Annotated in this window: 220 protein-coding genes, 1 tRNA gene and 2 pseudogenes; 125 read left to right on the top strand and 98 right to left on the bottom strand. The window is 73.3% G+C overall.

What is annotated here, in order from left to right; genetic code table 11:
• The 7 genes from ABT369_RS30480 to ABT369_RS30450 all read left to right on the top strand — a co-directional run.
• Window positions 1-1563: ricin-type beta-trefoil lectin domain protein (locus tag ABT369_RS30480; protein ID WP_350617106.1), on the top strand; the 1563-nt coding region annotated here is incomplete at its 5' end.
• Window positions 1564-1771: 208 nt separating this feature from the next.
• A complete protein-coding gene (locus tag ABT369_RS30475) occupies window positions 1772-3169 on the top strand; it encodes a protein kinase family protein (RefSeq protein ID WP_350617104.1) in 1398 nt (465 codons plus the stop codon).
• Complete coding sequence (locus ABT369_RS30470) at window positions 3166-6123, top strand: DEAD/DEAH box helicase (protein WP_350617102.1); 2958 nt, start codon at window positions 3166-3168, stop codon at window positions 6121-6123. The genes ABT369_RS30475 and ABT369_RS30470 overlap by 4 nt, the downstream gene beginning before the upstream one ends.
• The gene (locus tag ABT369_RS30465; protein WP_350617100.1) at window positions 6120-7295 is read left to right on the top strand and encodes a hypothetical protein; all 1176 of its coding nucleotides are present in this window, start codon (window positions 6120-6122) and stop codon (window positions 7293-7295) included. The genes ABT369_RS30470 and ABT369_RS30465 overlap by 4 nt, the downstream gene beginning before the upstream one ends.
• Window positions 7292-7756, top strand: coding sequence for a hypothetical protein (locus ABT369_RS30460; protein ID WP_350617098.1), 465 nt, complete (start codon window positions 7292-7294; stop codon window positions 7754-7756). The genes ABT369_RS30465 and ABT369_RS30460 overlap by 4 nt, the downstream gene beginning before the upstream one ends.
• Window positions 7757-7821: 65 nt before the next feature.
• Window positions 7822-9024 (top strand): glycosyltransferase family 87 protein, encoded by a 1203-nt coding sequence (locus ABT369_RS30455; RefSeq protein WP_350617097.1) that lies wholly within the window; start codon window positions 7822-7824, stop codon window positions 9022-9024.
• A 74-nt stretch (window positions 9025-9098) separates the two neighbouring features.
• Complete coding sequence (locus ABT369_RS30450; RefSeq protein ID WP_350617095.1) at window positions 9099-9608, top strand: potassium channel family protein; 510 nt, start codon at window positions 9099-9101, stop codon at window positions 9606-9608.
• A 93-nt stretch (window positions 9609-9701) separates the two neighbouring features.
• Here ABT369_RS30450 and ABT369_RS30445 read toward each other — a convergent pair whose 3' ends face one another.
• From ABT369_RS30445 to ABT369_RS30435, 3 genes are read right to left on the bottom strand one after another with little or no spacing between them, the layout of a single operon-like run.
• The gene (locus tag ABT369_RS30445; RefSeq protein WP_350617093.1) at window positions 9702-10361 is read right to left on the bottom strand and encodes a DivIVA domain-containing protein; all 660 of its coding nucleotides are present in this window, start codon (window positions 10359-10361) and stop codon (window positions 9702-9704) included.
• Window positions 10358-11530 carry a globin domain-containing protein gene (locus ABT369_RS30440; protein WP_350617091.1) on the bottom strand — a complete coding sequence of 391 codons (1173 nt, stop codon included), beginning with the start codon at window positions 11528-11530 and terminating at the stop codon, window positions 10358-10360. Before ABT369_RS30440 ends, ABT369_RS30445 begins: the two co-directional genes overlap by 4 nt.
• Window positions 11530-11973: a group I truncated hemoglobin gene (locus tag ABT369_RS30435; protein ID WP_350617090.1), complete on the bottom strand. Its 444-nt coding sequence runs from the start codon at window positions 11971-11973 to the stop codon at window positions 11530-11532. Before ABT369_RS30435 ends, ABT369_RS30440 begins: the two co-directional genes overlap by 1 nt.
• Before the next feature lie 234 nt (window positions 11974-12207).
• Between ABT369_RS30435 and ABT369_RS30430 the strand changes: the two genes are divergently transcribed.
• On the top strand, window positions 12208-13461 hold the full coding sequence (locus ABT369_RS30430) for a metal-dependent hydrolase family protein (protein WP_350617088.1): 1254 nt from the start codon (window positions 12208-12210) through the stop codon (window positions 13459-13461).
• Here ABT369_RS30430 and ABT369_RS30425 read toward each other — a convergent pair.
• Both ABT369_RS30425 and ABT369_RS30420 read right to left on the bottom strand, forming a co-directional pair.
• A complete protein-coding gene (locus ABT369_RS30425) occupies window positions 13448-13828 on the bottom strand; it encodes a DUF2255 family protein (protein ID WP_350617086.1) in 381 nt (126 codons plus the stop codon). The two genes, ABT369_RS30430 and ABT369_RS30425, sit on opposite strands and share 14 nt — an antisense overlap.
• 80 nt (window positions 13829-13908) lie before the next feature.
• On the bottom strand, window positions 13909-14625 hold the full coding sequence (locus ABT369_RS30420) for an aldo/keto reductase (protein WP_350617084.1): 717 nt from the start codon (window positions 14623-14625) through the stop codon (window positions 13909-13911).
• On the opposite strand from ABT369_RS30420, the gene ABT369_RS30415 reads away from it, so the two are divergent.
• Window positions 14564-15127, top strand: coding sequence for a hypothetical protein (locus tag ABT369_RS30415; protein ID WP_350617082.1), 564 nt, complete (start codon window positions 14564-14566; stop codon window positions 15125-15127). The genes ABT369_RS30420 and ABT369_RS30415 overlap by 62 nt on opposite strands.
• Before the next feature lie 144 nt (window positions 15128-15271).
• Entirely contained in the window at window positions 15272-16873 is a 1602-nt protein-coding gene (locus ABT369_RS30410) for an alkaline phosphatase D family protein (protein WP_350617080.1), read from the top strand.
• A gap of 78 nt (window positions 16874-16951) precedes the next feature.
• Here the strand turns inward: ABT369_RS30410 and ABT369_RS30405 are convergent, their stop codons facing one another.
• From ABT369_RS30405 to ABT369_RS30390, 4 genes are all read right to left on the bottom strand, one after another.
• Window positions 16952-18421 carry a sulfatase family protein gene (locus tag ABT369_RS30405; RefSeq protein WP_350617079.1) on the bottom strand — a complete coding sequence of 490 codons (1470 nt, stop codon included), beginning with the start codon at window positions 18419-18421 and terminating at the stop codon, window positions 16952-16954.
• 87 nt (window positions 18422-18508) lie between these two features.
• A complete protein-coding gene (locus ABT369_RS30400) occupies window positions 18509-18871 on the bottom strand; it encodes a 2Fe-2S iron-sulfur cluster-binding protein (RefSeq protein ID WP_350617077.1) in 363 nt (120 codons plus the stop codon).
• Window positions 18872-18905: 34 nt separating this feature from the next.
• A complete protein-coding gene (locus tag ABT369_RS30395) occupies window positions 18906-19382 on the bottom strand; it encodes a GNAT family N-acetyltransferase (RefSeq protein WP_350617075.1) in 477 nt (158 codons plus the stop codon).
• Between the two features lie 53 nt (window positions 19383-19435).
• On the bottom strand, window positions 19436-20140 hold the full coding sequence (locus ABT369_RS30390) for an SbtR family transcriptional regulator (RefSeq protein WP_350617074.1): 705 nt from the start codon (window positions 20138-20140) through the stop codon (window positions 19436-19438).
• Between the two features lie 50 nt (window positions 20141-20190).
• On the opposite strand from ABT369_RS30390, the gene ABT369_RS30385 reads away from it, so the two are divergent.
• Complete coding sequence (locus ABT369_RS30385; protein WP_350617073.1) at window positions 20191-21093, top strand: NmrA family NAD(P)-binding protein; 903 nt, start codon at window positions 20191-20193, stop codon at window positions 21091-21093.
• 69 nt (window positions 21094-21162) lie between these two features.
• The gene (locus ABT369_RS30380) at window positions 21163-22863 is read left to right on the top strand and encodes a ricin-type beta-trefoil lectin domain protein (protein WP_350617071.1); all 1701 of its coding nucleotides are present in this window, start codon (window positions 21163-21165) and stop codon (window positions 22861-22863) included.
• 53 nt (window positions 22864-22916) lie between these two features.
• On the opposite strand, the gene ABT369_RS30375 is transcribed toward ABT369_RS30380, so the two are convergent.
• The gene (locus ABT369_RS30375; protein ID WP_350617069.1) at window positions 22917-24092 is read right to left on the bottom strand and encodes a serine hydrolase domain-containing protein; all 1176 of its coding nucleotides are present in this window, start codon (window positions 24090-24092) and stop codon (window positions 22917-22919) included.
• A 199-nt stretch (window positions 24093-24291) separates the two neighbouring features.
• Here ABT369_RS30375 and ABT369_RS30370 point away from each other — a divergent pair, with 199 nt between their 5' ends.
• From ABT369_RS30370 to ABT369_RS30350, 5 genes are read left to right on the top strand one after another with little or no spacing between them, the layout of a single operon-like run.
• Window positions 24292-24999, top strand: a complete 708-nt coding sequence (locus ABT369_RS30370; protein WP_350617068.1) for a FadR/GntR family transcriptional regulator — start codon at window positions 24292-24294, stop codon at window positions 24997-24999.
• Entirely contained in the window at window positions 24986-26200 is a 1215-nt protein-coding gene (locus ABT369_RS30365; RefSeq protein ID WP_350617066.1) for a CynX/NimT family MFS transporter, read from the top strand. The genes ABT369_RS30370 and ABT369_RS30365 overlap by 14 nt, the downstream gene beginning before the upstream one ends.
• 20 nt (window positions 26201-26220) lie before the next feature.
• Window positions 26221-26895 carry a nucleoside/nucleotide kinase family protein gene (locus ABT369_RS30360; protein ID WP_350617065.1) on the top strand — a complete coding sequence of 225 codons (675 nt, stop codon included), beginning with the start codon at window positions 26221-26223 and terminating at the stop codon, window positions 26893-26895.
• A 31-nt stretch (window positions 26896-26926) separates the two neighbouring features.
• Window positions 26927-27211 carry a hypothetical protein gene (locus ABT369_RS30355; protein ID WP_350617063.1) on the top strand — a complete coding sequence of 95 codons (285 nt, stop codon included), beginning with the start codon at window positions 26927-26929 and terminating at the stop codon, window positions 27209-27211.
• Window positions 27208-27729: a hypothetical protein gene (locus tag ABT369_RS30350; RefSeq protein WP_350617062.1), complete on the top strand. Its 522-nt coding sequence runs from the start codon at window positions 27208-27210 to the stop codon at window positions 27727-27729. Before ABT369_RS30355 ends, ABT369_RS30350 begins: the two co-directional genes overlap by 4 nt.
• A 4-nt stretch (window positions 27730-27733) precedes the next feature.
• Here ABT369_RS30350 and ABT369_RS30345 read toward each other — a convergent pair whose 3' ends face one another.
• Both ABT369_RS30345 and ABT369_RS30340 read right to left on the bottom strand, forming a co-directional pair.
• A complete protein-coding gene (locus tag ABT369_RS30345) occupies window positions 27734-28960 on the bottom strand; it encodes an RNA polymerase sigma factor (RefSeq protein WP_350617060.1) in 1227 nt (408 codons plus the stop codon).
• Window positions 28957-29283 (bottom strand): YciI family protein, encoded by a 327-nt coding sequence (locus ABT369_RS30340; RefSeq protein ID WP_350617059.1) that lies wholly within the window; start codon window positions 29281-29283, stop codon window positions 28957-28959. Before ABT369_RS30340 ends, ABT369_RS30345 begins: the two co-directional genes overlap by 4 nt.
• A 146-nt stretch (window positions 29284-29429) precedes the next feature.
• On the opposite strand from ABT369_RS30340, the gene ABT369_RS30335 reads away from it, so the two are divergent.
• The 7 genes from ABT369_RS30335 (at window position 29430) to ABT369_RS30305 (ending at window position 34939) form a co-directional block, all read left to right on the top strand.
• A complete protein-coding gene (locus tag ABT369_RS30335) occupies window positions 29430-31298 on the top strand; it encodes a hypothetical protein (protein ID WP_350617058.1) in 1869 nt (622 codons plus the stop codon).
• 82 nt (window positions 31299-31380) lie between these two features.
• Window positions 31381-31809 (top strand): protealysin inhibitor emfourin, encoded by a 429-nt coding sequence (locus ABT369_RS30330; protein WP_350617056.1) that lies wholly within the window; start codon window positions 31381-31383, stop codon window positions 31807-31809.
• Between the two features lie 47 nt (window positions 31810-31856).
• A complete protein-coding gene (locus tag ABT369_RS30325) occupies window positions 31857-32033 on the top strand; it encodes a hypothetical protein (RefSeq protein ID WP_350617055.1) in 177 nt (58 codons plus the stop codon).
• A 4-nt stretch (window positions 32034-32037) separates the two neighbouring features.
• Window positions 32038-32880, top strand: coding sequence for a helix-turn-helix domain-containing protein (locus tag ABT369_RS30320; RefSeq protein ID WP_350617054.1), 843 nt, complete (start codon window positions 32038-32040; stop codon window positions 32878-32880).
• 44 nt (window positions 32881-32924) lie between these two features.
• On the top strand, window positions 32925-33539 hold the full coding sequence (locus ABT369_RS30315; protein ID WP_350617052.1) for a dihydrofolate reductase family protein: 615 nt from the start codon (window positions 32925-32927) through the stop codon (window positions 33537-33539).
• Between the two features lie 9 nt (window positions 33540-33548).
• Window positions 33549-34019: an NUDIX domain-containing protein gene (locus tag ABT369_RS30310; protein ID WP_350617051.1), complete on the top strand. Its 471-nt coding sequence runs from the start codon at window positions 33549-33551 to the stop codon at window positions 34017-34019.
• 83 nt (window positions 34020-34102) lie between these two features.
• Window positions 34103-34939 carry an SDR family oxidoreductase gene (locus tag ABT369_RS30305; RefSeq protein ID WP_350617049.1) on the top strand — a complete coding sequence of 279 codons (837 nt, stop codon included), beginning with the start codon at window positions 34103-34105 and terminating at the stop codon, window positions 34937-34939.
• 3 nt (window positions 34940-34942) lie between these two features.
• On the opposite strand, the gene ABT369_RS30300 is transcribed toward ABT369_RS30305, so the two are convergent.
• Both ABT369_RS30300 and ABT369_RS30295 read right to left on the bottom strand, forming a co-directional pair.
• Window positions 34943-35668, bottom strand: a complete 726-nt coding sequence (locus ABT369_RS30300) for a hypothetical protein (RefSeq protein WP_350617048.1) — start codon at window positions 35666-35668, stop codon at window positions 34943-34945.
• 26 nt (window positions 35669-35694) lie between these two features.
• Window positions 35695-36189: a nuclear transport factor 2 family protein gene (locus ABT369_RS30295; RefSeq protein WP_350617046.1), complete on the bottom strand. Its 495-nt coding sequence runs from the start codon at window positions 36187-36189 to the stop codon at window positions 35695-35697.
• 108 nt (window positions 36190-36297) lie between these two features.
• Between ABT369_RS30295 and ABT369_RS30290 the strand changes: the two genes are divergently transcribed.
• Window positions 36298-37251 (top strand): TIGR03619 family F420-dependent LLM class oxidoreductase, encoded by a 954-nt coding sequence (locus ABT369_RS30290; RefSeq protein ID WP_350617044.1) that lies wholly within the window; start codon window positions 36298-36300, stop codon window positions 37249-37251.
• Window positions 37252-37479: 228 nt separating this feature from the next.
• On the opposite strand, the gene ABT369_RS30285 is transcribed toward ABT369_RS30290, so the two are convergent.
• The 13 genes from ABT369_RS30285 to ABT369_RS30225 are packed head-to-tail and all read right to left on the bottom strand — an operon-like array spanning window position 37480 to window position 48788.
• Complete coding sequence (locus tag ABT369_RS30285; RefSeq protein WP_350617042.1) at window positions 37480-38460, bottom strand: alcohol dehydrogenase catalytic domain-containing protein; 981 nt, start codon at window positions 38458-38460, stop codon at window positions 37480-37482.
• A gap of 11 nt (window positions 38461-38471) precedes the next feature.
• The gene (locus tag ABT369_RS30280; protein WP_350617041.1) at window positions 38472-38762 is read right to left on the bottom strand and encodes a hypothetical protein; all 291 of its coding nucleotides are present in this window, start codon (window positions 38760-38762) and stop codon (window positions 38472-38474) included.
• 2 nt (window positions 38763-38764) lie between these two features.
• Entirely contained in the window at window positions 38765-39859 is a 1095-nt protein-coding gene (locus ABT369_RS30275) for an ABC transporter substrate-binding protein (RefSeq protein WP_350617039.1), read from the bottom strand.
• A 50-nt stretch (window positions 39860-39909) separates the two neighbouring features.
• Window positions 39910-40788 carry an ABC transporter permease gene (locus ABT369_RS30270; protein WP_350617038.1) on the bottom strand — a complete coding sequence of 293 codons (879 nt, stop codon included), beginning with the start codon at window positions 40786-40788 and terminating at the stop codon, window positions 39910-39912.
• A complete protein-coding gene (locus ABT369_RS30265; RefSeq protein ID WP_350617036.1) occupies window positions 40785-41621 on the bottom strand; it encodes an ABC transporter ATP-binding protein in 837 nt (278 codons plus the stop codon). Before ABT369_RS30265 ends, ABT369_RS30270 begins: the two co-directional genes overlap by 4 nt.
• 22 nt (window positions 41622-41643) lie before the next feature.
• Entirely contained in the window at window positions 41644-42381 is a 738-nt protein-coding gene (locus tag ABT369_RS30260) for an SDR family oxidoreductase (protein WP_350617034.1), read from the bottom strand.
• A complete protein-coding gene (locus ABT369_RS30255) occupies window positions 42372-42998 on the bottom strand; it encodes a cysteine hydrolase family protein (protein WP_350617032.1) in 627 nt (208 codons plus the stop codon). Before ABT369_RS30255 ends, ABT369_RS30260 begins: the two co-directional genes overlap by 10 nt.
• Window positions 42995-44062: a Gfo/Idh/MocA family protein gene (locus ABT369_RS30250; RefSeq protein WP_350617031.1), complete on the bottom strand. Its 1068-nt coding sequence runs from the start codon at window positions 44060-44062 to the stop codon at window positions 42995-42997. The genes ABT369_RS30255 and ABT369_RS30250 overlap by 4 nt, the downstream gene beginning before the upstream one ends.
• A gap of 1 nt (window position 44063) precedes the next feature.
• Complete coding sequence (locus tag ABT369_RS30245) at window positions 44064-44948, bottom strand: amidohydrolase family protein (protein ID WP_350617030.1); 885 nt, start codon at window positions 44946-44948, stop codon at window positions 44064-44066.
• 3 nt (window positions 44949-44951) lie between these two features.
• The gene (locus tag ABT369_RS30240) at window positions 44952-45743 is read right to left on the bottom strand and encodes an enoyl-CoA hydratase/isomerase family protein (protein WP_350617029.1); all 792 of its coding nucleotides are present in this window, start codon (window positions 45741-45743) and stop codon (window positions 44952-44954) included.
• Entirely contained in the window at window positions 45740-46903 is a 1164-nt protein-coding gene (locus ABT369_RS30235; RefSeq protein ID WP_350617027.1) for an acyl-CoA dehydrogenase family protein, read from the bottom strand. The genes ABT369_RS30240 and ABT369_RS30235 overlap by 4 nt, the downstream gene beginning before the upstream one ends.
• On the bottom strand, window positions 46903-47910 hold the full coding sequence (locus ABT369_RS30230) for an acyl-CoA dehydrogenase family protein (protein ID WP_350617025.1): 1008 nt from the start codon (window positions 47908-47910) through the stop codon (window positions 46903-46905). The genes ABT369_RS30235 and ABT369_RS30230 overlap by 1 nt, the downstream gene beginning before the upstream one ends.
• Window positions 47907-48788, bottom strand: coding sequence for an enoyl-CoA hydratase/isomerase family protein (locus ABT369_RS30225; protein ID WP_350617112.1), 882 nt, complete (start codon window positions 48786-48788; stop codon window positions 47907-47909). The genes ABT369_RS30230 and ABT369_RS30225 overlap by 4 nt, the downstream gene beginning before the upstream one ends.
• 44 nt (window positions 48789-48832) lie before the next feature.
• On the opposite strand from ABT369_RS30225, the gene ABT369_RS30220 reads away from it, so the two are divergent.
• The 3 genes from ABT369_RS30220 to ABT369_RS30210 are packed head-to-tail and all read left to right on the top strand — an operon-like array spanning window position 48833 to window position 54112.
• Window positions 48833-49759: a hypothetical protein gene (locus ABT369_RS30220; RefSeq protein WP_350617024.1), complete on the top strand. Its 927-nt coding sequence runs from the start codon at window positions 48833-48835 to the stop codon at window positions 49757-49759.
• Between the two features lie 43 nt (window positions 49760-49802).
• Window positions 49803-53294 (top strand): indolepyruvate ferredoxin oxidoreductase family protein, encoded by a 3492-nt coding sequence (locus tag ABT369_RS30215; RefSeq protein ID WP_350617022.1) that lies wholly within the window; start codon window positions 49803-49805, stop codon window positions 53292-53294.
• Window positions 53291-54112 carry a FadR/GntR family transcriptional regulator gene (locus ABT369_RS30210; RefSeq protein WP_350617020.1) on the top strand — a complete coding sequence of 274 codons (822 nt, stop codon included), beginning with the start codon at window positions 53291-53293 and terminating at the stop codon, window positions 54110-54112. Before ABT369_RS30215 ends, ABT369_RS30210 begins: the two co-directional genes overlap by 4 nt.
• On the opposite strand, the gene ABT369_RS30205 is transcribed toward ABT369_RS30210, so the two are convergent.
• Window positions 54081-55325, bottom strand: coding sequence for an MFS transporter (locus ABT369_RS30205; protein WP_350617018.1), 1245 nt, complete (start codon window positions 55323-55325; stop codon window positions 54081-54083). The genes ABT369_RS30210 and ABT369_RS30205 overlap by 32 nt on opposite strands.
• Before the next feature lie 72 nt (window positions 55326-55397).
• On the opposite strand from ABT369_RS30205, the gene ABT369_RS30200 reads away from it, so the two are divergent.
• From ABT369_RS30200 to ABT369_RS30170, 7 genes are all read left to right on the top strand, one after another.
• Window positions 55398-56276: a LysR family transcriptional regulator gene (locus ABT369_RS30200; protein WP_350617017.1), complete on the top strand. Its 879-nt coding sequence runs from the start codon at window positions 55398-55400 to the stop codon at window positions 56274-56276.
• A 45-nt stretch (window positions 56277-56321) separates the two neighbouring features.
• Complete coding sequence (locus tag ABT369_RS30195) at window positions 56322-57161, top strand: helix-turn-helix domain-containing protein (RefSeq protein ID WP_350617016.1); 840 nt, start codon at window positions 56322-56324, stop codon at window positions 57159-57161.
• 66 nt (window positions 57162-57227) lie between these two features.
• Window positions 57228-57809, top strand: coding sequence for a dihydrofolate reductase family protein (locus ABT369_RS30190; RefSeq protein ID WP_350617014.1), 582 nt, complete (start codon window positions 57228-57230; stop codon window positions 57807-57809).
• 101 nt (window positions 57810-57910) lie between these two features.
• Window positions 57911-58039, top strand: a tRNA-OTHER gene (locus tag ABT369_RS30185).
• Window positions 58040-58080: 41 nt separating this feature from the next.
• Window positions 58081-60219: a TerD family protein gene (locus ABT369_RS30180; RefSeq protein ID WP_350617012.1), complete on the top strand. Its 2139-nt coding sequence runs from the start codon at window positions 58081-58083 to the stop codon at window positions 60217-60219.
• Window positions 60220-60358: 139 nt separating this feature from the next.
• The gene (locus ABT369_RS30175) at window positions 60359-61012 is read left to right on the top strand and encodes a hypothetical protein (protein ID WP_350617010.1); all 654 of its coding nucleotides are present in this window, start codon (window positions 60359-60361) and stop codon (window positions 61010-61012) included.
• A gap of 192 nt (window positions 61013-61204) precedes the next feature.
• A complete protein-coding gene (locus tag ABT369_RS30170; protein WP_350617008.1) occupies window positions 61205-61636 on the top strand; it encodes a hypothetical protein in 432 nt (143 codons plus the stop codon).
• 10 nt (window positions 61637-61646) lie between these two features.
• On the opposite strand, the gene ABT369_RS30165 is transcribed toward ABT369_RS30170, so the two are convergent.
• Window positions 61647-62663: a LacI family DNA-binding transcriptional regulator gene (locus ABT369_RS30165; RefSeq protein WP_350617006.1), complete on the bottom strand. Its 1017-nt coding sequence runs from the start codon at window positions 62661-62663 to the stop codon at window positions 61647-61649.
• A 4-nt stretch (window positions 62664-62667) separates the two neighbouring features.
• Window positions 62668-64170, bottom strand: coding sequence for an alpha-N-arabinofuranosidase (locus tag ABT369_RS30160; RefSeq protein WP_350617004.1), 1503 nt, complete (start codon window positions 64168-64170; stop codon window positions 62668-62670).
• A 221-nt stretch (window positions 64171-64391) separates the two neighbouring features.
• Here ABT369_RS30160 and ABT369_RS30155 point away from each other — a divergent pair, with 221 nt between their 5' ends.
• The 5 genes from ABT369_RS30155 (at window position 64392) to ABT369_RS30135 (ending at window position 69132) form a co-directional block, all read left to right on the top strand.
• The gene (locus ABT369_RS30155; RefSeq protein WP_350617003.1) at window positions 64392-65645 is read left to right on the top strand and encodes a sugar ABC transporter substrate-binding protein; all 1254 of its coding nucleotides are present in this window, start codon (window positions 64392-64394) and stop codon (window positions 65643-65645) included.
• Window positions 65646-65795: 150 nt separating this feature from the next.
• Window positions 65796-66392, top strand: coding sequence for a carbohydrate ABC transporter permease (locus ABT369_RS30150; RefSeq protein ID WP_350617001.1), 597 nt, complete (start codon window positions 65796-65798; stop codon window positions 66390-66392).
• Entirely contained in the window at window positions 66338-66613 is a 276-nt protein-coding gene (locus ABT369_RS30145; RefSeq protein ID WP_350617000.1) for a hypothetical protein, read from the top strand. Before ABT369_RS30150 ends, ABT369_RS30145 begins: the two co-directional genes overlap by 55 nt.
• Window positions 66610-67431, top strand: coding sequence for a carbohydrate ABC transporter permease (locus ABT369_RS30140; protein WP_350616998.1), 822 nt, complete (start codon window positions 66610-66612; stop codon window positions 67429-67431). Before ABT369_RS30145 ends, ABT369_RS30140 begins: the two co-directional genes overlap by 4 nt.
• A gap of 219 nt (window positions 67432-67650) precedes the next feature.
• Window positions 67651-69132: a glycoside hydrolase family 76 protein gene (locus ABT369_RS30135; RefSeq protein WP_350616996.1), complete on the top strand. Its 1482-nt coding sequence runs from the start codon at window positions 67651-67653 to the stop codon at window positions 69130-69132.
• 6 nt (window positions 69133-69138) lie between these two features.
• Here ABT369_RS30135 and ABT369_RS30130 read toward each other — a convergent pair whose 3' ends face one another.
• The 6 genes from ABT369_RS30130 to ABT369_RS30105 all read right to left on the bottom strand — a co-directional run bounded on the left by ABT369_RS30130 (window position 69139) and on the right by ABT369_RS30105 (window position 76472).
• Window positions 69139-71316 carry an acyltransferase family protein gene (locus ABT369_RS30130; protein ID WP_350616995.1) on the bottom strand — a complete coding sequence of 726 codons (2178 nt, stop codon included), beginning with the start codon at window positions 71314-71316 and terminating at the stop codon, window positions 69139-69141.
• A 102-nt stretch (window positions 71317-71418) separates the two neighbouring features.
• Window positions 71419-71724, bottom strand: a complete 306-nt coding sequence (locus tag ABT369_RS30125) for a ricin-type beta-trefoil lectin domain protein (protein WP_350616993.1) — start codon at window positions 71722-71724, stop codon at window positions 71419-71421.
• Between the two features lie 9 nt (window positions 71725-71733).
• Window positions 71734-74367, bottom strand: a complete 2634-nt coding sequence (locus tag ABT369_RS30120; protein WP_350616991.1) for a ricin-type beta-trefoil lectin domain protein — start codon at window positions 74365-74367, stop codon at window positions 71734-71736.
• 104 nt (window positions 74368-74471) lie between these two features.
• The gene (locus tag ABT369_RS30115) at window positions 74472-74648 is read right to left on the bottom strand and encodes a hypothetical protein (RefSeq protein ID WP_350616990.1); all 177 of its coding nucleotides are present in this window, start codon (window positions 74646-74648) and stop codon (window positions 74472-74474) included.
• Window positions 74649-74671: 23 nt separating this feature from the next.
• Window positions 74672-75481, bottom strand: a complete 810-nt coding sequence (locus ABT369_RS30110) for a GAF domain-containing protein (RefSeq protein WP_350616988.1) — start codon at window positions 75479-75481, stop codon at window positions 74672-74674.
• Between the two features lie 100 nt (window positions 75482-75581).
• Window positions 75582-76472: a TIGR03620 family F420-dependent LLM class oxidoreductase gene (locus ABT369_RS30105; protein ID WP_350616987.1), complete on the bottom strand. Its 891-nt coding sequence runs from the start codon at window positions 76470-76472 to the stop codon at window positions 75582-75584.
• 210 nt (window positions 76473-76682) lie between these two features.
• Between ABT369_RS30105 and ABT369_RS30100 the strand changes: the two genes are divergently transcribed.
• The 16 genes from ABT369_RS30100 to ABT369_RS30025 all read left to right on the top strand — a co-directional run bounded on the left by ABT369_RS30100 (window position 76683) and on the right by ABT369_RS30025 (window position 95596).
• Complete coding sequence (locus ABT369_RS30100; RefSeq protein WP_350616985.1) at window positions 76683-77651, top strand: hypothetical protein; 969 nt, start codon at window positions 76683-76685, stop codon at window positions 77649-77651.
• 144 nt (window positions 77652-77795) lie between these two features.
• Complete coding sequence (locus tag ABT369_RS30095; protein WP_350616983.1) at window positions 77796-79382, top strand: ABC transporter substrate-binding protein; 1587 nt, start codon at window positions 77796-77798, stop codon at window positions 79380-79382.
• A complete protein-coding gene (locus tag ABT369_RS30090) occupies window positions 79382-80383 on the top strand; it encodes an ABC transporter permease (RefSeq protein WP_350616981.1) in 1002 nt (333 codons plus the stop codon). Before ABT369_RS30095 ends, ABT369_RS30090 begins: the two co-directional genes overlap by 1 nt.
• A 2-nt stretch (window positions 80384-80385) precedes the next feature.
• Entirely contained in the window at window positions 80386-82218 is a 1833-nt protein-coding gene (locus ABT369_RS30085) for a dipeptide/oligopeptide/nickel ABC transporter permease/ATP-binding protein (protein WP_350616979.1), read from the top strand.
• Window positions 82215-82976, top strand: coding sequence for an ATP-binding cassette domain-containing protein (locus ABT369_RS30080; RefSeq protein WP_350616977.1), 762 nt, complete (start codon window positions 82215-82217; stop codon window positions 82974-82976). Before ABT369_RS30085 ends, ABT369_RS30080 begins: the two co-directional genes overlap by 4 nt.
• Entirely contained in the window at window positions 82973-84883 is a 1911-nt protein-coding gene (locus ABT369_RS30075; protein WP_350616976.1) for a S9 family peptidase, read from the top strand. Before ABT369_RS30080 ends, ABT369_RS30075 begins: the two co-directional genes overlap by 4 nt.
• Window positions 84884-84888: 5 nt before the next feature.
• Window positions 84889-86235, top strand: coding sequence for a serine hydrolase domain-containing protein (locus ABT369_RS30070; RefSeq protein WP_350616974.1), 1347 nt, complete (start codon window positions 84889-84891; stop codon window positions 86233-86235).
• A gap of 1 nt (window position 86236) precedes the next feature.
• A complete protein-coding gene (locus ABT369_RS30065; protein ID WP_350616972.1) occupies window positions 86237-87367 on the top strand; it encodes a M20 family metallopeptidase in 1131 nt (376 codons plus the stop codon).
• 1 nt (window position 87368) lies between these two features.
• Window positions 87369-88238: a GNAT family N-acetyltransferase gene (locus ABT369_RS30060; protein WP_350616971.1), complete on the top strand. Its 870-nt coding sequence runs from the start codon at window positions 87369-87371 to the stop codon at window positions 88236-88238.
• Window positions 88235-89347 carry an o-succinylbenzoate synthase gene (gene menC / locus ABT369_RS30055; RefSeq protein WP_350616970.1) on the top strand — a complete coding sequence of 371 codons (1113 nt, stop codon included), beginning with the start codon at window positions 88235-88237 and terminating at the stop codon, window positions 89345-89347. Before ABT369_RS30060 ends, menC begins: the two co-directional genes overlap by 4 nt.
• The gene (locus ABT369_RS30050; protein ID WP_350616969.1) at window positions 89344-90972 is read left to right on the top strand and encodes a PucR family transcriptional regulator; all 1629 of its coding nucleotides are present in this window, start codon (window positions 89344-89346) and stop codon (window positions 90970-90972) included. Before menC ends, ABT369_RS30050 begins: the two co-directional genes overlap by 4 nt.
• Window positions 90969-92132 (top strand): MFS transporter, encoded by a 1164-nt coding sequence (locus ABT369_RS30045; protein WP_350616967.1) that lies wholly within the window; start codon window positions 90969-90971, stop codon window positions 92130-92132. Before ABT369_RS30050 ends, ABT369_RS30045 begins: the two co-directional genes overlap by 4 nt.
• Window positions 92133-92854: 722 nt before the next feature.
• Window positions 92855-93436, top strand: coding sequence for a DedA family protein (locus tag ABT369_RS30040; protein ID WP_350616965.1), 582 nt, complete (start codon window positions 92855-92857; stop codon window positions 93434-93436).
• A 44-nt stretch (window positions 93437-93480) separates the two neighbouring features.
• Window positions 93481-94041 (top strand): AAA family ATPase, encoded by a 561-nt coding sequence (locus tag ABT369_RS30035; protein ID WP_350616963.1) that lies wholly within the window; start codon window positions 93481-93483, stop codon window positions 94039-94041.
• A gap of 65 nt (window positions 94042-94106) precedes the next feature.
• Complete coding sequence (locus ABT369_RS30030) at window positions 94107-94658, top strand: PAS domain-containing protein (RefSeq protein ID WP_350616961.1); 552 nt, start codon at window positions 94107-94109, stop codon at window positions 94656-94658.
• A 5-nt stretch (window positions 94659-94663) separates the two neighbouring features.
• Window positions 94664-95596 (top strand): methyl-accepting chemotaxis protein, encoded by a 933-nt coding sequence (locus ABT369_RS30025; RefSeq protein WP_350616959.1) that lies wholly within the window; start codon window positions 94664-94666, stop codon window positions 95594-95596.
• Window position 95597: 1 nt separating this feature from the next.
• On the opposite strand, the gene ABT369_RS30020 is transcribed toward ABT369_RS30025, so the two are convergent.
• The 3 genes from ABT369_RS30020 to ABT369_RS30010 are packed head-to-tail and all read right to left on the bottom strand — an operon-like array spanning window position 95598 to window position 97210.
• A complete protein-coding gene (locus ABT369_RS30020) occupies window positions 95598-95864 on the bottom strand; it encodes a DUF6289 family protein (protein WP_350616957.1) in 267 nt (88 codons plus the stop codon).
• Between the two features lie 40 nt (window positions 95865-95904).
• Window positions 95905-96816, bottom strand: a complete 912-nt coding sequence (locus tag ABT369_RS30015) for a septum formation family protein (protein WP_350616955.1) — start codon at window positions 96814-96816, stop codon at window positions 95905-95907.
• A 52-nt stretch (window positions 96817-96868) separates the two neighbouring features.
• Complete coding sequence (locus tag ABT369_RS30010) at window positions 96869-97210, bottom strand: SIP domain-containing protein (protein ID WP_350616953.1); 342 nt, start codon at window positions 97208-97210, stop codon at window positions 96869-96871.
• 76 nt (window positions 97211-97286) lie between these two features.
• On the opposite strand from ABT369_RS30010, the pseudogene ABT369_RS30005 reads away from it, so the two are divergent.
• Window positions 97287-97753 (top strand): annotated as a pseudogene (locus tag ABT369_RS30005) (IS607 family transposase).
• The gene (tnpB, locus tag ABT369_RS30000) at window positions 97750-99129 is read left to right on the top strand and encodes an IS607 family element RNA-guided endonuclease TnpB (RefSeq protein ID WP_350616951.1); all 1380 of its coding nucleotides are present in this window, start codon (window positions 97750-97752) and stop codon (window positions 99127-99129) included. Before ABT369_RS30005 ends, tnpB begins: the two are co-directional and overlap by 4 nt.
• On the opposite strand, the gene ABT369_RS29995 is transcribed toward tnpB, so the two are convergent.
• From ABT369_RS29995 to ABT369_RS29980, 4 genes are read right to left on the bottom strand one after another with little or no spacing between them, the layout of a single operon-like run.
• Window positions 99113-99523 carry a siderophore-interacting protein gene (locus ABT369_RS29995; RefSeq protein ID WP_350616949.1) on the bottom strand — a complete coding sequence of 137 codons (411 nt, stop codon included), beginning with the start codon at window positions 99521-99523 and terminating at the stop codon, window positions 99113-99115. The genes tnpB and ABT369_RS29995 overlap by 17 nt on opposite strands.
• Before the next feature lie 35 nt (window positions 99524-99558).
• The gene (locus ABT369_RS29990) at window positions 99559-99804 is read right to left on the bottom strand and encodes a hypothetical protein (protein ID WP_350616947.1); all 246 of its coding nucleotides are present in this window, start codon (window positions 99802-99804) and stop codon (window positions 99559-99561) included.
• Window positions 99801-100181, bottom strand: a complete 381-nt coding sequence (locus ABT369_RS29985; protein WP_350616945.1) for a DUF1622 domain-containing protein — start codon at window positions 100179-100181, stop codon at window positions 99801-99803. Before ABT369_RS29985 ends, ABT369_RS29990 begins: the two co-directional genes overlap by 4 nt.
• A gap of 45 nt (window positions 100182-100226) precedes the next feature.
• Window positions 100227-100679, bottom strand: coding sequence for an NUDIX hydrolase (locus tag ABT369_RS29980; RefSeq protein WP_350616944.1), 453 nt, complete (start codon window positions 100677-100679; stop codon window positions 100227-100229).
• A 58-nt stretch (window positions 100680-100737) separates the two neighbouring features.
• Between ABT369_RS29980 and murJ the strand changes: the two genes are divergently transcribed.
• The gene (gene murJ / locus ABT369_RS29975; RefSeq protein WP_350617110.1) at window positions 100738-102222 is read left to right on the top strand and encodes a murein biosynthesis integral membrane protein MurJ; all 1485 of its coding nucleotides are present in this window, start codon (window positions 100738-100740) and stop codon (window positions 102220-102222) included.
• A gap of 111 nt (window positions 102223-102333) precedes the next feature.
• Window positions 102334-102732 carry a hypothetical protein gene (locus ABT369_RS29970; protein WP_350616942.1) on the top strand — a complete coding sequence of 133 codons (399 nt, stop codon included), beginning with the start codon at window positions 102334-102336 and terminating at the stop codon, window positions 102730-102732.
• Between the two features lie 52 nt (window positions 102733-102784).
• Here ABT369_RS29970 and ABT369_RS29965 read toward each other — a convergent pair whose 3' ends face one another.
• Together ABT369_RS29965 and ABT369_RS29960 are read right to left on the bottom strand one after the other, a co-directional pair.
• Window positions 102785-102952 (bottom strand): hypothetical protein, encoded by a 168-nt coding sequence (locus tag ABT369_RS29965; RefSeq protein ID WP_350616940.1) that lies wholly within the window; start codon window positions 102950-102952, stop codon window positions 102785-102787.
• Window positions 102949-103410 carry a hypothetical protein gene (locus ABT369_RS29960; protein WP_350616938.1) on the bottom strand — a complete coding sequence of 154 codons (462 nt, stop codon included), beginning with the start codon at window positions 103408-103410 and terminating at the stop codon, window positions 102949-102951. The genes ABT369_RS29965 and ABT369_RS29960 overlap by 4 nt, the downstream gene beginning before the upstream one ends.
• Window positions 103411-103824: 414 nt before the next feature.
• On the opposite strand from ABT369_RS29960, the gene ABT369_RS29955 reads away from it, so the two are divergent.
• The 3 genes from ABT369_RS29955 (at window position 103825) to ABT369_RS29945 (ending at window position 106107) form a co-directional block, all read left to right on the top strand.
• Window positions 103825-104841: an endonuclease/exonuclease/phosphatase family protein gene (locus tag ABT369_RS29955; protein ID WP_350616936.1), complete on the top strand. Its 1017-nt coding sequence runs from the start codon at window positions 103825-103827 to the stop codon at window positions 104839-104841.
• A 302-nt stretch (window positions 104842-105143) separates the two neighbouring features.
• A complete protein-coding gene (locus tag ABT369_RS29950) occupies window positions 105144-105470 on the top strand; it encodes a hypothetical protein (RefSeq protein ID WP_350616934.1) in 327 nt (108 codons plus the stop codon).
• 28 nt (window positions 105471-105498) lie between these two features.
• Entirely contained in the window at window positions 105499-106107 is a 609-nt protein-coding gene (locus ABT369_RS29945) for a hypothetical protein (protein ID WP_350616932.1), read from the top strand.
• A gap of 84 nt (window positions 106108-106191) precedes the next feature.
• On the opposite strand, the gene ABT369_RS29940 is transcribed toward ABT369_RS29945, so the two are convergent.
• The 5 genes from ABT369_RS29940 to ABT369_RS29920 all read right to left on the bottom strand — a co-directional run bounded on the left by ABT369_RS29940 (window position 106192) and on the right by ABT369_RS29920 (window position 111409).
• Window positions 106192-106335, bottom strand: a complete 144-nt coding sequence (locus ABT369_RS29940) for a hypothetical protein (protein WP_350616930.1) — start codon at window positions 106333-106335, stop codon at window positions 106192-106194.
• The gene (locus ABT369_RS29935; protein ID WP_350616928.1) at window positions 106336-107043 is read right to left on the bottom strand and encodes a hypothetical protein; all 708 of its coding nucleotides are present in this window, start codon (window positions 107041-107043) and stop codon (window positions 106336-106338) included.
• A 165-nt stretch (window positions 107044-107208) separates the two neighbouring features.
• On the bottom strand, window positions 107209-109305 hold the full coding sequence (locus tag ABT369_RS29930) for a ThuA domain-containing protein (protein WP_350616927.1): 2097 nt from the start codon (window positions 109303-109305) through the stop codon (window positions 107209-107211).
• A 447-nt stretch (window positions 109306-109752) separates the two neighbouring features.
• Window positions 109753-110235 (bottom strand): pyridoxamine 5'-phosphate oxidase family protein, encoded by a 483-nt coding sequence (locus tag ABT369_RS29925; protein WP_350616925.1) that lies wholly within the window; start codon window positions 110233-110235, stop codon window positions 109753-109755.
• A 109-nt stretch (window positions 110236-110344) separates the two neighbouring features.
• On the bottom strand, window positions 110345-111409 hold the full coding sequence (locus ABT369_RS29920; RefSeq protein ID WP_350616923.1) for a helix-turn-helix transcriptional regulator: 1065 nt from the start codon (window positions 111407-111409) through the stop codon (window positions 110345-110347).
• Window positions 111410-111412: 3 nt separating this feature from the next.
• Between ABT369_RS29920 and ABT369_RS29915 the strand changes: the two genes are divergently transcribed.
• From ABT369_RS29915 to ABT369_RS29900, 4 genes are all read left to right on the top strand, one after another.
• The gene (locus ABT369_RS29915) at window positions 111413-111811 is read left to right on the top strand and encodes a VOC family protein (RefSeq protein ID WP_350616922.1); all 399 of its coding nucleotides are present in this window, start codon (window positions 111413-111415) and stop codon (window positions 111809-111811) included.
• 366 nt (window positions 111812-112177) lie between these two features.
• Complete coding sequence (locus ABT369_RS29910) at window positions 112178-112936, top strand: cell shape-determining protein MreB (protein ID WP_350616921.1); 759 nt, start codon at window positions 112178-112180, stop codon at window positions 112934-112936.
• Window positions 112937-112993: 57 nt separating this feature from the next.
• Window positions 112994-113323 carry a TraR/DksA family transcriptional regulator gene (locus tag ABT369_RS29905; protein ID WP_350616919.1) on the top strand — a complete coding sequence of 110 codons (330 nt, stop codon included), beginning with the start codon at window positions 112994-112996 and terminating at the stop codon, window positions 113321-113323.
• A 106-nt stretch (window positions 113324-113429) separates the two neighbouring features.
• Complete coding sequence (locus tag ABT369_RS29900; protein WP_350616918.1) at window positions 113430-114629, top strand: PucR family transcriptional regulator; 1200 nt, start codon at window positions 113430-113432, stop codon at window positions 114627-114629.
• 27 nt (window positions 114630-114656) lie between these two features.
• On the opposite strand, the gene ABT369_RS29895 is transcribed toward ABT369_RS29900, so the two are convergent.
• Window positions 114657-115616, bottom strand: a complete 960-nt coding sequence (locus tag ABT369_RS29895) for a GlxA family transcriptional regulator (RefSeq protein WP_350616917.1) — start codon at window positions 115614-115616, stop codon at window positions 114657-114659.
• A gap of 82 nt (window positions 115617-115698) precedes the next feature.
• On the opposite strand from ABT369_RS29895, the gene ABT369_RS29890 reads away from it, so the two are divergent.
• The 3 genes from ABT369_RS29890 (at window position 115699) to ABT369_RS29880 (ending at window position 117366) form a co-directional block, all read left to right on the top strand.
• Window positions 115699-115908 (top strand): hypothetical protein, encoded by a 210-nt coding sequence (locus tag ABT369_RS29890; protein ID WP_350616915.1) that lies wholly within the window; start codon window positions 115699-115701, stop codon window positions 115906-115908.
• Window positions 115905-116525: a hypothetical protein gene (locus ABT369_RS29885; protein WP_350616914.1), complete on the top strand. Its 621-nt coding sequence runs from the start codon at window positions 115905-115907 to the stop codon at window positions 116523-116525. Before ABT369_RS29890 ends, ABT369_RS29885 begins: the two co-directional genes overlap by 4 nt.
• Before the next feature lie 67 nt (window positions 116526-116592).
• Window positions 116593-117366 (top strand): SAM-dependent methyltransferase, encoded by a 774-nt coding sequence (locus ABT369_RS29880; protein WP_350616913.1) that lies wholly within the window; start codon window positions 116593-116595, stop codon window positions 117364-117366.
• Window positions 117367-117639: 273 nt separating this feature from the next.
• Here ABT369_RS29880 and ABT369_RS29875 read toward each other — a convergent pair whose 3' ends face one another.
• The 5 genes from ABT369_RS29875 to ABT369_RS29855 form a co-directional block, all read right to left on the bottom strand.
• Window positions 117640-118173, bottom strand: a complete 534-nt coding sequence (locus tag ABT369_RS29875) for a fascin domain-containing protein (RefSeq protein ID WP_350616912.1) — start codon at window positions 118171-118173, stop codon at window positions 117640-117642.
• A 139-nt stretch (window positions 118174-118312) separates the two neighbouring features.
• Entirely contained in the window at window positions 118313-119182 is an 870-nt protein-coding gene (locus tag ABT369_RS29870; protein ID WP_350616911.1) for an alpha/beta fold hydrolase, read from the bottom strand.
• Between the two features lie 19 nt (window positions 119183-119201).
• Complete coding sequence (locus ABT369_RS29865; protein WP_350616909.1) at window positions 119202-120359, bottom strand: hypothetical protein; 1158 nt, start codon at window positions 120357-120359, stop codon at window positions 119202-119204.
• Window positions 120356-120862, bottom strand: a complete 507-nt coding sequence (locus ABT369_RS29860; RefSeq protein WP_350616908.1) for a SigE family RNA polymerase sigma factor — start codon at window positions 120860-120862, stop codon at window positions 120356-120358. The genes ABT369_RS29865 and ABT369_RS29860 overlap by 4 nt, the downstream gene beginning before the upstream one ends.
• A gap of 60 nt (window positions 120863-120922) precedes the next feature.
• Window positions 120923-121489 carry a TetR/AcrR family transcriptional regulator gene (locus ABT369_RS29855; RefSeq protein ID WP_350616907.1) on the bottom strand — a complete coding sequence of 189 codons (567 nt, stop codon included), beginning with the start codon at window positions 121487-121489 and terminating at the stop codon, window positions 120923-120925.
• Between the two features lie 90 nt (window positions 121490-121579).
• On the opposite strand from ABT369_RS29855, the gene ABT369_RS29850 reads away from it, so the two are divergent.
• Window positions 121580-122464 carry an SDR family oxidoreductase gene (locus ABT369_RS29850; RefSeq protein WP_350616906.1) on the top strand — a complete coding sequence of 295 codons (885 nt, stop codon included), beginning with the start codon at window positions 121580-121582 and terminating at the stop codon, window positions 122462-122464.
• Between the two features lie 65 nt (window positions 122465-122529).
• On the opposite strand, the gene ABT369_RS29845 is transcribed toward ABT369_RS29850, so the two are convergent.
• Window positions 122530-123453 carry a phosphotransferase family protein gene (locus ABT369_RS29845; protein WP_350616904.1) on the bottom strand — a complete coding sequence of 308 codons (924 nt, stop codon included), beginning with the start codon at window positions 123451-123453 and terminating at the stop codon, window positions 122530-122532.
• Window positions 123454-123557: 104 nt separating this feature from the next.
• Complete coding sequence (locus ABT369_RS29840; protein ID WP_350616903.1) at window positions 123558-124106, bottom strand: barstar family protein; 549 nt, start codon at window positions 124104-124106, stop codon at window positions 123558-123560.
• 259 nt (window positions 124107-124365) lie between these two features.
• On the opposite strand from ABT369_RS29840, the gene ABT369_RS29835 reads away from it, so the two are divergent.
• Window positions 124366-125361: an AI-2E family transporter gene (locus ABT369_RS29835; RefSeq protein WP_350616901.1), complete on the top strand. Its 996-nt coding sequence runs from the start codon at window positions 124366-124368 to the stop codon at window positions 125359-125361.
• The gene (locus ABT369_RS29830) at window positions 125358-125669 is read left to right on the top strand and encodes a hypothetical protein (protein WP_350616899.1); all 312 of its coding nucleotides are present in this window, start codon (window positions 125358-125360) and stop codon (window positions 125667-125669) included. Before ABT369_RS29835 ends, ABT369_RS29830 begins: the two co-directional genes overlap by 4 nt.
• Here the strand turns inward: ABT369_RS29830 and ABT369_RS29825 are convergent.
• Window positions 125666-126187 carry a DUF308 domain-containing protein gene (locus ABT369_RS29825; RefSeq protein ID WP_350616898.1) on the bottom strand — a complete coding sequence of 174 codons (522 nt, stop codon included), beginning with the start codon at window positions 126185-126187 and terminating at the stop codon, window positions 125666-125668. The genes ABT369_RS29830 and ABT369_RS29825 overlap by 4 nt on opposite strands.
• A gap of 120 nt (window positions 126188-126307) precedes the next feature.
• Here ABT369_RS29825 and ABT369_RS29820 point away from each other — a divergent pair, with 120 nt between their 5' ends.
• Entirely contained in the window at window positions 126308-126745 is a 438-nt protein-coding gene (locus tag ABT369_RS29820) for an ATP-binding protein (protein WP_350616897.1), read from the top strand.
• A gap of 7 nt (window positions 126746-126752) precedes the next feature.
• Here the strand turns inward: ABT369_RS29820 and ABT369_RS29815 are convergent, their stop codons facing one another.
• Complete coding sequence (locus ABT369_RS29815; RefSeq protein ID WP_350616896.1) at window positions 126753-128018, bottom strand: glycoside hydrolase family 30 protein; 1266 nt, start codon at window positions 128016-128018, stop codon at window positions 126753-126755.
• 20 nt (window positions 128019-128038) lie between these two features.
• Window positions 128039-129514, bottom strand: a complete 1476-nt coding sequence (locus tag ABT369_RS29810) for a DEAD/DEAH box helicase (RefSeq protein WP_350616894.1) — start codon at window positions 129512-129514, stop codon at window positions 128039-128041.
• 231 nt (window positions 129515-129745) lie between these two features.
• On the opposite strand from ABT369_RS29810, the gene ABT369_RS29805 reads away from it, so the two are divergent.
• On the top strand, window positions 129746-130312 hold the full coding sequence (locus ABT369_RS29805) for an Rv0361 family membrane protein (RefSeq protein ID WP_350616893.1): 567 nt from the start codon (window positions 129746-129748) through the stop codon (window positions 130310-130312).
• A 61-nt stretch (window positions 130313-130373) separates the two neighbouring features.
• On the opposite strand, the gene ABT369_RS29800 is transcribed toward ABT369_RS29805, so the two are convergent.
• The 3 genes from ABT369_RS29800 to ABT369_RS29790 are packed head-to-tail and all read right to left on the bottom strand — an operon-like array spanning window position 130374 to window position 136213.
• A complete protein-coding gene (locus ABT369_RS29800) occupies window positions 130374-131534 on the bottom strand; it encodes an exo-alpha-sialidase (protein WP_350616892.1) in 1161 nt (386 codons plus the stop codon).
• 42 nt (window positions 131535-131576) lie between these two features.
• Window positions 131577-133814, bottom strand: a complete 2238-nt coding sequence (locus ABT369_RS29795) for a glycoside hydrolase family 97 N-terminal domain-containing protein (protein ID WP_350616890.1) — start codon at window positions 133812-133814, stop codon at window positions 131577-131579.
• Window positions 133811-136213 carry a ricin-type beta-trefoil lectin domain protein gene (locus ABT369_RS29790; protein ID WP_350616888.1) on the bottom strand — a complete coding sequence of 801 codons (2403 nt, stop codon included), beginning with the start codon at window positions 136211-136213 and terminating at the stop codon, window positions 133811-133813. Before ABT369_RS29790 ends, ABT369_RS29795 begins: the two co-directional genes overlap by 4 nt.
• 296 nt (window positions 136214-136509) lie before the next feature.
• Between ABT369_RS29790 and ABT369_RS29785 the strand changes: the two genes are divergently transcribed.
• Genes ABT369_RS29785 through ABT369_RS29775 form a run of 3 tightly spaced genes read left to right on the top strand, consistent with a single transcriptional unit; the run spans window position 136510 to window position 139627 of the window.
• Entirely contained in the window at window positions 136510-137805 is a 1296-nt protein-coding gene (locus ABT369_RS29785) for an ABC transporter substrate-binding protein (protein WP_350616887.1), read from the top strand.
• Window positions 137805-138812 carry a carbohydrate ABC transporter permease gene (locus ABT369_RS29780; RefSeq protein WP_350616886.1) on the top strand — a complete coding sequence of 336 codons (1008 nt, stop codon included), beginning with the start codon at window positions 137805-137807 and terminating at the stop codon, window positions 138810-138812. Before ABT369_RS29785 ends, ABT369_RS29780 begins: the two co-directional genes overlap by 1 nt.
• Window positions 138809-139627, top strand: a complete 819-nt coding sequence (locus ABT369_RS29775; RefSeq protein ID WP_350616884.1) for a carbohydrate ABC transporter permease — start codon at window positions 138809-138811, stop codon at window positions 139625-139627. The genes ABT369_RS29780 and ABT369_RS29775 overlap by 4 nt, the downstream gene beginning before the upstream one ends.
• Window positions 139628-139654: 27 nt before the next feature.
• On the opposite strand, the gene ABT369_RS29770 is transcribed toward ABT369_RS29775, so the two are convergent.
• Entirely contained in the window at window positions 139655-139927 is a 273-nt protein-coding gene (locus ABT369_RS29770; protein ID WP_350616882.1) for a hypothetical protein, read from the bottom strand.
• A 63-nt stretch (window positions 139928-139990) separates the two neighbouring features.
• Here ABT369_RS29770 and ABT369_RS29765 point away from each other — a divergent pair, with 63 nt between their 5' ends.
• Both ABT369_RS29765 and ABT369_RS29760 read left to right on the top strand, forming a co-directional pair.
• A complete protein-coding gene (locus ABT369_RS29765) occupies window positions 139991-141097 on the top strand; it encodes a baeRF2 domain-containing protein (protein ID WP_350616880.1) in 1107 nt (368 codons plus the stop codon).
• 94 nt (window positions 141098-141191) lie between these two features.
• Window positions 141192-142658: an MFS transporter gene (locus tag ABT369_RS29760; protein ID WP_350616879.1), complete on the top strand. Its 1467-nt coding sequence runs from the start codon at window positions 141192-141194 to the stop codon at window positions 142656-142658.
• Here the strand turns inward: ABT369_RS29760 and ABT369_RS29755 are convergent.
• The gene (locus tag ABT369_RS29755) at window positions 142651-143280 is read right to left on the bottom strand and encodes a hypothetical protein (RefSeq protein WP_350616878.1); all 630 of its coding nucleotides are present in this window, start codon (window positions 143278-143280) and stop codon (window positions 142651-142653) included. The genes ABT369_RS29760 and ABT369_RS29755 overlap by 8 nt on opposite strands.
• A 121-nt stretch (window positions 143281-143401) precedes the next feature.
• On the opposite strand from ABT369_RS29755, the gene ABT369_RS29750 reads away from it, so the two are divergent.
• The 10 genes from ABT369_RS29750 (at window position 143402) to ABT369_RS29705 (ending at window position 151610) form a co-directional block, all read left to right on the top strand.
• The gene (locus ABT369_RS29750) at window positions 143402-143704 is read left to right on the top strand and encodes a hypothetical protein (RefSeq protein WP_350616877.1); all 303 of its coding nucleotides are present in this window, start codon (window positions 143402-143404) and stop codon (window positions 143702-143704) included.
• A 171-nt stretch (window positions 143705-143875) separates the two neighbouring features.
• The gene (locus ABT369_RS29745; RefSeq protein ID WP_350616875.1) at window positions 143876-145615 is read left to right on the top strand and encodes a putative bifunctional diguanylate cyclase/phosphodiesterase; all 1740 of its coding nucleotides are present in this window, start codon (window positions 143876-143878) and stop codon (window positions 145613-145615) included.
• Between the two features lie 180 nt (window positions 145616-145795).
• On the top strand, window positions 145796-146026 hold the full coding sequence (locus tag ABT369_RS29740) for a hypothetical protein (protein ID WP_350616874.1): 231 nt from the start codon (window positions 145796-145798) through the stop codon (window positions 146024-146026).
• 28 nt (window positions 146027-146054) lie between these two features.
• The gene (locus ABT369_RS29735) at window positions 146055-146375 is read left to right on the top strand and encodes an STAS domain-containing protein (protein WP_350616872.1); all 321 of its coding nucleotides are present in this window, start codon (window positions 146055-146057) and stop codon (window positions 146373-146375) included.
• On the top strand, window positions 146372-147271 hold the full coding sequence (locus ABT369_RS29730) for an ATP-binding protein (protein WP_350616870.1): 900 nt from the start codon (window positions 146372-146374) through the stop codon (window positions 147269-147271). Before ABT369_RS29735 ends, ABT369_RS29730 begins: the two co-directional genes overlap by 4 nt.
• Window positions 147271-148452 carry a multidrug effflux MFS transporter gene (locus tag ABT369_RS29725; RefSeq protein WP_350617108.1) on the top strand — a complete coding sequence of 394 codons (1182 nt, stop codon included), beginning with the start codon at window positions 147271-147273 and terminating at the stop codon, window positions 148450-148452. The genes ABT369_RS29730 and ABT369_RS29725 overlap by 1 nt, the downstream gene beginning before the upstream one ends.
• 4 nt (window positions 148453-148456) lie before the next feature.
• Window positions 148457-148984, top strand: coding sequence for a GNAT family N-acetyltransferase (locus ABT369_RS29720; RefSeq protein WP_350616869.1), 528 nt, complete (start codon window positions 148457-148459; stop codon window positions 148982-148984).
• Window positions 148985-149140: 156 nt separating this feature from the next.
• Window positions 149141-150019, top strand: a complete 879-nt coding sequence (locus ABT369_RS29715; protein WP_350616867.1) for an ABC transporter substrate-binding protein — start codon at window positions 149141-149143, stop codon at window positions 150017-150019.
• The gene (locus ABT369_RS29710; RefSeq protein ID WP_350616865.1) at window positions 150019-150867 is read left to right on the top strand and encodes an amino acid ABC transporter permease; all 849 of its coding nucleotides are present in this window, start codon (window positions 150019-150021) and stop codon (window positions 150865-150867) included. The genes ABT369_RS29715 and ABT369_RS29710 overlap by 1 nt, the downstream gene beginning before the upstream one ends.
• Entirely contained in the window at window positions 150864-151610 is a 747-nt protein-coding gene (locus ABT369_RS29705; RefSeq protein WP_350616863.1) for an amino acid ABC transporter ATP-binding protein, read from the top strand. Before ABT369_RS29710 ends, ABT369_RS29705 begins: the two co-directional genes overlap by 4 nt.
• Here the strand turns inward: ABT369_RS29705 and ABT369_RS29700 are convergent.
• From ABT369_RS29700 to ABT369_RS29670, 7 genes are all read right to left on the bottom strand, one after another.
• Entirely contained in the window at window positions 151607-153190 is a 1584-nt protein-coding gene (locus ABT369_RS29700; RefSeq protein ID WP_350616861.1) for a dipeptide ABC transporter ATP-binding protein, read from the bottom strand. The genes ABT369_RS29705 and ABT369_RS29700 overlap by 4 nt on opposite strands.
• Window positions 153187-154509: a tetratricopeptide repeat protein gene (locus ABT369_RS29695; protein ID WP_350616860.1), complete on the bottom strand. Its 1323-nt coding sequence runs from the start codon at window positions 154507-154509 to the stop codon at window positions 153187-153189. The genes ABT369_RS29700 and ABT369_RS29695 overlap by 4 nt, the downstream gene beginning before the upstream one ends.
• A 13-nt stretch (window positions 154510-154522) precedes the next feature.
• A complete protein-coding gene (locus tag ABT369_RS29690; RefSeq protein WP_350616859.1) occupies window positions 154523-155308 on the bottom strand; it encodes an ABC transporter permease in 786 nt (261 codons plus the stop codon).
• A complete protein-coding gene (locus ABT369_RS29685) occupies window positions 155298-156242 on the bottom strand; it encodes an ABC transporter permease (protein WP_350616857.1) in 945 nt (314 codons plus the stop codon). The genes ABT369_RS29690 and ABT369_RS29685 overlap by 11 nt, the downstream gene beginning before the upstream one ends.
• Window positions 156226-156993, bottom strand: coding sequence for a DUF1684 domain-containing protein (locus ABT369_RS29680; RefSeq protein WP_350616856.1), 768 nt, complete (start codon window positions 156991-156993; stop codon window positions 156226-156228). The genes ABT369_RS29685 and ABT369_RS29680 overlap by 17 nt, the downstream gene beginning before the upstream one ends.
• A gap of 8 nt (window positions 156994-157001) precedes the next feature.
• On the bottom strand, window positions 157002-158639 hold the full coding sequence (locus ABT369_RS29675; protein ID WP_350616855.1) for an ABC transporter substrate-binding protein: 1638 nt from the start codon (window positions 158637-158639) through the stop codon (window positions 157002-157004).
• 130 nt (window positions 158640-158769) lie between these two features.
• Entirely contained in the window at window positions 158770-159408 is a 639-nt protein-coding gene (locus ABT369_RS29670; protein ID WP_350616853.1) for a GntR family transcriptional regulator, read from the bottom strand.
• 133 nt (window positions 159409-159541) lie between these two features.
• Here ABT369_RS29670 and ABT369_RS29665 point away from each other — a divergent pair, with 133 nt between their 5' ends.
• Window positions 159542-159910 carry an STAS domain-containing protein gene (locus ABT369_RS29665; protein ID WP_350616851.1) on the top strand — a complete coding sequence of 123 codons (369 nt, stop codon included), beginning with the start codon at window positions 159542-159544 and terminating at the stop codon, window positions 159908-159910.
• Between the two features lie 285 nt (window positions 159911-160195).
• On the opposite strand, the gene ABT369_RS29660 is transcribed toward ABT369_RS29665, so the two are convergent.
• Complete coding sequence (locus ABT369_RS29660) at window positions 160196-160465, bottom strand: hypothetical protein (protein WP_350616850.1); 270 nt, start codon at window positions 160463-160465, stop codon at window positions 160196-160198.
• A gap of 74 nt (window positions 160466-160539) precedes the next feature.
• Between ABT369_RS29660 and ABT369_RS29655 the strand changes: the two genes are divergently transcribed.
• The 3 genes from ABT369_RS29655 to ABT369_RS29645 all read left to right on the top strand — a co-directional run bounded on the left by ABT369_RS29655 (window position 160540) and on the right by ABT369_RS29645 (window position 163042).
• A complete protein-coding gene (locus tag ABT369_RS29655; protein WP_350616848.1) occupies window positions 160540-161646 on the top strand; it encodes an LLM class flavin-dependent oxidoreductase in 1107 nt (368 codons plus the stop codon).
• A 17-nt stretch (window positions 161647-161663) separates the two neighbouring features.
• The gene (locus tag ABT369_RS29650) at window positions 161664-162602 is read left to right on the top strand and encodes a quinone oxidoreductase family protein (RefSeq protein WP_350616846.1); all 939 of its coding nucleotides are present in this window, start codon (window positions 161664-161666) and stop codon (window positions 162600-162602) included.
• 227 nt (window positions 162603-162829) lie between these two features.
• Window positions 162830-163042, top strand: coding sequence for a hypothetical protein (locus tag ABT369_RS29645; protein WP_350616845.1), 213 nt, complete (start codon window positions 162830-162832; stop codon window positions 163040-163042).
• A 19-nt stretch (window positions 163043-163061) separates the two neighbouring features.
• Here the strand turns inward: ABT369_RS29645 and ABT369_RS29640 are convergent, their stop codons facing one another.
• Genes ABT369_RS29640 through ABT369_RS29630 form a run of 3 tightly spaced genes read right to left on the bottom strand, consistent with a single transcriptional unit; the run spans window position 163062 to window position 165469 of the window.
• Window positions 163062-163589 (bottom strand): hypothetical protein, encoded by a 528-nt coding sequence (locus ABT369_RS29640; protein ID WP_350616844.1) that lies wholly within the window; start codon window positions 163587-163589, stop codon window positions 163062-163064.
• 9 nt (window positions 163590-163598) lie between these two features.
• A complete protein-coding gene (locus ABT369_RS29635) occupies window positions 163599-164879 on the bottom strand; it encodes a sensor histidine kinase (RefSeq protein WP_350616842.1) in 1281 nt (426 codons plus the stop codon).
• The gene (locus ABT369_RS29630; RefSeq protein ID WP_350616841.1) at window positions 164876-165469 is read right to left on the bottom strand and encodes a response regulator; all 594 of its coding nucleotides are present in this window, start codon (window positions 165467-165469) and stop codon (window positions 164876-164878) included. Before ABT369_RS29630 ends, ABT369_RS29635 begins: the two co-directional genes overlap by 4 nt.
• 93 nt (window positions 165470-165562) lie before the next feature.
• On the opposite strand from ABT369_RS29630, the gene ABT369_RS29625 reads away from it, so the two are divergent.
• From ABT369_RS29625 to ABT369_RS29615, 3 genes are read left to right on the top strand one after another with little or no spacing between them, the layout of a single operon-like run.
• Window positions 165563-166621 carry an iron ABC transporter substrate-binding protein gene (locus ABT369_RS29625; protein ID WP_350616840.1) on the top strand — a complete coding sequence of 353 codons (1059 nt, stop codon included), beginning with the start codon at window positions 165563-165565 and terminating at the stop codon, window positions 166619-166621.
• A 7-nt stretch (window positions 166622-166628) separates the two neighbouring features.
• Window positions 166629-168143 (top strand): ABC transporter permease, encoded by a 1515-nt coding sequence (locus ABT369_RS29620; protein WP_350616838.1) that lies wholly within the window; start codon window positions 166629-166631, stop codon window positions 168141-168143.
• Entirely contained in the window at window positions 168140-169165 is a 1026-nt protein-coding gene (locus ABT369_RS29615; protein ID WP_350616836.1) for an ABC transporter ATP-binding protein, read from the top strand. Before ABT369_RS29620 ends, ABT369_RS29615 begins: the two co-directional genes overlap by 4 nt.
• Before the next feature lie 10 nt (window positions 169166-169175).
• Here ABT369_RS29615 and ABT369_RS29610 read toward each other — a convergent pair whose 3' ends face one another.
• On the bottom strand, window positions 169176-169520 hold the full coding sequence (locus ABT369_RS29610) for a hypothetical protein (RefSeq protein ID WP_350616834.1): 345 nt from the start codon (window positions 169518-169520) through the stop codon (window positions 169176-169178).
• A 67-nt stretch (window positions 169521-169587) separates the two neighbouring features.
• On the opposite strand from ABT369_RS29610, the gene fdxA reads away from it, so the two are divergent.
• Window positions 169588-169920 carry a ferredoxin gene (gene fdxA / locus ABT369_RS29605; protein WP_350616832.1) on the top strand — a complete coding sequence of 111 codons (333 nt, stop codon included), beginning with the start codon at window positions 169588-169590 and terminating at the stop codon, window positions 169918-169920.
• Between the two features lie 2 nt (window positions 169921-169922).
• Here fdxA and soxR read toward each other — a convergent pair whose 3' ends face one another.
• The 3 genes from soxR to ABT369_RS29590 are packed head-to-tail and all read right to left on the bottom strand — an operon-like array spanning window position 169923 to window position 172305.
• A complete protein-coding gene (soxR, locus tag ABT369_RS29600; RefSeq protein WP_350616831.1) occupies window positions 169923-170405 on the bottom strand; it encodes a redox-sensitive transcriptional activator SoxR in 483 nt (160 codons plus the stop codon).
• 17 nt (window positions 170406-170422) lie between these two features.
• Window positions 170423-171694 carry a glycosyltransferase gene (locus tag ABT369_RS29595; protein WP_350616829.1) on the bottom strand — a complete coding sequence of 424 codons (1272 nt, stop codon included), beginning with the start codon at window positions 171692-171694 and terminating at the stop codon, window positions 170423-170425.
• 23 nt (window positions 171695-171717) lie between these two features.
• Window positions 171718-172305, bottom strand: coding sequence for a TetR/AcrR family transcriptional regulator (locus tag ABT369_RS29590; RefSeq protein ID WP_350616828.1), 588 nt, complete (start codon window positions 172303-172305; stop codon window positions 171718-171720).
• Between the two features lie 15 nt (window positions 172306-172320).
• Here ABT369_RS29590 and ABT369_RS29585 point away from each other — a divergent pair, with 15 nt between their 5' ends.
• The 3 genes from ABT369_RS29585 (at window position 172321) to ABT369_RS29575 (ending at window position 174666) form a co-directional block, all read left to right on the top strand.
• Window positions 172321-172869, top strand: a complete 549-nt coding sequence (locus tag ABT369_RS29585; protein ID WP_350616826.1) for a VOC family protein — start codon at window positions 172321-172323, stop codon at window positions 172867-172869.
• Between the two features lie 88 nt (window positions 172870-172957).
• Entirely contained in the window at window positions 172958-173527 is a 570-nt protein-coding gene (locus ABT369_RS29580) for an ankyrin repeat domain-containing protein (protein ID WP_350616824.1), read from the top strand.
• 65 nt (window positions 173528-173592) lie between these two features.
• Window positions 173593-174666, top strand: a complete 1074-nt coding sequence (locus ABT369_RS29575; protein WP_350616823.1) for a hypothetical protein — start codon at window positions 173593-173595, stop codon at window positions 174664-174666.
• Between the two features lie 8 nt (window positions 174667-174674).
• Here the strand turns inward: ABT369_RS29575 and ABT369_RS29570 are convergent, their stop codons facing one another.
• The 3 genes from ABT369_RS29570 to ABT369_RS29560 all read right to left on the bottom strand — a co-directional run bounded on the left by ABT369_RS29570 (window position 174675) and on the right by ABT369_RS29560 (window position 176995).
• Window positions 174675-175226 (bottom strand): DUF4303 domain-containing protein, encoded by a 552-nt coding sequence (locus tag ABT369_RS29570; protein ID WP_350616821.1) that lies wholly within the window; start codon window positions 175224-175226, stop codon window positions 174675-174677.
• A gap of 548 nt (window positions 175227-175774) precedes the next feature.
• Entirely contained in the window at window positions 175775-176425 is a 651-nt protein-coding gene (locus ABT369_RS29565) for a hypothetical protein (protein WP_350616819.1), read from the bottom strand.
• A 237-nt stretch (window positions 176426-176662) separates the two neighbouring features.
• On the bottom strand, window positions 176663-176995 hold the full coding sequence (locus ABT369_RS29560) for a hypothetical protein (RefSeq protein ID WP_350616818.1): 333 nt from the start codon (window positions 176993-176995) through the stop codon (window positions 176663-176665).
• 86 nt (window positions 176996-177081) lie between these two features.
• On the opposite strand from ABT369_RS29560, the gene ABT369_RS29555 reads away from it, so the two are divergent.
• The 3 genes from ABT369_RS29555 to ABT369_RS29545 all read left to right on the top strand — a co-directional run bounded on the left by ABT369_RS29555 (window position 177082) and on the right by ABT369_RS29545 (window position 181328).
• On the top strand, window positions 177082-177972 hold the full coding sequence (locus ABT369_RS29555) for an AraC family transcriptional regulator (protein WP_350616816.1): 891 nt from the start codon (window positions 177082-177084) through the stop codon (window positions 177970-177972).
• Window positions 177973-178040: 68 nt separating this feature from the next.
• A complete protein-coding gene (locus tag ABT369_RS29550) occupies window positions 178041-178673 on the top strand; it encodes a trimeric intracellular cation channel family protein (protein ID WP_350616814.1) in 633 nt (210 codons plus the stop codon).
• Between the two features lie 93 nt (window positions 178674-178766).
• Window positions 178767-181328 carry an FAD/NAD(P)-binding protein gene (locus ABT369_RS29545; protein WP_350616812.1) on the top strand — a complete coding sequence of 854 codons (2562 nt, stop codon included), beginning with the start codon at window positions 178767-178769 and terminating at the stop codon, window positions 181326-181328.
• Window positions 181329-181341: 13 nt separating this feature from the next.
• Here the strand turns inward: ABT369_RS29545 and ABT369_RS29540 are convergent, their stop codons facing one another.
• The 6 genes from ABT369_RS29540 to ABT369_RS29515 are packed head-to-tail and all read right to left on the bottom strand — an operon-like array spanning window position 181342 to window position 185978.
• A complete protein-coding gene (locus ABT369_RS29540; protein WP_350616811.1) occupies window positions 181342-182430 on the bottom strand; it encodes an FAD-dependent oxidoreductase in 1089 nt (362 codons plus the stop codon).
• Window positions 182431-182477: 47 nt separating this feature from the next.
• Window positions 182478-183236: an SDR family NAD(P)-dependent oxidoreductase gene (locus tag ABT369_RS29535; RefSeq protein WP_350616809.1), complete on the bottom strand. Its 759-nt coding sequence runs from the start codon at window positions 183234-183236 to the stop codon at window positions 182478-182480.
• Window positions 183237-183258: 22 nt separating this feature from the next.
• Window positions 183259-184134, bottom strand: coding sequence for an LLM class flavin-dependent oxidoreductase (locus tag ABT369_RS29530; protein ID WP_350616807.1), 876 nt, complete (start codon window positions 184132-184134; stop codon window positions 183259-183261).
• 13 nt (window positions 184135-184147) lie between these two features.
• On the bottom strand, window positions 184148-184696 hold the full coding sequence (locus ABT369_RS29525; protein ID WP_350616805.1) for a transcriptional regulator: 549 nt from the start codon (window positions 184694-184696) through the stop codon (window positions 184148-184150).
• Window positions 184693-185628, bottom strand: coding sequence for a PEP/pyruvate-binding domain-containing protein (locus tag ABT369_RS29520; protein WP_350616804.1), 936 nt, complete (start codon window positions 185626-185628; stop codon window positions 184693-184695). The genes ABT369_RS29525 and ABT369_RS29520 overlap by 4 nt, the downstream gene beginning before the upstream one ends.
• Window positions 185625-185978, bottom strand: a complete 354-nt coding sequence (locus tag ABT369_RS29515) for a DNA-binding protein (RefSeq protein WP_350616802.1) — start codon at window positions 185976-185978, stop codon at window positions 185625-185627. The genes ABT369_RS29520 and ABT369_RS29515 overlap by 4 nt, the downstream gene beginning before the upstream one ends.
• Window positions 185979-186033: 55 nt before the next feature.
• Between ABT369_RS29515 and ABT369_RS29510 the strand changes: the two genes are divergently transcribed.
• The 5 genes and pseudogenes from ABT369_RS29510 to ABT369_RS29490 form a co-directional block, all read left to right on the top strand.
• A complete protein-coding gene (locus tag ABT369_RS29510) occupies window positions 186034-186423 on the top strand; it encodes a hypothetical protein (protein WP_350616801.1) in 390 nt (129 codons plus the stop codon).
• Between the two features lie 68 nt (window positions 186424-186491).
• On the top strand, window positions 186492-187268 hold the full coding sequence (locus ABT369_RS29505) for a HoxN/HupN/NixA family nickel/cobalt transporter (RefSeq protein ID WP_350616799.1): 777 nt from the start codon (window positions 186492-186494) through the stop codon (window positions 187266-187268).
• Between the two features lie 59 nt (window positions 187269-187327).
• On the top strand, window positions 187328-187846 hold the full coding sequence (locus ABT369_RS29500) for a hypothetical protein (RefSeq protein ID WP_350616797.1): 519 nt from the start codon (window positions 187328-187330) through the stop codon (window positions 187844-187846).
• A gap of 9 nt (window positions 187847-187855) precedes the next feature.
• Complete coding sequence (locus ABT369_RS29495; protein ID WP_350616795.1) at window positions 187856-188155, top strand: hypothetical protein; 300 nt, start codon at window positions 187856-187858, stop codon at window positions 188153-188155.
• A 128-nt stretch (window positions 188156-188283) separates the two neighbouring features.
• Window positions 188284-188505, top strand: a pseudogene (locus tag ABT369_RS29490) (DUF6537 domain-containing protein); the annotation flags it as partial.
• An 8-nt stretch (window positions 188506-188513) separates the two neighbouring features.
• On the opposite strand, the gene ABT369_RS29485 reads toward ABT369_RS29490, so the two are convergent.
• Window positions 188514-189335, bottom strand: coding sequence for a TetR-type transcription factor C-terminal domain-containing protein (locus ABT369_RS29485; RefSeq protein WP_350616794.1), 822 nt, complete (start codon window positions 189333-189335; stop codon window positions 188514-188516).
• Window positions 189336-189428: 93 nt separating this feature from the next.
• Between ABT369_RS29485 and ABT369_RS29480 the strand changes: the two genes are divergently transcribed.
• From ABT369_RS29480 to ABT369_RS29470, 3 genes are read left to right on the top strand one after another with little or no spacing between them, the layout of a single operon-like run.
• Complete coding sequence (locus tag ABT369_RS29480) at window positions 189429-190466, top strand: phosphotransferase family protein (RefSeq protein ID WP_350616792.1); 1038 nt, start codon at window positions 189429-189431, stop codon at window positions 190464-190466.
• Window positions 190466-191671, top strand: coding sequence for an acyl-CoA dehydrogenase family protein (locus ABT369_RS29475; RefSeq protein WP_350616790.1), 1206 nt, complete (start codon window positions 190466-190468; stop codon window positions 191669-191671). The genes ABT369_RS29480 and ABT369_RS29475 overlap by 1 nt, the downstream gene beginning before the upstream one ends.
• A gap of 28 nt (window positions 191672-191699) precedes the next feature.
• The gene (locus ABT369_RS29470) at window positions 191700-192452 is read left to right on the top strand and encodes an SDR family oxidoreductase (protein WP_350616789.1); all 753 of its coding nucleotides are present in this window, start codon (window positions 191700-191702) and stop codon (window positions 192450-192452) included.
• A 9-nt stretch (window positions 192453-192461) separates the two neighbouring features.
• On the opposite strand, the gene ABT369_RS29465 is transcribed toward ABT369_RS29470, so the two are convergent.
• Complete coding sequence (locus ABT369_RS29465; protein ID WP_350616788.1) at window positions 192462-193100, bottom strand: TetR/AcrR family transcriptional regulator; 639 nt, start codon at window positions 193098-193100, stop codon at window positions 192462-192464.
• A gap of 95 nt (window positions 193101-193195) precedes the next feature.
• On the opposite strand from ABT369_RS29465, the gene ABT369_RS29460 reads away from it, so the two are divergent.
• The 3 genes from ABT369_RS29460 to ABT369_RS29450 are packed head-to-tail and all read left to right on the top strand — an operon-like array spanning window position 193196 to window position 196301.
• The gene (locus ABT369_RS29460) at window positions 193196-194380 is read left to right on the top strand and encodes a thiolase family protein (RefSeq protein ID WP_350616787.1); all 1185 of its coding nucleotides are present in this window, start codon (window positions 193196-193198) and stop codon (window positions 194378-194380) included.
• Complete coding sequence (locus tag ABT369_RS29455) at window positions 194380-195525, top strand: acyl-CoA dehydrogenase family protein (RefSeq protein WP_350616785.1); 1146 nt, start codon at window positions 194380-194382, stop codon at window positions 195523-195525. The genes ABT369_RS29460 and ABT369_RS29455 overlap by 1 nt, the downstream gene beginning before the upstream one ends.
• Before the next feature lie 41 nt (window positions 195526-195566).
• On the top strand, window positions 195567-196301 hold the full coding sequence (locus tag ABT369_RS29450) for an SDR family oxidoreductase (protein ID WP_350616784.1): 735 nt from the start codon (window positions 195567-195569) through the stop codon (window positions 196299-196301).
• A gap of 13 nt (window positions 196302-196314) precedes the next feature.
• Here the strand turns inward: ABT369_RS29450 and ABT369_RS29445 are convergent, their stop codons facing one another.
• Window positions 196315-197019 (bottom strand): YcnI family protein, encoded by a 705-nt coding sequence (locus ABT369_RS29445; protein WP_350616783.1) that lies wholly within the window; start codon window positions 197017-197019, stop codon window positions 196315-196317.
• A gap of 121 nt (window positions 197020-197140) precedes the next feature.
• On the opposite strand from ABT369_RS29445, the gene ABT369_RS29440 reads away from it, so the two are divergent.
• Both ABT369_RS29440 and ABT369_RS29435 read left to right on the top strand, forming a co-directional pair.
• The gene (locus tag ABT369_RS29440) at window positions 197141-199072 is read left to right on the top strand and encodes a bifunctional copper resistance protein CopD/cytochrome c oxidase assembly protein (RefSeq protein ID WP_350616782.1); all 1932 of its coding nucleotides are present in this window, start codon (window positions 197141-197143) and stop codon (window positions 199070-199072) included.
• Window positions 199073-199117: 45 nt separating this feature from the next.
• Window positions 199118-200539: a PepSY-associated TM helix domain-containing protein gene (locus ABT369_RS29435; RefSeq protein WP_350616780.1), complete on the top strand. Its 1422-nt coding sequence runs from the start codon at window positions 199118-199120 to the stop codon at window positions 200537-200539.
• Here ABT369_RS29435 and ABT369_RS29430 read toward each other — a convergent pair.
• Window positions 200466-201020, bottom strand: coding sequence for a copper resistance CopC family protein (locus ABT369_RS29430; RefSeq protein ID WP_350616778.1), 555 nt, complete (start codon window positions 201018-201020; stop codon window positions 200466-200468). The two genes, ABT369_RS29435 and ABT369_RS29430, sit on opposite strands and share 74 nt — an antisense overlap.
• A 68-nt stretch (window positions 201021-201088) precedes the next feature.
• Here ABT369_RS29430 and ABT369_RS29425 point away from each other — a divergent pair, with 68 nt between their 5' ends.
• The 5 genes from ABT369_RS29425 (at window position 201089) to ABT369_RS29405 (ending at window position 206667) form a co-directional block, all read left to right on the top strand.
• On the top strand, window positions 201089-201577 hold the full coding sequence (locus ABT369_RS29425) for a copper chaperone PCu(A)C (protein ID WP_350616776.1): 489 nt from the start codon (window positions 201089-201091) through the stop codon (window positions 201575-201577).
• A gap of 1 nt (window position 201578) precedes the next feature.
• Entirely contained in the window at window positions 201579-202772 is a 1194-nt protein-coding gene (locus ABT369_RS29420; protein ID WP_350616775.1) for a Dyp-type peroxidase, read from the top strand.
• Between the two features lie 69 nt (window positions 202773-202841).
• Window positions 202842-204101, top strand: a complete 1260-nt coding sequence (locus tag ABT369_RS29415; RefSeq protein ID WP_350616773.1) for an MFS transporter — start codon at window positions 202842-202844, stop codon at window positions 204099-204101.
• A gap of 6 nt (window positions 204102-204107) precedes the next feature.
• The gene (locus tag ABT369_RS29410; protein ID WP_350616771.1) at window positions 204108-206300 is read left to right on the top strand and encodes a glycoside hydrolase family 3 N-terminal domain-containing protein; all 2193 of its coding nucleotides are present in this window, start codon (window positions 204108-204110) and stop codon (window positions 206298-206300) included.
• Between the two features lie 94 nt (window positions 206301-206394).
• On the top strand, window positions 206395-206667 hold the full coding sequence (locus ABT369_RS29405; protein WP_350616769.1) for a GlsB/YeaQ/YmgE family stress response membrane protein: 273 nt from the start codon (window positions 206395-206397) through the stop codon (window positions 206665-206667).
• A gap of 76 nt (window positions 206668-206743) precedes the next feature.
• Here the strand turns inward: ABT369_RS29405 and ABT369_RS29400 are convergent, their stop codons facing one another.
• Window positions 206744-207781 carry a hypothetical protein gene (locus ABT369_RS29400; RefSeq protein ID WP_350616768.1) on the bottom strand — a complete coding sequence of 346 codons (1038 nt, stop codon included), beginning with the start codon at window positions 207779-207781 and terminating at the stop codon, window positions 206744-206746.
• Between the two features lie 93 nt (window positions 207782-207874).
• Window positions 207875-209536, bottom strand: coding sequence for an ABC transporter family substrate-binding protein (locus ABT369_RS29395; RefSeq protein WP_350616766.1), 1662 nt, complete (start codon window positions 209534-209536; stop codon window positions 207875-207877).
• 81 nt (window positions 209537-209617) lie between these two features.
• Between ABT369_RS29395 and ABT369_RS29390 the strand changes: the two genes are divergently transcribed.
• Window positions 209618-210625, top strand: coding sequence for an ABC transporter permease (locus tag ABT369_RS29390; RefSeq protein WP_350616764.1), 1008 nt, complete (start codon window positions 209618-209620; stop codon window positions 210623-210625).
• Window positions 210618-213353, top strand: coding sequence for a dipeptide ABC transporter ATP-binding protein (locus tag ABT369_RS29385; protein ID WP_350616763.1), 2736 nt, complete (start codon window positions 210618-210620; stop codon window positions 213351-213353). Before ABT369_RS29390 ends, ABT369_RS29385 begins: the two co-directional genes overlap by 8 nt.
• Before the next feature lie 13 nt (window positions 213354-213366).
• Here the strand turns inward: ABT369_RS29385 and ABT369_RS29380 are convergent, their stop codons facing one another.
• The gene (locus ABT369_RS29380; protein WP_350616761.1) at window positions 213367-214413 is read right to left on the bottom strand and encodes an MBL fold metallo-hydrolase; all 1047 of its coding nucleotides are present in this window, start codon (window positions 214411-214413) and stop codon (window positions 213367-213369) included.
• Entirely contained in the window at window positions 214410-215003 is a 594-nt protein-coding gene (locus ABT369_RS29375) for a TetR/AcrR family transcriptional regulator (RefSeq protein ID WP_350616760.1), read from the bottom strand. Before ABT369_RS29375 ends, ABT369_RS29380 begins: the two co-directional genes overlap by 4 nt.
• Before the next feature lie 145 nt (window positions 215004-215148).
• On the opposite strand from ABT369_RS29375, the gene ABT369_RS29370 reads away from it, so the two are divergent.
• Complete coding sequence (locus ABT369_RS29370; protein ID WP_502891840.1) at window positions 215149-216111, top strand: permease; 963 nt, start codon at window positions 215149-215151, stop codon at window positions 216109-216111.
• Window positions 216112-216202: the final 91 nt, after the last annotated feature.

Genomic DNA, 216202 nt, shown 5'->3' with positions numbered 1-216202 from the left:
GATGTGCGGCAGTCGGTGGCGCCGCTCGCGGAGTCGAAGAGCGCGGTGCAGGCCGCGGCCGCGGCGAGCATCGTGTGTGACGGTGACGGGCAGTCGGGGAACCGGGTGCAGGTGCTCTACATTCACGGGTCGGGCAACGCGGATCGGTACAGCCAGTATCTGGCCTCGATCCGGACCTGGACCCAGGGCGTGGACGACATCTACAGCGCCAGCGCGGCCCAGACCGGCGGCGTGCGGCACATCCGGTTCGTGACCGACAGCTCGTGCAACATCTCCGTCACCGACGTGGCCATCGACAACGGGTCGCTGGGCGACTTCGGCAACTCCGTCAACGCCATCAAGGCGCAGGGCTACAACCGCGCCGACCGCAAGTACCTCATGTACGTCGACGCCACCGCGCTGTGCGGCGTCGCGTACGTGACGCTGGACGACCGCCCGGGGCAGGACAACTACAACAACTCCGGGGCCAGCTTCAGCCGGGTCGACTCGGGGTGCTGGGGTTCGGGGCCGGCGGCGCACGAGCTCACGCACGCGATGGGTGCGGTGATGAGCAGCTCGCCGAACCACACCGCCTACGGGCACTGCACCGATGACTACGACATCATGTGCTACAACGACGGGCCGGGCACGGTCCTGCGGGTCGTGTGCGCGGACCAGGCCCAGGACAACCGGCTGGACTGCAACAAGGACGACTACTTCAACACCAACCCGCCGGCCGGCTCATATCTGGCCACGCACTGGAACACGGCCAACAACCGCTTCCTGATTACCGGCGGCGGCAGCGCTCCGGCGGCCTCCGGGACCATCACCGGCCCGGGCGGCAAATGCGTGGACGTGAGCGGTGACGACAACGGCGCCAACGGCACGGCCGTGCAGCTGTGGGACTGCCAGTCCTACGCGGTGGACCAGCACTGGACGCACAACGCGAACGGCTCGCTGTCGACGCTGGGCCGGTGCCTGGACATCAACGGCAACGGTACGGCCAACGGCACCCAGGTCGAGCTGTGGGACTGCAACGGCGTCGGCGGCCAGAAGTGGATCCAGCAGGCCGACGGGTCGCTGAAGAACCCGCAGTCGGGCCGGTGCCTGGACTCGCCCAGCGGGGCGACGGGCAACGGCACGCGGCTGCAGATCTGGGACTGCAACGGCAGCGGCGCGCAGAAGTTCTCCGTCAACGGCGGCGGCACGATCAACGGCCCGGGCGGCAAGTGCGTCGACGTGGCCGCCGACGACACGGGCACCAACGGCGCGGCGGTACAGCTGTGGGACTGCCAGTCCTACGCGGTCGACCAGCACTGGTACCACAACGCGAACGGTTCCCTGCGGACGCTGGGCCGGTGCCTGGACATCGTGGGCAACTCGACCGCGAACGGTGCGCTGGTCGAGCTGTGGGACTGCAACGGGGTCGGCGGGCAGAACTGGGTCCAGCAGGCCGACGGGTCGCTGAAGAACCCGCAGTCGGGCCGGTGCCTGGACTCGCCCAACGGGGCGACCGGCAACGGCACGCGGCTGCAGATCTGGGACTGCAACGGCAGCGCGGCGCAGAAGTTCGCGCTGGTCTGAGGTCCAACGCGTGAGGTGGCCGTCCAGCCGGGCGGCCACCTCACGCGTCCGGTACACCGGCTACGGCTGCGGGATGTGGACGACCTCCCACCGCGAGCCGTCCGGTTGCTCCCTGGCGGGCGTCGATCGGCATGATTTTCGCGCTCGACGCGAAACGCCAATCGCTGTTCGGTTGCGTCAATGTCTCGGGGGAGCCATGACCAGTCACATGCAGCAGTTGGTGCACGACTCGCGCAATTTCCGCTTTCTCGCCGACCCGGCGCTGGCCGCCCTGCCCGAGGCCGTGCTGCTGGCCGGCGACGCGGCCACCGCCGAGGCGTACGTGCACACCGACCCGGACGCCGCCATGGCCCGCGGGCGGCGGTTCACCGAGACGCTCGCCGAGGCCGTGGCCCGCCGCGCCGGCGTCACCGTGCCGCCGCGGACGCCGCAGTTCCGGCGCACGCAGCAGCTGGCCGCCGCCGGCGCCATTCCCGCCCGCGTGCACGACCTGCTCGAGATCGTCCGCCGGCTCGGCAACGAGGCCGTGCACGGCTACTCGGGCGACGCGGTGAAGGCGATGACGGTGCTGGAGTCCTGCCATGAGCTGGCGCTGTGGTGGTACCGCGAACAGACCGGCGCCGCCCCCGCCCCCGCGTTCGTGCGCCCGGACCCGCCGGCCCCGCTGACCCGGGCGATGCTGCGCGACATCGAGGAGCAGCTCGACCGGCTGCGTGCCGCGTTCGAGGCCGCAACGCTCCCCGCCCCGCGGGTCCGGATCGGCCCGGCATCCCCCGACGGGCGGCACTGGCGCGGCGGCTCGGAGGTCGCCGGCGCGATGGGCACCTACCTGGTGCACGACCCGGTGGAGACGGTGCGCGCCGAGGACGGCTCGTGGACGCTCATGCAGGCCGCCGGCCGCGCCCTCGACGGCGCCGGCCGCCCGGTGTGGCTGCGGGGCCTGCGGATCGACGACGACGGCCCGGCCGCCGCCCGGATGCGCGACGGCCTCGACGCCCAGGCCGCGTGCCTCGAGCGCCCCGAGGCCGGGCTGCCCGCGCTCGTGGAGCGCCACCGCGACGGGGACCTGCACCTGCTCGTGCTCGACGCGCCGGCCGGCAAGAGCTGGCTGGAGATGTTCGGCGACGGCCGGCCCGGCCTGGACCCGTTCATGCTGCCCCTCGCCCTGGACGTGCTCGCCGGCGTCGCCGACGGGCTCGCCGCGCTGCACCGCCGCGGCCACGCCCACCGTGCGCTGGACGGCGGCTCGGTCCGAGTCGCCCTGCCCGGGCGGCGCGGCCGGCTGCGCGATCCCGGGCTCGCCGGCTGGCCGCACCGGCCCGGCGAGGGCGGCGAGCACCCGGCGCCGGAGCAGCGGGCCCTGGCGCGCGGACGCCCGGGCCCGCCGACCGACGCGTACCGGCTGGCCGCGCTGCTGCACGCGTGCGCGGGCGCGGGCACCGTCGCCGCGCCGCTGCGTGACCTGCTGCCGGGGTTCCCCGAGCGGCTGGACCGGCTCCTGCTGCGGGCGCTCGATCCTGATCCGGGCCACCGGCCCGGCGCCGCCGAGCTCGCGGCCGGGCTGCGCCAGGGCCGCCGGGAATCCGCCGCCGGGGTGCGCGCATGATCCCGCCTCCGGTGCGCGTTCCCGGCCCCATCGCGCTCGTGTACTCCGACAAGTTCCTTGCCGACCTGGAGTACCACCCCACGCCCTTCTTCCAGGAGCTCGACACGCTGGCGAAGCGCGGCGCGCTCCCGCTCACCCTCGAGAAGACCCAGAAGGGCTGGCGGATGGCGGTGTACGCCGGCCGCCACGTCGGGTGGCTCTACCCCACCCGAGCCGGCGACGCCTACAACCTCGGCCACGCCGCCCGGCGGCGCTTCCGCGACGAGGAGCGCCTGCTCAAGGGCGCGCTGCTGCTGTCCTGCCCCGGCATCTGCGCGGTGCCCGACCTCGCGAGCCTCAACCGGGCGTTCGCGCAGGGCAGCCTGCCCCGCACCACCACCTACGGCGACGCGCTGTGGAGCGCGTGGACCGCCGCGACGGCGGCCGCGGGCCGCCCGGCGCCGGACGGCCCGTCGCTCGCCCCGGCCCACGCCCGCTACCTCGACCTCGTCGACCAGGTCATCGAGGCCGGCCGCCAGATCGAGATCGACCAGCTCGCCGGCCGTGCCGCGCAGGCCTACGTCCACCGGGAAGCGGCCAAGGAGCAGCGGCATTCCGCCCGCGGCGTCTACCGGTTCCGGATGGCCCGCCGGCCGGAGCTCACCAAGAACACGATGGTGTACCTCGGCGACGCACCCCAGCTGCGCGGGCGCGTCATCGACGTCGACGGCCGCGACGTCGTCGTGCGCTTCGAGCCCGGCGCCGACTACGACCAGATCGGGGCCCAGGGCACGCTCGGCGAGCTCGGCGGCGACCGCATCTTCCGCGCCCAGCGCGACGCCGTCGCCGCGCTGCGCAAGGGCTCCGCCCGCAACCCGCACCTGCTGGAGCACCTCGTCGACGCCCGCTTCCGGCCCTACGAGCCGGCCCGCGACGCGGTGCCCGCCGCCGGCCTCGACGACGACCAGCGCGAGGCGTTCCGGCGCGCCGTCGCCGTGCCCGACCTGCTCGCCGTGCTCGGCCCGCCCGGCACCGGCAAGACCCGCACCATCGTGCAGGTCGTGCAAGAGTGCGCCGCCCGCGGCCAGCGGGTCCTCGTCACCTCGCACACCCACCGCGCCGTCGACAACGTGCTCGAGGACCTGCCGCCGGAGCTCAACGTGGTGCGTATCGGCAACGAGGACCGGATGAGCGCCAAGGTGCGGGCCCTGTCCTCGGAGAGCCGGGCCGAGGCGCTGCGCCAGGAGATCCTCGCCGACCGCGGCCGGCTGGACGCGCTGCGCGAGGTCCGGGGGCAGCGGCCGCTGATCGAGCGGTACCTGGCGCACCTCGAGTCGGTCGCCGGCCAGGGCGCCGCGGCCCGGGCCGAGCTGGACGCGGCGCCGGCCCGCATCGCCGCCGCCGTGCGAGCCGCCGGCGGACCCCTGGCCGGGCAGCTGGACGCGGTCGACCGCGACCTGGCCGCGGCGCGGGCGGCGCACACCGGCCGGGCGAGCGCGGCCGAGACGGCCGGGCGGCGGCTGGCCTCCGCGCGGGGCCGCGTCGCTCGCAACGCCCCGCCGGCGTTCCTGCACCGGTGGATCGCCGGCTGGCTCGAGCGCCGCGCCGGGCGGGCCCAGGCGGAGCTGGTTGCCGCCGGCGCCCGGCTGGCCGCGGCCGAGTCGGCCCGCTCGGCGCTGTGGCAGCGGATCACGGCGCTCGGCGCGCAGGATCCGGAGGTGGTACGCCTGTACGCCGCCCAGGACGCCGCCCGCCGCACGCTCGAGGAGCTGGCCCCGGAGCCGGGCCGGATCGGCAAGCTCCTGCGGCAGCTGCTGCGTCCGGCCACGACGCTGCCACCGGATCCGCCCGACCGCGCGGACGGCCCCGACTGGGCGGGCTGGGAGGCTTGGCGGGCCGTAGTCTCCGCGGCCGCGGAGACCGCCGAGCGGCAGGCGAACCTGCTCGGCGAGTGGCGCGAGCGCGTCGCCGACCTCGGCGGCGAGCTGGAGCGCGAGATCGCCCGCTACTGCGACGTCGTCGGCGCCACCTGTATCGGCACCGACACGTCGGCGCTGGTGTCGCAGCTCGACTTCGACCTCGCCATCGTCGACGAGGCCGGCCAGATCTCGACCCCGAACCTGCTCGTGCCGCTGGTGCGGGCGCGGCGCGCCATGCTCGTCGGCGACCACCGCCAGCTGCCGCCGTTCCTCGACGAGGAGGTGCGCCGCTGGGCCGGGGGCCTCGCCGCCGACGTCGAGCCGGCGGTGACCGACCTGCTCGCCCGCAGCGGCTTCGAGCTGCTCTTCCCGCGCGCGCCGCAGTCCAACGCGGTGTGGCTGCGCACCCAGCGGCGGATGCCGGAGCAGATCGCCGGGTTCGTGTCCGAGCGCTTCTACTCCGGCCGCGTGACGACCCGGCACGCGGGCGGCCCGGCCGGCGACCTGTTCGCCTCGCCGTTCGCGATGGTCGACACGTCGGACCGGCCGGCCGCCCAGCGGGCCGAGACCGCCATGCGCAACCTGCGCGAGGCGGTCCGCCACGGGTACCGCAACGAGCTGGAGGCCGACCTGATCGTCGCGCTGCTGCGGGCGCTGCGGCCGCAGTTTCGCGACTGGGCCGTCATCGTGCCGTTCAACGCCCAGAAGGAGCTGCTCATCGAGCGCCTCGGCGAGCCGGCGACGACCGAGCACGTCGGCAGCGTCGACTCGTTCCAGGGCGGCGAGCGCGACCTTGTCGTCTTCGGCTTCACGCGCAGCAACGCCGGCGGCGACATCGGCTTCCTGCGCGAGCTGCGCCGCTTCAACGTCGCCATCACGCGCGCCCGCCGGCAGCTGGTGCTCGTCGGCGACCTGAGCACCCTGCGCGCGGCCCGGGACGAGCCGTTCCGCGAGCTCATGGTGGCGATGGGCCGGCACCTCGCCGGCCACGGCGACCGCCGCGATTCCCTGGAGATCGCCGCCGCACTGGCCAACACCGCCGGGCGCCGGCCATGAGGCGGGTCATCTACCCGGCCACCCGGGCCGTCGAGCACGCCGTCGCGCTGCCCGGCGTCCGGCCGCTGCGCCTGTTCGCCGTGCTGTGGCCGCTGTGGCAGATCGAGGCAAGCGCGCAGGTGTACGACGGGCAGGACTTCGAGCTCATCGACCACTTCGTGCTGCGGGCCCTGCACGAGGCCGGCATCCACGACCGGTCCGGGCTGGCCGGCTTCCTCGGCCTCCCGCCCGGCATCGTCGAGCGCTGCCTGGCGTTCCTCGTCGCCATTCAGCTCGTCGCCGACGAGGGCGGCCGGCTGCGCGTGCGCGAGCTGGGGCGGCGCTCGCTGCGCGACGGCCTGCGGTACGTCCCGACCACCAGCCGGCTGAAGGTGCTCATCGAGCGGCAGAGCGGCCGCCCGCTGCCGCGCCCCTACTACGACGGCGCGGTCCCGGTGCTCGACGTTCCCGAGGTCGCCGAGGAGCAGCTCGGCGACCGCACGCGGTTCCGGCCGCTGTTCACTGCGGTGCCGTACGACCCGCAGGCCCTGCCCCGGCTGGCCGAGCGGGCCGACCGCGCCGAGTTCAACCTGCCGGCCCAGCTGCGCAACCTGCGTCAGGAGGGCGTCCGCGAGGGCTACCTGCCCTGCTACCTGATCGAGACCACCGAGGGGCGCATCCTGGCGTACACCGGCGTCGCCGAGCACCGCGACCCGTTCCTGGAACGGGTGTGCGCCGACTCCTCGGTCGAGCACCTCATCGAGGCCGAGGACGCCGGCGATCCCGGCCGGATCTGGCGGGCGTGGCTCGGCCGATCGACGGTCTTCAGCGGCGGCCGGCTCGACGAGCACGGCGGCCGCTGGCGGGTGGTGATGCCGGCCGGCGCCTTCGGCGAGTCGCCCCGGCTGTCGCCGTCGCGCGTCGGGGCGTACCAGTTCTGGGACAATCACTTCATCCAGATCTGGTGCGGCGACGCCGCGGTGCGCCGGACCGCGCTGCTGGATCGCGCGCTCGGCGTGGCCACGCTGCCGGCGGTCACGACGCTGCCGGACTTCCAGACCCGGAGCCGGCACCTCGCCGAGGCCCTCGAGGTCCCCGAGGTCTCCGTCGCCGAACTGCGCCGGCACGCCGGCCGCACGGGCGACGCGCGCCGGCTGCAGAGCCTCGACGCGCTGGAGCGGGGGACCGCATGACCTCCCGCTACGACGAGGAAGAAGAGGAGTACTGGCGCCAGGCAGAGGAGGACGAGGAGGAGGAGCGCCGCCGCCAGGAGGAGGAGGACGAGGAGGAGGAGGAGCGTCGCCGCCGAGAGGAGGAGGACGAGGAGGAGGAGGCCTATTGGGCCTACTGGGACTTCGTCGACGACGACCCGCCGCCGCACCGCCGCACCTATCGGCCCCCGCGGCCGCCTCAAGGTGCCCGGCGTGCCGGTCCGGGTGCCGGGAAGCCGACCTTCAACGGCTACCAGGGCCCGCGGCCCGGCCACCAACCCCCGTACGCGCCGGCCGCCCCGCCACGGCCGTCTTCGGGCGATCCCGGTCCGGTCCTGGTCGTGATGGGGGTCATCTTCGGCATCATTCTGGTGGTCATGGTGGTGCTGGCGCTGCTGTGCAGCTCGCTGGCGTTCCGGTCGGGCATCGACTCCGGGTACTGAGCCGGGACAGGGTGAGCAGGAACATCACCCGCCGCGCTCACCCGACGGATGGCTACGCTCCCGCCATGCTCAAGAGCCGAGCGCCCTGGGTCGTCTTGGCTGGCGCCTACGCGCTGTTCATCCAGGAGCTGGTGCGCATTTCGCTCACCAACCAGATGCACAGCATGGACAACCTGCTCGTGATCGACGCGGTGCGCCGCCTGCTCGACGGCGGCTCGCCGTACGAGTCGGACCGGTTTCTCTACCCGCCGTCGAGCGTGCCGTTCGCGCTGGCCCTCACCCCGCTGTCCGACACGCACCTGGAGCGGCTGTTCCCCTGGGGACTGGCGGCACTGCTGCTGGTCGGCTGGTGGGCGGCGCTGCGAATGTTCGGCGTCGGCCTGCGCTCCTGGCTCGGGGTCGCCGGCGTCGCCGCGTTCGCGCTGTTCAACCCGGCCGTCAGCGTCGTCGAGCTGGGCAACTGGACCGCACCCGTGGCCGCCATGATGTCGATCGCGCTGCTGCTCATGGGGCGCGGGCGATGGCTCGCCGCGGGCGTGGTGATCGGCGTGTCGATCGCGGTCAAGCCGATGCTGGTGCCCATCGGGCTGGTGTTCCTGCTCGCCCGCAAGTGGCGGGGGCTGGGCGCGGCGGCCGGCATCCCCATCGCCGCCTGCGCGGTGGTGACGCCGCTGCTGCCCGAGCCGGGCCTGTTCTTCACCCGGACGCTGCCGTTCCTGCTCGGCGGCCAGGATGGGTTCGCCCGCCCGTACGACTCGTCCCTGCCGGCCATGCTGCCCCGGATCGGCATCGACGGCGCGCCGCTGGCCATCGTGCGGGTGGCGGTGCTCGCCATCACCGTGGCCGCCGCGGTGCTGCGCTGGCGCAACGGCGGCGAGGAGCGCCTGCGCCTCGTCGACACGTCGGCGATCGTGATGATCGGTACGTTCCTGGTGAGCACCCCCGCGTTCGGCTACTACCCGCTGGTGGTGCTCCCGCCGCTCGTCGCGAGCGTGCTGGTCCGCGGCTCCGCGGCCCGCTCGGTGTGGTTCTGGGTCGCATTGGTACCGCTGGTGCGCCCATTGCAGTTCATCGGCGTGGACTTCCTCGACGGCGGGCACGCCGGCTACCGGCAGGCGGCCAAGCCCCTCGCCTGGATGGTCGCCGCGGGCACCCTGCTGCTGGTGCGCACCCTGCGCGGCGAGCCCGCCCCGCGGCGCCCGGAGCTGCCCATCCAGCCGGCCGGCCGCGAACCGGAGCGGCTCGCGGCCACGTCGTCCCCAGGCTGAGCCGGAGCCCCGGTCCCGGCGTTCGACCCTCGGACGGTGAGGTCTTGTCCGGCTCCGGCACCCGAAGGTACGTGGTGGCCGTCCTGCGTTCCGCCTTCGTCGCCGCCGTCCTCGTGGCCGCGTACTTCGTCGCACCGCTGCGACAGCAGTGGTCCGCGACCACCGCGCTCGCGTTCGTCGGCGGCCTGCTCCTGGTCGTGCTCGTGGCCGGCTGGCAGGTCCGGGCGGTCGTGCGGTCCCCGCATCCGCGCCTTCGCGCACTGGAAGCGCTGGTCCTGACGCTGTCGCTGCTGTTCGTGCTCTTCGCCGCCAGCTATTTCGTGCTGGCCCAGGGCCGGCCCACATCGTTCTCCCAGCCGTTGACACGCGTCGACGCCTTCTACTTCACGACGACGGTGTTCGCCACGGTCGGCTTCGGCGACATCGCCGCGCGGTCACAGCCGGCCCGGATCGTGGTGACGCTCCAGATGTTCGCCGACCTGATCTACGTCACGGTGCTCGTGCGTCTTCTGATCAAGGCCGCGGGGACGGAAACCACCCAATCCGAGGGCGGGACCGAACCCGAGCTTCCCCCACGCTGCTGACGAGCGCCCCCGCGACCCGGCCGGCGTCGGGGTCGCCGTCCACGGAGCCGCTGCTACCGGCCGTCGCCGGTCGGCGACGGCCGTGCGTGACGGTTACCGGTTCTCGTTGCGGTGGCCGGGGTCCCCGGGGTAGGCCGCGCCGTTGGTGGTGTTGCCGGGGTACAGGATGGGCGCGAGCCGGTCGAGGATGGAGGCCAGTTCCTGCCGGGCCGCGTCGTCGGTCGCGTCGACCTGGGTCCGCAAGCCGGAGAACTGGCGGATCGCCCACTGCGCGAGCGTGGCCAGCCGAGCCAGCTCCTCGCGGTCCGGGCTGTAGCTGGGCCCCGAGGTGGCGCGGTAGTTGCGCGCGGCCTGCTCGGCCGCGGCGTGCGCGGCTCGGATGATCTCGTTCGCCTGCTGGCGGGACTGCGCCACGAGGTGCGCGGCGTTGGTCTGGGCGGCGGCGACGATCTCGTCGACGTACTGCTGGGCCTGGATGCGCTCGGAGATGAGCGCCTCGTCGAGGCCGACGGGAGCGTTGTCGGGCAGCGCGCCGTGGCGGCGTGCGTACACCTCCCGCTGGAGCCGCTCCACGTCGTTCAGCAAGGTGCTGATCTGCGCGTCGCGGGCGGCGATCTCCTCGGCCACCCGCTGCAGCAGCGCGTTGACCTCCGCGGGGTCGTAACCCTTGCGAAAGCCGATCTGACGCAGGCGGACGTTGCGGATCTCATGGGGCGAGAGCGGCCTACGCCGGGGGGTGGATTCTGCGCTCATGGTCGGGTCACCTCCTCGAACACCCGCTCCGGCGTCAGCGAAGCACGCAGCGGCGCATAGGTCTTGTCGTCGAACTGTTCCACGTGGATGTTGGTCGAGGCGTAGCCCTCGTCGCGCAGCGTCTGGCAGGTTCCGGCCACCATCGCCGGTGAGCCGCACACGTAGATCTTGCGATCGTGCCAGGAGCCGTGGCGCAGGGCGGCCTCGACCACGGTCATCGGCTGGCCGCCGATGATGTCGTCGGACAGGGCCGTGATGACCTGGACCCAGCGCAGGTCGTTGGCGAGCTGGTCGAGCTCGGCCTGGTCGTGCAGGTCCCACTGGTTCGGGACGCCGACCACGAGGGTGACCTTGCGGTCTTCCAGGCCCGCGGCCAGCTGCTCGATGATGGCCTTCATGGGTGCGACGCCGGTACCGCCCGCCAGCAGCAACAGGTCCGGGCCGGGCCCGGACGCCACGGTCAGGCGATTGCCGATCGGCGATCCCAGGCGCAGCACGTCGCCCACGCGGGACTGGTACACCAGCGCGGGGGAGAGCTGCCCGGCGGCCACGGCCCGGACATGGAAATCGATTGTGCCGTCCCGGCGGGGAGCGTTGGCCGGCGTCAGGTAGCGCCACACCTTCGGGCGCAGGTGCGACTCCACGGCGAGGGACTGCCCGGCCCGGTAGCGAACCTCGCCCTGGGGCCGCACGGTGATCACCGCGATGTCGCCGGTACGCCGCTCGTGGGCGACGATCTCGGCGTTCCACCAGGCCGGCTCGAACGGGTCGACCGCCGCCGCGGCGTCGATCATCGCCTTCGACACGATGCCGTACGCCTCGGCCCAGTCCGCGGCCAGCTGGTCGTTCCAGGCGGGCCCCAGCCCGTGGGCCAGGGTGTGCAGCAGCGCCTGTCCGACCACGGGGTAGTGCTGAGGCTGGACCTCGAACCGGCGGTGGTCGCGACCCAGCTGCTGGACGAAGGCGACCAGCGTCTCGGAGTCGTCCACATTGGACACGATGTGCCCGAGCGCGGACAGCAGCCGGTCGCGCTGGCCGCCCATCGAGGCGGGAAACATGTTGCGCAAGCCGGGGTCGATGCTGAACAGGGTGGCGTAGAAGTAGGCGGCGGCCTGATCACCCAGCGGTACGACCTGCGCCCAGCTCGCTTTGAGGGCGGCAGTGTCCACTACCGCGCGTCCCCCGCCGCCCCGGTGACGATCAGCGAGCTGACCGAGCGCAGGATGTCGTCGGCCGCCTGCAGGATGTCCATCGGCACCTTGAAGTCGTGCATCACGGTCAGCAGGTGCAGGCTGACCCGCCGGTAGGCCTCGTCGGTGATGGTCAGGTGGGCGTGAGCCGCCCGCAGGTCACGGCCGGAGTACCGGTCGGGGCCGCCGAGCACCTTGGTCAGCATCAGCACCTGGTGCCGCTTGAGCGCGCTCAGCCCGTCGGACTCGACCAGCGGCGTGAAGAAGTCCACGAGGGCCGGGTCGAGCAGCAGTCGCGTGTAGAACTCCTCCACCACCGCGGAGACCGCGACGGCTCCGCCGATCGCGGCGAATGCCGAGGACGGGTTCTCCTGCTGCGCTTCGGCATCCAGTTGCCCGAGCAGGGCCGTGTCCAGCGTCATCGTCGTGCGCCTCTCGTCGAGGGGATCCTGCCCGTGCGGATCGGGGCTCCTGACGGGCCGGGGTTTGACCGGCGCGAGCCTATCGGCGGCTTTTCCGGCGGAGGGCCGGGCCGCTCGCAGGTGCCGGATGGCTGTTCGCACCATTGCGGAGGAATAGGGGGCATTTGGACAGTCTTGCGGCGATGTGGGCCTTGTCGCCCGCATGCCCGGGCGTTCTCGGGGAAGTGCACTTCGGTGAGCGCTGACGCATCGACCGGAATCGTCGTCGTCGCCGAGCGGTGCTGGGACGGGCTGGCCGCGGCGCCGTCCGCCCACACCGAGGTCGCGGTCGACGCCGGCCGGATCACCGAGGTCGGCGAGCGGGTCGGGCGCGGCGCGAGGCGGGTGCTCGACCTCGGCGACCGCATGCTGTTGCCCGGCTTCATCGACTGCCACATCCACACCACGGTCGAACCGTCGTCCCTGCTCACCGCGTTCGTGGCCGACTCGGCCGCGGTGCTCGCCCTGCGGGCGCTACCGGTGCTGCGCGGCCTGCTCGACCGCGGCTTCACCACGGTGCGCGACCTGGCCACGTTCGCGGCCGACCCGGTCACGATCCACCTGCGTGACGCCGTCGCGCGGGGCCTGGTGAGCGGGCCGCGCATGCTCGTGGCCCCGCATCTGATCTCGGCCCGCGGCGCCCACGGCGACATCTCCACGCTGCTCGCGCCCGAGTACGGCCGCGAGATCGGCGTGCTCGCCGACGGGCCCGCCGCCGTCGTCAGCGCCGTGCGCACGGAGATCCGCGCCGGCGCCGATTGGGTCAAGTTCGGGGCCACCGGCGGGTTCGGGACACCCGCCGACGACCCCGGGCAGACCACCTACACGCAGCGGGAGATGGACGCCCTGGTGGCCGCCGCCGCCGAGCTGGGCGTGCCGTGCACCCCGCACGCGTACGGCGACGAAGGCGTCGCCCGCGCCGTGCGGGCCGGGGTGCGCTCGGTCGAGCACGGCAACCTCGCGTCCGCCGAAACGCTGTCGCTGATGCAGCGGCGCGGGGTGTTCCTCGTCCCCACCCAGTTCATGGTCTCCGACGCGCTGGAGCACCTCGACGACGACGAGTACTGGCGGGGCAAGGATCCGGCCGAGCGCGCGAAGTTCGCCCGCTACGGCGATCAGCTGCGCGACAGTGCCCGCAACGTCGCCGCCAGCGAGGTGTGCATCGCGTTCGGCACCGACGCCGGCATGTTCCCGCACGAGCAGAACTGGCGGGAGTTCCCCGCCATGGTGCACAGCGGCATCACCCCGCTGCGGGCACTGCGCGCGGCGACCAGCACCGCCGCCGACCTGCTGGGCCGGTCCGACCTCGGCCGGATCGAACCCGGCGCCGTCGCGGACCTGATCGCCCTGCCCGGCGACCCGTTCGACGACATCGACGCCACCGCTGCCGTCGACTTCGTCATGCGCGGCGGCGTCGTGCACACCGGTCCTTCGGTCAGCTGGGGGTGAGCTTGAGGGTGGTGGCGCGGGCGGCCGGGGCGAGGATCATGTTGACGTAGGTGGCGTCGTACTGGCGGTACTTCGTGCGGTACGCGGCGTCGATGCGGGTGTTGACGGGGTCGCTGTCGGGCACGTCCGTGATGGTGACGTCGCGGTCGACGCCGTCGGTGTGGACGTGGCCGCGGTGACGGGCGCGGGTGCTGCGGTACCAGGACGAGGCGGTGCCGTAGACGGCGCGGACGTACACGTCATCGCCGTCCGGGACGACCCAGATCGTGGTCGGGGCCCGCAGGGTGCCGTCGGCGCGGGTAGGGGCGATCTGCAGCTCGTCGGCCGCGCCGATGCGGCGCAGCTCGTCGGGCGTCCACGAAGTCATGGCGGATCCTTTCGGGAAGGTTCGGTCGCCCGGTGCACTTCCCGGGGAGGCGGCGTTGAACCGCGGTCAAGCGGCGGGCCTCACCACCAGAAGTTGTCCTGCGGCGCGTAGCGCCCCTCGAGGTCGGCGATCTCGCCGTCGGTCAGGGTCAGGTCGAGGGCGGCGACGGCGTCCACGAGGTGGTGCGGCTTCGTCGCGCCGACGATCGGGCAGGAGACCGCGGGTTTGGACAGCACCCACGCGAGGGCGACCTGCGCCATCGGGACCTGCCGGGCCTCGGCGACGGCCTGGACGGCGTCGACGACCGGCCGGTCGGTGTCCCGGTCGAAGGCCACGGCGGCGCGGTCCGACGACGAACGCGCGGTCTGCTCGCCCCAGGGCCGGGCGGCGCGCCCCTTCGCCAGCGGCGAGTACGGCGTCAGCCCGACGCCCTGGTCGAGGCACATCGGGATCATGTCCCGCTCCTCCTCGCGCTTGAGGACGTTGTACTGATCCTGCATCGCGCGAAACGTCGTCCACCCGCCCAGCACCGCGGCGTGCTGCAGCTTCGCGAACTGCCACGCCCACATCGACGACGCCCCGAGGTAGCGCACCTTGCCCGCCAGCACCAGCGAGTGCAGCGCGGCCATGGTCTCCTCGACCGGGGTCTCGGGGTCGAACCGGTGGATGTAGTAGACGTCGATGTAGTCGGTGCCGAGCCGCCGCAGGGAGGCGTCGGCCTGCTCGAGGATCGCCTTGCGGGACAGGCCGCTGCCGCCCGGGCCCATCGCGGAGAGCCCGCCGTCGCCGTCCGCCACGGCCGCCGCCCCCTCGGCGCCGAGCTCGCAGCCGGGCCTTGCCGCGCCGCAGCCGTCGGTCACCGGGCCGGACGCGCCGATCCTGCTGGGGACCCGCCGGGTCGTCATCCGCCCGGCCGAGGCCGGCGAGTCCATCCTCGCCGTCGACGGCAGCGGCCGGCTCAACGTCACCGACGGCGACACCGGCAAGGGGTTGTTTGTCCTGGTACCGACGGGAGCCCGCCACATGATCAGGTCGGCCACGGGGGACAGGGCCTGCCTCGGGCTGAAGAACAACGGCAGTGCGCCGCTCACCATCGCCGCCACCGCCTGCGACCCGGGCCGCGACGGCCAGCTGTTCACGATCAAGCCACCGGAGAGCGGCGACCCGGCGACGTTCACGATCAGCGTCGGCGACGCCTTCCTGCTGGTGTCGGGGACCAACGGGCTGATCGCGGAGGAGCTCGGCGACGCCACCCCGCTGACCACATTCGTGTTCGTCGACAACGGCCCCGCGTCCTGACCTGCGGCAAAGATCGTCTCTTGTCGACGGAGCCTGCCGGCTCGGGCAAGGGAGTTCGCCACGGCCGTCAACCGGAGCGGAAATGCTCTGCGGCGGCAAGGTGCAGTTCGTTCGGAGTTCGGGTGCGACCGGCAAGGTGTGCCCATGCTGACTCGACGGCAAGTCCTCACCGGAGCGGCGGTGACGGCCGGTGGGGTACTGCTGCCGGCCACCGCGGCCGCCGCGCACACCGACCACGCCGGCCACGGCGGACACCCCGGAGACCCGGCCACGCCGTTCGCGCTCGGCGTGGCCAGCGGCGACCCGTTGCCCGACAGCGTCATCCTGTGGACCCGCCTGCTGCGTGCGGGCCTGCCGAACAAGCCGGTCGAGGTCGAGTGGCAGGTCGCCCTCGACGACCGGTTCCGCAAGGTGGTCCGCTCCGGCTCGACGCACGCGCGGCCCGAGCTCGCGCACTCCGTGCACGTCGACGCCCGCGGCCTGCAGCCCGGCCGCGAGTACTTCTACCGCTTCCGCGCCCTCGGCGTCCTCAGCCCCACCGGCCGCACGAAGACTGCCCCGTGGCCGTGGCAGGACGGCGGTGCCCTGCGCTTCGCCATCGTCAACTGCCAGGACTTCCAGAACGGCTACTGGCCGGCCTACACCGGCGTGGCCGCCGAGGACCTCGATGTCGTGCTGCACCTCGGCGACTACATCTACGAGTACGACCCGCACAGCCGCTTCGCCGACCGCAACCACACGGCGCCGCAGACGCCGAACCTCGACCAGCTCGTCACGCTGGCCGACTACCGGGCGAGGCACGCGCAGTACAAGGGCGATCCGGCCCTGCAGGCCGCGCACGCCGCGTTCCCGTGGATCGTCACCTGGGACGACCACGAGACCGAGAACAACTACGCGTCGCTGGTCGACGAGGTCGACGACACCGGCGCGCAGCACCAGTCGCCGGCCGACTTCGCCCGCCAGCGCGCCGCGGCGTACCAGGCGTACTACGAGCACATGCCGATCCGCGCGAACCTCAAGCCGGGAAGCCCCGACCTGCGGATCTTCCGCCGCTTCGACTTCGGCCGGCTGGCCCGCTTCAACGTCCTCGACACCCGCCAGTACCGCACCGACCAGCCCGGCGGCTTCCCCGGCGACTTCGGCCTGCCCCAGGCCGGCACCGCCAACACGACCGGCACCCTGACCGGCGAGGACCAGGAGCGCTGGCTCGCTGACGGCCTGAACCACTCGCCGGCCCGGTGGAACGTCATCGCCCAGCAGGTGATGATGAGCCGCATCAAGTTCCCCAACCCGACCGGCGGCCTGCCCGCGATCCTGGCGAACCTCGACCAGTGGGACGGCTACGCCCCGCAGCGCGCCCGGCTGCTGCAGCACCTGGTCGACGCGAAGGTCCGCAACCCGGTCGTGCTGGCCGGCGACATCCACTCGACGTGGCTGAGCGAGCTGCGCGTCGACTTCGACAAGCCGGAGCAGGCCCCGGTCGCGGTCGAGTTCACCGCCACGTCGATCAGCTCCGACTTCCCGATCGCCTTCGACGCCCCGCTGAAGGCCCTGAACCCGACCCTCAACCCGCACGTGCAGTACTTCGACGGCTCCCGCCGCGGCTACCTGCGCTGCGTCGTGGACCGCCACGAGTGGCGCACCGACGCCCGCACGGTCGACACGATCGAGGTGCGCCAGGCGCCGGTCACGACGACCGCGTCTTACGTGGTCGAGGCCGGCACCTCGACGCTGCACGCCGCCTGAGCGCACACCGGCTCGCCTGCGGCTCCGTCACCCGGGGCCGCCGGCGAGCGTTTCGCGGTGCCTTCGTGGTGCCGGAGCTCAGCCGACGTGCCCGGCGGTCCAGCAGGAGGCGTTGGTGTGGCAGTTCTGCAGCGCGTCCAGGTCGGCGTGCAGGGTGGCCTTGCGGGCGGCGGTGAGGCCGGCGTAGGTGTTGCGCAGCTGGTAGGGGTCCGTGGTGCGGTCGTAGTACTCGTGTTCGCCGTTGTCGTACTCGACGTAGGTGTACGTGGCGGTGCGCAGGGCCTCGTAGGTCGTCGGCATGCCGTTGCGGGCGTCCTGCGCGTCGGGGTCCTCGGCGCTGGTGCCGGGGCCGTGGTGCTCGATGAGCGAGCCGGTGCGCCAGGCGTCGGTCTGGCCGCCGGTGAGCAGCGTGAGCAGGCCGCGGCCGTCGACGTCGCCGGAGACGGGGGCGCCGCCGATGCGCTGGAACGTGGGCGCCAGGTCGATGTTCTGCACGATCTGCGGGCGGCTCGTGTTCGCGGGCACGTCGGGGCCGGCGACCACCAGCGGTACGACCACGTCATGGTCGAACGCGGTCTGCTTGCCCTCGACGAGGCGGTGGTCGCCCAGGTGGAACCCGTTGTCGGAGCTGAACACGACGAAGGTGTTCCCGGCCACGCCGGAGTCGGTCAGCTGCTGGCGGAGCCCGGCGATCATGCGGTCGACGGCCTGGACGGCCTGGGCCCGCTTGCGATAGTCGGTGTCGATCTTCGTGATCTCGTCGGCGGTGAGCGGACCGTTGCCGGCCAGCCACGTGGGCGCGTTCGCCGGCAGGGTGTCCCAGGCAGGGGTGCGCGGGGCGGTCAGGCCGGGGAACTTGTCGAGGTCCTGGCGGGCCGGGGTGAACGGGCCGTGCGGCGCGAACGTGGAGATCTCGAGGAGGAACGGTTTGTGCGCCGCGGCGGTGCGCTGGATGAACGACCTGCCCTTGGCCCCCACGACGTCGGTGAGGTAGTCGGCGTCGGTGTTGCCGTAGTGGACCAGGGTGCCGTTCTCGTTGAGGTTGTAGTTGTACTCCCCGTAGGCGTTGCCGGCGCCGTACCACTCGGACCAGCCCGGCGGGGTGTAGAGGTCCTTGGGGAGGTACCCGTTGAGGTACTTGCCCATGAAGGCGGTCGTGTATCCCTGGACCTGCAGGGCGGTGGCGAACGTGTGCGACTCGTTGCCCCGGTCGTGGAACACGGTGAAGCCGCCGTCGGGGCCCTCGTTGGTGAAGACCCCGGTGTCGTGCGGGAACTTCCCGGTGAAGATCGACGATCGGGACGGGCAGCACAGCGAGTCGGTGACGGTGTAGTTGGTGAACGTCGTGCCGTCGGTCTGCAGGCGCTTCACCTGGGGCATGTACTGCACCAGGTTCCACGCGAGGTCGTCGACGAGGACGAACACGATGTTCGGCGGGGCGGCGGCCGCGGCGGAGGCCGGCGCGCGACCGGCGGACGCGACGGAGCCGACGAGCGCGGCCGCGGCGGCGAGGGCGGCGGCGGCCAGGGCGACGGGCAATCTACGCATGAACTCCACTCTGGACGATGATGTCCGTAAATGGATGAATGCAGTGTTCGGGCTCTGTAAAACTTATCGGCACGGTAGGATTTGGCCTCACATGTCGAGGACCACGTCGGTGCCGGGGCGGGCGCAGCAGATCAGCACGGAGCCGGCGTCCGGGGGCTCCAGCGGCTCGGGGGAGTAGGTGACCTCGCCCGCGAGCAGTGGCGTTTCACACGTGTGGCAGACGCCGGTGCGGCAGCTCCAGCGCGTGGGCACGTCGCAGGCGTCGGCGAGGTCCAGGATGCTGCCTGCCGGCGGTACCGCTGCCGAAACACCGCTGCGGGCGAACGTCACCCGCGGGCCGTCGCCCGGCTCACCCGGGGGCCGCTTCCAGACGCCGGTGAACACCGTGCGCCCCTGCCACGCCACGTCCTTCGGCCGCCCGACGTTCACGGACAGCAGCAGATCCCGCACCCCGCCGGTGTCCGCGCGCGCCGGGCCGCGCGCGTCACCCGGTCGCGGTGGGACTGACGTACGAGAACACGATCATGTCCAGCATCGGGATTCCGTGCTCGGACAGCGGCGGCTGGATGTAGTCGAAGAAGCCGCGCCGCACCGAGTGCATCCGGAAGCCGCACCGCTGGTAGAAGGCGATGTTGTCCAGCGAGCAGTTGGCCGTGCCGACGAGCAGTGAGCGGCCGTGGGCGGGCAGCTCGGCCTGGATGGCCGCGACGAGCCGCCGGCCGACGCCGGTGCCGCGGTGGGCGGGGTCGACGGCGATGTACAGCAGCTCGGACGGCTCCCGCTCGTCCCACCGCACGACCGCGGCGCCGACCGTCTCGCCGCCGAGCCGGGCGGCGTACGCGCGGCAGGCCGGATCGCGCAGGGCGGCGCGGATGCGCTCGTCGTCCTCCTCGGCGTCGTGCAGGACCGGCACCAGCAGCTCGGCGTCCGTGCCCGGCACCGCGACGATCTCCACGCTCATGCCCTCATGCTGATGCCGGCGAGGGGGCCGGGCAACCGAGAAAAACCACCGCCTCAGCGGCGCCGGCGGCGAGCGCGCTGGCGGCAGGTCGGCCCGCAGTAGCTCGGCGGCCGTCCGGTGGTGTGGATGCGCAGCCGGGTGCCGCACTCGAGGCAGTGCCGCGTTTCGTGACGCCGGCCGGGGTCCGTGTCACGAAACGCGGCCTCTTTCGTGAGCAGGCCGCCGACCAGCAGCCGCACGAGCCGCGCGGCGCGGGCCCGGCTGCGATGGGCCGAGCGCAGCGCCGCGCCTCCGGCGATGAGCGCGGTCAGATCGTCCACCCGCATGTCGGCCCGCACCGCGCCGGCTTGCTGCGCGGCCAGCAGCAGCCGTTCCAGCGCCCGGCCGAACTCCCGGACCGCGGGGGCGAGGGCGGCGCGCGGCCAGCTCTTGTCGCCGGTGAGCCCGTCGCAGACGCTGACGCGGCCGGACGACTGCTCGATCGCCTCGAGGAGCAGCCCGACCAGGGCCTCGCCCGGCTCGGCGCGGCCGGCCCACCGGTCGGCGGCCCGCGCCAGGCCGCGGACGTGCTCGGCGAGCACCGCCTCGATGAGGATGTCCTTGCTCGGAAAGTGCCGGTAGACGGTGCCGGCGCCGACCCCGGCCCGCTGCGCGATGCGGCTCAGCGGCACCTCCAGCCCGTCGTCGGCGAAGACGCGCATCGCCGTGCGCAGCACGAGCTCGCGATTGTGGCGGCCGTCGGCGCGTTCCGCGGTCATGTCACGAAATCCTTGTCCTGGGCCCGGAGCCGGGTGGATCGTTCCGGTTCATGTCACTGTCACACACGTCCGGGCCGATCGTCGTCACCGGCGCCACGGGAAAGCAGGGCGGCGCCACCGCGCGACGGCTCCTGGAGCTGGGCCGGCCGGTCCGAGCCCTGGTCCGCGACATCACCGCACCGGCCGCCGTCGCGCTGGCCGCCGCCGGAGCGCGGCTCGTCCCGGGCGATTTCGACGCCCCGGCCGGCCTGGCGCCCGCGCTCGACGGCGCCGCCGCGGTGTTCGCCGTCCCGCCCGTCACGTTCGACACGGACCGGGAGGTCGCCCGCGGACGGGCACTGATCGACGCCGCGTCCGCCGCCGGGGTCGAGCAGCTGGTGTTCAGCACGGTCGCGTCGTCCTCGACCAGGACGCAGTCCGCCGAGGGCAAGGCGCTCGTCGAACGGTACCTGCACGACCACATCAGGTTCGCGACGGTCCTGAGGCCTGTGCGATTCATGACCAACTACATCGGGACCGGCGCGGCCGGCATCGACGGGATCGTCCACGGGGTGCACCGGCACCTGTTCGCGCCCCACGAGCCCATGCAGGTCATCGCGCTGGAGGACATCGCCGACTTCGCCGCCCTCGCGTTCGCCGACCCGGCCCGATTCGCCGGCCGGACGCTGGAGCTGGCCGGCGACGAGCCGACCCCGGTCGAGGCCGCCGCCGCGATCAGCGAGGCCACCGGCATCGAGGTCCGCTACGAGCAGCTCACCGACGGCGAGGCGGCCGCGCTCGGCCCGATGGTCGAGCAGACCCTCCGCCGCTGGCGGGCCGGCGAGCGCTGGCACGCGGACATCGAGGCCCTGCGCGTCATCCACCCCGGGCTGCGCACGTTCGCCGGCTGGCTGGCCGAGTCCGGCGCCGCGGCCCTGCGCGCGTCACTCGGGCCAGGTATCGACAACAATTGACATCCGCGTCGTCAAACTGTAAATAAAGCTGACAGAGAGCGCTCTCAGGGGCGCCGAGAGAGGTCAGCCATGCGCAGGAAGCTTCAGGCGGCCCTGCTGGCCGCCGTCGTGGCCGTGCCGGCGTACTACGCCGTCACCGCCACCGTCGCCGCGAACGCCACCATCAACCCCGCCCCGCCCGGCTTCACGCTCACGTGGAGCGACGAGTTCGACGGGCCCAACGGCTCGGGGCTCGACACGAACGTCTGGAAGTACGACACCGGCCCCGGCTCGAACTTCGGCACCGGCGAGATCGAGACCATGACGAGCAGTACCGCCAACGTCCACAAGGACGGCGCCGGGCACCTGCTGCTCACCGCCCTGCACAGCGGCTCCGACCCGCGCGCGGGCTGGACGTCGGGCCGGATCGAGACGCAGGCGGCCACCTTCGGGGCGGCCCCGGGCGGCGTCATGCGCGTGGAGTCCCGGCTGCAGCAGCCGAACGTGACCACGGCGAACGGCGCCGGCTACTGGCCCGCGTTCTGGATGCTCGGCGCCCCGCTGCGGGCCGGCGTGGCGTGGCCGGGCTCGGGCGAGATCGACATCATGGAGGACATCAACGGCCGCAGCTCGCTGTTCAGCACCCTGCACTGCGGCGTCAACCCGGGCGGACCCTGCAACGAGAGCACCGGCCTCGGCAGCGGCGAGCGCGGCTGCCCCGGCTGCCAGACCGGGTTCCACGACTACGCGGTCGAGGTCGACCGCTCGGTCTCGCCGGAGCAGATCCGCTTCTACTTCGACGGCGGCAACTTCTTCACCCTGTTCGCCAACCAGGTGGACGCGACCACCTGGTCCAACGCCGTCGACCACCCGTTCTTCATCATCTACGACCTCGCCATCGGCGGCGGCTTCCCCGACGCGTTCGGCGGCGGCCCCTACGCCTCCACGATCTCGGGCGCGTCGATGGTCATCGACTCGGTCGCCGTCTACAACAAGGGCCCGGGCGGGGGATCGAGCGGCACCGGGAACACGGTCATCGGCCCCGGCGGCAAGTGCATGGACGTCTCCGGCGACGACATCGGCGGCAACGGCGCGGCCGTGCAGCTGTGGGACTGCCAGGCCGGGGCGGCCGACCAGCACTGGGTGCTCAAGAACAACGGCACCCTGCAGACGCTCGGCCGCTGCCTGGACGTCACCGGCGCCTCCTCGGCCGCCGGCGCGAAGCTGGAGCTGTGGGACTGCAACGCGGGCGGCTGGCAGCAGTGGCGCACGACGCCCAGCGGCACGCTCGTGAACGTCGGCTCCGGCCGCTGCCTCGACTCCCCGTCGGGCGCCACGGGCAACGGCACCCGCCTGCAGATCTGGGACTGCAACGGTTCCGCAGCGCAGTCCTTCGTCTACAACGGCGGCGCCTCCAACATCGTCGGCCCCGGCGGCAAGTGCGTGGACGTCGCGGGCAACGACACCGGCGGCGACGGCGCGGCCGTCCAGCTCTGGGACTGCCAGGACACGTCCAGGGACCAGAACTGGAAATGGAACGGCTCGGCCCTCACGACGCTCGGCCGGTGCCTCGACATCGCCGGTGGCGGAACCGGCAACGGTACCGTCCTGCAGCTGCACGACTGCACCGGCAACGCGGCACAGGTCTGGGTCGACGGCGGCAACGGCACGCTGCGCAACCCGCAGTCCGGCCGCTGCCTCGACTCCCCGTCGGGCAACACGGCCAACGGCACGCGGCTGCAGATCTGGGACTGCAACGGTTCCGGCGCGCAGACCTTCCGCAAGTCCTGACCCGTGACCCTCGCGGAGCCCGGGGCACGCTGCCCCGGGCTCTGCGGCGGATGTCAGTCGTCGATCGCCTGGTAGACCGCCGTCCACAGGTCCTGCCACATCGGCAGGGCCTGGTCGCCCGCGTGCGCCCGCTGGATGGCGAAGTAGGCGGTGAGGTCCTCGGCGGGATCGTTGTACCAGGCGGTGCCGTAGAACCCGTGCCAGCCGTAGGTGCCGACCGACGGGCCGAGGTGCGTGCGGCGGGTGCGCACCGCCAGGCCGAGCCCCCAGCCGATGTCGGCGAGGTATCCGGGCCCGAACCCCGAGAGCGCCTTCTGCCCGGGCGTCAGGTGATCGGTCGTCATCAGCGTCACCGCGGGGCGTGAGAGCACCGGCCCGCCGCCCGCGAGCATCGCCGAGCCGAACGCGAGATAGTCCGCGGCGGTCGAGACGAGCCCGCCGCCGGCCGACTCGAACGTCGGCGGCCGGCTCCAGCGATCGTAGGGGCCGTCCTCGACCACCGCCGCGCCGTCGACGTCCTCGGCCTCGTACGCCGTCGCCAGCCGGCCGAGGTGCTCGCCCTCCACGCGGAAACCGGTGTCCCGCATGCCGAGCGGCTCGCAGACGCGCTCGCGCAGCGTGTCGCCGAGCGACTTGCCGGTGGCCCGGGTGATGAGCACGCCGGTGATGTCGGCGGCGGTGTCGTACATCCAGCTCTCACCCGGCTGGTGGACGAGCGGCAGCTCGCCGAGCCGCCGCAGCCACTCGTCCGGCGACGTCCTGCCGAGCGCGCCCAGCGCGTCCGCGATCGGGATCGTGCCGGGCGGGGCCGCAAGCATGCCGGTGCCGAGCGTGCCGGTCAGCAGGTCCCGCACCGTGATCGGGCGCCGCGCCGGGACCGTGTCGTGCAGAGGCCCGCCCGGATCGGCCAGCACGGTCATGTCCGCCAGCTCCGGGAGGAGCTCGTCGACGGGGTCGTCCAGGCGAATGGTGCAGTCCTCGACGAGCGTCATCGCGCACGCGGCGACGAGCGGCTTCGACGACGAGCCCAGGCGGCAGATGGTGTCGGTGGCCATGGGCTTCTTCGACCCCGGCCCCTCGAACGCGAGCCTCCCGACGGCTTCCACGTGTACGGCCCCGCGCCGCGCGAGCACCGCCACGGCCCCCGGGACGAAGCCGGTGTCGACCTGCCGCTCGAGCAGGTCTCGGACCAGCACCAGCCGCCTCGCCGAGAATCCCCCAGCCGTCACCCGTGTCCTCCTCGCGTGCTGGCGGCGCTCGGGGGCGACCGGCTCGACGATCCGTGCCGAGTGTAGTAGGGCCAGGTGGCCGCGGGCGGCCCCGGCGCGACGGTTCCCGGCACGGCCGGCCCGCCGCCGTGCGGTAGACCACACGTTGCGATGCGCTCGGGCAATTGTCCAACATTTGGCTCAATGGCAGGCTGGACCCATGCCGCGCCTGAGTCCCAACGTGTCGCTGTCGGAGCAGGTCGCCGACCAGCTGCGCCGGCGCATCGCCGACGGCGAGTTCCCGGTCGGCGCGCTGCTGCCGACCGAGCACGAGCTGACCCGCGAGCTCGGCGTCAGCCGCAACAGCGTCCGCGAGGGCCTGCGCTCGCTCGTGCACGCCGGCCTGCTCGGCGCCCGGGCCGGCTACGGGACCTTCGTGATCGCCACCAGCGACCTCGGCCCCGCGCTCGCCCGGCGGTTGGAGCGCGACCGGGCGGCCGACGTCGCCGAGGTCCGCCTGCTGCTGGAGCGCGAGGGCGCGCGGCTCGCCGCGACCCGGGCCACCCCGCAGCAGCGCGCGGGCCTGGCCGAGGCGCTCGCCGCCCGCGCCGCGGCGACGGACGGCCCCGCCTACGCCGCGGCCGACATCGCGTTCCACCGGCTCCTGCTCGAGGCGTCCGGGAACGCCCTGCTCGCCGAGATCTACCGCGGCACCGGCGGCAACGAGCGCTCGCTGGACCACCTGAACTCGCCCGACGTCGACCTGGCCGCGGCGAGGCCCCGGCTCGCGGAGATCGACGCGAGCCACGCCGAGATCGTGGACGCGGTCACCGCCGGCGACCCGGACGCGGCCGCGGCCGCCGCCGAGCGCATGGCCCGGCTCGCCCACGAACTGCAAGAGGAAGCCGAGCAGCATGACGCTCACTGACCAAGTCGCCACCCCGAAGGTCCGCACGCTCCGCCCGGCACTGGTCCTGGCCGGGCTGCTGCTGGTCGCGGCCAACCTGCGCGCCGCCATCACGAGCGTCGGACCGGTCCTCGACGAGCTGCGAAACGACCTCGGCCTCACCTCGCTGACCGCCTCGGCGCTGATCAGCCTCCCGCTCATCGCCTTCGCCGTGGTCTCCCCGGTCGCGCCCGTGCTCGCCCGCCGCATCGGCATCGAGCGCACCCTCGGCGGCGGCCTCGCGGTCCTGGCCGCCGGGCTCGTCGTGCGCTCGCTGCCCGGGGCGCCGCTGCTGTGGCTCGGCACCGCGCTGCTCGGCGTCGCGATCGCCGTGCTCAACGTGGTCCTGCCCGCGCTCGTCAAGCGCGACTTCCCGCACCGGATCGGACCGGTCACCGGCGCGTACTCGTCGGTGCAGGCGAGCTTCGCGGCGATCGCGGCCGGGCTCGCCGTCCCGGTCGCGGGCTGGACCTCGGCCGGATGGCGCCTCCCGCTCGGCATGTGGGCCGGCCTGGCCCTCGTCGCGCTGGCCGTCCTGGCCCCGCAGCTCGGCCGCCGCAGCGTCCCGCCGCCCAGTGCCGGCGGCGTCCCGGCCGCCGGCGTCCCCGCCGCCCGCAGCCCATGGCGCACCGCGCTCGGCTGGCAGATCACCGCGTTCATGGCGCTGCAGTCGACCGGGTACTACATCCTCATCACCTGGCTGCCGTCCATCGAGAGCTCGGCCGGCGTCCCCGCGACTGCGGCCGGCGTGCACCAGCTGCTGCTGAACGCCTGCGGCATCGCGGGCAGCGTCGCCTGCTCGGCGCTCATCCCGCGGCTGCGCGACCAGCGGCTGCTCGGGATCGCGGGCCCGGTGCTGTACGCCATCGCCACATTCGGCATCCTCGCCGCCCCGCACTACGGCGCGATCTGGGCGACCCTCGCCGGAGTCGCGGGCGGTTCGAGCATCGTGCTGGCGCTGTCGTTCTTCGGCCTGCGCACCGCGCACCACACCCAGGCGGCGGCCCTGTCGGGCATGGCCCAGTGCGTCGGCTACCTCATCGCGGCGGCGGGCCCGCCCGCGGTCGGCGCGCTGCACGACGCCACCGGCTCGTGGACCCCGGCGCTGGTCGCGATGATCGCGGTGGACGCCGTGCTCGTCGTGTTCGGCTACCTGGCGGGCCGCGACCGCGTCATCGCCTGACGACGCGGCATGCTGTACCGATGTCGGCACGGCAGCGGGTCCTCGACGGGTTGGCGCACCGAATCCTCGCGCTGCGACTGGATCACCCGGCGCGCGTGGGCATCGACGGTCACTCCGCGGCCGGCAAGACGACCCTCGCCGACGAGCTGGCCACCACCCTGCGCGGGATGACGGCGCGGCCCGTGCTGCGAGTCATGGTCGACCACTTCAAGCGGCACGTCGACCTGCGCACGCAGTATCCGCCCGGCTCGCCGGAGAGCTACTACTTCGAGATGTTCGACGTCGACGCGATCCGCGACGAGCTGCTGGTGCCGCTCGGTCCCGGGGGCAACCGCCGGTACCGCACCCAGATCATGGATTTCAGCGGTCGCACGCCCATCGACTCCGGCGTCCACGAGACCTCGCAGGACGCGATCCTGGTCGCGGACGGCGGCTTCCTGCAGAAGCCGGCCCTGGCTCGGCACTGGGACCTGCGCGTCTACCTCCACATCGAGGTCGCGGACGTGCTGCACCGCGGCACGGCCCGCGACCAGGCGTGGATGGACTCGGCGGAGGCCGCCGCCGAGCGGTATCGCACGTACTACATTCCCGGCGAGGAGCTGTACCTGGCCGAGATCCGCCCCGCCGAGCAAGCGGACATCGTCATCGACAACCGCAACTTCGAGGAGCCCCGCATCCTCCGCGACGCGCGCTAGACCTGGCGGCGGCGCCGACTATGCTGCGCGGATGGCCGAGCCTCCGAAGTCGTACTCGATTGCCGTCCGGTTGCAGCGCACCACGACCGAGGAGACGTATCTGTCCGTCCCCGTCGACGGGGCGATCATGCAGGACGAGCCGGCGGACGACGGCAACTACCGGATCGACCCCGGCAAGCTCTGGGCCGAGGCGATCCGGCTGGCCGGCGAGTCGGCCGCCTGGACCGTCGAGGACCGGCAGGTGGCCCCGCATCCGATCCAGCAGGCGCCGCCATGGATCGCCGAGCAGGTCAAGGAGCAGGGCCCGGGCGAGTGAGCCTTGCCGCTGTGCGCGCGGACGTCGCCGTCATCGACGAGCTGCTGCGGGACATCGCCAGGCGCCCGGTCGACCTGAGCGACCCGGACTGGGCGGCCAAGCTCCGGCGGGCGCCGCCACCGGTGGAGGAGGCCGGCGTGGCGGCCGAGGCGGCCGCCGCCCTGGAGGTGCTGCTGGACGCGTACGAGCACGGCGGTCCGGCGGCCCGCGAGGAGGTCCGGGGCATCTTCCGCGCGCACGGCTCCTTCCGCTGGGCCGTCCATCTGCCGAGGCAGTGGGAGTCGGCAGCGGAGTTCCGCCGCCGGCTCGTGCACGTCTCCGCGATGGACCAGGGCGCCGACCCCCGCGACGAGCTGATGACGATCTGGGGACTGTGCAACCAAGCCCGCGAGCGCGGCATCGACGTCGAGCCCGTGCTCCGCGAGGTGGCGGACCTGTCGTCCGACGCGGACCTCTACGGGTTCGGGTCGATGCGGACGCTGATCATGCGAGGGCTGGAGGAACACGACCTCGGCTAGCAAGTCACGGCGACTCTCTTCCCAGCTCGTCGCGGCGGCGCGTCAGGTACGCCGTCGCGGCCGTGTTGCTCTCCAGCTCGATGGCCCGGTCGTAGGCCGCCCGCGCCTCCGCGCTGCGGCCCAACCGGCGCAGCAGGCGCGCGCGGGTGGCGTGCAAGGCCGGGTAGCCCTCCAGCGGCAGGCCCTCCACCTGCGCCAGCGCCACCTGCGGGCCGTCGAGCTCGGCCACGGCGACGGCCCGGTTGAGCCGCACGATCGGCGTGGGTTCGAGCCGCAGCAGCATGTCGTAGAGCGCGACGATCTGCGACCAGTCGGTGTCGCGGACGTCCGGGGCGTCGGTGTGCACGGCGTTGATCGCGGCGAGGATCTGGTACCGCCCCGGCGCCTGCCCGGACGCGAGCCGCGCCCGGACCAGGGCGTGCCCCTCGGCGATCAGCGCGCGGTCCCAGGCCCCGCGGTCCTGGTCATCCAGCGGCACCAGCTCACCGATCGCCGACAACCGGGCGGCCCGGCGGGCCTCCGTCAGCAGCATCAGCGCCAGCAGCCCGGCGACCTCGCCGTCGGCCGGCAGCAGGTCCCGGACCAGGCGGGTCAGCCGGATCGCCTCGGCGGTCAGCTCGCCGCGGATCGCCTCCCGCTGCGGGTCGGAGGCCAGGTAGCCCTCGTTGAAGATCAGGTAGAGCACGGTGAGCACCCCGGTCACGCGCGCCGGAAGGTCCTCGCGGTCCGGCACCCGGTACGGGATCCGGGCCGCCTTGATCTTCGCCTTGGCGCGGGTGATCCGCTGGCCCATGGCGCTCTCCTGGACCAGGAACGCGCGGGCGATCTCGGCCGCGGTGAGCCCGCCGACCATCCGCAGCGTCAGCGCGATCCGCGTCTCCATCGCGAGCGCGGGGTGGCAGCAGGTGAAGAGGAGCCGGAGCCGGTCGTCGTCGATGGCGCCGAGCGGTTCCGGAGTGTCGGTGAGCATCAGCGCCTCCTTGTGCTTCTCGTCGCGCTTGGCCTCGCGCCGGAGCCGGTCGACGGCCTTGCGCTGGGCGGTGGTGGCGAGCCACGCGCCCGGGTTCGGCGGGACGCCGTCGACCGGCCAGCGCTCCACGGCGGCCGCGAACGCCTCGGCCGCCATCTCCTCGGCGACGTCGAGGTCGCCGATGCGCCGGGCGAGGCCGGCGACCACCCGGGCCCACTCGGCGCGGTAGACCCCGGCGATCCTCTCCTCGATCTCGGTCACAGGAACGGCCGGACCTCGACCCTCCGGTTGCACGCCTTCGACCCGCCGGAGGCGAGCCGCAGCGCCACGTCGAGGTCGGGGGCCTCGATGATCCAGAAGCCGACGGCGAACTCCTTCGTCTCCACGAACGGCCCGTCGGTGAACACCGCCTCACCGGCCCGGCTGTCGACGACCGTCGCCGTGGCCGGCCCCCCGAGGCCACCGGCGAAGACCCAGTAGCCGTCGGCCTGCAGCCGCGCGTTGAAGGCGTCGATCGCGACGTCCTCCTCCTCGGTGGCGTGCTCGGTGTTGTCGTTGAGCACGGAAATCAGGTACTGCGCCATCGGTCTCATCTCCCATCTCGGGCGGGCCCGCCGCGGGCCACCGCTCGCCCCTGCTACGAACGCCGCCACCGCGATCCGACAGAGCCGGCGAATATTTCTGGAGGAATGTTGTACGGCGAACGCCCGGACCGTGATGCTATCGGCAAGTGACGGACGGTGAGCTGCACGGGCTCCTCGCGGACCTCGCGCCCGACCGGCGCGGGGAGCGGGCGTTCGCCACCCTGGAGCGGGTCTGGCCCACCCGCCCGAGCGCGACGGTCCCGTTCTTCATGCAGCGGTTGTACGAGCTGTCGTCGCTCCCCGCCAACCGCAACCGGTCCCTGCTCGTGCACCTGATCGCCGGCATCGCGCGCAGTCACCGGCACACCTGGCCGGCCGCGCGGCTCCCGGCCCTGACCGAGTGCCTGCGGGCCGGCGTGCCGCTGCTGACCACGTTCATCGCCGACCCCGACCCGCTGGTGCGGCGGGTCGCCCCGTACGCGATCTGCGAGATCCTCACCGGCGAGCCCGGCCCCGCCGGCCCCATCCGTGAGCAGGCGGCGGCCGAGGACGACCCGCTGGCCCTGGCCGGTCAGGTGCGCGCGCTGGACGAGCTCGGCCACGCCGCGCCGCCCGGCTCGACGCCGGTGGCGTGGTTCGCGTCGTGGCTGCCGCACCCGAGCCCGGAGGTCCGCATGGCCGCCGTGGGTGCCCTGGCCCGTCGCGGGGCCGGGCCGGACGGCGCCGGCGCCGGGCTTGGGACGGTCGCCGCCGAAGCCGTGACGGCGGCCGGGACGCTCGCGTGGACGGGCTCACCGTGGCGCCCGCGCCAGGGTCACGCCTCGGTGCTCTGGCTCGCCAAGCGGCTGGCCGGACACCCTCACGAGGGCGAACGGCTGGCCCTGGCGGCGTTCGCCGACGGCACCGAGCAGGTCCGCTGGGGCGCCGCCCCGGCCGCGGCCGCCGTCCTGCACCGCTGGCGCCGCCCGCTGCCCCGGCTCTGGGCCGCCCTCGCCGACGGGCTGCGCGACCCGTCCGAGCTCGTCCGGCGGCACTGCGCCGAGGTCCTCGCGACCGGCGGCGCGGCGGTCCGCCCGCACGCCGAGCAGCTCCTGGCCGTCGCCGAGCGGGACGAGACCCCCACGGGGCTGCACGCCGTCGCCGCGCTCGCCGGGCTCGGCGACCCGCGGGTGCTGCCCGCGCTGACCCGCTGGATCGGCGCCACGACCTCCTGGCCGCGCACGATCGCCCCGGACGACCTGCTCGTCCCGTTCCGCGAGCACGCCGGGGCGCTGCTGCGCACCATCCGCGCCGTGCTGCGCCGCGACCCGTGGGACTGCCGCCCGCACCTCGCCGCGCTGGCCGCCTGGGGCGCGGCCGCCGCGAGCGCCGTGCCCGAGCTCGTCGCGCTCCTCGACACCCGGCACGCCGCGCGGGCCTGCGCCGTGCTCGGCCGTATCGGGCCGGGCGCCGCGACCGCCGCCGAGGTCCTGGAGCGGCTGGCGACCGGCCGCCGGCACCCGAAGGCGCACTCGTCCGCGTGGCCCGGGACGCAGGACGCGGCCTGGGCGCACTGGCGGGTCACCGGCGAGCCCGGCGTCGCGCTCGCGGTCATCGGGCGGGCGGTCCGGCGCGGGCCGGGCCGCGCGATGCTGCCGTACCTCGCGGACCTCGGCCTGCTCGCCGCGGCGCACGCCGAGAACGTGCGGCGCCTGCTCGACGTCCCGGGCGGCTGGACCCGGACCGAGGCCGCGCACGCGTGGTGGCGCATCACCGGCGACCCGGCCCCGGCGGTCCCCGTGCTGTGCGCCGTCATCGAGCCGCTCCGCCGCCGCGAGTCCAGCGCCGTGATCCGCGCGGCCGTGCGCCACCTCGGCGCGATCGGCGCTGCCGCCGCGGGCGCGCTACCGTTGCTGGACGACGTTCTGGCGGGCGACCGGCGCACCGTCGACCCCCGCGGCCGGCACGCGATCCTCGACGACGACGCGCTCGTCGGTGCTGCCCGCAGTACACGTGATGGTTTGCAAAGCGCCTGAAACCGAACGGGCGCATCCCGTCGCGTGGTGTGCTCAGGGGAGAGGGCGCCGATCGGCGGGGCCGTAAGCACGGGGGTGCACCATGGGACGGACGTTCGCACGCAACGCAATCGTGACCCTGGCCCTGACCGGTGCGGTGGCGGCCGCCGCACCCGCAACTCCGGCCGCAGCGGCCCCGGGCATGATCCCCATCGGGCTGGCGAGCAAGATCGTGCTGGAGCGCTCCGGCGGGTTCGCCGGCGAGCAGACCGCGTTCGTGGTGGACCGCAGCACCGCCGGCGGCAGGCCCGCGCTGCGGATGGCCGGCAGTGTCAGGTTCCTGCGGCTGCGCCCCGCGTACGAGCCGAAGAACCCGTGCTGCGACCGGTACGCGTACCGCATCACGGTCACCTACCGCACCGGGTTCCACAAGTCCGTGTCGACCGTGCAGGGCACCAAGGCCCCGCGGATCCTCTGGGACACGATCGGGCAGGCCGAGCGGTACGGCGTCCGCCCCCTCGCGCCCCGCTGACGCCGCGGCTCTTGCCGCCGGCCGGTCGTCGCGGTCAAATGAACGCGATGAACTCCCTGCCCCTGGCCTCGCCGGTGCGCGCGAGCGTCGAGGTGTCGGCGGACAAGCCCGACCGCGTGTGCTTCGCCTACGACGCGGGCGCGACCGACCCGGCCCGCTCGGGCCGCGTGGAGGTCCGCCTGCGCACCGCCCAGGCCGCCCGCATCGTCCAGCTCCTCGCGTAGGTTCATGGAGTACGTCAGCCGGGTGCCCGCGCCGCCGCTCGATCGGTACATCGACGACGTGTACTGCCTCCGCGGAGTGTCGCGGCACCGCCGGATGAACGTCCCGCCGATGCCCTCGGCCCACCTGTTCCTCAACCTCGGCGGCCCCGTCCGCCTGTGGGACTCCGACCCCTCGGCGGCACCCGCCGTGCTCACCGGCGGCTGGTTCATGGGCCTGTGGACCAGGCGGTTCCGGTTCGAGTACCCGACCCCGGTCCACCTGCTGGGCGTGCACTTCAAGCCCTGGGGCGTCTCCCCGTTCACCGACCTCCCGGCGATCGAGCTGTGCGACCGCTGGGTCCCGGTCGACGAGGTCTGGCGGCACTCGCTGGACCGCCTGCGCAACCGCCTCGGCGAGCTGGCGACGCCCACCGAGGCGCTGCGGCTGCTGGAGGACGAGCTGCGCGCGAGGCTGGCCGACTCCCCGGCGCGCGGCCTGATGCTGGTCCAGCACGCCGGCGCCCGGCTCGAGTCCCTGCACGGCACCGTCCCGGTCGCCGCGCTGGCCGGCACGGAGGGCGTCAGCGCCAACCACCTGACCATCCAGTTCAAGGAGCACGTCGGGGTGACCCCGAAGCGGGTGGCCCGGATCTACCGCTTCGCGCGGCTGATCCTGTCGGTGGACGCGGACCGCCCGGTCGACTGGCCGGCCCTCGCCCACGCCGCCGGCTACTTCGACCAGGCCCACTTCAGCCGCGAGTTCAAGGACTTCACCGGGCACACCCCGACGCAGTACCTGGCGCTGCGCCGCCGATTCCCGGCCGAGCCCGGGTTCGCGCCGGACGCCGGCCCGATGCCCGCCGAGTGATTTTCTACAAGCCGGCCCGGTGCCGGTCCGGCACGATGGTCCCCGTGGGCACAGTGATCATGCACAACGTGGTTTCCCTGGACGGGTTCATCGCCGACGAGCAGGACGGCGTCGGGCCGCTGCACGATTGGTACTTCAACGGCGAGGTCCCGCTCCTCGACCCCGACAAGGAGAGTTTCGACCATTCCGGCTCCGGCAGCGCCATGAAGATCTCGCGCGCGTCGGCGCCCTACGTCCGGGCGATGTGGTCGAAGATCGGCACGATCATCATGGGCCGCACCCTCTTCGACCTCGTGAACGGCTGGGAGGGCAAGCCCCCGGCCGGCGACCACGTCGTCGTGGTGTCCCATCGCCCGAAGCCGGAGGGCTGGCACCCCGAGGCGTCGTACCACTTCACCGACAACGTGCACGACGCGATCGCGAAGGCCCAGGAGCTGGCCGGCGACCGGACCATCGCCGTGAACGCCGGCAACGTCGGCAGCCAGATCTTCGCGGCCGGCCTGGTCGACGAGGTGGCCATGGACGTGGTGCCGGTCGTGTTCGGCTCCGGCAAGCCCTTCTTCGCCGGCGTCGAGGGCCGGCACCTCCTGGAGGACCCGCACGTGCTCATCCAGGGCGAAGGGGTGCTGCACCTGTGCTTCAAGGTGCGCACCACCTAGTTTGGCGGGATGGCCGACTTCACCGCGACGCTGCCCCGCAAGCGCATGGGGGCCGGCATCGTGTTCTCCGACGGGGCCGGCCGCGTGCTGCTGGTCGAGCCCGTGTACAAGCCGCACTGGGAGATTCCCGGCGGCGCCGTGGAGGCCGACGAGTCGCCGCACGCGGCCGTCGTGCGCGAAGTCCGCGAGGAGCTCGGGCTGGCGGTCGAGCCGGGCCGGCTCCTGGTGGTCGACTGGGTTCCGCCCCGGCCCGACCGCACCGAGGGCCTGATGCTGCTCTACGACGGTGGCGTCCTGACCCCGGATAGCACCGCGTGCATGCGCCTGCCGCCGGAGGAGCTGCGAGGCTGGGCGTGGTGCACGGGGGCCGAGGCCGGACAACGGCTGTCGGACCTGCTGGCCCGCCGGATGGACGCGGCGATCCGGGCCCGCGGCGACGGCAGCACCGCGTATCTGGAGAACGGTCTCCTCGTCGTCTGACGGTGTTTCCGCAGCTCGACGCGCATATGCGAACACCGTGTTCGCGTTTGCGGGGGCGCGGCCGGGCACGCTAGTCATGACGGATGCGGATACTTGTCACGGGGGGAACCGGAAACGTCGGGCGGCTCGTCGTCGGGCACCTGCTGCGGGCCGGGGCCGACGTCCGGGTCCTCACCCGGCGCGCCGACCCCGCCCTGCCCGACGGCGTCGAGGTCGTCCGCGGCGATCTGGCGGAGCCCGGCAGTCTTCGATCCGCCTTCGCCGAAGTGCAGCGGGTGTACCTGTTCCCGCACCCGGCCACCGCCGAGCACGTGGTGCGGCTCGCGGAGCGGGCGGGAGTGCGGCGCGTCGTCACGCTCTCGTCCGGGGCGGTCACGACCGGCCACGACACGAACTTCCATCTCCCCGTCGAGCGGGCCGTCGAGGCCTCCGGCCTGGAGTGGACCCACGTCCGGCCCGGCGAGTTCATGCTCAACGCGCTCTGGCTGTGGGGCCCGTCGATCCGGGCCGAGCGCGTGGTGCGGGACCCGTTCCCCGACTGGGCCGGGCACCCCGTCCACGAGCACGACATCGCCGACGCCGCGGCCGCCGCGCTGCTCGGGGACGGGCATGAGCACAGGGCGTACACCGTGAACGGCCCCGAGCAGATCAGCCGGCGCGAACAGGTCGGGGTGATCGCCGACGCGCTCGGCGAGGACCTCCGGTTCGAGGTGGTCACGCCGGCCCGGGCCCGGGAGATCTACCTGGCGCAGGGCGGGTTCGCGGCCGCCTCCGCCGACTTCCTGAGCGGCTTCGAGTCCTACTCGGGACCCGGCGAGGCGCCGATCGAGGCTCCGCGCACCCCTGTCCGGGACGTCACGTGGAAGGCGGAGCGGACGTTCGCCACCTGGGCGCGCGACCACCTCGCCGACTTCCGGTGAGGGTCAGTCGTCGGAGGCCACGATCTGCGTCACCAGGCCGCTCGCGCGGTGCAGCAGCACGAACTCGTGGAACTCGCGGTGGACCCAGCCCCAGTCGTGCAGGGCGGCGCGGCCGAGGTGGGGCAGGCGGAAGACCTCGTCGGCGGTCTGCAGCGGCCGGTAGACCTGTCGTCGCATCTCGGCCCGCAGGCGGTCCGGAACGCGGAACTGTTCGGCCCATTCCCGCACCCGTCGCTCGGCGCCGTCCCGGTGCATCCAGCGATACGACGACGCCGTGATGTGGTCGCGGCGGTAGGGGCCGTGCAGTTCGGGGGCGGTGCCCGGCCGGCCGGCATAGTGGTCGCCGAATCGTTCGTCCGCGATCAGCGCGGACAGGACGGCTCGGTCGTCGCTCGTGGTGCCGAGCAGGCGGAAGCGGTGGATATGGACCCATCGGCGAGTGTCGTCGGCGAAGTTGATGAAGGCATGGTCGAGGTGCCTGAGCCTGATGGCCGCGGTCCGGGTCGCGGGCGGGAGAGCGCCGCGCAGCCGCAGCCGCATCCGGCCGCCCGCGTGCCAGAGCACGTCACCGGTGACCGTCGTGCCGATGGCGGGCAGTTCGGTGCCGCGGGGGAGCGTCGTGAACTCGGCGAGCCCGATCGACGCGGGTTCCCCGGCGACGCGGACGTACACCCCGAGCCGCCGGTGGCCGATGACCGCTCCGGCGAACGGCGAGCCGACTGGCAGCATCGGTGCAGCGTAGCCGGGGACGCGCGTCAGGGGGTGAGCAGCCGGTCGCGGAGGCGGTAGATGTGGTCCTCGCGGTCCCGGCGTCCGGCCGGGCCGGGGCCCTCGCGGGGAATGAACGCCCCGGCGTCCGAGCGCGTCCACTCGCGCGACGCGAAGCGTTCCAGGATTCGCCACTCGCCGCAGCGGCGCTCCATCACGTCGACGAAGCGGAAGCCGCTGGTGAAGTTCAGCTTCGGGTCGTCCGACGGCGTGCCCCAGTGGACCGCCATGCCGTACGTCTCCGACAGCGCCCGATCGCCCACGACCTCCACGAGGTGGTTGGCCACCAGGTGCTGCGTGCCGTCGAAGCCGCGCACCTTCGGCTCCACCCACGCGATGTAGTCCTCGATCGGGCCGTCGAAGCCGGTGTGGTGGTCGATCCCGCCGGGGTGGTAGCAGGACCGGACCAGCTCCATGTCGAGCCGGTCGATGCCCCGGCAGTAGCGGCACACCACCGCGCGGATCGCGTCCTCGTCAGTCATCAAACCTCCTCGGTCAAGAGCCTGGTGTGAGCCAGGCCCGCACGGCTAAGCTACCAAGCACTTGCTTGGTTAGGGAATCTGTTGGCTGGCAACGGAAGCGGGGTCGCGATGGCGCGGTTGGGCTTCAATCTCATGGGCATCGACGAGCTCTACGGCGGGCGGTTCGCCGGGCTGCTCGAGGCGGCCGCGCTGGCCGACGGGATGGGCGTCGACCTGCTCGTGCTGCCCGACCACGTGACGATGAGCGAGCGGGCGCACCGGGAGCGGGTCGCGCTCGGCTTCCCGTACCCGATCGCGACCAACTGGTACGAGCCGCTGACCGCGCTCGCGGCCGTCGCCGGTGTCACCGGGCGGGCCCGGCTCGGCACCAACGTGCTCGTCGCGCCGATCCGGCCCGCCGTCCTGCTGGCCAAGCAGCTCGCCACCCTCGACGTCATCTGCGGCGGGCGGCTCGACGTCGGGCTCGGGGTGGGGTGGCAGGAGGAGGAGTACCGCACGACCGAGCGCGCGTTCGAGGGCCGCTTCGGCTATCTCGAGGAGCAGGTCGCCGTGTGCCGGGCGCTCTGGGGCGGCGGGCCCGCGGCGCACGCCGGCCGGTACCTGGCGTTCACGGACCTGCACAGCATGCCGGTCCCGGTGCAGGGCGCCGATCTGCGGCTGTCGTTCGGCTTCAACCCCACCCCGCGGGCGATCGAGCGCATCGTGCGCCACGGGCTCGGCTGGTGGGCGGCGCCGATGCCGATCGAGGACTTCCGGGCCGCGGTCGCCGGGATTCGTACGGCGTGCGAGCGGGCCGGCCGGGACCCGGGCTCGGTCACCGTCACCGCGGCCACGACCCTCGTGGCGCACGAGATGACGGCCGAGGAGGCCGGCGTGGCGCCGGTGCTCGAGGAGGCCGAGCAGCTCTGGGACGCGGGCGCCGACTGCGTGATCGTGCACCCGATCGCCTTCGTCAAGGGCCCGGAGGAGCTGCCGGCCTTCCTGCAGCCCCTCCTCGACGCGCGCGACGCTCACGCCGTCACCTCCGCAGGCTCCGGTGCCGGCGCGAGGGACCTGTGTTGATGGTGAGCGGCCCCTCCGCTTCGCTTCGGACCGCTCACGCTTCGACGACCACCTTGAGCTGCCCCGGGCGCGGGGCCGCCGCGCGGTCGCGCGAGGGACCTGTGTTGATGGTGAGCGGCCCCTCCGCTTCGCTCCGGACCGCTCACGCCGTCACCTCCGCAGGCTCCGGTGCCGGCGCGAGGGACCTGTGTTGATGGTGAGCGGCCCCTCCGCTTCGCTCCGGACCGCTCACGCTTCGACGACCACCTTGAGCTGCCCCGGGCGCGGGGCCGCCGCGCGGTCGTAGGCCTCCTGGACGCGGGTCATCGGCAGGCGGTCGGTGACGTAGGCGTCCAGGAGCGCCGGGTGGTCGCGGAGGTACTGCTGCGCCAGCCGCAGCACCCGCGGCCGGTCCTTGGTCGTCCCGGCCCGCAGCGTCAGATCCTTGCGGAAGAACGTGTGCATCGGCACCGGGTACACCAGGTCGTCGGGCACCCCGAAGTAGTAGACGAGCCCGCCGCCCGCCACCGCGTCGATCGCGCACGTAAGGGTGCCGACCTGGTGCCCGATGGACTCGACCACGACCTGCGGCCGGTCGCCCGGGCCGAGCGACTCCGCCCACCGGTCGCAGGACGCGTGCACGAACTCGCCGACGCCGAACGCCGGGGCCTCGGCCGAGCGGTCCACGCGGTCGACCCCGGTGACGAAGGCGCCGCGCGACGTGAGCACGTGGCTGAACAGCATGCCGATCGGGCCCTGACCGAGCACGGCGACCCGCTGCCCGGACACGTCGCCCATCCGCTCGACCGCGTAGATGACGCAGGCGAGCGGCTGGGCGACGATCGCCTCGGCCGGGGGCAGCCGGCCGTCGCCGGGGACGAGCGAGTCGCCCTCGGTGACGACCAGCTCGGCGATCGCGTCCTGGCCCAGGGCCCAGCCGACGGCGGTGTCGCCCGTGGCGAAGCCGGGGTGGCGGGACGCGATCACCTCGCCGACGACCTCGTGCATCGGGCAGCCCGGGCCCGGCGGCGCGCCGTCCGGATGGTTGCCCAGGCCGCCCTGGCGCTGGATGGCGCCCTTGAACAGCGGCATGTCGCTGCCGCAGATCGCGCCGGCGCGCACCCGCAGCAGCACCTCGCCGGGGGCGAGGGCCGCCGCGAGCGGCGCCGGCACGGTCACGTGGGCGAATGTCGAGGGAGCCACGAGCCGGGCCGCCCACATCTCGCGCATGACTGCACTCCTTAGGTGCGCATCGATTCGACGTACCGCCGGATGACCTCGATGCCGTCGAACAGCTCGGTGAACGTCCACTCGCGGGGCGCGTCCGGGGCCGCCCGCAGCATCGCCCGCAGTGCCTCCTCGCTGGCCGCGTTCGCGACGATCATCCGGCCGCCGCCGGCCATCGAGTACAGGCAGTCGAACGTCCCGTCGGCCAGCCGCGCCGAGATCCACTCGACGGCCGCGTCGGCGATGCGCAGGCCCAGCTCCGGATCGACCGGCCCGTGGTGCCCGATCGCCAGGTACTTGCCCATCGCTACGCCGACACCGCGGTCTGCCGCGGCCTGTCGTCGAAGATCTGCGCGTCCGAGAGCGGCTTGTCGAAGTTGACGATGCCGCCGATCCCGGCCCAGGCGGTCTCGATCGGCGCGATGTTGCCGACCGGGAACTTGAAGTCCGGGTCGAAGATCAGGCTGGAGGGCCCCGACAGCGACTCCTCCTTCGCCTCCATCGCCTTGACGAGACCCGCCTTCACCTCCGGGTTGCTGCGGTAGTCGCCCTGCAGGTACGTGCGGCTGGTGCGGACCAGCGCGCGCAGGACGGCCGCGGCGACGTCGGGCTTCTCGGTGCGGATCTTGCCCATCCAGTAGCTCGTGATCGAGGCGGTGAACGGGATGATGAGCTTGTGCCCGTTCTTCTCGGCGGTGGTCCAGACCGGGTCGCTGAGGTTGCCGGCGTCGACGGAGCCGGACTCGAGCCCGGCCAGCAGGTCGGCGCCGCCGAGCGGGACGATCTGCACGTCCTTCACGGTGAGGTTGCAGGTCTTGAGGTACGCGGCCAGCTCGACCACGGCCGGCGAGCCCAGCCCGGTGGCGGAGCCGGTCGACACCTTCTTGCCCTTCAGGTCGCAGGCGCTGAACGTGCCGTCGGACTTGAGCAGGGTCTTGCGCACGTAGTAGCCCTGGTGGTTGGCCGGGCTCCAGCCGACGCCGCCGCCGATGCCCTTGATGTCGGCGCCGCCCGCGATGGCGTTGAACAGGCCCGCCGACGGTGCGGCCGGGGCGAAGTCGATGTCGCCCTTCTGCATGAGCACGACGAGGTTGTTCGTCTGGACGAGCTGGATATTGATCTTGATGTTTTCCTTCTTGAACTCGCCGAAGTACTCGGCGAGCAGCAGCGGCGCGTACGCCTCGATGTTGCGGAAGGGGACCGAGGCGTTGACCGTGACCTCGGTCGGCAGCGGCTTCGGCGCGGGGGTGTTCGGCCCGGTGGGGCCGGCGCTGAGCGCGGTCGTGGGCTGGTTCGCGGCCGGGTCGGCGGCGGGGGTCGTGCCGCCGTCGCCACACGCGGACAGCAGCGTGGCGGTGAGCGCGGCGACGGCGACGAAGGAACGGGCGGCTAATCGGTGCACGGCGGATTCCTTTCGTGGTGCTGGGGTGGTGCCGGGGGTGTGGTGGAACGTCACAGGAGGTTGCGGTCGCCGCCCTCGATCTCGACGCGGGCCCAGGGCAGCACCAGGAGCGACACCCACTTGACGATGTTGCTCAGCAGCAGGCCCATGAGCGCGACGGCGACGATCCCGACGTACATCCGCGGCGCCTGGAAGAGCGTCCAGGAGTACCAGATGAGATAGCCGATGCCCTTGTTCGCCTGGGTGAACTCGACGCCGACCATCATGAGCACGGCGACGCTGACCGACATCCGCAGGCCGATGAACATCTGCGGCAGCGCGGCCGGGAACATCACGTGCCGGAAGGTCTGCCACGGCCCGGCGTCGAAGCTCTGCGCCACCTCGCGGTGCCCGGGGCTCACGGCCAGGAACGCGGTCATCGTACTGACCCACATGAAGAAGAACACCGTCATGCCGATGGCCACGTTCAGGGCGGTGTCGGTGAGCCCGAAGATGAGCAGCAACAGCGGGAAGACGGCCAGCTTCGGCACCGTGTACAGGGCCGAGAGCAGCGGTTCGAGCGTGGCCCGGACCCAGCGGGAGGCACCGAGCGCGACCCCGGCGGCCACGCCCGTCACCACGCCCATGCCGCAGCCGATGAGCACCCGCGTCAGGCTGACCCACAGGTGCTGGAACAGCTCGCCGCTCTTGATGAGCTCCAGCGCCGCGTCCCAGACCTTCGTCGGGGCGGGGAAGAACAGCGGGTTGATCGCGCCGCTCGTCGCGGCGATCTGCCACACCACGAACAGCACGATCGGCGCGCCGAAGCCGAGCACGATCTCGGCGATGCGGCGGTTGCGCCGCCGGCCCGCGGCCCGCTCCGGCGACGCCGAGGCCTCGCGGCGAACCAGGCGCGCGTCCGGTGGGGCAAGCTCGGTCACCTGGGTCACGACTGCTCCTTCCCGGCCGCGAGCGAGGCCTGGACCTCGTCGCGCAGCACGTCCCAGACGTTCTGGTGCAGGGCCGCGAACTCCGGCGTGCCGCGCAGGTCGCTCGGGCGGGGCCGCTCGAAGGGAACCCTGATGTCGCTGACGACCCGGCCGGGCCGCGCCGACACGACCACCACGCGGTCGCCGAGCACGAGGGCCTCCTCGAGGCTGTGGGTCACGAAGATGACGGTGCGCCGGTCCTCCTCCCAGACCTTGAGCAGCACCTCCTGCAGCACGACCCGCATCTGGGCGTCCACGGCCGCGAACGGCTCGTCCATGAGCAGGATCTGCGGTTGTACGGCCAGTGCCCGCGCGATCGACACGCGTTGGCGCATGCCGCCGGAGAGCGTCGCCGGATACGCCTTCTCGAAGCCCGCGAGCCCGAGCCGGCGAATCCAGTCCATCGCCCGCGCGTTGGCCTCCTTGCGCGGCACCTTCGCCATGTCCAGCCCGAACCGCACGTTCGCCAGCACCGTCTTCCAGGGCAGCACGCCGTAGTCCTGGAAGACCATCGACGTCGCCGCCCGGCCCTCGTCGAGCCAGAGGTCGAGGGTGCCCGCGGTCGGCGGCAGCAGCCCGTTGACGACGCGCAGGAACGTCGACTTGCCGCAGCCGGACGGGCCGACGAGGCAGACGAACTCGCCGTCCGCGACCGTCAGGTCGAGCGGGCCGAGGGCGTGCACCTTCTGCTTGCCGGAGATGAACTGCCGCTCCACGCCCGACGCGCGCAGCTTGGCGCCGGACGGGGTGTCGGGCGGCGATGGCGGGGCCGCCGGCCGTGTCTGTGTGTCCACGGTGCTCCTTCAGGGGTGTGGGTCAGCCGAACCACTGACCGGCGTTCACGTCGAGCGTCTGGCCGGTCACGCCGGCCGAGGCCGGGGAGCCGAAGAAGGCGGCCACCGAGGCCACCTCGCGGGCCGTCACGAACCGGCCCAGGCAGGTCCCGGCCTCGGCGTCGCGCCGGGGCTGGGGGCCGCCGAAGAACGCCTCGAGGTTGTCGGACTCGATGTAGCCGGGCACGACGGCGTTGACCCGGATGCCGTCCGGGCCGAGCTCGCGGGCCAGGACCTGCACCAGCGTGAGCATGGCGGACTTCATCGCCGCGTAGATGCCCGAGCCCGGGTGGGGCATCCGGGCGGAGATCGAGCTGATCAGCACCACCGATGCCGATCGGCCGCGCATCAACGGCAGGAGTTCGTACAGCAGGTTGGTGGCCGACAGGAGGTTGCCGTCGACCGCGGCGTGCCACTCCGCGGCCGTGCGCTCGCCCAGCGATCCGAGCGGCGGGCGGGCGAACGCGTTGTGCACCAGGACGTCGACGGCGCCGAGGCGCTCGCCGATGCGCCGCGCCGCCTCGGCGCACCGGGCCCGGTCGGTGAGGTCGGTGGGCAGGCACAGCGCGCCCGGCTCGGTCGCGGCCACCTCGTCCAGGACGGCGGCGCGGCGGGCCAGCAGGGCCAGGTCGGCCCCGGCCGCGGCGAAGGTCAGCGCGAGCTCGCGGCCCAGTCCCGGGCCCACGCCGGCGATGACGGCCTTGCGTCCGTTCAGGTCCACGCGGCCACCACCTCGTCCACAGTGGACAGCCAGGCCAGGTGGCGCAGGGTGTACCGCAGGACGTCCGCGGCGTACTCGGGCGGGGAGCCGGCCACCGCGTCGGTGGGGACGACGACGTTGTACCCCAGCCCGATCGCCTCCACCGAGGCGCCCGGGATGCCCATGTTCAGCGACACCCCGACCAGCACGAGGGTGCGCACCCCGAGTCCGCGCAGGGTGGCGTCGAGCTCGGTGCCGGTGAACGGAGTCACGCCGTGGTGCCGCTCGACCGTCACGTCGCCGGGCTCCGGCCCCAGCTCCGCCAGCACCCGCGCGGAGACCGAGCCGACGCGCAGGTTGTCGCCGGGCGCCGCCTCGGCGCGCCGCAGGATCGGGGCGTTGGCGCCCGCCGGGCGGCCGCCGGGCCGATGGGCCACGGTGGCGTGCACGACCGGGACCCCGGCCGCGCGCGCCCCGGCCAGCAGGCGGCGCACGGCGTCGACGCCACCCGCGGCCCGCAGCTGGTCGCCGAGGTCCGGCACCAGGCTCTCGGGGCCGACGATGCCGCGCTGCAGCTCCATCGTCAGCACGGCGGTGCCGGTCGGCCGGACCAGGCCGGGATCGAGTCGGCGGCTCATGCCGCCACCCCCACGGCCACGGCACGGCCCGCTTCGGCGGCGGCCTGGATCGCCTCGACGACGCGCAGGACGGACAGGCCGTCGGCGAAGGTCGCGGGGCGGGGGAAGTCCGGCGCCGGCGGCTCGCCGGGGTGGTCGAGACGGTGGTACAGCCAGCGCGCGAGACCGGTGTAGGCGGCGATCTCCAGCGCGGTCCACGGCCGCGGGTCGGCCGCGTCCGTGGGCGGCGGCGGGGGCGCCTGCGGGGTGAGCCGGCGGGTCCCGTCCGCGGTGGCAAGGTACGCGTGACCGTCCACGATGGACACGGTGCCCTCGGTGCCGGCGACCCGGGTCACCTCGACCGGCTCGCCCCAGGCCGCCGCGCACTCCTGGAGCACCCCGGTCGCGCCGGACTCGGTGCGCAGCAGCACGCCGTAGCCGTCGTCGGCGCCGCCGGCCGGCCGGGGCACCGCCTGGCCGAGCGTCGCCGACACCTCGGCGATCGGGCCGAGCCAGAGCTGGAGCTGGTCGATGAGGTGGGTGCCGTTCGCGCGCAGCCAGCCGCCGCCGCGCGCCGGATCGAACCACCAGCCCGGGGCGCTCGCGTCCGCGGCGGCGAGGATCGGGTAGGAGCGGATGATCGTGGCCGTGTGCGGGCGGCCGACGAGGCCCGTGGCGATCGCGTCCCGGACCGCCTCGACCGCCGGGTCCCAGCGGAACTCGGTGCCGACCAGCGCCACCAGCCCGGCCGCCGCGGCCGCCGCCGTCACCGCCTCGGCCTGCCCGGCGGTGAGCGCCAGCGGCTTCTCGCAGATCACGTGCCGGCCGGCGGCGATCGCCAGCGCGGCCAGCTCGGCGTGGGTGTCGGGCGGGGTGGCGATGGTGACGACGTCGGCGGCGGTGGCCTCCAGCGCCGCCGCGAGCGAGTCGAAGCCGGCCGCGACCCCGATCCGCGCGGCGCGGCGGGCCGTCCGCTCGGCGTCGGAGCCGACGAGCGCGGCCACCTCGAACCCGGCCGCGCGCAGGGCCGGCACGTGCACGCGCAGGCCGAAGCCCGTGCCGGCGACGATCGCCCGGCGGCCCACGTCAGGCCCCGTCCGCGGCGAGCCCGAGGACCCGCAGGGCGTTCGTGCGCAGGAACTTCTCCCACACGTGCTCGTGCAGCGGCAGGTCGTCGAGCTCGGTGAAGATGCGCTCCAGGGACAGGCCCATCGGGAAGTAGCCGGCGTAGAGCACCTTGTCCGCGCCGCGGGTGTTGGCGAAGTCGAGGATCGCCTTCGGGTAGTAGCGGGGGGCGAAGGCGCTGGTGGAGTAGTACAGGTTCGGCCACTTCAGCAGCAGCTTGACGGCCAGGTCGACCCACGGCTCGCAGCCGTGGCGCGTGACGAAGCGCAGCTCCGGGAAGAACCAGCAGACCTCGTCGATGAGGGCGACGTCCTGGGCGCCGAACGGCACCCGGGGCCCGGGCACGCCGGCGCAGACGAAGATCGGGATGTTCAGGTCGATACAGGCGGCGTAGAGCGGGTAGAAGCGCTTGTCGTTGATCGGCACCGGCGGGTTGCAGCCGCTGGGCATCGCGCTGGCGGCCACCACCCCCAGCTCCTCGACCGCCCGCCGCAGCGCGCGCACGCCCTCCATCCCGGCGTTGGGGTCGACCGGGAACGCGCCGAGGAACCGGCCGGGGTGCTCGCGCAGGGCCGCGACCGACAGCTCGTCGTCGAAGCTCACGGTGATCATGCCGCGCTCGACGCCCCAGCGGTCCATCTCCAGCAGCACGGCCTTGGCCCCGTCGGAGCTGAACCGCTCGCCGGGCAGGCTCTTGTACATGTACTCGGCGGGGAACCGGTAGGTCTCCCGGCTCTCGGTGTCGCGCAGCTGGCTGCCGAGGAAGCGGCGCCAGCTGTCGTCGCCGGGCCCCTTGGGGATCCCCATCATCAGGTCGACGACGCCGATGTCGGTCGGTCTGGGCATCGCTCACCACCCCCGGAAGACGGGGTCGCGCTTCTCGGCGAAGCTGCGCAGCCCCTCGGCGCTGTCCTCGGTCCACACGTTCATGGCCACGGCCATCTCCTCCCGGTCGAACGCCGCGACCCGGTCCGAGTCCAGCGACTGGTTCAGCAGGCGTTTCGCCAGGCCGATGGCGACGGTCGGCCCGGCGGCGAGCCGGGCCGCGAGGGCGCCGGCGGCCGCGTCGAGCTCGTCGGGCTCGACCACTTGGTGCACGATCCCGAGCCGCTCGGCGTCCGCAACGGACAGGTCGCCGCCGAGCAGCAGCAGCCGCTTCGCCGTGTGCAGCCCGAGGATGCGGGGGAGCAGGTACGCGGCCCCGGCGTCGGGCACGATCCCGCGGGTGATGAACAGCTCGGCGAACCGGGCCCGGCTCGAGGCCACCACGAAGTCGGCGGCGAGGGCGAGCTGGGCGCCCATGCCCGCGGCGACACCGTTGACGGCGGCGACGACCGGCTTGGGGCAGTCGAGCACGGCAGCGATGAGCGCCTGGGCGCTGCGCACGCCGGGCCCGGTGCCGCCGACGACCTTGGCCTTCGCGGCGCCGGTTCCGCTGAGGTCGCCGCCCGCGCAGAAGGCCCGGCCGACGGCCGCGAGCACGATCGCCCGCACCTCCACGGCCGCGCCCGCCTCGGCCAGGAACGCGATGACCCGTTCCCGCTGCGGCGGCCCGAGCGCGTTGCGCTTCTCCGGCCGGTTGAAGACGATCCGGGCCACGCCGTCCTCGACGGTGCGGGTGACCTCGTCCTCGGCGCTCATGCCCGGCTCCGGGGGAGGCCGAGGTGGCGCTCGGCGATGATGCCGCGCTGGATCTCGCTGGTGCCGGCGTAGATCGTGGTCACGACCGAGTGCCGGAACTCGTGCTCGATCCAGCCGTCGGCCGGTGCCCCGCTGCCGTGCCCGGCGAGCAGCCCGTCCGCGCCGAGCACATCCTCGAAGGACGCCGCGGCCCGCATGAGCGCCTCCGAGCTGAACAGCTTCGCCAGCGAGCCCTCGGTGTGCGGCAGGACGTCGCGGGCGGTGAGCCAGGTCATCCGGTAGCCCATGAGCCGGCTCACCTCGAGGTCGGTGCAGGCCCGGGCCAGCGCGGCGCGGACCTCGGGCCGCTCGATGGGCGGATGCCCGTCCGCACCGGGCGTGCGGGCCCAGGCGACGGCCCGCTCGACCAGGTGCAGCAGGTGCCCGGCGGCGGCCGGCTGCCGCTCGAACGCGAGGGCCACCATCATGACGTCCCACCCGCCGTCGACCTCGCCGACGCGGGCGCTGTCGGGGACGCGGACCCGCTCGTAGAAGGTGGCGTTGGTGCGCTCGCCGCCGAGGGTCGGCACCGGCCGGATCTCGACGCCGTCGGCGTCCAGCGGCACCAGGAACATGGTCAGGCCGCGGTGCTTGGGCACGTCCGGGTTGGTCCGGGCGAGCAGGAACACGTGGCTCGCCTCGTGCGCCATGGTGGTGAACATCTTCTGGCCGTCGATGACCCAGCCGTCGCCGTCGCGGGTCGCGCGGGTGCGGGCGGCGGCGACGTCGGAGCCCGAGTCCGGCTCCGAGTAGCCGAGGCTCATGAGGGCCGCGCCGCTCAGGATGGCCGGGATTACCTCGCGCTTCTGCTGCTCGGTGCCGACGATCTGCAGGGTCTTGGCGACCAGCTCGGAGATGAGCCAGCCCTCGATCGGGATGCCGGCCCGGGCGAACTCCTCGTTCAGCGTCGCCATCTCGAAGGGGTCCCGGCCCTGCCCGCCCTGCTCGACCGGCCAGGCCGCGGCGAGCCAGCCGCGCTCGGTCATCGCGCGGTGCACGTCCCAGCTGTGCAGGGTGCCGGAGTCGTGCACGGCGGCCGAGGTCGACTCCGGCAGCGCGGCCAGGAACGCGCGCACCTCGGCCCGGAACCGCTGCTGCGCCGGGGAAAGCTCGAAGTCCATCAGCCCCGCCCCTCGTCGGCGTCGTCGATGTCGTGCAAGGCGAGGTCCACGACGGCGTCGACGGCCGCGCGCTCGCCGCCGCCGAGGAGGTCGAGGGCCTTGGCGCGGCGGAAGTACAGCTGGATGTCGTACTCCATCGTGTACCCGTAGCCGCCGTGCGCGTGCAGGCTCCGGTCGGTGGCCCGGCGCGCGGCCCGCCCGGCGAACGCGGCCGCCATCGCGGCCAGCCCGCGGCGGCGCCCGCTGCCGGTGTCGCCCGCCCACGCCGCCTCCAGCACCAGCAGCTCGGCCCCGTCCACGAGGGCCGCCGCGTCGGCGAGCTGGTGGGCGAGGGCCTGGAACGAGCCGATCGGGCGGCCGAACTGGTGGCGGGTCTTGGCGTAGTCGACGCCGAGGCGCAGCCCCGCGGCCCCGATGCCGGCGAGGGTGGCGGCGGTGAGCACCCGCCAGTCGGCGAGGGCGTCCGCGAACGCCTCGGTCGCGTCCGCCCCGGACGCGAGCACCGTCGCGCCGGTGAGGTCGACGTGGCCGAGGGCCAGCCCGGCCAGGGTCTGCTTCGGGGCGTCGACGCCGGCGCCGGGCGCCGAGGCCACGAGCCGCCCGTCGTGCCAGGCGAGCACCCGGTCGGCGACCGCGGCCCAGGGCGCCGTCCGGGCGACGCCGGCCGCGGCCGGGCGGGGCGCGAACGTGACCAGGCCGGTGAGGTCGGCGCGGCCGAGGCGGTCGAGCAGCCGGGTCGCGACCAGGGTCTCCACCAGCGGGGCGGAGGCGAGCGCGGCCCCGGCGGCCCGGGCGGCGACGGCGAGGTCGGCCAGCCCGGCCGGGGTCGCCTCGCGGGCGCTCGCCAGGTGGGGGAAGCCGAAGTCGCCGAGCACGGCCCACAGCGCCGGGTCGAAGCCGAGCGGCTCGGCGGCCCGGACCCGCTGCGGGGTGGAGTGGCCGGCGAGCAGCGCGGTGAGGCCCGAGCGCAGGTCGAGCTGGTCCGTGGAGAGGGAGAAGTCCATCATCGCAGCCGCCACCGGGGCCGGTCGCCGGAGCGGAAGGTCTGCTGGCCGGCGGCGAGGGCGGCCGGGTCGGTGCCGGCGGCGACCAGCGCGTGCGCGACGCCGAGGGCCTGGCCGGGGGCCATCTCCGAGCCGATCCAGATGGAGCGCAGGGTCGCCTGCACCGCGAGGGGCGGCAGCGCGGCGATAATCCCGGCGACCGCCGCGGCGGCGTCCCGCAGTCGATCGCCGGGCACGACCTCGGAGACCAGGCCGACCTCGTGCGCCCGCCGGGCCGACATCCGCTCCGCCGACCCGAGCAGGGCCAGCCGCAGCACCTCGCCCAGCGGCATCCGGCGCAGCAGGTGCAGCGGCTCGAACACGGCCGGCATGCCGAACGTGGTGTGCGGGTCGAAGAACGTGGCGGTGTCGGCGGCGATGATGATGTCGGCCTCGCCGAGCAGGTAGAAGGCGCCGCCGCAGGCGATGCCGTTGACCGCGGCGACGACCGGCTTCCACAGGCCGCACGACTTGGGGCCGAGGAAGTCGCCGACGTCGGCGCGCAGGAACGGGCTGCTCGCCGTGAGCAGGGCGGCCTCATCGTCGGTGTCGCCGTCGGGAACCCGGCCGTCGGAGGAGTCGAGGCCGTCGGAGGAGTCCAGGCCGGCGCGGTCGTACCCGGTGCAGAAGGCTCGGTCGCCGGCGCCCGTGACGACGACGGCCCGGACCTCGTCGTCGATCCGCAGCCGCGTCCAGAGGCCGGCGAGCTCCCGCAGCATCGTGTCGTTGAAGGCGTTCAGCACCTCGGGGCGGTGCAGCTCGACCCACGCGACCCCGCCGTCGACGTGGACCCGGAGCGTCGAGTGCTCCGCGTCGCCATTCGCCTGGGGTGTGTTGTGCATCACAGCGCGAAGGTTATAAGGTTATACCCTTAGCGTCAAGGGAGGTGGTCGAGGTGCGGGTGTTCACGGATGCGGCGCTGCGGGAGCTGTCCCGGTCGCCGCGGGCCCGTCTGCGGCGCCTGCTCGCCGCGCCGGACGTGTCCGGCCTGCGCGACGAGCTGACGTGGCTCGAGCGGGAGCACCGTGGCCAGCGCGAGCGCTACCTCGACTGGGTCACGACGATCCTCGGCACCGCCGCCGAGCGCCACGGCCGCGCGGGCCTGCGACTTCTGACCGGTCGGACCTTGACCTTCTTCGCCGCCTATCCCGGCGTCGAGCCGGTGCGGGACGACCTGCCGGCCCCGATGGCCGACGAGGTCGCCGCGGCCGCGGCCCGGGGCGACGCCGACGGGGCGCTGGCCGTCTTCGACCGCCGGGAGGCCGAGTGGCGCTCGGTCATCGACGTGCTGCGGGACTGGCTGTCCGCCCTGCTCTCCCAGGTGTACGCCGAGTGGGGCCCCGACGAGCTCGAGGCGTTCCACCGGCGCCGGGGCGAGGACGCCCTGCGCGGCCTCATGGCGGACATCGACCGGCCCCCGGGCGAGCGCCTGGTGAACCTGGTCCGCCTGCTGCAGGGCCACTTCACCGACCTCGAGGTCACCGAGGACGACGAGAAGTTCACCATCGTGCAGGACCCGTGCGGCACGTGCGCCCGGCAGGTCCTCGACGGCCGGTTCGGGGCCGGGCTCGGCCTCGCCGTCGTCGGCGACGAGCACCGGGTCGCCTGGGGCGGGCGGCCGACCACCATCTACCGCACCCACGTGCCGATCTGGCACGTGGAGATGGCCCGGGAGCGGCTCGGCGCGCCCTGGCCGGTCAACCGGTGCCCGTCCGGCCTCGACGGCGGCGCCTGCACCATCCTGCTCTACAAGGACCCGCGCGACCCGTCCGCCGCGGCCCGGGTGCCCCGCGCACCCGCCGAGCCCGCGTGACGCGACGTCGACCATCCCCCGCAACGAAGGGCCCGAGACATCCATGACCGAAGTGGTTGAGCCCGACATGGTCGAGCCCGAAGCGGCCGGCACAGCGACGCCGCCCGGCCGGCGCGCCGGCTACCGGCTGGCGGACCGCTACGACGCCGACGACGGCACCGTCGTCCTCACCGGCACCCAGGCGATCACGCGCATCCTGCTGGACCGCCACCGGATGGACCGGGCGGCCGGGCTGCGCACCGGGGGCCTCGCCTCCGGCTACCCCGGCTCGCCGCTGGGCGGCCTGGACCTCACCCTGCACCGGGCGGCCGAGACCCTCGCAGCCGAGGGCATCCGGCACGTGCCCGGCGTGAACGAGGAGCTCGCGGCCGCCGTCGTGTTCGGCACCCAGCAGCCCGCGCCGGGCGGGTTCCGGGACGGGCTGCAGGGCGTCTTCGGGCTCTGGTACGGCAAATCCCCGGGCGTCGACCGCTGCGGCGACGCGTTCAAGCACGCCAACCAGTTCGGCGTGCACCCGCTCGGCGGCGTGATCGCGGTCGCCGGGGACGACCCGGCGGCCAAGTCCTCGTCGCTGCCGAACCAGAGCGAGACCGCCTTCTACGACGCGCTCATGCCGGTGCTGGTGCCCGGCTCCACCCAGGAGCTGCTCGACTTCGGCGTGATCGGGCTCGAGCTGTCGCGGTACTCCGGCTGCTGGGTCGGGCTGAAGGTGGTGACCAACGTGGCCGACTCGGTCGGGTCGGTGAACCTGGCCCCCGACCGGCTGTCCCTGCTGCGCCCGGCGCTGGAGATCGACGGCGAGCCGTGGGAGCACCGGCAGCGGCTCGACATGGTCCCCACGATCCTCGTCGACCGGGAGCGGGACCTGCTCGAGCGCCGCCACCTCGCGGCCGTCGCCTTCGCCGCCGCCAACGGCCTCAACCGCATCGAGGGGGCCACGGCCGGCAGCGCCCGGATCGGGATCGTCGCCGCCGGCAAGACGTACTACGACGTCCGGCAGGTGCTCACCGACGCCGGCCTGGACGACGCCGACCTGCGCGAGCGGGGCATCCGCCTGCTGAAGCTCGGCATGATCTACCCGCTCGACCCGGCCGTCGTGGAGCGCTTCGCCGACGGCCTCGAGCACATCGTGGTCGTGGAGGAGAAGCGCGACTTCATCGAGTCGGCGATCCGCGGCGCGCTGTATCCGACCCCGCACCGCCCGGTCGTGGTGGGCAAGCGCGACCGCGCCGGCCGGCTGCTCGTGCCGGCCCACGGCGAGCTCGGCGTCGACCGGCTCAAGCCGATCCTGCGCCGCGAGCTCGGCCTGCCCGAGCCGGTCCGGGCCGCGGCGCCGTCGCGGGGGCCGATCGCCCTGCCGCTGCTGACGCGCACCTCGGCGTACTGCAGCGGCTGCCCCCACAACCGCTCCACCGTCCTGCCCGCCGGAGCCGTCATCGGCGGCGGCGTCGGCTGCCACGGCATGTTCTACTTCGACCCGCGGCTCGCCTCGAACGAGAAGCTGCCCGTGGTGCCGATGGGCTCGGAGGGCGTGCCCTGGATCGGCATTTCCCCCTTCGCGAGCACGGGGCACGTCTTCCAGAACCTCGGCGACGGGACGTTCTCGCACTCGGGCCTGCTCGCGGTGCGCGCCTGCGTCGCGGCCGGGGTGAACATCACCTTCAAGATACTGTTCAACGGCTACGTCGCGATGACCGGCGGCCAGCCGATCGCGGGCGGGATGCCGGTCCCCGCGCTCACCCGCGAGCTGGCGGCCGAGGGCGTCAAGCGGATCGTCGTGGTCGCCGACGACCCCGCCCGCTACCGCGGCGTGCGCGATCTGGCCCCGGGCACCGTCGTGCGGCCCCGCGACGAGCTGATGGCCGCGCAGGAGCAGCTCGCCGCGGTCGACGGCGTCACCGTGCTCGTCTACGACCAGGTGTGCGCGGCCGAGGCCCGGCGGATGCGCCGCTCCGGCCGGCTGCCCCGCCCCGAGCGCCGCGTCATCATCGACGAGCGGGTCTGCGAGGGCTGCGGCGACTGCGGCGTCAAGAGCAACTGCCTCTCCGTCCAGCCGGTCGACACCGAGCTCGGCCGCAAGACCCGAATCCATCAGACGTCGTGCAACTCGGACTTCAGCTGCCTCGACGGCGACTGCCCGTCCTTCGTCACCGTCCGCTCGGCCGCGCCCGCGACCAGGCGCCCCCCTCGGCCCCGGCGCGCGGACCCGGACGCGCCCCTGGCCGAGCCGGCGGGCAAGGCGTCGATCGGCGCCCGGACCTACGGCATCTACCTGGTCGGCATCGGCGGCACCGGTGTCGTCACCGTCAACCAGGTCCTCGCCACCGCGGCGCTGCTCGACGGCCTGCACACGGCCGGGCTCGACCAGACCGGGATGAGCCAGAAGGCCGGCGCCGTCGTGTCCCACCTGCAGCTCGGCGCGGCCCCGGTCGACGCCCGCACCGCCGCGGTCTCCGACGGCCAGGCCGACCTCTACCTGGTGTTCGACGCGCTCAGCGGGGCCGCGCCCCAGCACCTCGCGCGCACCGATCCGCAGCGGACCGTCGCCGTCGTCGCCTCCTCGCTCACGCCCACCTCGGCGGTGGTGACGAACCCGGCGAAGGCTCTCCCGCCGGCCGGGGAGCTGCTGGAGCGCATCCGGGCCGCGGCCGGGCGCACCACCGCGGTCGACGCCGCCGGGCTCAGCCGGACCCTGCTCGGCGACGAGACCACCGCCAACATCCTGCTGCTCGGGGTGGCGTACCAGGAAGGGGCGCTGCCGCTGTCGGCCGCCTCGATCGAGGAGGCGCTGCGGCTCAACGGCGTCGCGGTCGAGGACAACATCGCCGCCTTCCGGGCCGGGCGCCGCCACGTGGTCTCGCCCACCGCGGTCGAGGCTCCCGCGGTCGCGGCCGGGCTCGATCCGTCGGCGCCGGCCCGGGCGGCCGCCGCTCGGCTGCTCGACGCGGCCGGGCTGCCGGCGGCCGTGCGGGCGATCGCCGAACCGCGCGCGGCCGAGCTCGTCGACTACCAGCACGCCGGGCTCGCCGCGCGGTACGTCGACGCCGTGCGGGAGGTCGCGGCGGCCGAGGCCGGCCGGTTCGGGACGGACGCGGTGTCCGAGGAGTTCGCCCGGTACCTGTTCAAACTGCTGGCGTACAAGGACGAGTACGAGGTGGCGCGGCTGCACCTGAAGGCCGATCATGGCGCCGGGGTGCGGTACCACATCCATCCGCCGTTTCTGCGGGCGCTCGGTCTGCGTCACAAGCTCGCGCTCGGCCGGTGGATCCGGCCCGTGTTCGGGGTGCTGCGGTCGATGCGATCGGTGCGCGGCACGGCGTTCGACCCGTTCGGCCGGGCCGAGGTGCGCCGGGTCGAGCAAGCGCTGCCCGGCGAGTACACGGATGCGATGCTGGCCGCGCTCCGCGACGCCGACCGGGACCGCTGCCTCACGGTGGCGCGGGCCCCGGACGCCGTACGCGGGTATGAGACCATCAAGCTCGCCAATGTGGCCGGCTTCCGGGCCGTGTTGGCCGACGTCGAGGTGCGAGCATGAGTGAGGCGGAGATGGTGGGGGACCCGGCCCCGGACCGTGGCGCGAAGGGCCCGCTGCAGCTGCGCCGCCGGGTCGGGGAGCGGCTCGCCGACGAGCTGCGCGACCGGATCCTGCGCGGGGAGCTGACCACGGACAACGGGCTGCTGAAGCAGGACGAGCTGTTCGAGGAGTATCGCGTCAGCATGCCGTCGGTCCGCGAGGCCATGCGCACGCTGGAGACCGAGGGGCTCATCACCATCCGCCGCGGCAACCGGGGCGGCGCCGAGGTGCATCCGCCGCAGCTGGAGCGGGCCGGCTACGTCTTCGGGCTCGTGCTGCAGGGCCGCAGCGTCAGCGTGCACGACCTGGGCCTGGCCGTGCGGCGCCTCGACCCGATGTGCGCGGAGATGTGCGCGACCCGCCCGGACCGCATGGAGACCGTGGTGCCGGCCCTGCGCGAGATCCACCAGCGCACCGAGGCCTCGCTCGGCGACTTCGCCAAGTTCGTGGCCTGCATGAAGGAGTTCCACGAGGCGCTGGTGCGCAACTGCGGGAACCAGACCTTCGAGCTGCTCGTGGGGATGCTCGAGGGGTTGTGGTACGCGCACGAGGAGGAGTGGGCCGCCCGCACGGTCCGCGAGGGCGAGCTGCCGGGGACCGAGGCCACCCGGCGCAGCATCGAGAGCCACGCCGAACTGATCCGGGCCATCGAGCAGGGCGACGGGCCCGGGGCCGCGATCCTGGCCCGGCGCCACCAGGAGGACACGCAGCCCCAGGCCAACCTCGGCGTGGACCCCGCGGTGGTGGTCAACGCGCAGCTGATTCGCCCGCCGGACTGACGCCGTTGCGGTTGATGAGCACGATCGCCACCACCGCGGCGGCCGGGACGAGTCCGCAGACGGCCATCCCGGCGCGGGCCCCGAAGGCGTTGGTGAGCGCCCCGATGACGGGCGCGCCGAACGGCGTACCGCCGGTGAACACCAGCATGTAGAGCCCCATCACGCGGCCGCGCATCGCCGGGTCGACCCAGAGCTGGACGGAGGCGTTCGCCAGCGCCTGGAACGCGAGGTTCACGAATCCGAGCGCGGCCAGCAGCGGCAGGAACACCGGCAGGTTCGGCGCGGCCGCGGCGAGCAGCTGGACGGCGCCGAAGAGCCCGCCGTACAGCAGGATGCGCCGCAGGCCGGTGGAGACGGCGGCTCCGGCGACGAGCGCACCCAGCGCGGACCCGACGGCCAGGACGATGTTGAACAGCCCGTAGAGGCCGGCGGCGCCCCCGAACGACTCGGTCGCGATCGCGGTGAGCACGATCGGGAAGTTCAGGCCGAAGGTGCCGACGACGCCGACCAGGACGATGGTCCACAGCACCCGCGGCCGCTCGCGCACGTAGTGTGCCGCGGTGCGGAACGCGCGCGGCTCGCGCCCGGCCGGCGGCGCGGGGGTCAGGTCGGCCGGGCGTAATCGCAGCAGGGCGATCGTCGGCCCGATGTAGCACAGCGCGTTGCCCGCGAACGCCCAGCCGATGCCGGCCGTGCCGATGAGCACGCTCGCGACCGCCGGCCCGACGAGCCGGGTGGCCTGGAACACCGACGCGTTGAGGGCGACCGCCCCGCGCAGGTGGCTGGGCGGCACCGCCTCGTTCGCGAACACCTGCCGGGTCGGCGCGTCGACCGCGTAGACGAGCCCGGTGAGCAGGGCAAACGCGAACACGTGCCCGATGCGTACGGCACCGGCGATGGTGAGCGCGGCCAGCGTGGCGGTGAGGACGGCGTTGACCGACTGGGTGATGAGCAGCGTGCGGCGCTTCGGGTACCGGTCGGCGAGCAGGCCGCCGTGCACCCCCAAAAACAGGATGGGCAGGAACTGCAGGGCCATCGTGACGCCGACGGCGGCGGGGCTGTCCGTGAGTCGCAGCGCCAGCCAGTCCAGCGCGATGCTGCCCATCCAGGCGCCGGTGTTGGCGAGGGTCTGTCCGGTGAGATAGATGCGGTAGCCGCGGAATCGTAGAGCGGTGAACGGGGTCGGGCTCAAAACGGCGGAGGCCGTGGTCACGGCCTCAACCCTTCCCGAGGTCACCAACATAGGGAACCCCGATAACCTGACTCACAGTTATAGTCATTCGCTATGGCCGCCCTGTATGACCCGCAGTTGCTCGCCACGCTCCTCGCGGTCGAGCAGACCGGCAGCTTCACCCAGGCCGCGGATCGGCTGCGGATCCGCCAGCCGACGGTCAGCCAGCACATCCGCCGCCTGGAGGAGCAGGTCGGCCGCACCCTCGTGCACCGCACCACGCACACCGTGGCACTCACCGCCGACGGCGAGGCGATGATCGGCTTCGCGCGCACCATCCTCGCCGCGCACGAGCAGGCGGCCGCGTACTTCACCGGCTCCCGCCCCCGCGGCCGCCTGCGCATCGGGATGTCCGACGACCTCGCCCTGACCCGGCTGCCGCAGATCCTGTGGGAGTTCCGGCGCGACAACCCGATGGTCGACTTCTACCTGACCGTCGAGCAGAGCCGGGTGCTGCACGAGTGGATGGAGAGTGACAAGCTTGACGTGCTCGTCGGCAAGCGGCCGCCGGGCGACGGGCGCGGTCAGCTCGTGAAGCGCGACCGGCTCGTCTGGGTCGGCACGCCCGCCACGAGGCTCGACCTGACGCGGCCGATCCCGCTGGTGGTGTACGCCGCGCCGAGCGTGTCGCGCGACGAGATGCGCAAGGCGTTGCATCGGGCGCAGATGCCGTACCGCAGCGCGTGCGTCTGCCGCGGCGTCAACGGACTCATCGCCGGCGTGGCGGCCGGCATCGGCGTGTCCTGCTTGGCCGCGAGCCTGGTCCCGCCCCAGCTCACCGTGCTCGGCCCGGCGCACCGCCTCCCGGAGCTCGGCACCATCGACCTCGTGCTGCTGGCCAACCCGCGGGCCGAGCAGCGGCCGGCGGTGAAGGCCCTGATCGCCACCATTCTGGCGAGCGGGTCCCGGTCCCTGAGCTCCTCGACCGCCTGAGTCAAGGAGGCTCGTGCATGCATCGCCGGCGGTATTGTTGTGCACGTGGAGTACGTGTCCAGAGTGCCGCGACCGCCGCTGGACGCGCTGATCGACGACCTGTACTACCTGGAGGGTGCGCCGCCGTACGCCCGGCTGATGCTGCCGCCGATGCCGGCGGCGTTGCTCATCGTCAACCTCGGGGCGCCGTTGCGCATCCGCGCCGGCACCGACATCGAGACGGCCGACTACGCCGACGGCTGCGTGGTCACCACGCCCACCCGCGCATTGGAATTCGGCTACCCGGTCCCGACCCGGTCCGTCGGCGTGCACATCAAGCCGTGGGGGCTGGCGCCGTTCCTGCCGATGCCCGCGGCCGAGCTGTGCGACCGGCCGGTGACGCTGGAGCAGGCTTGGGGCCGGCCCGCCACCGCTGAGCTGCGAGACCGGCTGGCCACGGCGGACGGCCCGCACGCGATGCTGACGCTGCTCGAGGAGGAGCTGATGCGCCGGCTGCGCGAGTCCGCGGGCCTGGGGCTGGTCCGCCATGCGAGCAGCGTCATCGCGGCGACCAGCGGGGCGGTGGCGATCGGCGACCTGAGCGTGGCAGCCGGTGTCAGCAGCACGCACCTGACACAGCGGTTCAAGGAGCTCATCGGCGTCACGCCGAAGCGGCTGGCCCGCACCTACCGCTTCGCCGCCACCGTGTTCGCGATCGACCCCGCCGGACCGATCGACTGGGGCGAGCTCGCCGGTGGCGCGGGCTACTTCGACCAGGCCCACTTCGGCCACGAGTTCCGGGCGTTCACCGGGCTCACGCCGACCCGGTACGTCGAGGTCCGGCGGCGGTTCCTGCGCGAACATCCCGGCCACGTGATGGAGGGCTGGCCGCTGCCGGCCGATTGATTTCTTACAAGAGCGACGGCTCACGACACGCTAGTTTGGGGGCACGCCAAGGCAGAGGAGAGGCACGTGGGCAAGGTGGTCATGTACGGCTCGGTGTCGGTGGACGGGTTCATCGCGGACGAGCATGACCAGCCCGGACCGCTGTTCGACTGGTTGTCCAGCGGTGACGTCCCGTTGGACGAGAGCGGCGCGGTGAAGGTGTCGCAGACGTCCTACGACTACACCCGGCCGTACTGGGACCAGATCGGGGTGACAATCTGCGGCCGCCACGTCTTCGACATGACGGACGGCTGGGACGGGAAGCCTCCGAGCGGGATCGACCACGTGGTCGTCGTGACGCACCGGCCGGAGCCCGAGGGCTGGGACCCCGAGGCGCCGTTCCACTTCGTCGACGGCGTCGAGGCAGCCGTGGCCAAGGCGCAGGAGCTCGCGGGTGACCGCACGGTCGAGGTCGCCGCCGGCGACGTCGGTGGCCAGGTGCTTGCCGCGGGCCTGGTCGACGAGGTGCGCATGGACGTCGTGCCCGTCGTGTTCGGGTCCGGCAAGCGCTACTTCGGGTCGGTCGACGCGCAGCACCTGCTGGAGGACCCCGACGTGGTGATGCAGGGCAACCGGGTGCTTCACCTGCGCTATCGGGCGCGCCGTTGACCGATCTGTGACCGCGGCGGGCGTGTGGCTTCAGGATCCGTCAGGCGGACCCGAAACTCGTTGGCTCGGTTGCGCCGGCCCGTGCGACGATCGTCGCCGTTGGGTCGCTAGCTCAATTGGTAGAGCATTCGGCTGGTCAGCACGTCCGCCCACCGCCCCTCGCGGCCATGGAGGTGCTTCCTTCTCCTTATTGGACCGAAGGGTTCGGGGTTCGAGTCCCCGGCGACCCACGTAGTCAGGAGGTCCGGGCGACCGCGGGACGGAGGAGCGCGTGCTCGAGAAGCTGATTGTCAGCAAGACGCTGCGGGTGCCCGCGAGCACCGGCGCGGCCGGCGACGGCGCGGCCGTGGCGCGGCAGCTCGACGCGGCGCTGCTCGATGCCGGGTTCTCGGCGTCGCGGGCGCTGCTGGAGCACGTCGGCGGCCTCGCGCACGGCCCGGCGATGGACCTTGCCGCCGCGGCCGTGTCCGCGGTCCGCGAGCTCGTCGGCGACCACGTGCGGCACAACGCGTACTTCCTCACCTTCCCCGACGGCGTGCCGGACACCGTGGACTTCTGGATGGAGCGGCTGGCGGCGGCGGTACTCGCGGGCGGCGGGACGGCGCTCGCCGACGGCCGGCTGAACCTGCTCGAGCTGCCCGGCTACGGCACCTACCAGCACACGTACGCCGATCTCCTGGCCGCGCACGACGAGTTCGTCGCGGCGGCCGGCGACCGGCTCACCGTGCTGCACCTCGGCGACACGGCCGAGGTGGAGGCGGCGCGGCTCTACCTGGCCCTGGCCGGCAGCACCGTGCCGCTCGGCGAGGCCGACCTCGCGATCCTCGGCGAGCTCGCGGTGGCCTGCGTGGACGGCGAGCAGCCGGACGCGATCCCGATGCGGGAGAACCGGGCCGTGCTCAACGGGGTCCGCCTCGTGCTCGGCCGGCCGCTGGTCGCCGTCGACACGACCACCGACGTGCTGCGGCTGGCCTGCCACGTCTCCGGCGGGGACGCCTCGCTGGGGACGGTCACCAGGTTCCGGGCGTTCCCGCGCCGGGAGCGGCGGGTCCTGCTGGCGGCGCTGGACGAGGTCGTCGGCGCGAGCCCGGCCAAGCTCGGGGACGTCGCGCGGTTCTCGGAGCCGTGGAAGCGGCTCGGCGAGCGGCTGCATCCGCACGAGTACGGCCAGTGGCCGCACGCCCAGGCGGTGTTCACGGTCGCCCGCGGCGAGCGGAAGGTGCCCGGCATCGCCGGTCGCGCGGAGGCGGCGATCCGGGCCGGTGCCGTCGCCCCGGCGGCGACGGTGCTCTCGGCCGCGCCGGGCCTGCTGCTGCGCTCCGCGGACCGGCTGCTGCGGATCGCCCCGGCGGCGCAGCGCTCGGCCGTGGTCGAGGCGGTCTCAGCCGCGCTCGGCTCGGCGTCGGGCCGCGTGCTGTGCTCGCTGCGGGAGCACGTCGGCAACCGGCTGACGCCGGTGTCGGCCCGGATGTTCGCGAACCGCTCGCGGGGCGCCTGGGTGGCCCGCGACACCCGCCCGACGCTGCCGGCCGGGCTCGTGGCCGAGCTGTCGTCGCGGCTCGACACCGAGATCCTCGCCCGGCTGCCGGAGCTGCAGCACCCGCTGCTGGTCGACCCGGAGGTCCTCGACGTCGCGCTGCCGTTGTCCGGCCGGGCGGCCGAGGGCGGGTTCGCGGTGCTGCCGCGGGGGTCGCGATCGGTGGTCTCGGGCGAGCTGCTGCGGTTCTTCATGTACTGGCGGCAGACCGCGCGCCGCACCGACTACGACCTGTCGGTCCAGATGCTCGACGCCGAGTTCCACCCGGCGGGCCAGGTGTCGTGGACGAACTACCGCGGCGGCGGTCTCGTGCACTCCGGCGACATCACCGACGCGACCGACGGCGCGACCGAGTTCATCGACATGCCGTTGTCGAAGACCACGGTGCGGTACGTCGCGCCGCAGGTGTACATCTACGCGGGGGAGTCGTTCGACGACGTCGCCGAGTCGATGTTCGGCTACCAGACCCGCGCGAAGGACCAGCACGGCGCCCCGTTCGACGCCCGCACCGTGCGCGCCCGCTCGGACCTGCGCGGCCCGGGCCGGGTCGCGCTGCCGATGGTCTTCGCCCAGGGCAAGCGGGGCTGGGAGGCCGTGTGGCTGCACCTGTACCTGCCCGGCATGCCGGCGTTCAACCAGGTGGAGGACAACACGCTCACCGTCGCCGACCGGGTGCGGGCACTCGTGGAGCGGCAGTACCTGACCGTGTCGTACCTCGTCGACCTCCTCGCCACGCGGACCGCCGTGAGGATGTGGGACGGTGAGGTGCCGGACGAGCCGGTGACGTACATCGGCATCCACGCGCCCGACGACCTCCCGGAGGGGTCGCAGGTGTTCACCCTGGACCGGCTCACCGAGCTGATCCCCGAGTAGACTGGCGACAGCCGAGGCCATGCGGGAGCTTCCTTCTTTTCCGTTCGATTCGGGAACTCCGCGCGAGCGGAGCTCTGGCGCAATCAGCTCCCGCGCTTCCCTCGGCCCGTCGCCACACGAGGCGCACGAGGCGCTCGCGGTGGTCGGCCCCCACGCCGACCACCGCGACGCCGAGGCGGCACTGCTCGAAGCCGGATGGACCCCGTGTGGCGCCGGCGACTGGGCGATCGCCCTGCGCGCACCGGACGGCACCGCCGCGGCCCGGATCAGCCCGTTCGACCCCACCGGCCCGTACGCGGCGGCGCTGTACCGGGAGGCGGCACCCACCCGCCAGGTCCCGGCCCTGTTCGCGCACCGCCGCCTGGCCGGCGGCGGCGACCTGCAGCTGCTCGAGTGGCTGCGACCGGTGCCCGCGGACGAGGCCGCCGCGTTCCACCGGGCGATCGCCGAGCGGGCCCCGCACGTCGCCGGCCTGGTCGACGTCGTGCGCCGGGTGCACGCCCGGGCGCGGCGGGAGCTGCCCTGGTGCGGTCCGCTGGACACCAACCCCGACAACGTCATGCGCGCCGCCGACGGTCGCCTGGTCGTGGCCGACCTGTTCTACGCCGACGGCCCGAACCTCTACGCCACCGCCGCCACCGACCCGGACCGCGTCGTCGCGCTGATCCCGGAGCCCGAGCGCCGGTTCATGACCGAGATCCCCCTGGCCGCCTCCGGTCCGTGGGAGCCCGGCGCCCGGGAGGCGATCCGCGCTGCCCTCGCCGCCGCCGACGCGAAGGCCCGGAAGGGCTGAGAAAACCTTGCCGGGCCGGGCAACGCATCCGCGCACTCCGGAGCTGAGGCACCTGCTCGACGATCTCGCGGGCGCGCCCGCACCCGCGCCGCGGGCCGACGCCGACGCGCTGTTCGACGCCGGGCGTGCACGGCACCGCCGCCGCACGGCGCTCACCACCACGCTCGCCCTGGTCCCCGTGCTGGCGCGCTGGTGGCCGCGATCGCGTGGTGGCCCGAGCACCGCTCCGGCCCGCCGCCCGTCGGCGGATCGCCGTCCCCGTCCGCGGCCGGCGCGAAGGTGGCCTGGGCGGGCGTGGCCGACCCGGCAGCACGCCTACGCCGTCGTCGGCGACACGCTCTTCGGGACCGACGACGCCGGCCGGACCTGGACCGGGCGCGGCGTCAACGAACCGCTGGACCTGGTGGCGTTGGCGCCGTCGGTACTGCTCGCAGCGCGGACGGCTCGACGCTCTACGCGGCCGTCGACGACGCCGTCTCGCATCGGGTGTACGTGTACCAGCGCCCGGCCGGCAAGAGCTGGACCCGCGCGGGCGACCCCATCACGTCCACGGGCGGCGGCCGCGCCCTGTATCAGTCGGCCGACGGCCGCCACTGGACCGGCTTCCCGCTGGTCTCCGGCTGATGAGCGGTGGTCAGGCCGACCTGCGCACCACGAGCGAGCAATCCGTGAACACTTCGGTCGGCGGCGTGCCGCGGCCGGCGACGCGTGCTGCGAGCATGTCCACGGCCTGCTTGGCGACCTGCGCGGTGCCCGGCTCGATCGTCGTGAGCGGCGGCGTGGTGAACTCCGCCATCGCCACGTTGTCGAATCCGATGACGGCCACGTCGTCGGGCACGCGCACACCGCGGGCAGCGAGCGTGTGGAGCGCGCCGAACGCCATCGTGTCGTTGAAGCAGAAGACCGCATCCGGCGGCTGCGGCAGGCCGAGGAGACGCGCCATGCCGGCAGCGCCGTCGCGCAGGTGCCATTCTTCGGCGGTGACGACGTACTCGGCGGGCACCGGCAGGTCGTTCTTGGCGAGCGTGTCGCGGAATGCCTCGAGGCGCAGCGACGCGGCCGACGTGGTGGCGACGCGCGGGTTCGCGCCGATCGCCGCGATCCGCCGGTGGCCGCGGTCGACGAGGTATTGCGTCGCGAGCTGGGCCGCCTCGGTGTTGGCCATGGTGACGTGGTCGACGGGTCCGCGGAAGATCCGCTCGCCCAGGATGACGAGCCGGTCGTTGCCCGTGAGGTACCGCTCGTCGCCGGGCCCGAGCGCGTGGGGCTGGAAGATCAAGCCGTCGGAGTGCTGGCGGCGTGCGCCTGAGAGGATGGCGATCTCGTTTTCGCGGCGTGCACCGGTCTGCTGGATGACGACGGTCCAGTCGTGCCGCTCGGCCTCCGCCATGATGCGCCAGGCGAGGTCGGTGAAGTAGTCGATCTTCAGGTCAGGGATGGCGAGCGTGATCGTGCCGGTTCGCCCGGTACGCAGGCTGCGCGCCGAGGTGTTCAGGCGGTAGCCGAGTTCGTCGACAGCGCGCAGCACGCGGTCACGGGTCTCGGGCCGGACCGACGTGTGCCCGGAGAGCACGTTGGACACGGTCCGGGCCGTGACGCCGGCGCGGGCGCCGACGTCGGCCATGGTGACGCTCTCGTCCTTGCGTGCCATCTGCTCACCTACTTCCGGTTGCGCAGCCGACGCGGACAGTGGCCCACGATACAGGCGGCAGCCGAAGCGCGAGCGTCCCGTTGTCGAGCCGCGCGTCCAGCGGCCGCGGCACGACGGCGTCGGGGTCGTCGACCGTGTTTGCCGCCGCTGGGTCCGGCGCCCACAACAGCTCCGCGTGCTCGACGGAGCGGGGGGCCAGCTCGCGCAGGTCGAGCGCGATGTCGGTGACCGTGGTCGTCGAACGGTTGGCCAGGTGGACGAGCGCGTGGTCGCCGCCGGGAGCGACGGTCACGACGCACGTCGCGTCGGCGCCGCCCGTCGTGTCCGCCGAGGTGTCGAGCACGGTGTGGCCCGCGCTGCGGGCGACGGCGGCGAACGGGTGGAACGTGGTCTGCCGCCAGGCGGGCCGGCCGGGCTCGGCGCGGATCGGGCCGATCACGTTGACGAGCTGCGCCATCGCGGCGATGGCGACGACGTCCGCGTGGCGCAGGATGCTTTGCAGCAGCGTGCCGACCACGACCGCGTCGGCGAGCGTGTACTGCTCCTCGAGGATGCGCGGCGCCTCCTCGAACACGCGCTGCGGCTCGATCTCGTCGTACGACGTGTAGTTCCACACGTTCCACTCGTCGAGGCTGATCGTGACCTCGCGCTCGCTGCGCGTCGCGGCCCGCACGTGCGCGATGGTCGCGGCGATGTCGTCGAGGAACCTGTCGAGCGCATCCGACGAGCGCAGGAACCGCGCGCGGTCGCCCTCGTCGTAGAAGTAGATGTGGCACGACAGGTGGTCGACGAGACCGATCGTTCGCGTCAACACTTCGCGCTCCCATGCGCCGAACGTGGGCATCCGCTCGTGCGAGCTGCCGACGACGACGAGCTCGAGCGCGGGGTCGAACCGGCGCATCGCGGCGGCGGTCACGGCCGCGCGCTCGGCGTAGGCGGCGGCGGAGCGGTGGCCGAGCTGCCACGGGCCGTCGGCCTCGTTGCCGAGGCACCACAGGCGCACGTCGTGCGGCTTGGGTGAGCCGTTGGCGACGCGAGCGTCGGAGAGCGTCGTGCCGCCCGGGTGGTTGGCGTACTCGAGCAGGTCGAGCGCCGAGCGTGCGTCGCCGAGGCCGAGGTTGAGCGCGAGCATCGGCTCGACGCCGGCGTGCCGGCACCATGCCACGAACTCGTCGGTGCCGAAGGTGTTCGGCTCGATGGTCTTCCAAGCGAGGTCGAGGCGGCGCGGGCGGGCGTCTCGCGGGCCGACGCCGTCGCGCCACTCGTAGCCCGAGACGAAATTCCCGCCGGGGTAGCGCACCACGGTGACGCCGAGTTCGCGGACGAGCTCGAGCACGTCGCCGCGGAAGCCCTCAGTCGTCGCGGACGGGTCGTCGGGGGCGTACAGCCCGCCGTAGACGCCGCGGCCCAGGTGCTCGACGAACGAGCCGAACAGGCGCGGGTTCGCAGTGCCGATTCGGCGGGCCAGCCGGAGCCTCACGGGCGCGGCGGGGGTGTGGTCATCCACGTCGACGATCTACCTCTCTCGTTTGTTCATCGATGAAATTAGGCGACAGAAGTGGCAGCGTCAACGTGAACGCTGGTCGGGGGCCAGTTGACGGTACGTGCTTGACGAAACCCTTTTCGGCGTGCAAAGTCACTGCCCTAACAGGGTCGTTTCATCGATGAAACAATCCCGGGCTCGGCGGCGCTGCCGCACGGTCAATGGCGACAGGGGGAAGACAGCTCATGAGGAACGCACGCCTCGCCCGCGCGCTCGTCGCGCTGGTCGGGGCCGCAACGCTTAGCCTGGCGGCCTGCTCGTCCGGCAGTCCGGGCAGTGAAGGTACCGCCGGCGGCTCGACCACGCTGACGGTCTGGCATTACTACAACACCGACGGACAGGTGCAGGGCCTGCAGCGGCTCGCGACCGCGTTCGAGGCCAAGCACCCCGGCGTCCACGTCCAGTTCCAGTACGTGCCGGTCGAGCAGATGACGACGAAGGCAGTCACCGCCGCGGGCGCCAAGACGGGGCCCGACGTGCTGGTCTTCGGCGCCTCGGGCACCTACCCGCTGGCGCAGGCCGGCGCGATCAAGCCGATGGACGACTGGTGGGCCGCGTACTCCGACGCCAAGCAGTTCCCCGACGGCGTGCTGCAGAAGATCGACGGGAAGCTGTACGGCGTCCAGGGCTACGTCAACCTGCTGGGCCTCTGGTACAACAAGGACCTCCTCGACCAGCTCGGCGCCCAGGTTCCCGCCTCGATCCCCGAGCTCGAGGACGTGATGGCGAAGGCCGTCAAGGCCGGCAAGCAGGGCATCACGCTCACCGGCAAGCCGGGGCTGGAGAGCCAGTGGCAGGGCTTCCCCTGGTTCACGTCGAACGGGTTCACCTACGGCAACGCTCAGGCCGCGCCCATGGCGCAGACGTACGCGATGCTCCAGGACTGGATCGCCAAGGGGTACCTGTCCAAGGAGGCGGCGGCGTGGGACCAGGTGGTCCCGTTCCAGCAGTTCGCGGCGGGCTCGTCGGTGTTCGCGGTCAACGGCAACTGGCAGATCGCGGCCGCGGCCCAGGCCAAGTTCAAGTACGGCGTCGCGCCTCTGCCGATCACGTCGCAGGGCGGCGTCCTGCTGGGCGGTGAGGTGCAGAACGTCGGGGCGTTCTCGAAGCACCCCGATCTGGCGAAGCAGTTCCTCGAGGACGCGCTCTTCTCGGTTGACGGCGAGCTCACGCTGCTCGACGCGTTCGGCTCGATCCCGGCGCGCGCCGACGCCGCCGCGTCCGCGAAGATCAGCGGCGACCCGATCCTGAGCGTGTTCGGCAAGATCGTGCAGCAGCAGGGCCGCCCGTCGCCGAGCCCGCAGGTGCCGTCCAAGAACGTCGACAAAGTCGAGACGCTCGTCGGCAACTCCTGGTCCAAGGCGATCTCGGGTCAGGGCAAGCCGGATCAACTCGCCAACGAGCTGATCGACCAGCTCAAGCCCCTGCTGAAGGGCTGAGAGCGCATGAGTTCGAGCGTGCCCCCGGTGTCCACGCCGACGAGCACGACCGTCGCCGGCCTCTCCGCACCCGCACGGGCGCGGAGAGGCCGGCGCCACGGCCGCACCGTCGACCGCCGTATTGCCTTGGCGACTCCCGCAGGTGCCCTGTTGCTCGCGCTGGCCGTCTGGCCGCTCGTACAGCTCGGCAGCATGAGCCTGCACGCGGTGAGCGCGGCGACCCTCAACGCCGAGTGGGACTTCGTCGGTCTCGGCAACTACGCGGCGATGCTGCGCGAGCCTGACTTCGGTCAGGTCTTGGCCAACACGTTGGCGTTCGTCCTCATCGTGACCGCGATCGGGATGGTCGGCGGCTTCCTGGTCGCGGTCGCCGTCCTGTCCTCGACCCGCGGTGGCTCCTTCCTGCTCGGTCTGATGGTGTTCGTCTGGGCGTTGCCGCCGGTCGTCAACGGATCGATCTGGAAGTTCCTCCTGGCCGACCAGGGCCTGGTCAACCAGGTCCTTCGAGCCCTGGGCGGCCACGGGGTGGGGTTCCTCTACGACTCCAGGTTCGCCCTGTGGTCGGTCGCGCTGGTCAACGCCTGGGCAGTTGTACCGTTCAACGCACTCGTCCTGCGCGCGGCACTGCTCGGCGTCGACCCGCAGGTGCTCGAGGCCGCGGAACTCGATGGGGCGCGGCCCTGGAAGCGGGTGTGGCATGTCCTGATGCCGCGGGCCGCACCGCGGCGACCGTCCTCACCATCCTGACGATCGTCTACGCCTTCCGCAGCTTCGACTTCATCTACGTGATGACGTCCGGCGGACCGGGGACGGCATCCACGACGCTGCCGTTCCTTGCGTACTCCGAAGCGTTCTTGACGCTCGACTACGGACGGGGGGCTGCCACGGCGCTCATTGCTCTCGCCGTTGTCGTCGTGCTTGCGCTGGTCTACTCCCGCGACGTCCGCCGAACCGAGGGGGAGGCATGATCCGCCGCCGCCGCGAGCCAATCGCCTTCTCGTTGCGCTCCGTGCTCTATCTGCTCTACGGGCTTCCGTTGCTGTGGATCGTCCTCACGTCGCTCAAGAGCCAGGGCGAGGTGCTGTCGAGTCAGGCTTCGATCGCGTTCCATCCGACGCTCGACGCGTATCGTGCCGCCATCGCTGATCCGGCGCTCGGTGCCGCGCTTCGTCAGTCGGCGATCGTGGCGATCGGCACGACGGCCGTCTGCCTCGCATTCGCGACGCCCGCCGCGTACGCGCTCGCCCGAACGCGAAGCGCGATCGTCGTGCCGGCGCTCGTCCTGCTCGTCGTCCTGCAGATGGTGCCGCAGACCGCGAATCTCATCCCGTTGTTCTGGCTGCTGTCGAAGTGGGGACTGCTCGATACGACGTTCGGCCTTGTGCTCGCGGACGCGGCTATGTTCCTTCCCTGGGCGATCCTGCTGCTGCGCCCGTTCTTCGGGCAGATCCCGACCGCCATCGAAGAGGCCGCACGCGTCGACGGTGGCTCCACGATCCGCACGTTCTGGTCGGTGGCGCTGCCGCTCGCGCGAAACGGGATCCTCACCGTGTCCTCGGTGATCTTCCTCGTCTCGTGGGGCGAGTTCCTCTATGGCATGACGTTCATGCTCTCGCCCGAGCGGTACCCACTGTCGTCACTGATCGCGGTGCAGTCCGGTGCCTACGGCGCCGACTGGCCGGCGATGATGGCATTCGCCGTCGTCTCCGCGGTGCCTGTGCTCGTGGTGTACGTGGCCAGCCTGCGGCTGCTGTCCTCGGGTCTGACCATGGGCGCAGTCAAATAGCCGTAGGCACCGCGCCGGTTGCTGTGGCCTTCGGGACTCGCTTCCAGGTGAGCGTTGCGGGGTGACCGCCGGTGCTCGGCGTCGCCGATGCCGGCTCGGCGGTGCTGGATTGTCGGGGCGTGCCCGCAGTTATGTCAATAGTTGACAGAGGGAATTAGATAGAGGACTGTCGATAAAAACCGGATGGCGGTCCGGGCCACAGCTCCCCGGGAGGGAACCGTGTCCCCACGCCTGATCGCCGTCCCCATCCTCGCCGCCGCCGTCGTGTTCGTGCCCGCGCAGGCCGCCGGGGCCGCCGACGGCACCGCCACGCCCACCAGCACCGCCACGAGCGCCCCGGCGCTGGCCGCGACGAACATCTGCAACCGCTACTGCGACGGGCGCGACGCCTCGCTCGCGCCGGCCAACCGGGCGACCGTGAGCGCCACGCTGTACGGGCGGCGCTTCACCATGCACCTCAACGACACCGACGCCATGGGCTGGGCCACGCTCGAGAGCGGGCAGGCGGGCGACGAGGTGTGGATGGACCGGTCCTTCGACGGCGGCAAGACCTGGGTCGACAGCCGCATCGGCGACATCACCGTCGCCGCCGGCGCGACCGGCCAGCGCACCAAGCAGTACAACGTCGACAACTGGAACGCCAACGGCGTCGGGGTGCTGCGCGCGTGCGGGAAGGCCGGCGACCGGGCCGAGCTCGTGTGCACCGCGTGGACGCGCAGCACCTGCAACGCCTGGGACCGGCGCACCGCGGCGGCCACGGCGCTGATGATGCAGTACAACCTCGGCACCGGGCTTTTCGGTGACGGGGACTGGTGGACCAGCGCGAACGCGCTCACGGCGGTGATCGACAACGCCCGGCGGTCGGGGATGGGCAGCTACAAGTACGCGATCGCCAACACCTACGACAAGCAGATCAACTCGCGGCTCGGGCAGTTCCGCAACGAGTACCTCGACGACACCGGCTGGTGGGCGCTGGCCTGGGTCGACGCGTACGACCTGACCGGCGACAGCCGCTACCTGAACACCGCGCGGGCCGGGGCCGACTACATGTTCAGCTACTGGGACACGACCTGCGGCGGCGGGGTGTGGTGGAAGACCGACCGGATGCACAAGAACGCCATCGAGAACAGCCTCTACATCCAGCTCAACGCCGCGTTGTCGAAGCGGATCGCGGGCGACACGGTGTATCGCGGCCGGGCCCAGGCGGCCTGGACCTGGTTCCAGGGCACGGGCATGCTCAACGGCTCGAACCTCGTCAACGACGGCATCAGCCTCAGCACGTGCCGCAACAACGGGGCCACCACCTGGACCTACAACCAGGGCGTGCTCGTCAACGCGCTCGTGCAGCTCAACAAGCTCACCGGCGACGCGGCCGCGCTCGCGACCGCGCGGCGGATCGGCGACGCGCTCACCGCGAGCACCTACCTGTCGCCGGGCGGCATCCTGCGCGAGCCGAACGAGAGCGGCACGTGCTCCGACGACGGCGCCTCGTTCAAGGGGGCCGCGATCCGGGGGCTCGGCGCGCTCAACGCCGCCGCGGGCGGCGCCTACAACGCCTACCTGCAGCGCAACGCCGACAGTGCCTACGCCAACGACCGGGACACCATCGACGCGTACGGCAACCACTGGGCCGGGCCGCGCACCGCGACCAGCCAGCGGTGCCAGCACAGCGCGGTGGACCTGCTCAACGCCGCACCCTAGGCCCGCTCAGGACGTCAGTGCCGCGGTCAGCAGCGGGGTCAGCAGCTTGATGTAGGTGGTCGTGACGTGGCTGCCGTCGCGGTACACCATGCTGTTGCCGATGATCGCCGGGCACAGCGTGTCGGTGCAGAACCACTCGGTCGGGTCCAGCACGGTGATACCCGCCGGCTGGGCCGCGGCCTCGATCGCGGCCCGGCGGGTGGCGTAGATCGCGGTCGGGACCTTGAGCGCGCACTGCTGCACCGCCGCCGGGTGCGCGGCGACGCAGTCCGGCACGCTGACCCCGTGCGGGTCCGGGGTGTCCTGCATGATGATCGGCTTGGCGCCGAGCTGGGCCAGCCGGGTGGCGGAGGCGACGGTCGCCTCCGCCCACGCGGTGTCGGCGTGGGCCTTGTCGACCGTCGGCGCGCCCTGCCTGTTGACCGGCGGGTCGGTGTACGTGCGGGTCGACAGCACCACGATCGCGGGCTTGAGCCGCTTGATCACCGCGAAGGCCTGCTCGCGCCAGTCGGCGCACTCGGTGTACGCCCGCCGTGAGTTGATTTTGATGGTGAGCACGTCGGCCGGGGTGCAGCCGCTCTTGGCGAGGACCACGAGCCGCCACTGCTTCTTCTTGGCGATGACGTCGAAGGCGTCGAACCACTGCTCGGTGTGCGAGTCGCCGAAGAGCACGACGGTGGTCGGCCCGTTCGGCACGCCCTTGCGGTCGCAGCCCAGGGCGATGGCGGGCGCGGTCTTGGACTCGTCGAGCGAGGCCAGGCAGCCCTTGTCGCCGCCGGGCAGGTCCTTGCTCGCCGCGGTCACCGCCGGCGCGAGGTTCTGCGGCATGGCCGCGACGGTCGCGCTGGTCTGGATGAGCGCGAGCAGCTGGCGGCGGGCCTCCTCGAGCTGCTGCGCGTCGGACACGACCGAGGCGGTGTCCTGGGCCTGGCCCTCGCCCTGCACACGCATCGGCAGCCCCATGAACAGGACCGCGGCGCCGACCGCGAAGGCCGTCATCGTCGCGCCGAGCATCAGGCCGCGGTTCGGCCGGCGCTTGAACACCGGGTTGAACCGGATCGGGTTCTCCACCAGCATCAGCGACAGCCGGGCCGGGATCAGCGCGAATGCCGCCACGCCGACCAGGATCCACACGTTGAGCTTGTCCTGCCCGGCGATGTGCGGGGCGAGGATCAGCAGCGGCCAGTGCCACAGGTACCAGCTGTACGACAGCTTGCCGAACCACTGGAACGGGCCCGTCCTCAGCAGCACCGCGGCGCCGCCCGCGGGCGCCGCGCAGCCGCCGGCGATGACCAGCGCCGCGCCGGCCACCGGCAGCAGGGCCGCCTTGCCCGGGAAGACGGTGGTGGCGTCGAACCACAGCGCGGACGTCACGATCATGGCGAGCCCGGCCCAGGTGGCGACGGCGGCGAGGGCGCCGGGCAGGCGGGCGAGGCGCTCGGCGGCCAGAGCGGCGAGCGCCCCGACGGCCAGCTCCCAGGCGCGGGCCTGGATGCCGAAGTACGCCCACGGCTGCGCGTGACCGGTCTGCCACACACAGATGCCGAACGACACCGCGGCCAGGACGATCAGCGCGAGGGTGGCCGACAGCCGGCTCGGCCGTCCGCGGCGCGCCCAGGCCGCGCCCGCGACGACGAGCAGCAGGGGCCAGATGAAGTAGTACTGCTCCTCGACCGCGAGCGACCAGAAGTGCTGCAACGGGGAGGGCTCGCGCTCGGCGGAGAGGTAGTCGGTGCCCTGGGCGGCCAGCCGGATGTTGATGCCGTAGGCGGCGGCGGTGAGCGCGTCGAGCGAGACGGCCTTCGCGGCGATCGGCGACATCCACGCCCAGGCCGCCGCGACGGTGGTCAGCACCACGACGGTCGAGGCGGGCAGCAGGCGCACCATGCGCCGGCCGTAGAACGCGCCGAAGCGGATGCGGCCGGTCTTCTGCAGCTCGCGGAACAGGTGCAGGGTGATGAGGAAGCCAGAGATCACGAAGAACACGTCGACGCCGACGTAACCGCCGGTGATGTGCTCGACACCGGCGTGGTCGAGCACGACGAGCAGGACGGCTACGGCGCGGAGTCCCTCGATGTCGGGCCGGAATCGCTGCGGCTTCGGCTCGGCCGGGATCACCGCTGGTGCGGGAGCGGTCACCCGGTGCCGCATCGGTGCCGGACGCGCCGGTTGATAGACGGTCATCGACCGCGTCCTAGGCTGAGCACGGGCAACACGGTAATGGCTCGCAGGTGGCGGCGGGTGCCGGGGTCCCGGAAGCGCGGCGAACCGCGCCACCGGGTGCGGTCAGCCCGGCAGGCCCCAGTGCTGGGCGCCGGTGCCGTTGCAGGTGAACAGCTGCTGCTGGGTGCCCCAGTCGGTGGACGAGTTCGGGTCGTCCAGGCACTTGCCCGACTGCGGGTTGCGCAGCGAGCCGTCCGGCCGGGGCGTCCAGACCTGCGCGCCGCTGCCGTTGCAGTCCCACAGCTGGACCCTGCGCGGCCGGGCCGGTGAAGGTGAGCCCGGCCGGGCGACGGCCGCGGAGGCGGGCCCGACGGCGACGATCGACGCGGCGACGAGCGCGACGGTGGTGAACGGGATGCGACGGCGCACGACAGCTCCTCACTGCCTGCGGAAGATCTGCGCGACCGAGCCGTTGCAGTCCCACAGCTGCAACCGGGCGCCGTTCGCGGTCGAGCCGTTCGGGGAGTCCAGGCAGCGGCCGGACTGCGGGTTGAGCAGCGCGCCGTTCGCCTGCGGCACCCACTGCTGCGCGCCGCCGCCGTTGCAGTCCCACAGCTGGAGCGGGGTGGCGTTCGCCGTACCGTTGCCGGTCGCGTCCAGGCACCGGTTCAGGGTGCGCAGGGCGGTCCCGTCCCAGCTCCAGTGCTGGTCGGCCGCGAACGTCTGGCAGCCCCAGAGCTGCACCGCCGCCCCGTTGCCGCCGGTGTCGTCGGCGGCCACGTCGACGCAGCTGCCGCCGGGGCCGTTGACGAACGCGGCGCCGGGCGAGCCGCCGCCCATGCGGAAGCCCTGCGCGCCGCTGCCGTTGCAGTCCCACAGCTGTAGCCGTGCCCCGTTCGCCGTCGAGCCGCTGGGCGAGTCGGCGCAGCGGCCCGACTGCGGGTTGCGCAGCGAGCCGTTGGCCTGCGCCACCCACTGCTGGGCGCCGCCGCCGTTGCAGTCCCACAGCTGCAGGGCGGTGCCGTTGGTGGTGCCGTTGCCGGTCGCGTCGAGGCAGCGGCCCAGGGTGCGCAGCGTGCCGCCGCTCCACGTCCAGCGCTGGTCGAGCGACTGCACCTGGCAGTCCCACAGCTGCACCGCCGAGCCGTTGCCGCCCGTGTCGTCCGCGGCCACGTCGACGCACTTGCCGCCCGGGCCGCTGACGTAGCCGCCCACCGGCGGGCCGCCGGTGTTGAGCCGCTTCGAGGCGGCGATGATGCCCTGGTTCGCCGCCCGCACCCGGGCGCCGTCGAACTTGAGCACCTGGCGGTCGTAGGTCCAGAACCCGTTGTACTCGCCCTCGACGTCGAACGGCTGGGTGTAGACGAGCGCGCCGACGCCCTTCGTGTACATCAGCGTCGCCGCCTGGAACGTCAGGCTCACGAACCGGTCGGTGGCCGAGGCGCCGTCGGGGTGCTGCTCGTAGGCGAAGAAGCCGCCGCTCGGGCTGAACTCGTGGCCCGGCGAGCGCACGCCGAGCCCGCCGTACTCGCCCAGCGCGGCCGCCCGGGTCGCGGTCGGCAGGGGCGAGTCCGGCCCGACGTAGACGTGCCAGTCCTGGATGTCGCCGTTGCCCGGGTCGCCCTTGGAGGAGCAGCAGTTGTACCCGCTGTGGGCGTTGACGAGCCGCGTCGGGTCCTGGTTCTTGACGTTGTTCACCACGCGGGTCGTGTCGGCGAGGTTCCACTCGCCCCAGCCCTCGTTGAACGGCACGTAGGCGATGACCGCCGGGGAGAACCGGTGCTCGTCGACGATCTCCCGCACCTCGGACTCCCACTGGTCGTGCTGGGCGGTGGTGCCGGGTGCCTCGCCCATGCTCGGCATGTCCTGCCAGACGAGCAGGCCGAGGCGGTCGGCGTGGTAGTACCAGCGGGCGGGCTCCACCTTGATGTGCTTGCGCACGAGGTTGAACCCGAGGTCCTTGATCTTCTGCAGGTCACCGGCGAGCGCGGCGTCGGTCGGGGCGGTGTAGACGCCGTCGGGCCAGAAACCCTGGTCCAGCACGCCGGTCTGCATGACGAACTGCCCGTTGAGCAGCGGCACCCGGCGCCCGTTGACGACCCCGGTGCTCACCTCGCGCATGCCGAAGTAGTGCATGGTCTGGTCGACGGTCTGGCCCGCGCCGTTGCGCAGCGAGATCCGCAGGTTGTAGAGGAACGGGTCGTCCGGCGACCACCGGCGCGCGTTCGGCACCGGCACGGTGAAGTCGGTGAAGCCGCCGGTGGCCGTGCCCATGACGGTGGCGCCGTCGAGCGCCTCGGCGAGCACCGAGTGCCCGGTCACGTCCCCGCGGGTGAAGACTCGCACTCGCAGCGTGTTGTTCGCGAGGTTCGGGTAGTAGTCGACGCTGTAGATCGACGACGCCGGGGTCGGCTCCATCCACACCGTCTGCCAGATGCCCGAGGAGGGCGTGTAGACGATCCCGCCCGGGTTGCGGGCCTGCTTGCCGCGCGCGATGTTCAGCCCGGGGGTGTCCGACGGGTCCCAGGCGCGCACGACGATCTCGTTGGTGCCGCCGTTGAGCTGCGGCGTGACGTCGAACTCGAACCGGTCGTAGCCGCCGGTGTGGGTGCCGACCTGCACGCCGTTGATCCACACGGTGGCCTGGTAGTCGACGGCGCCGAAGTGCAGCTGCACGCGGCGGCCGGCCCAGCCCGCGGGCACCGTGAAGGTGCGGCGGTAGAACAGGTACAGCCGGTTGTCGTTCGGGGCCCGCTTGATGCCGGACAGCGCCGACTCGACCGGGAACGGCACGTTGACCCGCTCCGGCAGCGCCTGGCCGAAGACCGGGTTGTCGTTGGTGGCCGACTGGCGCAGCTGCCACTCGCCGTTGAGGTTGAGCCAGTCGGGCCGCACCATCTGCGGCCGCGGGTACTCCGGCAGCGGCGTGCCGGTGAGCGCCTGGGCCGTCCACGGTGTGGTGAGCGGCGCCGGCTGCGCGGGGGCGGCGGCGGACGGGGGCGCGCTCAGCCCGGCGCCCAGGAGGGCGGCCACGGCGGTGAGCGCGAGGAGACGGGTTCGTCGCACGGGCATGAGGACTCCAGGCTCCAACGGATCGGACGGGACTGGCGGGAACCAGCCCGATCGAAGGATTTACCGGATTCAACATGAAGGCCCGGCCATGTTCTGTCAACAGTTTACGAAACACGGCTTTCGGGGACGAGCAGGCTCTCGATCGCGCCCGGCAGGCCGAGGACCGTGCGGGCGCCCGCCGGGTGGTGGCCGGCCCCGATCATCACCCGGCAGGCGAGGCCGCGCCGGCGGCCCAGATAGCTGGTCGTGAGCAGCGCCCGGACCCCGGCGACGGCGAGCACGTCGACCCCTCGCAGGTCGATGATCAGCGTGTGCGGTGCGCCCAGGGAAGCGAGGGTGCACCGGACGAGATCGGTGAAGCCGGGAACGGTGACGGCGTCGAGCACCCCCGCACCGTCACCGTCGTGGTGGCCGCGAGGTGATCCGTGATCACGCTGGCCATCGTCGCGCGGGCCGGATCGTCGCGCCCGGGCGGGGCCCCGGCCGCGTTGCTCAGCGCCCGCCCCGCGTGCCGGGCGAAGCCGTCCTGGCTCGGGTGCCGGCCCGCGGCCGCGTAGTGCAGCGAGAGCACGCCGAGGACCCGGCCGCCGTCGTCGCGCAGCGGGTAGGCGTGCAGGGAGCACGTGCCGGCCGCCAGCAGGACCAGGCGGGCCGAGCGGCCTGCGAACACCGGGCTGGCCGTGAGATCGTCGACCAGTATGGGACTGCCGGTGCGCACCGCGAGCGCGGCCGCCGCCGCCAGGCCGTCGTCCCCCGCGGCGAACCGGTCGACGAGGTCCGCCGGCAGGCCGTAGTGCCGGACGGTCCGCAACGTGAGCGTGCCCCGCTCCCGTAGCTGCAGATGGCACGCGTCGGCCGCGGGGATCCCGCAGGCGGCGATCATGATGGCCGAGTGCACGGTCGGCGCGTCGGCGAGGACCAGGAAGTCCGGGGCCGCGATCGCCGAGACGTCGGTGCGCAGCCGGTGGCGGAACCGGGACAGGACGGCGCGGCGGGTGGCCCGCAACTCGGCGTTGATCATCGCCTGTTCGGCGCGGGCGCTCGCGGCGCGGAGGGACTCCGCCGAAGCGCCGGGACTCGGCGATCGGGCCACGCGGCCGGCCGGGTCTGACACCGGGCACCGCCTCCCGACGGTAGGTCCACGGCGTGCCGGTGTGGTGGACGCGCGATGCGGCACGGTGCCCTGGAGCCTACGCGGCCGTCGCCCGGGCGGCTCAGTGCAGCCGCACAGCCGACAGCTCCTCGAGCTGGCGCAGGGCGTCGTCGAATCCGGCGCCGAGCGGCTGGACGAGGACGTGGTCGGCGCCGGCGTCGCGGTGGGCCCGGACCCGCTCGGCGATGTCGTCGGGCGTGCCCCAGGCGACGATCGCGTCGACGAGCCGATCGCTGCCGGCGTCGGCGAAGTCGTCGTCGGTGAGCCCGAGCCGCCGGAGGTTGTTGACGTAGTTCGGCAGCTGCAGATAGCGCGCCGTGTGCTGGCGGGCCACCTCGCGGGCCACCCGCGGGCTGGTCTCCACGACGACCGCCTGCTCGGGGATGAGCAGCCGATCGGGGCCGAGCGCGGCGCGGGCCTCGGCGGTGTGCTCGGGCGGCACGAAGTAGGTGTGGGCGCCGTCGGAGCGGTCGGCGGCGAGCTCGAGCATGCGCGGGCCGAGCGCGGCGAGCACTACGGGGACGGACTCGGGCATCTCGCCCATGGCCGTCAGGTACTCGCGCATGTGTTGCAGCGGCCGGCGGTACGACTGCCCGGACTGCTCCACGATGGGCGCGTGGCTGATGCCCAGCCCGAGGATGAACCGCCCCGGCCAGGCGTCGGCGAGCGTGGCCGCCGCGGCGCGGGCGGTGCCGGCGTGGCGGGCCCAGACGTTCGCGATCCCGGCGCCGGCCACGATCCGCGAGGTCGCCGCGAGCCAGACGGCCTCCTGGGCGAAGATGTCGTTGGTCCCGACGACCTCGCCCTGCCACACCGAGCCGAACCCGAGCTCCTCGATGCGCGCGGTGACCTCGCGCTGCACGGCGGCGGACTCACCCTGCACCGTGCTGGTCCATACACCGACGGGGCCGAGGGTCGTGCGGGTCGCGTCGATGATCTGCGCCGTTGCCATGCGCTCCATCTTCCCCGGCCTTCCCCGATTACGCGGGTGACCCGGGCTTGACCGCCTCGATGAGCTGCTGGGCGCGCGGCGGGACGCGGCCGTCACCTCGGCATCAAGCGCTTATCCCCGCCCGAGCGGGGCAGGTCGCACCTCAACCGGTGAGCGGCCGAGCCCAGCACGGACCCGCCCACAAAGGTGAGTCTCTCATGAAGGTGGGCCTTGGCCGTGCGTGCTTTTTGGGATGCGCTGGCAGCCAGCATCGGTCGTCTGACGCTGGCCGAGTGGATTCAGATCGTCTCGGCCATCGGTGCGGTCGCCGCGGCGGTCGCCGCCGCCTCGGCCGCTCGGTCGGGACGCGGCGCGGCCCGGACCGCGGCCAAGCAGCTGCCGGAGTTGCAGAAGCAGGTCGAGATCAACGCGGCGCAGGCGAAGGCCGCCGACGAGCAGGTCGTCCTGACGCAGGAGATGCTGAAAGTCGCCGCGGCGGCGGTCGGGGAGGCGGCCCGCACCAGGACGGACGAGCGGGCTCCCCTCGTCGTCGCGCTGATCGAGGCGCCGAAGTGGCCGCCGATGATCGATGCGACGCGTGATCGGATGCCCTATGAGGGCGAGTTGCGGCTGCTCGACCAGCGTTGCCTGGCGCAGGCCGAGGCGGCGTCGCCGGCGCAGGTCTTCGCGCGCAACGGCGGGCGTAAGGGGCTCCTGTGGTTTCAGACGCGGGGTGTCCTGATCAACGAGGGCGTGACCACCGCACGGGTGCGGCTCGATGAGGACGCGCAGTTCGTGGAGGCGGCCGCCGCGAAGCGGGAGCGCCTCCTGCGGCCGGGAGAGGTAGCCCTGTTCGAGTGGGGCGCGGGCCACACGGTCGCGGAGTGGGCGGATGCCCGCGAGAAACCTGACCCGCCCAACCCGCTCGGCGCCTGCTTCTTGACGATCACCGTGTTCGACTCGTTCGAGCACGGCATCTTCGACCACATTCACGTCGTCATGAGCGGCCGGCCGATCGTCTCGGTCGACGGCTCGTTCGACGAGGTGCGGCTCGCTTCGCGCGAGTCGGAGGCGGAGATGGGCGTCACGGTCTTCCCCACCCGGCGCACGTACCGCTCCGACGGCCCGCGCCGGGACCCGCTCCCATGGGACGGCACGTACGCCGCATGGTGGAAGGAACGGGGGCGGCGCGCCACCTAGCCAGAGCAGCTCCGCGGCTCGGCTGTCTTCGTCGCCCAGCACCAACCTCACGCCTTCTCTTCGTCCGGTACGACGAATCTCGGCCCCTGTGACGTTGCCTATATTTCACCCACTCGTAGGCGGCGTTGCTAAGGAGCTGGGCTCATGGTGCGCAAAACGAACGGCCGCACGGCCGTTGCGACCCTCGCCGCAATGGCACTGGGTGTCTCCGCCGCCGGCTGTGGCGGCTCGGCGGGAGACGACCGGGGCGCCAAGGGCGACGGTACGGTCACCATCGCGGTGAACGGCGATCCGGGCACGCTGAGCCCGATGCAGACGCTGGTCGGCGCCGCACTGGCGATCAACCGGTTCGCGTACGCCTCGCTGGTGTCGATCGGGGCGGACGGGCAGTTGCAGCCGGCGGTCGCGACGAAGTGGACCGCGACCGCGACCTCGGCGACGTTCACCATCCGGGACGGGGTCACGTGCCAGGACGGCAGCCGCCTCACCGCGGCCGACGTGGCCGCGGAGTTCAACTACATCGGCGACCCGGCCAACAAGGTGCCGCTGATCGGGCTGACGGTCCCGGGCGGCGCGAAGGCCACCGCGGACGACACCGCGAACACCGTCACGGTGACGGCCCCGTCTCCGGCGCCGTTCATCGTGCAGAACACGGCCCTGCTGCCACTGCTGTGTCAGAAGGACCTCAAGGAACCGGCGGCGCTGGCCAAGGCCTCGGCGGCGACCGGACCGTATCAGCTGAGCGAGGCCGTGCCGGGCGATCACTACACCTATGTGAAACGCACCGGCTACACCTGGGGCCCGGGCGGCGCCACGAACGCCGACATGCCCGCCAAGGTTGTCTTCAAGGTCATCACCAACGAGACGACCGCGGCAAACCTGCTGCTCAGCGGACAACTGAATGTCGCCCAGATTCTTGGAGCCGATGGCGACCGGCTCGACGCCGCCCGGATGCAGCACAAAGACGCCGGCCTCCTGTTCGGGCAGCTGATCTTCAACGAGGCCGGCGGCCACGTCGCGGCGGACGAGCCGGTCCGCCGGGCGCTGGTCCAGGCGGTGGACCTCAAGCAGCTCGCGTCGGTCGCGACGAGCGGCCGGCCCGCCGATCCCAAGCACGTCGGCGAGCTCGACCCGGCCCCGTGCGGTGACGACGTCGTCTCCGGCAACGTGCCGCCGCACGACACCGCGGCCGCGGCCGCGGCGCTGACCGGCGCCGGCTGGGCCAAGGACGGCGGCGGCATCTGGGCCAAGGGCGGCAAGCAGCTCACGGTCGGCTACCTGTACTCCACGGTGATGGGCCCGGCGGTGGCCTCGGCGAGCGAGCTGGCGGCCAAGCAGTGGACGGAGTTCGGGGCGAAGGTCGTCAGCCGGGCCGTCGACCCGGCGAACCTGATGAGCACGCTGTCGGGCGGCGACTGGGATGTGGCGTGGCAGCCGTTCAACGTGTACTCCCCGGACCAGCTGGTGCCGTTCTTCTCCGGCCCGCGCCCGCCGCAGGGCAACAACCTCGCGGGCATCGCCAACCCGGACTACGAGGCCGGGGTGAAGCAGGCGATGGCGAAGCCGGGGGCCGAAGGATGTCCACTGTGGACGAGCGCCGAGTCGGCGTTGGTCAAGCGGCTCGACGTGGTGCCGTTCGCGATGAACACCACCCGGTACTACGGCAAGGGCGTCACGTTCCAGGTCGACGGCGGGGGCATCGTTCCCGGCACCCTGCGGGCCGGCGGCTGATGTCCTTGACCGCCGCGGTGCGCGCGTCCGAGGGCGCGCGCACCGCACTCCGGCATCACCCGTGGGCCGCTTTCGTCCTGCGGCGGACCGGCCGGCTCGCGGTGTCCCTGTTCGTGCTCGTCACCGCGTCGTTCGCGATGATCCACCTGATCCCCGGCGACCCGGTCAGGGCGGCGCTCGGGCCGTCCGCGGACCCGGGCCTGGTCGCCGCGCAGCGGCACGCGCTCGGGCTCGACGAGGCGCTGCCGGTCCAGTACGTGCACTTCCTGGGCCAGCTGTTCACCGGGCGGCTCGGCGACTCGATCAGCAACCAGATGCCGGTGTCCGAGGTGATCGCCGACCGGCTGCCGAACACGCTGCTGATCGCCGTCCCGGCATTCTGCCTCATCATGCTGCTGGCGATCCCGATCGGGATGGGCGCGGCGGTCTTCACCAGGGACGGCCGCCGGCGCCGGGCCGAGCTCGGCTTCGCCGCCGTCACCGGTGTCGTCTCGGCGGTCCCGGAGTTTCTCCTCGCGGTCGGACTGGTCGCGGTGTTCGCGGTGGCGTGGCCGATCCTCCCCGTGGCCTCACAGGACGGCCCGCTCTCGTACGTGCTGCCGGTGCTGTCGCTGACGATCGTCCCGGCCGCGGCGCTCGCCCGGATCGTGCGCGTCGAGGCGCTGCGCGTGCTCGGCGAGGACTACATGCGCACCGCGCGGGCCAAGCGGCTCCCGGCGCGGCTGCGGTACCTCCGCCATGCTCTTCCGAACCTGCTCACGGCCTCACTGACGGTCGGCGGGCTGCTGTTCACCTCGCTGATCGCCGGTACCGTCCTCGTCGAGAGCGTCTTCGCCTGGCCGGGCCTGGGCTCGACGATCGTCCAGGCGATCACCGCCCACGACTACCCGCTCGTGCAGGGCGCGGTCCTCGTGTTCGGCCTCGGCGCGCTGCTCATCACGTTCCTGGTCGACGTCGTGGTCGCGGCCGCCGATCCACAGTCCACGATCCGGGGGAACTAGCCGTGCGGCACAGACTCGGGCGCACGCTGCGCACGCCGGTTGGCCTGGCCGCCGCCGTGGCCGTCGTGTTCCTCGTGCTGGTCGCGGTGTTCGGCCCGATGCTGCTCGGCGCGCGGGCGGATGCGGTCGACACCGACGCGATCAACCAGAACCCAGGGCCGGGCCACCTGCTCGGCACGGACGCGCTCGGCCGCGACATCGCCGCCCGGGTCGTGGTGGCCACCCGGCTCTCGCTGGAGCTGGCCCTCGGCGCCGCGGCGATCGGGGTGACCGGCGGCGTGCTGCTTGGCGTGGCCCCGGCGCTGGTCGGCCGGCGGCTGGGGCGGCTGCTGACCGCGGCGGTCGGCATCCTGGTGGCCTTTCCGAGCCTGTTGTTCGTGCTCTTCCTCGCCACGATCTTCGGCGTCGGGGCCCGGGGCGCGATGCTGGCGATCGGCCTGGCCCTCGTGCCGCCGATGGCGCGCCTGGTGCAGAACCTGACGGCGTCCGTCGCCGGCTCGGACTACGTCGCCGCGGCCCGTGTGCTCGGCGTCGGCCGCTGGCGCATGATGACCCGGCACCTGCTGCCGAACGTCGCCGAGCCCTGCGTCCTGTTCGCGGCCACCGCCACGGCCGGGTCCCTGGTGGCGTTCGCCGGGCTGTCGTTCCTCGGGCTCGGCGTGCAGCAACCGGAGTACGACTGGGGCCGGCTGCTCAACGAACAGCTCAACCGGGTCTACGTCAACCCGCTCGCCGCCCTCGCCCCGGGCGCGGCGGTCGTCGTCACCGGGCTGATGCTGGCGCTGGTCGGGGAGACACTGGCGCAGGCCGGCGGCCGCCGGGCGGCCGGGGCGGTGCCGAAGTCCGGTCGCGCGTCCGGCACCGTGACCGCGAGCAGGAACATCGCCACCGACGTCGACACCCTGGTGGAGGTGCGGGACCTCACCGTCGGATTCGGGGTCGGCCGGGCCGCCGTGCGCGGGGTCTCCTTCCGCATCGCGCGGGGCGAGGCGGTCGGCCTGGTCGGCGAGTCCGGCTCGGGCAAGAGCCTCACCGCGCTCGCGCTGGCCGACCTGCTGCCGGTGACCGCGACCGCCGCGGCCGGGATGATGGTCGTGCCGAAGGCCGGCACCGAGACGGCCGTCGTGTTCCAGGATCCCATGACCTCGCTCAACCCCGCGCTGCGCGTCGGCCGGCAACTTGCGGAGGTGGCCGAGGTCCACCGCCGCGCCACGCGGCGGCAGGCGTGGCGGTCGGCGGTCGAGCGGCTCGCCGCGGTCGGCATCCCCACGGCCGAGCGGCGAGCGCGGCAGCGCCCGCACGAGTACTCCGGCGGTATGCGGCAGCGCGCCATGATCGGCATGGGCCTGATGGGCACGCCGCGGCTCATCATCGCCGACGAGCCGACCACCGCGCTCGACGTCACCGTCCAGCGGCAGGTCCTCGACCTGCTCGCCCAGGCGCGCCGGGACAGCGGCGCCGCGCTGCTGATGATCTCCCATGACCTCGGCGTCGTGGCGCAGGTCTGCGACCGGGTGCTGGTCATGTACGCCGGCGTCATCGTCGAGGAGCTGCCGGTCGCGGACCTGTTCACCGGCGCCCGGCATCCCTACACCCGCGCGCTGGCGCACGCGGTCCCGACGATGTCCACCGACCTCGAGGCGGAGCTGGCAACGATTCCCGGCCGCCCGCCGCAGCCGGGGGAGCGGATCGAGGGCTGCCCGTTCGCGCCGCGCTGCGCCTCCGCCGAGGACCGCTGCCGGACCGAGGCGCCGCCGACCGAGCGCCGCGACGACGGCGAGGGCAGCGTGGCCTGCTGGTTTCCGGTGGCCGCGCGGAAGGAGGCGATCGGATGAGTGCCTTGCAGGTGGATGAGCTCACGGTTCGGTACGGCCGGATGACGGCGGTGGACCGAGTGAGCCTGCAGGTCGCGCCCGGCAGCGTCACCGGGGTCGTGGGCGGCTCCGGCTCCGGCAAGTCCACCCTCGGCCGGGCCGTCGTCGGTCTGGCCCCGGTCTCCGGCGGCCGGATCCTCGTCGACGGCGCCGACGCGAAGTCCCTCCGCCATCGCGGCGCGCACCCCGTCCAGCTGGTGTTCCAGAATCCGTACGCGTCGCTGGACCCGCGGATGACGATCGGCGCGTCGGTCGCCGAGGCCCTGCCGCGGATGCCCGGGCCGCAGCGCCGGGACGAAGCGGCCCGATACCTCGACCTCGTCGACGTCGACCCGGCGTACCTCACGCGCACCCCGGACACGCTGTCGGGCGGGCAGCGGCAGCGGGTCGCGCTGGCCCGGGCGCTGGCGGCCCGGCCGCGGGTGCTGATCGCCGACGAGATCACCTCGGCGCTCGACGTGTCGGTCCAGGGAGCGGTACTCAACCTCCTGCGCCGGCTCCAGCGCGAGGCGGGTTTCGCGATGCTGTTCATCTCCCACGACCTCGCCGTGGTCCGCTACCTCTGCGACCGGATCGCGGTGCTGGACGAGGGGCGGCTCGTCGAAAGCGGCCCGGCGGACGAGGTGCTGCGCGATCCTCAGCATGAGACCACCCGCACGTTGCTCGCCAGCATCCCGGCCCGACCGGCGGTGCCCGGAGGCCAGGAGGCCGCCGCATGACCCGTTCGATATCCCCGGACGACCTCTACGACCTGCGGCTGCCGAGCGATCCGCAGGTGTCGCCGGACGGCGAACGGGTCGCGTACGTGCTGACCGGGGCCGATCGGGCCGGGGACCGCACGACCGGCGAGGTGTGGGAGGTGCGGGTGGCCGGCGGGGCGCCGCGGCGGCTGACCGAGGGCCCGGCCGACGCCGCGCCGCGCTGGTCGCCCGACGGCGTCACGCTCGCGTTCCTGCGGGACGGAGCGTTGTACACGCTGCCGGCCGACGGCGGGGAGCCCACGCGGCTCGCCGGCGAGGGCGCGCGATCGCCCGTCTGGAGCCCCGACGGGACGAGGATCGCGTTCGTCGCCCCGGCCGGCGAGTTCGACCGCACCGCGCCGGTCGTCATCGACCGCCTCGACTACAAGGCCGACGGCGCCGGTCGCACCGGCCCGGTCCGGGCCCACCTGTTCGTGGCCGACGTCAAGACGGGCGAGGTCGTCCAGGTCACCGCCGGGGACTATCACGTGGCGTTCCCGGTCTGGTCGCCCTACGGCGCACGGCTCGCCTTCGCCGCCGCCATCGGCGAGCGGGCCGACCTCTCCACCGCCAACGGCCTCTACGTGGTCGAGGTCGCCGACGCCGGCGCGGGACGGACCGCCGAGCCCCGGCTCGTCGGCTCCGCGACCGGCATCGCCATGCCCTGCGCCTGGTACGCCGACGGGTCCGCCCTGCTGGTCGTCGGCCGGGCCACGGCCGACATCGGCATCCTGCGCCTGATGCGCCAGCCGCTGGCCGGTGGCCCGGCCGAGGTCCTCACCGCCGGCCTGGACCGCAACGTCATGTACGGCCTGCCGGGCTACCCCGGCGCCGTCCCGCGGTTCGCCGGCGCCGACGTGCTGTTCGCGGCCCGCGACCGCGGCGTCTCCCGCCTGTACCGGCTGTCCGGGGGCACCGCCGAGCAGATCCCGCAGACCGCGGCGTTCGGCGTCAGCGGGCTCTCGGTCGCGCCGGCCTCCGGCCGGGCCGTCACCGTCGTCGCCGACCGGGCGCGGTTCGGCGAGATCGCCGCCGTCGGCCCGGCCGACGAGGTCACCGTCCTGACCGACCACCAGGCCCGGTCGCTGCCGGACGTCGAGCTGATCGCCTGTACCGAGCGGGACTTCGTCATCTCCGACGGCACGCCCGTGCACGGCCTGATCATCCGCGACCCCTCCGCCCCGCCCGGCGGCCCGCTCCTGCTCGACGTGCATGGTGGCCCGCACAACGCCTGGGCCTCACACGCCGATGCCATTCACGTGTACCACCAGACGCTGGCCGCCCGCGGCTGGACGATCCTGGCGCTGAACGTCCGCGGCAGCGACGGCTACGGTGAGGATTTCTACCGGGCGGTCGTCGGCGGCTGGGGCGAGCACGACGAACGGGACTTCCTCGAGCCGGTGGCGGCGCTGGTCGCCGAGGGCCTCGTCGACGGCGAACGGGTCGCCGTGACCGGGTACAGCTACGGCGGCTACATGGCCTGCTGGCTGTCGGCCCGGACCGGCACCTTCACGGCCGTCGCCGCCGGCGGCGTGGTCAGCGATCTGCTGAGCCTGTCCGGCACCTCCGACGAAGGGGAGGCCTTGGGCACCCTGGAGATCGGCGGCGGCCGCGACCGGCTGGTCGAGCTCTCGCCCCTGACCTATGTGGACGGGGTGCGCGCGCCCACCCTCATCCTGCACGGCGACGCCGACGAGACGTGCCCGGTCGGCCAGGCCGAGCAGTGGTTCCACGCGCTGCGCGCGCGTAGCGTCCGGACCCGGCTCGTGCTCTACCCCGGCAGCAGCCACCTGTTCATCCTGAACGGCCGGCCGTCGCACCGGGTCGACTACAACCAGCGGGTCGCCGACTGGGTCACCCGGCACACCAACGAACCCGAGGAGTGAGAACCATGATGTACGCCGAGCGCCTCGCCGCGCTGATCAGCGAGCACCGGGTGGCCGGGGCGAGCCTCGCTGTGCTGCACCACGGCGACGTCGTCGCCGAGGCCGCCGCCGGGTTCGCCCACCGCGGCGCCGGCATCGAGGCCACGACCGACACGGTGTTCCAGATCGGCTCCATCACCAAGGTGTGGACCGCCACCGTCGCCATGCAACTGGTCGAAGAGGGCAAGCTGGAGCTCGACGCGCCGATCCGGCGGGTGATGCCCGAGCTGCGACTGTCCACAGAGGAGCTGACGGAGGGCCTGACCCTGCGGCACCTGCTGTCGCACACGTCCGGCATCGACGGCGACTTCTTCGCCGACACCGGCCGCGGCGACGACAACCTCGAGCGGTACGCCGCGCTGCTGCGCGACGTGGCCGCGAACCACCCGCTCGGCGTGACCCAGTCGTACTGCAACGCCGGCTACAGCCTGCTGGGCCGCGTCCTGGAGGTCGTCACCGGCGTGACGTGGGACCAGCTCATGCGCGAGCGCCTCTTCCAGCCGCTCGGCCTGACCCACACCGGCACCTTGCCGGAGGAGGCGCTGCTGCACCGGGCGGCGATCGGCCACGGCGGCGAGCCGCTGACGCCGGTGCCCATGTGGGGCCTGATGCGCTCCGCCGGGCCGGCCGGCCTCATCCACGCCACGGCGCGCGACGTGCTGAAGTTCGCCAAGCTGCACCTGAGCCGGGGCGTCACCGAGGACGGCACCCGCCTGCTCAGCGAGAGCACCGCCGCGCTGATGCGCCAACCCCAGGTGGCCATGCCCGACCCGTACGTGCTCGGCAAGCAGTGGGCCCTGGGCTGGTTCCTCGACGAATGGGACGGCACCGCGGTGTACGGCCACGACGGCGGGACCATCGGCCAGTCGGCCTACCTGCGCGTGCTGCCGGAGCTCGACCTGGCCGTCGTCCTGCTGACCAACGGCGGCAGCTCGGCGGCGCTGTACCACCAGCTCTTCGCCGAGATCGTCCACGAGCTGGCCGGGGTCGCCATGCGCCCGGCCGTCGGGCCCTCGCCCGAGCCGCTGCCGTTCGACCCGGCGGACTACGTGGGCCGCTACGAGCGGGCCGGTCAGCACCTGGAGGTCGTGGAGCGCGACGGCAAGCTGTACCTCGTCTCGAGCAACGTCGGCCACCTGGCCGCCGTGGCCGGCGAACAGCGCACCGAGCTGGAGATGCACACCTTCGAGAAGGACGCCTTCGTGGTCATGCGCCACGACGTCGGCATCCACTTCCCGGTCGTCTTCTACAACCTGCCCGACGGCTCCCGGTACCTGCACCACGGCGTGCGGGCGACCCCGAAGGTCGCCTGACGTGCCCCACCCCCTCCAGGCGCTGCAGGTCCGGCTGCCGGACCTGCTCGCCGACCTGGAAGAGCTCATCCGCGCCGAGTCGCCGACGGCGGACCGCCTGGCGTCGGCGCGCTGCGCGGACACGGTGGCGGCCCTCGGCGCCCGCCTGACCGGCGCCGAACCCGAGCGCCTGGCCGAGGGCGGCAGCGTCCAACTGCGCTGGCGCTTCGGCGCGGGGGACCGGGTCCTGCTCCTCGGGCACTGCGACACGGTCTGGCCGCTCGGCACCCTGGCGACCCACCCGTTCACGGTGAGCGACGGGCGGCTGACCGGCCCCGGCTGCTACGACATGAAGGCCGGGCTGGTCCAGATGTTCCACGCGCTCGCGGTGCTGGACTCGCTCGACGGCGTGACCGTGCTCGTCACCACCGACGAGGAGCACGGCTCACCGGACTCCCGAGACCTGATCGAGGCCGAGGCGCGGCGGGTCCGCGCGGCGCTGGTCCTGGAGGCCAGCGGACCCGGCGGCGCGCTGAAGACCGCCCGCAAGGGCGTGTCCACATACGACCTTCGGGTCGTCGGCCGCGCCGCGCACGCCGGGCTGGACCCGCACCTCGGCATCAACACGACGATGGAGCTGGCCCACCAGGTCCTGGCGATCGCCGGCCTCGCCGACCCCGCGTCCGGGACCACCGTGACACCGACCGTCATGGCCTCGGGCACCACCCGCAACACGGTTCCCGACGCCGGGGAACTCCAGCTGGACGTCCGCGTCGCCACGATCGCCGAGCAGCACCGGGTCGACGCGGCGATGCGAGCCCGGCAGCCCGTCACGCCGGGAGCCCGGCTCGAACTGGCCGGTGGCCCGAACCGGCCGCCGATGGAGGAACGCTCGTCCGCCGACCTCTTCGCCCGGGCCGCACGGATCCATGAGGAGCTGGGGCTCGGACAGCTGCACGGGCTCGCCGTCGGCGGCGCCTCCGACGGCAACCTCACCGCCGGTGCCGGCACACCGACCCTGGACGGCCTCGGCGCCGTCGGAGGCGGCGCCCACGCCGACGACGAACACGTCTCGGTCGAGCACCTTCCGCAGCGTGCGGCGCTGCTCGCGGTGCTCGTGCGCGACCTCCTGGCGCCCGGTTCGAAGGACTGACATGACAGACCAACACCCCACCGTCGCCACGGCGGCCCCGCGCACGGCCGGCGCCGAGCACGTCATCGAGGCCACGGCGCTGGCCGAGGCGACCGCGGACGCCGCCGGCATCGCCGTCGCCGAGCTCGGCACGATCGAGGAGATGACCGAAGCCTGCGCGCTGCTGGACCACATCTGGCGGCCCGACCCCGGCGATCCGCTGATCACCTTGAAGCTGCTGAAGGGGCTGTCGCACTCCGGCAGCTACGTGGCGGGGGTCTTCGCCGACGGCAAGCTGGCCGGGGCGTGCGTGGGTTTCCTGGCGTCCGACGGGCTCCACTCGCACATCGCGGGCATCGACTCCACGCTGCGCGGCCGCCACGCCGGGCTCGCCCTCAAGTTGCACCAGCGGGCCTGGGCGCTGCGCCGCGGCATCGGCCTGATCAGCTGGACGTTCGACCCGCTGGTCAGCCGCAACGCCTACTTCAACCTGACCAAGCTGGGCGCGGTGCCCACGCAGTACCTGGCGAACTTCTACGGCGCCATGCACGACGAGATCAACGCCGGCACCGAGACCGACCGGCTGCTCGTGCACTGGGACCTCACCTCGGGTGTCGCCGCGCCTCCGGTGGACGGGGCGTTGGACAGGGCGGTGGACGGCCTCAGCGTCGGGCCGGACGGCGGCCCGGTCCGCGGTCGCGTCGACGGCCGCCGGGTGCTGGTCGCCGTGCCGGCCGACATCGAACGGCTGCGGCGCGCCGACCCGGCCGCCGCGGGCCGGTGGCGCGCCGCCACCCGCGAGGTGCTCGGCGGGCTGATGGCCACCGGGCACACCGTCACCGGCTTCACCCGCGACGGCCGGTACGTGATCGAAGGGCAGGACGAGCGATGAGACTGACCGGCGTCGAGATCCGGCAGATCGCGGTGCCGCTCGTGGCGCCGTTCCGGACCTCGTTCGGCACGCAGCACGCGCGCGAGATCGTCCTGGTCCGCGCGGTGACGGAGGACGGCGAGGGCTGGGGCGAGTGCGGGGCGATGGCCGCGCCGTTGTACTCCTCGGAGTACACCAGCGCCGTCGCCGACGTGCTGCGCGACTACCTGATCCCGGCGCTGGCCGCGGTGCCGGAGCTCGACCCGTGGCGGGTCGCGCCGGCGCTCGAGCCGATCAAGGGGCACCGGATGGCGAAGGCGGCGCTGGAGACCGCCGTGCTGGACGCCTGGCTCCGCGCGCACCGGATCTCCTTCGCGACGTGGCTCGGCGCGACCCGGGAGCGGGTCGCCGCGGGAGTCTCGGTCGGCATCATGGACTCGATCCCGCGGCTGCTGGACGCGGTCGGCGGCTACCTCGCCGAGGGCTACGTCCGGATCAAGCTCAAGATCGAGCCGGGGTGGGACGTCGAGCCGGTGCGGGCCGTGCGGGAGCGCTTCGGCGACGAGGTGCTGCTGCAGGTGGACGCCAACACCGCGTACCGGGTCGCGGACGCGCACCACCTGGCCCGGCTGGACCCCTTCGACCTGCTCCTGATCGAGCAGCCGCTGGACGAGGAGGACATCCGCGGCCACGCGAAACTGGCCGAGATCGTGCGCACGCCGATCTGCCTCGACGAGTCGATCGTCTCCGCGCGGTCGGCGGCGGACGCGATCGCGCTGGGCGCCTGCTCCGTGGTGAACATCAAGCCCAGCCGGGTCGGCGGCTACCTGGAGGCGCGGCGCGTCCACGACGTGTGCGTCGCCAACGGCGTGCCGGTGTGGTGCGGCGGGATGCTGGAGACCGGCCTCGGGCGCGCGGCGAACGTGGCCCTGGCGGCGCTGCCCGGCTTCACGCTGCCCGGCGACACGTCCGCCTCGGATCGCTACTACGCGACCGACATCACCGAGCCGTTCGTGCTCGTCGACGGGCACCTCGACGTCCCTCGGGAGCCCGGGCTGGGCCGCGTGCCGATCCCGGACCGGCTGGAGAGCGTCACGGTGACGAAGGAGTGGATTACCGTACGATCATGACATCGCCACGGGCCGTCCTGGGGCGGATCCTCACCGATCTCGGCTCGACGCTGGTCGACCTGGTGGCCGGGCGCGCGGATCCGGATCGGCCGGTCACCGGGGTGCTCATCCACGACCCCGGCGACGAGTCGGCGCGGCTGCCCGGCGCCGTGGTGCTCGGCGTGGGCGTCTACGGCGCCGAGCCCGTCGCCGCCCTGATCGGCCACGCCCGGGCGATCGGCGCGGCCGCGCTGGTGGTCCGCTCGCCGGTCGCCGCGGAGGGCCCGGTCGCCGAGGCGGCGGCCCGCCACGACCTGCCCGTGCTGGGGCTGACCCCGGGCGCCTCCTGGGCCCAGGTCGCGGCCTTGCTGCGCGCCCTGCTCGCCACCGACGAGGTCGGCACGGTCGGGCGCCCCGGCGAGCCCGGCGGCGACGACCCGCTGTCGGGGGACCTGTTCGCCATGGCGAACGCCGCGGCCGGTCTCGTCGGCGGCCCCGTCACGGTCGAGGACCGCGGCGGCCGCGTCCTGGCCTTCTCCAGCCGGCAGGAGGAGGGCGACGAGGCCCGCATCGCCACCATCCTCGACCGGCAGGTCCCCGCCGAGAAGCTGCGCGCGCTCGAGCAACGGGGCGATTTCCAGAATTTGTACCGCACCGACGGCCCCATCTACATCGACGGCATCGCCGGCAAGCCCCGGGCGGCGATCGCGGTCCGCGCCGGCGGCGAGATCCTCGGCTCGATCTGGGTCGTGGTCGACGGCCCGCTCTCCGAGGTCCAGGACCGGGCGCTGCGCGAGTCGGCCAAGCTCGCCGCCCTGCAACTGCTGCGCCAGCGCAGCAGCGCGGACGCCGAGCGCCGGCTGCGGGCGGACCTGCTGGCGACGGTGCTGGAGGGCGGCGCGGGCGCGTCCCGGGCCGCCGCCCGGCTCGGGCTGACGGGCGAGCCGGCGTGCGTGCTGGCCGTGCTGGCCGTCGACGCGAACCCGCCGCCCGGCGATCTCGCCCCGGCCGTCACGCCCGACCGCGTGGCGGCGGGCGACCTGCTGGCCGGGGCGCTGGCCCTGCACCTGAGCGCGATCCACCCCCGCGCCGCCGTCGCGGGCCTCGGCGGCGTCATCTACGCCGTCCTGCCGACCACGTCCGAGGCACGGGCCCAGCGCATCGCCGAGGAGTTCCTCGGCCGCATCGGGACCCGGATGCCGGCCCTGATCGGCATCGGCCGGGTGGCCGAGCGCCCGACCGACCTGCGCCGGTCGCGCGCCGACGGCGACCGAGTCCTGCGGGTGCTCGCCCGCGGGCACTCCCGGCCGCGGGTCGCGCGACTCCCCGAGGTCTACGTCGCCTCCCTGCTGGAGGACCTCTCCGATCGCATCGCCGCCGAGGAGGACGTCCCGGACGTCGCGGTGGTGCGCCTGCGCGCGCACGACGCCCGCCACCAGTCCGCGTTCACCGAGACCCTCGCGGCGTGGCTGGACAGCTTCGGCGACGTCCCCGCCGCCGCCGCGGCGGTCCACGTGCACCCCAACACCTTCCGCTACCGCCTCAAACGGATCGCCGAGGTGTCGGGCATCGACCTGGCCGACCCCGACGACCGCTTCGAGGCGATGCTGCAGCTGCGGCTCGGCCTGGGGGACCATCTGTCGTGACAGCTCCGGCACGGCAGATGTGGCCGCTGTACGCGGCGGGGTTCACGACGGCCTTCGGCGCGCACGGCATCGCCGCGAACCTCGGGGGGTTCTCGGCGGACGCGGTCACGTCGTTGCTGGTCCTGGGCGGCCTCCTGGCCCTGTACGACGGGGCCGAGGTGCTGCTCAAGCCGGTGTTCGGCAGCCTGGCCGATCGGGTCGGGGCCCGTCCGCTGCTGCTGGGCGGCCTGGTCGCCTTCGCCGCCGCCTCCGCGGTGTACGTGGTGGCGGACCGGCCGTCGTGGTTGTGGGTCGCCCGGCTGGGCCAGGGCGCGGCGGCGTCGGCGTTCTCGCCGGCGGCCTCGGCGCTCGTCGCCCGGCTGAATCCCGCGGCGAAGCACGGCCGGGCGTTCGGCTCGTACGGCTTCTACAAGTCGATCGGCTACACCCTGGGCCCGCTGCTCGGCGGGGTGCTGGCGTGGGCGGGCGGGCTGCGCCTGCTGTTCGCCGTGCTGACGGTCCTGGGCGCGGCGGTGGCGGTCTGGGTGCTCCTGGCGGTGCCGGTGGTGGCGCCGCTGCCGAAGGCGCGGCAGACGGTGCTGGACCTGGTGCGCCGGTTGACGGACCGGGCGTTCCTGGCCCCGACCGGCGCCCTGGCGGCGGCGACGGCGGCGCTGTCGGTCGGGGTCGGGTTCCTGCCGGTCAGCGGGCGGGCAGCCGGGCTCGGGACGGTCGCGACCGGCGCGGCCGTGTCGGTGCTGGCCGCCTGCGCGGCGGTGGTGCAGCCGTGGGCCGGCCGCGCCCTCGACGCCGGGCGGCTGACGACCCGCACCGGCCTGGGCGTGGGTCTGGCGGTCGCGGCCGCGGGCCTGGGGTGCGCGATGGTGCCCGGCCTGGTCGGGGTGCTGTCCGCGGCCGTGCTGATCGGGGCCGGTACCGGGCTGATGACGCCGCTGGGGTTCGCGGCGCTGGCCGCGGGGACGCCGACGGAGCGGCTGGGGCAGACAATGGGCTCCGCGGAGCTGGGCCGGGAGCTCGGTGACGCCGGCGGGCCGCTGCTGGTGGCCGCGGTGGCCTCGGCGACGGCCCTCATGTACGGGTTCGCGGCGCTCGCCGTCCTGCTCGCGGCCGGAGCAGTGCTCGCGTTCGCCGCCCGGTCCACCCGCGCCCCGACGCCTTAGCCCGGCTCGTCGCCGGCTTCGGCCGCCGGGAACAGCACGGTGATCGTGGTGCCCGTGCCGGGGTGGGTGCACGGGACCGGAGTCTCGTGCGGGTGGTGGTGGGCGGGGCCGGAACAGCAGCGCAGCCGGCCGCCGTGGGCGGTGACGATCGCCTCGACGGACCGGCCCGCGCCGAGTGGCCGCCACCTGGCCGGCGGTGAGCAGCGGCCGGGTGGTGAGGCCGGGGCTGGCCCGCAGGACCGCGCCGGAGCGGTCGAGGATCTGGTACAGGCCGCCGGAGACGATCGCGGGGTTGCGGGGGCCGAGGGTGCCGTCGTGCAGGGCGGCCGCGACCGCCGCGCTCTCGGTGGTGAGGTCGGCATCGAGGCGCCGGTCCAGGGCGTACTGCACCCGCAGGTACACGAACCCGCCCGCCCCGGTGAGCACGACCAGCATGGCCGCGGCGAACCCGGCGATGAGCCGGACCCGCAGCGGCACGCGCCGCCACCGCGTCGAAGCGGCCGGTGGCCGCGGCGAGCAGCCCGTCCGGGCCGGTGTGCCGGGTCTCGGTGTCGTGGCCGGCCTCGGCCAGGCCGCGGGCGACCAGCTGGGCGAGGCGCCGCTCGTCCTCCACTACCAGTACGCGCATGCCGCCGAGTGCATCACGCCACCGGCGGCGTTCATCCTCCTTTCATCTTCGGCGGCCTACCGTCCGGTCACGGCGGACATGAGGAGGCGTCGCGATGCATGCGCTGGTCGATCACTACGGCTACCTTGGCCTGGCCCTGATCGTGCTCGTGGAGGGGTTCGGGGTGCCGGCCCCGGGCGAGACCCTGATCATTCTGGCCGCCGGGCTGGCCGGGCACGGCCGGCTCAACGTCATCGCCGTGGGTGCGGTCGCGTTCGCCGCGGCGGTCGCCGGGGACAGCATCGGGTACTGGATCGGCCGCTCCGGCGGGCGTCGGCTCGTGCTGCGCTTCGGCCGGTACGTCCGGCTGAGCGAGGCACGGCTGGAGCGGATGGAGCGGTTCATGGCCCGCCGCGGCCCGATCGTCGTCGCCGCCGCCCGGTTCGTCGAGGGCCTGCGGCAGCTCAACGGGGTCGTGGCCGGGGTTACCGGCATGCCGTGGCGGCGGTTCGTCGTGTTCAACGCGCTCGGCGCGGCGCTGTGGGTGGGCTTGTGGACGACGGCCGGGTACCTGGTCGGTGACCACCTGCCGGCGATCCATGCCGCGGTCGGCCGTTTCCAGTGGTACGCGGTGGCGGCGCTCGTCGCCGTCGTGGCCGCCTGGCTGCTGCTCCGCCGCGCACGCCGCCGCGAGTAGCGGCTTCATGTCTGTTTCATGTGGCGTCTCTAGCGTCGGCGGACATGAGCGATGTGCTGGCGGTCAACGCCGTCGACCTGCTCGGCCGGGACAAGGAGAAGGTCCGCGGCTACTCCTTCGGCATGCGCCAGCGCCTCGGCGTCGCCGCCGCCCTGCCGCGCCAGCCGCGGCTGCTGGTCCTCGACGAGCCCGCGAACGGCCTCGACCCGGCCGGCATCCGCGACATGCGCGCCCTCGTCAAGCGCCACGCCGGCAGCGGCCTGACCGTGCTGCTGTCCAGCCACGACATGGCCGAGGTCGAGCAGATCTGCGACGACGTCACCATCATGCGCACCGGCCAGGTCGTCTACCACGGCCCCATCGCCACCCTGCGCGACCGGGCGCCGGCCCAGGCGCACCGGCTCACCACCACCGACAACGAGCGCGCCGCCGCCTTCGCGAAAGCCCGCGCCCTGGACATCGAGGTGGCCGACGGCGGCCTACCCCAACGGCTGACGGCGTGCGGGTGCCGCTCGTGGCCTAGGTCTGCGGTGCCAGGGTGGGCAGGACGTCGAACTCGTGCTGCCCGAACGCGACTGGCGCGGCCGGGCGGGGGAGAGCGGTAAGGCGTCGACGTTTCGCTCAACCGGCGCGGCGCCGTGCCGATGCGGGAGGCGGAGAGGTGAGGTCGATGCGTACAGCCGCCGTCCGGCCGACAGGGCAGGAGCGCAGCTTCGGCGAGCATGAGCTGATCGTGACCAAGACCGACCTCAAGGGCGTGATCACGTACGCCAATCCGGTCTTCCAGAAGGTGTCGAGCGTGACGGAGGCCGAGGCGGTCGGCCGGCCCCACAACATCATCCGGCATCCCGACATGCCGGCGGGCGTGTTCAAGCTCCTGTGGGACTCGATCCAGGCGGGCGACGAGGTGTTCGCCTACGTGCTCAACCTCGCCCGCGACGGCGCGCACTACTGGGTGCTGGCGCACGTGACGCCGTCGTTCGACCGGGCCGGCCGGATCGTCGGCTACCACTCCAGCCGCCGCCGCCCGGACCGGTCGGCGATCGCCGCGGTCGGCCCGCTGTATGCGGCAATGCGGGCCGAGGAGCGGCGGCACTCAAGGGCCGGCGAGGCCGCCGCGGCCGGGCTCGAGCTGCTGCTGGGCCGCCTCGACGGCGAGGGCCGCACCTACGACGAGTTCGTCTGGTCGCCGGCCGGCGGGCTCGCACCGAGCGGGCGGTGAGCCGCGTGCGGATCGGACGACGCCAGCAGGAGCCTCCGGCCGCGGATGCGGCCGCGGCGGCGCTGCTGACGCTGGCGCGGGTCGCCGAGCGCGTGGCGGCCGGTGACCTGGAGGCGCGTGTGCCCGACCTCGGCCCGCTGCCGGAGGCGGCCGCGGCGCGGGACGCGGTCAACGGGCTGCTCGACGTGACCGACGCGTTCGTGCGGGAGTCCGGCGCGGCGCTGACCGCGGCCGCCGAGGGGCGCTTCCACCGCCGCTTCCTGCCGCAAGGCATGCTGGGCGCGTTCGGCCTCGGCGCGGCCCAGATCAACCGGGCCACCGAGCGCCTGCGGGACGCGGCCGCCGGCCTGGTCGCGGCCGATCGCCGGCGGCTGGACCTCGCCGACCGCCTCGAGTCGGTCGTGCTGCGCGTGTCGGAGCAGGTGGCGGCGGCCGCCACCCAGCTCGGCGCGTCGGCGCACGGCCTGGCCCGCTTCGCCGCCGATGCCGTCAGCGACGCCGAGCAGGGGATGGTCACCGTCGGCGGTCTGCGTAGCGCGTCGGAGCAGATCCGCCGCGCGGTCGACCTCATCACCCAGGTCGCGTCGCAGACCCGGCTGCTGGCCCTCAACGCCACCATCGAGGCCGCCCGGGCCGGCGGGGCCGGCCGCGGCTTCAACGTCGTGGCGACCGAGGTCAAGACGCTCGCCTCGGAGACCGCGACGTTCAGCGAGGACATCGTGGCCCAGGTCGGCAACGTGCAGACGGCGGCGGCCGCGGCGATCGGCGTGCTCGAGTCGGTCACGGGAGCCCTGCGGGAGATGAGCGGCCTGGTCGACGGCGTCGCCGCCGCCACCGAGCGCGAGGATCGCGGCGCCGGACCTGGACTCGGCCGGCTCGCCGAGGACCTGCGCGGCGAGGTCCTCGGGCTGGTGGCGACGGTCCGCGGCGCGGTCTGACCTACACCGGGTTGGGGCCGTCGCCGCAGGACTGCGAGATGTACGTCGAGTAGCCGGACTTGATGCCCCAGTCGAGCACGACGCCCTGGCAGTTCGTGGTGTGGCCGCCCTGCTGGTGGGTGCGGGCGGCGTCGGAGTAGTACAGCCAGCCGCACATCGTGCCGGCGGCGCAGGCGCTGTAGGCGGACGCCGGGGTGACCGGGGCCAGCAGGAGCGTTCCAACGCCGACCGCGGACACCAGCGCGAGGCGGCGGAGCATCGAAGTCATGCAACGATGCTCGCCAATACGAGCCCGGCGCGCAAGGGCCTCAGTACGGCAGCGGCCCCGTCCCGAGACCCTTGATGCTCGCGCGGATCTTGTGGCTCTGCGCGACCGTCGCATAGCAGAGGTGCGAGCGCTCGCCGGCCTGCCACTCCGACTGGTCGTCGAGGTACGTGAACAGGCTGCGCACGTCGCGGCGCTTGCCCAGGGCCTGCGGCGTCAGCCCGAGCAGGCTCGCGACCAGGGCGTCGCACTTCTTGCCCACGAAGGCCTGCTGCGACTCATACGCCGGGTACACCCCGTCCGGCTGCTCGATGGAGCCGGCGTACTCGGCGTCGTGCAGGGTCGCGCAGTCGGCCCGCTTCTGGCTGGCGCCGTCGTAGAAGCCCTGAGGGTCGGGACTGTGGCCGATCAGCGTCGCGCAGCGCTGGGCGACCTTCCCGGGGCCTCCGGCGGCCAGGTCGCCCTTCAGGGTCCCGGTGCGCGCGAGGGCGGGAGCGGACCAGTCGGTGCGTTCGAACTCCGCGATCCCGCACACGTAGCCGCGGGCGCCGGCGGCCCAGTCGGAACTGGCGGGGCGGCCGATGTGCAGGAACAGCCAGCCGTTGTGCCAGTCGGCGCCCAGGTACGCGGTGGCGGCCTTGCCGCATTCGGCGTACGCGGCGCGCATTGCGGCGCTGCCCCAGCCGGGGACCTGCCCGCCGTCCGGGAACCGGCCGGTGCCCGCCACCTCGAGCTTGTGCGGCGTGTCGCAGCCGACCTCCTTGGCGACCGGGTCGGCCTTGTCGGCGTACGCGATGTTGCCGCCCGACGTCAGACACGCCCCGACCGCGGGCAGCACCTCAACCGGCGATGGCGACGGTGAAGGCCCCGCATGCTTGCCGGGATCGTCGGCGCCGGAGCACCCGGACAGCAGCAGGGCCGCGGCGACAGCGGTGACAAGCACGATACGACGCACGGCTACGCACACTAGATCAACTGAACCCGCGCGCGCAGCGGGGTCGGGCCGGTCAGTCGGTGCCGGCGCCGAAGCCGGGGCGGCCCGGTTGCCACTGCGGCTGGGTGTGCACGGCCCGGCGGGAGAAGCCACGCTGCTCGATGAGCACGCGCTGCAGGAGGCGGCAGGTCTCGCTCTCCCCGGCCACATACGCCGCGCCCGGGCCGGCGGGCAGGTCCAGATCGGCGACGGCGCGCAGCAGCACCCGGGACGCGACCGCGGACGCCCGGCCGCGGTGGACCCAGGGCAGGGCGGGCACGCCGGGGAAGCCGGGCATCTCGTCCGCCTCGCTCACGGACTCGAAGACGCCGAGCGCCGGGCGCCCCGGTGCCGAGCGGTGCAACGCGGCTCGCATGGCCAGAAGGGGTAGCTAGCCGCTGGCAAGGCGTGCATCTTGGCGCTCTTGAGACAGCTATGATGCTCTTGCGAATCTGAAGGAATGGGCGACGTCGACCGGCGTCGCGTACATCGCCGCTCGGCGGCAGTACGCGGCCGGGACATTGCCCGTTCCCACCTGCCGGATCGGTCGGCTGATCATGGTCGGGAGCCGGTCACCGGCCGGAAGCTCGGCGTGGACCGCGTGGTGACCGAGGTCGGCTCCGCGTTGAACGGGCATCGCAAGAAGTTCCTCGCGCTGCTGTGCGACCCGGCCGTGTCGACGATCGTGGTCGAGCACCGTGATCGGTTCGCCCGCTTCGGCGCCGCGTACGTCGAGGCCGCGCTGAGCGCGCAGGGCCGTCGACTGCTGGTGGTCGATCCGGCCGAGGTCGATGACGACCTGGTTCGCGATGTACCCGAGATCCTGACGTCGCTGTGCGCAGGGCTTTACGGCCGACGTGCCGCCGCGAACCGTGCCCGCCGCGCGGTCGAGGCCGCAACCGGAAGCGGCCCGGTGTGAAGACCGTCCAGGCGTACCGGTTCGCGCTCGACCTGACCTCGGGTCAGGTGCGGGATGTCCTGGCGCATGCTAGGGCGGCCCGGGTTGCGCACAACTGGGCGCTCGCGAGGGTCAAGGCTGTGATGGACCAGCGCAGCGCGGAACGTTCGTACGGTGTGCCGGACGAACTGCTGACGCCGTCGCTGTCCTGGTCGCTCGCTGGTCTGCGGAAGGCGTGGAACGCCGCGAAGAACGACGTTGCGCCGTGGTGGGGTGGTGTCTCCAAGGAGGCGTTCAACACCGGTTTGGATGCACTCGCTCGTGCGTTGAAGAACTGGGCCGACTCCCGAACTGGGAAACGCGCGGGGCGGCCAGCCGGGTTTCCGCGGTTGAAGTCCCGCCGCCGAACCGCGCCATCGGTACGGTTCACCACCGGCGCGATCCGGGTCGAGCCGGACCGCATGCACGTCGTGCTCCCGCGGCTGGGCCGGTTGAAACTGCACGAGTCCGCCCGCAAACTCGCCCGCCGTCTCGAGGCAGGCACGGCACGGATCATGTCCGCGGCCGTGCGCCGTGACGGCGGACGCTGGCACGTGTCGTTCACCGTCGAGGTCGAACGCGTCGAACGGCACCCGGCGCGGCCGGATTCGGTGGTCGGGGTGGACGTCGGGATCAAACATCTTGCGGTGCTGTCGACCGGCGAACTTGTGCCGAACCCGCGTCACCTGGCCGGCGCACAGACCCGGCTCCGCGCGCTCGGCCGGGCGCTGTCCCGCAAGACCGGCCCGGACCGGCGCACCGGCCGGCGGCCGTCGAAGCGATGGGAACGCGCCGCTGCCAGGCTCGGCCAAGCCCACGCGCGGGTGGCGAACCTGCGCCGCGATGGCCTGCACAAGCTCACCACCCGGCTTGCCCGCGAGCACGGCACCGTTGTGGTCGAAGACCTCAACGTCACTGGCATGCTCGGCAATCGGAGTCTCGCGCGGCACGTCGCCGACGCCGGGTTCGCGCAGATCCGCCGCCAGTTGGCGTACAAGACGCAATGGTACGGTGGCCGGATACTGGTGGCCGACCGCTGGTACCCGTCCAGCAAAACCTGCTCAGGCTGTGGTGCGGCGAAAGCCAAGCTGGCCCTGGCCGAGCGTGAATATCACTGCGAGGCGTGCGGCCTGGTCGTGGACCGTGACCGCAACGCCGCCCTGAACCTGGCCGCCTTGGCGGCTGCATTCGACACCGCCGGGAGTGGCCCGGTGGCAGCACGTGGAGCCGACCAGAAGACCCGCGTACGCGGGCAGGTGGCTACGAAGCGTGAACCCGGCACGACGCCAGTCGGTCAGACCGGGACCGTCTCACCGCAAGGCGGGACGACCGACCGTGTGCTCACCCGAGCGCACTGAGAGGAAACGGTACCGCACCCGTCTCGTCCCCCCGCCGAAGACGTGGAACGCCGCCGTCATCCAGCGTGATCTTGGTGCGCGGCGGCTCCAGCGTGATCCGGTCGCCGGGTTCCGCCTTGCGGGCCCAGGCGCAGCCCGGCCCGTCGGCGTCGTGCAGGGCGATGCGCAGCGACAGCAGGGAGCTTGCGGGGTCGTGGCGCCAGATGGAGTACACCCGGCGCGCCTCGCCGTCGTCGGCGGGCACCCGCACCACGAGGTGCGCACCGGGGCGGACCCGCAGGCTGGGCACGTCGGGGCCGACGAGGTCGATCTCGCGCATCGAACCGGTGACGTCCCGCACCTCCCGCACCCGCGCCGGCAGATTCGGCCGGGGGTTGCGCCGGGGGTACGTCACCCCGCGAGACTAGCAACCGGACGGTGTCACGGCCCCTACACGCGGCCGGTCCCGCGCAGCGACCAGCCCACGAGCTGCCGGATCGCCAGGATCGTCGCGGCGACCAGCAGCGGCTCCCAGCCCGGCGTCGCGCCCAGGCGCAGCAGCCCGGCGGCGAGCCAGAAGTCCAGGGCCATCCGCAGCGCCTCCCGCACGTCCCGGCCGAGCGCCAGGGTGACGGCGCCGGTGACGAGCCCGGCGGCGATGCAGCCGAGCGCGGCGTATCCCAGCAGCACGCTCATCCCAGCGGGCCACCCGCGTCCCGTCGCGCCAGCTCGGCTCGCTCCTCCTTGATCTCGCGGCCCAGGAAGTAGTTGAGTGCGGTGCGGATCGCGGCGATGGCGGCGAGCTCGCCGATCCCGCGCAGCGTCGGGGCGATCGCGGTGCGCAGGATGTCCGAGGCGAGCTGGAACTCCAGGCCGAGCGCGAGGAACCGGCCGAGCCCAAGCCGGATGGGCACGAAGCTCTCGGTGCTCCGGGTGCGGACCGCGGCGACCACGAACCGCCCGAACGCGACGATCGCGCCGACGAAGACGACGATCGCGCCGGCGACCTCGACGATCCGGACGAGCAGCTCGACGGCCGAGGCCAGCCACGCCTCGCCGAACAGGTTGTCCATGCCGTGCCGTTGCCCGCCGCGGGGCTGTCCACACCTCCCGCGCGCTCAGTGCTGGACGAGGCCGCCGACCGGGACCGGGGCCACGTGCCCGGTGGCGGGCGTCGTCAGCGCCAGGGCGAGGCCGACGTCGACGAGGGACGAGCGGCGCAGGGCGGTGACGCCGGCGATCGGGGTCCAGGACGGTTCGGCGGTGTCGCCGTTCGGCTCGGGCCGCAGGGTGCCGCCGGCGACGCGGACCCGGTAGAAGATCCCGACGTTCTGGTGCTCGATGCCGTGGCGGGCCTCGGCGGGCGGGATCACGCGTGAGTCGACGCCGAGCAGGCGGTCGACCACGCCCGTGTGGCCGGTCTCCTCCAGCAGCTCCCGCAGTACCGTGTCGAAGGGGTCCTCGCCGTGCTCGACGCGGCCGCCGGGCAGCGTCCACACCGGGCCGCAGCGGGCGAGCAGGACCCGGTGGGCCTCGATGCACAGCGCGTACGCCGCCAGCCGGAAACTCATCCAGCGACGATATCTGCTAAGAACAGGCATGGCTTCGTTGCGCGGTGCCGGGCGGGGGATGGCGATCGCGACCGCGGTGTCGCGGGTCGCGGGGTTCGCGCGGATCGGGGTGCTCATCGCGGCGCTCGGGCTCGGGACCCGGCTGCTGGACACGTACAACGTGGCCAACACGCTGCCCAACGCGGTCTTCGAGCTCGTCGTCGGCGGGGCGATGGCCAGTGTCGTCGTGCCGTTGCTCGCGCGGGCGGCGGTCACCGAGGCCGACGACGGCGTCGTGTACGCGCAACGGCTGCTGTCGCTCATGGTGTACGGGCTGAGCCTCGTCACCGTCGTGGCCGTCGTCGCCGCGCCGTGGCTCGTGGACGTGTACGCGCCGGGCTTCACCGGGCCGCAGCGCCACCTCGCCGTGGTGTTCAGCTGGTACTTCCTGCCGCAGATCCTGGCCTACGGCGTCGGGGCCACGGCCGGGGCCGTGCTCAACATGCGCGGGCGGTTCGCCGTGCCCGCGTGGGCGCCGCTCGTCAACAGCCTCATCGTGATCGCGGTCGGCGGCGTGTACCTCGCGATCGGGGGCAGCACGCGGATCGACGGGCTCACGACGATACACCTGATGCTGTTGGCACTGGGAACGACCGCCGGCGTCGTCGGGCAGACCGCACTCGTCGTGTTCGCCCTCGCGCGCAGCGGCTTCCCGTTGCGGCTGCACCTGGACCCGCGGGGCATCGCGGTGCGGCGGATAGGCCGGCTCGGCGCGTGGGTGCTGCTGTCGGTCCTCGGGGCGCAGGTCATGCTCGCGGCGGCCACGCGCGCGGCGTCGCTGAGCGGGCCCGGCGGGGTCACGTCGTACCAGACCGCGTACGCGATTTTCCAGGTCCCCGTCGCCGTCATCGCGATGTCGGTGATGACCGCGATGCTGCCCCGCCTCAGCCGCAGCGCCGCCCGCCGCGACCACGAGCGCGTCATCGGCGACCTGTCCCTCGCGGTGCGGGTCGCGGCCGTCGCCCTCGCGCCGGCCGCCGTGGGCATGGTCGTGCTCGGCAGGCCGGTCGCCGCGCTCGTGTTCGGCCACGGCCGCAGTGTCACCATGCTCGGCGTCGTGGTGGCCGCGTTCGGGCTGGCGCTGCTGCCGTTCGCGGCGTACACGATCCTGCAGCGCGGCTTCTACGCGCTGCAGGACACGCGGTCGCCGGCCCTGATCACCGCGGCGGTCAGCACCGTCGGCGTGGCCGGCTGCGCGGCCGCGACGTGGCTGCTGCCGGCCGCGGACATCGTGGTCGGGGTGCCGCTCGCGTACGCCGCGGCGTACACGGTCGGCCTGGTCGCGACCGCGCTCGTGCTGCGCCGCCGCCTCGGCCGCATCGACGGGCACCGGATCGTGCGCACCCACGCGAAGGTCCTCGTCGCGGCGTCGGTGGCCGCCGTGGGCGCGGCGCTCGCGGGGAGCGTCATGACCGCGGTGCTCGCTGGGCTGGTCGGGCTCGTGCTGTACTTGGCCGCCGCGGCCGCGCTGCGCCTCACAGAACTGCGGCAGCTACGCTTCTAAGGGCGTAATCCGCGGGCGTCGGCCGGGATACCCCAGTGCTCCAGGTTCACCACCCAATCATGCGTGACCAGGCGATATCGTCGGCCGGTGTCGTCACCTCGCCCGGCCACCGTGACCGCCGCCGCCCTGTCGCTGGCGGTGTGCGCGGCGCTGCAACTCACGCTCTTCGTGCTGCTGGCCGCCAGCAGCAAGGGTGACAGCTACGTGACGAGTGTGGGGTACACCGTCACGTTCTGGGGATTCGTGGGCTTCGCCGCCGCCGCATCCTGGGTCTGGCGGGGTCTGCGCGGCGCACGCGTGATGACCTGGCTCGTCGCGTCGATCGCCGCACCGGCGTGCGGCGCGTTCGACTATGCGTTGGTCGGGTTCGTGACGTCCGGCAACGCCGGGCTCGCGATCGTGTTCGGTCTGTCGACGCTGGCCCTGGTGCTGGGATTGGTCTTCCTGCTGGTGCCGTCGTCGAATGCCCACTTCCGGGCGATCGACCGGTCGGGCCGGTCACGGGCATAGCCTTCATCCGGTGTCGGCCGGGCACACCCGCTGCGCCGGTGAGGCCCGCGGGTCACCACTGGACCTGGCGGCATTCGGCGGGGCGCATGACACTCGAGTGGATCTCGAGATCGGCGCTGCCGCGGTCCAGGATGACCCGGACGCACGAACCGATCAGGATCCGGTTGCGCGGCCGCGGCGCGGGCTCGTCTTCGTTCCCGTGGTCGATCGACACGGTCACGTTGATAACACAGGGCTGCTGGTGCCGGAGATTGACCAGGGTGCACCTGCCGCCAGCCGGGAAGTCGAACCGTGCGGCAGGGCTATACATTGACTAATTGAAATGTATCCAGGGGGCGGTGCTGGCGGGGCAACGGTACCGGGCGGTGCGCCCGGTACCACGGTCGCTGACAGGCTGACGCTTTTCTGCGACGGTGACAGGTTGTCGCGGCCGGCCGGTGGCAGCTGGTACCTGAATGCGCGGCTGGCCGCGTCGTAGCGCATCTGCGCGGTCCCGGAGTAGTGCTCGCCCCCGTCGTACTGCAGCGTCACCGCCAGGTCGGCGAGCCGGTAGCTGCCGGCATCCAACTCGACGAAGACCTCCGGCCGCTGCGGTGGCTGCGGCGGGTCGCACGCATACGGGCCGATGGCGTCCGGCACGGCCCGGATCGACCGGACGGTCGCCGCCGTCACCGTCACCGGTGCGGACGTGGAGGCAGCGGCGGCCGTTGCCGACGTCGCGGGGCGCGTTGTGGTCGACGGGGGTGCACCCGTTGTGCCTGGCGTCCTCGGCGCCGGCGCCGGCTGCGCTTGCGGGGTGCACGCACCGAGCACGAGCACCAGCGCGACCAGTCCCGCAGCCGCACCATACCGACCGGCGGGCGTCATCACGTGCCTCGACACGGGACGAGACTAGCGGCAGCGGCGGACCGCCGCTGCCCCTGCCCGGCCGCGGTGATCGGCGGCCGCAGCGAGTTGGCGATCGGGCGGTGCGCGCGGGCGGCGGCATTTCCTTGCCCGGAAGTTGTAGTGGCGTGCGGGACACGATGCGAGAGCGGCCTGCTGACCGCGAGTTATCGTGGCCGACTTGCCCATTCCCCTACGCTTAGCGGGATGATCAGTGCCGAGGAGTCTCTGCCGCGCGCGGTGCCCGCTGCGACCCTACGGCGGCGCCGGTGGCTGACCGTGCTGCTGTGGCTGCTGATCGCGCCGTTGGCGGTATGGGCGGCGGCGCGGGTGTTCGGTCTGGAGAGCGGCTACCCGACCATTCAGCTCATCGCCTTCACCCCGTACGTCGCGGTGGTCTCGTTGGTGCCGCTGGCGCTCGCGGTGCTGACGAAACGGATCTGGCCGGCGGTCGCGGCGGTGGGGGTGGCGGTCGCGTTCGCCGCGTGCGTCCTACCGCGCTGGATCGCCGACACCGATGCCGGGGTTCCGGCAGGGCCGACGCTGCGGGTGATGACCGTCAACATGCTCTACGGCCAGGCCGAACCCGACCAGATCGTGCGTCTCGTCCGCGACGGCGCCGTCGACCTGCTCGCCGTGCAGGAATACACCGCGGAAGGGCGTGCCGCACTGCGTGCGGCCGGGCTGGAGGAGATACTGCCCGACGCGGTCGCCTTTCCGCGGGCCGACGCGGGCGGGTCGGCCGTCTACAGCCGGTTCCCGCTCGCGGAACAGGGATACCGACAGCTCGCCGGCGGCTTCATGCAGGCGCACGCCAGAGTGCGCGTGCCCGGCGCCCCGGAGGTGTACGTCGAGTCGGCGCATCCGTGTGCTCCGATGGGCCGTGCCTCGGACGCCTGTTGGCTGGCCGATCTCGCGGCGCAGCCGGCGGCGACCCCGAGCGGGCCGGTCAACCTGCTCATGGGCGACTTCAACTCGACCCTTGACCACAAGGCGTTCCGCGGGGTGGTGGCGAAGGGGTACCACGACGCCGCCGACCTCGCCGGTGCCGGGCTCTCCCCGTCGTGGCCCTACGACAACCGGTGGTACTTCCCGAGCGTGACGCTCGACCACATCCTCGCCGACAAGCGTGTCGGAGTGCGGAAGGTCGTGATCTATCGTGTCGCGGGGAGCGACCACCGGGCCGTGTTCGCCGAACTGGTGCTTCCGAAGGCCGGCGGCTGACCCGTTCGGAGACGTCAGGCCGGAAAGGACGACGCCGCACCCCGCGGGTCCACGATCCCGTCGCGGAAGGTGCCGGCAGTGCGTCCGCCCTCTGCCCGGAAACAGCGGCCACGGGTGACAGGCGTTGGCCGTCACCCGTGGCCCTGCCGACTCCGGCACGACGACGAAGTCGACGCTGCCGCGGTGCATGGGCCAGCCGGCGTTCACCTGGCCGGGTCCGCTGACGTCGCCCGCCGTGGTGTGGAGTGGATGCGCGGCCTGGCGTGGGCGGTCGGCGGGGCGCCGTGCCGCACAATGGACGGGTGGATCTGCAGGCACTCGTCGCGGCGATGAACGACCCCCGGCCCGAGGAGCGGGCCTGGGCTGCGCTGGTGATCGACGAAGCGGTCCTCGCCCGGCTGATCCGTGCTGCCGAGCACCCGCGCGCTTTCGACCATGCGTGCCGCACGCCGCCCGGCCGCTGGCCGCATCCGGGCACGCCGCACGATGCGCTGATCACTGCGGTCTGTGCACGGGTGAGCGACTTCCGGCGCCTGCTGGAGGCCGCCCTCGCCGCTGTCGAGCTGCGCGACTTCTCGTTCGCGCCGTACCTGCGGGTCGCGTTCCCGGCAGGCGCTCACGGCCCGTGACGACGTCTGGGCCGAAGGGGCGCGAGCGGTGTTCTCGGCGGCCGGCCTGCCCCACGACCGCCACCGCTGGCAACAGATCCGGATGCCCGAGGATCCACTCGACGTCTACAGTTCGGCGAGGATCCTGGTCACCGACAACTACACCCGATTGATCCGCCGGTCCCCGCGCTCGTGGATCGGCGTGGAGCGCACCGACCCCCGCCTCCCCGCGATGGTCCTCGAGGGCCTGCGGCGTGACGGGCTGCGGGCCGAGGTGCAGGGCCCGTTGCGGATCGCGGTGACCGGCGGCCCCGACGTGCCACAGTTCGACGCGGAAGACCTCGTCACCGGCGCCATTCCCCGCCCGGAGCGCCACTTCGGCCTGCGCTGGGCCGCGGCGTTCAGCCTGTGGGTCACCGTCGACCAGTGGGACGACGGCGTCGCGTACCGGCAACGGTTCTTCGATGGCGTACCGGTGGCGCCCCGTGAAACGCTCGGCCCCACCGACCGCGACAACGGCTTCCACATCGTTTTCGACCTCGACGAGGAATGGCTGCCACCCAACACCTCACTCACCGGCACGCAAGGGCTCCGACCACACCTCCTCACAACACAATCGGACGCCATGGAGAAAAGCTCGGACCGTGATGGGCCGTGAGGACCTGCAGGGCTGAGACAGAGCGTCTCGACACCTGCATATCAAGCAGATCCGCGCACCGAACATCCAGCTGGTCCGTCACGGTCAGTAGCGCGCGATGATGCGTTCGCGGGTGGTGATGGTCGCGGCGAGCAGCATCTCGTCCGTGCGCATCTCGGTGTCGTGGTCGCCAGTTCCGTGACGGGTGGCGCCGGTGTATGCGTCGACGAGCGCCCTCGGCCGGAACACTCAGGCCGGGCCGCAGGCCTTGCGATCGTCCGGGACGGTGATGTCGAGTTCGGCGTGCAATGCGCTGATGTGTAGCGAGAACGCGACCCCGCTGCACTGGTACCGCGCGACCAGCCCGTTCGCGGCCACATGGATATTGTTCGCCAGCCACTGGACCGCGCCGCCGACCGCCGGGTCGTTGCCGGGGAGGGCGGCATTGCCACACAGCTTCAGGTAGCCGATTTCGACCGGGGTCAGTGGGGTCGTCCCGGTCGAGTTGGCCTCGCACCGGACCGAGTACACGACCTGGTGGGCATGCTCGACGGTGAGCCGTCCGGCGGCGGTGCCGGGCTGGTCGGTGAGCATCGGCATGCTGAGCGTGTGCGTGCCCGAGTTGTTGGCCCACTCGGGGCCCGCGGTGAAACTCTGCGCCTCCATCAGCTGATCGAGCGTGACCGGCAGCCGCCGAGCCGGGTCACACCCGTAGTCGTGCAGGTCCAAACAGGACGACCGGCTCGGGGCCGGCGACCGCGGCGCAGCGTCCTCGGCCGCCCGCTCAGCCTCCGCTTGATGGCCGGAGTACACCTGGAAGCCGATGAAGACCGCGGCGAACGCGAGCACCACGAACGCCACGGCAACGGCGACGAGCAGGATGGGAAAGGGCCGCCCGCCCGGAAGCGGCTCGTCGTCGTCGTTGTCGCCGTTTTCGATGATCTCCGGTTCCGCCACGGTGCAGTTCATATCACGGCCGCCGCTGCCGTGATGTCCCCGCGGCGGGGCCGTGCAAGCGGCGCCAACGACCACCGGGCTTGACGCCCGCGAGGCTCTCGGAGGCGTCAGGCCCGGCGTGCGCGTCCGCCGCCGGCCCACGCGGTGGGCCGGCGGCGGCACGGGTCAGGAGTTCTTCAGGGACGACATCCAGCTCCGCAGCTGGCGGACCTGGCGGTCGAGCTCGCCGCGCGCCTCGCTGGTGCCCGCGGCGGGCGAACCGGCGATCGCCGTGATCTTGTTGAGCGACGTGCCGGCGGCGTTGTAGTCCTGCCGCAGGTAGGCCGCCTGGGCGTTGTCGAGCAGCGCGGCGGCAGCCGTGGCGGACTCCGGCGTCAGGGCGCCGGAGGCGATGAACGTACGGGTCTGCCGGAAGGTCGAGCAGTTGGCGTCGCTCTGCCCGGCCGTCCAGTTGATGCCGGCCAGCAGGATCTGGGTGAACGGGTCGCGGCTGTACTGCGCCCGGTCGTGGCCGAGGATGAGCGAGAACTCGCGGCCGCCGTCGTACTCCTGGCACCACGCGATCGGGTGGTCGCCGCCCATGAGCGGCAGCGGGTTGGTCGCGGCGTTGCCGCTGTTGAGGCTGCGGCGGTACGACTCTTCGTCGAGACTCAGCAGCGTGTGGACCTCGGCCCGCGGGTTGTGGTCGAAGTTGTACAGCTCGTCGATGGTCAGCCAGGTCTTCGGCAGGTGCGCGGTGGCCGCGTTCGTGCTGTCCTCGGTGTTGACCCGCACGTTGATGCAGCTGCCACAGGTGCCTTCGCCGTTCTGCCCGCCCGGGTGGTTGGTGAACCACGCGCCGACCAGGTCGCGGTACCAGGGGACGTTGTGGATCGCGTCGGACGCGCCGTGCAGCGCGACGTAGCCGCCGCCGGCCCGGATGTACTCCTGGAACGCGGCCAATTCGGCGGCGTTGAGCGCGTCCGCGCTCGCCGGGCTGTTCGCGTTGGTCCCGTCGACCGGCGAGGAGAAGATGATGGTCTTGTACTTCGCGAGGTCGGCACCCGAGGTGAACGGCGTGCTCGCCAGTGACGCCGGGGCGAGCCGCGGGTCCCAGATGTCGACGTCGAATCCGTGCTGCTGACCCCACTGCTGCACGAGCAGTGCGGTGTCCGGGATGTGATCGTGCCGGAAGCCCTTGGTGGCCGAGAAGTACAGGATCCGGAACTTGGCCCCGGGGAAGTTGGTCGACGCCGCGAGCGGAACGACGGGCGCGATCGGGTCAGGCCCCGCGACGGGCGTGACGATCATGCCGGTCTCCGGATCGCCCGGCAGCTCGCCGGCGACCTGCTGCTGCAGGTAGCGGGCATCGCCGACGAGCGTGTCCCGGACCTGGCCGGACTGCGACCCGCCCTGGGCGGCGGCGACGAACTGGTTGAGGGCTCGCTTCGCCTGGTTGGCGTTGCCCGCCCCGGCGAGGCTCGCCGCCTCGGTCAGCTTGGCGTGCAGGCCGGCCGCGAGGCCGGCATCGATCGAGCCGTCGCTCGCGAAGCCGTCGATGAGGGTGCCGAGCTCGCCGAACGACGTGGTCACCACGAACGTCTGGTCGAACCGGGCGGCGTTGCCGGCCGCGTCGCTGGCCACCACGCTGATCGTGTGGGCGCCCGTCGACAGGGTCGCGGTGCGCAGCGGCAGCGGGGTCGTCTCGGTCTGGTCGATCCACATCTTCTGGATGAAGACGCCGCCGGAGCCGGGAGCGGGATCCGTCCGGGTCGGGATCAGCGTGGCGGTGTGGCCGACCTTGCCGGCGACGATGCCGGGCCAGCTGACGACCGGGGCGACGGTGTCGATCCGGACGGTGATGGTGCGGGTCGTCTCGACCGAGTTGTCACCGCTGACGGCGCGGTACCCGACCGTCGTGGAGCCTTCCTGCGTGATCTTCACCGACCCGGCCAGCGCGCCGGGGTACGGGGCGCCGGCGGCCACCGCGGTCTGGAAGGGTGCCGTGTTGCCGAGGCGGTATTCCAGGCGCTGTACGCCGCCGACCCCATCGGTCGCGGACAGGTTCAGCGTGACCGGACCTCGGTACCAGCTGTTGGTGCCGGTTGCGACAGCCGGGGTGAGCGTGGCCGGCGCGCTGGCCGGCGCGGCCCATGCCGATGAGGCGAGGACGAGCGACCCGGCTGAGATGGACGCGACCGGTAGGGCGACGGCGACCAGGCAGCGGACCAGACGACGACCAGGGTCTCTGGCCACGAGGGCGGTCGGAGGGTGACTGGACATGCACTTCCTTCCAGTTCCGTGTTGGGACGCGAAGGCAGGCCTCGACGAGCGAGGCGCGCGCGGCGAGCGGCGGACCCAACGTCGGACGGGGGTCAGGGTGTTGCCGGCTCGCCGGTCGCGTCGCTGCTTCGAAGCGTCCCGGGGGTGTGGGGGCTGGAGAACGATGACCTTGAACGCTCGGTCGGCAGAATCGTAGCCCAGAACAAAAGTAATTAGTAATTGTTTCTAACTTTCATTCTTTCGGGCAAAAGTTCTCGCCATATTCAAAACGCCAGGTGGCTGTTCCTACGCGAAGTCGCGCCAGGTCGGAGGCGTGCCGGCACGGCGAGGCGGGCGAGGCCGGGGATGCCGGGCCTCGCCCGCCGTTTCCGGCGCCGCCGGTGCGATAGGGCTAAGGTCGCGCACGTCATCGGTGCGCGCCGCGGGGAGGGCTACGTCGCCGACGCCCTACCGCGCATGCGGCAGGCCGTACTTGTCGGACCACGCCCGTTTCAGGTCGTCCTCGTTCCAGTGCCCGAACGTGTAGGCGGGCGATTCCACCGGCAGCGCCCGGTCAACCTGGATCAGCACTGCCTCGTGACAGGGATAGTCGGGGCCGTGGGTGTCCAGGACCCACTGGCGGGACGATGCGTACACGGGGTCGCCCTCGCCGCGCAGCTCGGCGCTTCCCCTGAAGCGATAGCCACGCCTCAGGAGAAAGTCGACCACGTTCACCTCGAGCCGAGGGTCGCGCCGCAGGTTCGCCACCGTCGTGGGCGAGGCCATGTTCATGAACACCAGATGATCATCGTCGTAGACGCGCAGGGAGCCTTTCGGAGAGAGGTTCGGGAAGCCGTCCTCGCAGACCGTCGCCACGAACGCGAGCCTCGCGCTGTCGATGATCTTCCGCATGTCCTCCGTGATGATGCCCACCGCTGCCCAGCCCTTCATGCCGCACCTGCGTGTCCGCGCTGCGGTACCCACATTTTCGGGGATCCCGCCACTTCTCACCCTGGGCACGCGGGAAGGGCCGCGGGCTGAGCGGATCGCGGCTACCCGATCACCTCGATCCCCAGGCGGCGATCGCCTCCTGCGCAGACGCTGCGGCCGCACATCCGGCGATGCGGTCCGTCCACGCGCGCACGATGTCGCGCAGTTGCGCAGGCTCCCGCACGACGAAGGGCAGTCCCAGCCCGGCCAGCACGCCGGGAACCCAGTCGAGTCGCTCGGCCCGCAGCCGGACGAGAACCCAGTCCGGCCCGTCGCCGGCATCGGGTTCGACGCTGGCGATTCCGTGCGGCAGACGCGCCCGTACCTCGTCGGTGGTGCCCCGCACGGCGACGGTGACCTGATGCCGCCACGGCGCGCCGGCCAGGCTCGTCAGGACCACGTCGGCGGGCTGGAAGCCCTCGGGCACCGCGAAGGTACCGTGCGCGATTCGTACCTCCACGATGCGGTCGAGCCGGAAGGTGCGCAGTTCGCTGGACGCGGAGTCGGTGCCGGTCACGTACCAGCGCCCGGAGTGCGTCACCAGCCCGTAGGGATGCACGGTGCGCTCGCTGCGGCGTCCGGTGCGGTCGATGTAGCCGATGACCGCGGGCCGGTACTGTCGCGTCGCTTCCGCCAGCCGCAGCATGACCGAGGCCTCCGGCGTCGGCACCTCACGCTCCGGTGCGGTGAAGTCCGTGGTCGCCAACAGCGCATCGAGCCGGGAGGCCAGCGCCTTGGGCAGCACCCTGCGCACCTTCGCGGCTGCCGTTGCGGCCGCTTCCCGCGATGTCGGCACCAGGCCGGCTCGGCGGCCCGCCACCAGGCCGAGCAGGACGGCAAGTGCTTCCTCATCGGTCAGCATCAGCGGTGGCATCCGGAATCCGGGCGCCAGCCGGTACCCGCCGTAGCGGCCGCGTACGGATTCGAGCGGCACTTCCAGATCAAGCAGGTGCTCGGCGTAGCGGCGCACGGTGCGCTCGTCGACGCCGAGGCGTTCGGCCAGGCCGGAAACGGTGTGCGTGCCGCCGGCCTGGAGGATCTCGAGGAGGGCGAGCACCCGTGCGGTCGGCCGTGTCATGGTCGGATTCTTCCGCAATACCGGGCGGATCGTGCCCGGTATCGGGCCTAGCGTCACCTCATGAGATTCGCGTCAATCCGCATCATCACCGACCAGGTCGGCCGTCTCGCCGAGTTCTACGAGCAGGTCACGGGCCAGACCGCCCGCCGGTACACGCCTGACTTCGCTGAGATCGTCCTGCCGGGGGCGACGCTGGCGATCGGCGGCACCGCAACGGTCAAGCTCTTCGGCGAAGGCTCGGCCGAGCCGGCCGCCAACCGGACGGCAATCATCGAGTTCCGCGTGGACGATGTCGACGCCGAGTTCGCCCGGCTGCGCGACATGATCGGCGAGTTCGTGCAACACCCGACGACAATGCCGTGGGGCAACCGATCACTGCTGTTCCGCGACCCCGACGGAACGCTGGTCAACCTGTTCACACCGGTCAGCGCCGAGGCGATCGCCCGGCAGCAGCACTAGACCGTCGTGCCCGCCGTCCCCGGGCGCTTGAGCAACGCCCGGGGACGGCTGCCCCATGCGGGTGACTTTGCCGGTCGTCGGCAATCGCGGCGCCGCGAGGTTGCCGACCGCGGCCCGTGCGTTCCGGCGGCCGGGCGCCGATGCTGGAGGTTCATTCTGGTACGGCGCACGGGGGTGGTGACGATGACGACTGGCGTGACTGCATGCCGCCGGGCCGCCGTCGCCCCGCCGCGACAGCCGGGCGGCCACCGCCCGCCGGCCGGCTCCAGGGCCTGACGCCGCCGCCGTCGAGCCGTCGCTGCTCGGTCCCGGCCCCGCCGTCATCCGGAAATCTCCACCGCATTCGCGTGTCCGAAGGGAGCGCTCGTGTTCACCACACTCGAAAAGCCGGCCGAGCCCACGGCCGTGGGTGTCGACCTCGGCAGCGCCGGCACCCGGATCTGGGCATCCGGCTGCGGTACCGTGCACGTCGCCAACCCCGCCGCGCGGGGATCGGGCCCGGTCGTCCGCGGCCGGATCACCGAGCCGGAGACGATGCGGGTCCTGCTGTCGGGCCTCCTGGACGATCCGCGCCGACCGTTCCCGCCCGGTGCCGTCGTCGTGGCCTGCCGGCCCGTGGGCGGCGACGCCGGCGTGGAGCCGGCCCTGCGCGAGGTGATGACGACCGTCTTCGCGCCGCAACGGCTGCTGCTCATCGACACGGTGCGCGCCGCCGCGATCGGCTCCGGCGTCGCCCCCGGCCCGCTGCTGATCGCCGACGTGGGCGCGCACCTGACCGAGGTCGCCGTGCTCGCGGGCGGCGTGACCATCGCGGCCCACCGGCGCGACGTCGGGCTGCACGACCGCACCGGCGGCACGGACCCCGACGCGGCGATCGTCGCCGCCGTCAGCGATCTCATCGGCCAGGTGCGCCGGTCGCGGCACCGGCCCGAGGCCGTCGCGGCGGCGGTGCGCGGCGGCCTGCTGCTGGTCGGCGGCGGCGCGTCCCGCCCGGGGCTGGGCGCCCGCATCGCCGGTGCCGCCGGCATCGCGGTGCGCCGTCCCCCGGCACCGCAGCTGACGGCCGTGCGGGGCGCGGGCCTGGCCGCGCTCAGCGCGATGCGCCGAAGCGCCCCGCGGCCCTGACCGGCCCGTGCGCGACCGTCGCACCGAGGCACCACATCACCGAGCAAAGGACGAGACATGAGCGTTGACATCGATGCGACCGAGCGGGACCGGCTCGCCGAGGTGCGCGCGGCGCTGACCGCGGACCTCGCGGCGCAGACGACCCGGCTGGAGGAGCTGACGGAGATCTCCGCGGACACCGGCGACCCCGGCGAGGCGCTCAACCAGGAGGCGCTGGCGGCCGCCGCCCGGGTGCAGATCGAGCGGATCACCAGCGCGCTGCGGCGGATCGCCGAGGGCAGCTACGGCCGGTGCGAGCACTGCGACACCACGATCCCGGCCGAGCGGCTCGCGATCCTGCCCCACGCCCGGTACTGCGTGCCGTGCCAGCAACGCCGCAACGGCTGACCCGCCTGCGGTCTACACTGCCGGTGACCGGCAATCGAGGCGGCTCTTGCCGGCGGGGGAGGTGAGCGGGGGCGTGGCCGGCACCAGCCGGCGGCGACAGTCCGCCGTGACCGAGCCCCAGCCGGCCTGGCTGGCCGAGGTGGCCACGGCCGCCTCCGCCGACGCCGGCGGCGTTCCGGTCGGGTTGCTCGGCGACTACCTGCCGATGCTGGCCGACGCGGCGGTCAGTGGACGCCGGCCCAGGCGCGCCGAGCTCGACGCCGTGGGCCGGCTCGGCAGGCAGGCCGCCGAGCAGGGCATCTCCGCCGGGCGGGTGGTGCAGCTGTACCTGTCGGCGGCGCAGCGGCTCTGGCAGGACCTGCCCATGGTGGCGCGCTCCCGCGACAGCGAGTTCGTGCGCGCCGCCGCCGCGGCCGTGCTGCACGTCGTCGACGACGCGGTCGCCACCCTCGCCGACGGCTACGCGGTCGCGCGCCGGGACCTGATCCGCCGGGAGGAGACGCTGCGCCGCGAGCTCGTCGACGACCTGCTGCGCGGCGACTCCGATCTCGGCAGCCTCGTCCAGCGGGCCGAGCCGTTCGGGCTCGATCTCGCCCGGGTGCATCAGGTCGCGCTCGCCGCACCGGTCCGGCGGCTGCCCGACACGGACGCGGCGATCAGCGCCCTCGAGGCGGTCATCTTCGACCGGCTCGGCGACCGCGACGTCCTGGTCGCCACCAAGGAGGGCCTGCTCGTCGTCCTCGCCCCGGCCGAGGCCACGGCAGCCGGCCGCACCGCGCCCGCCGGCCAGGAGGACGACCTCGGCCGCCTGGTGCACGGCGAGCTCGACCGCCTGCGGCACGGACGGCCCTGGCGGGTCGCGGTCGGCCGTCCGCACCCCGGCCTGTACGGCATCGCCCGCTCCTACGAGGAGGCTCGCGAGGCGCTGACCATGGCCGGGCGCCTGCACACCGACAAGAGCGTCATCACCGCCCATGACCTGCTGGTCTACCGGGTGCTGCTGCGCGACCAGCCGGCCATGGTCGACCTTGTCGTCGCCGTGCTCAGCCCGCTCGAACGGGCCCGCGCCGGCGCGGGCCCGCTGCTGGACACGCTGGACGCCTACTTCGCCGCCGGCGCCGTGGCCACCGAGGCGGCGAGACGGCTGCGGGTGTCGGTGCGCACGGTGACGTACCGCCTGGACCGGATCAGGACCCTGACCGGCTATGACGCGACCGATCCCGCCCATCGGTTCACCCTGCAGGCCGCGGTGCTCGGCGCGAAGGTCCTCAACTGGCCCGCCGAGCCGCTGCCGGGCACCGCGTAACCACCGTCCGGCACCGCGGGCCGCGCATCAGCCGGAGAAGGCCTTGCGGTAGTCGCGCGGCGGCACACCGCGGCGGCGGACGAACTGCTCGCGCAGCGTCGCGGCGGTGCCGAAGCCGACGCGGCGGGCGACCTCCTCGATCGACAGGTCGGCCGTCTCCAGCAGCTCCTCCGCGCGGTGCAGCCGCAGGCTGAGCACCCACGCGTGCGGCGTCGAGCCGGTGGCGGCCGCGAAGCGCCGGGCGAAGGAGCGCTGGCTCATCAGCGCCCGGCCGGCCAGCGTCTGCACGGTCAGCGGCCGGTCGAGGTTGTCGCGGGCCCACGCGAGCACCCCGGCCAGCCGCTCGTCGTCGCAGTCGACCGGCACCGGCGCCGTCACGTACTGCGCCTGCCCGCCATCGCGGTGCGGCGGCACGACCATGTCCCGGGCGATCTCGTTGGCCACCGCGGCGCCGTACTCGCGGCGCAGCAGATACAGGCACATGTCGACCCCGGCCGCGCCGCCCGCGCCGGTGACGATGCGGCCCTCGTCGACATAGAGCACCTCCGGCAGCACCGTGACGGCCGGAAACCGCTCGGCCATGGCCGGGGCCCACCGCCAGTGCGTGGTCGCCCGCCGCCCGTCCAGCAGCCCGGCCGCGGCCAGCACGTAGGAGCCGGTGCAGTAGCCGGCGACGGTCGCGCCCCGCTCGTACGCCGTCCGGATCGCCGCCAGCGCCTCCGGGGACGGCTCGAGCTCGAAGGCGTCCCAGGAGGTCACGAGCACGAGGTCGGCGCGCGCGAGCCGGTCCAGGCCGTGCTCGATGACCACCTGGAGCCCGCTGTCCGTCCGCACCGGGCCGGGCCGGTCGGCGCAGACGGCGAAGTCGAACCCGGGGCTGCCCCGATGCCGCCGGTCGAAGCCGAAGATCTCGCTGACGATGCCGATGCCCAGCGCGCCGGTGCCGTCGGCCACATACGAGGCAACGCTCGTGAATGGGGTACCCACGCCACCCATGATGGCAGAAATCCTGCGATCCTCTGCAGGTCTGCCACTGTTGGCCGGCGGCGGCCGGGCGCAGGCTGGGGCCATGTTCGTCATCGACTGCCCCGCCCACCGATCCCGCATGCTGCTCTCCGAGCGCCGCATCCGCAGCCTGCGCAACACCGACACCGGCGTCGTGCTCGACCTCGAGTGCTACTGCGGCCACGTCGAACGAATACGGACCGGCCGCGCCGCCGGCATGGCCGGTACCGTGACGCCCGGCGGTGCCGCGTACGAGGCTGCGGGAGCGGGATGACGAAGGTGACGGGCACGACCCTCGTGAACGCGATGCTGGAGGCGGCTGCCGGGGAGCTGGCGGATCTCGGGGTGCGGCGCGAGGGTCGTGCCCTGGTCGTCGACGGTGAGCGGGGAGACCGGCTCACGGTCCTGGCCGACCGGCGTGCCGCCCCGGCGGGCACGGCCTCGTTCCACACCGAGGTGCAGCGCTACCTGCTGCCGTTCACCGCCTCGAACCGGCGCGAGCCGCTCTCCGCGGTCCGCGGCACCCCGTACCGCGACGGGGAGGCGTTCCTGTGGGACCGCGTCCTGGCGCCGAACGCGTGGCCGCCCGGGATCTGGGGCGTGACGGCGGAGACCCTGGACACGCGCACCGCCGAGTTCGTCGCGGCGCTGCGGCCGGCGTTGGTCGGCACGTGGCTACCGCTCCTGCCCCGGGCCGCGCTGCACGCGGCGCTGCGCGACACCTCCAAGCCGCTGCCGGCGCACGACGGTGGCCGGCGCATCGGCGAGCTCATGTGCGTGATCGAGGACGCCACGCCCGCCGATCGGGAGCGGCTGGCCGATTTCCTCGAGGGGCGCGGCGATGCGGAGCTCGCGGCCTGGGTCCGGATCGCCTTCGACCAGAGACTCTGAACTGTCAGGTCGGCGGGGTGAGCAAAGGGATTGCATGCCTGCGTGTGACCAGCTTGGATCGGTACCCGTGGCGATCTTCGATGATCTTGTCCGCCCGGATCGGTATCCGCGCTCGTCCCGGTACGACCCGGCCTGGCTGCTCGACCTGGACATGGGGCCGAACCCGTTGTGGCTGCTGGAGGACCTGGCCCGGGATCTTGACCTGCGCCCGGGCATGCGGGTCCTGGACCTGGGCTCCGGCAAGGGAGCGACGTCCGTGTTCCTGGCCCGTGAGTACGGCGTCGAGGTCGTGGCGGCCGATTGGTGGATCGCGCCGGATGAGGCAGCGGCCGTGTTCGCTGACGCCGGCGTTTCCGGCCAGGTGACCGCCGTGCGGGCCGAGGCGCACAACCTGCCGTTCGGGAAAGGCAGCTTCGACGCCATCGTGAGCATCGACGCATTCGAGTATTTCGGCACCTCTGACTGGTACCTGCCATACCTCGTGGGGTTCCTGCGGCCTGGCGGCCAGCTCGGCGTGGCGACACCGGGAATGACCCGGGAGGTCCGGGAACTCGGGGCGATCCCGGAGCGCCTCAAGGAACTGTTCGGCTGGGAGCCGATCGCCTGGCACACCGCCGAGTGGTGGCGCTTTCAGTGGGAAGTCACCGAACTCGTGACCGTCACATCGGCACGACTGCAGGAAGATGGCTGGCGGGACTGGCTGCTATGGACACAGGCGGTGGCCGAGCACACAGGCGACTGGACTGGCCTGCCACACAGTCGCCAGGCGGTGATCGACCTGCTCGCCGCCGACGCCGGCGAGTTCCTCTCCTTCGCGATCGTGACAGCGAGGAAGAACTGACGAGCAAGCCGCCCCGGCCGGTACCGTCGCCCGGTGACCCCGCTGACCGCCGACACCGTGCTCGAAACGCTCGCCGCGTTCCCGGACCCGCCCGGGCCGATCTACGACCACGAGCTGCGGATGCGCTGGCCGCCGCGCCGGACGTGACCACCGCGCACATCGTCGCCCGCCACGCCGCCGCTGCCTTGGCCCGCAGCCCGGCCCGCAACGACGACCCGAAGGGAGCCCTCCGGGTCGCCGAGGCGTGCTTCCAGGCGTCCGAGCCGGTCAGGCTCAGACGTTGCAGGTGAAGGTGAACGCGGTGTCCGGGATGATCAGGTTCGCGCGGTTGGAGTCGAACACCTTCGTGGTGCGGTTGCCGCCGTTGAGCGCGGCCAGGAAGTGGTTGTCCCAGGTGCGGATGCCGACGTCACCGGTGGCGAGCGTGACCGTCGCGAACTGCTCCCAGGTGCCGATCCGGGTCGCGTCGGTGTGCAGGACGTCGGGGACGTTGACGGTGCTCAGGCCGCCGCCGTTGACCGCCGTCACGTAGTTGCCCGACCAGGTGCGCAGGGCGAAGTGGCCGAACAGGTCGCCCATCGGGACCTTCGTGAACCGCTCGAAGGGCCCGGGGACGCTCACGTTGGTGTGCATGGTGTCCGTGATCCGGCCGCCGCCGCCGACCGCGGTGACGTAATGTCGGTCCGCGGTCTGGATGTAGCAGGTGAACGGGTCCGTCGCGTGGGCGGCGGACGGCGCCACGAGCGTCGCCGCCACGGCCGCGGCGACGGAGACGGCCACGCCGAGCAGCTTGCCGCGAAACCTCATCGGTCCTCCTCATGGGCGCCGCAGTGGCGCCCTCGACCGATACGCGTTCCAAGCCGTGCCATCGCCGCGATCTGTCCGATTCCCGGCAGGCCCTGGACGGCCGGGTCCGCGTCAGCCCCAGAGGTAGAGGCCGGCCATGTCACCAGTGCGCGGCTTCGAGGAGGTCGTCGAGGATCGCCGCGGCGCCGTGGACCAGGGACAGGTGGCCCGCCTCCGGGTCGAGGTGGGCCCGCGCGCCGGGGATGTGCGCGGCGAGCCAGGCGCCGTGCGCCGGCGGCACCATGCGATCCTGGCCGCCCTGCCACACCCGGACCGGCGTGGCGATGGCGTAGAGGTCGAAGCCCCACGGGCGCACGAACGCGAGGTCGTCGTCGCGCCAGCCGGCCGTACCACTGGAAACGGCCGAACGAAATCCGGCGGCGACGGACTCGGCGAACTCGCCGGTGAGCGCGGCCGCGTCGACCGGCGGGGCGAGGCCGCCCAGCGCCGCGGTGACCTCGGACCCGGTCACCTTCGCCAGGGCGGACGCCTCGCGGCCGAGGTACGCGTCGAGCGTCTCGGGCCCGGCGATGGCCGCGCCGAACTCGACGATGTTCTCCGTGCCCATGCCGGCCATCCAGTCGAGGCCGGTCGCGTCGTGCGGCGCGACGCCGGCCAGGGTCGCCGCGGCGGCACACCGGTCCGGCAGCAGCGCCGCGCAGGCGAGGGCGTGCGGGCCGCCGCCGGACCAGCCGAGGGTGACGAACTCGTCGTGCCCGAGCCGGTCCAGCACCTGCGCCACGTCCCCGGCCACGTCGGCCACCCGCCGGCCCGGCCGCGGCGTGGAGCCCGCGTAGCCGGGCCGCCCGCAGACGATCGTGCGCAGGCCGCGCTCGGCGGCCGGTTCGGTCAGCGACGGTACCGTTCGAGGCCCCGACGGCGTCCCGAGGTGCAGGACGAACGCGCGCCCGTCCCGCGGCCCGGCCACGGCGATCTCCAGCGATCGCCCGTCCGCCAACTCGATGAGCACCCCGTCATCGTAGATCGGCTCAGCGGCAGGCCCAGCGGAAGGCCGCGCGCTGGTCGCCGTCGATCGCGATGCCGACCAGCGTGCCGCGCTCCGAGGCGCCGGTCATCAGCCAGCGCCCGGCGCTCTCCGGCGCCGGCACGGGCGTTGTGCCCGCCTCCGTCCACAGGGTGACGGTCCGGGTGTCGGCGAGCACCACGGTGCCGTCGGCGAGCAGGCCGGCCGTGCCCACGGTCAGCGGGCTCGCCTCGATCGGCACGACCTCGCCGGTGCGCAGGTTCCAGCGCGCCCAGGTCATCGGCGGTCTCGCGGCCCGCCGGCCGTTCGGCTGCGGCACCGAGTTGGCGACGTAGTTGACGGGGCCGGCCGCCCAGTCCCCGGCGATGTCGACCGCCATCCCGCCGGGCTTGCCCGTGGGCGGGGGCAGGGGCCGGGCGGTGCCGTCGGGCGACCACAGGTACGGCTGCGGCGTGGCGCCCACGCTGCCCACGATGCGGCCGTCGGCGGCGATGCCGTATGCGGAGGACTGCTCGCCGTTCGGCGTCGGCAGGAGCTGCGGCCGGCTCCACTGCCCGTGCCGCCACACGACGGCGCGGAAGGTGTTGCCGGGCATGCGGGCGTCGCCCACCACGTCGCCGGTGTCGTTCACCGCCTGGACCCGGACGTTCAGGGCGCCCTTGGGGCGGCCGAGCGCGACGGTGGTGCCGCCGTCGATGACGTACCCGTCGGCGTCACTGTCGTTCTCGACGTTGCCGACCACCGTGCCGCTGCCGTTGACCCCGGCGACGTTGATCCTGGGCACCGCGGCGAACGTGTGCGTCCCGCCCGGCCCGGACACGACCACCGGCATGTCGCCGGCGGCCTGGCTGGCGGCGATGTACCGCCCGGAGCCGTCGACCACCACCCACGCCGTCGGGCCGAGCTCGGGCAGCGGCTCCGCCCCGCACGCGGAGACCGACGGCGAGGGCGTCGGACCCACCGGGGTAGGCCGTGGCTGCGGGCGCTGCTGCGCGAAGGCGACGGCGCCGATGACGACCGCGACGGCCAGGCCGGCCCCGGCCGCGGTCAGGGCCCGGCGGCGGCGCACCCGCGCCCGGCCGCGCGCGATCACGGCGTGCTCGTCGACGCGGCTGTCCGGGACCGGCTCCCGGGTCAGGATCGTGAACGGGTTCTCGCTCATGCCAGGCTCCTCGTCGTCGCGGTGTCCAGGCGGCGGCGCAGGGCGTCGAGGCCCTTGGCGGTGTGCGCCTTCACGGTGCCCTCGGCGAGCCCGAGGAGGTCGGCGACTTCGAGTACCGGAAGATCGCACAGAAATCGCAGCACGAGCACGGTCCGCTGCCGGTCGGGCAGCTCCCGCAGCGCGGCCCGCAGGAGCATCCGCTGCTCGATCTCGGGGTCGGCGGCCGCGACCGGCACGTCGGGCGGCGCGGCCCGCAGGTGCACGCGCGCGAGCCAGCGCCGGCGGTCCCGCAGGCACTCGTGGACGACCATCGTGTGGACGTACCCGTCGAGGTTGGCGACCTCGTGCATGCGTGACCAGCGCTGGTAGAGCACGGTCAGCGTGTGCTGCACCGCGTCGTCGGCCCGGTCCCGGTCGCCCAGCAGGTGATACGCGACGCGGTGGAGCCGCTGTTTGCGGCTCGTGACGTACTGCAGAAACGCTTCTTCCCTGTCCGGGCGCACGCGGTGGGTCCCCTTCCCTGGGCCGATCCACCCCTTCGAGTCCCGTGGGCCGGAAAAGGTTTACCCGCCGGAGGTGACCGCCGCCATCCGGGCCAGGGTCTCGCGCATGGTCGCGGCGAGGTCAGTCGGCTCGGGCCGGCTCACCCAGGTGCCGAAGGCGACCCGCACGACGACGATCCCGGTCTCCGCGGTCAGCGTCGCGTCGGGCTCGGGCACCCCGCGGCGGCGCAGCCCCTCGGCGAGGGCCTCCGACAGGGTCGCCATCTTGATGAGTTCCCGCTCGTACAGCTCCGGGTTCGCCATGATCACGGAGTGCCGCCGCCGCGCGTGGGCGTGGTGGCGCCCGAGGAACTCGGCCCCCGCGTCCAGAGCGGCCACGACCGCCTCGAGCGGCGTCGCCGACGCCGGGGCGGACTCCAGCGCCTCGACGAGACCCTGCTGCAGCTGCTCGGAGCCGGCGAAGAGCACCTCGCGCTTGTCGGCGAAGTGGCGGAAGAAGGTGCGCGCGGTGACCCCGGCGCGGGCGGCGATCTCGGCGACGGTCGTCTGCTCGAAACCGCGCTCGACGTACAGCTGCAAAGCCGCCTCCCCAAGGCGGCCCCGCGCATCAGGCTCCCAGCGTCCCACGTCACACATCCTAAGCCATGTCACACGATGACATGACTGTGCTAGCGTCGGTGATGTCATCAAGTGACATCGTCTCGTAGGGGGACTGCCATGCGCATCTTCGTCACCGGCGCCAGCGGCTGGATCGGCTCCGCCGTCACCGCCGAGCTCCTCGCGGCCGGGCACCAGGTCGTCGGCCTGGCCCGCTCCGACGCCGCCGCCGCGACCGTCGCGAACCTGGGCGCCGAGGTGCGCCGGGGCACGCTGGACGACCTCGACGCCCTGCGCGCCGGCGCCGCCGACTCCGACGGGGTCGTGCACCTCGGCTACAACCACGACTTCTCCCGCATGGCGGACGCCGCGCAGACCGACCTCGCCGCGATCACCGCGCTCGGCGAGACCCTGGCCGGCTCCGACCGCCCGCTGCTCATCGCCTCCGGCGTCGCCGGCCTGCCCGGCAACCCCGTGACCGAGCGCGACTCCGCGGACCCGAGCGGCCACCCGCGCATGGCGAACGCGCTCGCCGCCCTGGCCTTCGCCGAGCGCGGCGTGCGCACCGGCGTGATCCGCTTCGCCCCGACCGTGCACGGCGACGGCGACTACGGCTTCGTGTCCGTCCTGGTGGGCGTGGCCCGCGAGCGGGGCGTGTCGGCCTACATCGGCGAGGGCGGCAGCTGGCCGGCCGTCCACCGCCTCGACGCCGCCGCGCTGGTCCGCCTGGCCCTCGACAAGGCACCCGCCGCATCGGTACTGCATGCCGTCGCCGAGCAGGGCGTGCCCACGAAGGAGATCGCCGAGGCGATCGGCCGCGGCCTGGACCTGCCGGTCAAGTCCATCCCGGCCGAGGAGGCGGTCGCGCACTTCGGCTGGATCGGCCCGTTCTTCGGCCTCGACTCCCACGCGTCCAGCGACTACACGCGGGAGCTGCTCAGCTGGACCCCGACCCACCCGGGCCTGCTCGCCGACCTCGACGCCGGCTCCTACTTCAAGCGCTGACGCGGCCTGCCCGGCTCAGCTCGCGTCCATTGTGGACGATGCACATCGGGCCGGGCGCAGCGTCGCTAGCGCAGCCGGGACCATGGTGCCGGCGGCGACCCGGCAAGGAATCTGAGCAGGTGCAGCATGCGGCTCGCCGGCGGCGCCGACCAGTGCCGCCGACCGGGCCGCGGCGCGGGATCGCGAAGCCGGCCGAGTGCCCAGTGCAGGTGGTACCACAGCAGGCGTGCCTCCCACGCACCGTCGGCCGGCTCCGCTGCGGCGCGGTACGCCTCAACCATCGGGCCGATCTCGCTCAGCGGGATCTTGGCGAACTCGGCGGCCGGGTCGGCCCACATCGCGTCACCCCAGTCGACGATGCCGGCGAGCTCGCCCGTCCGCGGGTCGACGATCAGGTTCTGCGGTGCGATGTCGCCGTGCACCAGCACCTGGCCGGGATCGCTCGGCACGTGCTGTGACAGCCTCGTGAACCAGTCGGTCAGCCACCGCGCGGAGTCGCGGTCGATGCTGCCGGCCGCGGCGAGCTCGGGCACCAGCTCCCACGGGCTCGGCGAGGCGTCCTCGACCGGCAGCGCCGCGAGATCGGGCGCGTCGCCGGGCCGGAGCCGATGCAGCGCGGCGAGCTGCCCGCCGACGTCGGCGTACGCCCGACCGGCGGCGGCGCTCGACGCGTCCCGCTGCTCGAGGTCGATGCCGATCACCCGTTCCAGGACGAGAAACGGCACACCGGCCTCAGCGCGTCCCCGCGTGAAAGACACGACCGCGGGCGTGCGCACCCCCAGCCCGCGGGCAACCGGAATGACCACGGCCTCCTTGGCGAGATCCTCGACGAAATCGTCGGAGCGCGGAATGCGCAGCACAAGGTCGTCACCGAGGAGGAACGCGTGGTTGGCGACGCCGGAGGCGATGGGCCGCACCGCCTCGACCGGGCGGCCGTGCAACGCGGCGATGGCCGCCAGTGACTCGTCGCTGATATGGATGCTCTCCACCGCCCGACTCGGTAGGCGCCGACCCGATTGCCATGCTAACAATCGCGCCACCGCACTACAGCTCGATCGGGTGCGCACCTACGGGGCGGAGAACCACCGCGCCGTCAAGACCATGCTTCGGCCGTGAGCCAGGCCGTGACGCGCCCGTCGACCACCGCGACCTCGGCGTCCCGACCGGACGCCGCGGCCGCGTGGAAGTCGGCGGGCGCGGCGGTGTCGGCGAGGAAGACGAAGTGCAGGGCGAACGGTTCGCGATAGCCGATGGGCTCGCCGTCGGCGTCCAGCGCCACGTTCGCGTGCCACCCGGCCCAGCACAGCACCGAGACGAACAGCCCGAGGAAGTCGGCGCCGAGCAGCACGTCCGCGTGGTCGACGAGCACCGCGAGATCCGGCGTCGCGGAGCCGTGGCCGGGCCAGTCCCGCAGGCAGTCGACGAGCGCGTCCCAGTTGTGGCCGAAGTACGCGGGGAACGCCAGCTCCCGCGCGAACGTCGCGAACAGGGCGCACGGCTCGCGCAGCTCGTGCGCGTCCAGCCGCACCACCTGCCCGCCCTGCCGCAGGACCGCCGCGGCCTCGGCGTCCACCCACGGATCGCCGGCGCGTGCGAAGACCACCCACGGCTCCTGCCGCTCGGTCAGGCTCGGCGTGCTCATGCCCCGATGCTCCCACGCCTCGCGTGCCATGATCGCCGACATGGGACCGGCCCGCCGGGACGGGTCCGGCGTCTGCTACCCCGACTGAGGCGGACCTGCCATGCCGGTGGCAAGCGGCGGGGCCGGGTGAGGCCGCCGGGTGGTCGCGCGGCGGGGGAGGGCTGAGACGCGATGTCGCGGGTAGCGCCCGGCGCATGCTGCCTTCGCCGTCATACGCATCGACACCGCTCGTCACCGCGCGGTGGAACGGGGTGGCCGGGTGAGCGCTGCCGAGGGACGGGTGCGGCGGCTCGGGCGGGCCGGCTGGTCGGTCGCGGGGGTCATCGTCGGCGTGGCGCTGGCCGTGCTCGCGGTCGGGGTGCTGGTACCGCTGCTGATGCCCCTGGTGCTCATGGTCGTCATCGCCGTCACCGTGCAGCCGTTCGTCGTCCGGATGCGCCGGCTCGGCCTCGCGCCCACGGCGGCGACGCTGCTCGGCGCGCTCGTCGTCCCGCTGTGCCTCATGCTCGTCGGCGCGCTGCTCGTGTGGGTGCTCACGCTGCAGGCGGCGGAGTGGCAGCCGGCCCTGGCCGAGGCCGGGCGGCGGCTGCGCGGCGCGCTCGGCACGGACCCGGTGCAGACCGTGCTGCGCTCGGCCCCGTGGCGCACGGCCCTGCTCGGCATCGGGTCGGCGCTGGCCAGCGGGGTGGTCGTCATCGGGCAGGTCGCGGTCGGGCTGCTGGCCGGCTCATACCTGCTGTACTACCTCCTGCGCGACGGCCCCCGCCTCGTCGCGGCGATCGAGCGGCGGCCGGAATGGTCCGACCCCGAGCACCGGCTCGTGCAGCGGGCGGCCGTGCAACTGCGGCGGTACATGGTCGGGACCACCCTCGTCGCGGCCATGGACGCGGCCGTGATCACGCTCGGCGCGGCCGTGCTGCGGGTGCCGTTCCTGCTCACCATCGCCGTCGTCACGTTCGTGGCGGCGTTCGTGCCGTACCTCGGTGCCTGGGTCTCGGCGATCTTCGCCGTCCTGCTCGCGCTCGGCTCCGGCGGCGTCACCACGGCCGTGTGGATGGTCGTCATCGTGATCATCACCCAGAACATCCTCGAGGGTGTGCTGCGCCCGCTGGTGTTCGGCCGCGCGCTCAACCTGCACCCGGTCGCGGTGCTGGCGGCGACCGTGGTGGGCGCGGCCCTGGGCGGCCTCTGCGGCGTCTTCCTGGCTCCGCCCCTGGCCGCGATCGCCCGCACCTGGTGGCTCGCGAGGCGGTGACTCCAGAGGTCATCGGTTGCGGCCACACGAGGCGCTCGGCGGCGTGGAGGGAGGACGAGCGCGCCTGGTACGCACGGGTCGACCGGTGGGTCTGGGGCTGGCTGCGATCGCGGCAGTCCTGCTGGACATTGCCTTCGGCGGTCAGCAACTCTGGCTGCAGCCGCACCTGGAATGCCCATGACCTGCCGTGGTGGCAGCATGACGCGCTCAAGGTAGCCCCCGAGTACCGGGAAGCGATCGGCACCGCGAAGGAGTACACCCGGGTGATCGCACTGCTGCGCCGGGAGGAGCCTGCGGCCGAGCACTAGGCGCGTCGGCGGGCCTGGACCCCGATCGTGATCTCGGCCGCGCCGAGGGCGACCGCGCTGATCCCGGTCAGCAGCACCAGGACGCTCAGCGACAGGCCGGGCCACGTGACGAACGCGAGCCCGAGCAGGATCGCCACCCCGCCGAGCCCGCACAGCCACGCCCGCGTCCGGCCCGCCGCGGCCACGCCGAGCAGCACCGCGCCGAAGCCGATGATCAGCCACGCCAGCCCGATCAGCGCCGACACCGTCAGCACCCCGGCGCGGGCCGAGGTCAGCGACGCGATCGCGAGCACCACCAGCAGGATGCCGAAGAATCCGTCGACGATCCGCTGCACCCGGGCCCGCCGCGGCGGGTCCGGGGCCCGCAGCGCCCCGGCGATGCGCAGCAGCCCGATCAGGAGCAGCCACAGGCCGGCCAGGATGCCGAGCAGCCGGAGCGTCGCGTGGGGCCAGGCGAGCACCGCCGCCCCGAACACCACCGTGGCCGCGCCGACCGCGACCAGCCACCAGAACTTCACAGGTCCACGCTCGGCGACCCGGCGCCGCGGCCCCTCGCCCGGCCGGAGTGAACACCCGGTGGGCGAACTGCGTGTTCGATCGAAGGGTAGAACCCGGGCCGCGGTGGGTATGCCCGCCTGGTGACGACCTTGAGTGTTTCCCCGCCACCGCCGGTGACGACGGAACTGCGCCGGTGGGTCATCGCCGATGTGGCCGAGCTGCACGGGCTGCGCCGGGCGCTGCTCGACGCGCTGACGACCCGGCACCTCGTCGCGGCCCCCGCGCTCGACGACCGGGCCGACCGCGTGCTGCTCGTCGCGTCGGAGCTCGCGACGAACGCCCTCGTGCACGGCCTGCCGCCGAGCGTCGTACGCCTCCTGCTCGCCGACGGCTGCTTCGTGCTCGACATCGCCGACCACGACATGCAGGCGTTCCCGCAGCTGCGTGACGTCGAGCCCCTGGACTCGGGCGGCCGCGGCCTGCACCTGGCCCGTCAGCTGTCGCTGGAGGTCGGCTGGTACGCCACCGAGGACGCCAAGCACATCTGGGCCTCGTTCCCCGCGGTGACGGCCGCCTGAACGGCGCTCAGCCCGGCGGCAGGACCAGGGTGCTGAACGAGTCCGCGGGCAGCCGCGCGGTGACCCGCCGAGCCTCGGCCTGCACCGTCACCGTGACGTCCTCGGCGTTGTCGTTCTGGATGACGACGACGGTACGGCCGTCGGCGTCGACGAACGCGAGCTGGTTCTCGAAGCCGTTGAGGCTCAGCGTCTCCACTACCCGGGCACCGGGCGGGACGAACGCGGTCACGTGCTTGAGCAGGTAGTACTCGGGGTTGTAGACGTACTGCCGGGTCGCCGGGTCCACGGTGACGAGCGAGTTCTGCGGCCACCCCCAGGTGCTGCGGCCGCCCGGGGTCAGGGCGATGTTCCAGTACATGTACGCGTTCGCCCCGTTCGACAGGTAATGCCGCAGCTGTGTCCAGGCGTAGCGGCAGTACCGCCAGTCGTTGCGCCCGTCGCCGCACTCCTGCTCGGTCTGGTAGATGCGCAGCCGTGGGTGCTCGCGATGGATCGCGGCGACGGCGCGCTTGCCCGCCCACTGGAACCCGGCCCCGGCGATCCACCGACCGGCCTGCGGATCGGCGAGCACCCGCGAGACGAGGGTGTCGTCGGCGCGCTCGGCGGTGCCGAGGAAGACGGCCACGTCCCGCGCGTGCATCCGCGGCCCGAGCTGCCGGATGAATCGCGCCAGCCCGTCCGGCGTCCACAGGCAGCTGGGAAACACCTGCGCCGAGTTGAACTCGTTCTGCGGCATCACCATCTCGATCGCGATGCCCTGCCGCCGGTACTCGTCGATGAACCGCCCGAAGTACTCCGCGTAGCTCTCCAGATACGATTCGTCCATCTCGCCGGCCGCGTAGTGCCGGTTCGTCTTCATCCAGGCCGGCGGGCTCCACGGCGACGCCCACAGCCGCAGGCCGGGCCGGTGCCGTCGCGCGGCGTGGATGAAGGGCACGAGCGTCTCGAGGTCCCGCGCGATGCTGAAGTGCTCGAGCGCGACATCGCCGGGGACCTCGTCGTGGGAGTACCAGTCGCGGGCGAAGTCGTTGGCGCCGATCGGCAGGCGGCAGATCGTGAACTGCGCGAACAGCTCCCGCAGCACGTCCTCGCGGTCGGGCTCGGCCAGGGCGCTCAGGGCGTCCCAGCCGAGTTCGTTGAAGCATGCGCCGAACCCCTCGACGACCTGGCGCGGTTCGTCGGTGCGCACCACGATGTCCGGTGGACCGTCGGCGGGCGCTGGGAGGTCACGCTCCTGCCAGAGCGCGTCCCGCGTGCTGACGATCCACGTCATCGGCGAACCTTACCCGGCCGTCAGCGGCCGCGTCGCCCGCCGACCCGGGCTCGTGCGGAGAACGCCGCGGCGCTCGAGGGCGCGCCGGTGGCCGTCGCGCGGGTGGCGCCGCCGCGGCCGGTCGCCGCCGCCTTCGGGGCGGACTCGCGGGTCGTGGCGCGCGCCTTCGGGACCGTGTCCCGGACCGTGGCGCGGGTCTTGGTGCCGGCCTTGGCGCGGCGCGGGCCGCGGCGCGGACGCGACTCCGGCGCCGTAGCCGTCTCGGCCGGCGGGGGCGGCGGCGCGAAGGTCCGCTCGCCCGGGGCCAGCTTCACCAGATGCGGATCGCCCGGGCGCAGGCGCACCGTGGCGGCGGAGATGCCGGCCTTGCGCGTCAGCTCGCGCACCTCGTCGACCTGGTTGTCGGTCATGAGGGTCACGACGGTGCCCTGGGCGCCGGCGCGGGCCGTGCGCCCGGAGCGGTGCAGGTAGGCCTTGTGCTCCACCGGCGGGTCGGCGTGGATGACCAGCCTCACGTCGTCGACGTGGATGCCGCGGGCCGCGATGTCGGTCGCGACCAGGGTCGACACGGTGCCGTCGGAGAACGCGGTCAGGTTGCGGTTGCGGGTCGGCTGGCCGAGGTCGCCATGCAGCTCGACGGCCCGCACCCCGGCGGCGACGAGCCGGCGGGTCAGCACCTTCGCGCCGCGCTTGGTGCGGGTGAACACCACGGTGCGGCCGGGCGCCGCGGCGAGGTCGGCCAGGACCTCGAACCGTTCGTCGGCGCGCACGTGCAGCACGTGGTGCTCCATGGCGGTGACCGGGGACAGCGCCGAGTCGGCGGAGTGGGTGACCGGGTCGGTCATGTACCGCCGCACGAGCACGTCGACGCCCGCGTCCAGGGTGGCCGAGAACAGCAGCCGCTGGGCGCGCGGCGGGGTCAGGTCGAGCAGCCGCCGCACCTCGGGCAGGAACCCGAGATCGGCCATGTGGTCGGCCTCGTCGAGCACGGTGATCTCCACCGCGTCGAGCCGCGCGTGGCCGGCGCGCACGTGGTCGGCGAGCCGCCCGGGGCAGGCCACGACGATGTCCACGCCGGCGCGCAGGCCCGCGATCTGCGGGTTCGGCTTGACGCCGCCGAAGATGGTCAGCGTGCGCAGGCCCAGCGCCTCGGCCAGCGGGGCCATCGCCGCCTGGATCTGGGTGACGAGTTCCCGGGTGGGCGCGAGGATGAGGGCGCGGGGCCGGCCGGGCTGCGGCCGGGAGCGCTGGGCGGCCAGCCGGGTCAGCAGCGGCAGGACGAACGCGTAGGTCTTGCCCGAGCCGGTCCGGCCGCGGCCGAGCACGTTGCGCCCGGCCAGGGAGTCCGGCAGCGTGGCCGCCTGGATCGGCGTGGGCCGGGTGATCCCGGCGTCGGCGAGGATGCCGCTGAGGGTGGCCGGCACGCCGAGTTCTGCGAACGTCGTGGCTGCGGGCGCTGTGGGGGCTTGCTTGTGCTTCGGGCGGCGGGCCGCCATACGGTCTCCGAACGTGAAGGGTGGCCGGGACACTACACCGGCGGAAGTGCCTGGGGATCAGATGCCTGCCAGGCAACACCCCGAAGGATAGCACGTCGCTCTGCCCGGGGTTGGCCCGCCCCGCGCGGGCCGGCGCGGGGCGCCGACGGTCGCGGCGCGGGGCCCGGTCGGTCGATCGGCCTCGGTCATCGGACCGATGGCCGCGATGACCTCGCTGGATACGATGTGCCGGTGACGCACCCGGGGGGACCGCCCGAACCGCAGCCGCCGTACGAGCAGCAGCCGCCGTACGAACAGCAGCCCTACCAGCAGCATCCTTACCAGCCGCCGGTGCCCTGGGCGACCCAGCCGCCGCCCCCGGCGACCCAGCAGCGCGGCGGCAAGGTCGCGCTCATCGGCATCGGCGGCCTCCTCGCGGTCATCGTGCTCGTGGTAGGCGGCTACTTCGTCTTCCAGAAGCTCTTCGTCGACACCCCGACCGAGGTCGTCCAGGCCTACATCGACGAGGCCCGCAAGGACCACCCGGACCGCGACAAGATCGCCGGCATGCTGTGCAAGAGCGAGTCGGACAAGCTGAAGCGGCAGACCGACACCGGCGCATCGGGCACCGCGCCAAGTCGGAACCGCATCATCGACTGGCACGTGACCGGCGAAACCGTCAACGGGGACGCGGCGGTCGTCTACACCAGCTACACGATCAAGTCGTCCTCGAGCAGTGGCCGCACGACGGACGGGCAGCTCGCCCTGGATCTCGTCAAGGAGAACCGGGCCTGGAAGATCTGCGACTTCCAGGCGTAGGAGCGACGGCCGCGGGGTGCTGCCCGCCGGCGGCGAGCGGCGCCCCGCGGAACCGCTGCGACTAGTACTCGTCCTGGGTGCTGCGCATGACCCAGAGGGAGCCGCCGTTGGGGGACATCCCGTTGCCCTCGGTGGCGCTCTTCGGTTTCGCGTTGTACGCCAGGGTGAAGTAGACGCCGCCGCTGACCTCGACGCTGGACGGGTTGGCCTGGTCCGAGGAGCCGGAGTTGTAGATGGCCACCTTCTTCAGCCCGGTCTCGGGCCACCGGGCGAGCGGGTTCTGGATGAGGATGCCGTAGGTCGGGCGCAGCGCCACGCCCTTGTCACCGAACGTGAACAGCACCCGGTCCTGGTTGTTCGGGCCGGAGACCTTCAGCAGATGGTGGGACGAGGCGAAGACCGGCAGCCACTGTACGTCGTAGTAGGAGCCGGTGCCGGTGAACGTGTACGGGTTCCACTTCATGATCTTGACGGGCTGGCCGTTGGACGTGCTGCCCTTGTTCTGCTCGTGCCGGACGGCCGCGATGACCGTGCCGGCGACCTGCACGAAGCTCGGCTCCGTGAAGGTGTCCGTGAAGCCGTCCGCGACCGGGGCGTTCGCGGCGAGCTGGAACGCGTCGGCGAGCAGCAGCCGCGGGTCGCTCACCGGGCGCCAGGTGGCGCGCACGAACCAGGCGCCGGTGTCGTTGTAGACCGGGATCAGCACCTGGCTGACCGAGGCGCCCTGGTCGTCGAGGGCGAGCACCCCGCCGTGCTCGGCGAGCGCGCCGCCGGGGATGCCCGGCACGACGAGCTTCACGGGATCGGTGAAGTTGTTCCAGCCCGGCTTCCAGACCGAGTAGTACACGCCGTCGCTCGGGACGAAGAAGGTGAGCACGACCGCGCCGTCGCGCATCTTGCCGAGCTTCGGGTCGCGCATGTCCTTGTGCAGCATCGTGGACGGGTTCGCCAGGGCGGGGTACGGCGTGACCCAGGTCCACGCCGACCCGCTCTGGGTGCCGAATGAGAGCTGCACGGTGCCCTCGGGGCCGGTGTGGCCCGTCGCGCGGTACCAGACGGCCATGAGCCGGCCGTCGTCGAGCTTGACGATGTCGGGGAACCGGGCCTCGTAGTCGCCGGGTTCCTGGAAGAGCTTCATGTACTGGCTGACCGCGGTGGCCGGTGAGGCGCTGAGCCCCGCCAGGACCGCCGCGGCCGTCAGGATCGCCGCCAATCGCCGCATCGTGAACATGCTCGATATGGCTATTTGAAATAGCGTTCCATGTCAATATCCAGGTCGATGTATCAGCGAGCGTTCCACTTTCTGGTTGTCGCCGCCGTTGCAGGACCAGATCTCCAGCAGCGTGCCGCTGACGGTGCCGTTCGCCGTCGCGTCGAGGCACTTGCCCGAGCCGACCCCGACCACGGTGCCGTCGGCGTTGACGGTCCACTGCTGGTTCGTCTGGCCGTTGCAGTCCCAGATCTGCACCTTGGCCCCGCTGTCGGTGCTCGCGCCGGCGACGTCGAGGCACTTGGTGCCGTACACCTGCAGCTGCTTCGACGCGCTCAGCGTGAAGGCCTGGTTGGACCCGCCGTTGCAGTCCCACAGCGCCAGCTGGGTGCCGCTGGTCTGTACCGCCCCGGGCACATCGGCGCACCGCCCGGACTGCACGCCCTTGAGCGAGAACGGAATCGCCCGCGTCGCGCAGGTCGTCAGGCCCGAGGTGTACGGGCACAGCGCCGTCGCGAAGCCGCCGCGGGTCGCCTCGGGCACGCTCAGCGTGTCGGCGCTCGTGACCACCCGGGTGTCGCGGACCAGCCCGGCCGAGCCGTCGCGGACGGTCTCGGCGAGCCACTGCCCGGCGCCGAGGAACGACAGCGACGTGGTGTACGTCTTCGCGTTCAGCGCCGAGATGCCGCCTACGAACCAGCGGCCGCCGGCCCGGCGGGCGAAGTACGCCTCCTGGCCCGGGCGCCCGCCCAGCAGCCGGCTCTCGTCCCACGCCGTCGGCAGCTGGTCGAGGATCCGCAGCGCCTCGGGGTGGGACTCGTAGCTCTGCGGGTTGTCGGCCAGGTGCTGCCAGCCGGACTCGAAGACGACCGCCGTGCCCAGCTCGTGCCCGTCGGTGGTGTCCCGGTTGGCCAGGCTGAACACGACCGGGGTGAAGTCCATGCTCGCGATGGCGTTGCGGGTGAACGGCAGGATCGTGTTGAAGTCCGCGCGCAGGTACTGCTCCGCGCCGAACACCGCCTCGGCCGTCATCACGTGCGGCCACGTGCGCTGCAGGCCCCGCGGGGTTGCCGCGCCGTGGAAGTTCACCATCAGCTGCAGCTCGGCGGTGCGGGCCAGGATGGCGTCGTACCACTGCAGCGTCGGCTGGGTGTCCTCGTAGATGAAGTCGACCTTGACCCCGGCCACGCCCCAGCCCTTGATGAGCGGCAGCCAGTTCTCCCGCTGCTGCGCGGTCTTCAGGTCGCCGGAGTTGAACCAGAGCAGCACCTGCACGCCCTTGGACCGGGCGTAGGACACCACGCCGGGCACCCAGCTCGAGGACCAGCCCTCGTCGATGAGCACGTAGCCCCAGCCGTTGCGGGCGGCGAAGTCGACGTACTGCCGCTGCCGGCCCTCGTCGCCCGGGCTGGCGTGCTCGGTCAGCCACGACCAGGAGACGGTCCCCGGCCTGACCCACGACGGGTCCGCGACGCGCGACGGCGCGGCGAGGTCGTCGACGATCGTCGAGCCGGTCACGCTCGCGAGGTCCCCGACGGCCGCGGTCCGCCACGGCGTGCTCAGCGGCAGGGTGGTCGTGATGCCGCTCGCGAGGACGGTGGTGTACGTCCCCGAGCCCGCCGCATGCGTCAGGTACTGCGCGGCGTAGCGCCCGTCGAGGCCCGTCTCGGCCACGAGCGCGAACCGGCCGCCGACCTCGAACAGCGCCGGAATCCGGTAGCTGTTGCCGGTCGGCGCGCCCCCGGCGGTCGTGGCGAACCAGCGCCCCTGGTCCTCGGCCTGCGGCGGGACCAGCCACGCGTTCGACGCCGCCGGGACCGTCCACGACGACGCCTCGCGGCTCACCGTCACCGACCCGCTGCCCGGCAGCACGTACCGGTAGGCGGCGCCGGTGTCCGACGCGCGGACCACCACGTCGAGCCGCGCGCCGCCGGTGCCCGTGAACGACAGCGTCGACTCGGTGTAGGTGGTCCGGCGGCTCTTCTGCTTGCCGGTCGTCATCGCGTAGGACTCGGTCACGGTGCGGTCGGCCCGCTGGGTGAACGTGAGGTTCCGGGTCAGGTCGGCGGCGGTGGTGACGATGCCGATCGGCGAGGGCGACAGCACCGTCTGCCCCCCGTTGCTCACCGCGAACGTCAGGCTCCCGTTGTCGAGGCTGACCTGCGCGGCCGTCGGCGACCCGGCCGAGGGCCCGGCGACCGTCCATACGGTGGCGGCGGACGCGGGCGCCGCGTCGACGAGCACGGCGGCGGGCAGGAGCAGCAGGGCCGCCGCGATGTTCAGGACTCTCATGACCTCGCCCACTTCTGGTTGTCGCCGCCGTTGCAGGTCCAGATCTCCAGCAGGGTGCCGTTGGCGGTGCCGGCCCCGGTGGCGTCGAGGCACTTGCCGGAGCCGGCCCCGACGACGGTGCCGTCGCTGTTGACGGTCCACTGCTGGTTGCCGCCGCCGTTGCAGTCCCAGATCTGCACCTTGGCCCCGTCGGCGGTGCTCGCGCCGTCGACGTCGAGGCACTTGGTGCCGTACACCTGCAGCTGCTTCGACGCGGTCAGCGTGAACGTCTGGTTGGCGCCGCCGTTGCAGTCCCACAGCGCGAGCTGGGTGCCGTTGGTCTGCGACAGCGCGGGCACGTCGGCGCAGCGCCCGGAGCCGACCCCGCGCAGGACGCTCAGCGTCGGGCCCGCGTTGGCGGTCACGCTGAGGTTGTCGAACTGGTCGGTCTGGTAGCCGATCACGCCGACGCCGGCCTGGCCGCTGCCGTAGGTGAAGTCGCTCGCCGTGCCGACGGTCGTCCCGTCGATCGCCGCGGTGATCTGCCCGCCGGAGAAGCCGAGCTTCAGGTTGTGCCAGGCGTTGAGCCCGAGCGCGGCGCGGGTGCCCGAGGCGAGCGTCGTGTCGGTGTTCGTGTTGCTGTGCTTGACGATCGACCACGCGCCGGTCTCGTTCACGCGCAGCTGGTACGCGGCCTGCCGGTTCTGCGGCCGGTTCTGGATGTTGGCCCGGCCCAGCAGCGTGACGGTGCCGGCCTGCTGCAGGTTCACGTCCAGGCTGACCGTGTAGTTGGTCCAGCCCGCGTCGCCGACGAGGGTGAACGCGTCGCTGTCGTCCTGCCAGTTGATCGGCCGCTGCGGCGCGACCTGCTGCAGGCACGTGCCGGACCGGCCGGCGGCGCAGGCGCGGGCCTCGAACGAGCCCTGCATGTCCTCGGTGTAGCGGGGCTGCTTGCGCACCGCGTAGCCGTCGAAATTGTCCGCGTAGGGCAGCGCGAGGCCGTGCGTGGCCGGGCTCGCCGCGGTGCCCTTGCCCTGCCCGCTGGTGGTGCTCACGGTGTAGATGCGGTTGGGCTGCAGGGTCAGGCTGTACGCGCCGCCGGACGGGGTGACGTCGGCCTGCCGGACGAACCAGTCGCCCGGGTTCGACGAGCCCATGTCGGTCGCCCACACGTGCACGGTGCCGGTGCTCAGGCCGCCGGAGACGGTGATGTTGACGGTCTGCGCGGCCGTGGTGCCGCTGGTCTCGTACACCGTCGTGTAGTCGATGTTGTTCGTGGACTTGAGCGACACGTAGCTGCCGTTGGCGCGGTTGCCGCCGAGGTAGCCGCTGGCGGAGCTGTTGAGGTACTTCCAGCCCGGCTGCGTGAACTGGGCGTAGTGCGCGTTGGCCCACAGGTTCCGGCCGACCCGGTAGGCGCCGGACCACGGCGAGCCCGCGTCCATCAGCCCGACGGTCGCGTAGGGCAGGTTCGGGGTGATGGCGGCGATGAGCGGCCAGTTCATGTAGCCGGAGATCTCCGCGTCGAGGTAGCCGCGGTTGACGGTGCGGATGTAGGGCACGACGCCGCCCATGTCGTCCTGCGAGCCGAACTCGCTGGCCCACAACGGCTTGCCGCTCGAGCGGGCGTTGGCGGTGGTGCTGCAGGAGTCGGCCTGGGACAGGTAGCCGCAGACGTAGTGGTTGCCCAGCACGCCGACGGCGCTCTTCAGCGCCGGGTCGCCCGCGAACTCGTCGGCCATGCCCCAGCCGCTGTCGTCGCCGACGATCTGCACCGCGCCGAACCCGGCGTTGTTCAGGCCGGTCCGCAGGCTCTTGTACCAGCCGCTGTCGTGGCCGCGCTCGTTCCAGCCGCCGAGGTAGCCGACGGTGATGCCGTGGCCCTTGGCGCAGTTCAGCCAGGCGATGTCGTAGTCGATCATGTCCTGGGACCAGAAGTTCCCGCCGCCGATCCAGCCCGGCGCGGCCCACGGCAGGGCGACGATGCGGATGTTCGGATTGCGGGCCACGGCCTGCTCGCCGAGCCAGAACTCGTAGCCGGCGTTGCAGTTGACGTCGCCGCGCACGTGCTCGTGGCTGGGCTCGGAGCCGTCGGTGGAGTTGGCGTCGCCGCCGATCTCCAGCTTCAGCAGCTGCACGGCGGCGCCGTAGCCGGGCTTGAACAGGTAGTCGAGGATCTGGCCGCGCTGCGGCTCGGGGTAGTCGACGAGCAGGCGCGAGTTGCCGCCCCCGCCGCTGATCGCGCCGACGCCGTCGAACGTGCGCCCGACGATGCCGCCGTTGACGTTGATCGTGGTGGTGGCCGCGGCGGCCGGTGCGGCGGTCGCCGCGACGACGCCCAGTGCCAGCGGAACTGCCAGCAGAACTGTCGGCAGACCCGCCGCCGCGAGGGCGATGGGTCCGCGACGCGCTCCGTGCATGGGGATCTCCTGACTGTTTGGCGGAACAGGGGAGGAGTGACCATGATCGAAAATGTGGGATAACGGGCGCCGTTGTCACGGAAGCCTCGTGGGAAGCGCGAGTTCTGTCAAGACATGACAAGACCCCGCGCTTACCCTGCCAAAACCCACGTCTGGGTCTTCATGAATCAACGAGTTTCAACGTTGCAACGTCATCGAAACCGCTTCGTGATCGCGGCGGGGATTGACATTTCTCAGTCCAAGCGCTTTCGTGGCGTTGGGTTTCGTTGGGAGATGTTGGGTTTTCGGAGGTACTGATGTCACAAACGCTCAGCCGCCGCACCGCACTCAAGGGCCTGTTCGGAGCCGCGGCCGCGGGCACCCTCCTCACCGCCTGCGGTGACGACTCCTCCGGCCAGCCGGCGACGGGCGGCGACAACGGCACGGGGCCGGTCACCTTCGGCTCGAACTACTCCGACGCCGCGCCGAAGACCGCGTTCGCCGCGCTCATGTCCCAGGCGACCGGCAGCACGAGCGTCCCGGTCACGGTGAACACCACCGACCACAACACGTTCCAGAACAACATCAGCAACTACCTGCAGGGCACCCCCGACTCCCTGGCGACCTGGTTCGCCGGCTACCGGCTGCAGTTCTTCGCCGCCCAGGGCCTGCTGACGCCCATCGACGACGTCTGGGAGAAGATCGGCGGCACCTTCAACGACGCCGCGAAGAACCTCTCGAAGGGCCTCGACGGCCACTACTACATGGTTCCGCTCTACAACTACCCGTGGGTCGTCTTCTACAACAAGAGCGTCTTCCAGTCCAAGGGCTACGAGGTCCCCGCCACCTGGGACGCCTTCATCACGCTGTCGAAGAAGATGCAGACCGACGGGCTCGTGCCCCTCGCGTTCGCCGACAAGGACGGCTGGCCCGCGCTGGGCACCTTCGACATCCTCAACCTGCGCATCAACGGCTACGAATACCACATCAAGCTGATGAAGCACGAGGTGCCGTGGACCGACGCCGGCGTCAAGGCGGTCTTCGACCAGTGGCGTGAGCTCGCGCCGTACCAGCAGAAGGGCGCCAACGGCCGCACCTGGCAGGACGCCGCCAAGGCGCTGGAGAACAAGCAGGCCGGGATGATGTTCCAGGGCTCCAACCAGGTCGCGGCCAACTACGACGCCGCCAACCTGGCCGACCTCGACTTCTTCGTGTTCCCCTCGATCAACCCGAGCTACGGCACCGACTACATGGACGCCCCGACCGACGGCTTCATCCTGCCCAAGAAGGGCAAGAACTCCGCGTCGGCGAAGAAGATCCTCGAGTACATCGGCACCTCCGACGCCGAGGCGAAGTTCCTCGAGACCGACCACTGGGACGTCGGCCTCGCCAAGGGCCTCGTCGCGCCGACGTACAACGACATCCAGAAGAAGTCCGTCGCCGAGATCGGCAAGTGCAAGAACGTCTCCCAGTTCATGGACCGCGACACCGTGCCGGACATGGCCACCGCGATGATCAAGCTCATCCAGCAGTTCATCGACAGCCCGACCCCCGACACCATCGCCACGATCCAGAAGAGCGCCGAAGACCAGGCGAAGACCATCTTCAGCTGATGACGCTCACGACACCCCGCAAGACGTCACCGGCGCCGGCATCCGCACCCCGGCGCCGGGGTCGCACCCGCACCCTCACCCGCCGGGACGTCGGCGTCGCGACCGCGATGCTCGGCGTCCCGCTCCTGCTCGCCGCCGCGTTCGTCTGGCTCCCGGCCCTCGGCTCGGTGCTGCTGTCCTTCACCAAGTGGACCGGCGTCGGCCCGGTCAGGATGCAGTCCTGCGACAACTTCCCGTCCGCGCCCGGGATTCCGCAGCCCGGCTGCCTCAACGGGGTCAAGAACTACGAGCAGGCGTTCACGAACTATCCGGACTTCTGGCCGGCCGTACAGCACAACGCGATCTGGCTCGGCGTCTTCATCGTCTTCGCCACCCCGCTCGGCATGCTCTTCGCCGTGGTGCTGGACCGTGGCATCCGCGGCAGCCGGTTCTACCAGAGCGTGCTCTTCCTGCCGGTGATGCTCTCCCTCGCGCTCATCGGCATCATCTGGGAGCTCATCTACTCGCCGAACTTCGGGCTCATCAACACCCTGACGGGGCACAACCACAACGACAACCTCATCGACTGGCTCGGCGACCCGAAGCTCAACCTGTGGGCGCTGCTCGTCGAGGCCAGCTGGCGGCAGGCGCCGTACGTCATGGTGCTGTACCTCGCCGGTCTCAAGGCCGTGGACCCGGCGCTGCGCGAGGCCGCCGTCGTCGACGGGGCCAACGGCTGGCAGACGTTCTGGCGGGTCGTGTTCCCGGCGATGCGCCCGATCAACATCGTCGTGCTCGTGGTCACCGTCATCGAGTCGCTGCGCGCGTTCGACCTCGTCTACATCACCAGCAACGGCAACCCGCTGCGCGGACTGGAGCTGCTGTCGGTCGCGGTGACCCAGAACATCGTCGGCGAGACCCAGCGCATCGGCTTCGGCTCGACCCTCGGCGTCGTGCTGCTGGTCATCTCCCTCATCCCGATCTCCCTGTTCCTGTGGCAGGCCTTCCGACGAGAGGACCAGCGATGACCCGCCGGGCCGCCTCCACCGCCTTCATGGTCGTCATGTCCGCGCTGTGGGTGACCCCGATCCTGTTCGCGTTGTACGTCGCGCTGCGGCCGATCAGCGAGACCAACAAGTACGGCTACGTCTCCCTGCCGCACACGCTCACGCTGAGCAACTTCGCCGACGCGTGGGCTCAGTCGGACATGTGGAAGTTCTTCCTGAACTCGGTGTGGGTGACGGTGCCGGCCGTGCTGGTCACCCTGTTCCTGGCCTCCACCGCGGCGTACGTGCTGTCCCGGCTCAGCTTCAAGTTCAACGTGGCGCTGCTGATCCTGTTCACCGCCGGCAACCTGCTGCCGCAGCAGGTCATCATCACGCCGCTGTACCGCATCTATCTCGCCCTGGGTATCTACAACTCCTACCTCGGGCTCATCGTCATCAACGTGGCGTTCCAGCTCGGCTTCTGCGTCTTCGTGCTCAGCAACTACATGAAGACGCTGCCCGCCGGCATCGACGAGGCGGCCCTCATCGACGGTGCCTCGCTGTGGACGCGGTACTGGCGGCTCACGATGCCGCTGTGCCGCCCCGCGCTGGCCGCGCTCGCCACCCTGCTGACGACGTGGATCTACAACGACTTCTTCTGGGCCATCACGCTGATCTCCACCGGCGACCGGCGGCCGATCACGTCCGCCCTGGCCAATCTCCAGGGCCAGTTCGTGTCCAACCAGAACCTGATCGCGGCGGCCGCCCTCATCGCGGCGATGCCGACCCTGATCGTCTACGTGTTGCTGCAGAAGCAGTTCATCGCCGGCCTGTCCCTGGGCTCGTCCAAGGGCTGAGGCGCGGCGCCGGCGGTTCCGGGCGCCTCACTGGTCGGTGAAGTCGCCCGACTCGGCCGCGGGGCCGCTCGCGTCGCTCGTGGTGCCCTCGGCGGGGGACCGCATGCCGCCGGTCGTCGCGTCGCCGGTGGTGGTCGGCGCGGCGCCCGGGCGGGTGCGGCGCTGCGGGGCGCGCCCGGACCCGCCCGGCCCCGCGCTGGAGCCGGTCGTGGTGCGCAGACCTCCGCTGCGCGTCGGGCCGCCGTTGCGCCGGGTCTGCTCGCTGGCGGCCTCGTCGGCGCGTTCCTCCGGTGACGTCATATGGCGCCGTTTACCCGGCCCGCAACCCGCCTAACGCGTGAAAAAGCGGGTAAGGGCGCGAGTATGAACGTGTCCTTCCTACGCCCGTTGTACGAGCGTCCCGGACCGTGGGCGTCGGTCTATCTCGACGGGACGCGTAACAACGAAGACCCGGCGGGCACCGTCGAACTGCGCTGGCGGGCCGCCCGGGAGGCGCTGCGGGACGCTCTCTGCGAGCCGGAGACCATCGAGGCGCTCGAGCGGGCGCTGCTCGCCCACACCGAGGAGGGTGAGCCGTACGGGCTCGCCGCCTTCGCCGCCGACGGCGAGGTGGCGATGGTGCGGGTGCTGCCCGCGCCGCCCCGGCGCGCCATCGCGGCATTCGGGCCGTTGCCGCACGTCATGCCGATGCTCGCGCAGATGGGGGAGTCGATCCCGTACGTCCGCGTCCTGGTCGACCGCACCGGGGGCCGGATCGAGGCCGTGGACGCCGCCCGGCTCGTGCGCGACGAGGCCGTCACCGGCACGGAGCAGTGGCCCCTGCACCGGGTCAAGCCCGGCGGGTGGTCGCAGCCGCGGTACCAGCGCGCCGCCCAGGTCTCGTGGGAGCGCAACGCCGCCACGGTCGCCGCGGCGGTCGCGCAGGCCGCCGAGCAGTGCGGTGCCGAGGTCATCGTGGTGGCCGGCGACCCGCAGGCGCGCCCCCTGCTCGTCGCGCAGCTGCCGGAGCACTGGCGGGAGCGGGTGGTGGAGACCAACTCCAGCACGGGGCCGGCCGCGCTCGAGGACGTGACCGTCCAGGCGATCGCCGAGCGCGCGACCGAGAAGGCCCGGGCAGTCGTCGACCGCTACCGCAGCCGGCGGGGCAACGACGCCGCCGGGGACGGGCTGCCGGCCGTGGTCACCGCCCTGCAACGCGGGCAGGTCGACACGGTGCTCCTCGTGGACGACCCGAGCTCGACCACCGAGCTGTGGATCGGCCCGGGACCGGAGCAGCTGTCCTTCGACCGCGCCGAGCTGCAGGCGATGGGCGTGCGCGACACCCGGCGGGTGCGGGCCGACGCGGCGCTCGTGCGCGCGGTCGTGTGCACCGAGGCCGACCTGCTCTTCGCCGCGCCGGACGAGGTGCCGGTCGAGGGTGGGGTCGGCGCGCTGCTGCGCTACGCCGACGCCGGCACGCGCCGCCGCTGAGGGTCCCCCGATGTGATGTAAACCGCCGTTGACTTGTCCGCCGATCCCGGTCTACGGTCAAAGTCAACAGACGTTTACATTTCGAGGGGTACTCGTGGCAAACACCGTCACGCACGCGGGGCGGACCGGACGGCACTCGAACAGCACACTCGTGGTGCTGTTCCTGTCGCTGGGCGGCCTGGCGTTCGCGGTCCTGCAGTCACTCGTCGCGCCCGCGCTGCCGATCATCGCCAAGGACCTCAACGCGTCCACCGGGGACATCAGCTGGATCCTGACGGCGTACCTGCTGTCGGCCTCGGTCCTCACGCCCATCCTGGGCCGGCTCGGCGACATGGTGGGCAAGCGCCGGGTGATGCTCGTGGTGCTCGTGATCCTGGCCGCCGGCACCCTGCTGGCCGCGCTCGCGCCCAACCTGACCGTGCTCATCGTCGCCCGGGCCCTGCAGGGCGCGGCCGGCGCGATCATGCCGCTGTCGATCGGCATCGTCCGCGACGAGCTGCCCCGCGAACGGGTCGGCGTCACCGTCGGCCTGCTCTCGGCCATCTTCGGCATCGGCGCCGGCGTCGGGATCGTCGCCGCCGGCCCGATCGTCGACCACCTGTCCTGGCACTGGCTGTTCTGGTTCCCGCTGGTCGTCGTCGCCATCGCGCTGCTCGGCGTCTTCTTCGGCGTGCCTGAGTCCCCGGTCCGCGCGCCCGGCCGCCTCGACGTGGTCGGCGCCCTGATCCTGTCGGTGTCGCTGGTGTCGCTGCTGCTGGCGATCTCCAAGGGCCGCGAGTGGGGCTGGGGCAGCGGCGAGACCGTCGGGCTGCTCGTGGCCGGGGTCGTGCTGCTGGCCGTGTTCGTCGTCGTGGAGCTCAAGGTGCGCGAGCCGCTGGTCGACATGCGCCTGATGGCCCTGCGCGGCGTGTGGGCGACCAACCTCGTCGCGCTCATCTTCGGCTTCGCGATGTTCGGCACCTTCGTGCTCGTCCCGACGCTGCTCGAGCTGCCCGCGGCGACCGGCTACGGCTTCGGCAAGTCGGTCTCGCAGGCCGGTCTGTTCCTGCTGCCGACGGTGCTCATGATGCTCGTGTTCGGCCCGCTCGCCGGCCTGCTCGACCGCCGCTTCGGCCCCAAGGTGCCGATGGCGCTCGGCGCGATCGCGGTCACCGCGGCTTTCGCCCTGCCGGCCGTGGGGCACGGCGCGATCTGGCAGATCCTGGTCTCCGGCCTGTTCACCGGCGCCGGCATCGGCCTCGCGTTCGCCGCGATGTCCAACGCCATCATCGAGAGCGTCCCCGCGACCCACACCGGCGAGGCCGCCTCGGTGAACACGATCGCGCGGACGATCGGCAGCAGCATCGGTACGGCCGTCATCGCCGCCGTCATCGCGTCCAACACCACGCCCCGGGGCCTGCCGACCGACGACGCGTTCACCAAGGGCTTCTGGCTCTGCGCCGGCGTCGCGGTCCTCGGCATCGTGGCCGCGCTGATCCTGCCCTCGGCCCGCCGCCGCCACGAGCAGGCGGTGGAGGTCGGCGTCGAGGACCTGCCGGCCGAACCGGCTCCGGTCAGGTGACCGACGGAGGGCGGGACCGCGGTGTCGACACCGCGGTCCCCCCCCCCACCCAAACCCCCCAACCCCGGGGCGCCCCCCCCCCCGCCCCGCGGCCCACCCCCGGGGCCCCGGGGCGGCCCGCCCGCCCCGCCGCCCACCCGGGCCGGTGCCGGTCCCCCGCCGCGGGGGGGCCCGGGGGGCCCCCCCCCGCGCCCCCCCCCTCCAGCATCCCCAGCATCCGCTGGTCCTCCCGCGCCTCGGCCCGGCTCGCCTCCGCGTGCTCCCGGTGCCGCACGGCCTGCCGCCGGTGCTCCTCGACGTTGCCCAGCCCGGACGCCGCCGACCGGTCGTGCAGGTCCGCCGCGGTCTCGTGCGCGTCGGCGGCGGCCAGCGCGGCCGCGGCCGCCCGCTCGGTCGCCCGGGTCGCGAGCCGCTGCGAGTCCTCCGCCAGCTCGGCGGCCCGCGCGCACATCGCGGTGGCGGACTCTTCGGACTCGTCGGACTCTTCCGGCTCGATCCACTCGCGCCGCAGCTCCGCCAGCCGCGCCGCGGCCTCCTCGGCCCGCCGCCGCGCCAGCTCGGCCCGCTCGCCGGCCTCCACACCGCGCCGCGCCGCGCGGTCACTCGCCCTCGTGTCGCTCATGCGCCCCCACTACCCGGGTACGCTGGGCGAAATCGAACGCGGCAGTCGGAGGTGAACTGGTGCACCCGGTGTAGCGACGGCCCCCAGCCCGGGGCGTCACGGAACCGGAAGGTGCCCGTTCATGAGCAGGACCGACAAGACCCGCCCCTGGTGGGTCCAGATGGCCGATGCGCCGATGCGCGCGTGCCGGCCGCGTCACGACCACCGCTTCGGCCCGTGCACCCTCGACGCCGCCGTCACCGCCGCGTCGGCATCGCTGGGGGAGCGCCGCGACGGCTGCCACTGGGGTGGCACGGCGAGCTACTGGTTCCGCCGGGCGGAGAGTCACGGCCACCGCGAGTGGGCGCTGTGGTGCCGCGGGGAGCGCCGCCGCAGCCGCCACGCCGCCCGCCGCGCCCTGCGCGACCTCCGCCGCGACTGGTAGCGGCGCCCACCCCGTCGGCAGCCCCGCCGCGACTGCTTGCGGCGCCCGCAATCGGTCACGGTCGGTGACGTGATCGCCCCACGGAGAGTCGTAGTTGAATGGCGAGTAACAAAGTGGTGAGCGGCCGGATTTGGCCTTGGTGTGGCCGCAACCGGCGCCCATGATGGACGCGTGTCCGACACGGTCGGGTCTCTCGCGCGGCCGGTCGCCGTCGTCGAGGCCACCATGCGCTGCGCCGACCTCGACCTGCGGTTCCGGGCCGATCCATCGTTACCTTGTGTGGTCGTCATGTACCTCGACGGCGGCATCGGGCTCATCAACCGCGAGCGCTTCGGCCAGCTCATGTCCGGGCCCTTCGGCTACGGCCGGGCGCTGTGGGAGAAGACCCCCGTCGGGCGCACCGCCGACCCCGCGCCGATGATCGTCGACGAGCACGCGCTCGTGGTCGACGTGTGCGAGCAGGTCTCGCGGCGCGACCGGGTTCGGCGGTACGACGACGTGCTCGTCCGGCGCCAGGACGGCCGCCTGGCGCGGGTGTCGGCCGCGCGGCTGTACGAGGCCCTGGCCGACCTCATGGCGCTGCAGGCCGTCGTCGACCCGCTCAGCGGCCTGGCCAACCGGGCGCGCTTCCTCAACCGGCTCGCCACCACCTGCCGCGAGCCCGCGCACCCCGGCGTCGCCGTGGTCTTCATCGACCTCGACCGGATGAAGCAGGTCAACGACACGCTCGGGCACGCGGCCGGGGACCGGCTCATCGTCTCGGCCGCGCGCCGCCTCGCCGCCGCGGCGGGGGAGGGCGATGTCGTGGCGCGGCTCGGCGGCGACGAGTTCGCGGTGCTGACCCGCCTCGCCGGCGGCCACCAGCCCGAGCTCTCCGCGGCCGCGCTCGGCGAGCGGTTCCGGCTCGCGATCGCGACCCCGGACGCGAGCCTCCCGTCCGGTGCGCACAGCTCCGCGAGCGTCGGCGTGGCCATCGGCGCGCCGGCGGCCGACCCCGAGACGCTGCTGCGCGAGGCGGACGCGGCGATGTACCGCGCGAAGCAGGCCGGCGGCGACAAGGTCCGCGTGGTCGTCGGCGCCGGTGCCGCGGCCGCGCCGAGACCCGGGGCCGGCGACGGCATCCTGGCCGCCATCGAGCGCGGCGAGCTGCGGCTGTTCTACCAGCCCATCGTCGGCGTCGACGACGGGCGGGTCTGGGCCGTCGAGGCGCTCGTGCGCTGGCTGCACCCGCAGCACGGGCTGCTGACCCCGGCCCGGTTCCTCGCCGACGCGGCCCGGGCCGGGCAGATGCCGGCCGTGGACCGCTGGGTGCTCGGCCGCGCCTGCGCCGACCTGGCCGCCTGGGACCTCGTGCTCGGCGACCGGGCGCCGGCCTGCGTCAACGTGAACCTCACGGTCGAGACGCTGCGCGGCCCGGGGCTGGCCGGCGACGTGCTCGCCGCGGTGCGCCGCCACGGGCTCGCCCCGAGCCGCATCCGGGTCGAGCTGCCCGAGTCGGCGGACCTGGGGCAGCTTCAGGATGCCGTACGCCAGCTGACCGAGCTGCGCGAGCACGGCGTCGGGATCGTGCTGGACGACATGGGCGCGGGCTCGGCGACCCTGCGCCACCTGTCCGCGCTGCCGGTCTCCGGCATCAAGATCGATCGCTCGTTCGTCGCCGGGATGCTGGACAACCGCAACGACCACGCCGTCGTGAAGCTCCTCGGCGACCTGGGCCGCAGCACCGGGGTGAGCGTCACCGCGGAGGGCATCGAGGACGACGAGCAGCTGGCGGCGCTGCGCCAGCTCCAGGTCCCCTTCGCGCAGGGGTACCACCTGGGCCTGCCCGCCCCGGCCGACCACCTCAGCGCCATTCTGCGCACGGGACGGCCGCGGGGCGTGGCGAGCGTTCGGCTGCCGAGCGGGGTCTGACCCACCTGCTGGCCAGGGCTTTTGCGACTCGCGGCGCCCCGTCGTGCCGGATCGCGGCATTTCGATAACGGAAAGGTTTGATGTCGCGACTGATCGGTTACTAGGGGCGCCTGCTTCTCCGTACCGCGCGCCTTCACGAATCTGTACCTTCAGCGTTCCCGATTGTGTTTGGAGGAACGTATGGCCGCCGACCTCGTGCTCATGCTGGCCGAGCGCGACTACATGTACGGCGTCGGTGACCTGACCCTGCGCATCCGCCACGTCGAGCGCGAGGCCCCGATCTCCTACGACGACGAGCGGTGGTACTACGTCCACGGCATGCAGCTCGGGCACGAGGGCCGCGAACTCGGCGAGCGCGTCGTGGTCGTCCGCGGCCGCCGCCTGGTGCAGGCCGGGCTCCCGCTGGAGTAGCGGGGTCCGGGCGCGTAGGCTCCGACCCGTGGCCGCCCCGACGTTCGCGGTGAGTCGCGACGACGTGCGCGATGCGGTCGTGCTCGCCCTGACCGGCGCGCTCGACGCCTTCACCGCGCCCGATCTCGACGAGGCCGTCGGCGCGGCGCTCACGCCCGGCCACGAGCTGGTGCTCGACCCGCGCGAGCTGGAGTTCCTCGCCACGGGTGGCGTCCGCGCGCTGTTCCGGGCCGCCGAGTCGGCCGGCCGGGCCCGGGTCGCGCCGCGGATCCTCGTGGGCGAGGCGCAGCATGCCCGCCTCGTCATCGATCGTGTCGACATCGACGGCCGCCCCCCGCTCGCGACATGACCGGCCACCACGTCCTGCGCTACGACGACGCCGAGGAGCTGCGGGCCGCGCTCGCGGACCGGCCCGCCGGCGCCTTCGTCGTGCTCGCCTGCCGCCCCGAGCACAACGCGCTGCTGCCCGACGCCCTGCGGCTGGCCCGCCCGGCCGTGCACCACCGGCCCGTCGCCGTGCTCGCGGCCCTGCGCCGGCTGCTGCGCCACCCGGCCCGCCCGCTCGGCGCCCCGATCTGGGTGCTCGCCGAGCCCGAGGTCGGCACCACGCGCACGGACCTGGCCCGGGCCGCGGCCTTCGAGGCCGCCCGTCCCGTCACGCTCGCGGGTGAACCGATGACGACGATCGCCGCCTACCCGCGCGCCGAGACCCCCGCCGGGCTCTTCGACCCGCCACAGCTCGACGCGCCGGTGCCGGATCCGGACGCGGCGCCGGTGCTGTGCCTGCCCGCCTCCCACGATCGCCGCGACATCGTCGGCATCCGCGCCCGGCTCAGCATGTCGCTCGCCGGCCTGCCGACCCTCGTGCGCACCGACTTCGTCGCCGCCGTGAACGAGGTGCTGACCAACGCCTACGTGCACGGCACCCCGCCCGTCGACGTCGCCGTCTGGGTGACCCGCGGCCGGGTCGAGTGCCGCGTCACCGACCGCGGCCCCGGCTTCCGCGACCCGCTGGCCGGCTACCGCCCCGCCCCCGGCGGCACCCGCTCCGGCAACGGCCTGTGGCTGGCCCGGCAGGCCAGCGACGAGCTCACCGCCTGGGCGGGCCCGGACGGCTTCACCGTGCGGCTGACCACCGCGGTCGCCCCCGGGCTGGCCCTGCAGACCCAGGGCGCCCTGGCCCGCGCCGAGGTCGCCGCCGCCCGCGTGCGGTTCCGGCAGTTCGGCAACCGCCGCCCCCGGTGATGCCGCGCGCGCTCGCCGGGTCCCGCCTGTGGCTGGTGCTCGTCCTCGGATCGCTCAGCGGATTCGCCCCGCTCACGATCGACATGTACCTCCCCGCGCTGCCCGGCATGGCGCGCGACCTGCACACGAGCGTGCCGATGGTGCAGCTGTCGCTCACCGTGTTCGTGATCGGGCTGGCGCTGGGCCAGGTGCTGGCCGGGCCGCTGTCGGACACGTGGGGCCGGCGGCGCCCGCTGCTCGGCGGCCTGGTGCTCTACGTCATCGGCTCGCTCTGCTGCGCCGCGGCCCCGAACGCGGGCCTGCTCGTCGCCGCCCGTGCCCTGGAGTCGCTGGGCGCCGCGGCCGGGATCGTGCTCGCCCGGGCGACCGTCCGCGACCTGTTCGAGGGCCCCGCGATGACCCGGTTCTTCTCCACCATCATGCTCGTCAACGGGCTCGCCCCGATCCTCGCCCCGGTCGCCGGCGGCCAGCTGCTGCGCCTCGCGGGCTGGCGGGTGCTCTTCGTCGTCCTCGCGGCCGTGGGCGTGGTGCTGCTCGTGGCCGTGCTCGCCGGGCTGCCGGAGTCGCTGCCACCCGAGCGGCGCCGGCCGGCCCACCTCGGCGGCACGCTGCGCTCGATGGCCGGGCTGGCCACCGACCGCGCCTACCTGCGTTACGTGCTCGCCGCGGCGCTCATGTTCGCGGCGGTCTTCGCGTACATCTCGGGCTCGTCGTTCGTGCTGCAGAACGCGTACGGCCTCAGCGCCCAGCAGTTCAGTCTCGTCTTCGGCGCCAACGGGCTCGGCATCGTGCTGTTCGCCCAGGTCAACGGGTGGCTGGTCGGCCGCGGCCACACCGCGCACGCCCTGCTGCGCGCCGCCCTCGTCGTCGCGGTGGTGGCCGCGGCCGGCGTGCTGCTGAGCACCGCCGCACACGCGCCGCTGCCGGTCGTGCTCGTCTGCCTGTTCGCGGTCGTGTCGATGCTCGGCGTGGTCCTCGCCGACGCCACGTCGCTGGCGCTCGGCCCGCACGCGGCCACCGCCGGGGCGGCGTCCTCGTTGCAGGGCCTGCTGCAATTCCTCGTCGGCGGCATCGCGGCCTCGGCGATGGGCCTGGCCGGCCCGGGCTCCGCGGTCGCGATGGGTGTCACGATGTTCACGTGCGCCGCCTTGGCCCTCGCCACGCTGCGGCTCCTACGCTGATCGGATGCTGACCGTACGCCCGGCCGCGCCGGACGACCTCGCCGCCGTCGCCGCGATCTACGCGCACTACGTCACCGAGACGGTCGCGACCTTCGACGAGACCCCGCCGCCCCTCGACGCCTGGCACACCCGCCTGGCCGACCTCAACGCGCGCGGGCTGCCGTTCCTGGTCGGCGAGGCCGAGGGGCAGATCGCCGGCTACTCCTACGCCGCCCCTTGGCGCGCGAAGCCCGCCTACCGGCACTCGGTGGAGGATTCGGTGTACCTGGGCCAGGAGTGGGCCGGCCGCGGCTTCGGCACGGTGCTGCTGCAGGCCGTGCTGGACGACTGCGCGAAGGCGGGGCTGCGCCAGGTCGTCGCGGTGATCGCCGACACGGGAAGCGACGCGTCCGCGGCCCTGCACCGCAAGGCGGGCTTCACCGAGGCGGGCCGGCTGACCGGGGTCGGCTACAAGCACGGCCGCTGGATCGACACCATCCTGATGCAGCACACACTGCCGCAGCGCCCCGCCGCGGACCCGGACCGCCGCTGACCGCGCCCGCCTCCGGTGCCCCGGTACCGGCGCCGCCACGCCACCTCGCCCGGCAGGTAGAGCCGGCCGGAGAGCGCCGTCGGTGGCTCCAGCACGGTTCGTGATCGGCGGCACAAGGCTGCTATTCCTATCGGGTTTATAGCTATGATCGCCGCCATGCGTCCCGTGAACCTTCTCGTCGCCGCCGGGCTCGCCGGGGCCCTGGCCGTGCTGGCCGGCTGCGCGCCCGCCGACGAAGACACTGCGGCAGCCGCCGCCTCCGCCGGGGCGAGCGCCGCCGGCTCCTGCGCCCCGGCCCGGCTCAAGACCGTCGCCTCGGGCAAGCTCACGGTCGGCACCGACGATCCGGTCTACCCACCGTGGTTCGCCGACAACAAGCCCGAGTCCGGGCAGGGCTTCGAGTCCGCGGTCGCCTACGCCGTGGCGGAGAAGCTCGGCTACGGCAAGGACCAGGTCGCCTGGGCGCGGGTCACGTTCAACAACGCGATCGCGCCCGGGAAGAAGGCGTTCGACTTCGACATCAACGAGTTCTCCATCACCGACGAGCGCAAGCAGGCGGTCGACTTCTCCTCGCCGTACTACGACGTCACGCAGACCGTCATCGCGCTCAAGAGCTCGAAGATCGCGGGGGCCAAGGGCCTCGCTGACCTCAAGGGAGCCAGGCTCGGGGCCCAGGTCGGCACCACCAGCTACCGCTCCATCACCGAGGTGGTCAAGCCGGCGCAGCAGCCCTCGGTGTACAACAACAACGACGACGCCAAGAAGGCGCTGCAGAACGGCCAGATCGACGGGCTCGTGGTCGACCTGCCGACCGCTTTCTACATCACCGGTGCCGAGATCGACGACGCGGTCATCGTCGGGCAGCTGCCGCAGGTCTCGGGCACGCCGGAGCAGTTCGGGCTCGTGCTCGACAAGGGCTCGCCGCTCACCGGCTGCGTCAGCGGCGCGGTCGATGCGCTGCGGGCCGACGGCACGCTCGAGAAGCTGGAGCAGCAGTGGCTGTCGGCGACCCAGGGCGCACCGACGCTGGCGTGATGGACCTGTTCGAGAAGTCTCCCGTGCAGCGGGAGCGGGAGGCGTACCGCCGCCGGCAGACGATCCTGTCGGTGGCGGTCGCCGCCGTCTCCACCGGCGTCGTCGGCGTGCTCCTGCTCGCCGGCATCACCGGCGCGCCCGGCTGGAAGCGGGTGCGGGAGAGCTTCTTCGACCTGCACACCGCCCGCGCCGCGCTTCCCGCGGTGCTCGACGGGCTGTGGCTCAACATCGAGCTGCTGGTGTTCTGCGCGGTCGGCGCGCTGGTGCTCGGGCTCGGCATCGCGTCGCTGCGCACGCTGCGGCGGCCCGTGTTCTTCCCGCTGCGGGCCCTGGCGAACGGCTACACGTACACCTTCCGGGGCCTGCCCCTGATCATCACCATCTACGTGTTCGCGTTCGGGGTGCCCGGGCTGCGCCTGAGCGGCACGCCTTCCGTCCTCGTGCTCGGCGGCGCGGCGCTGGTGCTGACCTACGGCGCCTACATCGCCGAGGTGTTCCGGGCCGGCATCGAGTCGGTCCATCCGTCGCAGCGCGCGGCGGCGCGGTCGCTCGGGCTGACGTACCGCCAGACGATGCGCCACGTCGTGCTGCCCCAGGCCGTCCGGCGCGTCGCCCCGCCGCTGCTCAACGACCTCGTCGCGATGCAGAAGGACGTCGGGCTCATCTCCCTGGCCGGGCCGGTCGACGCCATCCGCGCCGCGCAGATCCAGACATCGGTGTCGTACGACTACACGCCGTACATCGTCGCCGGCGTGCTCTTCGTCCTGCTGGCGATCCCGCTCGTCGCCGTGACCGACTGGGTGACCGTCCGGGCCGCCCGCCGCCAGTCCGGGGAGGTGACCCTGTGACCGCGGTCCTGTCCGTCGCCGGGGTGCACAAGGTGTTCGGCGAGCGGCACGTGCTGCGCGGCGTCTCGCTCGACGTCGCCGAGCACGAGGTGGTCGCGCTCATCGGGGCCAGCGGCTCCGGCAAGTCGACGCTCCTGCGCTGCGTCAACCTGCTCGAACCGGTCGACGACGGCGTCATTCGCCTCGACGGCGAGGACGTCACCGACCCGCGGGCCGACCCGGACCGCGTCCGGCGCCGCATCGGCATGGTGTTCCAGGCGTTCAACCTGTTCCCGCACATGACGGTGCTGGCCAACGTGACCCTCGCCCCGCGGCGTGTGCACCGGGTTCCGCCGGCCGAGGCCCGCGACCGGGCGATGGCGCTGCTGGGCCGCATCGGCCTGGCCGACCTCGCGGGCGCCTACCCGGACCGGCTCTCCGGCGGCCAGCAGCAGCGGGTCGCGATCGTCCGCGCCCTCATGAACACCCCGCGGCTGCTGCTGCTCGACGAGGTCACCTCGGCCCTGGACCCCGAGCTCGTCGGCGAGGTGCTGGCGCTCGTGCGGGAGCTGCGCGGCGACGGGATGACGATGCTGCTGGCGACGCACGAGATGGGCTTCGCCCGGCAGGTCGCCGACCGTGTGTGCTTCCTCGACGGCGGCGCGCTGGTCGAGCAGGGGCCGCCGGAGCAGGTCCTCGGCGACCCGCGCGAGCCGCGGACCCGCCAGTTCCTCGCCCGGGTCATCGCGTCGGGGCGGCTCTAGCCGTACACCGGCAGCGTCGGAACGGCGTCGAGCAGCCGGCGCGTGTAGGGGTGGGCGGGCCGCTCGAACACGTCGTCGGCCGGTCCGCGCTCGACCACCACGCCGTCCTTCATGACCAGGACCTCGTCGCTGATCTGCCGGATGACGGCCAGGTCGTGCGAGATGAACAGCATCGCCAGGCCCCGCTCGGCCTGCAGCCGCGCCAGCAGCTCGAGGATCTGCGCCTGGATCGACACGTCCAGCGCCGACACCGGCTCGTCGCAGACCAGCAGCTCGGGGCCGCTCGCCAGCGCCCGGGCGATCGCGACCCGCTGGCGCTGGCCGCCGGACATCTCGGCCGGGCGCCGCGCGGCGAGCTCCGGGGCGAGGCCGACCGTCTCCAGCAGCTCCGCGACCCGCGCCCGCCGCGCAGCACGGTCGCGGAGCGCCGCCAGCCCCTCGCCGATGACGTCGCCGGCGCTGAAGCGCGGGTCGAAGGCGCCGAGCGGGTCCTGCTGGATGAGCTGGATCCGGCCCCGGTGCGGGCGCCGCTGCCGCTCCGGCCCCTCGCTCCAGGGCCCGGCGGCGAAGCGGACCTCGCCCTCGTCGGGGCGCAGCAGCCCCATCGCGATGCGGGCCACGGTGCTCTTGCCGGAGCCGGACTCGCCGACGACGCCGAGGGTCCGGCCGGCGGCGACGGTGAAGGAGACCTCGCGCACGGCGTGCTGGTCGGTGCCGTCCGGGCGGCGGTACCGCTTGCCGATCCCGCGCGCCTCCAGCAGCACGGGCCCGGGGGAGTCGCCCGGTTCGCGGCGCGGGCGGCCGGTGGGGACGGCGGCGAGCAGCTGGCGTGTGTAGGGGTGCTGGGCGGCGCCGAGGACCTCGGCGGGCGGGCCGGACTCGACCACCACGCCGTCGCGCATGACGAGGATGTGCTCGGCCATCCGGGCCACCACGGCGAGATCGTGGCTGATCATCAGCAGCGCGGTGCCGTCGGCCTTGCGCTGCTCGAGCAGCGCCAGCACCTGCGCCTGCACGGTCACGTCCAGGGCGGTGGTCGGCTCGTCCACGATGAGCACCGGCGGGCGGGCCACGGCCGCGGCGGCGATGAGCGCACGCTGGCGCAGGCCGCCGGAGAGCTGGTGCGGGTACTGCTCGGCCCGCACCCCGGCCTCGGGCACCCCGGCGTCCGCGAGGGCCTCGACGACTCGCCCGGCCCGCAGCGCCCGGGGCAGGAGCCGGTGCCGGCGCAGCGGCTCGCCGACGTCGGCCCGCACCCGGTGCAGCGGGTTGAGCGAGCCGAGCGCGTCCTGCGGGACGAGGCCGACGTCCCGGCCGCGCAGCCCCCGCCACTGGCCCTCGGTCAGCCCGATGAGGTCCCGGCCGGCCAGGCGCAGGGTCGCGGCGGTGACGGTCGCGGCCGGCCCGGCCAGGCCGAGCAGGGCGCGGGCGGTCGCGCTCTTGCCGGACCCGGACTCGCCCACGATCGCCAGGCACTGTCCCTTGTGGAGGGTGAAGCCGATCCCGCGCACCGCCTCGACGACGCCGTGCCGCGTGCGGAACGCGACCCGCAGGTCCTCGGCCTCCAGGACCGGGCTCATGCCGGGATCGCCTTTGCCGGGACTGCCCCGCGCAGCTCGGCGATCCAGCGCTCGTCGCGCCGCGAGCGGCGCCGGTGCCGGCGGTCGGCGAGGATGTCGGCGGCCCGGCCCGGGTCCCCGGCGCGGGCCAGCGCGTCGCACAGCGTGTCCACGACGATGTCCTGCTGCAGCCGGCTCCCGCCGACAAGGCTCACCGCGGCCAGCACACCGCCGAGGTGCTCGGCGGCCGCGTCGAACCGGCCCTCCGCGTGGGCGGCGATGCCGTCCAGGACCGCGAGCACGACGCCGCGGTTGGGCCGGTCGGTCTCGGCGAGCCAGGCGGCGCGCAACCGCACCAGCCCGGCCCGGTCGGCCGCGGCGAACGCGAGCGCGGCGTGCACGTCGAACAGCGCGCCGCGCGGGGCCGCCAGCTGGGCCCGGGCCAGCGCGGCGACCGGGCCCCACGGCAGCCCGTCGTGCCCGTCGAGGTGCAGCCGCCACAGCACCGCGGCGGCGTCGACGAGGGTGGTGCGCCGGGCCGACACGCCGGGGTCGATGGCGGCGTGGTAGCGGCGCAGGCCGGCCTCGGCGTCGTCGTGCTCGAGCGCGACGAGCGCGTGGTGCCAGCGTAGGTGCGTCTGCAGCGGCGAGCGCGGGTGCCGGGTGGCGAACCAGCCGCCCAGGAACGACTCCACGGCGTCGAGGCGGCCGGTCTCGTGCAGGACGTGGACGTACCCGTGACAGGCCGCGCGGTTGTCCGGCCGGTGCAGCAGCGAGAGCTCGGCGGCCCGCTCGGCCGCGGCGAACTCCCAGGCCTCCTCCAGCTCCAGCGCGCAGATCCCGGCCAGCGCCCAGTCGCCCGGGAACGCGGCCACCGACGGCGCCGCGAGCGCGAGCACGCCGTCGCGCCCGGTCCCGGCGGCGATCCGGCGGCCGCTGAGCAGCCCCGCGGCGAACCCGAGCACGAGCAGGTCGCCCGGGTGCCGCTCCAGGTGCTCGGCGTAGGCGGCGAGGGTGCGCGGCGGCGCGGTGACGAGGTCGATCTGCCGGGCCTCGCGCTCGCTCGTGCGGTGTCCCTCGCGGCGCAGCCGGGCGGCGGCGGTGAACGCCTCGCGGGCCTCCGGGTCGCGGCCCGCCGACGCGAGGCTCAGGCCGAGGCCGAGGTGCGCCGCGGCGAATCCGGGGTCGAGCTCGACGGCCAGGGCGAAGGTGTCGACGGCGGTGTCGTCCAGGGCCAGGTACTGGTCCACGGCCGCGAAGTAGGCGGCGGCCGCGTCCGGGTCGGCGGTGGACACCGTCTGCCCGTATCGATCTGTCTGCCCGTATCGATCCTGTGGCACGTGGGGGTTCTCCTTACACTCGCCGGCGCAGATCGCGCCCGAGGACGGTCACGGCGACCGCGGTCACGGTGATGAGCAGGCCCGGGAAGACCCCGGCCCACCAGGCGACGGCGAGCGTCGAGCGGCCCTCGGCCAGCATCGCGCCCCACTCCGGGGTCGGCGGCTGGGTGCCGAGGCCGAGGAAGCTCAGCCCGGACGCGAAGATGATGGCCACGCCGAGCCCGAGCGTGGCGGTGACGAGCAGCGGCCCGGCCGCGTTGGGCAGGATGTGCCGCCGCAGCGAGGTCCACGGCCCGACGCCGAGCCCGGTGGCCGCCTCGACGTATCCGGCCTCGCGCACCACGAGCAGCCGCGAGCGCAGCAGCCGGGCGTAGCCGGGCATGTCGGCCAGCCCGATCGCGAGCAGCAGGCTGAGCTCGCCCCGCCCCGCGACCGTCACGACGCCGAGGGCGAGCAGCAGCGCCGGGAACGACAGCAGCACGTCGAGCACCCGTGTGACGACGGTGTCGGCGAACCGCCCGCCGAGCGCGGCCAGGATGCCGACCGGCACGGCGACGACGAGCGCGACGAGGGTGGCCCCGGCCGCGATCCGCAGCGAGTGCCGGGCGCCGTAGACGGCCCGGGCGAACAGGTCCCGGCCGAGCTGGTCGGTGCCGAACGGGTGGCCGGCCCCCGGCGGGCGGAACGACGCGAGGGGATCGGTCGCGTTCGGGTCGTGGCCGGTGAACAGCTGCGGCCACAGCGCCGCGGCGGCGACGGCCAGCACGACCAGCGCGGCGACGATCGTCCTAGCCCTCATCGCGGCGCACCCTCGGGTCGATGACGAGGTAGGCCGCCTCGACGAGGAGGTTCACCACGACGTACACGGCCGCGGCCAGCATGACGACCCCGGTGACCATCGGCAGGTCCTTGTTCGTGACCGCGGTCAGCGCGACCTGCCCGAGCCCGGGCCGGCCGAAGACCTGCTCGATGAGCACCGAGCCGCCGAGCAGGCTCCCGACGAACCAGCCGGTGAGCGTGGTGGCCGGGATCAGGCAGTGCCGCAGCGCGTGCCCGGTCCGCACGGCCAGCGCGCCGGCGCCCCGGGCCCGGGCCGCGGCCACGAACGGCTGGGCGAGTGCCGTGTCCATCTCCTCGCGCAGCACCTGCGCGAGGGTGCCGGCGATCGGCAGCGCCACCGCGACCGCGGGCAGCACGAGACTGCGCAGCGTGCCGGCCTCGATGACCGGGAACAGGTGCCAGCGCAGCGAGAGGAACGTGATGAGCAGGATGCCCAGCCAGTACTGCGGCAGCGACACCGCCACCATCTCCAGCCCGGAGAAGAGCGCCCGGGCGGCGCGGCTGCGCTCCGGCACGAGCACCGCCGCGCCCACCGCCAGCGCGACCGCGAGCAGCAGCGCCGCCCCGGCCAGCTGGACGGTGGGCAGCACCTGCTCGGCCAGGGCGCCCCAGACCGGCCGCTGGAGCTGGTAGGAGGTGCCCAGGTCGCCGCGGACCAGGTGGCCGAGCAGCCGCGCGTACTGCACGAGGACCGGGTCGTCGAGGCCGTACTCGGCCCGCACCCGCTCCTTGAGCTCCGGCGAGACCAGCGCCTGGTTGCCCATGACGATGTCGACGGGGTCGCCGGGGATCAGGTGCAGCGTGGCGAAGCACAGCGTCGCGGCCCCCCACAGCTGCACCACGGCGATCAGCGCCCGGCGGGCGAACCGGCGGCCGTCACGCCGGACGGCCACGGCCCCGCACCGCCCGCTCGCCGGCCTCGACCGCGGTCGACAGGATGTTCTCCCGGGGCGGGAGCGGGCAGTTGTACCAGTCCGAGAACGCGCACGGCGGCAGGTACGCGCGGTTGAAGTCCACCGCGAATCCGTCGGCGTATTCGTCCGTCACCGCCAGGGCCTCCACGAACCGCCCCGGCCGGTACGTGCTCACCCCGGTGGTGGCGTCGGCGAACACGAACCACAGCCCGCCGTGGCCCGCGAACGCCCGGACCCGGTGCTCGGTGCCGTCCAGGGTGAACGACAGCTCGCCCGGCACGACGTGCGCGCGGACCACGTCGTCGCGCTGGTAGGCGACCGGGATCGCCGCGGGCTCGGCGAACGGCTCGAACGCGGCCGGGACGCGCCAGCGGGCGTCGTACGGGAAGCGGTCGATGCCGCCGAACCCGAGCCGGCCCGGCGCGGCGTGCTCGTAGGTGCGCACCACCGGCCCGTCGTCGCGCACGAACGTGCGGATGGTGACGCCGGGCGCCTCGAGGTCGCCCTCGACCGGCGTGGTGCCGCGCAACAGCTCGCCGTTGCGGGTCAGGTGCTCGCCGTCGCCGACGGTGACGACCAGCCTGCCGTCGCGCACGTCCCAGACGCCGGGCACGCCGTCGATGACCAGCGGCTCGGCGACCGGGTGGGTGCCGGTCAGGGCGGTGTGGCCGGCCGGGCCCGCGACCTCCTCGGCGCGCTCGGCCAGCCACGCGTCGAACTCGGCGCTCACCTCGGCACTCACTTGGTCCGCCACACGGTGTAGAAGGAGTCCGGGTAGCCCGAGACCGTGAACTGCACGCCCTGGACCGCGTTGGACGCGCCGAGCAGGTACTGCGGCACGTAGATCGGCACCGCCGCGGCGTTGTCGATGACCCAGTGCTGCAGCGGCTGGTAGGCGGCCGGCCGGTCCTCCTGCTTGAGCGCCGTCGTGCCCTGCGCCAGCCACGCGTCCACCCGCGGGTCGTCGACGTTGGCGTAGTTCGCCCCGCCCTTGCTCGCCGCGAACTTCGACGACCACACGTTGTAGAGCATGTCCGGGTCGGCGCGCTGGTTGCTCTGGTCGGTGATGTCGTAGTCACCGGCCTTGGCGCGGGCGGTGAACGTGCCCGCGTCCAGGCCCTGCACCGTCACCTCGAAGCCGAGCTTCTTCGCGTTGTCCGCGATCGCCTGGGCGGTCACGTCGCGCTGCTCGCGCATGACGGTGCTGTTCTGCACCCACACGGCGCTCAGGCGCCTGCCGTCCTTGACCCGGAAGCCCTGCGCGTCCTTCTGGCTCCAGCCCGCCTCGTCGAGGAGCCGGTTGGCGAGGGCCAGGTCCTGCGGCCAGCTGTTTTCGAGGCTGCTGTCGTACGAGTACGGCGTGCTCGGCGTGAGCGGGCTCCACGCCCGCGGGAACCGGCCCGCGTACACGGACTTCACGATGTTCTCGATGTCGATGCCGCGCTGGAACGCCTGGCGCACCTTGACGTCGTCGAACGGGGCCCGCTTGGTGTTGAGGTAGGCGGTGAACGGCGTCCCGGCCGCGGCCGCGCTGAGCACGCGCACCCCGCCGGCGCCCTCGAACGCGGCCGCCGTCACCGGCGGGACGTTCGCGGCGAGCTGGGCCTGGCCGCTGCTGACCGCGCCGACCCGGATCGCGTTCTCGGGCAGGAAGCGGACCTCGACCTTGTCGAGATAGGCCGCGCCCTGGTGCGCGGAGCCCTCCGGTGGCCAGTCATACGTGTCGTACCGCGCAAAGGAGAGGCTCTGCCCCTTGGTGTACGCGGCGGTGGTGAAGGGGCCGGTGCCCACGGCCGCGCCCGGCCCGCCCGCGCAGAGGGCGGCCTGGCCCTTCGCCAGGGCCGCGGGGGACTGGATGCCGAGCACGGAGAACGACACCAGCTGCAGGAACGGGGCGAACGGCGACTTGAGCTGGACGACGAGCGTGCTCGGATCGGTGGCCGTCGCCGAGTCGAAGGGCAGCGAGCCGGCGAGCGGCGCCTTGGTGGCCGGGTCGACGAAGTGGTCGAAGGTGGCCTTGGCCGCGGCCGCGTCGAACTTGGTGCCGTCGTGGAACGTCACGCCGTCGCGCAGGTGGAACGTGTAGCTCTTGCCGTCCGCGGACACGTCCCAGGAGCTGGCCAGCCACGGGTGGAAGGCGCCCTTCGCGTCCTGGAAGACCAGGGAGTCGTACACGTTGCGCTGCAGGATCTGTGTGGCGATCTGGCTCGGCGCGGCGGGGTCGAGGCACGTGGGCTCGACATCGGTGGCGAACACGACGGTGCCGCCGCGCACCGGTGCACCGGCGGCCCCGGCGTCGCCGGGTGACTCGGACGTGCCGCACGCGGCCAGCAGCGTCACCGACGCCGCGGCCACGACCAGCCTACTGCGGATCATGCTAACTCCAGTATTCAGACATGCTTGCTAGGAATTCGGGCCGAGCGTATACACGCGTCGACACGGCGGCAAGGGGCTCCGCCCTGTGACGTTTCTTGCTGCTCGGCTCGTTAGCTCGCGGCTCGGTTGGTCAGAGGCGGGTGGCCAGCTTGGCCAGGCGGGCCTCGCGCGAGCGGTCGAGATGCGCGATGGTGGCCCGCCGCGCCTCCTCGGCGTCGCCGGCCGCGACCGCCGCCACGATCCGCGCGTGCTCCCGCGCGGCGACGTCCCGGTCGGCGAGGGTCGGCTCGTCCGCGTCGTACACCGCCAGCAGCGAGTCCAGCCGCTCCAGCAGGTCGATGATGGTGGCGTTGCCCGCCGCCGCCCGCAGCGCCCGGTGCCAGCCCGCCTGCAGCTCACGCAGCCGGACCGGATCGGTCGCGGCCGCCGCCTCCCCGGTCAGGTGCCGCAACCGCGCGAGGTCGAGGTCGGAGCGCCGCCCGGCCGCCCCGGCCGCGCACGTGGACTCCAGCGCGATCCGGGCCTCGTAGATCTCCAGCAGCTCCTCGGGGCTGCGGGTCCGCACCCGGTAGCCGCGCCGGTCCCGCTCCAGCAGCCCGTCGCGCTCGAGCATCGCGAGCGCCTCCCGCACCGGCGTGCGCGACACCCCGAGCCGCTCGGCGAGCACCGTCTCGAGCAGCACCGTGCCCGGCGCGAGCCCGCCGGCGACGATCTCACCGCGGAGCCGCTCGTACTGCGTCGTGGCCGAGTCACGGTTCGCTCCAGGCACCGGTTCTCCTCCCGCGGGGTTCGACGGCGCGAGTGTAGGCATCCCGCCGCCCGGCGCCTCCGGTCGGGCGGTGGGACGCAACTCAGCGGATCCCAGGTTGGCGCGTTAGGCTGGCGCCGCAGCGCAGGGCAAGATGGGGACGACGAGGACGTACATGGCCGAGAACCAGCAGGCCGACTCGCAGGCGACGCTCACCGTGACCGCCGGGGCCGACGCGGCCGGAGGCGTCCTGCTCACCGTGGCCGGCGCCCTCGACTACCACACCGCGGCGCGCTTCGGCGCGGCCGTCCAGCGGGCCTACGACGAGGGCGCGCCGGCCGTCACGGCCGACCTGTCGCGCGTCGGCTTCACGGACTCGTCGGGCCTCGCGTCGCTGATCCGCGCGCACAAGGCGGCACATCTGGCGGGCCGGCGGTTCAGCCTGCGCGGCCCGGACCACAACCTGCGCCGCATCCTGGCCGTGACCGGCCTCGACACGGTGCTGGACATCACCGAGGCCTGAACCCGGGGATCCTGGACTCGGGCGCTCGGGTTCGGGTGGCGTCAGCGGCGGCTACGCAGCGCGGCTCGGCCTGCGTGTCGACTGTGGACGCACGTCGCCGGCTCGCCTCGGGCATCGTCGTGCTGATGCGTCCCGCGCCCTCGGCGAGCCGGCCGCGCCTGGCTGGGCCGGCTCGCCGAGGGTCCGTTCCTGGCCGCGGTCACGTTCTTCACGGCCATCGGGCGCCGCTGAGGTTCAGTCGCGCCCGTGGTCGCGTGCTGCACGGCCGTCCGGCGGCGATGAAGGTCAGTCGCGCTCTTCGTCGCGGGCCGGCAGCTCGCTCAGCAGCGTGAACTCGAACTCGACCTGGGTGGTGTCCGGCGCGTCCTCGGGCGTGACCAGGTAGGACTCGACGCGGAAGCCGAGGTTGAGCACCTCGGCGGCGCGGATGTGCTCGACGAGCTCGTCGATGGCGGAGAAGTACGCGGTATACATGACGGCCGGCCCGGCGCCCGGCTCCTCGGCCGGCTCGGCGGACAGCGTCTCGGGGGTCTCAGCAGCGAATTCAATCGTCACGAGCCGCGAGCCTACGACACCCGACCAAGATCCGCGACCGTTGTTGTCTATCAAACCAGTGGATAATATGGGGTATGGGCATTCACCTGCATTGGTATCTGCCGACCAACGGCGACAGCCGGGACATCGTCGGATCCGGGGACGGGTCGCAGCACACGCTGGGCGCCGTCGCCGAGGGGTTCCGGCGGCCGGGCATCGACTACCTCGGGCAGATCGCGCGCTCGGCCGAGCAGCTCGGCTTCGAGGCGGTGCTCACCCCGACCGGCACCTGGTGCGAGGACGCCTGGATCACCACGGCGGCGCTCACCCAGGTGACGAAGACGCTCAAGTTCCTCGTCGCCTTCCGCCCCGGCCTGGTCACGCCCACCCTCGCCGCGCACCAGGCCGCCACCTTCCAGCGGATCTCCGGCGGGCGGCTGCTGCTCAACATCGTCACCGGCGGCGACCCGGTCGAGCAGCGGCGCTTCGGCGACCATCTCGACCACGACCAGCGCTACGCCCGCACCGACGACTTCCTCGCCGTGCTGCGCGGGGTCAGCGACGCCCCGGAGCCGTTCGACTTCACCGGCGCGCACTACCGGGTCGAGCAGGCCCGGATCCCGTTCGAGCCGTGGCGGCCGCCGGCCATCTTCTTCGGCGGGGCGAGCCCGGCGGCGGAGCGGGTCGCGGCCCGGCACGTCGACACCTACCTCGCGTGGGGTGAGACGCCGCCGCAGATCGCCGAGCGGCTCGAGCGGATGCGCAAGCTGGCCGCCGAGGCCGGGCGCACGCTGTCCTTCGGCATCCGCTTCCACGTGCTGAGCCGCGACAGCGCCGAGGCCGCGTGGGCCGAGGCCGGGCGCCTGCTCGACCGCATCGGCGACGAGCGGGTGGCGCAGGTGCAGAGCGGGTTCGCCGCGGGGGAGTCGGTGGGCCAGCAGCGCATGTCGGCCCTGCACGGCGGCCGGCGCGACCGGCTGGAGGTGTACCCGAACGTCTGGGCCGGCTACGGGCTCGTCCGCGGCGGGGCCGGGACCGCGCTCGTGGGCAGCCACGCCGAGGTCGCCGAGCGCATCCGTGAGTACCATGACCTCGGCATCGACCACTTCATCCTGTCCGGGCAGCCACACCTGGAAGAGGCGTACCACTTCGGCGAGGGCGTCCTGCCGATCCTGCGCCGGGCCGGGTTGCTCGCGCACTGACGGGGTAGGGAGAACCAATGGCTCTGCGATGGATCGCGCCCGACTACGGCGGGCCCGAGGTGCTCACGCTCGTCGAGACCGACGTCCGGCCCCCGCAGGCGGGCGAGGTGACGATCGACGTGCGGGCCGCGGGGGTGAACCCGGCCGACTACAAGCACATCGCCGCCGCCCGCGGGGTCGCCCGCGAGCTGCCACTGCCGATCGGCTACGAGGTCGCCGGGGTGCTCAGCGCGATCGGGCCGGACACCGAGATCGCGTCCGGGGGTGGTGCGCCCGGCGATGCGGTTGTCGCGTTCCGGATCAACGGGGGGTACGCCTCCCAGGTCACCGTCCCCGCGAAGGACGTCTTCGCCAAGCCCGAGGCGCTGGACTTCCCGGCCGCGGCGAACCTGCTGCTCGCCGGGACCACGGCGGCGGAGGCCCTGCACGTCGTGCGCGCCGCGGCGGGCGAGACGGTGCTCGTGCACGGCGCGTCCGGCGCGGTCGGGATCAGCGTGCTGCAGCAGGCTCGCCTCAAGGGCGTCTCCGTCATCGGTACCGCGAGCGAGCGCAACTTCGACCTGCTCCGCCGGGCCGGGGCGCAGGCGATCGCCTACGGTCCCGGGCTGGTCGGCCGGGTGCGGGCGGCCGCGCCGGACGGGGTCGCGGCGGTCATCGACACCGTCGGCACCGACGAGGCCGTCGACTCCGTGGCGCAGCTGCTGCCGGACGCGAGCCGCGCGGTCACGATCGTCCCGTCGGACCGGGCGCGCGACGCCGGCATCCGGGCGATCGCCGGGGCGTTGCCGGACAGCGCCGAGTACCGTGACAGCGTCCGCGCCCGCCTGCTCGGCTGGGCCGCCGAGGGCCGCCTCGTCGTGCCGGTGGCCAAGACGTTCCCGCTGGCCGAGGCCCTCGCGGCGATCGAGCTCGTGCGCAGCGGCCACCCGGGCGGCAAAGTCGCCCTGATCCCCTGACCGCGCCATGGGGCGCGCGCCTGCGTGCGGCCGCCGGGCCCGGCGCGGGACCCCCGGAACCCGAGGCGGCGCTCGCCCGGCTGCGTGAGCGCCTGCCCTCGACACCCGGGGACCTCGTCGCGCTGCTGCAAGCGGCCGGCCCGGTCACGCTGCCCGGCGTCGGCAACGGGCTGTTCCTGCACCGCGCCGACGAGCTGACCGCGGCCCGCATCGCCGGGGTCGCCGCCGTGATCGTGTTCGGTGGCACCGGCGACGGTGACCGGCTCGCCGTCGCCGTCACGGACGGCCGCGTGTTCCGGTTGCGCGACGCCGACTACCTCGACGGGGTGTACCGCGGCCCCGGCGTCACGGTCGTCGGCGCCGGCCTCGCCGAGTTCCTCGAGCGGCTCGTGGCGGCCGCGGAGGGCTTCGCCGCCGACGGCCGCGCCCGCGACCTGTGAACCGTCAGGCGTCGCGGGGTCAGGGCACGATCGCGTACAGACCGTCGGCCGGGTCGACCACGGCGTTGAGGCGTGCTCCGACCTTCAGGGCCGGGTCGTCCTTGCACTGCGAGGCGGACGTGAACGGTTCGAACCCGGGCCCGCTGATCAGCAGGCTCAGCTCGATCCCGCTCTCCTCGCCCAGCGACGCGGGTCGCACGGCCGTGATCTCGGCGGTCGCGGGGACCCCGGCCGTCTCGAGCCGGTGCTGGTCCCGCCGGGCCTGCTCGTCCAGCCGCGACTCGAACCGATGCAGCCGCGCGCACGACACGGTGACCCCGACCCCGGCGGCAGCCATGATCCACCGGTTGGTTGTGGGCTCGCCGGTGGCGAGGAAGGCGGCGGCAAAGACCAGGAACGGGCCGATCAGGAGCAGCGGCACCTCCAGGACCCGCATCAGCCGCCCGAACCCGCCGGTCGGCGGGTTCGCCTGACGCGGCCCGGGGTCTGCATCGGGCCGGATGAGCGCGCTCCGGCCGGGCACGTATCCCCGCGGCACCGTCGGCATACCAGCACTCTAGCGGATTTCGGGCGCCTGGACGCCGCGCGGATCGGTGGCCTCGGCATCCAGGCGTATCGTTGCCGAGCAGCCCCCGCCCGGGCGTGAGCGGATCGCGAACGAGCCGCCCGCGGCGGCGACGGCCTGGGCGGTGAGCGCGAGACCGAAGTGGCCCGGCCCCGCCGGCCGCCGCGGGTCGAAGCCCGCGCCGTCGTCGCGGACGGCCAGCCGCAGTGGGTCGGCGAGGGCGAGCGTGACGGTGACCGTGCTCGGCCGGCCGTGCCGCACGGCGTTGCGGACCAGCTCGCGGGCGGCGCGGGCGAGCAGCAGCGCCCGCTCGTCGGTGAGGGCCGCGGCGCCCGTGATGCGCACGTCGAGCGCGATCGGCTCCGGCACCGCGGCGCGCAGCAGGCCCGGCAGCCGTGTCGCCAGGTCGGCCGCGGTCAGCTCCGGCGGCAGCACGTCGTCGGTGAGCGTGCGCAGCTCCCGGATGCTGTCGCGGACGATGGTGCGGGCCAGCGGCGTCGACGGGTCCACCGACAGCACCACGTTCGCCGCGGCCAGCTGCTGGATCGGGCCGTCGTGCAGGCGCTGGGCGAGCTCGCGGCGCTCCCGGTCGGCCGCGGTCAGCGCCACGGCGGCCAGGGCGGCCCCGTGCTCGGCGTGGCGGCGGGCCCGGCGGGCCGCGGCCAGGCTCAGCGGGAGGGTGGCCAGGGCGAGGCCGAGCACCCCGCCGAGCAGGAGCGGCAGCTGGGTGGCGACCGCCCGGGCGGCGGCGTCGCCGGAGTCGACCGGCACGTACGCCTCCAGGCTCATCGCGTGGCCCCCGGCGTCGCGGAAGTCCAGGAACGCCTCCTGCAGCGAGCGGCGCCGGCCGCTCTCGTAGCGGTGCTCGCCGTCGTCCGGCACGTCGCGGCTGCGCAGTTCGCCCGAGCCGATCGAGCGCAGCGGCTCGGCGTCGCGGGGCCGTCGCGTGCCCTCCAGGCCGGGCACGTCGGACACGACGATGCGGGCGTGGTCGCCGCAGACGATCCAGAGCTTGACCCGGTAGAGCGTGCCCGAGCGCAGGAACGGCGCCAGGCGGTCCATGACCTCGGTGCGGTCGAAGCCGGTGGGCTTCGCGAAGTCGTACTCGGAGAGGCTGCCGATCACCGCGTCGGCGACGGTCTTCGACACCTGGGTGGCGTCGCGGCCGGACTGCTGGCGGCCGGTGCGCCAGGCGCCGGCCAGGGCCGCGACCGTGACGACGGCGGCGGCGAGGCCCGCGATCGCGGCGTGGCGCAGCAGGTGCACCCTCATCGGAACCGGTCCGCGCGGGCCACGAGGCCGAGCCGGTCGGCGGCCAGCACCGCGTCGAGCTGGGACTGGACGCCGAGCTTGGCACGGATGGTCTTGAGGTAGTCGCGCACGGTGTGCACGGACAGCTCCAGCTCGCTCGCGATGCGGGGGGCGGGCCGGCCCGCGGCGAGCAGCGCCAGCACCTGTGACTCGCGCGGGCTGAGCCGGGGGACCGGTTGCGGGGGCGCGGCGGCGCCGCGGATCGCGTCGAGGACACTGCGCAGGGCGTCGTCCTTGGGCAGGAACACGTCGGCCCCGGCTCGGCGGGCCCGGTCGGCGAGGCCGGGCTGGTCGTGGCCGGTCAGGACGATGAGCTGGGCTTCCGGCCGCAGCGAGCGCAGGTGGCCGACGACCGTGAGGCCGCCGCCGTCGGGCAGGTTCAGGTCCACGATGGCCACGTCGAACGCGCAGCCTTCGGCGGCCTCGAAGGCGCCGCGGACCGAGCCGGCCACCGCCACGCAGCGCAGGTCCGGCTGGGCGTCGAGGGCGAACGCGAGCGCGTCGGCGAACACGCGGTGATCGTCGACGAGCAGCACGGCCCGGGTGGGCATGACCGGCGACTCCCTCATTTTGGGGGGTTGGAGCTGTATGGAAGCACCGGCAGGGTTGTTTAGGCAAGCCTAACCTGACCGAAGGACGCCTCTGTGCTGATCAACCGTGCCCGCATACTGTCGCTGCTCGCCGTGCCCGCGGTGCTCACGCTGCTCGCCGCCTGCGGGAACGACGCGGCGGAGCCGGCCGCCGCGCCGTCGTCGGGCGCCCCGCTGGACCGCAACGTGACCCTGACGCTGTACAACGCCCAGCACGACACCGTGGCCAAGGCCTGGGTCGAGGCGTTCACCGCCAAGACCGGCATCAAGGTGCAGATCCGCCAGGGCAGTGACCTGGAGCTGGGCAACCAGCTCGTCGCCGAGGGGGCCGCCTCGCCCGCCGACGTGTTCCTCACCGAGAACTCCCCGGCGATGTCGCTGGTCGAGAACGCGGGCCTGTTCGCGCCCATCGACCCGGCGACCCTCGCCCAGGTGCCGGCCGAGTACGCGCCGTCGACCGGCAAGTGGGTCGGCATCGCGGCGCGGTCGACCGTCCTGGCGTACAACCCCACCCTGATCGGCGAGGCGGACCTGCCGAAGTCGATCATGGACATGCAGGACCCGAAGTGGAAGAACCGCTACGGCGCGGCGCCCAAGGGAGCCGACTTCCAGGCCATCGTCAGCGCGATGCTCGAGCTCAAGGGCGCCCAGGCGACCGGCGCCTGGCTCGCCGCGCTCAAGGCCAACGGGCAGGCGTTCACCGGCAACACCGCGGCGATGAAGGCGGTCAACGCCGGCACCGCGGCCACCGCGATCATCTACCACTACTACTGGTACGGCGACCAGGCCAAGACCAAGGAGAACAGCACCAACGTCAAGCTGCACTTCTTTGGCAACGGCGACCCGGGCGCGTTCGTGAGCATCTCCGGCGGCGGCGTGCTCAAGTCCAGCAAGCACCCGGCCGAGGCCCAGGCGCTGGTGAACTTCATCACCGGCAAGGAGGCCCAGACGGCGCTCGCGAGCGGCACCTCCTTCGAGTACTCCGTCGGCAAGGACGTCGCCTCCAACGCCGCGCTCAAGCCCCTCGCCGGGCTCGGTGCGCCGAAGGTCGACCCGTCCAAGCTCAACAGCAAGAGCGTCGTCGACCTGATGACGACGGCCGGGCTCATCTGATCCGGTGGTGAAGCCGTCGCCGCGCCTGCTCGCGCTCTGTGTCCCGGTCGCGGTGTTCGCGGCGATCCCCTTGCTGTACATCGCGTTCTACACGGCCCAGGTCGGCTGGGCCGGCATCCGGCCGCTGGTGTTCCGGCCGCTCATCGCCGAGCTGCTGGGCAACACCCTGGCGCTGTGCGCCACCGCGACCGCGGGCTGCATGGTGCTCGGGACCGCGCTGGCGTGGCTGGTCGAGCGCACCTCCCTGCCGGGGCGCTCGGCCTGGCTCGCGCTGCTGTCGGCCCCGCTGACGATCCCGGCGTTCATCAACAGCTATGCCTGGATCACCGTGCGGCCCGGCCTGCACGGGCTCGCCGGCTCGACGCTCGTGGCGACGCTGTCGTACTACCCGTTCGTGCTGCTGCCCGTGGCGGCGGCGGTGCGTGGCCTGGACCCCGCGGCCGAGGAGAGCGCCCGCTCCCTCGGCTCGGGGCCCGTGGCCGTGTTCGCCCGGGTCGCGCTGCCGCGCCTGCGCCCGGCCCTGCTCGGCGGGGCGCTGCTCGTCGCGCTGCACCTGCTCGCCGAGTACGGCGCGATCGAGCAGCTGCGCTATCCGACCTTCGCGACCGCGATCATCGCGCAGTACCAGTCCACCTTCGCCTCCACCGCCGCGAACGTGCTCGCGGCCGTCCTCGTCCTGTGCTGCCTCGCGTTCGTGACGCTCGAGGTGCTGGTCCGCGGCCGGGCCCGCACCGCCCGCCTCGGCGCCGGCGCACCCCGCCCCGCGGTCCGGGCGAGCCTCGGCCCGTGGACCGGGCCGGTGCTGCTGGCCCTGCTCGGGCTGCTCGGGCTGGCGATCGGCGTGCCCGCGTACAGCGTCGGGCACTGGCTCACCTTCACCACCGCCGACGCGTGGGCGCCCGGCGTGCTGCTGCCGACCCTCGGGAGCACCGCCCGGCTCGGCGCGCTCGCGGCCGCGGTCGCCGTCGTCGCCGGCTTTCCGCTGGCCTGGCTCGCGGTCCGGCACCGCGGCGGCCTGACCACCGTCCTGGAGCGCAGCACCTACCTGGCCAGCGCGGTGCCCGGCGTCGTCGTCGGGCTGGCGCTGGTCAGCGCGGCGATCCGGTACACGCGCCCGCTGTACCAGACGACGGCCCTCGCGGTCGCGGCGTACGTCATGCTGTTCCTGCCCCGCGCGATGGTGAGCCTGCGCTCGGCGATCGGCCAGGCCCCGCCCGCCCTCGACGAGGCCTCGCGCGCCCTGGGCCGCACCGCGCTCGACACGTTCCGGCGCGTGACGCTGCCGCTCACCGCCCCCGGCATCCTGGCCGCCGCCGCGCTCGTGTTCCTCGCCGTGTCCACCGAGCTGACCGCGACGCTCCTGCTCGCCCCGACCGGCACCCGCACCCTCGCGACCGAGTTCTGGTCAGCCACGTCCGAGATCGACTACCCGCGCGCCGCGCCGTACGCGGTCGGCCTGATCCTGCTGTCGGTGCCGGCCGCGTACCTCCTGCTGCGCCAGTCCACCAAGGGAACCTCATGAGCGCCCTGTCGATCCGCGGCCTGCACAAGCGCTACGGCCGGGTCCCGGTCCTGACCGGCGCCGCCCTCGACGTCGCCGCGGGCACCACCACGGCCATCCTCGGCCCGTCCGGCTGCGGCAAGACGACCCTGCTGCGGCTCGTCGCCGGCTTCGACCGCCCCGACGCCGGCACCGTCGCCATCGCCGGCCGCGAGGTCACCGCCGGCCGCCGCGGCCTGCCACCCGAGCGGCGCGACATCGGCTACGTCGCCCAGGAGGGCGCGTTGTTCCCTCATCTGACGGTGTACGCCAACATCGCCTACGGCCTCACCCGCCGCACCGCGAACGCCAAGGCGCGGGTCACCGAACTGCTGGAGCTGGTGAGCCTCGACCCGGCCCTCGCCCGCCGCCACCCGCACGAGCTCTCCGGCGGCCAGCAGCAGCGCGTGGCCCTCGCCCGGGCGCTGGCCCGCCGGCCCGCCCTGGTCCTGCTCGACGAGCCCTTCTCCTCCCTCGACACCGCCCTGCGCGCCGCGACCCGCACGGCGGTCGCGAACGCGCTGCGCGCCGAGGGGGTGACGACCCTGCTCGTCACCCACGACCAGGCCGAGGCGCTGTCGATGGCCGACCAGGTCGCCGTCATGACCGGCGGCACGTTCACCCAGACCGGCCCGGCCCGCGACGTCTACGCCCGCCCGGCCGACCTCGCCACCGCCCGCCTGCTCGGACCCGGCACCACCCTGCCCGCCCGGATCACCGCGGGCACGGCCGCATGCGCGCTCGGCCCGCTGCCGCTGGCCGAACCCCGCCCGGACGGCGAGGCGCACGTCTTCATCCGCCCCGACCAGCTCCGGCTCAGCCCCGAAGGCACCCAGGCGACCGTCCGCGCGGCCGAGTTCCTCGGCGCCGACACGGTGCTCACCCTCGAACTGCCCGACGGCAGCACCATGCAGGCCCGCGCCGACGGTACCGTCACCCACGCGATCGGCACCGCGGTGCACGTCGCCGTCACCGGTGGCGTGCTCGCGTACCCCGCGGCGTGACCGGGCGCTCCTACAGCGAGATCCCGCTCCAGGCGAGCGTGCGCCACTCCGGCCCGCCGGAGAGGTACGACCGGAACGCCTGCCGCACCTGCTCCAGCGTGACGTGTCCTTCGGCCCGGAACAGCCGGCCGCCCTCGCGGTACTCCAGCACCCACGGGTCGGAACCGTTCGCCTGAATGAAGTCCGCGCACGCCGGCCCGGCCTCCCACACGTTGCCGGCCTGGATGAACTCCTCCTCGGACGCGCCGAGCGCGGCGAAGGCGCCGAACGCGTCGGGCGCGAGCACCTCGTCCAGCGTCGCCGCGCTCACGTCCGGCACATCGCCCAGCTGCTCGGTGGTCAGTGTCATCGGCACTTGGGGAACTCCCGTCGTCGGAATCGTGCTTGAGCTCAAGTGTGGTTGAGCTCCTAGTCTCCGCGGCATGACCTACGTGATCGCGCTGCCGTGCGTGGATGTGATGGACAAGGCGTGCCTCGACGTGTGCCCGATCGACTGCATCTACGAGGGGGAGCGGATGCTGTACGTCCAGCCGGACGAGTGCATCGACTGCGGCGCCTGCGAGCCGGCCTGCCCCGTCGAGGCCATCTACTTCGAGGACGACCTTCCCGCCGGGCTCGGCGGGTACGTCGCCGTCAACGCCGAGTTCTTCGCGGCGATCGGCTCGCCCGGCGGGGCCTCGAAGGGAGCCGTCGCGGCCGACCACGCGGTCGTCGCGGCCCTGCCGACGCAGGTCCACGGGGCCGGCCCCGCCTGAGCTCACGCCGGATCGTCCCGCCCGCTCGGCTCGTGCAGCCGGACCGGTCCCGGGCCGCGCGCGCGGAGCCGGTCGTCGGGATTGAGCAGGTCGCACAGGCGCATCGAGAGGCAGCCGCAGCCGATGCAGGCGGTGAGCTGCCGCTCGAGGTTCATGATGTACCGCCGCCGGTCCTCCAGCTCGCGCTTCCACAGCCGCGACACCCGCACCCACTCCCGGTGGCTCGGCGCCTCGTCGGCGGGCAGGGTCGTGAAGATCTCCGCGACGTCGGCGAGGGAGATGCCGAGCCGCCGGGCCGCCAGGATGATCGCGATGCGCCGCAGCATGTGCCGCCGGTACAGCCGCTGGTTGCCGCGGGTGCGCTCGGCCGTGATGAGCCCCTCCGCCTCGTAGAACCGCAGCGCGGAGGGGGCGACGCCGGTGCGGGTGGCGACCTCCCCGACGGTGAGCAGGTCATTCGGGTGCGCGATCGGCTCCGTTGACACCCGTGGACCGTAGAACCTCAAGCGGGGTTGAGATCAAGACCGTCGTGGTCGGACGCCGGAATCCTCCGCTCGATCGCGTCGGCGGCGGCCGCGGCCCCGCCGGCGGCCGAGAACGCGTCGCGGATGCGTTGGGCTGCTGCGGTACAACCTCTGGCTTGAACAATCGCGGCAAGCAGACGTTCCGGGCTCAGGCGTGACGGTCGCAGCATCGAGCCGGCACCGGCGCTCACCACGCGCCGGGCGACCTCGTGCTGGTCGCGGCCGAACGGCACCGCGCAGACGGGCACGCCCCGCGCGAGCGCCTTCTGTGTGGCGCCCATGCCGCCGTGCGTGACGGCGACGACGGCCCGCGCCAAGACCGCCGAGTGCGGGACGAACTCCTCGACGTGGTGGCCGCCCCGGGACGTGTACGCCCCGTCGACGCCGGCCGGCATCGTGGCGACGACGTGGAACGGCTCGCCGGCCAGCGCCTCGAGCGCGACCCTGATCAGCCGCCCGTCGTCCTGCGCCTCCGACGACGTCGTGACCAGCACGATCGGCTCGCGCACCGCGGCCAGCCACTCGGGCTCGGCGACCGGCGGCTCCCACTCGCACGGCCCGACCAGCACCGCCTGCTCGGGCCAGTCGCGGCGCGGGTACTCGAACGGCTCGGCCGTCGTGACCAGCATGAGCGCGGCCCGGGTGAACAGCTCGCGGGCGTCGGCGACCGGGCCGATCCCGACCTCGCGGCGCACGATGTTCAGCGGCGGCAGCACGGTCCGCTCCAGGCTGCCGAAGATCAGCGGCCGCAGCACCGCGTCGCGCAGCCGCCCGAGCGGCCCGGCGGCGGGCGGCAGCCCCGGCCCGAACGGCGGGGCGTCCCGCGAGGGAATCGCCGGGGTGTACGGGAACACCTCCACGAACAGCCGCCCGGCCCGCCCGGCGGCCCAGCGCTCGGCCTCGGCGAGGGCCCCCCAGGCGTTGACGTCGGCGAGCACGACGTCGGGCCGGTGCCGCTCGATCGCGGCCCGCAGGTCGGCCGCCTCGAACGGCGCCCGCTGGGCGAACACGGTGATGCCGGCCCGCAGCGCGGCGAGCGTGCCGCGGGGCTGCGGCGACGGTTCCCGGATGGCGGGGATCCGCTCGTCGACGGGGCCGGCGTCGAACCCGAGCGAGCGCAGGGTGGCGACCTCGGAGGCGAGCGTGCGCACGACGATGCGGTGCCCGCGGGCGGCGAGTTCCAGCAGGATCGCGGTCATCGGGAAGACGTGACCCTTGGCGGGCGAGGTGTAGGCGAGGACGGTGGCCATGGCAGGGCTCCTTTCCGGGCTCCTTATGGCTCCTGGGTGAGCGGGCTCAGCAGCTCGCGCAGGGCGAGCTCGGTCTGCTCCCGGCTCAGGCCCGCGTCGCGGCGCAGCAGCTTCCAGACGTACACGTCACACACGGCGACCAGCTGGGCCAGCCGCCGCCGGTGCTCGTCGCCGTCGAGGCGCGCGAGCGTGGGCGCGAACACGGTCCGGCACCAATCGCGGTGGACCCGCCGGCCGGTGTCGGCGATCGGCCCGATGGCGGGGGAGGCGGGCTCGTCCGCGAGCAGCTTGAGCGACAGGTCGCCGACCTGCTCGTAGTGCTCGACCAGCACGCGCACGACGTCGGCGGTGTCGCCGGGCCGCGCCGTGCCGCGCTGCTCGGCGACCTGCCCGGCGACCGACTCGACCGCGGCGGCGACCAGGCCTTCCTTGCTGCCGAAGCGCCGGATCACGGTCTGCACGGTGACCCCGGCCCGCTCGGCGACGTCGCCGAGGCGGATGTCGTCGAGCGGCTGCTCCAGGTAGAGCGAGACCAGCGCCTGGATGATGCGCTCACCGGTGAGCCGCGCGGCGTCGGCCCGTGCGCCCATCCGGTACGCGCGCGAATTCATGTCAACGAGGTTAACATGAAATTCGCGGCCCGCGGCGGCCAGAACCTGACCGGATCCGCCGCGAGACTTCCCCGCATGGAGATCCTGCTTCCGCCGCAGTCGGTCCCGACCGCCGGCGCCGTGCTCAACCCGTTCGTGATCGTGGACGACGCGGCCGGTTTCGTCGGCTTCGTGTCCGACGTCTTCGGCGTCGAGGAGGCCGCCGAGGCGAGAACCCCAATGCCCGACGGCAAGCTGATCCACGCCCAGCTTCGCCTCGGCACCGTCGATCTGATGGTCGCCGACCGGCTCGAGGGCTGGCCGTCGCGCCCCGGTCTGCTGCAGGTGTGGGTGCGCGACGTCGTCACGGTGCTGCGGCGGGCCGTCGTTCACGACGCCACCGTCGTCACCGAGCCGACCCCGTTCTACGGAGAGTCGACGCTCGGCCGGATGCTCGACCCGTGGGCGAACATCTGGTGGCTGTGGGCGCCGGCCCCGGGCCAGCCCGATCCGGCACCACACTGGGACGGCGGCTCGGACGTCATCTTCGGCACGCTGGACAAGGCGATGAAGTCCCTGACATAGGCCCTTTTGGAGGTCGTGGGCACTACGACGCGCGCCGATCTCGGCAGATCGCCCGTCACATGCAATCTATAGTCGTTGGGTGCGGGGCATGGACGCGCTGCGGGAGGGGCCGCTGCACATCGCCGCCCAGGCGGGCGATGCGCAGAAGGTAGCTCGGTTGATAGCCGAGGGCGACGCCGTGGACGCCGGCAACTACCGGATGTACACACCGTTGCATCTCGCCGCGGGGGTGGCGGCTTCCGAGGTCGTCGCGGTGCTGCTGGCCGCCAGCGCGGACGCCCGGGCCCTCACGACATTCCAGGGCACGCCGCTGCATGAGGTGGCCCGCGGCCGAGTCGGCTCTGGCGAAGCCCGAGTGGAGATCATCGACAGGCTCCTGGAGGCCGGCTGCCCACTCAACGCGGTCGACAGCACCGGACGCACCGCGCTGTGGTACGCGGCGGCCACCGGCACCACACCGTGGACGGCCGAGCAGCAGGCGACCGCCTTGCACGTCCTGCGGCACCTGCTGGATCGAGGCGCTGATCCCGGCATCGCGGCGCGCGGCAAGCAAGGCCGGCCGATCGACGCGGCCCGCGGACTGCACCAGACAAAGGAGTACCGAATCGAGTGGGCTGAGGGCGTCGCGCTGCTGGAGCAGTCGCGCGTTACTCCCTGACCGCGCGCCGGCGCGACACGGTCCTCGCGCTGTTGCGCCCCTTGCATGGCGGGTCCGTCTCACTGGTGGCGGAGGAGTCGCTCGGGCACGACTGGGCTCCGGTGACGCGGCTGACGTTCGACCGCGACCTGCCCGGCACCGGCCGGACCGTGGTGGTCAAGACCCGCCGCGTGGACGGGGCCGGTCACGGCGGCCCCGCCCACCTGCGACGCGAGGAGGCAGCGTTGCGGACGGCCGCGCCCGTCGGCGTCACCGCGCGGCTGATCGCCTCCGACCAGGCGGCGGGTGTCGTGGTCACCACCGATCTGGGGGACTGGCCGACACTGGAAGCCGTCCTCCTCGGCGCCGATGCGGACGCCGCCACGCGAGCCGTCGTGGAGTTCGGCACGGCCGTCGGGCGGCTGCACGCCGGCACTCGCACTGCGGGTGAGCGGTACCGGCAGGCGCTCGCTGATCTCGGCGCGCCGCAGGCGGATGCCGGCCCCGGACTGCCCTGGCCCGGCGTGGACAGGTGGCAGGACGTGGAGGTCGCGTGCGCCGAGCTGGGCCTGCCGCACGCGCGCGCCGCGGCCGGCGACGCCGCGTTCGTCCAGGATCGAATCGCCGACGCCGGCCCGTTCGCGGCCCTGACGCACACCGACCTCAATCCCGGCAACGCACTGGTGACGCCGCACGGCGTGCGGATCGTGGACTTCGAAGGCGCGATCTTCGGACATCTCGGCTTCGACGCGTCGTTCCTGCACTTCCCGTTCCCCACCTACAGCACCCATTGGGCGACGCTGCCCGACAGCGTGGTGACCGAGGCCGAGCGTGCCTATCGCCGCGAACTGCCCGGTGACGTCCTCGTTCGCCTTGACCAGGCGCTCGCGGTCGGTGCCGCGGCGGCCCTAGCCGTTCGGGTGCAGCGGCTGCCGCTGCTGGCCGCCGCCGGACAGCCCGCGAGCACCCGCTGGCGCCGCCGAGCGCAGCTGGTGCAACAGATCGGGGTGTTCACCCGGCTCGCTGAGCGGGCCGCGACGCTGCCGGCTATGGCGGACTGGTTCGGCCGGCTGGCCTCGGCGATGGCCGCCCGCTGGCCGGACGCCACAACCCCACCGCCGGCGACGTTCCCCGCATTCCGGTCAGCCCAGGACAGATGACCGTCCGGTCACGCCTCCTCGATCTCGCGCAAGTAGTCGGTCAGTTCGGGGACGGTCGTGAGCACCTGGGGCTCGACGCTCGCGCGGATCAGGTCGGCCTCCTCGTCGCACCGCTGGCCCTCGAGGATGACGACGAGGAAGCCGGGCGGGAGCGAGCTGTGGATGCGGCCCTGGCGAGCGGTCGCGGTCATCGCCTTGCAGACTCGCGCCATGGCGGCGTCGTGCGCGTCCAACGCCGCGTCGTTTTCGGCGTCGCTGGCGGCGGGCGTGAAGAATTCCTCGGTGAGGCGCTGGTACCACGGCCGCATCGCATCGCTCGCGGCGTCCAGGACGTCCCACCGCCACTCCGGCGGGGCGAACCGCGTCGAGTACCCGTGCAGCTGGTTCACCGCCGCCTCGGTGTTGGCGGCCAGGGCCGGCGGGAAGATGTTGCTGCCGTCGCTGTAGAAGAGATGGAAGGCCACGGCGTACAGCTGCTCACCCGGATGCGCCACGGCGAGGTCGGTCAGGGTGCGGCATCCGCTGTCGTGCCATGCCGTCTCGAACGCGTCCCAATCCACCGGCGCACGCTACCGCGTCATCGGCCCGCCGATGTGCGTGAACAGCGTCAATCGGGGTTCCGCGGCGACAGCGATGGCGCGCAGATCTCCTGCATTGCGCCAGGAACGAGCGGACAGCGGCGAGCGGAAGCCAAGATCGGCATGTAGCGGTTGGCGCAGGGCGCACAACAGGCGGCCAGAGACGCTCTAGCCGCCTGTCAGCTCTTTCTCAGCAAAACCCGCTAGCGTTCAATCCTAGTGATGACCGATCACGCCGTAGGTAACAACTACGACGATGACGATCACGCAAAGGCGGACGGTCCGGCTATTGCTTCCTAGGGCGTAACGGACCGTTCGCCACATCTCGCGAGAGACTGGCATGGCTTCCCTCCTTTCTCGGTTCATGCGGAGCGCGATCACCGTGCATGTCCGCGCTCTTGAAACGAAACCACCGAACGCTGTGGTCAGCGGGCTGGCAAAGCTGGGAACTTCCTGAAAACGCGTTACATTGACCGCGCTCCGTGGTTGCCTACAACAGTCAGCCAGGTCAGTGACGGTGCGGTGGCGGTTCAGGGCTCGGGGTAGGTCTCCAGCAGCCGTGCGGCCTCGATGCGGAGCTCTTCCTTCGTGAGGCCGCCGCCGAACATCGACGATGCCACCAGGTCGAGAAACCGCACGAATTCGTCCGCGCCCGGTAGCGGCTGGTCGTAGGAGGGCAGCTTGCGAGCTTGCCGTTGGGCGTTCCAGGCTCGGAGGACCCTCGTGCTGGCGTGATCTCCGATGCGCCACGCGTCCGACCAGTCCGGTTCGCGGAAGGCGAAGAGCGGGTCGACTGTCTCCACCAGATCTAGTCCGAGGGCATCGAGCAGCCACCATACGGCCTGGTCGTCGGTGTGTGTGCCGATCGCTTCGGTGATGCGGTGTGCCGGGGTGGGCAGGCCGGCGGCCGCGGCCCAGCCAGACAGGCTGCCGGCCAGACCGGCCGGGTCGTCGTCCGGCACCTCGGTGCCGTTGGGCAAGGGCACGGTGCACTCTTCATGGTGATCAAAGGCGCATCGTTGCGTTGCCGGGCGGGGCGGCACAACGAGCCCTCTGGCCGCGGCGAGGTCACGGAACGTGGGGCCGGTTCGCTCGGCCGTGTTGGCGAAGTGGGCCAGCCACGTAGATCCGTCGGGGGTCGCACCGCCGTACTGCAGGCAGTAACTCTCTTTGATCTCCACCGCCAGCGCGGGTGCGCCGGTGACGGCGGCCAGGCGCGCGGGGCCCGCCGTGAATGGTCGGCCACTCGTGATACATCGGCGTGTTCAGGTGCGCGAGTTGCCAGCCGCCGCCGTACCGGTGCACAGCCACAAACCGGCTACCGAACGCGGACCGCATCCCAGGCACATGCGGCAGCAGCATGTCGGACCGGGCGAGCACGAAGGTGCCGAAGAAACCCACGTGCGACGTTGTACCACCTAGCGCCGCGCGAAGTTCCAGTGCGCAGGCAGGGCACCGTCGCACTGGGCGCAGGTGAAGTCGTCGTCCCGCACGAGGTTGCGCTCGCCGCAGGACGGGCACCGTCGAAACGTGACCTTGTCGGTGAAGTCGCCTGGATGTCGCACGCCGATGCGGTCCAGGGCCTCGCCGACGGCCGGCCACGAGTCCGGGTCGGGACAGTATCCGGTCGACTGGTTGGTGACCTCGACGACGTGCCAGCCGGAGCCGGCAGGCGCGAACGCGATCTCGCCGGCCGCAAGGACATCTAGCCCGCCGGCCAGTGCGACATGTTCGGAGCGTCGGGGTGCCATACCGATGCACATGATCGGATCGGGCCACATTGGTCGGGCGCGGGCGGGGTGCGTTCGGCCAGGGTTGACGGTGAAAGGAGGGCCTCGTGATCTCGGCACTCAACCGGCTCGTCGACCTTGTCGAGGAGCATCTCGCGGAGGAGCTCGACGTCAGCGGACTGGCCAGGGCGTTCGGCACGACCGAGTACCACCTGCGCCGGATGTTCTCGTCGTTGGCCGGCATGCCGTTGTCGGAGTACGTGCGCCGGCGCCGCATGACCGTTGCGGCTGCGGCCGTCGTGCGGGGTGAGGACGATCTGCTGAGCATCGCGGTCCGTCACGGATACGGCTCGACCGAGGCGTTCGGGCGTGCGTTCCGCGCGGTCCACGGCGCCGGTCCTGGTGACGTACGCCGTGACGGAGGCCCTCTTCGCACACAACCACAGATCAGGTTCCGCCTGACCGTCGAAGGGAGCATCCCCATGGACACCCGCATCGTCGACCGGCCCGCGTTCCGGCTCGTCGGACACGCGGCCCGGGTTCCGCTGATCCACCAGGGCGTCAACCCACACATCCAGCACCTCATCACCGCACTGCCGCAGGAGGAGCATGTCCGGCTGAAGGCTCTCAGCGACACCGAGCCGGCGGGCCTGCTGCAGGTCAGCGACGACCTCGACCCCGACGCCACGGAGGGCAGTCCACTCACCTACCTGCACGGGGTCGCTGTCTCCCGGGACACGCAGGCCCCTGACGACCTCCACGCCATCGAGGTGGCGGCGGGCAGGTGGGCGGTCTTCCGCACCGCGGGGCCCTACCCGCAGGCTCTGCAGGAGACGTGGGCCGCGACCGCAACCGAGTGGTTCCCGTCCAACCCGTGGCGTCTGCGGCCGGGCCCGTCGATCGTCGCGGTCCTCGACCGCGCGGAGGACTTCAGCACCGCGACCTGCGAACTGTGGCTGCCCGTCGAACCGGCGAGCGGGGCCGGCCCCGTGCGATAGCCGGCGGCCTGTAACGCAGTGCTGGCGCGGCGCCCGTGTGCCGGCGGGCGCCGCGCGACACTGGTGCGATGTCGAGTCACACCGCGCTGGGCGTTCTCGAGTTCACCGGCATCTTCGTGTTCGCGATCTCCGGTGCGCTGGTCGCGATCCAGAAGGGCTTCGACGCCGTCGGCATCCTCATCCTGGCCGAGGTCACCGCGCTCGGCGGCGGGGTGGTGCGCGACCTCGTCATCGGCGACACCCCGCCCGGCGCGTTCCGCAACGCCTGGTACCTCCTCATCCCCCTCGCCGCCGCGACCGTCGCGTTCTTCGCCCACCCGGTCGTCGAGCGGCTCAACTTCGGGGTGCTCCTGTTCGACGCGGCCGGGCTGGGCCTGTTCTGCGTCACCGGCACGCTCAAGGCGCTCGCCCACGGCCTCGGCCCGGTGCAGTCCGCGGTCCTGGGCGTCACGACCGGCGTCGGCGGCGGGCTGCTGCGCGACGTCATCGCGCGCGAGACGCCGGCCGTGGTCAAGTACGACACGGACCTGTACTCCATCCCGGCGATGGTCGGCGCGGCCGTGGTCACCGTGGCGTACAAGCTGCACTGGCCGCTGACCGTCGCCGCCCCGGCCGCCGCGGTCTTCGTGTTCGGGTTCCGCGTCGTGGCCATGGTCCGGCACTGGCGCGCCCCGCGCGCATGGACGCGCGGGCGCGCCTAGCGACGGCGCGGCGGTAGCGTTGAAGATCGGGTGAGGGTAATAGGATACTAAGCCGATATGGAAGATGCGTCATGTGTCGAGGGTGGGTAGGACGTGAGTGATGTCGACGTGGCGATCGTCGGCGGGGGAGCGGCGGGCGCGCTGGTCCTCGCGCACCTCTCGCGGCTCGCGGCCGCCCGGCTCCGGGTCGCGCTGATCGACCGCGGCCCGGGGGACTTCGGCAGCGGCACCGCCTACCGCACGCCGGACCCGGCCCACCTGCTCAACGTCCGGGCCTCGGCGATGAGCGCGTGGCCCGGCGAACCCGGCCACTTCACCCGCTGGCTCGCCGCCAACGGGTGGGACGGCCTGACCGGCGACGACTTCGCGCCCCGCGCCGCGTTCGGCGCCTACCTCGCCGCGCTCACCGCCGAGGCGGCCGCCGGTGACCACGCGGACGTGCGCCTGATCCGCGGCGGGGCCAACGGCGTGCACCGCCATCCCGACGGGTGGACGATCACCATCGACGGGGCCGCCCCGGTGGTCGCGACCGAGGTCGTGCTCGCCATCGGCATCGAGCCGCCCGCCCAGGCGTGGGTACCGCGCCGCCTGCGCGTGCAGCCCCGCTTCGTCGCCGACCCGTGGCGGCCCGGCGCGCTCGACGGCGTCGGCCCCGACGACCCCGTCCTCATCGTCGGCACCGGGCTGACCGCGGTCGACGTCGCCGTGTCGCTCTCGGCCCGGACCCGGCGCCCGATCACCGCGACGTCCCGCAACGGCGTGCTGCCCTTCGCCCACACGCGCGAGGTCCGCCCGCCGATGCCGCTGGTGGAGACCGAGTTCCCCGCCACCGTCAAGCAGCTGCGGCGGCTGATGCACCGCCGCGTTCGCGAGTCGGTCGCGGCGAGCGGCGACTGGCGCCCCGCGATCGACGGCATGCGCCCCCACACCCAGGCGATCTGGGCCGGGCTGCCCGTGGCCGAGCGGCGCGAGTTCCTGCGCCGGGACCTGCGCCGCTGGGACAACGCCCGGCACCGCATGGCGCCCGACGTCGCCGACGCGATCGCCGCGCTGCGGGCCGAGGGCCGGCTCGCGATCACGACCGAGCACCCGTCGGTCGCCATCGCCAGCGCCGACCCCGGCACCTGGGTCGTCAACACCACCGGCCCCGACCCCGACCTCGCCGGCTCGACGAACCCGCTGATCCAGCAGCTGTTCGCCGAGGGCTACGTCACCAGCGGCACCCTCGGGATCGGCTGGGCCACCACCGACGACGGGCAGCTGCGCGACGCCTACGGCAACCGGGTCCCGGGCCTGTGGACCCTCGGCAGCACGCGCCGGGGCCAGCTGCTGGAGACCACCGCGGTGCCGGAGATCCGGGCCCAGGCGCTCGCCCTCGCCGAGCGGCTGGGCGACACCCCGTCACCGCGCCGCGCCCCCGCCCGCCGGGTCCGCCGCGACCAGTACGGGCTGCCGGTTCTCGCCACCGAGCGGGCCGCCGAGCACTTCGACGACGCCGTGCGGCGGGTGCTGCGCGTCCAGCGGGGCGCGGAGGAGGCCCTGGACGCGGCGACGGCGGAGGACCCGTCGTTCGCGCTCGCGCACACCGTCCGGGCGCTGCTGGCCGTCGAGGGGGTCATCGGCGCCGACGCCGGCGCCGCCCTGGCCGAGGCCGAACGGGCCGCCCAGGCGCGCATCGACGCCCGCACCGGCAGCCTGCTGCAGGCCGTCGCCGCCCGCGTCCGGGACGGCGACCCGGCCGGGCTGCTCGCGCACATCGACGAGTTCCCCCGCGACGCCCTCGTCGTCAACGCGTGCGTCCCGACGATCGCGTTCGGCGGCGCCACCCAGGTGCCGCAGCACGCCTGGGCCATCGTCGAGCGGCTGGCTCCGGTGTACGGCGAGGACTGGTGGTACCTCGGCCTCCTCGCGTTCGTCCGGCAGGAGCAGCACCGGTGGGCCCAGAGCGCCGACCTCGCCGACCAGGCACTCGCCGCCGACCCGGCCGGGGGGCACGCCGCGCACGCCCGCAGCCACGTGTACTACGAGACGGGCGAGCACCGGGCCGGCCTCGAGTGGCTCGACGGCTGGATCGCGGGCCCGGGCCGCGACGCGTTCCAGGGCGCGCACTACTCCTGGCACGCGGCACTGCACGAGGTGGCCCTCGAGCGCTGGAACGAGGTGGCGGCCCGCCTGCGGGGACCGCTGTCGCCGCGGGCGGTCAGCGGCGTGCGGGCGCTCGTCGACTCCGCGTCGCTGCTGTGGCGGTGCCAGGTGCTCGGCGCCCCGCCGTCGCCGGTGCCGATCGAGGCGGTGCTCGGCGCCGTGCCCGGCGAGCTGCTGCGCGAGCCCCGGACCGCGTTCATCGGCTGCCACGCCGCCCTCGCGCTGGCCGCCGCCGGTGACCTCGACGGGCTGGCGGCCCTGCGCCGGTACGCCACCGCCCGCACCGAGCCGGCCTTCGACCTCGTCGCGGTGCTCGTGCGCGCGCTGATCGCCTACCTGGACGGGGACTACGCGCTGACCGTCGAGCTGATCTCCCGCCGCACAGGCGAGTGGGTGCGGCTCGGAGGCAGCGACGCCCAGCGCGAGATCATCGACGACACGCTGCTCAGCGCCCTGTCGGCTCGCGACAAGCTCGGGCTGAGGAGGTCGAGGGACTCCGCAGCACGGTGAACGGCAGCTCCGGTCAGCGGGTCGAGGCGAAGCGGCGGTCCGGGCGCGGGCCGTCCAGGGCGAGGTCGGCCAGGACCCGGCCGATCGCGGGCGTGAACTTGAAGCCGTGCCCGGAGAAGCCGGTCGCGACCACGACCGGGCCGTGGCGGTCCAGGACGAAGTCCGAGTCCGGCGTCGTGGTGTAGGTGCAGCTGATGGGCGCGAACACGTCGGGGTCGACGCCGGGCAGCCACTGGCGGGCGTACTCCCGCAGCGCCGCCAGCTGCCCCGGCTCCGGCGTGAAGTCACGGCGGTCCGGGTCGACCTCGGGCCCGACGCCGTGGAAGCCGACCTTGATCCCCTCGCCCGGCGTGGCCAGTCCGTAGATGCCGCCGTAGAAGCGCCCGGGCACGGCGAAGCGGTGGCCGAAGCTCGGCCAGTCCGCCTCGGGGACGCGGGCGGCGAAGTGGGCGGGCTGCTCCTGCGTCACGCGCAGCGGCGGCAGCGGGACCAGCCCGCCGACGAGCTTGGCGGCCCAGGCGCTCACCGCGGCCACGACCCGGCGGGCGGAGTACGTCTCGCCCTCGGTGTGCACGAGCACCTTGTCCTCGCCGAGGACCTCGATCGCGGTCACCCTCGCCGAGTGCCGCACGACGGCGCCGCGCGCGGCCGCATCGTCCTGGAGCGCCGCGACCGCGCGGTCGGCGTGCAGGCGGCCGCTGTCCGGGAAGTACAGCGCGCGTGTCTCGAACCGGATGCCGGGCCAGCGCTCGGCGGCCGCCCGGGGCTCCAGCGACTCGTGCGGGACGCCCGCGGCGGCGTACCCGGCGGCCAGCTCCGGCGGTGTGCCCTGGTCCACGCCGCCGGTGGTGGTCAGCAGGTGCGCGCCGGTAGCGTCCTCGAGCTCCCGCCACCGCCCCACCGCCTCCCGGGCGAGCGCGACGTACGCCGCATCCGGGTACGACAGCCGGAAGATGCGGGAGGCGCCGTGCGACGCGCCGTTGGCGTGCCCGGCCGCGTACTGCTCCAGCAGCACCACGCCGGCGCCCCGGCGGGCCAGCTGCCACGCGGTCGCCGAGCCCATCGCCCCGCCGCCCACCACCACGACGTCGTACGAGTTCATCCGGACACGGTAACCGAAAGTCTGCTAAACCTATATGATAAATCGAGTTATACCGGCTCGCCGTCCTCCAGGAGCATGCCGGTGGGGCCGCCCTCCGGCAGCATGGCCGCCCACGCCACCCAGCGCGCGCTCTCGGCCGTCGGCCGCCCGTCGTTGTCGTCGCCCAGCTCCGGATGGCTGGCGAACCGCCCCGGGTCGACGGCGTTGACCAGGATTCCGGCGTCGCGCAGCTCGACGGCGAGCGACGCGGTCAGGGCGTCCGCGGTGAACTTGGCCATCGAGTAGCCGGGCGCGCCGACGGGGCGGGGCATCGCGGCGCCGGCGCGGACCTGCATCGCGGCGCCGCTGGACACGGTGACGATCCGGGCCGCCGGCGCCGCCAGCAGCAGTGGCAGGCAGGCCTGCGTGAGCGACCACGGGCCGAAGACGCACACCTCGAAGGCGGCCCGCACCCGGCCGGCGTCGGCCTCCAGCAGGCTGGAGGTTTCCCAGTCGGGCATCAGCGAGGCGTTGTGCACCAGCGCGTCGAGGCGGCCGAACTCGGCATCGAGGCGCGCCGCGGCCGCGGCGACGGTGGCGGGATCGCTCAGGTCGATGTGGACCGCGGTGGCCGTCAGGCCCTCGGCCGACAGCTCCTCCGCCCGCAGCCGGGTCTGGCCGGGGTCGCGGCCGGCCAGCACGGCATGGAAGCCGTTCGTGGCGAGCTCGCGGGCGACGGCCATCCCGAGGCCGTGGGGGCGGCTGGCGCCGGTGACGAGGGCGACCCGTCCGGTCGCGTGGTCGCCGGTCCCGGAGGTGGCGGGCATCGGACGTCCTCTCCTGGTGCGGTCAGCAGCAGCGCTCGGCGATGGCGTCGACGACCTTCGGGTCCTCGGTGAAGACCGGGTCGCCCGGGCGCGGGTCGTGGAAGACGATGTCGGTGAAGCCGAGCCGCTCGTAGCGGCCGACGAAGTCCTCGAACGCGTCGACGCTCGCCAGGGGGCGCTCCGCCGTGTTGCCGACGAGGAAGTAGCGCTCGATCGCCCCGGCCGGGCGGCCGTGCGCGGCCAGCCGCTCGTTGAGGATCGCGGCCTGCCGGCGCACGGCCGCCTCGGTCGCGGCCGCGGACTGGTCGGCGGCGTTCGGCTCGCCGTACGTGATCCAGCCCTCGCCGACGCGGGCGGCCAGATCGAGCGCCCGGGGGCCGGCGGCGGCGATGGCGAGCGGCACGCGGGGACGCTGGACGCAGCCGGGGTAGGTGCGGGCCTCGTCGGCGGTGTAGTGCTGGCCGCGGTGGCTGTGGGCGGGCTCGCGCAGCACGGCGTCGAGCACCTCCGTGAACTCGACGAACCGCGCGGTGCGCTCCTTCGGCTCCGGCGCCTCGCCGCCGAGGACGGTCGCGTCGAAGCCGGTGCCGCCCGCGCCGACGCCGAGCGTGAGCCGCCCCTCGCTGATGTGGTCGAGGGTCATCGCGTCCTTGGCGAGCGTCACCGGGTGGCGGAAGTTCGGCGACGTCACCATCGTGCCGAGCCGGACGCGGGAGGTGGCCGCGGCGAGCCCGGTCAGCCAGGGGACCGTCGCGTGCCAGGGCTCGTCACGGTACCGCCGCCAGGAAAGGTGATCGTAGGTCCACAGATGCGCGTAGCCCAGCGACTCCAGATGCCGCGCCCGGGCGACGGTCTGCGGCCAGGGGTCGGCGGGGAACAGCAGAACTCCGATGCGCACCGGGCGATTCTAGTCAGCGCGTGATGCCGAGCGTGGCGACGAGGTCCTCGTGCAGCTCGAACCACACGCGGTGGCACGAGTCCACCTCGACGCCGGTGATCCAGGCCGGGTCGGCGGCCGAGCGGCCCAGCGCCGTGGCGAACCGCTCGTGGTAGCCCGCGAACCGATCCAGGCGCGCGGTCAGGTCGCGCTCGAGGCCGCGCAGCTCCCCGGCGAGCGCGTGGAACGTGTCCGTGCTCCGGTCGGTTTCGAGCTGCCAGGCGGTGAACGCCGCGTTCGCGCGCGCGTTGAGCGGCACGAAGCGGTCGTGGACGGCGTCGACGGCGGCGCGGGCGCCCGCCCCGTCGAGCTCGTCGCGCAGCTGGGCCTCGTTGTGCCGGCGCCCGCGCTCGGTGAGCGACCAGCCGCTCAGGCCGGCGAACGCGGACTGGGACACGTGGCCGAAGGCCTCGGCGTCGAGCAGGTCTTCCTCGGTGCGGCCGGGGTCGAGGCCGAACCGGGCCGCGACGGCCGCGGTGTCGGCGAATCCCTTCAGGCGCACGGCGTGCAGCACCAGCATCATGCCCGCTCCTCGGTGATGGTGCCCGCGGCGCCGTCGACCGTCACGACAGTACCGTCGGCGAATCGGCGAATCGACGGGCCCACGCCCACGACGGCGGGAATACCGAACTCGCGGGCCACGATCGCCGCGTGGCACAGCACCCCGCCGGTCTCGGTGACGACCGCGGCCACGACGCGGAACAGCGGGGTCCAGGCCGGGTCGGTGGTCCGGCACACCAGCACGTCCCCGCGCCGGACGCGGCCGAAGTCGTCCACCGAGCGCACGATGCGCACCGGCCCGCTCGCCCGGCCCGCGCTGGCGCCCAGCGTGGTGATCGGGCGCGACTGCAGCACCCAGGCGCGGCCGTCCGCGATCGCCCACTCGACGTCCTGTGGCCCGCCGAAGAAGTCCGCGCATCGGCGGCCCAGGGCGGCGAGCCGTTCGCGCTCGGCGGGAGAGAGGCAGTCGTCGTCGGGCTGGACGCGCCCGGAGACGAGGGCGTCTCCGAGGCCCCGGGCCGCCTCGATGACCACGGTGTCCCGGCCGTCGCGGGGGTCGCGGGTGAACAGCACCCCGGCGGTGTCGGCGTCGACCATCTCCTGCACCAGCACGGGGACCGGCCGCGCGGCGATCCCGAGGTGGCGCCCGTAGTCGCGCGCCCGCTCGGTGCCGGCGGCGCAGCGCTCGACGACGGCCGCGACGTCGTCCCTCGGGACGTTCAGCATGGTGTCGTACTGCCCGGCGAACGAAGCCCCCGCCGAGTCCTCGGCGAGCCCCGAGGAGCGCACCGCGACGGGCCTGTCGCCGAGGCGCGACGCGATCGCCCCGGCGTCGACCGGCCCGACGACCACGAACCCGTCCGGCACCGGGAACCCGGCCCGCAGCAGCCGGCCGAGGGCGTGGGCCTTGCCGCCGCACTCCGGTCCGGCGTCGGCGAGCGCGACGATGCTCACGGGGCGAGCCGGCCGAGGACGCGCTCGTGCCGCTGCTGCGCCGCCTGCGCGGTGCGCAGCCCGAGCGGGCGCGCGATCTGCGTCCAGGTGAGCCCCTCGGCGCGGGCGACGAAGAGCAGGCCGGCCTCGAGCTGGTCGAGCTCGGCCCGGGCCGCGGCGAGCAGGGTGATGGCGGCGAGCAGGTCCTCGGGCAGCTCCAGCGCGTCGCGGTCGGTGTTCGCCCGCCACAGCGCCTGCCGGATCAGCGTGTGGGCGTCGTGCGGCTGCCCGTCGGCGAGCCACGGCAGTCGCGGCAGGTCCCGCCCGCCGCGCTCGGTCAGCCGCCGCTGCGCCTCCTGCTCTTCGTGCATCCGCCCAGCGTGGCCTTCAACAATCTGTTTGTCAACAGTCTGTTGAAGCAAACCCGTGGCGGAGGGTGGCGAACAGCCGCTCGAAGCGCGCCCGGTGCTCGTTGGCCAGGTCGCCCCGCCCGGCCCCGGCGATCAGGCGGCGCGCGGTCTCGACCAGCACGGTGGCGTACCCCGCGATGAACAACGCCGCCAGCAGTGCCGCGTCGCCGTCGAAGTCACCTCGGGCGCGGGCATCGCGGTGACCGGCACGATCCTCGCCGCGCTGTTCACCGGCGACATCGCCACCACGGGCTGGACGGCCCACCAGACGGCGGAGTTCCGCGAGGCCGTCACCGTCGCCGGCCTCACCCTGACCGCCGTGGCTGCGGCCCTGGTCGTCTGGGGCTTCGGTCGCGCCCGCCGCGCCACCCCCGCGGCGCCCGCCCCCGAGCCGGTCCCGGCCTGACCCGGGCCGGTGAAGAGTTCATCCGGGCGACCCCTGATGATCACCGGCCGCCGGAAGACTGGACCGCCGTGCCCGACCTGTCCGACCGGCTGCAGGATCTGATCCACGCGCCCGGCATCGCCCCGCTCGCGTTCCTGCTCGCCTTCCTCGCCGGCGCCGGGCATGCCGTCGCCCCCGGGCACGGCAAGACGCTCGCCGCGGCCTACCTGGCGGGCTCGCGCGGCCGCATCCGCGACGCGGCCTGGCTCGGCGGCTCGGTCGCGGCCATGCACACCGTCTCGGTCCTCGTGATCGGTGTGGCCTGGACCTTCCTGTCGCTGTCCGGCGTGATCGGCATGGAGCGGCTCACCACGTGGCTGCAGGTCGCCGCGGGCGTGCTCGTCCTGGCCACCGGCCTCTGGATGCTCCGCCGCCACCTGCGCCACGCCCGTGCGCACCACCACGGCCATGGTCACGACCACGGGCACAGTCACGACCACGATCACGGGCACAGTCATGACCACGACCACGACCACGGCAAACGCCCGGGCCTGGTCCTGCTCGGCATCTCCGGCGGCCTGACCCCGTCGCCGTCCGCGTTCCTCGTGCTGGCGACCGGGCTCTTTCTCGGCCGCGCCGGCTTCGGGCTGCTGCTGGTGCTCACGTTCGGCATCGGCATGGCCGTCGTGCTCTTCGCCGTCGGCGCGCTCGCCGTGGCCGGCACCTCGCTCGTCACGCGCAACGCCCGCTCGGTCGCGGCCCTGCGCCGCGCCGGCCGCCTGGCCCCGATCCTCGCCGCGAGCGGCATCGCGCTGTTCGGCGCCGGTCTCGTCACCGTCAGCGCGGCCCATCTGATGGCCGCGTAGTCACGCACCGGGCTCGTGGCGGCCCGAGAACGCCCGGCGCCGAGCTGCTCGCCGAGGGTGTGCGGGCCGTCGTCGTCACGACCGCCGATCCGAAGCGCTACCGGCGCCGCCGCCTGCCCCGGGGCGCGTCGGTGCGCCACCGCGACCAGCTCGTCGCGGTGCAGCGGGAGCTGGCCGCCGTCCACGACGTAACCGTCATCGTCCACGACTGGCAGTGCGCGACCGAGCTGCGCCGCAAGCGCAAGCGCGGGCCCGCGCCCGACCCCGCCGCGCGGGCGTTCAGTCTCGACCAGATGGGCATGGCGCAGAAGGGCGGCGCCGTCGTGTCGGACCTGCGCTTCTCGCGTACGCCGCTCGCCGGCGCGAACAAGGTCGCCCCGGGGGAGTGCGACCTCTGCACCGGCTGCGACCTGCTGGTGGCGGCCGACGAGCGCAACCTCGGGGTCGCCGACCGCCGGCGGACCATCGCCGTGCTGTCGACCTCCCGGACGCCCTCCGGCGCCATGGTCACCGACGCCTCGGCGAGCTTCCCCGACGTTGACGACCTCGTCGCATGCACCCTCGCGCCGACCCGGTAGGGCCACCACGTGACGCTGGACGCCCGCGAGGCCTCCACGGCCCTGCTCGGCGACGACCAGTTCGCGAACATCCTGCTCGTCGGGGTCGCGGTGCGGGCCGGGGCGATCCCGCTCGACCCGGCCGCGGTCGAGGCGGCGCTCACGCTCAACGGCGTGCGCGTCGAGGCGAACATCCAGACGTTCCGCGGCGGCCGGCAGGCGGTCGCGGATCCGCGCGGCCGCGATGCCGGCCCGTCCGCCCGCGCCAGGCTCGCGGCCGCCCGCCGGCGCCGCGCTCGTGCGCGCCGCGGAGGGGTCGGGGCTGCGTGAGGTGGTGGACCGCCTGAGCGCGGAGCTGGTCGCCTACGAGGGGCCGCGGTTCGCGGAGCGCTTCGCACGCGACGTCGAGTCCGTCCGTGCGCGCCGCCGTGACCGCGGAGTTCGGCGCCGGCGCGCGGATGTCGTTCCGCCTGCACCCGCCGGTGCTGCGCGCGCTCGGGCGGCGGCGCAAGCTCGAGCTTGGCGCCTGGTTCGTCCCGGTGTTCGCCGTCCTGCGCTGGACGCCGTTCGGCCCGTTCGGCGTCGGCGCGGTGCGCCGGACGGAGCGGGCGCTGGTCGGCGAGTACCGGTCGGCCGTCGCCCAGGCGCTGGCCGTGCGAGCACGTCAAGCTGCGCCCGCCGCGCCCGGTCAGACGGCCTCGGCCCCGATCATCCGCAGCGCCAGGCCGGCGTATTCGCGGGCGATCTCGGCCGGGCTCGTCGGGCCGGCGGGGTCGAACCACTGCGGCAGCGAGGTGCACATCGTGGCGATGGCTCGCCCGGTCTCCAGCGGCATGGCGGTGTGCGCGTCGCCGCGCTCGACGGCGTGGGTGATCTCCTGGTCGATCCGGTGCTGCACCGCGGCCCGCCGTGCCGCGACGCGACCGCGGTCGGGCTCGTCGATGCTGCGCATCTCGCTGGCCCCGATGAATGCCAGCTCGGGCCGGGACGTGTGGAAGAGCGCGAGCGCCTCGACGAGCCGCGCCAGGCGCTCCAGGGGGCCGTCGGCATCGGCGGTGGCCTCCCGGATGCGCCAGTCGATCTCGTCCATCGTGAGATCCAGGATGCGTACCAGAAGCGCCTGCTTGCTCTCGTAGTGGTGATAGATGCCGGGGATGCTCATCCCGGCCCGGGCCGCGATCGTGCGCATGGTCGTGCCGTGATAGCCGGCGCGGACGAACTCCTCGATCGCGGCGGCCAGCACCGGGTCGACGTCCGCCGGCCCGAAGACCCGCCAGGCCTTCGGGTCCTCGGGCGGCTGGGAGGCAGGAGCGTTGTGCAGCAGGAACCCGGCGGACACGTCCAGCGCCGCGGCGAGCTGGAGCAGCCGCCGCACCGAGACCCCGGTCCGGTCGTTCTCGATCGCGCTGATCGTCGCCGCGCTGACGCCGAGCCGGTCCGCCAGCGCGCGCACCGACAGCCCGCGGCGTTGTCGTGCCGCCCGCATCCGGGTTCCCAGCGTGACAGCCATGTGTTCAGGATATCTGAACAGCGAGCAATCCCACACCCGTGTTTACCAGAAGAACCAATAGCCAGCACCGAGCGATCGTTCTATAGTGCTGCCGTGGACGTCACCGATCTGATCCGCCCGGGCCGACTGGGGCCGCTCCTCGCGGACGCTACCGGCGACGAGCGGTGGACCCGCCTCGAGGCGCGGCTCATCACCGGCGGCAAGTCCAACCTCACCTTCGAGCTCACCAGCGGGGCCGGCTCGCTGATCCTGCGCCGGCCTCCGACGGGCCGGCTGCTCCCGCGCGCCCACGACATGGGCCGCGAGGCGCGGGTGCAGCGGGCGCTGGCCGCGACCGGCGTGCCGGTGGCGGCGATCGTCCTCGAGCAACGCGAGCCCGACCTGCTCGAGGTGCCCTTCTATGTGATGGAGAAGGTGCCGGGTGTCGTGATGACCGACGCCGCGCTGGAGGGGTTCGTCCCCACCGCGGCCGAGCGGCTCGCCGCCGCCGACGCGCTCGTCGACACCCTCGCCGTGCTCCACGAGGTCGAGCCCGAGGCGGTCGGGCTCGGTGACTACGGGCGGCCGCAGCAGTTCGTGGCCCGGCAGGTGCGCACCTGGACCAGGCAGTGGGAGTCGGCCAAGACGCACGATGTCGTGGCCGTAGACGCGCTCGCCGCGCGGCTGGCCGGGCACGAGTGGCTTGAGCCGGCGCGCGCCGCGATCGTCCACGGCGACTACCGGCTCGACAACTGCATCTTCGACGCGGCGGACCCGTCGCGGGTCAACGCCGTGCTGGACTGGGAGCTCTCGACCCTCGGCGACCCGCTCGCCGACCTGGGCATGACGCTGTTCTACTGGGTGGAGAGCGGCGAGCCCCGGCTCAGCCTGACACCGGGCCTGACCGCGGAGCCGGGCTTCCCCGGCCGCGCCTACGTCGCCGAGCGCTACGGGCGCGCCTCCGGCCGGGACCTGGCCCAGCTGCACTGGTACGTCGCGTTCGCGCACTTCAAGTTCGCCGGAATCGCCCAGGGGATCGCCGCGCGCACCGCCGGCGGCCAGATGGCCGGGCAGGAGTTCGGCGATCTCGACGCCGAGATCGAACGCATCGCGAGCCGCGGACTCGCCATCCTCGACGAAGGGAAGCCGTGATGGACTTCGAGCTGTCGGCCAAGGCCGGCGACGCGTGCGAGCGCATGTGGGACTTCATGAACGAGGAGATCCTGCCGGCCGAGCGGGAGTGGCACGAGCACCTGCGCGAGCACGGCGAGCACTCCAACCCGCCGGTCATGGAGCGGCTCAAGGCCTCGGCCCGCCGGCGGGGGCTGTGGAACCTCTTCCTGCCCAAGCTCAGCGGCATGACGAACCTGGAGTACGCCTCGGTGGCCGAGATCACCGGGTGGTCGCCGGTGATCGCGCCGGAGGCGATCAACTGCCAGGCGCCCGACACCGGCAACATGGAGACGCTCGAGCTCTTCGCCACCGAGCAGCAGCGCCAGCAGTGGCTCGAGCCGCTGCTGGCGGGCGAGATCCGCTCGGCGTTCGCGATGACCGAGCCGCAGGTCGCCTCCTCCGACGCCACCAACATCGAGCTGTCGATCGTGCGTGACGGGGACGAGTACGTCATCAACGGCCGCAAGTGGTGGATCACCGGCGTGGCGGACGAGCGCTGCAAGATCTTCATCGTCATGGGCAAGACCGATCCGCAGGCGGCCACCCACCGGCAGCAGTCGATGGTGCTCGTCCCCCGCGACACGCCCGGCCTGGAGATCGTGCGCCACCTGCCGATCTTCGGCTACCAGGACCAGCACGGCCACTCCGAGCTCGCCTTCACCGACGTCCGCGTCCCCGTCGCCAACCGGCTGGCCGAGGAGGGCGACGGCTTCCTGATCTCCCAGGCGCGGCTCGGCCCCGGCCGCATCCACCACGCGATGCGCGCGATCGGCATGGCCGAGCGTGCCCTGGCGCTGATGGTGCGCCGCTCCAAGCAGCGGGTCGCGTTCGGCACCACCCTGGCCGACCAGGGCGTGGTGCAGGAGCTGCTCGCGAAGTCCCGCATCGAGATCGACCAGGTCCGCCTGTACGTCCAGCGCACCGCGTGGCTCATCGACAAGCACGGTGCCAGCGGCGCCCGCTCGGAGATCGCCGGCATCAAGGTCGCGGCGCCCGCGGTCGCGACGGCCGTCATCGACCGCGCGATCGAGGTCTTCGGCGCCGCGGGGGTGAGCGACGACTTCCCGCTCGCCTACTTCTACGCCTGGGCGCGGGTCCTGCGCATCGTCGACGGCCCCGACGCCGTGCACCGGCGCACCATCGCGCGCGCCGAGCTCAAGCGCGAGTCCCCAACGCAGCACTGAAGTGACCCACGGGTCAGGAGAGGCAGTCATGAGCGCAACGCACGCGGGCAAGGCAGCGATCGTTACCGGCGCCAGCCGCGGCATCGGCCTGGCGGTCGCCGAGCGGCTCGTCGCGGAGGGGGCGAGGGTCGTCATCACCGCACGCAAGCCCGACGCGCTCGCCGCGGCCGTGGAGAAGCTCGGCCCGGACAACGCCGCCTTCGTCGCCGGCGGCGCCGACGACCCGGCCTGCCAGGAGGAGGTCGTCGCCACCGCCCTGGAGCGGTACGGCCGCATCGACTACCTGGTCAACAACACCGGCATCAACCCGGCATACGGATCGCTGCTCGACCTCGACCCGGCCGCCAGCGCCAAGATCTTCGGGGTCAACGTGATCGCCGCGCTGGAGTGGGTGAAGAAGGTCCACGCGGCCTGGATGGGGGCCAACGGCGGCGCGGTCGTGAACGTCGCCTCGGTGGCCGGGCTGCGCGCCGCCCCCAACATCGCGATGTACGGGGCGTCGAAGGCCGCCCTGATCCACCTCACCGAGGAGCTCGCCCACGAGCTCGGCCCGGCCATCCGGGTCAACGCCGTCGCACCGGCGGTCGTCAAGACCCGCTTCGCCACCGCGCTCTTCGAGGGCCAGGAGGAGCAGGTGGTGCGCAACTACCCGCTCAAGCGCCTCGGCGCCCCCGAGGACATCGCCGGGGCCGTGAGCTTCCTGCTCTCCGGCGACGCGGCCTGGATCACGGGCCACACCCTGACCGTCGACGGCGGCCTCACCCTCGGCGGCGGTGTGTAGGAGGGTCAGTCAGCCGGGCGGCCGGTCGGTTCGTGTCCAGCGGACCAGGTCCAGCGCCAGGTCCCCGTACTGCGCGCCGATCTCGTCGGGGCCCCACCCCCCGTCGGGCCGATACCAGCGCGCCACGTCGATGCCCAGCGACAGGATGGCGAGCGCGGCCATGTGCGGGTTCGCCACCCCGAACACGCCGGCGTCGCGCCCGTCGGTCACCAGCCGGCGCATGAGCGACTCGATCTCGCGCCGCAGCCCGGCGATCTCGGCCGCGTGCTGCGGGCCGAGCGCCGCCATCTCGTACTGCACCACGCGCGCGTGGATCTGGGCGCGGGCGTGCCACGAGGTGAACGCCCGGACCACGTCGCGCAACCGCCGGGCCGGGTCCGCCGATCCGGCCTCGGCCGAGCTCCCGGTCAGGGCCTCGTCCATCACCTGCCGGACCTGGCGGTGCCCGGCCAGCGAGAGCTCGAAGAGCAGCTCCTCCTTGGTGCGGTAGTGCACGTAGACCGCGGCCGGGCTCATCCCCGCCGCCTCGGCGATGTCGCGCGTCCCGGTGCCGTGGAAGCCGCGGCGGGCGAAGGCCTGCAGCGCGGCGTCCAGCAGCCGGGCGCGGGCCAGCTCGCCGCGGGCGTTGCCGGTGGTGCCACGGGTCATTGCGAGATCCTCCACAGTCCATTGACGCGCGCCCGGGTCTGCATGTTACCTGTTCACCAGGACTTTCTAAGCGATCGCTTAGTTTGGAGCGGAACATGACCGACGACAAGATCGTGGTGCTGGACGGGGCGCGGACCCCGATCGGCGACTTCGGCGGCGCATTGCGGGACGTCCCGGCGCACGAGCTCGGCGCGATCGCCGCCCGCGCCGCACTGCAGCGCAGCGGCGTCGACGGGGCGGACATCGACGAGGTCGTGATGGGCTGCATCGGCCAGGTCGGCGGCGACGCCTTCAACGCCCGGCGCGTCGCCCTCGCCGCCGGGCTGCCGGCCGCCGTTCCGGCGTACACGGTGAACCGGCTCTGCGGGTCGGGGCTGCAGGCGATCTGGTCCGCCGCCATGCAGATCCGCTGCGGCTCGGCGGACATCGCGCTCGCCGGCGGCGACGAGAGCATGAGCCGGATGCCGTTCTACGACTTCGGCGTCCGTGGCTCCTGGAAGCTGGGGGACCGGCGGCTGGTCGACGGCACGCTCATGATGCTCACCGACCCCGTGCACGACATCCACATGGGCGTCACCGCCGAGAACGTCGCCGCCCGCTACGGGGTCGGCCGGGCCGAGCAGGACGAGTTCGCCCTGCGCTCGCAGCAGCGGGCCGGGACCGCCGCGGCGCGGGCAGCCTTCGCCGAGGAGATCGTCCCCGTCGAGGTGCGCACCCGCCGGGCCGTGACGGTCGTGTCCGAGGACGAGCACCCCCGCCCCGAAACGACGCGGGAGGCGCTGGCGGCGCTGCGACCGGCCTTCCAGGAGGGCGGCACGGTCACCGCCGGGAACTCGTCGGGCATCAACGACGGCGCGGCGGCGGTCGTGCTCACCCGGGCGTCGCTCGCCGCCGCCCGCGGGCTCGAGGCCAAGGTGGCGGTCGAGGCCGTGGTGACCGCCGCGATGGAGCCCGAGCTCATGGGATACGCGTCGGTGCTCGCGCTGCGCAAGCTCTTCGAGCGCACCGGCACCGCGCCCTCCGACATCGGCACCGTCGAGCTCAACGAGGCCTTCGCGTCCCAGGCCGTTGCCGTCATCCGCGACGCCAAGCTCGATCCGGACACGGTGAACCCGTACGGCGGCGCCATCGCCCTGGGGCACCCGGTCGGCGCGACCGGCGCGATCCTGACCCTGCGCGTCGCCCGGGACCTCGTCCGCCGCGATCTCGAGCTGGGGGTCGTCACCATGTGCATCGGCGGCGGCCAGGCGCTCGCGGCGCTGCTGCGGCGGGTCGGCTGATGCTGCGCCGCCCGTACACCGACGACCATGAGGCGTTCCGCGACTCGGTCCGGCAGTTCCTGCGCCGCGAGGTCTGGCCGCACGTCGAGCGCTACGCCCAGGACAAGGCGATCCCGCGCGACCTCTGGCGGGCCGCCGGCGCCCAGGGCTACCTGGGCCTGGAGATCCCCGAGGAGCACGGGGGCTCGGCCGCCGGCGACTACCGGTACAACGCCGTGCTCATCGAGGAGCTGGCCAGGGTCGCCATGGCGCTGGCGTCCTCGCTGAGCATCCACTTCGACGTCGTCACGCCGTATCTGGTCGAGCTCACCTCGCCGGGGCAGCGCGACCGGTGGCTGCCGGCGGTCGCGTCCGGCGAGGTCGTGACCGCGATCGGCATGACCGAGCCGTCGGCCGGCTCCGACCTCGCGGCGCTGCGCACCAGCGCGGAGCCCCGCGGCGAGGACTGGGTGCTCAACGGGTCCAAGACGTTCATCACCAACGGCTACTCGGCCGACCTGGTCGTCGTCGCCGCGCGCACCACGCCCGGTTCGAGGGCCAAGGGCATCACCCTGTTCGGCGTCGAGCGCGGCACGCCCGGCTTCACCGTGGGCAACAAGCTCGACAAGATCGGCCAGCCCGAGGCCGACACCGCCGAGCTGTTCTTCGACGACGTCGTCGTGCCCGGCGCGAACATGATCGGCGAGCTCGATCGGGGCTTCGCCCACATGATGCAGCGGCTGCCGCAGGAGCGGCTCGGCGCGGCGGTGGCCAACATCGCGCACGCCCGGCAGATCCTCGAGGAGACCATCGCCTATGCCGGGCAGCGCCGGGCGTTCGGCAGCCCGATCGGCAGCTTCCAGCACAACAAGTTCCTGCTCGCCGACCTCGTCACGCGGGCGGACGTCACGCAGGCCTACGTCGACCAGTGCGTGCTCGCCCACTCCCGCGGCGAGCTGTCCGCCGTCGACGCCGCGAAGGCCAAGTGGTGGTCCGCCCAGGTGCAGAACGAGATCCTCGACCACTGCGTCCAGCTGCACGGCGGCTACGGGTACATGGCCGAGCAGCGCGTCGCCCGCGCCTGGCGCGACGCGCGGGTGACGCGGATCTGGGCCGGCTCCAACGAGATCATGAAAGAGCTGATCGGCCGGGACCTCGGCTTCTGAACGCATCAGTCACGAGACCAGCAACGAGAAAGGACCGACCGATGAGCGTCAGCTTCGACTTCACCGGGCGCACCACGATCGTGACCGGCGCCGCCCGCGGCATCGGCCTGGAGATCGCCCGTCACCTGCAGGGCGCGGGCGCCAGCGTGTACCTGCTCGACCACGACGCCGAGGAGGTCGCCAAGGCCGCGGCCGAGGTCGGCGCCGCCGGCGTGCCGACCGACGTGAGCAGCACCGAGGCCGTGCAGGCCGCGGTACAGCGCGCGGTCGACGACACCGGCCGGCTCGATATCGTGGTCAACAACGCCGGCATCCTGCGCGACAAGGTGCTGTGGAAGCTCACCGACGAGGACTGGGACGCCGTGCTGGCGGTGCACCTGGGCGGCACGTTCCGGCTCACCCGGGCCGCCGTCGCCCACTTCCGCGCCCAGCAGTACGGGCGGGTCGTCAACGTCACCTCGTACACCGGCCTGCGCGGCAACATCGGCCAGGCGAACTACGCCGCGGCCAAGGCGGGCATCATCGGGTTCACGAAGACGGCCGCCAAGGAGCTGGCCGCGTTCGGCGTGACGGTCAACGCCGTGTCGCCCAACGCCGAGACCCGGATGGTCTCCTCGATCCCGCCGGAGAAGAAGCAGCAGCTGGCCGCGGCCATCCCGATGGGCCGCTTCGCAGCGCCGAGCGAGATGTGCGCCGCGGTCGCCTTCCTGGCCTCGGCCGAGGCCGGGTACATCACCGGCACGGTGCTGCCCGTCGACGGCGGGATCTCGATGTGAGCGCCGCCGCGATCTAGGCGGGGCGGCCCGAGCGGCGATACGCGAGCACCCCGGCGACGAGTCCGGCCAGGCCCAGCACGAGGGCGATGACGCCAAGGGTGATGGCGGTGCCATCGCCGGCGCTCCTGCCGCTGGTCATGATCGCGTTCACGTCCTGGGCGGCCCCGCTCGCCGGTGCGGTCGCCGGGGCCCCGGCCTTCGACAGCTTCAGCACCGGAGCGGGGTGCTCGGCCTCGGCGCCCGCGGCGGGCTCGTCGATCCAGCGCACGACGTCGCCGTCGGAGTACGACTGCAGCGCTTTGAACACGATCGAATCGGTCGCCGGCAGGGGCCCGAGGGAGACGTCGAACTCCTGGAACTGGTGCGGCCTGATCTCGGCGCCCGGGCCGGCGGTCCACGTGATCTTCGAGACGGCCTCGGTGATGTCGCCGTCGCCGGACTTGATCGGGGTCGTGAGCTTCGTGGTCTCGGTGGCCGCGGTCCAGCCCGCCACCGGCTTGAGCGACACGGACGCGATCGGCTTGTCGGTGGGGATGGCGACCTCGAGCTTGACGGTGCTCGCGGAGTCCTTCTCGTTCGGCACGCGGAAGGTCACCTTCGTGTAGCCGCCCTGGGTCGCGGTGTTCGGGTTCACGGTCACGTGCGCCGACGCGGCGGACGGCACCGCGAACACGGCGGCGGCGACCGCGAGGACGACGGCGGCGGTGCGCAGGCGCATGGGGTGGCCCCTTTCGAGGAGATCGCGGGAACTTCACGGGCGGTCCCGCCGACCAACACAGTGATGCATCACGCTAGAGCATTTTCCCGATATGACCATTAAGCGCGGTTTAAGCATTTTCGTGGGGCTCGCCGCGCTGCTCGCGACCCTGGTCGTGGCCCTGCGCTGGGGCGGCGGGATCACCGGCCGCGCCATCGTCGGCCTGCCCGACCCCGGCGCGCTCACCGCGTGGGGCCTCCCGCTGGCCCGGGCCGCGGCCGACGTGTGCGCCGTGGCGACCGTCGGCTTCACGGTGACGGCGGCCTTCCTGCTGCCCGGCGACGGGCGGCTGCTCGGGCCGGCGGCGTACCGGATGCTGCGCCGCGCGGGCTGGTGGGCGGCCGGCTGGGCCGTCGCCTCCCTCGCGCTGCTGCCGCTGACGCTCTCGGACCTGCTCGGGCAGCCGGTGTCGCGGGTGACGTTCGCCGGGGTGCGCAGCCTCGCCTGGTCCGTCTCGCAGGGGCAGTCCGCGCTCGCGCAGGCCGTCCTCGCCGCCGCGGTGGCGGTCGCGGCCCGGCTCGTGCTCACGCGCACCGGCACCGCGGTCGTCGCCCTCGTCGCCGGTGCGGCCCTGGTACCGCCGGCGCTGACCGGCCACTCCGCCGGAGCCGGCAACCATCAGCTCGCGGTCACGAGCCTGGCCGTGCACATCGTCGCCGCCGCGCTCTGGGCCGGCGGCCTCGCCGCGCTCGTCACGCTGCGCGGCGACAAGCTGCTGGCCGGCACCGTCCGCGGCTACAGCCGGCTGGCGCTGGGCTGCTGGGTCGCCGTCGCGGTCAGCGGGGTCGCGAACGCGGCGGTGCGGCTGGGAGCGCTCGGGGAGCTGTGGCACTCGCGCTACGGGCTGCTCGTGCTCGGCAAGGTGGCCGCGCTCGTCGCGGCCGGGGTCTTCGGGGCGGTACACCGGCGAAAAACGCCACCGGGCAACCTCCGCCGGCTCCTGACCGGCGAACTGATCCTGTTCGCCGCCACGCTCGGGCTCGCCGTCGCGCTGTCCCGCACGCCGACCCCGGTGCCGGCGAACCCGGTCGACACCGACCCCGTCACGGACCTGCTGGGCTTCCCGGCCCCCGCTCCGCTGTCGGCCGCGCGGGTGTTCTGGCCGCCGCTGCTGGACGGGTTCTTTCTGGCGGCGGTCGTACTCGCCGTGGCCGCCTACCTGACCGGTGTGTGGCGCCTGTACCGGGCCGGGCACCGCTGGCCCGTCGCGCGCACCGCGAGCTGGCTCGGCGGCGTGGCCCTGCTCGCCGCGTTCACCGTGTCGGGGTTCGCCCGCTACGCCTACGTGCTGTTCTCCGCGCACATGGCCCAGCACCTGGTGCTCGCGATGCTCGTGCCGATCCTGCTCGTCGGCGGCGCCCCGGTGACCCTCGCCCTGCGCACCCTCCGCCCGCCGGCCGACCCGCGGGTCCGGGGCGCGCGCGACTGGCTGCTGCTGGTGCTGCACAGCCGGGTCCTGCGCCTGCTGTCCCATCCCGTCGTGGCTCTGGCGCAGTACGTGATCGGCCTGTACGCGTTGTACTTCAGCGACCTGCTGGGCTTCCTTATGCGGTACCACGTCGGGCACCTGGCGATGCTCGTGCACTTCGTCCTGAGCGGGTACCTGTTCTTCTGGGTCCTCATCGGCGTCGACCCCGGGCGCCGGACGACATCGCCGCCGATCCTGGTGCTCGTGCACTTCGCGGGCATGGCGTTCCACGCGTTCCTCGGCATCGCGCTCATGCAGTCCCGGACCGTGATCGCGGCGGACTGGTACACCTCCGTGCACCCGGCCTGGGCGAGCGGCCTGCTCGCCGACCAGCGGGTCGGCGCCGGGCTCGCGTGGGGCTTCGGCGAGATCCCCGCGGTCGCGATCCTGCTCCTGCTCGTCGTGCGCTGGATCCGTGCCGACGAGCGCGAGCAGCGACGCCTCGACCGGGCCGCCGACCGCGCTGAGGAGACCGGCGAGGAGGACGAGCTGGCCCGGTACAACGCGTTCCTGCGCCGGGCCGCGGAAACCGCCGAGCGCCGCTGAAAGGTCAGACGGAACTTTCCCGATCCGCCGGTCGACTAGGGGGGTATGTCAGTCGCCACCGATGTCTCGCCGCCCACCGAGGAGCTGCCACCCGGGCCCGCCGCCACGGGCCGCGCGTGGTCGCTCGTCCCGCTGCTGACCCGCCTGCACTTCTACGGCGGTGTCCTCGTCGCACCACTGCTGGCCGTCGCCGCCGTCACCGGCCTGCTGTTCGCGTTCAGCCCGCAGCTCGACCGGCTCGTCTACGACCGCGAGCTGCACGCCGCCCAGGTCGGCCCGGGCCTGCCCAAGCCGCTGTCGGAGCAGGTCGCCGCCGCGATCGCCGCCCACCCCGACGGCACCCTCGCGACCGTCATCCCCGCCGCCGCGCCGGACGCCACCACGCGCGTGGTGTTCAGCCTGCCGGAGCTGGGGGAGAAGCAGCACACCGTGTACGTCGACCCGTACACCGGCGAGATCCGCGGCCGGCTGACCACCTGGTTCGGCGAGACCCCGCTCATGACCTGGCTCGACGACCTGCACCGCAACCTGCACCTCGGCGCGCTCGGCCGCATCTACTCCGAGACCGCCGCGAGCTGGCTGTGGGTCCTCGTGCTCGGCGGGCTGATCCTCTGGTGGAAGCGCCAGCGGCGACGCCGGGCCGAGCGCTTCCTGTTGTACGACCTCAAGGCGGCCAAGGGCGTCCGCCGCACCCGCGGCTTCCACGCCGCGACAGGCGTCTGGCTCGTCATCGGCCTGCTGTTCCTCTCCGCCACCGGCCTGACCTGGTCGCGCTGGGCGGGCGGGAACTTCGGCGACGCCCTCGACGCGATGGACGCCCGCCGCCCGGCCCTCGACACCTCCCTGACCGGCGCGGCCGCCCCCGCCGGGGCAGCCCACCACGGCGAGGCCCCGGCCACGGCCGCGGGCGACCCGGCCCAGATCGACGCCGTGCTGCGCATCGCGCTGGCCGGTGGCCTCTCCGGCCCGATCGAGATCTCACCCCCGGCCGAGGCGGGCGCGGCCTGGTCGGTCGTCGAGAACGACAACGTCTGGCCGGTCCACTTCGACAAGGTCGCCATCGACCCGGCGAGCGGCACGATCGTGCACCGCACCGACTACGCCGACTGGCCCTTCCTGGCCAAACTGAGCGCCCTTGGCGTGCAGGCGCACATGGGCTACCTGTTCGGCCTGGCCAACCAGCTGTTGCTCGCCGCGCTCGCGATCGGCCTGCTCTGCGTCATCACGTGGGGCTACCGCATGTGGTGGCAGCGCCGCCCGACGCGCGCCGATCGCCGGGCCCCGGTCGGCCCGCCGCCGGCCCGGGGCGCCTGGCGCGGGGTGCGCCCGCCGCTGCTCGTCGCCGGAGTGCTCGTCACCGCGGCGATCGGGTGGGCGCTGCCCACCTTCGGCGTCACGCTGCTGGCGTTCCTGATCGCCGACGCCGCCGCGAGCCTGCGAACGCGGTGCCGGCCAGCAGCGCGATGACGATGACGACGCCGCCGACGACCCACGGCATCGCGCCGGAGCCCCCGGCTGCGTCCTTGGTCGTGTCCGTCGTCGCCGCCGTCGTCGCCGAGGGGGCGGCGGTCGCGGCCCGCACCCCGGAACCGGAGACCGTGAAGGAGAACTGCCCCTCGATCGGATGACCGTCGGCGGAGACCGTGCGCCAGGCGACCCGCACCGCACCGTTCGGCAACGGCCTGATCGGCTGGGTGAGGGTCCGGTCGGCGACGCGCGGCGATCCGTCTACATAGGACGAATCGTCGGCGCCGGTCACCACGACCGTGCTGAACTGCTGCTGAACGCCGTCGCTGAAGGTCAGCGCGACGGCGTCCAACGGTGTGCTCACCGTGGCCCCGTCGGCCGGATCGCTGGCCACGAGCCGGGAGTGCGCGAACGCGGGCGTCGCCGGGGCGAGCAGCACGAGCGCCGCGGCGACGAGAAGAACGCGAATGGTGCAACGCATGGCGGGAACTTTAGGCCATGCCGCGGCGACTATCCCCGTGACTGTCCACACTGTACTAAGGATGTTCGATGTCGTTGCCGCTGCGCACGTTCGGCGCCGCACTGCTGCTCACCCTCGCCGGGTGCGGCGCCTCCAGCACGCCTTCCGCGGTCCCCTCGCAGTCCGCGCTCGTCGTGAAGGACCCGTGGGTGAAGACCGCCGACTCGGGCATGTCGGCCGCGTACGGCACCGTGATGAACACCGGCGGCAAGGACGTCACCATCGTGTCGGTCGCGTCCACCGCCTCGCCGATGATGGAGCTGCACGAGACCACGATGGTCGACGGCAAGATGGCGATGAAGCCCAAGGAGGGCGGCTTCACCATCCCGGCCCACGGCAGCCACGAGTTCAAGCCCGGCGGCGACCACTTCATGCTCATGGACGTGAAGACCCCGGTGAAGCCCGGCGACCAGGTCACCTTCACGCTCACCCTGCAGGGCGGCGACACCGTGCGGTTCACCGCGCTGGGCAAGGACTTCGCCGGCGGCAACGAGTCCTACCAGCCCGGGATGGGCTGACGTGCCGCACCGGGTCGCGCGGCGGGCCCTGCTCGCCGGCGGCGCGCTGACGCTGGCCGGGGCCGGCGCGGCGGCGCTCGTGACGACCGCCGGGCCGGAGCCGTCCACTGTGGACTTCGGCGGGCAGGCCGTGCCGTTCCACGGCCCGCACCAGGCCGGCATCGAGACGCCCGCGCAGGCGCACGCCGCGTTCGTCGCGCTCGATCTCAAGCCCGGCACCGACCGCGCCGCGCTCGCACGGCTCATGCGCCTGCTCACGGACGACGCCGCCCGGCTCACCCGGGGCACGCCACCGCTCGCCGACGGGCAGCCGGAGCTCGCCGCCGTGCCCGCCCGGCTCACCGTCACGTTCGGGTTCGGGCCGGGCCTGTTCGACGCCGCCGGGCTGGTCGCGCAGCGGCCCGAGTCGCTGCGGCCGCTGCCCGCGTTCGGGATCGACCGGCTGCGGCCGCAGTGGTGCGACGGGGACCTGCTGCTGCAGATCTGCGCCGACGACCCGGTCACCGTGGCCCACGCGCAGCGCATGCTCGTCAAGGACGCCCGGGCGTTCGCGTCCGTGCGCTGGGTGCAGCGCGGCTTCCGGCGAGCTCGCGGCATGCAGGACGACGGGGTGACCCAGCGCAACGTGCTCGGGCAGGTCGACGGCACCGCCAATCCCGAGCCCGGCACCGACGTCTTCGCCGGGGCCGTGTGGACCGACGAGGGGCCGGAGTGGCTGCGGGGCGGTGGCACGACCCTCGTGCTGCGCCGCATCCGGGCCGAGCTCGAGACGTGGGACGCGGCGGACACGGTGGGCAAGGAGTTCGCCGTCGGCCGCCGCCTCGCCGACGGCGCCCCGCTCACCGGCCGGCACGAGCACGACCCGCTCGACCTGGGGGCGAAGAACGCCATCGGCTTCCCGGTCATCTCGGAGTTCTCGCACGCGGCCCGGGCGCACGTGCTCAGCGACCGGCAGCGCATCTTCCGCCGCCCGTACAACTACGACGAGCCGCCGGCCGCGGACGGCACCGCCGACGCCGGCCTCGTCTTCGCCTCCTTCCAGCGCGACATCGCCCGGCAGTTCCTGCCCATCCAGCGCAACCTCGCCGAGGCGGACCTGCTCAACGAGTGGATCACCCCGATCGGCTCGGCCGTGTTCGCGATCCCGCCCGGCTGCGAGGAGGGCGGCTGGATCGGCCAGGCCCTCCTCGGCTGACCGCGCCGCCGCGCCCGCCGCGCCGCGAGCCGGCGTGCATAGGCCGCGGGCGCCGGGGTAGCGCGCCGTGTGGTCGCGACCCAGCAAGAGCACCACTGGTTCGCCGAGCCGACGCGACCGGTCGGGCGGCGCTACGTCGTCTGGCTCATCGTCGCCCAGCTCGTGTTCTACGTCGCGCTTCTCGGGCCCGCGATCGTCGGCATCGGCATCAAGGTGCAGCAGATCGTCCCCAGCGAGCAGAAGACCTCCGCGCTGGGGACCGTCGCCGGCTTCGGGGCGCTGTTCGCGGTCGTCGGCAACGTGGTCTTCGGCCGGCTCTCCGACCGCACCACGTCACGGTGGGGGCGGCGGCGGCCGTGGATCGTCGCCGGTACCGTCGTCATGACCCTGGCCCTGCTCGTCATGGCGCTCGGCCAATCGGTCGCGGTCGTCACGGCCGGCTGGTGCCTGGCCCAGCTCGGCGCCAACGCGACCCTGGCCCCGTTCATCGCCACCATCGCCGACCAGGTGCCGACGTTTCAGCGCGGCAGCGTCTCGGCGCTGCTCGGCATCGCCCAGAACGTCGGCATCCTCGGCGGGACCTACGTGGCGCAGCGCTTCCAGCACCAGATCGTGATCATGTTCGTGGCGCCGGCCGTGCTCTCGATCGGGGCCATGCTGGTGTTCGCCATCGTCCTGCCCGACCAGCGGCTGCGCATCCGGCCGCCGCCGGCCCCCATCAAGGACTGGTTCTGGGTGAACCCGCGCGAGAACCGCGACTTCGCGCTCGCGTGGGCCTCGCGGTTCCTCATCACCCTCGCCACCTACATGTTCACCACGTTCCGGCTCTACTTCCTGCAGGACCGCGTCGGGCTGTCCGCCGACTCCGCTCCCGCCGCGGTGACCGTCGGCGTGCTCATCTACACGATCGCCCTGATCGCCTGCGGCTGGATCGCCGGACGGATCTCCGACCGCACCGGGCGCCGCAAGTTCCTCGTCGCCGGCTCGACGCTGCTGTTCGGCGCCGGCACCGCGGCGCTGTCCCACGTCACGACCCTCGGCCAGTTCTACGCCGTCGAGGCCGTGCTCGGCGTGGCCTCCGGCATCTACGTGGGGGTGGACCTGGCGCTCGTCGTCGACGTGCTGCCCAACCCGGACGACGCCGGCAAGGACCTCGGCGTGTTCAACATCGCCAACGCCCTGCCGCAGACCGTCGCGCCCGTCATCGGCGCGGCGCTGCTGGCGCTCGGCAGCGCCACCAACCAGAATTACACCCTGCTGTTGTACAGCGCCGGTGTGGCGTCCCTGATCGGCGCACTGGTCGTACTGCCGATCAGAAAGGTGAGGTAGGCCGCGATGACCGACGAGCGGATCGAGGCGCTCCTGGCCGGCATGTCGCCGGCGGAGAAGGCCGGTCAGCTGACTCAGTACTTCTACTTCACGCTCCCCGGCGAGGCCGACCCCGCGCTGGGCGTCGACGCCGCCGAGCAGCCGCGGGCGACCGAGGCGGCGCTGCGCCGGGGCGGGGCCGGGTCGCTGCTGTTCGTCACCGACCCGGCCGAGGTCAACCGGCTCCAGCGCCTCGCGATCGACGGCAACCCGCAGGGCATCCCGGCGCTGTTCGGCTACGACGTCATCCACGGCCTGCGGACCATCTTCCCGGTGCCGATCGCGATGGCCGCCTCCTGGGACCCGGAGACGATCGAGCGCGGCCAGGCGATCGCGGGCCGGGAGGCGCGGGCCGTCGGCATCCACTGGACGTTCGCGCCGATGGTCGACATCGCCCGCGACCCGCGCTGGGGCCGCATCATCGAGGGCGCCGGCGAGGATCCGTTCCTGGGCGCCGCCGTGGCCGCCGCGCAGGTCCGCGGCTTCCAGGGCGGCGGGATCATCGCCGGTCCCAAGCACTTCGCGGGATACGGCGCGTCCCTGGGCGGCCGCGACTACGACGAGGCCAACATCTCCGAGTACGAGCTGTGGAACACTTACCTGCCCCCGTTCCGGGCCGCCGTCGAGGCCGGGGCGGGCAACATCATGACCGCGTACATGGACCTCAACGGCGTCCCCGCCTCGGGCAGCCACTGGCTGCTGACCAAGGTGCTGCGGGACACGTGGGGCTTCACCGGCTTCGTGGTCAGCGACGCCAACGCGGTCAAGAACCTGCAGACGCACGGGTTCGCCGCCGACCCGGCGGACGCGGCGGCCCGCGCGGTCACGGCCGGCGTCGACCTCGAGATGGCCGTGTCGGAGCCCGCCTACGACCATCTGCCGGATGTACCGGCGGCCAATGACGCGATCGACGCGAGCGTGCGGCGCATCCTCGAGGCGAAGCTCCGGCTCGGGCTGCTCGACGAGCCGTTCGTGGACGAGGACCGGGCCCGGGAGGTGCTGGCCGACCCGGAGCATCGTGTCGTGGCGCGCGAGGCGGCGCGGCGCAGTGCGGTACTGCTGAAGAACGACGGCGACCTCCTGCCGCTCGACCCCGGGGCGCTCGGCTCGATCGCCGTGCTCGGGCCGCTCGCCGACTCCCAGCGCGAGACGCTCGGCCCGTGGGTGTTCGACTTCGACCTCGCCGAGACGGTCACGGTGCTGGACGGCATCCGGCGCGCGACGGGCGCCGAGGTGTCCTACGCCCAGGGCGTCCCCGTGTCCCAGCGCGAGTTCCCGTCGATGTTCGACCAGTTCGGCGGCAACCGTCCCGAGGACCCCGACGGGTTCGACGCCGACGCCGAGTTCGCCCGCGCCGTCGCGCTCGCCGAGTCCTCGGACGTCGCGATCGTGGTGCTGGGGGAGCACCAGAACATGATCGGCGAGGCCGCGTCCCGCTCCTCGCTGGAGCTGCCGGGCCGGCAGCTGGAGCTGTTGCGGGCGGTCGCGGCCACCGGCACGCCGACGGTCCTGCTGCTCATGAACGGCCGCCCGCTCGACCTGCGCTGGCCGGCCGAGCACGTGCCGGCGATCCTGGACATCTGGTACCCCGGCAGCCAGGGCGGCAACGCCGTCGCCGACCTGCTCTTCGGCGCCGCGTCCCCGGGCGGGAAGCTGCCCTTCACGTGGCCGCGCACGGTCGGCCAGGTGCCGATCTACTATGGACACACACGCTCGCACGAGCCGCAGAACCAGGGCCGCCGCTACTGGGACGAGGCGAGCACGCCCCTGTTCCCGTTCGGCCACGGCCTGAGCTACGGCCGGTTCGCCTACGAGAACCTGTTCGTCTCCGCCGACACCGTCGCCCCGGACGCCGACGTCACCGTGTCGGTCGACGTCACCAACACCGGAGCGCGGCCCGCGCCCGAGGTTGTTCAGCTGTACCTCCACCAGCGCCACGGCCGCGCCTCCCGCCCCGTCCGGGAGCTGAAGGGCTTCTCGCGGGTCGAGCTGGCGCCGGGCGAGACCCGCCGCGTGACGTTCACGGTCGGGCCGCAGCACCGGCGGTACTGGCACGCGGCCGTCCGCGACTGGGTCCTCGACACCACGACGTTCGACGTGTGGGTCGGCGGCAGCTCGGCCGCCGAGCTCGCCACGACCTTCGAGGTCCGCGCGGTGTGACGGCCCCCACGGTCCGGGGACGCCACGGTTTGCGTTCCGCGCGGATCGGGCATAGGCGTCGGCAAGGGAACACCCGGAACAATGGAGGCGTGACATGACTGTCGGCGGCATCATCTCCGCACTGGTCGTCGGCTTGATCATCGGCGCGTTGGGGCGCCTGGTCGTGCCCGGCAAGCAGAACATCCCGATCTGGCTCACCATCGTCATCGGCATCATCGCCGCGCTCATCGGCACGGCGATCGCCCGCGGTCTCGGCTGGGCCGACACTTCCGGCGTCGACTGGCTCGAGATCGTCATCCAGGTCGTGCTGGCCGCGATCGGCGTCTGGGCCGTCGCCGGTCTCTACGGTCGACGCAGCGTTCGCTGACCCGACGACACCCGATGGCGCGGACCGGCTCCGGTCCGCGCCATCGCCGTGTTCCGGCGCCGGGGCCGGCCTCGGCTCAGGGTGCGGACCAGCCTCCGGGCGGCGCCGGGGTTGGTTCGGGCTGGGGCGCCAGGATGACCGGGGTCGACCAGCCCGTCCACAGCGCCCACTGGTCGCGGCGGGCCTGCGACTCGGCGATGTAGCGCTCGGTGCGCGGGTCGCCCAGGCCCGCCAGGCCGAGCAGGGTCGCGACGATGCCGGCGGCGGTGAGCGCGTACACCGTGATCCCGATCCAGGCGGGCACGGCCTCGGTGCCGGCCAGCCGGCCCAGGGAGATCACGGTCGTCTCCGGGACCTGGCAGGCCGCGACGAGCTGGCCGACGAGCAGTCCCTGTGCGCCGACGCGAGCCAGGCGGGCCGGCACGCGCCGGCCGTCGCGGGCGATGCCGGCGGCCACCACCGCCCCGATGCCGCCGGCGGCCATGAGCACGGCGACCAGGCCGAAGATCGCCAGCACCGCCGGCGCGCCCGTCACGAAGCTGTCGAGCACGAGCGCCGTCCCGAGCGAGCCGATGCCGAGCACGGCTCCCGCGCCCACCAGCCACGGCGTGCGCCGCAGCGGCCCGGGGGCGCTCGCCGGGACCGGGGCGTCCGGCGGCACGGGCCGGGCCAGCGCGCGGCGGGTCACCGCGAGGGCCAGGCAGACGGCGGTGGCCAGCAGCCCCAGCACCGCGACGCCCGTGGCCGCGGCGCCGACCCACCGCGCGGGGCCGATCCAGACGTCGTACCCGACCGGGTACATCAGCCCGTGGTACTCCAGCGTCAGCCACAGTGTCAGCGGGACCCCGGCCAACGCGAGGGCGACCAGCACCGGCCGGGCGGCGGGGCGCCGGGCCGCGACCAGGCCGGCGGTCACGAGCAGCAGCACCGCGAACGTGACGGCGGGGATGAGCCAGACGATGGCCTCGGCGGCGACCCCGGCGTACAGGTACGGCTCGACGCGCGCGTTGTCCACGCCGGCCTCGAGGGCCCAGGCGAGCCAGGCGAGGCCGCCGAGGGCGGGCAGCACGGCGAGCAGGCCCACGATCAGGGGCGCACGGGAGGCACGAGGCACCGGCGCACGCTATCGGATCCCGGGCGGTCAGCATAGATCCGCGCGGACGAGAGTGAGTGTGCCGGGGCGGGCCGGCGGCCGCCGCCGGCGTGACTACCTGGTCCAGCCGGTGTCGACGTACTGCCGCTCACTGCGCAACCCGAACGCCCCGAAGTTCGCCAGGCCCGGGCGCACGGCCGAGATCTGCGGCGTCTGGAACAGCGGCACGGAGTGCCCGGCCTTCCACAGGAGGGCGTCGGCCTGGTTGAGCAGCTCGGTGGCCTTACCCCGGTCCGTCTCGGCCCCGGCGCGGTCGATCAGCGCGTCGATCTCCGGCGTGCCGACCCCGCCGTAGTTCTGGTCGCCGCCGGTGCGGTACACCGGGTAGAGCAGCGAGGGGAACACGTTGTCGACCTGGCGGAACGAGGCCAGGTCGAAGGCGCCGACGTTGACGTACTTCGCGAAGTAGTCGTTCCCGGGCACCTTGCGCAGCTCGACGGTGACGCCCGCCTGGCCGAGCATGTTCTGCACGAGCTGCGGCAGGTCCGTGCTGCCGTTGCCGTTCACCACGTAGACGAGCTTCAGCGGCGCGCCGTCCTTCGTGCGGGTCCGGCCGTCCCCGGACGCCTTCCAGCCGGCCTCGTCGAGCAGGCGCCTGGCCCGCTCGAGGTCGAACTTCCCGAACTCGGCGCTGGTGTCGCGGTACCCGTCCTGGCTCGGCATGAAGAAGTGGCTGCCGAGCGTGTTCACCTTGAACGGCAGCCCGGCGGACTGGGCCGCGGCGATCGCGCCGCGGTCCACGGCGTTCTGGATCGCCTGCCGGACCCGCTCGTCGGCGAGCGCCCCGGCGTGCCCGAGCGTCAGCTGCGTCTCGTCCCAGCGGCCGCCGGTGCGGATGACGGTGTTCGCGGCCCCGGCGAGGCGCTGGTAGGCCTCGGGCTGGCGGCCGGGCGCCTGGTCGATCTCGTTGTTGAGGTACGCCTCGGTGATCGCGGTGCTGTCCAGCGCCCGGTACACGATGGAGTCGAGCAGCGGCTTCGTGCCCCAGTACGACGGGTTCGGCACCATGGTGATCGTCTGGCTGGTCTTGTCGGCCGAGCCGATCTTCCACGGGCCGCCCCAGACCGGGATCTTCTCGATCCAGCCGGTGTTGAACTCCTCGGGCGTGTCGATCGCGCTGCCGGGCAGCAGCGGGTCGAAGAGCGTCTGCCAGTCGGCGTACGGCGTCTTGAAGGTCACCTTCACGGTGCGGTCGTCGGCTCCGCGCTCGACGTTCGCGATGGCGTCGTAGCCGGTCGTGCCCGAGAGCTGGAACCGCTCGTCGGAGCCGTTGCGGGTCTTCCAGTTGGTGGCGAAGTCCTGCCAGGTGATCGGCGTCGAGTCGCTCCAGGCGGCCTTGGGGTTCAGCCTGTACGTCACGACCTGCGCGCCCCCGGAGGTGCTCACGTCCGCCGCGGCGAGCACGTCCGGGTTGGCGGCCGGCACCCCGTTGTCGTCGGCGAACCACAGCTTCGGCTCGGCCAGCGACAGGATCGAGGAGCCGTCGCCCTGCGTGCCGTCGACCTGCCCGACGTTGTACTGCGTGATCCACTGCTGAATCGAGAGCTTCAGCGTGCCGCCCTGCCGCAGGCTCTCGCGCGGCTGCGGGTTGATGTCGGCGCTGCCGGTCTTCGGCGGCGTGCCCTGCTTGCCGGGTGCGCCGTCGCCGCCGCAGCCCGCGGTCAGCCCGACCCCGGCCAGCAGCGCGACGAGGCCCAGCGCCGTGGAGTTCCGCATCGAACCCGCCTCCCTGATCCATACTTCGCAGACCGTCTATATATACATCTTCTGCTACCTTCATCAATACGATATCCGTCAATGGGAGGTTTGGTGCTGGCCTTCCTCGCCCGCCGTCTCGCCTACTACCTGGTCCTGCTGCTCTCGGCCGCGTTTCTGTCCTACATCCTGGCGGCGACCGCCCTGTCGCCCCGCGCGTACTTCCAGGCCCGGCTGCCCCCGCCGCCGGCCGAGCAGGTGGACCGGCAGCTGCACGCCATCGGGCTCGACGACCGCCGGCCGGTCACCGAGCGCTTCGCGGGCTGGGCCGGGCGGGCGGCCCGCGGCGACCTCGGCACGAGCATCACCGGCACCTCCGTCAACGCCGAGTTCGGCCGCCGCGTCGGGGTGAGCCTGCGGCTGCTCGCGATCGGCACCACCCTCGGGATCGCCGCCGGGGTGGCCGCCGGCGCGTGGAGCGCGGTGCGCCAGCACCGGCTCTCCGACCGCTCGTTCACGGTGCTCGCGTTCCTGCTGCTGTCCACGCCGACGTTCCTCATTGCGCTGCTGCTCAAGATCGGTGCGCTGGCCGCGAACCAGGCCGCCGGGCGGCAGGTCGTCGCCTTCACCGGGGAGCGCTCGCCGGGCCTGACCGGCTCGGCGCTGACCCTGCTCGCCGACCGGGCCGGTCACCTGCTGCTGCCGACGCTGTCGATCGGGCTGGTCACCCTGGCCACCTACAGCCGCTACCAGCGCAGCGCCATGCTCGACGTGCTCGGCGCCGACTACCTGCGCACGGCCGCGGCCAAGGGCCTGCCGCGCCGCACCGTGCTGGTCAAGCACGGCCTGCGCACCGCGCTCATCCCGATGTCGACGTTCTTCTCGTTCGGCTTCGTCGGCGTGCTCACCGGCGCCACCTTCACCGAGAAGATCTTCGGCTGGCACGGCATGGGGGAGTGGTTCATCGACTCGGTCAACAACAACGACGTCAACGCGGTCGTGGCGGTCAACCTCTTCGCCGCCGTCACCGTCCTGTTCGCCGGGCTCCTCGCCGACGTCCTGCACGCCGTCCTCGACCCGCGCGTGCGCCTCGGCGGCCGCCGTGGCTGACACGCTCGCCGCGGAGGTCGCCGACGAGGCCCGCCAGGCGCCGCCGACCCGGCTGCGGGTCGTCGCCGGGCGCCTGCGCCGCGACAAGGCCGCCCGGTTCGGCGCCGCCGTCGTCGCGTTGCTGTTCCTGCTCGCGTTCGCCGGCCCGCTGGTGACCCGCTGGTCGTACACCGACATCGACTACGCCGCCCTGCGCGCCGCCCCCTCCGCGGCACACTGGTGGGGCACCAACGGCATCGGCCAGGACGTGTTCGCCCAGACCGTCCGCGGGCTGCAGAAGTCGCTGCTCATCGGCCTCGCCGTGGCCGTGGTCGCCACGGCCCTGGCCGCCGCCGTCGGCGCGGTCGCCGGGTATGCCGGCGGCTGGACCGAGCGCGCCCTCGTCCTCGTCGTCGACCTGCTCCTGGTGTTCCCGTCGTTCCTGGTCATCGCCGTGGTGTCGCCCCGGCTGCGCGCCGGCGGCTGGGTCGCCTTCGTCGGCCTGCTCGCGATCTTCGGCTGGATGATCTCCGCCCGCGTCGTGCGGTCCCTGACGATCTCGCTCAAGGACCTGCCGTTCGTCCGCGCGGCCCGGTTCATGGGCGTCTCCGCGCCACGGATCATCGTCCGCCACGTCCTGCCGAGCACCGCCTCCTTCCTCATCATCGACGCCACCCTCGCCGTCGGCGCCGCCGTCATGACCGAGACCTCCCTGTCGTACTTCGGCTTCGGCGTCCAGCCCCCCGACGTGTCGCTGGGCACCCTGATCGCCGCCGGCACCGCCTCGGCGGTCACCTACCCGTGGATGTTCTTCTTCCCGGCCGGCCTGCTGGTCGTCTTCGTGCTGGCGGTCAACCTGGTCGGCGACGCCCTGCGCGACGCCGTCGACCCGCGCTCCGGCCCGGCCCGGCGCCGGCCCCCGCACCCGGTCGCGGCGCCGCCCCCGCCCGACGGTGCCGTGCTGGCCGTGCGGGGCCTGACGGTCCGCTTCGGCGCCGCCCCGCCCGCGGTGGACGGCATCGACCTGACCGTCCACCGTGGACAGGTCCTGGGCCTCGTCGGCGAGTCCGGCTCCGGCAAGTCCGTGACCGTGCTGGCCGCCCTGGGACTGCTCCCGGCCGACGCCGCGGTGGCCGGCAGCATCGTGCTGGGCGGCACCGAGGTCGTCGGCGCCACCGCAGGCACCCTGCGCCGACTGCGAGGCCGGGTCGCCGCGGTCGTCTTCCAGGACTCCCTCTCCGCCCTGACCCCCGTCTACCGGGTGGGCGACCAGCTGGCGGAGGCCGTGCGCGCCCACCGCGACGTGTCCCGGGCGCAGGCCCGCCGGCGAGCCGTGGAGCTCCTGCGCCTGGTCGGCATCCCGTCGCCCGAGCTGCGCGCGCGGTCGTTCCCGGACGAGCTCTCGGGCGGCATGCGCCAGCGCGTGATGATCGCCCTGGCCATCGCCAACGACCCCGACCTGATCCTCGCCGACGAGCCGACAACGGCACTGGACGTGACCGTCCAGGCGCAGATCCTGCAGGTCCTGCGGGACGTGCGCGAGGCCACCGGCGCCGCGCTGGTCTTTGTGAGCCACGACCTCGGCGTCGTGGCCGGCCTCGCCGACACGGTGGCCGTCATGCGCGGCGGGCGGATCGTCGAAGAGGCGGAGGTGCGGCAGCTGTACCACCACCCGCACGACCCGTACACCCGCGAGCTGCTGGCCGCCCGGCCGCGCCTCGACCGCCCGCGCGCCGCGCGTGAGCGCCCGCCCGGCCCGCCCGTGCTCCGGGTCACCGGCCTGCGGCGCACCTTTCCCGTGTACCGAGGCCGCGTCCTGCGCCGCCGGGCCGCCGCGATCCACGCCGCCGACGGCGTCGACCTGACCGTCGACCCGGGCCGGACCCACGCGCTGGTGGGGGAGTCGGGCAGCGGCAAGTCCACGACGCTGCTGGAGGTGCTGGCCCTGCGGCCGCCGGAGGCCGGCACCATCGAACTGTTCGGCCGCACGGTCGGCGCCCACCTGAGCGGCGCCGACCGCGCGGGGCTGCGCCGCCGGATGCAGCTGGTGTTCCAGGACCCGTTCGCCAGCCTGGACCCGAGGCTCCCGGTCGGCGACGTCATCGCCGAGCCGATGCTGGCGCAGGGGTGTGCCCCGGCGCCGGCCCGTGCCCGGGCGGCCGAGGTCCTGCGGCTCGTCGGGCTGGACCCGGCCCTGGCCGGACGCTTCCCCCACGAGTTCTCCGGCGGCCAGCGGCAGCGCATCGCGATCGCGCGCGCCATCGCCGTCGAGCCGGACCTGCTCGTGCTCGACGAGCCGGTCTCCTCGCTGGACGTGACCGTGCAGGCCGCGGTGCTGGAGTTGCTGGCCCGGCTGCAGGAGCGCCTCGGCCTCGCCTACCTGGTCGTGACCCACGATCTCGCCGTCGTGGCTCGCATCGCGGACGCGGTCAGCGTGATGTACCGGGGCCGGATCGTGGAGACCGGACCGGCCGCCGGGGTGCTGGCCCGGCCGGCGCACCCGTACACGCGGGCGCTGCTGTCCGCGGTGCCGGTGCCCGACCCGGACGCCGAGCGCGGCCGCGAGCGCATCCTGCTCGCCGGTGACCCGCCGGCGGCCGACGAGCGGCCGGTGGGCTGCGGGTTCCGGAGCCGCTGCCCGTTGTACGCCCGTCTGGAGCCTTTGCCGCGCACCCGTTGCGAGACGGAGGAGCCCGCGATGACCGGCGGCGACCATCGGGCCGCCTGCCACCATGCCGCCCCGGGCTGAGCGTCGGCCGAGTTCAGCCGCGGGTCGTGTGCCAGCGCACGGGGGAGTCCGCCGTCGCCCGGACGGTGCCGAGGACGGACAGGTGCTCCAGGTGGGCCAGGGTCTCGGCCAGTGCCAAGCGGCGCAGCATGCCCTGCAGTGCGTCCCAGCCGCGCGACCACGTGATGGCGGCCGCGATCGCCCAGCCCGTCGGCGAGCCGAGGGTGTCGATGGCGCGCATGATCTCGGCGCCGCGCTCGTCGTGGTGGCGCACGAGGTCGGCGGCGCGGGCGTCGAGGCCGCGGAAGCGGTACTCGTGGGCCGGCAGCGCCTCGTCCGTCCCGAACTTGGCGACGAGCTCCAGCGAGTCCAGGTAGGCGCCGAGCGGGTTGCCGTCCGTGATCGCGTGCACGCCGATGTTGGGGCTGATCCGCGGCAGGAGATGGTCGCCGGTCAGCAGCACGCCCGCGCCCGCCTCGTGCAGGCACAGGTGGCCGGGCGTGTGGCCGGGCGTCCAGATCGCGCGCAGCTCGTGCCGGGCCAGGGGCAGCAGGTCGCCGTCCTCGATCGCGCGGTCGGGCTCGGCCATGCCCATCAGCTCTTCGACGCGCTCCTCCGGCATGACCAGCTCGTCGACCTCGGACTCGGGCGCCCCGTGGCGCAGGAGCCAGTCGCGGTCGGTCGCCGGGCTGCGGCCGCGGTCGCGCCACGAGCGGGCGGGCAGCGTCGCCGCCTCGGCCGGGTGCATGCCGATCCAGGCGCCGGTCCGCTCGCGCAGCCAGCCGCTCATGCCGTGGTGGTCGGGGTGGACGTGGGTGACGACGACGCCGATGACGTCCTCGAGGCTCGCGCCGGCCGCGCCCAGCCCGGCCGTGATCGCGGCGCGTCCCGCGTCCGAGTCCCAGCCCGGGTCGACCAGCAGCACGCCGGCGTCGTCGAGGAAGAGGTAGCTCAGCGTGTACCGCAGCGGGCTGTTCGGAATCGGCACGGGAACCGACCACACGCCGGGGCGCACCCGCTCGATCGGCGGCATGACCCGCCGCCGCCACGCCTCGTGCTGATCCGTCCCGGTGATGATCACGAGTTGCCCCCGGTGTGCAGCAGGAAGTCGACCAGTCGCGCCGCGTCCGCCGGGATGGGGCCGCGTTTGTCCGCAGGTGTGCTCAGCGCGTGCATCATCGCGCCGCCGACCAGCGTGTCGAGCAGCAGCGTGACCGACACCGTGGCGGGCAGCTCGCCGCGGTCGATGCCGCGGCGCACGATGGCGCGGGCGGCGACGATCTGGGCCATGCGCAGCGACTCGTACTGCTCCGCCACCCCCGGAATCGTCCCCACCTCGAGCGGGAGGCGCAGCGCCGCGCGGCTGGACGGGCCGGTGTAGCGGTCGAGCACCTGCGTGGCCAGCTCGATCAGGTCGCCGCGCAGCGTGCCCGTGTCCACGTCGCTGACCCGGACCAGCCCGGCCGCCAGCGCGTCGGCGAGCAGCGCCTCCTTGGTGCTCCACCGCAGATACAGCGAGGCCTTGCCGACCCCGGCCCGTCGCGCGACGGTCTCCATCGCGAAGCCGGCCCACCCGCCGTCGCCGAACACGTCGACGGCGGCCTGCAGGATCCGCCGGTCGACCTGCGGATCGCGGGGCCTCCCCGGCGGTGCTGCTGTCGTCGCGCTCATTGGCTCCATGATATCTGAACGATCAGCGTTCAGATTGTCCATCTGATCACAGCGTGACGCACGCCTCAGGGGCTGACCCATGCGGGAATGCTGATATTCCAACGTATTCACGCATGCGCACGAATCACGATCGGTGTCGTAGCGTGTGGCGGTGCGCGCGAAGGTACGACCATACGGCCTGGAGCTGCTCGCCGTCGGGCTCATCGGGGCGATCGCCCTGCGCGGGCGGGTCGGCGGCGCGTTCGGCTCGCCGCGGGCGCAGGAGTGGGTCACCGTCTTCGTCGCGATCGTCGTGCAGGCGATGCCCTTCGTGGTGCTCGGCACGCTGCTGTCCGCGGCCATCGCCGTGCTCGTGCCCGAGCGCTTCTTCGCCCGCGCGCTGCCCGCCCGGCCGGCCCTCGCGGTGCCGGTCGCGGGCATCGCCGGGCTCGCGCTGCCCGGCTGTGAGTGCGCCTCGGTGCCCGTCGCCGGCGCGCTGATGCGCCGCGGCGTGACCCCGGCCGCCGCGCTGGCGTTCCTGCTCGCCGCGCCCGCGATCAACCCGGTCGTGCTCGCCGCGACCGCCGTCGCCTTCCCCGGCGAGCCGATGATGGTCGTCGCCCGGCTCGTCGCGAGCCTGGCCACCAGCGTGGCGATGGGCTGGCTGTGGCTCCGGCTCGGGCGCGGCGACTGGCTGCGCACCCCGCACCGCGAGCCCGTGTCCGGAAGCCGGGCGGTCGCCTATTTCGCGACGGTACGCCAGGACGCCGCCGACGCCGCGGGCTTCCTCGTGCTCGGCGCCGCCGCGGCCGCCTGCCTCAACGTGCTGGTGCCGCAGCAATGGCTGCACGTGCTGGCCGGACGGGCCGTGCTCGCCGTCGTCGCCCTGGCCGGTCTCGCGGTGCTGCTGTCGATCTGCTCCGAGGCCGACGCGTTCGTGGCCGCCTCGCTGTCGCAGTTCTCGCTCACCGCCCGGCTGGCGTTCCTCGTCGTCGGGCCGATGGTCGACCTGAAGCTGTTCGCGATGCAGGTCGGCGCGTTCGGCCGCCGGTTCGCGATCCGGTTCGCCCCGGCCACCTTCGCCGTCGGCGTCACCCTGGCGGTCGCGACCGCGGGAGCGCTGCTGTGAGACATCCTCTGTCAACCTCATGCGGCCTGTTTGTGGGCTTGGGTGCGGTGGGTGGTATGGACGGTTTCGTCGTAGCGCACGCCGAGGCGCA

The organism is Dactylosporangium sp. NPDC000244 (assembly GCF_040300725.1).
Lineage (GTDB): Bacteria > Actinomycetota > Actinomycetes > Mycobacteriales > Micromonosporaceae > Dactylosporangium.
This window is presented reverse-complemented; position numbering and strand designations above follow the sequence as displayed.

Bases quoted from the DNA above. Each gene is read 5' to 3' on its own strand.
- ABT369_RS30475 (WP_350617104.1), top strand. From the start codon at position 1,772: ATGCAGCAGTTGGTGCACGACTCGCGCAATTTCCGCTTTCTCGCCGAC.
- ABT369_RS30470 (WP_350617102.1), top strand. From the start codon at position 3,166: ATGATCCCGCCTCCGGTGCGCGTTCCCGGCCCCATCGCGCTCGTGTAC.
- ABT369_RS30465 (WP_350617100.1), top strand. From the start codon at position 6,120: ATGAGGCGGGTCATCTACCCGGCCACCCGGGCCGTCGAGCACGCCGTC.
- ABT369_RS30460 (WP_350617098.1), top strand. From the start codon at position 7,292: ATGACCTCCCGCTACGACGAGGAAGAAGAGGAGTACTGGCGCCAGGCA.
- ABT369_RS30455 (WP_350617097.1), top strand. From the start codon at position 7,822: ATGCTCAAGAGCCGAGCGCCCTGGGTCGTCTTGGCTGGCGCCTACGCG.
- ABT369_RS30445 (WP_350617093.1), bottom strand. From the start codon at position 10,361: ATGAGCGCAGAATCCACCCCCCGGCGTAGGCCGCTCTCGCCCCATGAG.
- ABT369_RS30435 (WP_350617090.1), bottom strand. From the start codon at position 11,973: ATGACGCTGGACACGGCCCTGCTCGGGCAACTGGATGCCGAAGCGCAG.
- ABT369_RS30425 (WP_350617086.1), bottom strand. From the start codon at position 13,828: ATGACTTCGTGGACGCCCGACGAGCTGCGCCGCATCGGCGCGGCCGAC.
- ABT369_RS30410 (WP_350617080.1), top strand. From the start codon at position 15,272: ATGCTGACTCGACGGCAAGTCCTCACCGGAGCGGCGGTGACGGCCGGT.
- ABT369_RS30405 (WP_350617079.1), bottom strand. From the start codon at position 18,421: ATGCGTAGATTGCCCGTCGCCCTGGCCGCCGCCGCCCTCGCCGCCGCG.
- ABT369_RS30395 (WP_350617075.1), bottom strand. From the start codon at position 19,382: ATGAGCGTGGAGATCGTCGCGGTGCCGGGCACGGACGCCGAGCTGCTG.
- ABT369_RS30390 (WP_350617074.1), bottom strand. From the start codon at position 20,140: ATGACCGCGGAACGCGCCGACGGCCGCCACAATCGCGAGCTCGTGCTG.
- ABT369_RS30385 (WP_350617073.1), top strand. From the start codon at position 20,191: ATGTCACTGTCACACACGTCCGGGCCGATCGTCGTCACCGGCGCCACG.
- ABT369_RS30380 (WP_350617071.1), top strand. From the start codon at position 21,163: ATGCGCAGGAAGCTTCAGGCGGCCCTGCTGGCCGCCGTCGTGGCCGTG.
- ABT369_RS30370 (WP_350617068.1), top strand. From the start codon at position 24,292: ATGCCGCGCCTGAGTCCCAACGTGTCGCTGTCGGAGCAGGTCGCCGAC.
- ABT369_RS30365 (WP_350617066.1), top strand. From the start codon at position 24,986: ATGACGCTCACTGACCAAGTCGCCACCCCGAAGGTCCGCACGCTCCGC.
- ABT369_RS30360 (WP_350617065.1), top strand. From the start codon at position 26,221: ATGTCGGCACGGCAGCGGGTCCTCGACGGGTTGGCGCACCGAATCCTC.
- ABT369_RS30355 (WP_350617063.1), top strand. From the start codon at position 26,927: ATGGCCGAGCCTCCGAAGTCGTACTCGATTGCCGTCCGGTTGCAGCGC.
- ABT369_RS30340 (WP_350617059.1), bottom strand. From the start codon at position 29,283: ATGGCGCAGTACCTGATTTCCGTGCTCAACGACAACACCGAGCACGCC.
- ABT369_RS30330 (WP_350617056.1), top strand. From the start codon at position 31,381: ATGGGACGGACGTTCGCACGCAACGCAATCGTGACCCTGGCCCTGACC.
- ABT369_RS30325 (WP_350617055.1), top strand. From the start codon at position 31,857: ATGAACTCCCTGCCCCTGGCCTCGCCGGTGCGCGCGAGCGTCGAGGTG.
- ABT369_RS30320 (WP_350617054.1), top strand. From the start codon at position 32,038: ATGGAGTACGTCAGCCGGGTGCCCGCGCCGCCGCTCGATCGGTACATC.
- ABT369_RS30310 (WP_350617051.1), top strand. From the start codon at position 33,549: ATGGCCGACTTCACCGCGACGCTGCCCCGCAAGCGCATGGGGGCCGGC.
- ABT369_RS30305 (WP_350617049.1), top strand. From the start codon at position 34,103: ATGCGGATACTTGTCACGGGGGGAACCGGAAACGTCGGGCGGCTCGTC.
- ABT369_RS30300 (WP_350617048.1), bottom strand. From the start codon at position 35,668: ATGCTGCCAGTCGGCTCGCCGTTCGCCGGAGCGGTCATCGGCCACCGG.
- ABT369_RS30295 (WP_350617046.1), bottom strand. From the start codon at position 36,189: ATGACTGACGAGGACGCGATCCGCGCGGTGGTGTGCCGCTACTGCCGG.
- ABT369_RS30290 (WP_350617044.1), top strand. From the start codon at position 36,298: ATGGCGCGGTTGGGCTTCAATCTCATGGGCATCGACGAGCTCTACGGC.
- ABT369_RS30285 (WP_350617042.1), bottom strand. From the start codon at position 38,460: ATGCGCGAGATGTGGGCGGCCCGGCTCGTGGCTCCCTCGACATTCGCC.
- ABT369_RS30280 (WP_350617041.1), bottom strand. From the start codon at position 38,762: ATGGGCAAGTACCTGGCGATCGGGCACCACGGGCCGGTCGATCCGGAG.
- ABT369_RS30255 (WP_350617032.1), bottom strand. From the start codon at position 42,998: ATGAGCCGCCGACTCGATCCCGGCCTGGTCCGGCCGACCGGCACCGCC.
- ABT369_RS30245 (WP_350617030.1), bottom strand. From the start codon at position 44,948: ATGCCCAGACCGACCGACATCGGCGTCGTCGACCTGATGATGGGGATC.
- ABT369_RS30240 (WP_350617029.1), bottom strand. From the start codon at position 45,743: ATGAGCGCCGAGGACGAGGTCACCCGCACCGTCGAGGACGGCGTGGCC.
- ABT369_RS30235 (WP_350617027.1), bottom strand. From the start codon at position 46,903: ATGGACTTCGAGCTTTCCCCGGCGCAGCAGCGGTTCCGGGCCGAGGTG.
- ABT369_RS30230 (WP_350617025.1), bottom strand. From the start codon at position 47,910: ATGATGGACTTCTCCCTCTCCACGGACCAGCTCGACCTGCGCTCGGGC.
- ABT369_RS30225 (WP_350617112.1), bottom strand. From the start codon at position 48,788: ATGCACAACACACCCCAGGCGAATGGCGACGCGGAGCACTCGACGCTC.
- ABT369_RS30215 (WP_350617022.1), top strand. From the start codon at position 49,803: ATGACCGAAGTGGTTGAGCCCGACATGGTCGAGCCCGAAGCGGCCGGC.
- ABT369_RS30210 (WP_350617020.1), top strand. From the start codon at position 53,291: ATGAGTGAGGCGGAGATGGTGGGGGACCCGGCCCCGGACCGTGGCGCG.
- ABT369_RS30200 (WP_350617017.1), top strand. From the start codon at position 55,398: ATGGCCGCCCTGTATGACCCGCAGTTGCTCGCCACGCTCCTCGCGGTC.
- ABT369_RS30165 (WP_350617006.1), bottom strand. From the start codon at position 62,663: ATGGCACGCAAGGACGAGAGCGTCACCATGGCCGACGTCGGCGCCCGC.
- ABT369_RS30155 (WP_350617003.1), top strand. From the start codon at position 64,392: ATGAGGAACGCACGCCTCGCCCGCGCGCTCGTCGCGCTGGTCGGGGCC.
- ABT369_RS30140 (WP_350616998.1), top strand. From the start codon at position 66,610: ATGATCCGCCGCCGCCGCGAGCCAATCGCCTTCTCGTTGCGCTCCGTG.
- ABT369_RS30130 (WP_350616995.1), bottom strand. From the start codon at position 71,316: ATGACCGTCTATCAACCGGCGCGTCCGGCACCGATGCGGCACCGGGTG.
- ABT369_RS30120 (WP_350616991.1), bottom strand. From the start codon at position 74,367: ATGCCCGTGCGACGAACCCGTCTCCTCGCGCTCACCGCCGTGGCCGCC.
- ABT369_RS30105 (WP_350616987.1), bottom strand. From the start codon at position 76,472: ATGGCAACGGCGCAGATCATCGACGCGACCCGCACGACCCTCGGCCCC.
- ABT369_RS30095 (WP_350616983.1), top strand. From the start codon at position 77,796: ATGGTGCGCAAAACGAACGGCCGCACGGCCGTTGCGACCCTCGCCGCA.
- ABT369_RS30090 (WP_350616981.1), top strand. From the start codon at position 79,382: ATGTCCTTGACCGCCGCGGTGCGCGCGTCCGAGGGCGCGCGCACCGCA.
- ABT369_RS30080 (WP_350616977.1), top strand. From the start codon at position 82,215: ATGAGTGCCTTGCAGGTGGATGAGCTCACGGTTCGGTACGGCCGGATG.
- ABT369_RS30075 (WP_350616976.1), top strand. From the start codon at position 82,973: ATGACCCGTTCGATATCCCCGGACGACCTCTACGACCTGCGGCTGCCG.
- ABT369_RS30070 (WP_350616974.1), top strand. From the start codon at position 84,889: ATGATGTACGCCGAGCGCCTCGCCGCGCTGATCAGCGAGCACCGGGTG.
- ABT369_RS30060 (WP_350616971.1), top strand. From the start codon at position 87,369: ATGACAGACCAACACCCCACCGTCGCCACGGCGGCCCCGCGCACGGCC.
- menC (WP_350616970.1), top strand. From the start codon at position 88,235: ATGAGACTGACCGGCGTCGAGATCCGGCAGATCGCGGTGCCGCTCGTG.
- ABT369_RS30050 (WP_350616969.1), top strand. From the start codon at position 89,344: ATGACATCGCCACGGGCCGTCCTGGGGCGGATCCTCACCGATCTCGGC.
- ABT369_RS30040 (WP_350616965.1), top strand. From the start codon at position 92,855: ATGCATGCGCTGGTCGATCACTACGGCTACCTTGGCCTGGCCCTGATC.
- ABT369_RS30035 (WP_350616963.1), top strand. From the start codon at position 93,481: ATGAGCGATGTGCTGGCGGTCAACGCCGTCGACCTGCTCGGCCGGGAC.
- ABT369_RS30030 (WP_350616961.1), top strand. From the start codon at position 94,107: ATGCGTACAGCCGCCGTCCGGCCGACAGGGCAGGAGCGCAGCTTCGGC.
- ABT369_RS30020 (WP_350616957.1), bottom strand. From the start codon at position 95,864: ATGACTTCGATGCTCCGCCGCCTCGCGCTGGTGTCCGCGGTCGGCGTT.
- ABT369_RS30010 (WP_350616953.1), bottom strand. From the start codon at position 97,210: ATGCGAGCCGCGTTGCACCGCTCGGCACCGGGGCGCCCGGCGCTCGGC.
- ABT369_RS29990 (WP_350616947.1), bottom strand. From the start codon at position 99,804: ATGAGCGTGCTGCTGGGATACGCCGCGCTCGGCTGCATCGCCGCCGGG.
- ABT369_RS29985 (WP_350616945.1), bottom strand. From the start codon at position 100,181: ATGGACAACCTGTTCGGCGAGGCGTGGCTGGCCTCGGCCGTCGAGCTG.
- ABT369_RS29980 (WP_350616944.1), bottom strand. From the start codon at position 100,679: ATGAGTTTCCGGCTGGCGGCGTACGCGCTGTGCATCGAGGCCCACCGG.
- murJ (WP_350617110.1), top strand. From the start codon at position 100,738: ATGGCGATCGCGACCGCGGTGTCGCGGGTCGCGGGGTTCGCGCGGATC.
- ABT369_RS29955 (WP_350616936.1), top strand. From the start codon at position 103,825: ATGATCAGTGCCGAGGAGTCTCTGCCGCGCGCGGTGCCCGCTGCGACC.
- ABT369_RS29930 (WP_350616927.1), bottom strand. From the start codon at position 109,305: ATGTCCAGTCACCCTCCGACCGCCCTCGTGGCCAGAGACCCTGGTCGT.
- ABT369_RS29925 (WP_350616925.1), bottom strand. From the start codon at position 110,235: ATGAAGGGCTGGGCAGCGGTGGGCATCATCACGGAGGACATGCGGAAG.
- ABT369_RS29915 (WP_350616922.1), top strand. From the start codon at position 111,413: ATGAGATTCGCGTCAATCCGCATCATCACCGACCAGGTCGGCCGTCTC.
- ABT369_RS29905 (WP_350616919.1), top strand. From the start codon at position 112,994: ATGAGCGTTGACATCGATGCGACCGAGCGGGACCGGCTCGCCGAGGTG.
- ABT369_RS29890 (WP_350616915.1), top strand. From the start codon at position 115,699: ATGTTCGTCATCGACTGCCCCGCCCACCGATCCCGCATGCTGCTCTCC.
- ABT369_RS29885 (WP_350616914.1), top strand. From the start codon at position 115,905: ATGACGAAGGTGACGGGCACGACCCTCGTGAACGCGATGCTGGAGGCG.
- ABT369_RS29875 (WP_350616912.1), bottom strand. From the start codon at position 118,173: ATGAGGTTTCGCGGCAAGCTGCTCGGCGTGGCCGTCTCCGTCGCCGCG.
- ABT369_RS29865 (WP_350616909.1), bottom strand. From the start codon at position 120,359: ATGAGCGAGAACCCGTTCACGATCCTGACCCGGGAGCCGGTCCCGGAC.
- ABT369_RS29850 (WP_350616906.1), top strand. From the start codon at position 121,580: ATGCGCATCTTCGTCACCGGCGCCAGCGGCTGGATCGGCTCCGCCGTC.
- ABT369_RS29840 (WP_350616903.1), bottom strand. From the start codon at position 124,106: ATGAGCACGCCGAGCCTGACCGAGCGGCAGGAGCCGTGGGTGGTCTTC.
- ABT369_RS29815 (WP_350616896.1), bottom strand. From the start codon at position 128,018: ATGACGTGGATCGTCAGCACGCGGGACGCGCTCTGGCAGGAGCGTGAC.
- ABT369_RS29810 (WP_350616894.1), bottom strand. From the start codon at position 129,514: ATGGCGGCCCGCCGCCCGAAGCACAAGCAAGCCCCCACAGCGCCCGCA.
- ABT369_RS29800 (WP_350616892.1), bottom strand. From the start codon at position 131,534: ATGCGGCGATTGGCGGCGATCCTGACGGCCGCGGCGGTCCTGGCGGGG.
- ABT369_RS29795 (WP_350616890.1), bottom strand. From the start codon at position 133,814: ATGAGAGTCCTGAACATCGCGGCGGCCCTGCTGCTCCTGCCCGCCGCC.
- ABT369_RS29790 (WP_350616888.1), bottom strand. From the start codon at position 136,213: ATGCACGGAGCGCGTCGCGGACCCATCGCCCTCGCGGCGGCGGGTCTG.
- ABT369_RS29785 (WP_350616887.1), top strand. From the start codon at position 136,510: ATGTCACAAACGCTCAGCCGCCGCACCGCACTCAAGGGCCTGTTCGGA.
- ABT369_RS29780 (WP_350616886.1), top strand. From the start codon at position 137,805: ATGACGCTCACGACACCCCGCAAGACGTCACCGGCGCCGGCATCCGCA.
- ABT369_RS29775 (WP_350616884.1), top strand. From the start codon at position 138,809: ATGACCCGCCGGGCCGCCTCCACCGCCTTCATGGTCGTCATGTCCGCG.
- ABT369_RS29770 (WP_350616882.1), bottom strand. From the start codon at position 139,927: ATGACGTCACCGGAGGAACGCGCCGACGAGGCCGCCAGCGAGCAGACC.
- ABT369_RS29765 (WP_350616880.1), top strand. From the start codon at position 139,991: ATGAACGTGTCCTTCCTACGCCCGTTGTACGAGCGTCCCGGACCGTGG.
- ABT369_RS29755 (WP_350616878.1), bottom strand. From the start codon at position 143,280: ATGAGCGACACGAGGGCGAGTGACCGCGCGGCGCGGCGCGGTGTGGAG.
- ABT369_RS29750 (WP_350616877.1), top strand. From the start codon at position 143,402: ATGAGCAGGACCGACAAGACCCGCCCCTGGTGGGTCCAGATGGCCGAT.
- ABT369_RS29740 (WP_350616874.1), top strand. From the start codon at position 145,796: ATGGCCGCCGACCTCGTGCTCATGCTGGCCGAGCGCGACTACATGTAC.
- ABT369_RS29730 (WP_350616870.1), top strand. From the start codon at position 146,372: ATGACCGGCCACCACGTCCTGCGCTACGACGACGCCGAGGAGCTGCGG.
- ABT369_RS29725 (WP_350617108.1), top strand. From the start codon at position 147,271: ATGCCGCGCGCGCTCGCCGGGTCCCGCCTGTGGCTGGTGCTCGTCCTC.
- ABT369_RS29720 (WP_350616869.1), top strand. From the start codon at position 148,457: ATGCTGACCGTACGCCCGGCCGCGCCGGACGACCTCGCCGCCGTCGCC.
- ABT369_RS29715 (WP_350616867.1), top strand. From the start codon at position 149,141: ATGCGTCCCGTGAACCTTCTCGTCGCCGCCGGGCTCGCCGGGGCCCTG.
- ABT369_RS29710 (WP_350616865.1), top strand. From the start codon at position 150,019: ATGGACCTGTTCGAGAAGTCTCCCGTGCAGCGGGAGCGGGAGGCGTAC.
- ABT369_RS29700 (WP_350616861.1), bottom strand. From the start codon at position 153,190: ATGAGCCCGGTCCTGGAGGCCGAGGACCTGCGGGTCGCGTTCCGCACG.
- ABT369_RS29690 (WP_350616859.1), bottom strand. From the start codon at position 155,308: ATGAGGGCTAGGACGATCGTCGCCGCGCTGGTCGTGCTGGCCGTCGCC.
- ABT369_RS29675 (WP_350616855.1), bottom strand. From the start codon at position 158,639: ATGATCCGCAGTAGGCTGGTCGTGGCCGCGGCGTCGGTGACGCTGCTG.
- ABT369_RS29665 (WP_350616851.1), top strand. From the start codon at position 159,542: ATGGGGACGACGAGGACGTACATGGCCGAGAACCAGCAGGCCGACTCG.
- ABT369_RS29655 (WP_350616848.1), top strand. From the start codon at position 160,540: ATGGGCATTCACCTGCATTGGTATCTGCCGACCAACGGCGACAGCCGG.
- ABT369_RS29650 (WP_350616846.1), top strand. From the start codon at position 161,664: ATGGCTCTGCGATGGATCGCGCCCGACTACGGCGGGCCCGAGGTGCTC.
- ABT369_RS29640 (WP_350616844.1), bottom strand. From the start codon at position 163,589: ATGCCGACGGTGCCGCGGGGATACGTGCCCGGCCGGAGCGCGCTCATC.
- ABT369_RS29635 (WP_350616842.1), bottom strand. From the start codon at position 164,879: ATGAGGGTGCACCTGCTGCGCCACGCCGCGATCGCGGGCCTCGCCGCC.
- ABT369_RS29630 (WP_350616841.1), bottom strand. From the start codon at position 165,469: ATGCCCACCCGGGCCGTGCTGCTCGTCGACGATCACCGCGTGTTCGCC.
- ABT369_RS29615 (WP_350616836.1), top strand. From the start codon at position 168,140: ATGAGCGCCCTGTCGATCCGCGGCCTGCACAAGCGCTACGGCCGGGTC.
- fdxA (WP_350616832.1), top strand. From the start codon at position 169,588: ATGACCTACGTGATCGCGCTGCCGTGCGTGGATGTGATGGACAAGGCG.
- ABT369_RS29595 (WP_350616829.1), bottom strand. From the start codon at position 171,694: ATGGCCACCGTCCTCGCCTACACCTCGCCCGCCAAGGGTCACGTCTTC.
- ABT369_RS29590 (WP_350616828.1), bottom strand. From the start codon at position 172,305: ATGAATTCGCGCGCGTACCGGATGGGCGCACGGGCCGACGCCGCGCGG.
- ABT369_RS29585 (WP_350616826.1), top strand. From the start codon at position 172,321: ATGAAATTCGCGGCCCGCGGCGGCCAGAACCTGACCGGATCCGCCGCG.
- ABT369_RS29580 (WP_350616824.1), top strand. From the start codon at position 172,958: ATGGACGCGCTGCGGGAGGGGCCGCTGCACATCGCCGCCCAGGCGGGC.
- ABT369_RS29560 (WP_350616818.1), bottom strand. From the start codon at position 176,995: ATGGCACCCCGACGCTCCGAACATGTCGCACTGGCCGGCGGGCTAGAT.
- ABT369_RS29550 (WP_350616814.1), top strand. From the start codon at position 178,041: ATGTCGAGTCACACCGCGCTGGGCGTTCTCGAGTTCACCGGCATCTTC.
- ABT369_RS29540 (WP_350616811.1), bottom strand. From the start codon at position 182,430: ATGAACTCGTACGACGTCGTGGTGGTGGGCGGCGGGGCGATGGGCTCG.
- ABT369_RS29535 (WP_350616809.1), bottom strand. From the start codon at position 183,236: ATGCCCGCCACCTCCGGGACCGGCGACCACGCGACCGGACGGGTCGCC.
- ABT369_RS29525 (WP_350616805.1), bottom strand. From the start codon at position 184,696: ATGATGCTGGTGCTGCACGCCGTGCGCCTGAAGGGATTCGCCGACACC.
- ABT369_RS29515 (WP_350616802.1), bottom strand. From the start codon at position 185,978: ATGCACGAAGAGCAGGAGGCGCAGCGGCGGCTGACCGAGCGCGGCGGG.
- ABT369_RS29485 (WP_350616794.1), bottom strand. From the start codon at position 189,335: ATGGCTGTCACGCTGGGAACCCGGATGCGGGCGGCACGACAACGCCGC.
- ABT369_RS29475 (WP_350616790.1), top strand. From the start codon at position 190,466: ATGGACTTCGAGCTGTCGGCCAAGGCCGGCGACGCGTGCGAGCGCATG.
- ABT369_RS29470 (WP_350616789.1), top strand. From the start codon at position 191,700: ATGAGCGCAACGCACGCGGGCAAGGCAGCGATCGTTACCGGCGCCAGC.
- ABT369_RS29465 (WP_350616788.1), bottom strand. From the start codon at position 193,100: ATGACCCGTGGCACCACCGGCAACGCCCGCGGCGAGCTGGCCCGCGCC.
- ABT369_RS29460 (WP_350616787.1), top strand. From the start codon at position 193,196: ATGACCGACGACAAGATCGTGGTGCTGGACGGGGCGCGGACCCCGATC.
- ABT369_RS29455 (WP_350616785.1), top strand. From the start codon at position 194,380: ATGCTGCGCCGCCCGTACACCGACGACCATGAGGCGTTCCGCGACTCG.
- ABT369_RS29450 (WP_350616784.1), top strand. From the start codon at position 195,567: ATGAGCGTCAGCTTCGACTTCACCGGGCGCACCACGATCGTGACCGGC.
- ABT369_RS29445 (WP_350616783.1), bottom strand. From the start codon at position 197,019: ATGCGCCTGCGCACCGCCGCCGTCGTCCTCGCGGTCGCCGCCGCCGTG.
- ABT369_RS29435 (WP_350616780.1), top strand. From the start codon at position 199,118: ATGTCAGTCGCCACCGATGTCTCGCCGCCCACCGAGGAGCTGCCACCC.
- ABT369_RS29430 (WP_350616778.1), bottom strand. From the start codon at position 201,020: ATGCGTTGCACCATTCGCGTTCTTCTCGTCGCCGCGGCGCTCGTGCTG.
- ABT369_RS29425 (WP_350616776.1), top strand. From the start codon at position 201,089: ATGTCGTTGCCGCTGCGCACGTTCGGCGCCGCACTGCTGCTCACCCTC.
- ABT369_RS29410 (WP_350616771.1), top strand. From the start codon at position 204,108: ATGACCGACGAGCGGATCGAGGCGCTCCTGGCCGGCATGTCGCCGGCG.
- ABT369_RS29405 (WP_350616769.1), top strand. From the start codon at position 206,395: ATGACTGTCGGCGGCATCATCTCCGCACTGGTCGTCGGCTTGATCATC.
- ABT369_RS29395 (WP_350616766.1), bottom strand. From the start codon at position 209,536: ATGCGGAACTCCACGGCGCTGGGCCTCGTCGCGCTGCTGGCCGGGGTC.
- ABT369_RS29390 (WP_350616764.1), top strand. From the start codon at position 209,618: ATGGGAGGTTTGGTGCTGGCCTTCCTCGCCCGCCGTCTCGCCTACTAC.
- ABT369_RS29375 (WP_350616760.1), bottom strand. From the start codon at position 215,003: ATGAGCGCGACGACAGCAGCACCGCCGGGGAGGCCCCGCGATCCGCAG.